We start from the raw sequence: 225102 nt of genomic DNA on the forward strand, positions 1-225102 counted from the left end.
TCCTGGCCGACGCGGTCGAGGCGATCGTCGCGGCGATCTATCTGGACTGCGGCTTCGAACGCTGCCGCGCGGTGGTGCTGCCGTGGTTCGAGCCCTCGCTGGCGGCGCTGCCGGTGGGCAAGGCGGAAAAAGACCCCAAGACCCGGCTGCAGGAATGGCTGCAGGCGCGGCAGCTGCCATTGCCCACTTACGCGCTGATCAGCGAAAGCGGCGACGAACATGCCAAGCAGTTTCATGTTGCCTGCATCCTGGAACAGCCCGTCGCCCGCGCCGAAGGCCAGGGCAGCTCGCGTCGCCTCGCCGAGCAACAGGCGGCCACCCTTGTCATCGCACAACTGGATTCCAACACGTGAGCGAAACCTCTTCCCCCCACCGTAGCGGCAGCGTTGCGGTGATTGGCCGGCCCAATGTCGGCAAGTCCACCCTGACCAATGCCCTGGTCGGCGCCAAGGTCAGCATCGTGTCCAACCGGCCGCAGACCACGCGCCATCGGTTGCTGGGCATTGCCACCTTCCCCGAGGGGCAGCTGGTGCTGGTCGACACGCCCGGACTGCATCGCGAGCAGAAGCGCGCCATGAACCGGGTGATGAACCGCGCTGCGCGCGGCTCGCTGGAAGGCGTGGACGCGGCAGTGCTGGTGATCGAAGCCGGCCGCTGGGACGACGAAGACACCCTGGCCTTCAAGGTCCTGAGCGACGCCGGAGTGCCGGTGGTGCTGGTGGTCAACAAGGTCGACCGGCTCAAGGACAAGACCGCGTTGTTCCCGTTCCTTGCCCAGGTCAGCGAGGGGCGCACGTTCGCTGCGGTGCATCCGGTGTCCGCGCTCAAGCGCAAGGGCCTGGAGGCGCTGGTCGGCGACCTGCTCAAGCTGGTACCGGAGGCCGAAGCGATGTTCGGCGAGGACGAGATCACCGACCGTAGCCAGCGTTTTCTGGCCGGGGAACTGGTGCGTGAGCAGTTGATGCGTCAGCTCGGCGAAGAACTGCCGTATGCCACCACCGTGGAGATCGAACGCTTTGCCGAAGATGGCGCGCTGCTGCGCATCGGCGCGGTGATCTGGGTCGAGCGCGAAGGCCAGAAGGCGATCGTGATCGGCAAGGGCGGTACCCGCCTGAAGGACATCGGCGGCAAGGCGCGCCTGCAGATGGAGCGCCTGTTCGGTGCCAAGGTATTCCTGGAGACCTGGGTGCGCGTGCGCGAAGGCTGGTCGGACGACGAAGCGGCATTGAAGGCGTTCGGATACGAGTGAGGCCCTGGCTGGCGCCTGAGCCGGCGCAGCGCTGCTGGCGTGCTGGCAGCCTGTCGATGCGAACGCCTAAACCGGCAACGGCGTGGAGCTGCGATGCAAGCGATGTCTCCATGCACCGGATCGCGCCTGGCCATTGCGGCTGCTGCCGTCGACGGTTGGGACCAGCTGCGCTGCCGGCAGCGCCTCACGGCGGTCATCGCCGGTAGCCGCTCTTGTGTCCTGCAATCGCGCTCCTTGCCGCATAACAGACCATGCTGATCGAACACGAACGCGGTTTCATCCTGCATGTGCGGGCCTGGCGCGAGACCAGCCTTCTGGTGGAAGTGCTGACCGAGCAGCATGGCCGGGTCGGGCTATTGGCGCGCGGGGTGCACGGGCCACGCAAGCAGGCCTTGCGGGCCGCGCTGCAGCCACTGCAACTGATCCAGTTCACCGCGGTGCAACGCGGCGAACTGGCGCAGCTGCGTCAGGCCGAGGCGCTGGACACCGCCCCCCGACTGGCGGGCGAATCGATGCTGGCCGGTTTCTATATCAGTGAATTGTTGCTGCGCCTGGCGCCGCGTAACGACCCGGTGCCCGAGCTGTTCGATTGCTATGCACAGGCGCGTGCGCATCTGGCATCCGGCCTGCCGCTGGCCTGGGGGCTGCGCCAGTTCGAGCGCGATGTGCTCGATGGCCTGGGCTTTGCGTTTGATCTGCAGCACGACCGCGACGGCCAGCCGATCGACCCGGCGGCGCGTTACCGGCTCGATCCGCAGGAAGGCGCGCTGCGCGTACTGAGCGAGGCGATGGCGCAGGACCGGCGCGACACCGTCACCGGTGCGGCGCTACTGGCGTTGGGCCAGGATGTCATGCCCGCAGCCGACGACATGCCGGGCCTGCGTCGCAGCATGCGGGGCGTGCTGCTGCATCATCTGAGTGGGCGTGGGTTGAAATCCTGGGAAATGCTTGAGGATCTGGCGCGGCGGCGTTGACGGTCGCAAGGCAGGTCTACCAGTCTTACGAGCAGTCGCCGGATGCGCGTTGAACTCCATGCGGACCCATCGTCATGCATGGTGCTCCATGTCGCCTGTTCCGATCCCCAACGCTGCGCCGGGCCCAGGGACATCGCTGAAGTCCTCCTTCAGTGCAGCAGTGCAGCCACCGCCGCATGGAACTGGGTCTGCGCCGTGCTGGAATGCGGGTCGCCGCGCAGTAGGCGCACTGCGCCGGCAAGCCGCGCCGCGCCGACAAAACCGCAACTGGCCTGCAGTCGATGCAGATGGCCGCGCAGTGCCTGATCGTCGCTGACCTGCAAGGCCGAATCCACCGCGTCGCGGGTGCCCGGCAACTCGGCCAGGAACAATTCGCGCAGCGCGTTGAGATGGTGTTGCTGGCCATTGAGCGCGCTGAGCGCCGCCGCTTCGTCCCAATCGCTGGCGGCAATGTCGACCACGCCCACCGGCGCCACGCTGTAGCGGCCGCGCGCCAGTCCGCGACGCACCGCCTGCAGCAGGCGCTCTGAGGTCAGTGGCTTGACCAGCATTTCCAGAAAGCCATCGGACTGCAGGCTGCGTTGCATCGCCATATTGGTGTCCGCGGTGTGGGCCAGTGCAGGCACGTCCGGGTGCAGCAGGCGCAAAGCGCGCAGCAGGCCGCTGCCGGTGCCATCGGGAAGATTGACGTCGATCAGCCACAGGTCGTGGCGACGTGCGCGCGCGCGGTCCAGCGCCGAAGACAGCGAGTCTGCGCAATCCACATGGGCGGGAAGACCTTCCAGCACCGCCTGCAGAAAGCCACGGCTGATCGGGTCGTCCTCTACCAGCAAGAGTCGTGGTTGGGGTTCCTGGCGTGTCGCCATGTTCATGCTGCCTCCTTGTCAGCGATGCCGCGTCCTAGCAGCCGCGTGCAGCGGAAGTGTGCCTGTGTTTGCGGGGCGCGACAATTGTCCATCGCGCGAAGCGGTCGCGATCGGTCGCATCTGCGACAATACGCACCCTTTTTGCCCGCAGCTCGTCGCCACGTGGCTAGAACCCGAAACCGCTTCGACCGTACTCCGTTCCAGACCGCGATCACCGACCTCAGCCACGACGGGCGCGGCGTGGCCCGCCGCGACGGCGAGGGCGGCAAAGTCACCTTCATCAGTGGCGCCTTGCCCGGTGAGCTGGTGCGTGCCGAACCCACCGCGCGCAGCCGGCATTTCGACGAGGCAAGGACGGTGGAGGTGCTGGAGGCGTCGCCGCAGCGGGTGACCCCGCGCTGCCCGCATTTTGGCGTCTGCGCCGGCTGCGTGCTGCAGCATCTGGACGAGTCGCAGCAGATCGTGGCCAAGCAGCGCGTGCTGATGGACAACCTGGAGCGCATCGGACACGTCACACCGCAGGCGGTGCTGCCGGCACTGGTCGGCGATACCTGGGGCTATCGGCGCAAGGGCCGCTTTTCGGTCCGTCGCGTCGAAAAGAAGGACAAGACCCTGGTGGGCTTTCGCGAGCTGGATCCGCGCTTCGTGGCCGATCTGTCGGTCTGCTACACGGTGATCCCGCAGATCGGCGAGAAGATTCCGCAGCTGGCGGCGTTGGTCGAAGGCCTGGACGGCAAGCGCGATATCCCGCAGATCGAATTCATTGCCGGCGACGATGCGGTGGTGTTGACCATCCGCCATCTGCAGCCGCTCAGCGAGCGCGACCTGCAGGCGCTGACCGCGTTCGCGCAGGCGCACGGCTTTGCGATCTTCCTGCAGCCCGGTGGTGTGGAGAGCGTGCATCCGCTATGGCCGCAGGAGGTGCCGCTGTCGTTCCGCCTGCCGCAGTGGGATGTGGAGCTGGCGTTCCGGCCGCTGGATTTCATCCAGGTCAACGCCTCGCTCAACCAGAAGATGATCGCGCATGCGCTGGCATTGCTCGACGCCGGGCCGGACGATCGCGTGCTGGATCTGTTCTGCGGGCTGGGCAATTTCACCCTGCCGCTGGCGCGCGGTGTGCGCGAAGTGGTCGGCGTGGAGGGCGATGCCGGGCTGGTGGCGCGCGCCAGGGACAACGCGCAGCGCAATGGTTTGGCCAATGCGCATTTCCATGCGGCGGACCTGACCCAGGACCAGCGCAATGCGACGTGGATGCGGCAGGGCTTCGACAAGCTACTGCTGGACCCGCCGCGCTCGGGCGCGCTGGAAGTGCTACAGCAGTTGCCGCTGAAAAAGTTCGAGCGCATCGTCTATGTGAGCTGCCACCCCGGCTCGCTGGCGCGCGACGCCGGCTACCTGGTCAACGAGCAGGGCTTCACGCTCAAGGCCGCCGGCGCGATGGATATGTTTCCGCATACTGCGCATGTGGAAAGTATCGCGGTGTTTGAGCGCTAGGCCTTTATGTTCCGGGCGTCGGTTACCCGTCGCCCGCTTCGCGATTGCGCAGTAATTTGTCAGCCGCTGTTAGTCTTTCTTTTCGATGGCGTTCTGCCACTGCCCGTCGACCAACGCGAAGGCCATCGGCCGCGTGCCGCGTTTGCCTTCGGCCTCAACGATGACGTCGCACTCGACCACTGGCGCCTCCCTGCCCAGTTTGCAGTGCTCGATACCGGAGACTTGCGCCGTACGCGCGGCGTCTTGAATGCGCGTGCGCATCGCCGCGTCGTTCTCCTGCACAAGCAACTGGCTGATGACATCGCGCAGGAGCACCTGCACGCGATCCTGCGGCGGTACCGGCGCGGCGACTTCCATTTCCTTCTCGCTGTGCTGCAACGCCCACACGTTCCCTTTCGGGACAAACCGCAGCGTCATGTGTCTTTCGCTGGGCCCGGCCTGGCCGGTGACGATGCAATCGAGCGTCTCCGGTTTGGCGTCGACAGCCGGCAGGCAGCCGGTCAATGCGGTCAAGCGCGGACGAAACATGGCGGACATGAGCTCGTCGCCCTGCGTCTGCGGGTCGGCTGCCATGTCATCGGCGATGGCCGCATCCAGTGCCTGTTGCGCCTGGGCCAGCGAGACCGTGGCTGCAGCAGCGCCGGCTGTGGCAGTTGCGCACACCAATGCGGCAGTGAGCGCCGCAATGTGCATGGTGGAGTATCGGCTGCCTGTCATGGCGTTCTGTCCTTGAATGAGAGGGGGGCGGAGTGTAGAGGTCGCGAGGCTGCGTCGGCCAGCATTTTTCAGCAGGTCCCGCCATACTTGTGGACATGGGCATTGAAATCGAACGTAAATTTCTCGTGACTGGCGACGGCTGGCGCAGCGCCGCGCATGCGGTGATCCCGATGGCGCAGGGCTATATCAACGATCAGGCGGCATTACGCAGCGGTGCGCAGAACGCGTCGGTGCGGGTGCGCATTCAGGGCGAGAGCGCGTTTCTCAATCTGAAATCGCGTGAGGTGGGGCATACCCGGCAGGAGTTCGAATATCCGATTCCGGTGGTCGAGGCGCGTGCGCTGCTGGCGCTGTGTGTCGGCGGTCTGATCGACAAGCGCCGGCACCTGGTCCAGTACCAGGGGCATGTGTGGGAAGTGGACGAATTTCTCGGCGACAACGTCGGGCTGGTGGTGGCCGAAATCGAACTCGGCCATGCCGACGAGGCCTTCGCCAAACCCGACTGGATCGGCGCCGAAGTCACCGACGATGTGCGCTATTACAACCTGGCGCTGGCCTCGCATCCGTTCAAGCACTGGAGCGGGGATTTGTAAGTCGGGATTGGGGATCGGGCATTCGGGATTCGTAAAAGCTAAAGTGATGCGTCGGACTTGGGCTGATTGCGGCGCGACTCCCCAATCCCTGCCTTGGTATTGGGTTTATGCTTTGCGAATCCCCAATGACGAATCTCCACTCCCCGCCCATGCGCATCGATATCTGGTCTGACGTGGTCTGCCCCTGGTGCTGGATCGGCAAGCGCCGTTTCGAGCAGGCGGTGGCCGCGTTCGGTGCGCAGGCACCGGCGCTGGACATCCATTACCACGCGTTTCAGCTGGACCCCGATGCTGGCCTGGAGCCGACCCCGCTGCGTGATGCGCTGGCGCAGAAGTTCGGCGGTGCCGCGCGCGTGGAGCAGATGCTGGCGCAGACCCAGGCCACTGCGCGCGCCGAAGGCCTGCCGTTCGATTTCGGGCGTGGGCAGGTGCAGGTCAGCACATTGCGCGCGCATCGGCTGATCTGGCTGGCCAGCCGCGAGGGCGATGTCCAGGCCGTGATCGAAGCGCTGTTCCATGCGCATTTTGCCGAAGGCCAAAACCTGGGCGCGACCGAAACGCTGGTGGCTGCCGGGGCCGCCGGCGGTCTGGACGAAGCCCGCGTGCGCGCGCTGCTGGACTCCGACGAAGGCGTCGTTGCCGTCGAGGCGCAACTGGCGCAGGCCGCTGCGCTGGGAATCCGTGCGGTGCCCAGTTTCGTCATCGATGGACGCAGCCTGATCCAGGGCGCGCAGCCGCCGGAGAGCTTTGCGCAGGCACTGTTGCAGCTGGCCGCCGAATCGGCGCCGATCGGTGGTCCCGATGCCTGCGGGCCGGACGGCTGCGCGATGTGAACGGCCGGCGGCGTGTTGCAACGGCCTGCCGCTGACGAGATGACGCGGCCCACTCCATCGAAGACGGTTGCGGTGATCGGCGCCGGGCTGGCCGGGCTTGCCTGCGCGCAACGGCTGCAGGCTTCGGGATGGACCGTGACGTTGTTCGAGCAGGGCGACCTGCCCGGCGGACGCATGCGCAGCTGTGGCGGCAATGGCTGGCAGTGCGATCACGGCGCGCAGTATTTCACCGCCCGCGACCCGGCGTTTGCCGCGGTGGTGGAGGCATGGATCGCGCGCGGTGACGCGGCGGTCTGGCCTGCGCGCGTCGCCAGCTGGGATGGCGCCGACATGCGTGCGTCGCAGGGCGGGTTGACGCGCTTTGTCGGCGTGCCGGACATGGGCGCACCGGCGCGTGCGCTGGCGGCGCCCCTGAATGTTCGGTTGGGCGCCTCTGTGCGATCGCTGCAGCGCAGTGGCGACACCTGGCAACTGGAGGTGACAGAAGACGGAACGACACGCAACTGCCGCTTCGACACCGTATTGCTGGCGGTACCGGCACCGCTTGCAGCTGCATTGCTGGCGGACAGCGCGCCCACGCTGGCGACGACGGCCGCCAACGCACGGATGCTACCGGCCTGGGCGGTGGTGCTGCGTTTCGACATGCCGGTCGACCCCGGGTACGACGCCTTGTTCGTCAACGCCGGTCCGTTGCGCTGGGTGGCACGCAACGCCAGCAAGCCGGGCAGGGATGGCGTGGAAACCTGGCTGCTGCATGCCACTGCCGACTGGAGTCGGGCGCATCTGGACGCAACGCCTGAAACAGTGATTGCCAGCGTGTTGCCCGCGTTGGCCGCGCTTGGCCTGCCCCTGCCGCAGTCCTGCGATGCCTATCGCTGGACGGTGGCCAGCACTGAGCCCGCCTTGCAGCTCGGCTGTGCCTGGGATGCGCCGCTGAGCATCGGCATCTGCGGCGACTGGTTGGCCGGTGGCAAGGTCGAAGGGGCCTGGCAAAGCGGTGTGGCCTTGGCTGCGCGTGTGTGTGTCGGCGATGCCGCCTGCAGCGGGCAGGAGTGATGCGGTGGCATGCGCGGCGGGAAATGCGCTGGCGTGTCGATGCAGAACGCGTCTGCACGCCAGGCCGTTCGCCAACGCAAACGGGCCGCGCAGGCATGGCAGACCATGTGCCGCTATGCAGTGCGCGCGCGCGTGCGACCTCGATCGTTGCGATGCTTTGTGTGCGTGCACGCGTCCGGCATAGATGAGCGACCCCGACGCGACCACATCCGAGCGTCACCCGCAGCCAGCTGCGCGCACGCTGCGCCTGGTCCTGGGCGATCAACTCAACCCGCAACACAGCTGGTTCGATGTCACCGATGCGGGCGTGGTCTACGTGCTGATGGAAGTGCGCGAGGAAACCGACTACGTGCTGCACCACGCGCAGAAGATCCTGGCGATCTTCGCGGCGATGCGCGCGTTTGCCGCGCGCCTGCGGCAGGCCGGTCATCGGGTGCGTTATGTGGCCATCGACAACCCCAGCAATCGGCAATCGATTCCCGCCAATCTGGACGCGCTGATCGCGCATTACCGCGCCAGCCAGCTGGAGTACCAGGCGCCGGACGAATGGCGGCTGGACGAAGCATTGCAGCACTGGTGCGCGCGGCAGCCGTTCGCCACGCGCATGGTCGACAGCGAACACTTCCTGACCGAGCGCGATGAGGTGGCCGGGTGTTTTCGCGCTGGCGGCCAATGGCGCATGGAAGTGTTCTATCGAAAGATGCGCCGCCGGCACCGGATCCTGCTTGATGCCGCAGGCGAGCCGGAAGGCGGACGCTGGAATTTCGATCACGACAACCGTGCGCCATGGCCAGGCGATCCGCCCGCACCGCAGGAGTGGCGCGCAGCGCACGATCACCGCGCGCTGTGGCGCTGTATCGAGGCAGCCGGGGTGCGCAGCTTCGGTGCGCCGAATGCCGATGCGCTGCCGTGGCCGCTGGACCGCGACGAAGCCTTGCGGCACCTGGATGCCTTCGTTACGCATGCGTTGCCACACTTTGGTCGCTACGAAGATGCGATGAGCACGCGCAGCCCGCGGCTGTTCCATTCGCTGCTGTCGTTCGCGCTCAACGTCAAGCTGCTGCATCCGCGCGAGGTGATCGCGCGCGCGGAGGCGGCCCTGCATGACGGGCATGCGCCGCTGGCATCGGTGGAAGGCTTCATCCGCCAGATCCTGGGCTGGCGCGAGTACGTGCGCGGCGTGTATTGGTCGCAGATGCCCGGTTACGCGCTGTCCAATCGGCTCGACCAGCATGCGCCGCTGCCGCACTGGTTCTGGGATGGGCAGATCGGCATGCGCTGCCTGGCCGATGCGATCGGCAATTCGCTGGCCAACGCGCATGCGCACCACATCCAGCGGCTGATGGTGATCGGCAATTTCGCGCTGCTGGCGGGGCTGGACCCGCAGGCCCTGCATCGCTGGTACCTGGGCATCTACATCGATGCGTTCGAGTGGGTGGAGCTGCCCAATACGGTCGGCATGAGCCAGTTCGCCGACGGCGGCCTGCTCGGCAGCAAGCCGTATATCAGCGGCGCGGCCTATATCGACCGCATGAGCGATTACTGCGGTGGCTGCCGCTACCAGCGCAAGGTACGGGTGGGCCCGCAGGCCTGCCCGTACAACGCGCTGTACTGGGATTTCCTGGCGCGGCAGCGCACGCTGCTGGGCGCCAACGAGCGCCTGGCGCTGCCGTACCGGCAGCTCGACGCCATGGCACCGGAGGTACTGGAGCAGGTGCAGGCGCAGGCCGCGCATTGGCGGGCGAATCTGGAGGTGCTTTGAGCTGCAGCCGAAGCGCAGCGACCGGGCCGAGACGGCCCGAAACATGGGCCTGCCTGAATGCGCGATCTGACGCTGCAACGCGCATCTGCGACAATGCCGCGCTGCGCCAACGTGGCGCCTGGCCCGGGAGTCCCCCAACATGCTTCTGATCGGCGTTGCCGGTACCGAACTCAGCGCACAGGAACGCGACTGGCTGCAGCACGACGCGGTCGCCGGCGTGGTGCTGTTCAAGCGCAACTTCGCCTCGCGCACGCAGGTGGCCGAGCTGTCCGCGTCCATCCGCGCGGCCGCCCCGCGCCCGGTGCTGATCTGCGTGGACCAGGAAGGCGGGCGCGTACAGCGCTTTCGCGACGGCTACAGCGCCCTGGCGCCGCTGCAGAGCTTCGGCGCGCAGTATGCGCAGGACCCGGAGGCCGCGCTCGCTGCGGCGCGCGCGCATGCGCAGCTGATGGCCAGCGAAGTGCGTGCCAGCGGCGTGGACCTGAGCTTCGCACCGGTGGTGGATCTGGGCCGTGGCAACCGCGCCATCGGCGATCGTGCCTTCAGCGATGATCCGCAGATCGTGGCCAGCTTCACCCGCGCCTATGTGCAGGCGCTGCACGGTGCCGGCATGGCCGCCACGCTCAAGCATTTCCCCGGCCACGGCACCGTGCTGGAAGACACCCACGTCGACCATGCCAGCGACCCGCGTCCGCTGGAGGTCCTGCTGGCCGAAGATCTGCTGCCGTTTATGGCCGGCATCGAGGCCGGTGCCGACGCGGTGATGATGGCGCACGTGGTCTACCCGCAGGTCGCCCCGGAACCGGCCGGCTATTCGCCGCGCTGGATCGAGCAGATCCTGCGCGGGCAGCTGGGCTTTCGCGGCGTGGTGTTCTCCGACGACATCGGCATGGCCGCCTCGTTCAGCGCCGGCGGGGTGGCCGGCCGGGTGCATGCGCACCTGGATGCCGGCTGTGACGTGGTGCTGGTCTGCCACCCGGAACTGGTCGACGAATCGCTGCAGGCCGTGCAGGGCCGCAGCCTCAATACCGCAGCATTGATCGGCCTGATCGGCCGCGGCGCGCTGGGCTGGGATGGCCTGCTCGCCGGCTCCGACGCCTCATTCACCACTCCCCTTTCCGCCTCTTTCGGAACAACTGCCTGATGTCCACGCTCACCATTTCCCAGGCCCTGGCCCAAGCCGATCTGCTGGTCGACCGTCCTGCCATCGATGCGGCGGTCGCCAGCATTGCCGACGCGATCGCGCGCGACTATGCCGGCGAAGTGCCGGTGTATCTCACCATCATGCACGGCGCGTTGCCGTTCTCCGGCCAACTGGCGCTGGAGCTGGGCGCACGCGGCCAGGACCTGCAGTTCGATTACCTGCATGCCACCCGTTACCGCGGCGAAACCACCGGCGGGGAGCTGGTGTGGAAGCACCGTCCGGCCACTGCGCTGTTCGGTCGCCGGGTGATCCTGGTCGACGACATCCTCGACGAGGGCTACACGCTGCAGGGCGTGCGCCAGTGGTGCCTGGAGCAGGGCGCCACCGACGTGCGTGTGGCGGTGTTGACTGTCAAGCGTCACGACCGCTGCGTGCCTGGCGTGGCCGCCGACTATGTCGGCGTGGAAGTGGCCGACCGTTACGTGTTCGGCTTCGGCATGGATGTCAACGAGCAGCTGCGCGGCATTCCCGCCATCTACGCGATGAAGCAGTAACTGCCGCAGTTTGCCCGCGTCGCTGCGGGCAGCCCGGCGCGCAGGCCTGCGCGTCACCATCCTGTCTTTCGTTGCAGAGGTTGCTTGTGTCCTCCACTTCCATCGCATTGGCCGTCATCGGCGGCACCGGCGTCTACAAGCTCGCACAGCTGGATCAGGTGCAGACGCACGACATCGAAACACCGTATGGCGCGCCCTCCGGCCCGATTCGCGTGGGCATGTTGCTGGGCCACCGCGTGGCATTCCTGGCGCGCCATGGCGAAGGCCATTCGCTGCCGCCGCATAAGGTGAATTACCGCGCAAACATCGCTGCGCTGCAGCAAATCGGTGCGGAGCGGGTGCTGGCGCTTAACACCGTAGGCGGCATTACCGAGCAGTTCGGCCCGCGCGTGCTGGCGTGCCCGGATCAGCTGATCGATTACACCTGGGGCCGCGTGTCCACCTTCTGCGAAGAGCCGGGCAGCGAGGTGCAGCACGTGGATTTCGGCCATCCGTATTCGCCGATGTTCCGCAGCAAGGTCATCGCCGCCGCCAAGGTGACCGGCGTCACGATGGTCGCCGGCGGATGCTACGGCGCAACCCAGGGACCACGACTGGAAACGATTGCAGAGATCGCCCGCATGCGTCGCGACGGCTGCGATCTGGTCGGCATGACCGGCATGCCCGAAGCAGCTCTTGCACGCGAAAAAGGCCTGGAATATGCATGCTTGGCGATCGTGGCCAACTGGGCGGCCGGCTGTGGCGACGCGCAGGAGATCACCATGGCGGAGGTGTTGGCCAACGTCGATGCCGCTTCGTCCGGATTGCCGGAGCTGATCGGCGAACTTGCACGCGGGTGATTGTCATCAGGGCATAAGCTTTGCATACTCGGCGCGTACGCATCGCCGTACACCACCCATTAATTATTGCAAAGGTCTCGCATCACCATGCCGAACGGTACCGTCAAGTGGTTCAACGACGCCAAGGGATTTGGCTTCATCTCACCGGAGGACGGCAGCGCCGATGTCTTCGCGCACTTCTCCGCGATCAACTCCAAGGGCTTCCGCAGCCTGCAGGAAGGCCAGCGCGTCAGTTATGACGTGACCCAGGGCCCCAAGGGTGCCCAGGCTTCGAACATCACGCCGGTCGAGTGATGTGACTCGATTGTGCGGTTGAAGAACCCCGCCACGGCGGGGTTTTTTTTGCATCGGCCCATGCGGGGTCTGTGCCGTCCAGGGAGCGAAGGACATGCAGCGAGCATTGCGCATTGCGGTAGTGGGTTATGGAACGGCGGGGCAGGCACTGGCCGTGCTGCTGGGCGCCGACGGGCACCGGCTGGACGTGTTCGAACGTGCCGCCACGCCCGGGCCGGTGGGAGCGGGCTTCCTGCTGCAGCCCAGCGGGTTGCAGGTGCTGTGGAAGATGGGCTTGCTGCCACAGGCGCTCGCGCATGGCGCACCGGTGCGCCGGCTGTATGGCGAAACACCGTGCGGACGCGCGGTGATGGACATGCAGTACCGCGATCTGGATGCGCGGCTGATGGGCCTGGGGATGCAGCGCGGCGCCTTGTTTACGCTGTTGCGCGAGGCCTGGCCAGATTACGCGCAGTTGCATGTGGATACCCAGATCACCGCGATCGATCACGACGGCGCGCGCGTGCAGGATCAGCGCGGGCACTGGCACGGCCCCTACGATCTGATCATCGCCGCCGATGGATCTGCATCGAGCTTGCGCGCGCAGGCGCAGGGCACGCGGCTGGATCGGATGTATCCGTGGGGTGCGCTGTGGTGCCTGCTGCCACGCGATGACTGGCCGTTTGTCGATGAGTTGCGCCAGCGCTATATCGGCGCGCGCAAGATGATCGGCCTGCTGCCGGTGGGCACGCGCCCGGGCGACGCCACCCCGCGGCTGAGTTTTTTCTGGAGCCTGCCGTGCAGCGATTTTGCCGCGTGGGAACAGCGCGGCATTGCCGCATGGCGGCAGGAGATTGCGCAGATGTGGCCGGATGCACATGCACGTCTGGAGACCGTGCAAGTGCATGGTGCATTGGCGCGTGCGAGTTATCGCGATGCGGTGGTCACGCGCTGGCATCGCGGCCGCTTCGTGCTAGCCGGCGATGCCGCGCATGCGATGAGTCCGCAGCTGGGGCAGGGCGTCAACATGGCGCTGCTGGATGCGTTGGCGATGCGCGATGCCCTGCGGGTCGGCGCCGATCTGGATGCGGCATTGCAGCACTATCAGCGCGAGCGACAGGCGCATGTGGCGATCTATCACCGCTGGAGCCGTTGGCTGACGCCGTTGTTCCAATCCGAGCGCGATCTCTGGGCGCACGGGCGCGATCTGCTGCTGCGCCCGATGGGACGCGTGCCCGGCGGACGCGGACATATGTTGCGCGTGCTCAGCGGTACCCAGCACGGCTGGTTCGGCAAGCTGGCGCTGGCGCCGGACTTTGTGGACGCGTTGGCGCAACCGGTGCCGCGTGTTGCCGTCAATAAGGCCGAAGCTGCCGCTTAGAAGAAGCGCCGGCCCAGGTAGGGTTGCGCCCGCTAACGCACCGGCAATGCCAGCGCATCGTCTTCCACGCAGGCGACCAGGCGCTCGCCCTCGATCAGCGTTGGCACGATACCCGCGGTGAAATGCGAGAAGGCCGGCAGGATGGTGACGCGCTCGCGCAACCAGAACGCCGGCCAGCGACGCGACATGCCGGGCAGCGCGGCAAGTGGATGCAGGTGCCCGCACAGCACATGCCCGGTCGGATGCGGCAGCGGATCGTGGCGCAGCACGAAGGGGCCATCTTCGACCTGTTCGCCGGCCGCTTCGATGTGCAGATCGGCGCCTGCCAATGCGCGGTCGTGATTGCCGCGGATGGCGATCACGCGCAACGCGCAGTGATGCTCGCGCCATGCGCTCCAGCGGCGGTGCCAGGCCGCGCGCGGTACGGGGCCGTGCAGCAGGTCGCCGAGGACCCATAACGCGTCCACCGTGCGCTGTTGCAGCAGCGCATCCAGCCGCTCCAGATCGTGCGCAGTGCCGCCGGCCGGCATGCCGATGCCGGCGCGACGGAACACATCGGCCTTGCCCAGATGCAGGTCGGCGATCAGCAAGGCGCGTTGCGCCGGTCGATACAGCGCGCGTTCGCCCAGCAGTTCCACTGTTTCGCCGGCCAGCTGCAGTTGCACGCTATCGCCCATGTTTACGCTCCAGTTGTTCGGCAGCGCGCAGCACGCGGGCCTTCCAGTCTTCGGTACTCAGTTGGCCGCGCACGCGTTCGGCCCATAATGGAAACGACAATGGGGTGAGGCTGCGCGGTTTGCACAGGCGCAGTTCGCGCCGCGCGCAATCTTCCAGTGCATGTGCAAGCCGCGCCAGTTCGAGCTGGCCTTCGAACACTTCGCGCTCGGCCTGGGCAAGCAGCAGGTGATCGGGATCGAAACGTTGCAACACGTCGTACAGCAATCCGCTGGAGGCCTGCAGCTGACGCAGGCTGCGTGGTGCACGGCCGGGCAGCGATGGCGACAGCAAGCCGGCCACGCGCGCGATCTCGCGGAACTGGCGGCGTGCCAGTTCGCCCAGGTTGAGGCTGTCGCGCAGATCGGCAAACAGGCCCTCCGGCGACAGCAGCGCCTGCAGGATGCTCGCATCGAGTTCCACATCCTGCGCCGGTGACAGTACGAATCCGTAATCGTTGGCAGCAAAACTGAAGGTATTGCGCTGACGCCGGCCCCAGCGCGCTGCCAGCAACGCGGCCAGCCCTTCGTTGACCTGGCGGCCGGCGAACGGATACACGAACACGTGCCGGCCATCGCGCGCCTTGATGCTTTCCACCACTAAATGATCCGGGCCGGGCAGCGAGGACAGCGAGGCCTGCAGGCGCAGCAACGGCGCCAGCGCCTGCATTTCCGGCGCATCGCCGGGATCGGCAAACACCGCTTCGACCTCGCGCCCCAGGGCCGACGACAACGGCATGCGCCCGCCCATCCATTTGGGCACCACGCCGCTGCCACCCTTGGCCACGCGCACGTAGGCGGTCATGTCTTCCAGCCGCACCAGCTCCAGCAAACGGCCGGCAAACTGAAACCGATCGCCACGGCGCAGGCGGCCGACGAACTGCTCTTCCACCGCGCCCAGGCGGCCGCCGCGCAGGAACTGCACGCGCACGCTGCCGTCGCTGGTGATCGTGCCGATGGACAGGCGGTGCCGCAGCGCGACGCGCCGGTCGATGACCCGGTACACGCCTTCCTCGTCGCGCACGACCTTGTGGAAATCGGGGTAATGCGCCAGCGCGCTGCCGCCCTGCACGATGAAGTCCAGCACCGCCTGCCAGGTGGCGTGGTCCAGCGCCGCAAACGCATCGGTGCCGCGCACCTGCTCGAACAAGGCATCGGCCTGAAAACCGCCACCCAATGCCAGAGTCACACAGTGCTGCGCCAACACGTCCAGCGACAGGCGCGGTGGCGGCCGTGCCTCGATCTGGCCATGCATGATGGCGCGCCGCGCAGCGGCGTATTCCACCAGTTCCAGCGCATGCGAGGGCACGCACACCACATGCCCGGATTCGCCCGGACGATGGCGTGCGCGGCCGGCACGTTGCAGCAGGCGCGCAATGCCCTTGGGACTGCCGACCTGCAGCACCTGATCGACAGCGGGGAAATCCACGCCCAGGTCCAGGCTGGAGGTGGCGACCACGCAACGCAGGCTGCCGTCGCGCAGGCCTTGTTCGGCCGCCGCGCGCAAGGACGGGTCCAGCGAGCCGTGATGCAACGCGAGCGTGGCCAGATCGTCCGGCCACACCGCACTCAAGGCCTGATGCCACAACTCGGCCTGGGCGCGCGTATTGGTGAACACCAGGCTGGTGCGCTGCTGCATGATCTTCTGCAGCACGCGCGCCAGTTGCGCCAGACCCAGATGCCCAGCCCACGGAAAGCGCTCGCCGCTGTCGGGCAACAGCGTCTCCAGGGTCATCGCGCGGGGTTTGACGCCCGACACCAGCGCAGCATCGGGGCGATGCGGCAACAGCACGTCGCGCGCCTGCGCCAGGTTGCCCAGCGTTGCCGACAGGCCCCAGATGCGCAGCTCCGGCGCCCAGCCACGCAGCCGCGCAAGGCACAGCTGCAGCAGCACGCCGCGCTTGTTGCCGAGCAGCTCATGCCATTCGTCGACGATCACGCAGCGCAGCGCCGACAGCTGCGGCGCGGTGTCGGGATACGACAACAGCAAGGCCAGCGATTCGGGCGTGGTGACCAGCACATCGAGCTTGCCGCTGCGCGCCAGCCGCTTGTCGCGCGCGCTGGCATCGCCGGTACGCAGGCCTACCTGCCAATCCAGCCCCAGGGCCTCCACCGGCTCGCGCAGCGCGCGTGCGGTATCGGCGGCGAGTGCGCGCAGGGGCGTGATCCACAGCACCTGCAGCGTGCGCTGCTGTTGGCGTCGCGTGGCCGTGGCGGGCTTGCTCGCCGGCTTGCGTCCACGCGTAGACAAGGCCTCCAGCAGCGGCCCACCGAAGGCTGCCAGCGTCTTGCCGCTGCCGGTAGGCGTATGCAGCAAGCCGGACTCGCCAGCGAGATAGCGCTTCCACACATCGCGTTGAAACGGCAACGGCGCCCAACCGCGCTGCGCGAACCAGGCACGCCATTCTTGCAAGGGCGTGCCGCGTGTCTGCGCCGCAGCACTCACCGTGCCAGCGCCTGCAGGCTGCTCAGGTGGTCGGCCTCGCTCATCGGCTTGTCCTGTCGCCAGCGCAGGATGCGCGGGAAGCGCACCGCAATACCGGACTTGTGCCGCGCGCTGCGGTTGACCGCTTCGAACCCCAGTTCGAAGACATGGTGCGCGGTTACCGCACGCACCGGGCCGAAGCGTTCGGTGGTGTTGGCGCGGATCCAGCGATCCAGTTGCAGGATTTCCTTGTCGTCCAGCCCCGAGTAGGCCTTGGCGATCGGCACCAGCTGGCCCTCGTGCCACAGCCCGAAGGTGTAGTCGGTATACAGCGTGCTGCGGCGGCCATGGCCGGCCTGCGCGTACAGCAGCACCGCATCGATGGTGAGCGGGTCGATCTTCCATTTCCACCAGTCGCCGCGGCGGCGGCCGGACTGGTAGCTGGAGCTGGCGCGCTTGAGCATCAACCCTTCCACGCCGCGCTCGCGCGCATCCAGGCGCAGCTGCGCGGCCGCCTGCCAGTCGCCGGCCTGCACCAGCGGCGAGGCGACGATGCGCGGGTCGGCGAGCGTGCTCAGCACGCCTTCCAGCAATGCGCGACGCTCCTGCAAGGGGCGCTCGCGCAAATCCTCGCCATCGAGTTCTAGCAAGTCGTAAGCGACCACGCGCGCCGGTGCCGCCGCCAATGTCTTCGGCCCGGGCTTGAGCCGCTGGATGCGCGTCTGCAAGGCGGTGAACGGCATCGGCAAGGACTGTTCCGGTTGCCAGGCCAGCAGCTCGCCATCGATGACCGTGCCGTCGGGCAACTGCAGCGCGGCCTGTTCGATCTCCGGGAAACGGCCATCCAGACGTTCCTCGCCACGCGACCACAACGCCGCTTCGCCAGCGCGCCGAATCAGCTGCAGGCGAATGCCGTCCCACTTCCATTCCAGCAACCAGTTATCGACCGCGCCCAGCGTTTCGACCTCGGCTTCGAGTGGCGAGGCGAGAAAGAACGGGTAGGGCTGCTGACGATCGCCGGGCAGTTCCTCGGCAGTCAGCAGGGTTGCCAGATAGCCCGGATGCGGCCGCCAGCTGCCGAGCATGCGCTGTGCAATGCGCGCGATCTCTATCCCGGACATCTCCGCCAGCGCCTGCTGCACCAGTCGCTGCGATACCCCCACGCGCAGGGCGCCGGTGAGCAGTTTGTTGAACACCAGGCGCTCGTCGAAGGCCAGGCTGCGCCACGCCTGCACGATGCAGGCCTTGCGCACCTCCACGTCCTGGTTGGCGATCGGCAGCAACCGCTGTTCGATCCACTCGGCCAACGGCAGATCGGCCGCCTCGGTGATCGGGTCGTCCAGCAACAAGGCCAGGGTCTCGGCCAGATCGCCGACATGGTCGTAGCTGTCGGCGACCAGCCAGTCGGCGATGCCGGCGGTGTCGGTGATCCATTCGCGCAGTTCGCCGCTGCTGGCGATGCGCATGCGCGTGCTGGCTACCTTGCCACCGGCCAGCAGGTACAGCGCCCACGCCGCATCGAACGGCGGCGCACTGCGGAAATACGCGACCAAGGCCGCACGCTTGTCGAGCGTGCCGGTGCTGCGATCCAGGGTGCGGTACAACGCGGCAAATCGCTTCACGCCGGGCCCTGCAGCTTGGTGCGGTTGTCGGCAGCACGCAGCTCCAGCGCGCGCCGCGTAAATGCGCCCAGACAACGCGGGCGCCGGTAGGGCCGTGGCGGCCCGATCGCCGCCGCCGGCAGTGCGCGATGCACGCGAAATGCCAATGCGTGGCGACGGAACGCGAGTGCGCCGGTCAAGCGGATCCGTGGGCGCGCGCGCGCATAACGACGTGCGGGCAAGGGGTTCATTCCTCGGCTCCGAAATCGGTACGGAAGGCTTCGGCAGCGACGCCGCGTTCCAGCAGGTGCTGGATCAGGGCATCGGTGTTGCCGTGGGTAGCGATCACCCGCCGTGCGCCGGTGTCTTCGATGGTACGCAGCAGGTCCGGCCAGTCGGCATGATCGGACACCACAAAACCGCGGTCGTAATTGCGTCGGCGGCGATTGCCGCGAATGCGCATCCAGCCCGATGCGAAACCCTGTTGCGCGTGCCGGAAGCGACGGATCCAGGCGCTGCCGGCCGCCGATGGCGGCGCCAGGACCAATTGCCCGGCATAGTCGGCGCCACGCGCGTGTTCGCTGACCGGTTGGGTGTCCAGCATCGGGATGCCGGCCTGGCGATACACCTCCACGCCCACTGCGATCGCGCCATGCAGCAAGGCTGGTTGCGTATCCCAGGCGCGCAATTCCGCCAATACGCGTTGCGCCTTGCCCAAGGCATAGCAATACAGAATGGCGGCCTCGCCACGTTCGGCGCATTCGTGGCGCCAGGCGACGATGTCGGCCGCGACATCGGCGGTATCCGGCCAGCGATACACCGGCAGCCCGAAGGTCGCCTCGGTGATGAAGGTGTCGCAGGGCACCACTTCGAACGGCTTGCAGGTGGGATCGTGCTGGCGCTTGTAGTCGCCCGATGCAACCCAGACTTCGCCATCCACCTCGATGCGCACCTGCGCCGAGCCGAGCACATGCCCGGCCGGATGCAACGACACCCGCGCGCGTCCCAGGTCGAAGGCTTCGCCGTCGGCATGCGTGTGATAGACCTGCTCGCCCAGGCGCCACTGCAGGATTGGCAAGCTCTCGTGCGTGCAGTGGTATTCGCCCATGCCGCTGCGTGCGTGGTCGCCATGCCCATGCGTGATCACCGCACGCGGCACCGGTCGCCAGGGATCGATATGGAAGTCGCCCTGCGGGCAATACAGGCCTTCGGGGCCAAGCACCACCAGATCGCCAAGTTGTCCGTTGCCGTTGCGCATGCGGCAACTCTGGCCAAGCCGGTGTGCAGATCCTGAGAATGGGAATGGCACGCATCGACGCACCACTGCGCCAAGGCCTGCAGATCGCAATCGCTAGTCGAGCCAGTGCGCGATCAAGACAAGGCCATCGACTCGATCAAGCGCCTGGCGTGGCATGAGCTGGCCTTCAATGCAGCACGCACGCCGCCAGCTCGCGCCGACTAATCAGTCAGCACTCGGAAATCGAACACCCACGCAGGCGCTGGCCCGCATCATCCACCCCGACTCCCGACTCCCGACTCCCGACTCCCGATTCCCCAATCCCCAATCCCCAATCCCCGCCCCAACCGCTAATGCCGCGACCGCCGCCCAGGCGAACGCACCGCAGTCGCCTCCACCGCCAGCGTAAAGCCGCGCTCCTCGCCGCCCTGCATTGCGCCGACATCCACGACCTGGCGCCGAATCTCCTCGCCCTTGCCGTTACGCACCACCACCACCACGGTGTATTCCCATGGATCGCCATCGGCGGGATGGCGAATGGTGCCGTCGACCTTGAGCGGCACGATCGGTGCCGGCTGTGCGTGCTGCGCCGCCGCCGAGTCAAAGCGCAGGTGGTGCTTGCACGCAGGGCAGACGCTGGCGCTTTCCAGGATCGTCGCCTTGCAATGCGGGCAGCTGCGCGTGGCACCGGGCGTGCCCGGGCGGGGCGCACTCATGTGGCGTCGCTGTCTCCGCTGACGACCGGCTTGGCCGCAACGACCGGTTTGCCGGTGTCCTCGCCCCAGCCAAAATCGGCCTGGCCGCGCATGCGCGCACCCGAGGCCACGGTCAGGCTGCCGGCCTTGACGTCGCCGACCAGCACGCCGGAGGTCTGCAGCTCCACCTGCGCGGCCGATTCGATATTGCCCTCGAGCTCTCCGGCGATGATCACCTTGTTGGCGCGCACGCCGCCATTGAGCTTGGCGCCGCGCTCGATGGTGAGATCGCCTTTGACGTTGACATCGCCCTTGAAGCGACCGGCCAGGCGCACGTGACCGGCACCCTCGATCTTGCCTTCGATACTGATGTCGGCGGCAATCAGCGATTCCTTGGCCTCGCTCTGGCGCTGCGGTGTGGCCGCGGCGGGTGCGGCGCTCGGTGGCGCGGCAGCGGGCACTGGCGGTGCCGGGCTGGCCTCGGCAGTGAACAGCCGCCCATCGGCAGCCGGGACCTCAGGGGCTGCGGGAACGCCGTCTTTCTTGTTGGGACCTTGATCGCGCCACATCGACATCGGACTGCCTCGCTCGGGGGTCAAAACCGACTATCGCCGCGCGGACCGATCTTTTGTGTGACGGGTTACGCAAACCAGCACCGATGGCGTGCGTGCTCAGTCCACTGCGGGCGTGGCGGCGCCATGCCGCTCGACCCGGTTACGACCGCCGTGCTTGGCGACATACAAGGCTGCATCGGCCTTCTGGATCAGGCTGGCTCCCAGCTCGCCATCGACCGGGAAGCTGGCCACGCCGATCGAGGCCGTCACCCGCGGCAACGAACGTGGGCCGTCGCTGACTGCCAGGGTCGCGATATGGCCGCGGATGTCCTCGGCCACGCGTAGCGCCTCGACCCCATCAGCCTCGGGAAGAATGACCGTGAACTCTTCGCCGCCGTAGCGGCAGGCGACGTCTTCGGCACGCAGCCGGGTCAGCAGCAACTCGCCCAGCGCCGCCAGCAGCAGATCGCCGCCGGCGTGGCCCTGGCTGTCGTTGAATTGCTTGAAGTGGTCCACGTCCAGCATCAGCACCGACAACGGCAGGCCGCGGCGTGCGCAGCGCGCAAGTTCGTGGCTGAGCGATTCTTCCAGATAGCGGCGGTTGTACAGCCCGGTCAGCGGGTCGCGAATCGACTGCCGGCGCAGCGATTCGCGCAGGCGCAGATTGCTCAGCGCCAGCGACAGCTGTTCGGCAGCCGCCTCGGCGATTTCCAGGCGTGGCATCGGCCCCGGACCCGGCGAAGACAGGAACAGGAAGCCGAGCTGGGTACCTTGCGCGGACATCGGCAGGCATGCGGTGGTGACGGCGCTGCCGTGCTCGGGCGCACCGATATGCGCACACATTGCGTCCCGGCCCAGGTCGTCGACGATGTGCGGTTGACCACGGCGCAGCGCCCAGCATTCTTCGGGCAGCAGATGCGGCGCGCTGTGCACCAGCGGCTCGCCCCAGTGGCTGATCGCTTCGGCGCGATCCTGCGAGGCACGCAGCAGATACACGCTTCCGGCAACGCCCGGCAGCAGGCTGGCCAGGGTGCGGCTGCTCACCATCAGCGCCTCTTCTGCGCTGATGCAGCTTTGCAACAGGCCGGTATAGCGGCTGAGCAGATTGAGATCGGCGGTACTGCGTTGCAGCGCAACGACGCTGTCGCCCAACTCGCGATTGGCTTGCGCTGCCCGTTTCTCGGCCTGCGAGCGATGCCGCAGTTCGCGCATCAGCAAGGCATAGACGGTGCCGACCACCGCCAGCCCGAACGGGATGCCGGCCAGTGCCAGCACCAGCAGCAAGGCCGCACTCTGCCGGCTGCTTTCGGCCCGTTGCGTCAACAGCTCCTGTTCGCGTTGCACCATGGTCAGCGCCTGCTCGCGGATCGCGCTGGTGGTGCGGAAGGCGGTCTGCCGGATGCCGGCACGCGCTTGCTCCAGGCCCTGCTGCGAATACACGTCGAGCACGTGCTGGATCTGCTGCAGGCGCGTTTCCACTAGCCGTTGCAAGGTGTCCAGGTGCTGCACCTGGCCGGGGTTGTCGGCAATCAGGCGACGCAGATTGTCGAGCAGGATCGGCAGGCGCTCGACGCTGGTTTGATAGTCGAGCAGATAGGCATCGTTGCCGGTGAGCAGAAAGCCGCGCTGCGCCGATTCGGCATCCAGCACGCGCGCCTGGATCTCGTCGACCCGGCCAATCACTTCATGCGTATGCGAGACCAGCGCTGCATCGGCCAACGAGCGGCGGGCACCGACAAAGATGCCGACACCAATGGCGATGAAGATCAGGGCAGAGAATGCCAGCGCCAGCTGGTTGCGACGGCGCGCAGTAAAAGAGGAGGGCATGGACGAATGCTAGCCTGCCAGCCTCGACAACACGAGGTCGCTGTTGGCGGGAAACAAGCGCGCCGGCCCAATTTGGCCGGCGCGTTCGCAAACTGCTGATACGGTCACACGGTCAATCAATGCTGCGGATGTTCGGCGTCGTGCTTGTCGGCGTTCTGCTCGGCCTTGTTGGCCATCTCGCGGGTCTTGTCGGCGGTGGCGTCTGCGGCATTGGCGGTTGCGCGGCTCGCATCGGCGGCCAGTTCGCGTGCAGCCACGCGTGCATCGGCGGTGGCGGCCTTGGCCTGCACGGCGGCGCGATCGGCAGCTTGTTCGGTCGCAGCCGCGGCGTGCTTGGCAGCGGAGGCGGCATCGCGTTGCGCCTGCTCGGCGTCAGGGCCCTGGCAAGCGGCGAGGGTGAGAGCTGCGATGGCGCTCAACGACAGCATGCGGATCGTCTTCATGGGTGGTCCTGTTCCTGTTCCGGTGTTGGAAGAGCGAGCTTATGCACGGGCCGATGCAGCCGGCGTCAATGCGCGGCCGGCCATTCAGCCAATGGGCGGTATGCGCAGTACACGTCGCGACAGGGGCAGGTTCGATGCAGGAACGGCAACGCTGGCCAGGCGCTTATAAATCGCGGGCAAAGAAAAAGCCGCTGGAAACCAGCGGCTTTCTCCGAACTCGCTTGGAGCTAAGAAGTGATTACTTCTTGGCTTCTTCGGCGGTGTCCTTAGCAGCTTCGGCGGTGTTTTCAGCCGTCTTGGCAGCGTCGGCAGCCTGCTCAGCAGCAGCGTCGGTGGCGGCGCCGGAAGCAGCCTGGGCAGCGTCAGCAGCGGTGTCAGCCGAAGCAGCGGCGGTGTTGGCAGCAGCCTGAGCGGAGTCAGCCGACTGCGAGCCCGAGGCAGCAGCCTGGTCAGCAGCGGTCTGAGCGTCGGCAGCAGCTTCGTTAGCCGAAGCAGCAGCGTCCTGAGCCTGTTCCGGCTTCGAGCAAGCGGTCAGGGCCAGGCCCAGAGCCATTGCGATCAGCAGCTTGTTAATGGTCATTGTTTCAATCCTCGTCGTTAGATTAGGCAACGCGCTATTGCGCGCCCCCGACATGATGACGGTCCAAAGACCAGTGTCAAGCGTGCGCGCATTCAGTTTTGCAAAATCGCCGTTAAAAACAATTAAATCAATTCGATAGCGATGGCAGTCGCCTCGCCGCCGCCGATGCACAGGGTCGCGATTCCGCGCTTGCCACCGCGCGTGCGCAACGCATTCACCAATGTCACCACCAGGCGGGCACCGGATGCGCCGATTGGATGGCCCAAAGCGCAGGCACCGCCGTTGACGTTGACCTTGTCGTGCGAAATGCCCAGCTCGGCGATCGGCGTCATCGCCACCACCGCGAATGCTTCGTTGATTTCGAACAGATCCACCTCGTCCAGTTGCCAGCCGATCTTGCCGATCAACTTCTGGATGGCAGCGACCGGCGCGGTGGTGAACCACTCAGGTTCCTGCGAGTGGGTGACATGCCCCACGATGCGCGCCAACGGTGCGATGCCACGGCGCTGCGCCTCGTCTGCGCCCATCAGCACGGTGATCGCCGCGCCATCGGAGATGCTCGACGAGCTGGCGGCGGTGACGCTGCCGTCCTTCTTGAAGGCCGGCTTCAGGGTCGGGATCTTGGCGATGTCGGATTTGCCAGGTTGCTCGTCGCTGTCGACGACCACCTCGCCCTTGCGCGTGGCCACGGTGACCGGAACGATTTCATCGGCGAACGCACCGCTGCGCTGGGCAGCCTGCGCGCGTTCGACCGAGGCGATTGCAAACGCATCCTGATCGGCGCGGCTGAAACCGAACTTCTCGGCAGTGGCCTCGCCGAACACGCCCATCGCCTGGCCGTCGTAAGGGTTGGTCAGACCATCCCAGGCCATGTGGTCGACCGCCTGGAAGTTGCCGTAGCGGTTGCCGGTGCGCGAATTAGGCAGCAGATGCGGCGCATTGCTCATCGACTCCATGCCGCCGGCGACCACGATGCTGGCCGAGCCTGCCTTGATCAGATCGTGTCCGAACATGATCGCCTTCATGCCCGAGCCGCACACCTTGTTGATGGTGGTGGCGCCGGTGGAGGTGGGGATGCCTGCGGCAATCGCCGCCTGACGCGCGGGCGCCTGGCCCAGGTTGGCCGGCAGCACGCAGCCAACGATGACTTCTGAAATGTCGGCCGGCGCGACGCCGGACTGCGCCAGCGCGCCGCGGATCGCAGTGGCGGCGAGCGTCGGCGCCGGCACACCGTTGAATTGACCAAGGAACGAGCCGATGGCAGTGCGTTTGGCAGCAACGATGACGATGTCGGACATAAAGGAGATACCGTTTAAAGTGAAACGATTATCTGCCTCATGCTCGGTTCGCGCCAGCACGCTCCCGGCGCTGCGACATTCGCTACGCAATCAGCTGCGACAGCCGTGTGAGGATGCAGTATAAAGACGGCGTTCGGGCCCGGGATTGGGCCCTATCCATGGAATGGGTTCGGGGAGAACATCCAAATGAAGAAGATAGACGTCGCCAGGACTGTCCTGGCTTCGGCGTTGGCCGTGGCATTGACCGCGTGTGGCGGCGGTGGTGGGGGCGGTGGTATCCGTCCGAGTACACCGACGGCACCGCCACCGACGTCGCCACCGCCGCCACCGCCGCCGACTTCACCGCCACCACCACCGCCTCCGCCGCCGGTGGTGGCACCGCCGACGACCCCGGAACCCGCATTCGACGCGCATCTGGCGCTGACCAACGCACGCGCTGCGCAGGCATTGGGGTTCACCGGTGCGGGCTATCGCATCGGCGTGATCGATACCGGCATCAATACCAATCATCCGGCCTTGCAGGGGCGGGTCAGCGACAGCTTCATCTATGTGGATCCGCGTACCAACAATGTCGCTGCGGGCGATGTGGTGGGCCACGGCACGGTGGTCGCGCAGCTGGCAGCCGGGCGCGCAGTGGGCCAGTGGCCGGGCGGCATCGCCAGCGGCGCCGGCCTGGTGTCGGCACGCATCATCAGCGACGAAGCGCCGGACGATGACGGCAGCGGCGAAGGCAACGAGGTCGACGGCCCGCTTGGTCTGGGTCCGGTGCATGCCGATCTGATCAGCGCCGGCGTGCGCATCATGAACAATTCCTGGGGCGGCCTGTATTGGAACGACCCGGCGGTCACCAACCAGATTGCACAGGAATACCGGCCGTTCGTCATCGGCAACGATGGGCTGGTGGTGTTCGCGTCGGGTAACGAATCGCGAGCGCAACCCTCCGATACCGCCGCGCTGCCCAGCCAGCTGGGCCCGAATGGCACGCTGCCGGCCGCCGATCTGGAGCGCGGCTGGTTGGTCGTCGCTGCGCTGGATACCGCCAATCCTACGCAGCTGGCCTCGTACTCCAATGCCTGTGGCGTGGCGATGCGCTATTGCCTGGTGGCGCCGGGCACCTCGATGTTCCTCGACCCCGATGCGACCGCCAGCAATATCCGCTACTTCTACGGCAGCGGCACCTCGTTTGCGGCGCCATTGGTCTCCGGTGCGGCTGCGCTGGTGTGGCAGGCGTTTCCGTACTTCAGCAACGATCTGGTGCGGCAGACGCTATTGGGAACGGCCACCGATCTGGGCGCGGCCGGCGTCGACCCGACCTTCGGTTACGGCCTGCTCAACGTCGGCAAGGCGGTGCTGGGGCCGGCGCGTTTTGACTGGGGCACGGTGGATGTCACCGTAAACACCTTGCGTTCCACCTGGGCCAACGACATCAGTGGCACGGGCGGCCTGACCAAACGCGGCACCGGTACGCTGGTGTTGAGCAGTGGCGCCAATACGTTCAACGGCGACACCCAGGTGCTGGGCGGCACCTTGCAGACGGCCAGTCTGCAGAGTGCGCGCGTTGGTATCGCCAATGGTGCGACGTTGATCGGTGCGGGCAGGATCGGCGGACGCGTCGATAATGCCGGCACCCTGCAGGTCAACAGTGCGACGCTGTCGATCGTGGGCAATTACACCCAGGCCAGCAACGGTCGCCTTGCCTTGAACGTGGGCGACCGGGTGAACGTGACCGGGACCGCGACGATTGCAGGTGATCTGCAAGTGCTCGGCCGCCGCAATTACGTGGTCGACAACGCGACCTACACGCTGTTGCAGGCCAGTAGCGGGTTGCAGGGCACGTTCGACACGCTCAGCCGCGGCGCGGCGGTGACCTTCCTGGATGCCTCGCTGACGTACGACAGCAATACGGCTTACCTTGCCTTGCGCAGCTTGAATGCCACCGCCGTCGCCGCCACGCTGGGCATGACCGGCACGGCAGCGATGGATTCGGCAATCCGCGTCGAGCAGGCGTTCCAGCAGGTGGATGCGCAGCAACTGCAGGGCACTGGCGGCATCAGCAGCGGGTTCATCCACGCCGCAGCGGCGTTGCAGCAGTCGCCGGATGCCAAGGCTGCCGCCGATTCGCTGCGCAGTCTGTCCGGCCGCGCGCATGCCGAGTCGGCAGCGATGACCTTCGACACCATCGATCTGGGCAGGCGTGCGTTGGCCTCGCATTTCGATGGCTTGTCGCAGCAGCCGCGCATGCTGGGCGTCTGGCAACGTGCGCTCGGTGGGCCGGGCGAGGGTGGCGTGACCACTGCGGGATTTGCCACCTCCGGTTGGATAATGGGCAACGACCTGCGCCTGGCGTCGGGCGCAGTTACCGGCTTTGCCTTCGGCGAAACGCGCTCCAACAGCCTGGGCGATCTGGACGGTGCACGCGGGCGCGATCGGCAGGTGCAGGGGCAGCTGTACTGGGGTACTACGTTGGGGTCGGCGTACACGCTGAGTCAGTTGGGTTTCGGCAACGTCAACCGGCAGATCGAGCGCAGCCTGCAGTTGGGCGAAGACCGCAGCAGTGCCTTCAGCGACTACAGCGGCAGTTACCTCAGCGGCAACCTGGAAACCGGGTATCGCCTGGGTGGCGCGCGCGCCAGCCTGACGCCCTACATGGGGCTGGATTATGTGCGTCTGCGCAGCGAGGGATTCCGCGAAAGCGGTGGCGACGGCTTCGGCTTGCGTGCCGATGCCAGCACCTCCTCGCGCACCCAGGTGCTGGCCGGCCTGCGTTCGTCCTATCGCTGGCGCGGCGTGCAGCTCGGCGGTTATGCCGAATGGCAGCAGGCGTTGAGCAGCGAAGGCCTGACGCTGGATGCCAGCTTCATCGGCGTGGACGCATGGGCGCCGTTGCGCGGCATGCAGCCGGCGCGCTCGGGTGGTCTGTTCGGCATCACCGCGGCCGCGCCGTTGGGGCCGCAGAGCCAGTTGCGCTTCGGCTACGACCAGCGGGTGGGCGAGCGCGGTGACGATCGTGCGCTGAGCCTGCGTTACAGCGCCGATTTCTGATCGGCGCGCCTGATCGGTGGTTCACCTGTCCAGGCAAGATGCCTGGACAGGTGGGTCACTCGCCGCGCAGCTTGTGCAGGAAGCGCGGTGCGGTGCGGCCCAGCGGCAGTTTGAGCTTGCTGATGGCCTCCATACGCGCCTCGGCAATCTGGTCGGCCGCCTGCTGCGGCGCGACGCCCAACCGGGAGGACAGGTCGAAGACCTTTTCCAGGTTGTGATAAATGCTGCGGATCAGGCGCATCGCACGTTCGCGGTTGTAGCCGTCGATCTCCAGCGACACGTTCATTACGCCACCGGCATTGACCACGTAATCGGGCGCGTACAGGATGCCGCGCTTGTGCAGCTCTTCGCCGATGGCGGCGCTGGCGAGCTGGTTGTTGGCAGTGCCGCAGATGATTTTGGCCTTCAGCCGCGGCAGCGTGTCTTCGTTGATTGCCCCTTCCAGCGCGCAGGGTGCGAATACATCGGCCGGCACCTGGTAGATCTCCTCGATGCTGACCGCTTCGGCACCGTATTCGGCCACCGCGCGATCCACCAGCGCCGGGTTCAGATCTGCCACATAGAGTTTGGCGCCGCGTTCCTTGAGCAGCTTCACCAGCTCCATGCCGATATGGCCCAGGCCCTGGATCGCAATGCTGGCTTTGCCGACTTCCTCGTGGCCGAGCCTGCGATTGAGCGAGGCCATCAGCGCCTGCAACGCACCGTAGGCGGTGAACGGGGCCGGGTCGCCGGAGCCGCGATGCACCTGGTGCACGCCGGTGACGTACTCGCTCTCCAGGTAGATCTGTTCCATGTCGTTGACGTCGGTGCCGACGTCTTCGGAGGTGATGTAGCGCCCGCCCAGGGTGTCGACAAAACGGCCGAATGCGCGGAACAGCGCCTCGCTCTTGTCACTCTTTGGGTCGCCGATGATCACCGCCTTGCCACCGCCGACATTCAATCCCGCCAGCGCGTTCTTGTAGGTCATGGTGCGGCTGAGCCGCAGCGCATCGTCCAGCGCCGCCTCGCTATTGGGGTAGGGGCGCATGCGCACGCCGCCCAGCGCGGGCCCGAGACGGGTGCTGTGCAACGCGATGATCGCTTTCAGGCCGGCGTCGCGGTTGTGACAGAAAATCACCTGCTCGTGGCCGGTGGTGTCGAGGGTTTCGAAAAGCATCGAAGGCTCCGCGGGGCTGCGTGATGTGCCTTCCCTGAGGCCGGGCCGAAACCCGTGCAATGGGAAACAAAAACGCGACGTCTGCAGACCCTGTCCGATCACGTCGCGCTGCAACATTTTAAACCACGTCGGCGGGGGCTAGTGTATGAATCTGTTCACCAATGCCGATAGCGCTGCTGCCGGAACCACAGCGTTCCCAGCCATTTGCTCCCTGCGCTGACCGGCAGGCCGGCGTGCAGCGAGTCCGGGTCGGGGCGGCCATCGGCATGCAGATTGTCGAAGCACACCACCGACCCGGCATGTGGACGCACGCGCACGCCCGCGACCGGGAAGTCGGTGTCGCCACCCGCGTCGACGTCGTTGAGGTAGACGCAGGCGGTGCGCAGGCGATTGCCGGCAGTGGGGCGGTCGGCGGCGATGGTGCCGGGCGGCAGGTAGTCGCGATGCGCGCGGTACTGCTCACCCGGCGCGTAGCACAGCACCGACAGCGCTTCGGCATGGGTCAGCGGCAGCTGCGCACAGGCCGCCACGCGCGCCTGCGCCGCACGCGCGGCAAAGTCTTCGAGGATGGGGTCCAGGGTGGCGCCGCGGCTGGTGCGGATCGGCGCGCGGCGCGTGCTTGCATCGTCGGGGTCGACCACTTCGGAGGCGCGCAGGTGCGGCCGCGCCAGCAACATCAACAGGCGGCACTCGTCGGCAGACAGCACGCCGCAGACTTCTTCGATCATGGGCGCATCGTGGCGGCGCGTTGCGACATGTCGGGCAGCGAAACGGATGCGCGGGTCGTCGACGAGCGGATCCGGCGGCGTGATCTGCACGGCAGGCGCCGCGGCGATACCCAGCGGCTGCAATTGCCGCAGCAGCTGCGCCGCGGCGTCGGGTTGCGGCGGGACGCCTTCGCCACGCAGCAGGCGCTCGGCCAGTAGCGCCGCAGCCAGTGCGTCACCGGCTGCCGCGGCGCGCTCCAGCAAGGCAACGCAGTTGCGTTGCTGCGCGGGGTGATCGATCCGGCCGTGCTGGATGGCCAGCGCGCGCAGCGCAGGCGGGTAGTTGGCTGCGGCCGCTGCATGCAAGCGGGATTGCGCCTGCGTGTCGAGCACCAACAGGGCGTCGGTGACGGCCACGGTCGCCAACAGATAGCGCGCTGCCGCAACATCCTGGCGCTCGGCGTGTTGCCAGTGTTCCTGCGCACGGGCCAGGTCCACCTCGCAACCCACACCGTAGGCCAGCATGCGGCCGGCTTCGATCTGCGCGCCGGCATCGCCTGCGGCCGCACTGCGCGTGTACCAAGCCAGCGCCTGCTCGGGCTGCCCGGTACGCACCAATGCATGTGCCAGCGCCGTCATTGCCGCGGGTTGGGCGGTCTGTGCGGCCTGGGTGAGCTGCTGGAGGGACGGTGCCTGCATGGAGGCATTCTAGGAGAGGCCGGCAACCCTGTCGTGCCTGATCCCAGGCGGGCGCCGCTGCGGCCCGCTTAGGTCGATGGCGGCCTCGCCGAGATCAATGCAGGTCGTGCATCCCCGGCGGGCGACCGGTCGCCACGGACCGGTGGTCGCGGCGATGGGCTGCCTCGTCTAGCCGGTGCGCGATCACGCGTCCGCGGACAGCGCCAGGTGGGTCAGATACAGGCGCAGGTCGAACTCCAGTTGGTGGTAGTCCGGGCTCATGTGGTTGCACAGCTGGTAGAAGGCCTTGTTGTGATCGGCCTCTTTCAGATGCGCCAGCTCGTGGGCGACGATCATCTGCAGGAACGGTTCGGGCGCATCGCGGAAGATCGAGGCAATGCGGATCTCGCGGCTGGCCTTGAGCCGGCTGCCGTGGATGCGCGAGATCGCCGTATGCGTGCCCAGCGCATGCTTCACCACCTGCAGATGGTTGTCGTAGAGCGCCTTGTGCAGGGTGGGCGAGGAGCGCATGTAGCGCTCCTTCATGGCCTTGACGTAGTCGTACAACTGCCGGTCGGTCCGGATGCTGTGGCGATCCGGGTAGCGGCGTGCCAGCACCAGGGCAAGTTTGTCCTGCGCGATCAGCTCGCGCACCTGATCCAGGACTGCGGGCGGGTAACCGGCGAGATAGCGAAGAGTGTCCATGCCAATCGATTGCTGCGAGCTGCGCATGATCGCCGATGCAGGCGCTGCTGGCGAATCTGCACGCCCGAATGTGGCGTCATGTGTCAGACGTATTCACGAATGCGGCACACCCGGATGCGTAGCGTGCAGCGCATGTTTTGCGGCACCACTGCGCAAGCACACGACTGAACACGGCACCGTGCCGGATGAGGAGACAACAAACATGATCAAGTGGGCCATTATTTTCGCCATCATCGGACTGATTGCCGGTGCGCTCGGGTTTGGCGGCATGGCGGGCGCTGCAATGGGGATTGCCAAGTTCCTGTTCTGGGCCGGCATCATCATCGCCATCGTGCTGTTCGTGCTTGGCATGACGATCGCCAAAAAGGTGACCTGACGCCCGAGGCGTGCATCGGCATGCGGTTCGCATGCCGGCTACATCGCCCGGAGTGCAAAGGAGCGGCCAGTGGCCGCTCCTTTTTTTTTTTATTCCTGCAAGCTAATCAACCAACAAAACGACAAGCCGGCCGCGAGCGAGGTCTAGCGCAGGGCACTCGCTGCATTCTTGCGCGGGTCAGACGCCCGTGTCTTCGGCAGTGGTGTGCAGGGCGATATTGAGTTGATCAATGGTCACGATCCAGTCTGCATCGTCGAGGCGTTCTTCACGCAGCAGCTGCGCCTGCGCCGGTGTCCAGAAGGGCGCTTCCTCCAGGCGCATGTCGCCCGGCAGCGGAGAGTGTTCGTCGATGAAGCTGCGGATGCTGACCTCATCCGACGGCAGGCCCAACTGGGCGAATAATTCGGAGAACGGGTGGACGTGTTGTTCCATTGCGACTTCCTCGAAGAGTGCGAATGGGCGGATGCTAAAGCACCTGATTTGAGCGCGCTGTGCACGTCCGGCTTGGATTTGCCCGGGCGCATGCCCATATTTGAGTTCTGAGCAGACAAGCCGAGGCGAACATGGCGACCGGATGGGCAGGTGATGGCGCGGTGCAGGACCAGATCGATGCGACCGTCGAGGATGCGATCAAGCGCGCGCGGAGCCAGCTGCATCAGGGCCCGAGCCTGACTCACTGCGAGGAGTGCGATGCGCCCATTCCCGAGGCGCGCCGCAAGGCAGTACCGGGCGTGCACCTGTGCGTGAACTGTCAGCAGGCGCACGACCAAGAGCAGGCGGCGCAAGGCGGCTACAACCGTCGGGGCAGCAAGGACAGCCAGCTGCGTTGATTGCCACGCGGCTTCAGGGCAACCGGTAAAACGACTGCGCTTGCCGCCAGGCGGCTGCGGCCATCGCTTTGATCTACATGCGACATTCGCACGTCGTGTCCTTGCGACGCTCCGACCGAGTCACCCGATAACGGCTGATGACGTCTTGTCAGACGCCCTCAGTTGGCGTTGAAGTGGCTGGTCTCGCGCCAACGGCGCGTGGTGCGCTGGAAGAACAGGCTGTTGGGAACCTGCAGCACGCTGCCGGCGTGGTCGCCGGTTTCTTCCAGGGTCGTGTAAATCACGTTGATGTCGATCACCCGGCCCTTCAGGCCGGGCTTGTCGCCGCCTTCCAGCAGCTCGATGTGGTCGTGCAGGCGGAACGGGCGCGTGGTGATGATCAGGAAGGTGCAGAAGATATTGGACAGCACGCTCCATGCCGCGAAGAATGCCACGGCACCGACTGCCGCGAATCCGGTGAACGCGGTCCACAAGGTGCCGCTGGAGACGCCCAGCACATTCAATACCGTCAGCACCGCAGTGACGGAAATGACGAAGCTGCCCACGCGACGGATGCCGATCATCATTTCCGCCGGCAGGCTGTAGCGCGTACACAGGCGGCGCAGCACTTGCCGCAGCAGTAACCGAACCAGCGCGGCAACGGTGAGGATCAGCACGATCTGGACCGTCAGCACTGCCACGGTCAGCCACTGCGGATTCCAGTGCGGCAGCAGGCTACGGATCATGGTGGGCAAAGCGTCGGACGCGGACATCGGATCGTGCAGGTTCACAGAGACCGCCCATTGTAACGGGGGCGTCATTGCGCAGCCGGTGCGCGGGGTGAACGCGCGCTCAGCTGTGGCGGCAGCGAGCTTGATTCAAGGGTGCTGCGATGGATTGCGGCACCATAGCTATGCGTGGCCGGGGCGCTCGCTGCCATGCGCATTGATGGAGGCCAACACGGCGATACAGCAGCGACAGAACTCCACGATGACGCTGCAACCGGTTAACGCGTTGAACTGCGGCCATGCGCGGACAACGCGACAACGCGCCGCCACAGCTGCTCGGCGCGGCGCACCGGCAACCAGTGCGCTGGTGAGTTCAGCTCGACGCATGACAGCCGCGTCGACGGCAGGTGCAGCAGGCAGGCCTGCAGGCGCGCAGGCGTCAGCGTGAGCTGCACTGCATCCATCGGCAGCGGGGCCGAGCACTGGGTGGAGCACAGGCTCAGCAGTATTCCGAGAACATGCGGCATGGCGACGTCCGATCAGGGGGCCTGCGCCTGGAGCGGCCAACGGCCGTGCTCCCGGCAAACGATGCGGCGCAGGATTGCGCCATCGCAGGCTTGGATGCGGCGGCCGGCGAAAAGGTTTAGAGCGGCCCAAAAGGGAGCGAGCAGTCGTCAGGCGGATGCGGGCGGCACGCTCGGAACCGGGGTGTACGAGTGGTACATGCCGATTCCCAGCACCGGCCGCGCCCGCCGGGCCGCGGCGCAGTAGGTTTGTCGGCCGTTCCTGGAACCGTGCTCGAAAAAAAACCTGGGCGTGGTTTAAACCTTTGCGCTACCCGGCGCATCGAAGTGGATATGCTCGACACCTCCATGCCCATCGATGCCTCAGCTTGTGACGGTCCGGCCGGACGCGACGATGCGGCGCTGGCGCGTGCCGCCGCAGGCGGCGATCGCATCGCCTACGAGGCCATCTACCGCCGTCATGCGCCGCGCCTGTATGCGGTGGTGTGGCGGCTATGCGGCGGCAATGCGGCGCGTGCCGACGATGTGCTGCAGGAGACCTTCATTGCCGCATGGAAGGCCTTGCCGCAATTCCGCTTCCAGAGCGCGCTGGGCACCTGGCTGCATCGGCTGGCCGTCAATACGGCCCTGATGGAGCTGCGGGCGCGCTCGGTTGCGGGCGATCAGATGGTGGACGATGTCGATGGCGAGATCCTTGCTGCCATTCCAGGTGCCGCAGCCTGCCAGGCCACCCAGATGGATCTGGAGCGCGCGCTGGAGACGCTGCCGCCGCGCGCACGCGCAGTACTGGTGTTGCACGACATCGAAGGCTGGAAACATCAGGAAATTGCCGACGAACTGCAGATGGCGGTCGGCAGTTCCAAGGCGCAACTGCATCGCGCGCGCGGCCTGCTGCGCGTGCGGCTGGGAGATATCGCATGAACCACGATCCGCTTGATCCGCAGGCAACCGATGACGCTGCGTTGTCCGCGCGTCTGCGTGCGTTGCCGCAGCAACGTCAGCCACCGACGCAGCTCTGGGAGCGCATCGCGCCCGCACTGACGCCGCACACCAACGTGGTTGCCCTGCAGCCGCGCCGCCAGCGTGCCTGGGCCTGGCCCGCGTTCGGTGTGGCGCTTGCTGCGGCGCTTGCGGTGGTGGCGATCGTGCCAGGGCTCGATCGCTCGACGCAGGCGCCAGCGCCAGCGTCGGCGTCGGCGCGCCCTGGCCTGGTGGCGCAGGCACAGGCAATGGCCGGGCAATACCAGCAGGCCATCGACGCAGTGCCGGTGCAGCAGGTGCCGGCCGATCTGCGCCCGGCGCTGGCCGAGCTGGACCAGAGTGCACAGGCCATCCACCACGCCATCGCGCAGAGTCCGCGCTCTGCATTCCTGTTGTCGCAGCTGCAACGCACCTATGCCAAGCGCCTGCAACTGACCCGTCTCGCCTCGCAGGGCGAGACGTCCTTTCCAAGCTGAGGAGCATGCCCATGCGTTACGCCCATCTATCCGTGTTGTTGCTGATTGCGTTTTGCGCACTGCCGGCGGCAGCGCAGACCACCGTGAAGCAGAGTCATCCACTAACGCGCGGCGGGCGCGTGGAACTGGACAACATCGCCGGGCAGATCCGCGTACGCGGCTGGGACCGCGACGACGTGGCGCTGACCGGCACCCTGGGCGAAGGGCAGCGCCTGGAGGTGGATGAAAGCCCGGACCGGCTGCAGTTCGAGGTGATCTACCCGCGTAACAACCGCAACAGCAGGGGTGCCCAACTGGAGCTGCGGGTTCCACGCGCGGCGCTGCTGGAGGTGGAGGCGGTGAGTGCCTCGGTGGACGTCGATCAGGTCGATCTGGCGCGGTTGCAGCTCAAGTCGGTCAGCGGCAACGTGGTCGCAGCCGGACGCGCCAGGGAAGCGCAACTGGAAACCGTCAGCGGCGCGCTGCGCAGCACGGTGGCCAGCGCACGGCTGAGCCTGGGCACGGTCAGCGGGCAGATCGATGCGCCGGCCGGCGCCAGCGGCGTAGTGTCGGTCGAGTCCGTTTCCGGCCAGATCCGGGTCGGCGCGGGGCAGGTATCGCAGCTGCGCGCCGAGAGTGTGTCCGGCGCAACGGCGCTGACGGTGGCCGGTCTGGCGCCGGGCGGCAGCATCGCTGCAGAGAGCGTCAGTGGCACCATCAGCCTGGGCGTGCCGCGCAACGTGTCGGCAGCGCTGCAGGTGGAGGTGTTCAGCGGCGACATCCGCTCGGTGGCCGGGCAGGTGGAGCGGCCGGAGTACGGCCCGGGCAAGAGCCTGAGAACTCGACTGGGAGCCGGCAATGGCGACATCAAACTCGAGTCACATTCCGGCTCGGTGCGCATCGATTACGGCAACTGAGCGGCTGCGCCAACTGTGGCCTGAAACGAACGTGCCACCTTGCGGTGGCACGTCGGTACAACGCTTCGGTTTGCGGGCGACGCTTAGGCGATCTTGTCGCCATCGTTACGCGCAGGGCCGAAGTTGGTGGTGAGCACTTCGATCCGGCCGCCGGTCTTGCGGAACGCGGCGATGTCGGCAGCGATACGCTCACGACTGAGCGGCTGCGACTTGCCTTCGCTGCGAGCGATGCTGGGCTGGGATTTCTGCTTGGTCGCGGGACGTGCCATGTGGCCTCCTGTAGCGGGGAAGTGCGATGACACCGCGTGCGGCTAGGGTGGCGCGCGCGGAAGCGGTGTCGAGAGGTGCGGTCGCGTTCGGTGCGCAATCGCGGCGGCACGGCAAGCGTGCCTTGCTGACAAGCCGGCTAAGCGGTATGCAGCAACCGTGCATTGTAACGGATAGGCGCCCGCGTTGCCTTAACCGTCCGACAGACGGGCCTGGCGTGCCGCCGCCCAGGCCAGGCCCTGCACCACGCCGAAGGACGGATCGCCCTGCACCAGGCGCGATTCCGGGAACGCGGCTGCCACCGTGTCGCGGATATAGCCAGCACGCGACATGCCGCCGGTCAGGAACAGCGTGGCAGGCGGCGCATCCAGGTCGGCGCGGACCTGCGCAAGCAAGCCTTCCAGTTCGCCCAGGTAGCTGGAAGCGGACGCAACCAGCGCGCTGGCCTGCACCTCCACCTCCAGCCCGCGTTCGATGAAGTCCAGCCCGGCCTGGTGCTGGTCGCGCTCGCTGAGCGCGATCTTGCAGGCTTCCACGCCGCGGTACAGGCGCGCGGTGTTGCCGGTGTCCTGCAGCGCCTGCAGGCGCTTGTCGAACGGGGCAGGGACGTCCTGGTACTTGTGCAGGCGGAATTCGCGCTGGCGGGTCATGTCCTGCACCATCGCCGCCTCCACGTAATGGTGGGTGGGCACGCGGGTGATGCCGCGGCCGAACAGCGGCATGTAGGCGGCCAGACTCAGCGCCAGATCGATATCGGTACCGCCGCGCGCGATGCCCCAGGCGCGGTGCACCTGCGGCGCGGCGCTGCCGCCGACGCTGGCATGGGCGATGTCGGTGGTGCCGCCGCCGATGTCCACCACAACGGTGTCGTGACGGCTGTCGTGGCTAACGTGGTAATGCATCGCGGCCGCTGCGGGTTCTTCGAGGAAATCCACGCTGTCGAAGCCGGCCGCGATGGCAGCGGTCTGCAGAATGTCCAGCGCCTGCGCATTGCCGGCCTCGCCGATGGAACTGCGGAACTGCACCGGGCGGCCCAGCGTGGCGCTGCGGATATTGATGTCGAACTGGCGCGAGGCGGTGAGCCGGATGTGTTCCAGCACGTGCGTGGCGATGCCGGTGATGGTCTGGCGCGCACGCGGATGCAGGTTGTAGCCCAGCATCGATTTGGGGCTCTGCACCAGGCTGCCTTCGCCTTCCAGGAAATACGCATCCAGCGCGTCGTCGCCGTAGACCGCGTTCTGCAGCAGGGCGGCGGAGCTGCGCGGCTCGCGCACCTGCTCTTCCATCCACTGGCGGCGCACGATGCGGATCGCATCGCGGCGCAGGCTGTCGGTGCTGGACGTGCGGCCAGCCGCGGCAGCGTCGCGACGGCCGGAGTCGATCAGCCGTTCGACCTCGTATTCCAGCGCCGGAGTCAGGCTGAAATCGTCCGGGTCGCGCATGGTCTCGGGGAAATACACCGTGGTGCGGAACTGCAAGGCCTCGCCGAAGCGCACCGGGACCACCTGGCCATCGACGATCGCCGCGGCGGCGGAGTTGCTGGTACCGAAGTCGATGCCGAGTTTCATGCAAGCGGGCCTGTGAGCGGGCCGCGCACTTTACTACTTCTGCTGCCGGCGACGCCCGTCGCACTGCGTTTGGACGTCGCAGCAGCCGAACTGCCGCATGCCAGCAGGCACGCGGCACACCCGATCAGGCCGCGACGCTGGCGACCTGGCCTTCGTTCAGTTCTTCGGTGGTGGCTTCGCGCACCTCGATGACTTCGACCGCGAAATGCAGGGTCTGCCCGGCCAGCGGATGGTTGCCGTCGACGGTGACCTGCTCCGGGCCCACCTCGGTGACGGTGACCAGCACCGGGCCCTGCTGGGTGCGCGCCTCGAACTGCACACCCGGCACGACCTCGACATCGGTCGGGAATGCCTCAAGCGGTACCTGCTGGATCAACTGCTCATGGCGCGGGCCATAGCCCTGTTCGGGCACGACATCGGCAGTGAGTGTCTCGCCGACGCGCTTGCCGTCCAGCGCCTGTTCCAGGCCGGGCACGATGTTGCCGGCGCCGTGCAGGTAGCTCAATGGCGCGTCCGGCGTCGAACGGTCCAGGACCTGGCCGCCGTCGTCGGAAAGGGTGTAATGAATGGTCGCAACGCGACCCTGGCTGATTTCCATCGGAAACCTCCATGACTTGTGATCGAGTGGGATGCGTCGGCTGACTCACGACGCCAAGAGGTGGTGCCTGCCTACCGTAGGCAATCGACCCGGATGATGCAACCGCAGCCGGGGCTGCGGTTAGGGCGAGGATCAGCTTGGTGGTGACGATGTCACCTCTGCGATTCAACTGCTTCCTGCGCGATGCGTCGTGCTTGAAGGTGAGCCGGCCGACGCGCGTCACCTGCGGTGTTTGGCCGCGTGGCGATGCACGCATTCCACGCCCTGCCGTGCGCTAATCCTTCTCTGCGTCACGTTCGATCTGGGCGCGGCGTGCGTGCCAGGTTTCCGGCGTCTGCGGCTTGATGAACAGCGCGGTGAGCTCGGGGTGCTGACGCTTGGCGGCCGCTTCGATGCGCCCGACGCAGGCTTCGATCTGTGGCGTGGTGCGGCTGTCTTCGAACTCGGCGCTCAACGCAGCAACCACCTGGTTCGGGCCCATCTGCATGGTCAATACGCCGTTGGCGGCACGCACATCCGGATCGCTGGCGGCAATGCGCAGCAGCGATTCGGTAACGTGCGCATGCGCGGGTTCGCCGATCAGCAGGCCCTTGGTTTCGCGCGCCAACAGGAATGCGGTAAAAGCCAGCACGCAAGCGATGCCGATCGAGGCGATGCCATCGAGTTCGGGCATGTCCAGCAGCTGCGCGCCGGCCAGGCCAAGCACCGCCATGAACAGGCCGATCAAGGCGGCGCTGTCTTCGAGCAGCACGGTGAACGTGCTGGGATCCTTGCTCTGCCGGAATGCCTGGAAATACCCCATGCGGCCTTTCTTGGCGCGGAATTCGCGCAGCGCCACCACCCAGGAAATGCCTTCGAACACGATCGACACGCCGAGCACGATGTAGGCGAGCAGATGGCTCTTGGCCGGCTCGGGATTGCGCAGATGCACGATGCCCTCGTACAGCGACACGCCTGCGCCCATCGCGAAGACCAATAGCGCGACGATGAAACTCCAGAAGTACAGCTCACGCCCGTAGCCGAACGGATGGGTCGGCGAGGGGGCCTGCGCGGCGCGGCGCAGGCCGTACAGCAGCAACACTTCGTTGACGGTGTCCACCAGCGAGTGCACGCCTTCGCTGAGCATCGCCGAGCTGCCCGAGATGCCTGCGGCGATGAATTTTGCGATCGCGATGGCAAGGTTGCCGGCCAGCGCGACATAGACGACCAGATGCGAGCCGGTTTTCTTTGCCGCGCCCGGTTCGCCAGCCGCAGGCGCGGTGGATCCTGGCGCAGCGCCGGGGGCTTGGGGAAGCGATGGGTTGGGCACGTGCGACCTGCAGGGCATTCGACAAGCGCTGCACTATCGCGCCGGCGCCGTGCCGGAGACGTGATCGGGCGGCCGGGGCGCTACAATCCACGCCCGTTTTGAACCTAGGAATCGCATGTCTTCCGTTCCCGCCTGCCCGCAATGTGGCCTGGACAATACCTATGCCGATGGCGCGTTGCTGATTTGCGCAGACTGCGGCTTCGAATGGAGCGCGGGCGAGTCCGCCGCGACTGCGACGGTGGTGCGCGACAGCAACGGCAACCTGCTGCAGGCCGGCGACACGGTGACCGTGATCAAGGACCTGAAGGTCAAGGGCTCGTCGATTCCGCTCAAGCAGGGCACGCTGATCCGCAACATCCGCTTGGTCGAGGACGATGCCGAGCACATCGAAGGCAATTCGGAAAAGATCAAGGGCCTGGTGCTGAAGACCTGTTTCCTGCGCAAGGCCTGAGGCTGTCGCGGAGCCAGCAGCACAGCCTGCAGCGTGTGTAGGAGCGCGCTTGCGCGCGATGAAGCGGTATCGAGACCGCCTCATCGCGCGTAAGCGCGCTCCTGCGTTGCGGGTCGCTCAATCGCGCGGATACACCGCCGCCACCGTGCAACTCTGGCGCATCCGCGCGGCCAGGCCGCCACGCGTGGTGCTCAGATCGCCCTGCTGGCCGGATCCGGCAGCCGCGCCGGCAAGCGCCATTTCGTCGAGCACATCGACCTTGTCGCCGGGATTGCCGCAGATCGCATTCAGGCCCATGCCGGAGACGAAGCGGATCGGCGGCGCGCCGCTGAGTTCGCGGCAGCTGTCCATCAGTTCGACACGGTAGTGGCGATGCGTGCCGGGGTGACGTGGCGAGACTTCCACCACCAGGCCCTGGCCGTCTTCCGACCACGAACGCAGCATGCTGGGATTGAAGCAGTAGCTGGATGAGCCGGCGAAATTACGCCGGCGCGCTTCGCGCACGCTGACGCCGTCCAGGGTCGGAATGCCGCTGTCGCGTTGTCGTGCCGCACTGGCGTATTCGCGCGCACTCAGTGTGGCGATCTGGCTGACCGCGCAGTGCTGCTGGCCCGAGCTCACGTATGCCGGCGCACCGTTGCAGACCCAGCCGTGCGCCGCCAGCAGGCTCGCATCCGCTTGTGCGGCCAGTAGCGGGCAGTCCTGCGCCAGGCTGATGCGGAACAGCCGCCCGCCCTGTTCGGCCACTGCCAGCGTGCGCGGATCGGCTTGATGCAGCTCCGTCACCTTGCGCGCATCCAGGCATTCGGCGTTTGGTGCGGCAGGGCGCAGCGACTCGGCTGCTGCGGTGGATGACGCGTAACCGACTAGCGTGCTGCCGAGCAGAACCACAGTGAGTAAACGCATCACGCACATCCTTGGCAATGAGGGATGTCCGCATCATCTGCCAAGCAGGTCGCGCTGACAATCGCAGCAACGCGCGTCGGGTCGCGCGCTCTACAACGGCGGGCGCCAGCGCTCGGCACCGCCAGCGCATACCAGTGCATGCCGATCCCGGGCTGCACGCATGCGCGCGCGCGCTTACGCGCAGCTTGCAACTCGCCGCAGCGATAACGCGGCGCAGTTCGTTGCTCAGGGTGCTTCGGGCGGATCCGAATCCAGCACCTGCAGCTTGCCGCCGGTGGTTTCGGGAAGGATGCGTTGGTCGGTGGCCACCAGCACCACACCAGGCGTCAGCAGCGGCAGCAGGCCGGCCAGGAATGCCGGCGGCACCTGCAGCCGCGCGATGGTGTCGGCATCCAGGGCCTGTCCTGCCGCAGCACTGCTGCCGGGGATGCCGATGCGCATCCAGTTGGGCATGCGTTGACCAGGCAAGCCGGGCACTTCGCCAGGCAGGAAGCCCTGGCCGACGATGAACGCCTGCGTGCCCAGCGGCGCGGCGCCGGTCTGCGCGCGCAATGCCACTTGCGCGCGTCCGATTTCCACGCCGTTGCGATACACCACCAGTTGCTGATCGCTGCTGCTGACCAGCATCGAGATGGGGCCGGTGGGTGCCAGCTCCGGCTGCCACGCAAAGCTCTGGCCGTTGGGCAGCGGCAGCAATGCCCGCTGCGCACCAGTGGCCGGGTCGATCGGGCTGAGCGCACGGGGATGCACCACCGCGTCCGCATCCACACCGGCCTGCGCGACCACCACCACCATGCCCATGTTGGAATTGTCGAACAGCAGCCGCGCGAATTCCGACGGCAGATGCACGCAGCCATGCGATTCCGGATAACCGGGCAGGCCGCCAGCGTGCAGGGCCACGCCGTCCCAGGTCAGGCGCTGCTGATACGGCATGGGCGCGGCGTTGTAGAGGTTGGAGCGGTGGTCCTTGTCCTTCTGCAGGATGGTGAACACACCGGTCGGTGTCTCGTGCCCGGGCTTGCCGGAGCTGATGGTGGAAACGCCGATCAGGATGCCGTTGCGATACGCATACGCGCGTTGCTCGGTGAGGCTGACAATCACCGCCATCGGCCCCCAGCCCTTGCTGACGCCGCCCCAGATCCATTCGCCCGGCTTGAGGTCGGCCGGCGCCGTTTCGGCAGGGCTGGACTGGCGCGCGCCCCAGAACGGCACCGCAAGCGCTGGCCCGCAGACCAGCAGCGTGCAAAAAACAATGGCAGTGAGCAGGGGCCGCATCGGCATTCCAGAGAGCAGGGTTGGCACGATCCTAGCGGGGCCGGGTGTACGCGTCATGTGGTTGCTACCGGGATGGCTACGTTGCGAAGGCATCCGCGTTGCGAGCGGCGTGCTGTGTACGCGTTTGCGTATTCGCCGAGCCTGGGGCGAACACACGCACAAGCGCCTGGCCTTGCGCGCCGGTTCAACGATTGAGTTGGCAGATGCACGATGGCCGCCGCCTAGCGCTAGACGATCGGGCAAGGGATGCGTATCGCGCTTGCACGAGACGCCGGGCCGGCGACGTGCTTAGGTCCAACGTGCGCGTGCGGACCGGTCGATCCGACGCGGCAGCTGCGCTCGCTTGATGCCGTGCGCAGCCGCTGTGTCGGCGAGACTTGGAGCGACCGACAAAACAGAGCGAGCAGTCCTCAGGTGGGTGCGGACGGCGCGCAGGAACCGGAATGTACGCGTGGTACATCCCGATTCCGGGCATCGGCCGCGCCTGCCTGGCGGTGAGCGTAGGCGTTTTGCAGCTGCGTTCAGTTCGGCAGGGCGGGGTAGTCGGTGTAGCCCTTGGCACCACCGCCGTACAGGGTGGCCTGGTCGAGCTCGGCCAACGGGGCGTTCTCGTGCAGGCGACGCACCAGATCCGGGTTGGCGATGAACGGCCGGCCGAAGGCGATCGCATCGGCGTAACCGCTGTTGATGGCGTGGTCGGACAGCGCCTTGTCGTAGCTGTTGTTGGCGATCCAGGCGCCGTCGAACTTTGCGCGCAGCGCGGCATAGTCGAAGGCGACGTTGTCGCGCGCACCGCCGGTTGCGCCTTCGATCACGTGCACGAAGGCCAGCCCGCCGATCAGGTTGAGACGCTCCACCGCACGTTCGAACAGCGGCTGCGGATCGGAGTCGTGCATGCCGTATACCGGTGTGACCGGCGACAGCCGCACACCGGTGCGCTCGGCGCCGATCTCGTCGGCGATCGCCTGCACCACCTCGGTCAGCAGGCGGGTGCGGTTTTCGATGTCGCCGCCGTACGCGTCGGTGCGCTGGTTGGAGCCGTCACGCAGGAACTGGTCGAGCAGGTAGCCGTTGGCCGCATGCACTTCCACGCCGTCGAAGCCGGCATCGATGGCGTTGCGTGCGGCGATGCGGTAGTCCTCGATCAGGGCGGGGATTTCGTCCAGCGCCAGCGCGCGCGGCTCGGAGACATCCTGGAAGCCGTCCTTGGTGTAGGTCTTGCCTTCGGCGCGGATGGCGCTGGGCGCGACCGGCGATTCGCCCGGCGGCAGCACGCTGGTGTGCGAGACGCGGCCCACATGCCACAGCTGCAGCACGATCTTGCCGCCACGGCGATGCACTTCATCGGTGACCGCACGCCAGCCCTGGACCTGCTCGGCGGTGTGGATGCCGGGCGTATCCAGGTAGCCCTGACCCAGCGGGCTGATCTGCGTGCCCTCGGCCACGATCAGGCCGGCACTGGCGCGTTGGCCGTAGTACTCGGCGGCGAGCGGCGAGGGCACCTGCCCGGCGGCGGCGCGATTGCGCGTCAGCGGCGCCATGATCACGCGGTTGGCAAGGTCCAGCGCGCCCAGGCGCACGGGGGAGAACAACGGGGATTCGGTGGATTTGGACATCAGCAACCAATTGGGTGTGGATCACGCGCCAGGCGCGACACCGCGCCGATCGCGAGTGCCCCCTAGCGATGGTGGCGGAGCAAAGCGGATTCGAGCGATAGCGATAGGACACAGCGTCTCCTGGCGCGCCGAAAGCGGCCAGACTGTGACGTGCCGGGGCCCTGGCGCTGAATCGCAGCAGGCGCCGTGCTTTCGTCGGTTGCTGCGTTGCACAATAATAAGCCGCCCCGTCATTCTGGAGTCGGGCATGTCCGATACCGATCTTCCAACGCCGCGCGTGTCACGGCGCGACTACGTGCTGATCCTGTTTGCGTTGGCGATGGGCGGCTTTGCGATCGGCATCAGCGAATTTTCCACCATGGGCCTGATGACCCAGATTGCTCAGGGCCTGCAGATCAGCGAGCCGCAGGTTGGCCACGTGATCAGCGCCTACGCGTTGGGCGTGGTGGTCGGTGCGCCGTTGCTGGCGATTATTGGCGCGCGCTGGCCGCGGCGCACCTTGTTGCTGCTGCTGATGGTGTTCTACGCGCTGGGCAATCTCGCCAGCGCACTGGCGCCGAGCTATCACACGATGTTGCTGTGCCGTTTCATCGCTGGTTTGCCGCATGGCGCGTACTTCGGCGTTGCTTCACTGGTGGCCGCGTCGATCAGCCCGCCCAACCAACGCGCCACTGCGGTGGGCCGGGTGTTGCTGGGCCTGAGCATCGCCTTGCTGGTCGGCAATCCATTGGCGACCTGGCTGGGCCAGATCGTGAGCTGGCGATGGGCCTATGCGGCGGTGTCGGTGCTTGCGCTGTGCACGGTTGCGGCAGTGGCGGCGCGCCTGCCGCCTGCGCCGGACGAGCCGCGGCAACAGCCGTTGCGTGAGCTGCGCGCATTCAATCAGCCGCAGGTATGGCTGGCCCTGGCGATCGGCGCGGTGGGTTTTTCCGGCATGTTCTGCGTCTTCAGTTATCTGGCGCCCACCCTGACCGCGGTGACCGGCGTGGAGCCGGCGCGGATCCCGCTGGCGATGGTGGCGTTCGGGGTCGGCGGCGTGCTCGGCAGCATCCTGGGCGGCTGGCTGTTCGACCGCATGCAGTTCCGCGCGGTGCCGGTATTGCTGGTGTGGTCGGTGTTGGTGATGCTGACCTTTCCGTTGGCTGCGCAGTCGGGCCTGTGGGTGTTTGTGTCCATCGTGGCGGTCGGCACCATGGGCGCACTGGCACCTGCACTGCAGACGCGTCTGATGGATGTGGCCGCAGAGGCGCAGACCCTGGCAGCGGCATCCAACCATGCCGCGTTCAATACCGCCAATGCGCTGGGCCCGTGGCTGGGCGGTATGGCGATCACGGCCGGGTGGGGATGGACCTCGACCGGCTACGTGGGCGCGGCCACTGCGCTGGGCGGCTTGCTGGTGTATGCGCTGGCGGTCTGGCAGGAGCGCCGCCAGCGCGCGTCGTTGGCGAGCTACTGAGGCGCTGCCGGCCTCGACTGCCTGCTGCAGTTAGAGTGATGAGTGGCAGAGCTGGCAGATGGCGTGCTGGTTGCGACGTTGGTCCGTACCGGACGCAAGGCCATATCCACGGCCAACTCACGAGCGCACGTCGAGACTGCATGCTCCACTGCAAGCGGACCGTACAGCGCCATGACCGAACACACGCCACCGCCCTGGAAGCGCGGCAAGCCCAAGGGTAAATCCGCCTCCACGCCGCTGACCGCAAGCCAAAAAGCCGCTGCCAAGCAGCGCGCCGAGGAGGCCGGTCGTCCCTATCCCAACCTGGTCGACAATATGTGTGCGAGCCGGCAGCCAAAGTAGGTTTGACCTGCTCTTGGCATCGATGAATCGCCATTCATTGCCTGCATGATCGCGTGAGGACAATCACCACATCACTCACATGTCGATTATGTGTGTCCCGCCAAGCTAAGGCCGTACACAACGCCAAGGCATGCAATCAGCACATCGATTGCCTCATCCCCGAAAGCCAGCGCAAACGCATCCACAACTTGCGAAGCGCTGGCCCATCGCAACCAGGAGCGACACATGAGCATTCAGAGCAAGACCGAGCATAGCCTCAACGACCTCATCGCCATTTCCCGCGACGGCAAGGACTTCTACGAAGAAGCGGCCGCCAAGGTGGGTGATGCGGAGCTTGCAACGCTGTTCCGCCGCATCGCCGGCGTGAAGTCCGACATTGTCAGCAATCTTAGCAGTGTGGTTGCATCGGTCGGTGGCAAGCCGGAAACCAGCGGCACCATGGTCGGCAGCATGCAGCAGTTCTACGGCAAGGTGCGCGCCACGTTGGGCGATACCAAGTACGGCTACGTTGCGGAGCTGGAAGAGTCTGAAGACCGTCTGCTGAAGGCATTCGACGAAACCATCGCCGACCAGGACACCCCGGCCGCCGCACGCGATGCCGCACTTCGTCTGCTGCCGGAAGTGCGCGCATGTCACGACGTGATGCGTAACCGCAAGCATGCGATGAAGAATGCCGCATAAGCTGCATGCGTGACCCAGGCGCATCCAGGTGATGCAGCTTGCGGAGTGAACCGATAAAGGCGGAAACGGGCAGCGCAAGCTGCCCGTTTCTTTTTGTGTCGCAGATGGCCAGTGCTGCGCGGTTGTTGTTCCACGCACTGCATGCGTTCCACGTTTTCGCACTGATGTTGAATGCGTGCCACGCATGCAGCTGGTCTGCTAGTATCCGCCGCCCTTCTTCCGGCAGGTCCGCGTACGCGGTCGTGGAATCAGCCCATGCAACAGCAGTTCCTGTACCTGTCTTCGGCCGAGGCGCAGTTGTCGCTTGGCCTTGGTGAGGAGAAGACCACCGAACGCCTGTTCTTTGCGGTGATGGCCGATGCGGCCACCGCCCAACGCGCCGCGGCGATCGCCGATGGGCTGCTGCACAGTGGTCATGTCGACGGCAAGCCGCTGGCGCGCGAACGCTTGCATGTGACCTTGCATCATCTGGGCGATTACGCGGGCGGCTTGCCGCCTTCGCTGGTGAGCCGCGCTAGTCAGGCAGCCGAGCGCGTGATGCTGGATGCGTTCGAGGTGGAGTTCGATCGGGTTGGCACCTTTGGTGGACGGCGCTCGCAGCTGCCATGCGTGTTGCGTGGCGAAGACAAGGTACGCGGGCTGTACGAACTGCAGGGCGCGCTGGGCCGGCAGCTGGCGCATGCGGGCATTGCCGGCGACGCGCAGTACACGCCGCATATGACGCTGCTGTATTGCAACCAGTCGTTGCCGCAACGGCGCTGCGATGCGCTGGCGTGGACGGTGCGCGAGTTCGCGCTGGTGCGCAGCTTCCTGGGCCAGTCGCGTTACCAGATCGAAGGGCAATGGGCGCTGCGCTGATGTGCAGGCAGATGCGTACGCGGTAGCCTGCGTGCATGGATGCCACCACCACACCATTGCCCTTGCAGCCCGAGCACCTGGCCGCGCTCGAACAGGCCTATGCCACGCCACCGCGTGCCTATCACCACTTCGGCCATGTGCGTGCGCTGCTGCAGCACTACGCCGAGGTCGCCGCAGGGCCGGGTTGGCAGCAGCCGGTCGAGGTCTGGCTGGCGGTACTGTTTCACGATGCGGTGTACCAGCCCGGGCGCAGCGACAACGAGGCGGAATCCGCCAACTGGGCGGTGGACTGCATCCCGCGCTGGTGGCCGCAGGCATCGGTGGATCTGCAGCGCGTGCAGCGCCTGATTCTGCTCACCGCACGCCATGGACAACTGCAGCCGGCGGACGTGGACGCCGAAGCGGCGTTGTTCCTGGATTGCGACATGGCGATCCTGGCCGCACCGGCAGCGGTGTTCGATGCGTATGACGAGGGTATTGCCGCCGAATACCGTGGGCATGTCCCCAGCCTGCTGTTCCGGCTCAACCGCAGGCGCTTTCTGGCCGGCCTGCTCGAGCGTCCGCGCATCTTCCTGAGCGACTACTTCCATGCGCGCTGCGACGCTGCGGCGCGGGCCAATCTGCGCCGGCGACTGGGGCGCTGACCTGGCACGCTGCGCGCCGTGGTTCATCCAGGCGCAGCCGTGGCGCACGCTACAATGCGCGCATGCACGACCGCGCAGCTTCCGATCACGATCCACGCCCGCAGCCGCCCGAGCCGCCTGCGCCCAACGAGTGCTGCGAAAGCGGTTGCCCGCTGTGCGTGCACGATCTGTACGCGGAAGACCTGGCGCGCTACCGGCAGGCCTTGGCCGCCTGGGAAGCGCGTCAGCGAGCACATGCGCGATAAGCGAAGCGCTGCGCTTCGCGTGGCCGCCTGGAACGATTATCTTTGAACCACTTTTCCCGATGGTGCGACATGCGACGACTTGAGATGTGGAGCGCGCTCTGCGGCGCGGCGGTGTTGACGCTATCGGGCATGGCGGCTGCGCAGACCACGCAGCCAGTGAGCCACGGCCGCTTCGAGCAGGTGCCGGTGCTGATGCCCAAGGGCGAGCCGCAGCGCGTGGTGATCTGGCTGACCGGCACCGGCAACAACGTCAAGCGCCAGGCCCAGGCAGAAAGCCTGCGTGCCGATGGCGCGATGGTGGCGATGGTGGACACCGCGCATCTGTACGCGGTGCTGCGCAAGGCCGGCGGTACCTGCGCGTTCTCGGTCGGCGATGTGGAAAATTTCTCGCGCTACGTGCAGGCCTTTTACCACATCCCCACCTACCGCCTGCCGCTGCTGGTCGGCGACGGCGAGGGGGCTGCGCTGGCCTATGCGATCGCGGCGCAAGCCAAGCCGCATGTGCTGGCCGGCGTGCTGACCGACGGGCTCTGCCCGGCGACGGTGTCCGACCAGGCGATCTGCCAGCCGGGGGTGCGCCCGGGCAGCAACACGCTGCTGCCGGTGCCGTTGCAGATTCCCTGGGTGCTTGCCGGCAGCCAGGACAAGCGTTGCCCGGCCGCGGCCGAAGACAGCTTCCTCAAGCAGGTGCCGCAGGCGCGCACGTTCACGCGTTCGGCGCAGGGCGACATCCTGCCGGGCCTGCGCGCGGCGGCACGTTCGCTGGGCGAGCAGAAGGGCGTGGCGCTGCCGCCACCGCCGGGCGGGCTGGAAGATCTGCCGGTGGTGGAGCTGCCGGCCAAGCCCGATGGCGACAGCGACGACGACACCTTCGTGATCTTCGTCTCCGGCGACGGTGGCTGGGCAGGTCTGGACGAAGAGGTGGCCGATGCGTTAGCCGCGCAGGGCATCCCGGTGGTCGGCCTGGATTCGCTGCGCTACTTCTGGACCGAGCGCACACCGCAGGGCTTTGCCACCGATCTGGATCGCATCGCGCGTTTCTATGCGCAGCGCTGGCAACGTCAGCGGGTGGTGCTGATCGGCTTCTCGCAGGGCGCGGACGTGTTGCCTGCCGCAATCAACAAGTTGCCGGCGCAGACCAAGCAGAACCTGCGCATGACCGCGCTGTTGTCGGTGGGCAAGCTGGCCGATTACGAATTCCATGTCAGCAACTGGCTGGGCTCGGACGACGAAGGCCTGCCGATCGCGCCGGAAGTGCAGCGGCTGCCCGCCGGCACCACCGTGTGCATCTACGGCCAGGACGACCAGGACGCGCTCTGCCCAAGCCTGTCGGCACAGGCCGCCAAGCGGGTCGCGCTGCCGGGTGATCACCACTTCAAGGGCGATTACGCGACCCTGGCCAAGGTGATCATGGAGCAGCTGCACGCGCTGTCGAAGCCGTAAGCGAGCGCGGCATGTCTGACCTGGTTCGGCCCAACTCCAGGCCGAACCAGGTCAAGAACCTGGTTGTCACCGTTCGGTTTGGCCCCCTGCAGTCCGGCAGGCCCTCTGCTTTTCTTTCAGCAACCGACAACAACCGGTGGTGCTTGCGCGGGTGCCGGCGTGGGACCTTGAGCGGCATGGATGCCGCGCCAGAGCCTACATGGACGTACTTGCGGCGTGTCCCACGCCGGTACGCGTGCAAGCGCCCTCGGCAGACCGAAGCATTCGCGCGTAAACGAAAGATGTTCTGCACAGATTGATCGGTGTGCGGAGTCGGTCGGCGGCGCGGCGCCGCATCCAGTGTCGGGACACGCCGTGAATCCATCCCTGGAGGCTCGGTGGCGACATCCATGTCGCCACACGGTCCCGCCCCCGGACGCGACGCCACGCTCCCAGCGTTGCCACTGCTGATCGGCAAGCAATGCTTCAAGCACGTGCTGATGCCTGCGGACTTCGTGGCCGATGTAATCGGTAAGCCATTTACCTGCTGTCATGTCGCCAAAAAAAGTGGTGACGTTCCGAAGGATCTGCAGCGCCAACAGGCCCTCCGCATTTCTTTCCGCAACCGAGACCAACCGGTGGTGCTTGCGCGGGTGCCGGCGTGGGACCTTGAGCGGCATGGATGCCGCGCCAGAGCCTACATGGACGTACTTGCGGCGTGTCCCACACCGGTACGCGTGCAAGCGCCCGCAGTAGACCGAAGCATTCGCGTGGAACCCCCAATGCCGTGCGCAAGAGTGATCGGTGTACGGGGTCGGTCGGCGGCGCGGCGCCGCATCCAGTGTCGGGACACGCCGTAAATCCATCCGTGGAGGCTCGGTGGCGACATCCATGTCACCACACGGTCCCGCCACCGGACGCGGCACCACGCTCCCGATATTGCTACCGCTGATCGGCAAGCAATGCATTCAAGCACGCGTGCGAGCGCACTCAGCAGCCTGAAGCACTCGCGCGCGTAAAACCGCAGGTATCGAGCGGCCTTACTCCTGCCGGCCCGGATCCGCCGAGATCAATCGGGTGACATCCAGTAGTGCCGCCGGCAGATGCATGCCACCGGGCGCGACCAGATAGCGCGGGCGCCAGGTCGGGGCGAACTTCGACTTGAAGCGGCGCAGGCCGCTGAAGCCATAGAAGCGCTCGCCATGACGTGCGACCAGGCTGGCGAAGCGATTCCAGCGGCCGGCCAGGCGATGCTCGGCCAGGCCCGACAACGGCGCCATGCCCAGCGAGAAGCGCGTATAGCCGTTGGCTTGCCCCCACAGGAACAGCTCGATGAACAGGAAATCCATCGTGCCCTTAGGTGCCTGCGCGCTGTGCCGCATCAGGTCCACCGACAGCTCGCCGCCGGCCGGCGCCCACCACACATTGGCGAAGGCCACGATTTCGCCCTCCGCCTCGGCCACTGCCACCGGGAAGCGGCGCAGGTAGTCCGCATCGAAGCTGCCCAGCGAGAAGCCTTTTTCTTCGCCGGACTTTTCTTCCAGCCATTGCTCGGACACTTCGGATAGACGCGGCAATACCGCGTCCACCTGTTCGGGCTGCAGCATGCGGAAGGTCAGGCCGCCGCGCTTGCCGCGGTTCCAGGCCTGGCGCAGATCGGCGCGGTCGCGGCCCTCGAGGGTGAAGCCTTCCAACGGCACGATCGCCTCTTCGCCCAGTTTGACCAGCGTCAGGCCCATGTCTAGGTAGGTCTGCCAGTATTTTTCGCCGACCTGGTAGAACACCGGGCGCAGGCCCATATGGTCGGCCTCCTCGCGGAAGCGCCAGATCAGTGCGCGCGCGACCTCCGGCGGGCCGACCGGGTCGCCCATCGAGATCAGCGAGCCGCCGTAACGCTGCATCATCACGAACCCGCGGCGCTGCTCGTCGAGCAGGAACGCCTTGTCGCCGGTCAGCGCCAGGCAGGCCTGGGTGTCGGTGCTGATGGCCAGGATCGGCGCCAGCGTCTGCAGGGTCTGCGCATCGGCGGACGGCATCGGGCGGCGGCCGCCACGCAGCAGGCGCGCCATGCCGAACACGATCACGCCCACGCACAGGATCAGCGCCGCGCGCAGCGCACGTGGCGCGTTGGCCGAGGTGGCGAACTCCCACCACAGGTCGTTGCTGTATTCGACGTGGCTGTAGACGAAGAACAGCAGCCAGAACGTGGCCACCAGCACCAGGCCGAGGTTGCTCAGCCAGCGCCACGACCAGGCTTCGTCCAGCAGCGCGCCCTGGCGGTAGAACTCGCGGCGTGCTGCCCACAGCGCCACTGCAGCCAGTGCCGCCGACAACGACACCGAGATATGGCTGCCGCGCAACAGCGACAGCGGCGGCAGCAGGATGCACACGCCCAGCGCCAGCACCCAGGCCGCATGGCTGCGGCGTTGCAGGCCCTGGCCGATCAGCAGCAGCACCATGCCGCCCAGGCTGACCAGCAGATGCGAGGTTTCGATCAGCGGCAGCGGCGCCACTTCCTGGCGCGCGCGCGGGGTGGGCAAGGTGCCGTCGATGACCAGCGCCGCACCCACCGCAAACACCGCCAACGCCAGGATCTGCGGCAACCACGGGCGCAAGGCCTTCCATACCGTGCGTGCAGTGCTGGCGCTGGCGCGCACCGGTGCGCCCAGGCCGGAGGCTGCCGCCATCGCCACCGAGATCAGCAGCGGCACGATGTAGTAGGTGACCCGGTAGGCCAGCGCGGCGGCCAGCACCGCGGCGGGGGTGACATGCGGCAGCAGCTTGAGCAGGCTCCACTCGAACACGCCCAGGCCGGCCGGCACCGTGGAGATCAGCCCGGCGACCACCGCCACCAGCCAGATGCCGATAAACCCGAAGTAGCCGGTGCCCGGGTCAGGCGGCAGCAGCACGTAGAACGCGGCGGCCGCCAGGCCCAGCTCGACCACGCTCAGCGCGGTCACGCCCAGTACCGTGGTGCGGTCGGGCAGCCAGAAGCGATGACTGCGGATCCCGAATTCGCGGCCCTGTCTGCCGACCAGCCCCAGCATCGCGACGTAGCCGACCAGCAAGGCGATGCCGGCGATGCGGATGCCCTCGGCGGTGATCGGCAATGCACGCGCAGCCGCTTCCGGTTCCAGCAGCAGCGCCAGGCCAAGCAACACCCAGGCGCCGAAGACGAAGCCCAGCGTGCTCATCAGCACCACCTGGCCGATCTCGGCCAGGGTCAGCCCGACGCTGCCATAGCCGCGCAGGCGGACCGCGCCGCCGGTGAGGGCGGCAAACCCCAGCGTCTGCCCCACCGCATGCGCCATGAAGGCGGTGATGCCCACGCGCGCCGGATGCAGCCGCTTGCCGGTGCGCTTGAGCCCGACCCAGTCAAAACCCACCAGGCAGGCGTAGCTGCTCAAGCCCAGCAACAGGGTGAGCGCGATCTGGCCGGCACCCAGTGCACGGAAGGCCTGGCGGATCTGCCGATAGCCATGGTCGGTGAATTGCCCCGACAGCGCGTGCAGCGCCATTGCCAGGATTGCCAGGCTGATGATCACCGGCAAGGCGCGGCGCCACCCGCTGGCTGGCGCTTGGGAAGACACGGAGGTATCCGTCATGAGGGAAACGGGATCTGCTGAAGGGGAGGAAGGGCACATGCACGGTGCGTGCCGTGCGGGCGGTTGCTCTGCATGGAACGGTCGGTGTCAAGGTACATGCAGGGTGATCGCGTGGATGCCGAATGAGGTGAACACAGGGTTCGGTCGCGCCGACAGGTATCGGCTCAGGACGGCCGCGCGCATCATAGGGCATCGCCGCGCCCGCGTGCCGCAGGAGACCGATATGGACACGATGACTGTTGCAACACAGACAGGCTGCTGATGGAAGATCAACACAACAGCGGCACTGCGATGCCACCCGGGTCGGCCCGCCCGCCACGCTGGGCCGGGCAGGCCGGCGCAGTCGCCGCCTGCACGGGCCTGGCCTTCATCGCCTTGATCCTGCTGCTGCAATGGTTGCGCGGTGATCTGGACTGGATCGATGCACAGCTGAGCGCGTATCTGCACGGCGCCTATGGCCTGCTGTTGCGCACGGCCTATTGCGTGCTGGCTGCCGCGATGGCGTGGATGGCGCTGGGCCTGCGTGCGGCACTTGCACCGCCCGCGCGCAGCCGCACCGTGGTGGGGCTGTTCTGGGTGGCGGCGGTGGGCCTGTGCATGGTGTCGATCGGCGATAGCTGGATGCCGGAGCTGGCGCCCGACGCGGCCATGCCGGTGCACCTGCTTTCGGCCGACATGACGTTTCTGTGCGTGATTGCGGCGGTGTTGCTGCAGTCCTGGTACTTCCGCCGCGATCGGGCGTGGCAACGCCACTTCGCCGCCGCGTTCGGCCTGGGGCTGTGCGCATTTGCGGTATTGCTGTTCCACGTCACGGTCACCAGCGCGCCGCTGGGCATCAGCCAGAAGAGCGCCATCGTGTTGATCGTGGCCTGGATGGTGCGGGTGGGGGCGTGGTTGGCGCAGCACGTGCACGCCGGGGCTGCACGTTTGCCGCATTCGCGGGACAATGCCCGGGTCAATCAACCGTAGGAAGTCTGAAAATGCTGCAGCGATTCGATGCGGGTCCGCGGATGTCGGAAATGACCGTCCATGGCGGCGTGTGCTACCTGGCCGGCCAGATTGCCGAAGACACCAGCGAAGACATCACCGGGCAGACCCGCCAGGTGCTGGGTGAAATCGACAAGCTGCTCGCGCAGGCAGCCAGCGACAAGACCAAGATCCTGCGTGCGGAAATCTTCCTGGCCGACATCGCCGATTTCGACGGCATGAACAAGGCCTGGGACGAATGGGTGCCGCACGGCTTCACCCCGGCGCGGGCCACGGTCGAAGCCAGACTGGCGCGGCCGGAATGGAAGGTGGAAATCGTGATCACCGCTGCGGCGAGCTGATCACAGCGCGGCGCGCGGATCGCGGCTCGATCGCGCGCCGACGCCGTGTCATCTGCGCGCATGCGCTCGGACAAGCAGCGCAGAGTTGTTGGACGACAGCGGCGAAAAACCGCTCACACATTTGCTTGGCAGCATCGCCAGCGCGCTTGTCGGCGCACCCCATGAGTGGAACGCCGACATGTTGCGCTTCACTCACGTGGGCCGCCTCGTCGTTTCGATGCGCGCGCGTGCCTAATCAGCGTTTGACGAAGCGGTAATGCGCCACGCCCCATTCGCGGCCCTGGTCGTAACCGAACAGCTCGGCGCAGGCCAGCCAGAACATCCGCCAGCGCTGCCACCAGCGCTGCGCATCGTCGCCGTAGGTCTGCCGCAGTAGCGGCATGATCTGCTCGCGGTGGCGGTCCTGGTTTTCCAGCCAGGCGTTGGCGGTTTTTTCGTAATGCTCGCCCGACAGCACCCAGCGCTGTTCGATGACCACGTCCTGCTGGAAATGCAGCAGGGTGTCGGCCGCCGGCATCAGCCCGCCGGTGAAGAAATGCCGTCCCATCCAGTTGTCTTCGCCGGCCACCTCGAACGGGTAGGCCAGGTCGCGGTGACAGAAGATGTGCACGAACAGCTTGCCGCCTGGCGCCAGCCAGCTGCCGACGCGCGCCAGCAGCTCGCGGTAGTTGCGCATGTGCTCGAACATTTCCACCGACACCACGCGGTCGAAGTTGCCCGGCGGCAGCGCCAGCGCGTTGACGTCAGCGGTGATGACCTGCACGTTGCTCAATCCGCGCACCCGGCACTGCTCCAGGATGTGCGCGCGCTGCGGACGCGAGTTGGACACCGCGATGATGGTGGCGCCGGGATAGCGCTCGGCCATCCACAAGGTCAGCGAGCCCCAACCGCAGCCCAGCTCCAGGATGCGTTGGCCGTCGGCCAGTTCGGCGCGCTCGCCGTACAGCGCCAGCATGCGTTCTTCGGCCGCATCCAGATCCGGCGTGGTGGCGTCCCAGTAGCAGCTGCTGTACTTGAGCCGGCGGCCCAGGCACAGGGTGAAGAACTGCGGCGGCAATTCGTAGTGCTGGCGATTGGCGGCATCGGTTTCGATCGCGATGGCGCTGGCACGCAGGCTGTCGATGAAGGCGCGTTGGCGTTCGCCGCTGGCGTCGGCACCGCCGGTGCGCTCATCGTGCAGGCGTTGCGCACACAGCCGGCGGATGCCGTAACGCAGTGCGGCGTCGGGGAGCACGCCGGATTCGGCCAGCCGGGTGGCGAAGGATTCTTCGGGCAGCGAGGAGGGCGGGATGGTGACAGTGGACATACGACTCTCCAGGCGACTCAGGACGAAGGGGGAAGTGGGAAAAACGCGCTGGTGCTGCGCTGGTATTGCGCGTAGTCCTCACCACGCGAGCGCAGCGCCTGCTGCTCGGTGTAGGGAATGCCGGTGAAGCGATACAGGAATACGAACATCACCACCGGCCCCAGCGCAGCCAGGGCAAGCGGCCACGGCCCGGCACCAACGGCCAGCGCCAGATAGGCGAACCAGTGCACGAACTCGAAGAAGTAGTTGGGATGGCGCGAATACCGCCACAATCCGCTGCGGCAGGTGACGCCGCGATTGGCCGGGTTGGCCTTGTGCGCAGACAGTTGCCGGTCGGCCAGGGCTTCGCCGCCGACCGCGATCAACCACACCGCAATCGCCAGCGTGCTCCACACGCTCCAGGCGGGAGTCGGGTTGCTGGCAGCGGCCAGAAACGGCACACAAAACAGCACCACGACCACCGCCTGCGCCAGGAAGAAGCCCAGGAATTTGCGTTGGTCGCCGTTCCAGTGCTCGCGCAGGGCGCGATAACGGCCATCTTCGTGCGGGTCGCCGAACACGCGCACGCCCAGATGCAACGCCAGGCGCGCGCCCCAGACACCGCCGAGCACGCCGACCAGCACGCGCGGCAGCAGCGCGCCATCGGACATCCACGCGCAATACGGCGCTGCCGCCGCCAGGCACGCGGCCCACAGCACGTCGACCGGGCCGGCATTGCCGCTGCGGCGTTGCCACAGCCAGCCGATCACCATCACCACGCTCGCAAACACGCCCACATGCAGCAGCGGCCAGGCATTCATTGCAGTTCTCCCCTCAGGTGTTCAGGCGATGGTCGCGCGAGGCGGCGTGCATACAGCGACAACAGACCGCAGGCCACGCCCCAGCCGATGCCGACCGCGACCGCCGCATGCAGCTGCGGCGGCTGGAATTGCACTGCCTGCCAGCTGCGTTGCGCCAACCAGTACGAAAACGGCCCGAAGATCGCACCCAGCAGCACCGCCAGCCACGGCCGCTGCATCACCGACGCCAGCGAATGATTGAGCGTGAGCGCAAAGCCCAGCCACAACGCCAGGATCCAGGCCGGCGCCAGCAGGGTGCCCGGCCACGGCGCGGCATAACGCACCCAGCCTGCGGCGGCCAGCGTGGTGTCCAGCAGCAAGCCCAGTGATAGCGCGGCGACCAGCAATTGCAGATCGCCCGGCGCACGCCGCGACGGCCATAGCTGATACAGCGCGAACAGCGCCAGCACCAGCAGGGTGGGCCAGATGCGCGCCTGCGCCGCTGCGCTGACGGCCACCAGCCACAGCACCTGCAGGCCCAGATAGTTGCCGAGCTGTTTCATGCGTCAACGGGAAGGCCGGGCACGAACTGCGGCGGGCGTGCGCCCGGCTTGCTCAGCCATAGATGCACATCGCCGATCGAGCGTTCCAGGAAACCGGCTTCGCAATAGGCCAGATAGAACTCCCACATGCGGATGAAGCGCTCGTCGTAGCCGAGCGCGCGCACCTGCGGCAGCTGCGCCATGAAGCGCTGCCGCCAGGCGCGCAGCGTCAACGCGTAGCTCGGCCCGATGTCTTCCAGGTTGAACAGGCGCAGGTCGCTGGCGCGTGCGATCGCGCCGGTCATCGCCGCCACCGACGGAATGAAGCTGCCGGGGAAGATATGCCGCTTGATGAAGTCCACCGAGCGCAACGCCTGCGCATAGCGATGGTCTTCGATGGTGATGGCCTGGATCAGCGCCTCGCCATCGTCGGCCAGCAGGCTGCCGACCTTGGCGAAGTAGGTGTCCAGATACTGATGGCCGATCGCCTCGATCATCTCGATCGACACCACCCGGTCGTAGCGCCCGTCCAGATCGCGGTAGTCGCGCAGCAACACGCTGACCCGGTCGCTCAGGCCGGCCGCGGCAATGCGCTGGGTCGCCAGTTCGAACTGCTCGCGCGAGATGGTGGTGGTGGTGACGCGGCAGCCATGCTCGCGTGCGGCGTGCAGCGCAAAGCCACCCCAGCCGGTGCCGATTTCCACCACATGGTGTTGCGGGCCGAGCCGCAGTTTCTGGCAGATGCGTTCGAGCTTGCGTGTGGCTGCGCGCTCCAGTGCGGCCTCGCCCTGGGCTTCTTCGCCCTCGACGAAGATCGCCGAGGAATACATCAGATTCTCGTCCAGGAACAGGCGGAACAACGGGTTGCCCAGATCGTAATGCGCGGCGATGTTGCGCCGGCTGCCGCCGCGGGTATTGCGTGCGAATGCATGCAGGCTGCGCATCGCCCAGCCGCCCAGCCGCGCGGTGCCGGTCTCCATCGCATCCAGGCGCTCGCGATTGCGCAGCAGCAGGCGCATCAATGCGACCAGATCGTCGCATTGCCATTGCCCGTCCATATACGACTCGCCGGCACCGACGCTGCCGTTGAGCGCGGCCTGGCGATAGAAGCCGGGGTCGATGACGCGCAACTGCATCTGCAGCGCATCCGCACCACTGGCGTTGCCGAGGGTGGTGACGCCATCGGCTTCGTGCAGCTGCAACTGTCCATCGCGCAGCTCGCCGAGCGTGGCCAGCAGGCGCTTGCGCAACAGGCGGTCCGTCCAGGAGGCCGCGCGCGGCGCAGCGGTGTCGGGCAGGGACGTGGCGTTCATCGGGGTTCTCGCACAGGCGGATGAGGGTGATCGTGGACGGGGTTGCCGCGCAGCCACAGGCGCAGGGCCTGCCAGTGGATGGCCAGCACCACCTGCACGGTCATCAAGGGGTAGGCCAGCAGCGTGCGCGCCAGGGTGCGTGCGTTGAGCGGCTGGCGTTGCAGGACCAGGGTGGCATCGAAGCGGCGCGTGCCGCGCTCGCTGCCTGCGCCACCGGCGTCAGGATGAGCGGCCGGCGTATCGCCGCCGGGTGCATCCAGCACCTGCATATGCACGCGCAATTGCGCATCCGGCACGCTGAAACGCCAGTCGTACTGATGCTGCATGCCCATGAACGGCGAGACATGGAAGCGCTTGTCGAAGCGCCAGGCATGCACGTCGCGATGCGTGCGCGCCTGCGCGACCGGCAGCACGTAGGTATGGCGCTGCTGCCAGGGCGTATTGGTGATTTCTGCAACGATCCAGCGCAGGCCACCGTGGCGATCGAAGCAGTAGTAGAAGCTGACCGGATTGAACACATGGCCGAAGTAGCGCAGATGCGTGAGCAGGCGGATCGCGCCATCGGGGCGCTCGCCGGTCTGGGCCTGCACGCAATCGCGCACGGCCTGGTCCAGCGGAACGTTCGGATCGCCGAGATAATCGCTGCGCCGGAACTGCGCCAGGTTGGCGCGCCCCACCGACCACAGCCAACGCCGCGCAAACACCGCATCGAGCTCGGACAGATCCAGGTACATCAGGAACAGCCGGTAGCGGAACGCCAGCGCTCTGGGCGCAAACCGACGGTGCCGCACCCAGCCGGTGTAGATCGCGCTGCGCAGTGTGCCCGCCACGCTGCCGGCACCGCTGTCCTCGCCCGGAGGCAGCGGTACCGCATCGGGGCTGGCTTCGCGCAGCAGCTGCATCACCAGTCCACTCCCAGTCCACGGGCCACGTCCACGCCGCTGCGCAGGCCGTCTTCGTGAAAGCCGAAGCCCCATGCCGCGCCGGCAAACCAGGTGTGCTGCAGGCCCTGGATCTCGGCCTTGCGCATCTGCGCGGCGAGCGCGGCGGCGTTCTGTACCGGGTGGCGGTAGCGCATGCGCCGCAGCACCTTGTCCGGGGCGATGTCGTGGTCGCGATTGAGGCTGACGATGAACGGCTGCGGCGCATCGATCGACTGCAGGGCGTTCATCCAGTAACTCACCGTGCACGGCGCCTGCGGGTCGGCCGGCACATGCGCATTCCACGCTGCCCAGGCGCGGCGGTCGCGCGGCAGCACGCTGGCGTCGGTGTGCAGGACGGTGTCGTTGTCCTGGTAGGTGATGCCGCCCAGAATCTGCTGCTCGGCCGCTGTGGCGTCGCTGAGCAAGGCCAGGGCATCGTCGGCATGGCAGGCCAGCACCACGTTGTCGAAGTGTTCTTCGCCACACGGGGAGCTCAGCACCACGCCGTTGGGCGCGCGCCGGATCGCATGCACCGGCGTGGACAGGCGCTCGAGTACCTGCCAGCGCCGACGCAGCGCACGCACGTAGCTGTTGGAGCCGCCACGTACCACCTGCCACTGCGGACGCCCGCTGAGCTGCAGCATGTGGTGATTGGCCATGAAGCCGATCAGCTGGCCCATCGGGAATTCGAGGATGCGTTGCGAGGGCGATGACCACAACGCCGAAGCCATCGGCACCAGATGCTGGTCGCGAAACGCGTCCGAATACCCATGCCGCTGCAGATACGCGCCCAGCGTGCTGAAGCGCTCTTCGCTGTGCAGCACCGCCGGTGCCTGCCGGTAGAAACGGCGCAGGTCGGCCAGCATGCCCCAGAAGCGCGGGCTGAGCAGGTTGCTGCGCTGGCAGAACAGCCCACCCAGGCTGCCGGCGTTGTATTCGAGCCCGCTGCGCGCATCGTGCACCGAAAAGCTCATCGTGGTCGGCTGCGCGGCCACGTCCAGCTCGGCGAACATGCGCGTGAGCAGCGGATAGTGCTGGGGGTTGAACACGATGAAGCCGCTGTCCACCGCATAGCGCTGGCCGTCCAGCTGGATGTCGTGCGTATGCGTATGCCCGCCCAGATAATCGGCGGCCTCGAACAAGGTGACCTCGTAGCGGCGCGACAGCAGCCACGCTGCGCCCAGGCCGGCGATCCCGCTGCCGACCACGGCAATCCTGCCCTCGCTCATCGGCTCACCCGCTCGGCACGTTGGGTGAGCGATTTCGGCATCGGCTTGAGGTCCCACACCAGGCCCATCCATGACATCGCGGTGAGCCCGTACCAGGTGACGTCGTACTCCCACCAGCGCAGGCCCTGGCGCGCGGAGCCGGGAAAGAAGTGGTGGTTGTTGTGCCAGCCTTCGCCGAAGGTGAGCAATGCCAGCAGCCAGTTGTTGCGGCTGTCGTCGCGGGTGTCGAAGCGCCGGCTGCCGAAGCGGTGCGCCAGCGAATTGATGGTGAAGGTGGCATGGAACAAGGCCACGGTAGAGATCACAAAGCCCCACACCAGCAGCTGCGCACCGTTGGTCTTCAACGCGGGCGCGGCAACCGCCAGCCAGTCGCCGAGCAGGTACAGCCCGATCGCCAGCAGCACCGGCATCACGATGTCGAAGCGGTCCAAAAAGCGCAGCTCGGCAAAGCGACGCAGGTCGGGGATGACCTCCCAATCGGTGCGGAAGTTGCGCGGGGTCAGGAACCAGCCGGTGTGGCTCCACCAGAAGCCGTGCTGCGCCGGCGAATGCGGATCGCGGCCGGTGTCGGTATGGCGGTGATGGTTGCGATGATGCGCGGCCCACCACAGCGGCCCGCGTTGCACGCAGGTGGCGCCGATGGCCGCGAACACGAACTGCAGCACGCGCGAGGTCTTGAACGCGCGGTGCGAGAAATAGCGGTGATAGAACCCGGTCAGCGCGAACATGCGCAGTGCGTATAAGGCCACCGCCATGCCGACCGCGAACCAGGACGCACCGACCCAGAACACCGCCAGGCAGGCCAGGTGCAGCGCAATGAAGGGCAGGGCACGCAGCCAGTCGATGCGGTCTGCGCGTGCTTCGTCCAGCGGCTCGTCGGTTTGCGAATCCACCCAACGACGCAGGCTGCCGGTGCGTGCTGCGAGCCACCCGCGGCGGGTGTCGGCAGGCTGCGGCGGCGCGGCATGTGGGTCAAAGCCAGTACTCGGCACGCGTGGTTCTCCGTGTGTAGTCGTGACCCTTTACGGACGCCGCCGGCAAACAGATGCACCAGCCGGTTTGATCGTCGCATGCGTGCGCGCACTTGGCGTGCCGGTGCGAACGAATCGCGCAATTGCGCACACATTCAACGGCGCAAGCCAGGGTCGAGGCGGATGAGGCTGTTGCTTGGAAGCCGCCGCCTGCGACGTGGTCGCAGGCGGCGTCAGGCGCGCCGGATCAGGGCGCCATTGCCAGTGTGCTGATGCCGCCCTTGGCCACCACGGTCCCGGTGGCAATGCCGCCCGGTGCGCCGCCTGGCGGCTCCAACGTGACGGCCAGGATGGCCTCGTTGCTGAGCATGGGCATCAGCTGATCGGGAATCTGCGCGCGGCGTGCCCGCTGGTCGTCGAAGGTACCCATCGAATGCGCCTTGCCGTCCGGCGTGATCAGCCACAGCTCGGGCACCTTGTCGGCGGTGGCGGTGCGGTCCAGCGGCGTCACCGTGATGGTGTGCTTGTCGGCATCCATCAAGGCGACATAGCCCGGGCGGCCGTCTTCGGTGGCCAGCGTGGAGGTCATCGCGATACCGGTCGCCGGCGCGGTGGTGGTTGCAGGCGGCGTCACCGGTGTCTGTACCACCGGGCCGGTGCCCGGCGGCGGCTGCACCGCTGCCGGCGGCGTGCGCAGGTTCAGCAGCGCCAGCACGCACACAGCGGCAGTGGCCAGGCCAGCGGCGCTTGACCAGCGCCAGAACCGCACACTGTTCCACACCGCTGGCTTTGGCGTGCCTATCGGCGGCGTTGCCGATGGCGCGGAGGCCACCGCATGCAACGGCGTATCGAAGCCCAGCGTCTGGCGGATGCGTGCCCAGACCTGGCCGGGCGGCGTCACCGTGGCGATCTCGTCCAGCAACGGCGCCAGATGTTCCTGCCACTGCGTGACCGCCTGGGCGAACTGGCCGTCGGTGGCGACGCGTTGTTCGGCAGCCAGGCGCTGGTCGGCGCTGAGCAGGCCCAGCACGTATTCGCCGGCCAGCACGTCACGCGGCGGTTCCTGGTCGATGGGAAAGGGCGTGCTCATCGTTCCAGACATGCCTTGAGTTTGGCCAGGCCGCGGCGGATCCAGCTCTTGACCGTGCCGATCGGTGTGTCGGTGCGCGCGGCAAGTTCTTCGTAGGTAATGCCATCGAAGAACGCGGTGCGGATCAATTCGCTGCGCGGCGGCTCCAGCTCGGCCAGGCAATGGTCGATGCGGCGACGCGTGCTGGCGCGCTCGGTGCGCTCCAGCGGCGAGGCATCGCCGGCGCGCAGTTCACCGGCATCGTCCAGCGCCACATTGCGGCGTTGCGGTGCATTTGCGCGCAGATGGTCGATGGCCTTGTTGCGCGCGATCATCGCCAGCCACGTTAGCCCCCGTGCACGGGCGGGATCGAACTGCCCGGCCTTGTGCCAGATCAGCGTGAACACGTCCTGCAGCACCTCTTCGGCTTCGGCACGTTGCGGGATCATGCGCAGGCAGACCCCGAACAGTTTCGGCGAGGTCTGCCGGTACAGCGCTTCGAAGGCATGCCGGTCGCCGCCCGCGGTTGCGGTCAGCAGTCGTCCGGTTTCATCGTCGTCGTGGCCAGGGATGGCACTCATGCGGTCGGGCGTTTTTTGAGGTGGGGGCGATGCTACCGGACTGTGCTGACGCTGTCCTTCACTTGCGCTGAAACCACAGCAGCACTGCCGCGAGCAGCAGCAGGATCTCGACGCCTGCCAATGCCACCGTGGGTGCGGAGACCGGCCACAGGCGCGCCAGCGAGACGCTGCGGAACAGCACGATCGGCACGTAGAACGCGAGTGCGACCAGCAGGCCGGTGCGCGGTTGATCGATCCAGGCGAAGTAGCCGAACAGGAACGCCATGCCCAGCTGCAGGCCGCCATAGATGACCAGGTATTCCGATTGGCCGGCCGGCGAGAGCTGGGTGTAACCCACGGCATTGGCGGTCTTGGCCGGTGAGAGCGTGCACCAGATCGCCAGGACGACGTAGAGCACTGCGTTGATCCAGAGGTAGGCCTTGGCCATGGCGATGGTCCTGTATGGGGAAGGGGTAACCGGGCCGTTGTACGCAACCGCGTGTGGTCGAACGTGAAGATGGCGGGTGTCTGGTTCACGGGGCGCTGCAGCTCTTGGCCAGCGGCTGCTCGCGCGCCTGGCGCAGTTCATCGGCGCCGACGGCACGCGCAGCGGTGTCCGGAAAAACGATGCGTACGTGCGGATAGCGGCCACGCTCATCGCGCAGGTTGCCCACGCCACGGAACTGCAGCAGGCGCTTGTCGGCGATGGCATAACGCACTTCGAGCGAGGGCACCGCCGCGCCGTACCAGGCATCCAGGCTCAAGCGAAACCGCCGCTCGCCGCCGGTATCGCCGATACGCTCGACACGGAACGCCAGCTGGCGTTGCAGGCTGGGCAGCACGAAGTCCACGCGTTGCGGCGCGCTGGCGAGCGCCTCCCAGTTGCTGCGCAGGTAGGCATCGAAGCCGGCATCGATCACGCGTGGGCCGTCGTCGGCCGGCAATGGCGTGCGCTGCTCGGCCTTGCCGGGCTCCTGCTGGAACATCTCGCGCACGCCGTTGCGTTGCCGCACGCCCTGGCGATAGCCATCGCGGCCGTCGATCAGGCTGAAGTCGGGTGAGCTGCCGCCGCCATCGACCTGCTTGCGCGCGAACGGGCGCCCATCCGGGCAGCGATACAGCACCACGCGCCCGCCATCGTCGAGCAGCCAGTGCGACTCGCGATAGCGCAACGCGCCGCTGTCACCATCGAAGGCATCGCCATCCACGCGGGTGACCGCAGCCGCACTCAGCGGCAGGCCGCCCAGCACCAGCAGCAACAACGGCGGAATCGGCCGGCAGACGGTGGCGAGCGCGGCAACGGCGGCGGCGAGTGGGCGCATCGGCGGATTCCTCGATGGGAGTGCCTACCAATACGAGCGCATCCGCAGCACGGATGCGCCGGACGCGTCAGGACGTTCCTGACGGGATGTCGTAATTGGAGGCCAGCGCCGCTGATTTATGGGAGCTGGGCGCTGCCGAGGCCCAGAACGCTGGTGCGTGCACGGGACCGCCGATGCCGCACCGGTCGCGAGCGAGCAGTCAACGCGAGGGCGCAGCCCGGTGCGAAAGCCCAGGCGTGTACACGAAACCTGCCGGCTCAGGGTGCCGGCCGCAAGCACGCAAGCGTCGTGAGAGCACGCTTGGCGTGCAGACATCGTGGTGCATGTGGCACTGCCAATTCCGGGCGTAGCGCGCCTGGAGCTTGCGCCATCGTCCGGCCAGCCTTTTAGCTGCTTGCGCGCAGCGCGATGCAGTCCACCGGGCAGGCCGGCAGGCACAGCTCGCAACCGGTGCACAGCGCGGCGATCACCGTATGCATGTGCTTGGCGCCGCCGACGATGGCGTCCACCGGGCAGGCCTGGATGCATTTGGTGCAGCCGATGCAGTCGGCCTCCACGATCCAGGCCACCTGCGGCGGCGTGTGGCTGCCACGGCTGCGATCGTATGGGCGTGCAGGACGCTGCAGCACGTGCGCCAACGCGCGTGCCCCGGCGTCGCCGCCGGGCGGGCAGTGATCGACATCGGCCTGGCCGTTGGCCATGGCTTGCGCATACGGGCGACAGCCGTCATAGCCGCACTGGCCGCACTGGGTCTGCGGCAGCAGGCGGTCGAGGCGTTCGACCAGATCGGGCGATGAGGCGGGCGTTGCGATATGCATGTCAGTGCAGCAGGTTGCCGCGATACCAGCGCTGCTGCGCCAGCGCCAGCATCGGCTTGTCCTCGCGGCTGTCGCCGTAGGCGTGGACGCATTCGTAGTGCGACAGGTCGTAGCGCAGGCGGATCTGTGCGGCCTTGTGCGGGCCGCAATCGCCGTCTGCATAGCGCCCGCTCAGCACGCCGGCGTGGTGTTCCAGCTTGTTGCAGATCAACGACAGGTCATGCTGGGCGCACCACGGCTGCAGATACAGGTCCAGCGATGCCGACACCAGCACGACCTCGTGCCCCTGTGCTTGATGCCAGTCGATGCGTCGCATCATCTCGGCGCGCAACATTCCGGGCAATGCGTTGCGTGCATGGTCAGCCCATGGGCGGCCATCTCATCCAGCGAGCGACCACTGAAGACCAGGCGCGTGACGCGCGCACGCAATGCGTGTGCGGAGACCAGCCCGACCCGATAGCCGAACACCCAGGGACCGGCCTGCCACTTCGCCGTTGCCAGCTGCGCAGGCGTCGCCACCTTGCGCAGGAAGCGCGCATAGCTGTCGCAGGTGGTGATGGTGTGGTCGAAGTCGAACAGGGCCAGGTGCATGGGGGCGGGGATTGGGGAGTCGGGAGTGGGGATTGGTTGGAAGCGCAGTGTCTGTTCCTTCTCCCCTCGGGAGAAGGTGCCCCGCAGGGGCGGATGAGGCGTCGGGCCGGGCACGCGTGTCAGGTCTCCCTCAACAATGAGCTGTAGCTTCTACGATTCCCGATTCCCGATTCCCGATTGCCGATTGCCGCCCCCAATCCCGCTTCACCGCACCGGCATCCCCGGCTGCGCACCACCATCGGCGTCCAGCAGTGCCAGCGCGCCGCCGTCGAAGCCGGCCGACAGGATCATGCCTTCGCTGATGCCGAAGCGCATCTTGCGCGGGGCCAGGTTGGCGATGAATACCACGCTGCGGCCGACCAGCGCTTCCGGTTCGCCATAGCTGGCGCGGATGCCCGAGAAGATCTGGCGCTTGCCCAGTTCGCCGGCATCCAGTTCGAAGCGCAGCAGCTTGTCCGAGCCTTCCACGAATTCGCACACCAGTACCTTGCCGATGCGCAGGTCGAGCTTGGCGAAATCGTCGATGCCGATGAGGCTGGGAGTGGCGGTTGGGGATTGGGGATTGGCAACGGCCGCCGGCGTCGTCTCGGCCTTGGACGGGGCGGGCTTGGCGGTAGTGACAGCGGGTGCCGCAGGTGCGGCCATGGTGTCTTTTGAAGCGTCGGTCATGGCGTCGATCAGTTTGGGGTCGATACGGGTGAACAGGGCGGTGTAGGGCTGGATCACGTGCGCGGTCAGCGGGCGGACGACGTCTTCCCAACTGGTCATCGGTGCCGACAGGAAGGCTTCGGCCTCGGCACAGGTGCGCGGCAGGATCGGCTTGAGTGCGGCCACCAGGATCCGAAACAGGTTCAGGCCCTGCGTGCACACCGATTGCAGTTGCGCATCGGCGCCGTCCTGCTTGGCGATCACCCACGGCTTGGTGTCGTCGATGTACTTGTTGGCCTCGTCGGCCAGCGCCATGGTCTGGCGGATCGCGCTGGCCGCGTCGTTGCGCTCGTAGGCCTCACGGATCGGCGCCAGCGCGGCGACGAAGCGGTCGTACTGTGCCGGGTCGGGCAGGGCGTCGGCCAGCTTGCCGTCGAAGCGCTTGCCGATGAAGCCGGCGCAGCGGCTGGCCAGGTTGACGAACTTGCCGACCAGATCCGCATTCACCCGCGCGATGAAATCGCCCAGGTTGAGGTCCAGGTCGTCCACGCCGCCGGAGGATTTGGCCGCGAAGTAATAGCGCAGCGCCTCCGGTTCCAGGCCCACGTCCAGGAAGGTCCGCGCCATCACGAAGGTGCCGCGCGACTTGGACATCTTGGCGCCGTCCACGGTGAGGTAGCCGTTGACGTGCAGCCGGGTCGGCGCGCGATGGCCGGTGCCGTGCAGCACCGCCGGCCAGAACAGGCCATGGAAATTGACGATGTCCTTGCCGATGAAGTGATGCAGCTCGGTCTGCGTGCCGGCGACCAGATGCGCTTGGAAATCCTCGCCCATCTGCGCGCACAGCGTCTTGAAGCTGCACAGGTAGCCGATCGGCGCGTCCAGCCACACGTAGAAATACTTGCCCGGCTGGCCGGGAATCTGGAAACCGAAATACGGCGCATCGCGCGAGATGTCCCAGGCGCGCAGGCCGCCTTCGGTATCCAGCCATTCCTTGAGCTTGGCCTTGACCCCGGGCAGCGCCACATCGCCGGCCAGCCACTCGCGCAAAAATCCGTCGAAATGGCCCACTTCGAAGAAGAAATGCTCCGAGTCGCGCAGTTCGGGCGTGGCGCCGGAGATCACCGACCTGGGCTCCTTCAGCTCGGTCGGCGCGTAGGTTGCGCCGCAGACCTCGCAGTTGTCGCCGTACTGGTCGGCGCTGCCGCAGTTGGGGCAGATGCCCTTGATGTAGCGATCCGGCAGGAACATGCCCTTGGCCGGGTCGTAGAACTGCGCCACCGAGCGCCGGCTGATGTGACCGGCCGCTTCGAGCTTGGTATAGAAGGCTTCGGTCAGTTCGCGGTTGACCGGCGAATTGGTCGAATCGTAATGATCGAAGGTCACCCCGAACGCGGCGAAATCGCGCTCATGGCTGGCCTGGATGTTGGCGATGAAGGCCTCCGGGGTCACCCCGGCCTTTTCGGCGGCGAGCATGATCGGCGTGCCGTGGGTGTCATCGGCGCAGACGAACCAGGTCTTGTCGCCGCGCAGCCGGCGCGCGCGCACCCAGATGTCGGCCTGGATATAGCCGACCAGATGGCCAAGATGCAGCGGCCCGTTGGCGTAGGGCAGGGCGGTGGTGACGAGTGCGGTGCGGGTCATGGCAGGCGTAATGCGGGGGACGGGCGATTATCGCATTAGTCGAGAGCAGGGATTGGGGCTGGGAATCGGGAATCGGGATTGGGGAATCGGTAAAAGCAGGGTCACGCGGCCATGTTGTCGAGGCGCGCAGGTGTTTGGCCGCGCATGTAGCGTCAGGATGGACACGCACAAAAAAGGCGCCCTCACGGGCGCCTGCTCTTACCGATTCCCCAATCCCGATTCCCGGCCTATTCGCGAATCCAGGTCTGGGTACGGCCCAACGCCTCGATGCCGACATAGCCGCGCATCTGCAGCTTCTTGCCGCCATCGGTCAGGGTGACCTTGGCCTTGTAGGTCTTGCCCTTGGCCGGGTCGAGCACCGAGCCGCCGCTCCACACCGCGGTGCCGTCGGGCTTGAGGCCCCACAGGATGGTCATGCCCTTGATCGGCTTGCCCTTGAGCGCGCCATCGCACTTGTCGCAGGTCGGGTTGGGCCCGTGGTTGGACTGCAGGATGTCGACCACCTTGCCGCTCAGCGTGCCGTTGCCGAGCTGTTCGATCTGCACCACCGACTTGGGCTTGCCGGTCTCGTCGTCGATGGTCTTCCAGCGGCCCACCGGCGAATCGGCGGCCTGGGCCAGCAGCGAGGCGGCGGCCAGCGGCAGGGCCAGCATCAGGGTCTTGAAGGTCTTGCGCATGTGTCCCCTCCCAGGGATTGCTATGGCCGCCGTCGGCGGCCTGACCGGAATGTATACCGTGGAGTATGGTGGCGGAAGGGCAGGGCGTTCAGTTTGAGGAAGGACAACGGGATGCTGCTGCCGTCTGCTCCGCCATGAGGCGCGTTCGCCCGTGCTGGGTGACGATGCGAGAAATTTCCACCTCACATTCCGGCCCACGCGACAGAATGGTCGCCACATAGTCCTGACCCGTTTCCGGGACAAAGCTGCGACTCACGGTGCATAGCGGCGTGTTCAACACGCAGCGGTTGTCCGTGCAGCCCCCTGCCGACAGCGACAGGGTGATCGGTTCGCCTGACCTGACATGTGTTTCAGTGACGTATCGTCCTCCGCTGACGGCAACGGGGGGAATGCCGATTTTTTGCCCCGCGCCCGTGCCGAACGGACCTGGCCGCGAGCTTGGTGCAATGCCGGCATCCCGGTTCGTTCCGCCGACGCAGGTGCGGTTTGGATAAAGCATGGGTGCGGGTCGCTCGGTGACCAGGCGAATACGTGCACGCAGCCCATCGCTTGGCTCATCGAACGTCGACAAGGAAAGCGCTGCGCTGCGTGTTGCCCCACAGCCGGCCAGGAGCACCATCATTACTGCCAAAAGGACACGTTCAGTTCTCATGGCACTCTCCTGACATCGGAACAAATTCCAGATCCGCCGGGGCAGCGCCGGTCTTCGCATCGGTGACGATCAGCCGACAACGGTCGTTCTCGTAGAGCTGGCTGGCGATGTAGTGCTCCCCAGTCATCGGCGTGAATGACACAAGATTGGTACAGTTGTTGGTGGTCAGGCTTTGACGGCGTGAGTCGAGCGTTTGCACCATTCGTGCGCGCAAAAAGAGCTGCTTGTCGGGGACAACCGAATACTCCTCCCGAGGCTGATTGTTACTCAATTTGCCAAGGACGCCCTTGACCGGAGCAGTCAGCGCGCCCAGAAATCCGCCACGTCCGCCCTTTGCACAACTGGCATCTTCGAAGACATCGAAGTACTGGACTGGCTCGATAGGGATCGGGCTGGGCTTGGTGGGCTTGGCAAGCGTCAAGGTGGCGAGGGGCTCACCAGGTTTCGGCGCGACATACCGCTTTGGGAAAAGAAAGCCGCAGCCGGCAAGAATGATCGCTACAGCGACAACGATGCGCAGGATGAAGTGATACATGCGTGCAATTCCGGCATGGCGTTTGTTGGCCCGTGCCGCATCCATGCCTGCGACGACGCTGCGGCGACATGACGCCGCTCTGTCGATAGCGGCTGGGCTACTCAGCGCTTGAGTCGCACGATCGACACCGCGCGAGGCGAAGGTTTGCCCTCTCTTGACGGGCAAGACTCTCTACCGCAGCGGCGGTGACAGCCAGGCATACGCGCTAGACAATCTCGTACAGCTCCAGCGGCAGGTCATCCGGGTCGGCGAAGAAGGTGAAGCGGCGGCCGGTGTACTCGTCGATGCGGATGTCTTCGGTGGCCACGCCGTGCGCAGTGAGATGCGCCACGGCCGCGTCCAGATCCTCGACGCGGAAGGCGAGATGGCGCAGGCCGCGTGCTTCCGGGCGGCTGGGGCGCAGCGGTGCGGCGGGAAACGAGAACAGCTCGATCTGGCCACCATCGGGCAGTGCCAGGTCCAGCTTCCAGGAATCGCGCGCCTGCCGGTAATGCTCATCGAGCACCCGCAGGCCCAGGATGTCGCAGTAGAACCGTTTGGACACCGCGTAGTCGCCAGCGATGATCGCCACATGGTGGATGCCGGCGAGCTTCATGCCGCGCTCCAACGCATTGACATCGACCAGCCGGGCAGTGACGGCACGCTCGGCGGCGCCTCGCATGCAGATGGCGGGCGCGTGCCCACGATGCAGGACGCAGCAACGTCATCGCATGCGAGGTGCTGCGGCATTGGCAGGGTTGTGGGCAAGCCCACAGCAAGCAGGCCGTGCGCAGATGTTTGCGGAGCTAGGTGGCGATGATGCGGCATGTCAGAAGACCAGCAGAAACCAATCGGCAGCATAACCGCCCGATAGTTAGCCGCGGGCCCTGGCATACGGCTGTGCTCGTCTGCGCACGCGTTGCAGGATGGCTGATCGACATCGTGCGGCAGCGATGTAATGCGCGTGACGCAGCGCTCCGCGCGTGCACATTGAGGACCACAGCACGGCTGATCCGCCAACGCCCCTGCATGGACATGTAGCGCCGCATGCGCGATTCCTGGCCGGGAATGCGGAAGCGCATCATGGTGCTCTCCGCTGACATCCTCCGCGTGGCAGGCCGATCTCAGGGGTTTGCCGATGGGCTGCACTGTCGACGCAACCGATGCTGGACACCGATGTCGTACCGGTGCGCGTTTGCATGATGCCGCCGGGGCATCGTCCTTCCATGCCAACCGAGTCTGCCCATGTCCATTCTTGCGTTCCAGCCGCAGCATCTCAAATCCATCCCCCAGGGCGTGCATGTGATCCGGCACACGGCCGGCACGCTGCCTGATCGCGACGCGATCGTCGCAGCTTTGCCGCGCACCGAGCAGGGCACGCCGCAGTTGCGTTACGACACGCTGTGGATCGGCGGCGGCCACGGCAATGTCGACAACCAAGGCGCACCGATCCAGTTAAACGACTGCACAGATGTCGAAGAGGTCACGAGTTTCATCGAGGATCTGGTCACCATCGGCATCCGCACGCCGGCGCTGATCGTCGATAGCTGCTTTTCGCTGGCCTGGCTGCCGCAATTTGCTCCCCTGCTCACCGAGGACGGCATGTTTGCCGGCTGGTCGTGCATCTGCGGCGTCAATCGCCTCGAACTGCTGACATCGCACCGGTTGCCGGCGCTGGTGGAGCAGATCGAGATCAATATGCACACGGCAACGTCCAGCCAGGTGGTCTACATCGCACGTGACCGGTTGCTGATCCGCTATGCGCAGTTGACCGAGAGCGTGGGGGTTAAGGCCGGCGATCTCACCGATGCCCAGGCAACCCTCGTCCGCGTTGGCAAGGCGACCTGGCAGGACAGGCCGCTGATCGCCACCGACCAGCGCATCGAGGACCGCGCCGGGTTCATCGAACGCCTGCACCAGCTCTGACCGGCCCGGCGCCGTCGTCCATCCGCGCATCCACCCAACACAAGAGGACTGTCTCCATGACCACCTACACCAACAACGGCACCGGCACGTTCAACAGTGCCAGCAGCACGATCCGCAAACATGTGCTCGACGACTACCTGGCGGCGAAGATCGCCAACCATGTCGGCATCCGCCGCAGCGAGGTCAACGACGCTACCGTGATCCAAGTCCCCGCCAACTACGCCAACAGCGAAGGCGTGATTGCGGACATGGAACTTGTCAAAGGCCTGCGTGTGGACCTGCAGCGCGCCCAGACCCACGACGGTAATACCTACGCGACCTGGCAGGTGCAGTGGGGCACCGGCAGCGGCGGCAGAACCGGCGGTGCCTATGCCGGCGTGTTGATGCGGGTGGCGACCGACTTCACGTTCACCGAGTTTCGCAACGCGATGAGCGAGAGCTTCGGCTATACACCGGGAGCCTATTGCCGGCTCGATCCCTGACCGGCACGGCGAACGTCCTGCCCTCGCGCTTCCTGCGCGAGATCTCGCGCTTCCTGCGCGAGATCTCGCGCGAACTGCTGCACGATTTGCGGCCGAAGGTGCAGGTCTCGCGCAGCGCTTCGCTGGGCGCACCGCGCAGCCTGCGGCACGGCATGATCGAGGCGCCGGCGATCACGCTCGGCGCCAACGCGCAGCATCCCAAGGTCGGCGGCGTGGTCATCGACGACGAAGACAGCGGCGCGCATGCCCGCGTGCAGGTGCAGCTCGACCCGGCACGGTCAAGGGCGCGTCGCACATAGAGGGCAGGCGTGTGCCCGCGATGCAGAGCGCAGCAAGGTCATCGCATGCACCGTGCTGTGGCATTGGCAGGTTTGTGGGCAAACCGGCCGCGCGCAGATGTTTGCGCAGCTGGATGGCGATGATGCGGCATGCCGAGGGCCTGCGGAAACCAATCGGCAGCATCGCCGCCCGTTAGTCAGCGAAAGCTCATGGCTCACTGCTCGCCCGCACACGGCTGTGCCCGTCTGCCTGCGCGTGGCAGGATGCAGCTTCCCCCCGATCAGATGCACCCATGCCCGAATCGTCGCCGACCGCCGCACCGCAATTCCAGCGCAGCATGCAGGTGCGCCATCTGGTGATGTTGTCGCTGGGTGGCGTGATCGGCACCGGCCTGTTCTTCAATACTGGCTACATCATCGCCAGCACCGGCGCGCTCGGCACGGTGATCGCCTATCTGATCGGCGCGCTGGTGGTGTATCTGGTGATGCAGTGCCTGGGCGAGCTGGCGGTGGCGATGCCGCAGACCGGCGCCTTTCATGTGTATGCCGCGCGTTATCTCGGCCCGGCCACCGGGTACGTGGTGGCGTGGTTGTACTGGCTCACCTGGACGGTGGCGCTGGGATCGAGCCTGACTGCGGCGGCGTTCTGCATGCAGTACTGGTTCCCGCACACGCCGGCATGGCCGTGGTGCCTGCTGTTCTGCGCGCTGATCTTCGGCCTGAACACGGTGTCGGCGCGCTGGTTTGCCGAAGGCGAATTCTGGTTCTCGCTGATCAAGGTGATCACGATCGTGCTGTTCATCGTGCTTGGCGGCGCGGCGGTGATCGGCGTGCTGCCGTTGGCCGATGGGTCGCCAGCACCCGGATTGCGCCACCTGCGCGCCGACGGCTGGTTTGCGCAAGGCACGCTGCCGATCCTGATGACGATGGTGGCGGTGAACTTCGCCTTTTCCGGCACCGAGTTGATCGGCGTGGCCGCTGGCGAAACCGCGCAGCCGGCGCGTGCGATTCCGCTGGCAATCCGCACCACGCTGGTGCGGCTGGTGGTGTTGTTCGTCGGCACCGTGCTGGTGCTGGCCGCGTTGCTGCCGGCCGAGCAGGCAGCGGTGGACACCAGCCCGTTCGTGCGCGCGTTCGAGTTGCTGGGCATCCCGTATGCGGCGGATGTGTTGAATGCGGTGATCCTGACGGCGATCCTGTCGGCGGCCAATTCCGGCCTGTACGCGGCCGCGCGCATGCTGTGGTCGCTGGCCAACGAGGGCACGCTGCCGGCGCGGCTCGCAGGCCTGACCCGGCGCGGCATCCCGTTGCCTGCCTTGATACTGAGTATGCTGGGCGGCCTGTTGGCGCTGCTCACCGGCGTCTATGCGGCCGACACCGTGTTCGTGGCGATTTCGGCGGTGTCCGGCTTTGCGGTGGTGGTGGTGTGGCTGAGCATCTGCGCCTCGCACTACCGTTTCCGTCGCCAGTTGCTGCGCGACGGCCTCGCGCCGGAGAGCCTGGCCTATCGCGCGCCGTGGTATCCGTGGACGCCGCTGCTGGGCTTTGCACTCTGTCTGCTGGCCTGCATCGGCCTGGCATTCGATCCGCAGCAGCGCATTGCGCTGTGGTGCGGCATCCCGTTTGTGGCGCTGTGCTATGGCGCCTATGCACTCACCCAATGGCTTGCGAGCAGGAGGCAACCCGCATGATGATTCTTCCGCGCCAGCCGCGTGCCGGTGCGCCTTTCAGCCAGGCGCTGCAGCAGGACGGCTACGTGCTGCTGGATGGCGCGCTCGCCACCGAACTGGAGCAGCGCGGCTGCGATCTCAACGATGCGCTGTGGTCGGCGCGCGTGCTGATGGAGCAGCCGGAGCTGATCTATCAGGTGCATCGCGACTATTTCGCTGCCGGCGCGCAGTGCGCCATCACCGCCAGCTACCAGGCCACGCCGCTGGGCTTTGCCGCGCGCGGGCTGGACCTGGCGCAATCGCAGGCGTTGATCGCACGCAGCGTGGCTCTGGCCGCACAGGCGCGTGCCGATCATCTGCAGGCGCAACCGCAGGACGCGCCGTTATGGGTGGCCGGGTCGGTCGGGCCGTACGGCGCCTACCTGGCCGATGGCTCGGAATACCGCGGCGACTACGCCCTGCCGCTGGCGCAACTGATGGACTTCCATCGCCCGCGCATCGCCGCGTTGGCCGAGGCGGGGGTGGATGTGCTGGCTTGCGAGACGCTGCCGTCGGCCAACGAGATCGTCGCGCTGCGCCTGCTGCTGGAGGAGTTCCCGCAGCTGCATGCGTGGTTCTCGTTCACCTTGCGCGATGCGGCACATTTGAGCGATGGCACCGCGCTGGCGCAGGTCATCCCCGTGCTGGATGCGGGCGCGCAGGTGATCGCGGTGGGCATCAACTGCATTGCGCTGGAGCAGGTCACCGCCGCGTTGCAGGCATTGTCCGCGCTGACGGCGCTGCCGCTGGTGGTGTACCCCAATTCCGGTGAGCACTACGATGCCGACGCAAAACAGTGGCATGCCGGCAGCACGACCGCCTGCACCCTGGCCGACCAGCATGCGCAGTGGATGGCGGCCGGTGCGCGGCTGATCGGCGGGTGCTGCCGCACCACACCGCGCGACATCGCCGCGCTGGCGCGTGCGCGGGTGGCGGGCTGAGCTGCCTCAGCCCTTCTGCGTGGCGATCCAGCGCTGGATCTTGTCCTGCAGGATATCCAGCGGCACCGAGCCGTCCTTGAGCACTTCGGTGTGGAAGGCGCGCACATCGAAGCGCGGGCCCAGTTCGCGTTGCGCCTGCTCGCGCAACTGCGCGATCTTCATCTCGCCGACCTTGTAGGCCAACGCCTGGCCGGGGATGGCCATGTAGCGGTCCACCTCGGCCTCGGCGTCGGTCCGGGTCATGGCCGAGTTGTTGAGCATGTAGTCGATCGCCTGGGTGCGGGTCCAGCCCTTGCTGTGCAGGCCGGTGTCGGTGACCAGGCGAATCGCGCGCCACAACGCATTCTGCAGGTAGCCGTAGTAGTTGTACGGGTCCTGATACAGGCCCAGTTCGCGGCCCAGCGATTCGGCATACAGCCCCCAGCCCTCGATATAGGCGGTCTCGCCGCCCAGGCGGCGGAACTTGGGCAGGTCGGTCAGCTGCTGCTGCAGCCCGAGCTGGAAATGGTGGCCGGGGATGGCCTCGTGCAGATACAGGCTCTCGGTCTCCCAGGTCCGGCGCGTGTCCAGGTCGGAGGTGTTGACATAGAACACGCCCGGTGTGCTGCCGTCGCCGCTGGGACGCATGTACGAGCCGCTGGCAGCCGACTGCGCACGCTGCGGTTCCACCACGCGCACTTCCAGCGCCGGCATGCCCTGCACATTGAACAGGCGCGGCACCGCAGCCTGTACGCGTCCCTGCAGGCCGCGGTAATAGCCCAGCAGTTCGGTCTCGCTGCGGAACGCAAAGCGCCTGTCGGTCTGCATGAACTTGTAGAACTTGGGCAGGTTGCCGCGGAACCTGACCTGCTTGGCCAGCGTGGCGATCTCTGCCTGCAGGCGCGCGACCTCGTCCAGCCCGACCTGATGGATCTGCTCCGGGGTCAGCTCCGAGGTGGTGCTCTGGCGCACGTCGTAGGCGTACCAGGCCGCGCCATTGGGCAGCGCGGTCAGGCCGTCGGTGTCGCGGCAGGCCGGCAGGTACTCGGTGGCGATGAAGCCGCGCAGTGCCCGGTACGCCGGCATGATCCGCACTTCGATCAGCCGCTTGTACTCGGCGGTGATGCGCTGCTTGTCGGCCTCGGGCATGTCTGCCGGCAGGTTGCGCACCGGGCCCCAGAACAGGCTGTCTTCGGCATTGCGCGCGATGATCGCGTCCAGCTGCGGCAGCACCTTCTGCATCAATACCTTCGGCTGCACCACGCCGGCCTGCATGCCGGCGCGCATGTTGGTGATGGCCTGGTCGAACAGGTCCGGGATGCCCACCGCGCGCCGCGACCAGTTGTCGTAGTCCTTGACCGTCTTGAACGGCTGCGCGCCGGTGCCCGAGCCCAGCACCACCGCGATGCTGGCGATGTTGTAGAACTGGTTGATCGGCAGCATCCAGCTGGGGAACTGCTCGGCCGCCAGTGCGCTGCGCGCATCGCGCACGAAGATCTGGTAGCTCAGCAGGTCCTGCCCGCTCAGCCCGTCCGGCCCCAGCGCCTCGGCCTTGCCCAGCCACAGCACGGTGAAGTCATGCGACTGCTGCCGGAACGCCGGCGACAGGAAGTTGGGCAACTGGTCGTTGTAGCGGGTTTCGCCCTGGAAGGTGGCCTGCAGCGGGTTGAGCTTGAGCGAGGCATCCCAGTACTGGTCATAGAGCAAATTGAGCTGCTGCGCCTTGGTCAGCACCACCGGTGCAGCCACGGCACGCGGCCTGGGCTTGGCGGCTTTGCCACCCTTGGCGGCCTTGGTGGTCTTGGCCGCCGGCTTGGCGGTCTTCTTGCCCTTGCTCGCCTTGGCGCGGGTTTGCGTGGTCTGTGCCTTGCCGGTTTTCTTCTTGGCCGCGTCGGCGGGCGCTGCCACTGACAGGCTCAGCACGGCGGCCAGGGCCAGGGACAGCAGGCGGGAAAAGCTGAGGGGCATTACCGGCTCCGGGAACAAGCGAGCGGGGAGCTTGCCCGATCCGCACCGTTCCGGCCACCCATGCGGCACACGGGGCGCGCCTGGAATTCATGAAGCCCGCTGCGCACGCCTGCAGCACGCAGGCATGTTGCAGTGCGATAGGCTTGCGCATATGCCAAGGGATGAATCGACATGCGGGACGCAGCTGCCCGTGCAGGGTGGGCAGGGCTTCTGGCGCGATCCGGCGTTGCCCTTCGTCGAACTGCGCCAGGTGATCAACAGCCGCAGCCTGTGTTATGCCGCGCATACGCATGAGCAATGGTCGGTGGGCGCGATCGATCGCGGGCTGGCGCGCTATCGCAATGGACGCATGCAAGCGCAGGTGGGCGCGCGCGCGCTGACCCTGATCAACCCTGGCGATGTGCATGCCTGCAATCCGGATCAGCAGCAGGACTGGTCGTTCCGCATGCTGTATTTGGACGTGGCGTGGCTGCGCGAACAACAACGCGCACTCGGCCTGGCCGCCAATGCGGATGTGCACATGCTGGCAGCACCGCTGTGCCAGACCCCGGCTGCCTATGCCGCCTTCGAGCGCATGCATGCCGTATTGACCGATGGCAGCGCCGATGCGCTGGCACGCGAGAGTGCGTTGATCGCGTTCGTGGCGCGGCTGCATCTGCACGTGGAGCCGATCAGTCGTGCGCTCGCGGTCGATACCGGGCCGATGCAGCGGGTGGCCGAGTATCTGCAGACCCATCATGCACGTGCGGTCTCGCTGCGCGAGCTGTGCACGCTGGCCGGGATGCCGGCACCGCGCTTGATTCGCGGCTTCCGTCAGGCGCACGGGCTGACCCCGCATGCGTATCTGCTGGATTGCCGTTTCCAGCGTGCGCGCGAGGCCTTGCGGCGCGGCGGTGACATTGCTGAGGTCGCCTACGCGCATGGCTACGCCGACCAGGCGCACCTGCAGCGCAGCTTCAAACGTGCCTGGGCGGTGACGCCAGGGCATTACCGCAATGCCGTGCCCCATTCGGTCAGCAGATAGACCGCGCTCAGCACCAGCAGCGCCGCCAGCACCCGGTTCAACCGCCGCAGCTGCCTTGGCACCTGCACATGCCGCCGCAGCACGGCGCCGGCCAGCAACCAGCACCCCAGCGAGGGATAGCAGATCAGCGCATACAACGCCGCAAAACCCGCCAGTTGCGTGGTGCCTGCCGTCGCATACAGGGCAACGCCGGAGGTCGCCGCCAACCAGGCCTTGGGGTTGAGCCATTGCATCGCCGCACCGGTCCAGAACGAGGCCGCCGGACGCGCCTCGTCGGTCTGGATGACGCCATCGTCGCGCAGCAGGCGCCAGGCCATGTAGAGCAGAAACGCCACCCCGGCCAGATGCAATGCACGGCCGAGCAGCGGCCAGCGCAGCAGCACCTGCTGCAGTCCCATGCCCACCAGCAACAGCAGCGCGACGAAGCCGACGGTGGCGCCGATCACATGGCCGTGCCCGGCACGCGCGCCGGCGCTGGCGCCGGTGCTCAGCGCGACCAGGTTGACCGGCCCAGGCGAAATCGAGCACACCAGCGCGAAGCTGGCCATTGCGACAAGATGGTCCATGGCGCGGAATCCGTAGCGGGGCGCAACAGCATGGCCAGCGAGCGCGGCGACGGATTGAACAAAATTTCGATGGGCGGTCACTGCGGGCGTTGCGTGATCGGCAAACGCAGCCGGCGGTCGTCAGGCAGGCGACATGCAGGACCGATGAGGCCGAGTGCGAGCCAACGCCACGGGTGCGGGTCCTCGCCTGGCAGCGCTGCGGCCGGCAGGTTTTCGCGTTGTCAGCCGGCGGCGGCTTCTTCGCGCAGTTGCTCGGCGCGCTCGGCGCCCAGGTATGCGCCGATGGCGCGGCGCGCCAGATACAGCAGCGGGATCAGTGCGATCGCAAAGCCCATCTTGTAGACGTAGTTGAGCGTGCTCACCGCCAGGAACTGGTCGGTGGACCAATGCTGCGGGCCGAGCACGAAGGCGATGTAGATCACCACGAAGCTGTCCACCAACTGCGACACCGCCGTGGAGCCGGTGGCGCGCAGCCACACGTGCTTTTCGCCGGTGGCGCGACGGATGCGATGGAACACCGACACATCGATCAACTGGCCGAACAGGAAGGCCACCAGCGAGCCGCCGATCGTCCATAGCCCCTGGCCGAATACCGCTGCAAAGGCGGCCTGGTAGTCGGGCACACCCTGGCTCTGCGCCGCCGTGACCCACCAACCCGCCGGCGCCAGTGCGATGGCGGCGAACGCGAACACGAAGCCGTAGCCGATCAGCGCCACCGCCACCCACGAGATGAAACGCACCCCGCGGCTGCCGAAGAACTCGTTGATGGTGTCGGTCATGATGAACACCACCGGCCACAGCAAGGTGCCGGCGGTGAAGCTGAGCGAGCCGGTCTGACCGAACAGGTTCCAGTTCAACGGCGCGATGCCGAGGGTGTCTTCCAGCGCGAAGATCTTGACCCCGATGAACTCGGCCAATGCCGCGTTGACGCAGAAGAACGCGGCCAGCGCAATGAACAGGCGAACCGCACGATCGTCGAGGGTGCGCACCTGTGTCATGGCTTTAGCGATCCGCGGTACGGGTAAAGGGAACCGATTCGGGCGCCACTGCGCCGCCGGAGATGATGAAGCTCATCGCCTGGTCCACGCTCCAGTCGGTGGGCGTGAGCAGCTCCACCGGCACGATCTCCAGATAGCCGGAGGTCGGGTTGGGCGTGGTCGGCACGTACACCGCTGCCAGCTCGCGCCCGGTGCCCTGTTCCTTGATCACCCGCGTGACCAGGCCGACCGACTTCATGTCCCGGTGCGGGAAGTCGATCAGCACCACGCGCTGGGTGCTGCCGGGCTGGGTCTGCAGGATGTCGAGCAGCTTGCGCGCGCTGTCGTACACCACGCTGGCCAGCGGGATGCGCCGCATGATCGCCTCGAACCAGCGCAGCAGGCGCTGGCCGATCACGCGCCGGCTCAGGATGCCGACGAACAGGATCGCGCCCACGGTGGCGATCAGCGCGATGGTGTTCTGTACCCACAGCGCCTTGATCCAGCCCAGATAGTCGGGGAACGAGGCGGCGATGCGTTCGGACAACGGCACCACCCAGGGGCTGCTGATGCCCGACAACAGCGAGAACACGAACTTCACCACCACCCAGGTCAACCAGACCGGCAGCAGGGTGAGCAAACCGGTCAGAAAGACGCGTTGCAGGGAAGGGCGGGTGGGCGGAATGGGGGATTCGGACATACGCGCATTGTAGGCATTCGGCCGCGTCCGGTGCAGGCGCGCGGTGCACCTGTTCGCCCGGGAGACGGCAAGTGCGCATCGGCGTATGCCACTCGCGGCTCTGTACGGGCCGCTCTAAGATGACACAGCTCATCCACGGACGGTTGCCCCCGCATGCTCGCCAAATTCATCAAGTCGGCCCTGCTGGGGCTATGCATCCTGATCGCCCTGCTGGTGGCCCTGTACGCGATCTCCGCGCGCTGGCCGATTCCTGAGGCGCAGCGCCAGGCGTTGGCGCAACTGCGTCAACCGCAGCCGCCGCTGCGTGGGCCCAATATGTTCGCCGCGCTATGGTCGTTGGGGTATGCGGTACCCGATGCGCAGCGGGATGCGCTGGTTGCGCAGGATGTGCAGCGGTTCGCGCGCTTGCCGGCAGGCATGCAGCTGCAGAGTGCGGCCACGCGCTATCCGCGCCACCCGGATTGGCCGGCCACAGCCCCGGCGCCATGCACGCGCCATGCCGGCTGCCTGGACCGCGTACGTCAGCAGCCGCAAGCCTATGCCGATGCGCTGGCTACCCAGATACCGTTGTTGTTCAAACTGCGCGATCTGGCCGGTTACGCCGATTACCGAAGCCCGTTCCCGCCTTCTGCCACTGCGCCGTTGCCGCCACTGCCTCGGTTCAATGTGTCGATGACCAGCAACGCGCTGGACTTTGTGCAAGGGCGCACCACACAGGCGATGGCGGGTGTCTGCACCGATGCGCAGGTTGCACGCGTACTGCTGCGCAGCAGCGACAATCTACTCATGCCGATGCTTGGCGCGGCGATGCTGCGCACCAATGCGCACCTGCTTGCCGACATGCTGTCCGAGCTGCCGGCGCAGCATCCGTTGCCTGCGCACTGCCTGGCCGCATTTGCGCCGCTTGTGGTCGATGAGATCTCGCTGTGCGACGCATTGCACGGCGAATCAAGGATGGCGCTTTCGATATTTCAGGAAGCCAGCCGCAACGGCCAGGCAACCGATCTGTCCTGGGACGATCGATTGTCGCTGCATCTACTCGACCAGGAACGCACCCATGCGCTGATGGCTCCGACCTATACCTGGGCATGCAGCGCGCCGGTACGGGCCGTGCTGGCGCAGGATCAAGCGATGCCGCAGGCACTGATTCCAGTGCCGGACACCGTCTCGATGGGTTGCATTGCCAATGCAGTGGGGTGTCTGTTGGCGGGTCTGGCACGCCCTGACTATGCAAATTACCAGCACAAGCGGCAAGACACTGCCGCTGCACTGCGCGCGTTATCGGCCTTGCTGTGGTTACGCGATCACCCTGGTGATGCGCAGACACTCGAGCAGCGCCTTGCCGGCTTGCCGCCATCGCTGCGCGGGCAAGCGCGACCACTGCAGCCCGCTGCGGACGGCCTGAGCATGCAACTGCGTCAATACGCCAGGCCTGAAGACGGTGTTGTGGAAGATCTGTGGCCGCTCGCAGGCATCCAGATGGCGCATCAGCCCGGGGCGGCAGTGGCCCCGAAGAACCAGGCGCCCTAACCATTGAAGGCCAGCGGACGGGTGGGGCGGGTGCATGCGATCCACCTCAGCCACCGCGTTGGGCTGCCGCTACATCTGCTGGCGGAGCATCGTCTTGCGTGCTGCGTAGGAAGGCTAATACGCCAAGTTGGCAGTGCCGCCATCTGTGATAGCGAAAGCGTGCAGCGTTGCTATCAACATCAGCTTTCTTCCGCCTGCTCGCATGGACGCGCAAGAGCGCGCTGCGCAACGCAACGCGCCGCTCGTAGCGCGGGCTTAGAACCGGAAATTCAACCAGCCCATCACGAAGGTCGAATCGCCGTAACCGGCCTTTTCGAGCGCAGGCCCGGCCATCAGGTGTTCGGCGCGGAAGGTCACCGACCAGTTCGGGTCGATGTTCCAGGTGGCGTTGATGCGCGGCATGGTGCCGATGCGGCGCTCGCCGGTGCTCTGCGTGCGGGCGTAGGCGCGTGCCTGGTTGTTGTAGATCGCATCGCTGGTGGTCTGCCGCCACAGCGTCTCCCATTCCAGGTTCACGGTGATCTTGGAAGTGGGCGAGAAGGTGAACGTGGGCGCGGCGGTGACCAGGTTGACCGGGCCGAAGAACGTGGCCCAGCTGAAGTAGATCGTATTGCCATAGAGGAAGTTGTTGTTGCGCAGCGTGCCGGTGCCGGAGGAGCCACCGCCGCCGGAAGCGATTTCGCTATGGAAGCCCAGTCGCGGTTTCCAGCCCGATTCGCTCAGCGACCAGGCGTTGGAGGTGCTGGCCATGTAGGCACGCAGATCGCGCCCGCCGTAGCTGCCGCGCTGCACGGTCACGAACGAGTCGGTGCGCAGCTTGCCCACATTGCCCCACAGGCGCAGGCCGTAATAATTGCGGTTTTCTTCGGCGGTCTGCCGGCCCCAGACCTGATTGTCGTTGCGGAACTGGTAGAAGAACGGCTCCAGATACATCGGCTTGGCGGTCGGCATGCGATAGCCGCCGACCACGCCGCGGAAGTGCCGCGAGCGGTCGATGCGATCGTCGCCCAAGCCTTCGGTGCCATCGAGGTTGAAGTTGAAATCGAACAGGTCCACACGGGTCTTTTCGCCGATCGCCCAGGCGCGCACGCCGTTGAAGGTCACGAAGATATCGGTGTTGTCGCGCAATGCCATCAGCGTGACGGGGCCATCGACAAACACCTGACGGCCGACACGCAGGCCGAGGTCGGCATCGGCGACACGGCCCTTCACATCGAAGAACACCTGCTGCAGGATCGCGTTGTTTTCCTGCGTGCCGGTCTTGGCACCTTCGTTGCGTCCATCCAGGCTGCCGTGCGCCAGTTCCGTATACAGGCGGAAGTGCTTGCCGACATGAAAGTCGGCGCCGAAGAACGCGCGCAACAGGTACTGCTGCTGCGAATGGCTGCCGGGAATCAAACCGGGATTGGTGATGGTGTTGCTGCGCACGCGCAATTCGTTGCTGAGCGAGACATACACGTCGCCCGATTCATTGAGCGGAATGTATTTGAGCGGATCGAACGGACTCTTGCGCTTGGACGGATCCTTCAGATACGACCAGTCTTCGGCCCAACGCACCTGCCACATGTTGCCGCCCTGCTTGGCGCCCCAGCCCTGCGCTTCCAGCGGATAACCCTTCGCAGCAGCGGGCGCTGCCGGAGCGGCAGGTGCAGCCTTCACCGGTTCCGGTTGGGCCTGCTCGGCATTGACCGGCGCGGTCTGCGCCTGCGCAAACCCCAATCCCGGCAGTGACAACCCGATCGCCAGGCACAGGCGCCGGGTGGCACCAAAGGAAGTTTCAGCCATGGCTGGCTGTGCCAAGCGTGCTAGTCGCATCGTGTCGCCCTATCGAAAAAAGTGAGTCGTCTGAGCGAGTGGTATCGGCTCAGTGGGCAATGACTGTAGTGGAGCGCTGCCGCAAAGGGAGTAACCCAATGGTTCTAAGCACATGAGCGCGTTGATGAAGCCGGGAATGGGGAATCGGGAATGGGGAGTCGGTAGAGCACGCTTCGTCGGCAGCGCACGACTCTCAAAAAAAAATGATTCGGTACACCGGCAAAGCCATCGGAGACCACATAAGCGACTCGGGCGACGGGACGTGCTTTTCCGATTCCCGATTCCCCACTCCCGATTCTCAATTCTCATGACTACCGGCACATCCACTATACCCAACTTCGCAATAGCATTGCCTTCGACCTAGCGGAGATGGCCGATGAGCGAACCCGATGCCTACCTGCGGAAATTTCAGAAAGAGCTGAGTGCGGGCACGGTATCGCTTGCGTTATTAGCGGTGCTGGCGCAGGCCGAGGAGCCGCTGTACGGCTATCTGATCGCCAAGCGCATGGAGCGGCTGGACGGCGTGCTGAGCGGCAAGCAGAGCGCGCTGTATCCGGTGCTGCGCAATCTGGAGGGGGCAGGGTTGCTGCAAAGCCATGTCGAGCCGTCGGCATCCGGTCCGCCGCGGCGCTATTACCGCATCACCCAAACCGGGCGTGATTGCCTGCGCGACTGGACCGCCGCCTGGCGCGCCACCCGCGATTCCGTTGACTCAGTGCTGGAGGGGACCCACTCATGACGACCATTGCGCAGGCACGCCCGTTGCCGACCACCATTCCCGATTACCTGGCACAACTGCGCCAGGCCCTGGCCGGCGCGGACCCGGCGATGATCCAGGACGCGCTCTACGACGCCGAAGAGTATCTGCGCGCCGAACTGGCCGAGCAGGCAGGCAAAAGCGAAGCGGAAGTAATCGCCGGCGTGGCAGGCAGCATGGCGCGCCGGATGAAGTGGCCGAGATCTATCGCGAAACCGAAGTGACGGTGACACGTGCACTGCGTCCGCCGCTGCCGCGTAGACGCAGCACGTGGTTCGGCAGGTTCTTCGGCGTGGCTGCCGATCCACGCAGCTACGGCGCGCTGTTCTACATGCTGCTGTCGTTGGTCACCGGCGTGTTCTATTTCACCTGGGTGATCACCGGTGCGAGCCTGTCGGCCGGCTTGATGATCCTGATCATCGGCGTTCCGTTGCTGGTGCTGTTCTTCGGATCGGTGCGGGTGCTATCACTGGTGGAAGGCCGCGTGGTGGAGACGCTGCTGGGCGTGCGCATGCCGCGTCGTCCTGCCCATCCGGGGCCGCAAGGTGGCTGGCTGCAACGCATCGGCGCGATGTTCACCGATGCGCGCACCTGGAGCACGATGCTGTACTTCCTGCTGATGCTGCCGCTGGGCATTGTCTACTTCAGCGTGTTCACCACCTTGTTGTCGTTGGCGCTGGGCCTGGCCGCATCTCCGCTGGTGCTGCTGTTCGACAACACGGCGGTGCTGACCTGGGATGGCGTGGATGTCACCAGCGCTTGGCTGACGCTGCCGTTGTTCGTCGTGGGCGTGCTGCTGCTGTTCGTCACGCTGCACCTGGCACGCGCCTTCGGCAAGCTGCACGGCATGTTCGCCAAGCACTTACTGGTCAAGAGCGGTGAAGGCTGAGTGCACCGTGTGGTTGCGGGTTGCGGGTTGCGGGTTGTGCGGCACGCGGCTGCGATCGTCTTGCTGCCGCGTGGTCTGCAGTGCAAGCCCTGACAGACGCGACGATATGAAGTCTGTTTGTCGTGTGGGTGATTGGGCAGCGCGAATGGAGCAGTTGCAGGGCGGCCGCTCTGTCGCTTGGCAGCAGGGCCCTTGCCCGCCCACCGTCGCGGGACACGCCGCAAGTACGTCCTTGTAGGCTCTTACGCGGCATCCATGCCGCGTAAGGTCCCGCGACGGTGAGCGGGCAAGGACCAATCGAGATGGTCGGTTTGCATGGTTTTAAACAAAGCAACCGACCAACGCTCTAGTGCGGTGTCCTCGCCGGTTGCGGGACCCTCAGCGGCATGGATGCCGCTGAGGAGCCTCCAGGGACGGATTCACGGCGTGTCCCGCGAGCGGCGAGGGCATCGCGCGCTCGACGACCCGAGCGTTTGACTGCACTCAACCGACGTTGCTGCGCGAAGGCCTAGTGTTAGCTGCGTAGCGTTTGATCTGCAGCTTGGCAGCAGGGCCCTTGCCCGCCCACCCTCGCAGGACACGCCGCAAGTACGTCCGTGTAGGCTCTTACGCGGCATCCATGCCGCGTAAGGTCCCGCGACGGTGGGCGGGCAAGGACCAATCGAGATGGTCGGTGTGCATGGTTACAAGCAGGGGATGACGCGGCGTCTGGATTACGGCGCATCCGATCAGTTGCCAACGTCAGGTTTGGCTGAAGGGCCCTTGCCCGCCCACCATCGCAGGACACGCCGCAAGTACGTCCGTGTAGGCTCTTACGCGGCATCCATGCCGCGTAAGGTCCCGCGACGGTGGGCGGGCAAGGACCATCGAAGATGGTCGGTGTGCGTGGTTGCAAGCAGTTTCAACAAAGCGACCGGCAAGCTGTCTGGTGCGGGTGCCGCACACGTTGCCACGCAGTGCGCTGTGTCTACTGGAACCAAAAATCTACGCATAAAAAAACGCCCCTTGATCGGTCTCGATCAAGGGGCGTTTTTGTCGGCCGATTTGTCGGCCGATCAGGCGCGTTTGCCGCGCTTGCGTATCGGGGTGACGGTGGCGGGGTCGCGGCTGCCGACCGGGTCGGCATCGTAGCGAGCGATGAATTCGCGCACCTGCGGGTACACCACTTCGCGCCAGCGACGGCCGCTGAAGATGCCGTAATGGCCGGCACCTTCCACTACCAGATGACGACGATGCGCCGCGTCGATCCCGGTGCACAGATCGTGCACCGCTTCGGTCTGGCCAAGGCCGGCGATATCGTCCAGCTCGCCTTCGATGCTGAGCAGTGCGGTATTGCGGATCGCCGACGGCTTGACCAGCTGGCCATCCACTTTCCACTTGCCCTGCGGCAGCAGGAAGTCCTGGAACACCACGCGAATGGTGTCCAGGTAATACTCGGCCGGCATGTCGAGCACGGCGTTGTATTCGTCGTAGAACTGCCGGTGCGCCTGCGCGTCCTGCAGGTCGCCCTTGACCAGGTCGGTGTAGAAATCCCAATGCGACATCACGTGCCGGTTGGGGTTCATCGACAGGAAGCCGGCATGCTGCAGGAAGCCCGGATACACCTGCCGGCCGTGACCCGGATACGGGAACGGCACGGTGTGGATCAGGTTGTTCTGGAACCACTCGATGCCATTTTCGGTGGCCAGGTTGTTGACCTGGGTCGGGCTGCGGCGCGCATCGATCGGCCCGCCCATCATCACCAGCGAGCGCGGCGTGGGTTCGTCGTTGGTGGCCATCAGCGACACCGCCGCAAGCACCGGCACGGTGGGCTGACACACGCTCACCACATGCAGGCGCTCGGCGCCGATGTGACGGATGAACTCCTGGATGTAGCTGATGTAGTCCTCGAGCCGGAAGGCGCCGGCTTCCAGCGGCACCATGCGCGCGTCGACCCAGTCGGTGACATAGACCTTGTGGTTGCGCAGCAGGGTGCGCACGGTGTCGCGCAGCAGGGTGGCGTGGTGGCCGGACAACGGCGCCACCACCAGCACGGCCGGCTGCTGCTTCATCGTGCCGATCAGCTCGACATGGTCGCTGAAACGCTTGAAGCGCAGCAGACGGCAGAACGGCTTGCTCAGCACCTCGCGCTCGATGATCGGCAGCGAGTGGCCGTCGACCTCGACATCGTCGAGTGCCCAGGCCGGCTTTTCGTATTCCTTGCCCAGGCGATGGAACAGCTCATTGCCGGCCGCCATGCGTTCCGCGCCCGGGAGCGAGGCCCACAGACTGTCGGGGTCGGAGAACATCTTGGCGTTCGCCTGGGCCTGGTGCACCCAAGGGGCTAGCAGATTGCGGGTCAGCTCGTGCAGTTGATAAAGCATTCCACCCATCCGTGCGGCTCTTTGCTGCCGCGCAGCATACCCCCTTTGGCGCATTTGCACCTTAATGGGGCTGCGGACGGTAGAGGCTGTCATACGACTTATGGCAGGCGTCAGCGCGTTGATTGGCCGCGATTTGGTTCGCCGCGATTGGTGATTCTTTGGATGGCTATGCAAGTCGAAAGCGCGCGTTCGTCGCAGAACCCTACGACTGCTGGACGAGTCCTCTTTCCTGAAGGGCAGGGATGGATGAGGTGCGGGGCGAAGCCCAGTGCACTCAATCTCCACTAGCACTCAATCTCCACCAGGTTTCGCACGTACCCTCATCCGCCCCTGCGGGGCACCTTCTCCCGGCGGGAGAAGGGAGTGACGCTCCTCTGTCTGCGGGGAGATGAGTGGAATAAAGCCCCTCTCCTGCGGGAGAGGGGTTGGGGTGAGGGTGCGCGGCGAAGCCACTCGCCATGCGTGCCTCAACCGGCCAGCGTTCTGCTCAGCCACGCTCCAGCGCAGATGCCTCATCGGCCAACTGCGGCGACAACCAGCAGTGCGAGCCGAGTGCAGCAAACCCCACGCTGGCGAAGCGGCGCCGATACCAGCGCGCCGGCCGCGCCTGAAAGCCATCGTGGTCGCCTTCGAAGGCATCCTCTTCGGCGAAGATCTCCAGAAATGCCACGCCCGCGCACATCTCGGCCAACCCCGGCAGGCCCTGGTTGAACTCGCGCGTGGGCACGTAATGCAGCACGTCCGAGCAAATCAGCAGATCCACCGGCGCGCACGGGCGCAGCCAGGCGAAATCGCCGAAGCGGGCAGGGTGGATCTGCCGGCTGCGTCCGTAACGTTGTACCGCGTAGGCGCTGCTGTCGAAGCCCAGATAGCTCAGCTTGGGACGCAGCGCCAACAATGGCGCGCGCCAGGCCGCCTCGCCGCAGCCGATATCCAGCACGCTGCGGATCGGGCGCTCAAGGTAGTACTCGGCCTGGCTCACCGCCAGTGCGACCTTGCGTCGCAGGCGCGCAGGGTCGGCCAGCCCGGCATCCCGGTACCAGCGGCGGAAATAGTGGGCGTCGTACTGCTTGTCGTCGGGTTCGGACATGGACGTCAGGTGCTTTCGCGTGAGCGGATAGGTGAAAATGCGGGCCATCCTACGCCAGCCAGCGAAGCCAGCACATGACCCTGTACCTGTGGATCAAGACCTTCCATCTGTTGTTCGTCACTGCGTGGATGGCCGCGGTGTTCTACCTGCCACGCATCCTGGTCAATATCGCCGAAGCCGGTGCCGAGCCTGCGGTGCGCACGCGCCTGGTGCTGATGGGGCGCCGCCTCTACAAATTCGGCCACAGCATGCTGGGGCTGGCGCTGCTGCTGGGCGCGGTGCTGTGGCAGGGCTATCGGGTGATTCCGGATTTCCCGACGATGGTGACCGGTGGCTGGCTGCACGCAAAACTGTTTGCGGTGGCCTTGATCCTGGCGCATTACATCGTGGCCGGGCGCTGGTTGAAGGGCGTGGATCAGGGCCGCAGCCTGCCCAGCGGCCGCGCATTGCGGCTGTTCAATGAAGTGCCGGTGGTGTTGCTGGTCGGGGTGATCTGGCTGGTGCTGGCCAAGCCGTTCTGACACAACGCCCGGGCGGTGCATGCGCTCGCCGGATGCGCCGGTCGTCGCTGGCGTGTTCGCGCAGCACTGCGGTGATGTGGCGCGGATAGTCGAGGGATTCCGCCAAGGCACCATTGCGAAACGGCTGCACCGACAATTGCAGCAGGTGATCGATCCGGACCTTCAGGCTTGCCGCTATCCCATCCTTCTGGGCATGGCAGCGCCCTCGGTTGCGTACCAGGTCTTCTGGGAACACGATGCGCGCGCCATCCGTGTTTCGCGGCTCGAGTATCGCGTCAGGCGGCGATCACGCCTGGGCGCCGAGCTCGCTCAGTCCCTTGCGCGCCAGGTCGATCCAGGCGCGTTGCTCGCGCTGGTAATGCTTGGGCGAGGCGGCTGCGTGGCGCAGCACCTGCTCGAAGACGGCCCTGGCGTCTTGCGGGCGCGCGGCGCGCAACAACAGTTGCGCATAACGCACGCGTGCTTCTTCGCCCGGATAGCCTTGAGCAAGCGTTTCGTACTCGTGCAGCGCCTCGTCGATGCTGCCGCTGTCTTCGACTGCGCGCGCGTACAGCAGGTGCCCGTCGTGCGAACGGAAGTTCGGATTGGCCGCGATCAACGCGTCCAGCGTCTTGCGCGTGTCTGCGGCCTGGCCCAGCCCGTACTGGGCCCTGGCCAGGCCCAGCATCAGGTCCGGATCGTCCTGGTAGATGCCGCGCAGCGCGCCCTGATACAGCTCGGCGGCACGCGCGTAGTCGCCCTGTTCCAGCAGCGTCTGCGCGAGGCGGCGGCGATTCTCGGGGGTGTCGGCCACATCCAGCTGGCGCGATGCGTCGCGTTGTTCGCGTTGCGGGTCGATGCGCTGACGCACCTTGCGCAGACCACGGCGCGCCGTCGGGTCGTTGCGCAGGTCCGGGATCACCGCCACGCACACGTAGACCAGGACCGCCAGCAACGAAAACGCCAGCAGGATGAAGATCCAGTACAGCGGGCGGCCGCTGCGCACCACGTGCACGCAGCAGGCAGCCTGCAATACCAGCGACAGCAGAAGTAGCGGGCTCATATCCGAACAGGTCCTTCCATGGTGGCCAATCGTCTTGCCGGCTGGCGATGCTGCGCGCAGCACCATCGCCCCGGCAGACCGCCGATCAGTTGCCTTCGTAGGCGCCGTAGCTGCGCAGGCGCTCGTAACGACGCTGCAGCAGGCCCTCGACTGGCAGCTTTTCCAGCGCTTCCAGCTCGTTGAGCAGCACCGCCTTGAGGCGCTTGCCCATCTGCTCGGGATTGCGATGCGCGCCGCCGGTAGGTTCGCGGATCACCTTGTCGACCAGGCCCAGGCCTTTCAGGCGCTTGGCGGTCAAGCCGAGCTGTTCGGCTGCGTCCTTGGCCTTGGCCGCGTCCTTCCACAGGATCGAGGCGCAGCCTTCGGGCGAAATCACCGAATAGGTGCCGTATTCCAGCATCAAGGTGCGGTCGCCCACGCCGATCGCCAGCGCGCCGCCGGAGCCGCCTTCGCCGATCACGGTGCAGATCACCGGAATCTTCAGCTCGGCCATCTCCAGCAGGTTGCGCGCGATCGCTTCGGACTGGCCGCGCTCTTCGGCGCCGATGCCCGGGTAGGCGCCCGGGGTGTCGATAAAGGTCAGCAACGGCAGGCGGAAGCGCTCGGCCAGCTTCATCAGCCGCAGCGCCTTGCGGTAGCCCTCCGGGCGCGGCATGCCGAAATTGCGGGCGACCTTGCTCTTGGTGTCGCGGCCCTTCTGGTGGCCAATGATCACCACCGCGCGGCCATCGATACGGCCCAGGCCACCGACGATCGCCTTGTCGTCGGCATAGGCACGGTCGCCGGCCAGTTCCTGGAATTCGTCGCAGATGGTGTTGATGTAGTCCAGCGTGTACGGGCGCTGCGGGTGGCGCGCCAGCTGCGAGACCTGCCAGGCCGACAGGTCGCGGAAGATCTGTGCGGTACGCACGCGCAGCTTGTCGCGCAGCGCACGCACCTCGGTGTCCACGTTGACTGCAGGACCGGTGCTGGCCTTGCGCAGTTCCTGGATCTTTGCTTCCAGATCGGCGATGGGTTGCTCGAAGTCGAGGTAGTTAGGATTCATGCAGTGGTGTCGTCAACGTAAGGCGGGGAGTGTAGCTGAAGCGCTGCCTTCGGCCCGTACGGGGCCGTTCGGTGGCGGGGGATTCGGGAGTCGGGATTCGGGATTGGCAAAAGCGGCGCTGCTGCGTTCGGGTTGCTGTTGCCAATCCCGAATCCCGAATGCCCAATCCCCGCCCCTCAAGCCCACGGAGGGCTGTACTTGATCTTCAAGGTCCGCACCGCGGGGTCGGCGCGCAGGCTGTCCATCAGCTGCTGGTCGATCCGCACCGAGTGGCTGCCGTTGAGATCGAGCATGCCGGCCACGCCGCCGGTCGGGGCGCGTAGCAGCAGGTCCAGGCGCAGTGGGGTCTTGCCGGGGCGGTGCTTGGCCAGCAGCGCGTCGATGCGCTTCCAGGCTTGTTTCTCGCGCAGGTCCAGGCGCAGCGACAGGCGCTGTGCGTGGTCGGCGCAGATCTGTTCGTAATCCCAGCATTGGCGGATGCGCAGGCTGTAGCCGCCGTTGAATTCGTCCTCGCGCAGGCCGCCCTTGACGATCAGGATGCGGTCGCGGGTGAGCAGATGCCCGAACTCGGCCATCGCATCGGAGAACGCGCTGCATTCGACCCGGCCACGGCCGTCTTCGAGCTGCACGAACACCTGGCTGTCGCCCTTGCGCCGCACGCCGATCACCTGGCCGGCCAGGATTGCGCTGACTTCCGGGCGCCAGGCGCGTTTCTCGCCATCGCCGCCACCGCCGCCGCCACGTTGTTGCGAGGCGAGGATCTTCTCCAGCGCGCCCAGGTCGCAGCCGACCAGCTCGCGCACTTCGTCGCGGTGCGGGTCGAACGGGTGACCGCTGAGATAGAAGCCCAGCGTTTCGCGCTCGCCGGTGAGCAACTGGCCCAGCGGCCATTCCTTGCTTTCGGGCAGGTCCAGACGCAGCGCCGGCGCGCTCGGGTCCGGCCCGCCGAACAGCGAGTTCTGGCCCGAGGCGCGTTCGCGCGCCAGCTGCTCGGTGGCCTTGACCACTTCCGGCAGCTGCAGCATCAGCGAGGCGCGGTTCTTGCCCAGCCCGTCCATCGCGCCGGCGTTGATCATCGCTTCCAGCGTGCGCCGGTTGAGCTTGGCGGTGCCCACACGCGTGCAGAAATCCAGCAAGGTGGTGTAGGGGCCGCCGCGCTGACGTTCTTCGACGATCGCCTCGCAGGCGCCCTGGCCGACGCCCTTGATCGCGCCCAGGCCGTACTGGATGGTGTCCGGGCTGGCGGCCTCGAACATGTAGGCCGACTCGTTGACGCGCGGTGGCTTGACGGTCAGGCCGAGATTGCGCACCTCGTCGAGAAAGCCCACCACCTTGTCGGTGTTGTCCATGTCCGAGGACAGCGTCGCGGCCATGAACTCGGCCGGGTAATGCCGTTTCAGCCATGCGGTCTGGTAGCTGACCAGCGCGTAGGCGGCGGCGTGCGACTTGTTGAAGCCGTAGCCGGCGAACTTCTCCATCAGGTCGAAGATTTCGTCGGCCTTGGCCGCGCTCACTCCGCCCTTGGCCGCGCCTTCGCGGAAGATCTCGCGGTGCTTGGCCATTTCGGCCGGCACCTTCTTGCCCATCGCGCGGCGCAGCAGGTCGGCGCCGCCCAGCGAATAATCGCCGACGATCTGCGCCATCTGCATCACCTGCTCCTGGTACACCATGATGCCGTAGGTGTCCTTGAGGATGACTTCGGTGCGCGGATCCGGGTAGATGATCTCCTGCTGGCCGTGCTTACGCGCGTTGAAGTCCGGGATCAGGTCCATCGGGCCGGGGCGGTACAGCGACACCAGCGCGATCAGGTCTTCGAAACGGTCCGGGCGCGCGTCCTTGAGCAGGCGGCGCATGCCCGACGATTCGAACTGGAACACCGCGCCGGTATTGCCCGAGGCGAACACGCCCTTGTAGGTGGGGGCATCGTCGAGCGGAATGGCGCTGATGTCGACCGGGTCGATGCCGGCGCGTGCGTGGCGCACGTTGATCGCCTTGACCGCCCAGTCGATGATGGTCAGCGTGCGCAGGCCGAGGAAGTCGAACTTGACCAGGCCGACCGCTTCGACGTCGTCCTTGTCGAACTGGGTGACCTGGTTCTTGCCGCGCCCGTCCTGGTCGTGTTCGGCGAACAGCGGGCAGAACTCGGAGAGCGGCTCGGGCGCGATCACCACGCCGCCGGCGTGCTTGCCGGCGTTGCGGGTGAGGTCCTCGAGCTGACGGGCCAGATCCATCAGGTCGCGCACGTCGTCTTCGACCTGATAGCGCTGGATCAGGTCCGGCGAGGCCATCTCCGAGTCCTTGCCTTCGCCCATCGCATCCTTGAGCGTGATGCCCAGGATGTTGGGAATCAGCTTGGCGACGCTGTCGACCAGGCCGTAGCTGAAGCCGAGCACGCGCCCGGCGTCGCGCACCACCGCCTTGGCCGCCATGGTGCCGTAGGTGATGATCTGGCTGACCCGTTCGCGCCCGTACTTGCGCGCCACGTAGTCGATCACCTCGTCGCGCCGATCCATGCAGAAGTCGATGTCGAAGTCGGGCATCGACACGCGTTCCGGGTTGAGGAAGCGCTCGAACAGCAGGTTGTACGGCAGCGGATCCAGATCGGTGATCTGCAGCGCCCACGCCACCAGCGAGCCGGCACCGGAACCGCGGCCCGGGCCGATCGGAATGCCCTGGTTCTTGCCCCACTGGATGAAGTCGGCCACGATCAGGAAGTAGCCGGGGAAGCCCATCTTGATGATGGTGTCCAGCTCGAATTCCAGCCGGTCGACATAGTCCTGGCGGGTCTTGCCGGGCGCGATCGGGTTCTTTTCCAGGCGCGCGGCCAGGCCATCGCGCGACTGGCTGCGGATCCAGCTGTCCAGCGTCTCGTCTTCCGGCACCGGGTAGGCGGGCAGGAAGTAGGTGCCCAGGCGCATCTCGATGTTGCAGCGCTGCGCCAGCGCCAGCGTGTTGTCGATCGCGTCGGGCACGTCGGCGAACAGCGCGGCCATTTCGTCGCCGGACTTCAGGTACTGCTGGTCGCTGTACTCGCGCGGGCGTTTGGGATCGTCGAGCACGCGGCCGGAGGAAATGCATACCCGCGCCTCGTGCGCATTGAAGTCGCTGGCGTACAGGAAGCGCACATCGTTGCTGGCCACCACCGGCAGACCGCGCACGCCGGCCGCATGCAGCGCGAACTGGTTGAAGCGTTCCTCGCCCTCGCGCCCGGTGCGGGTCAGTTCCAGGTGCAGGCCGTCGCCGAACACGCGCTGCCAGTCGGCCAGCTGCTGCTCGGCCAGGTCGGCGCGGCCTTCGCCGAACAGGCGCCCGGCCAGGCTGTCGCGCCCGGCCAGGGCGAACAGGTTGGCGTGGCCGCTCTGCAGCCACTCCGGGTGGATCGCCACGCCGCCTTCGGGGCGGTGGCCTTCCATCCAGGCGCGGGTCAGCAGGCGCGACAGGCTCAGGTAGCCTTCGCGGTCGCGGCACAGCAGGGTCATGCGCCAGGGCGTCATGTCCGGGGTGGCGATCATCACGTCGGCGCCGGCGATCGGCTTGATGCCCACGCCTTCGGCGGCCTTGTAGAACTTGACCAGCGCGAACAGGTTGTTGAGGTCGGTGACCGCCAGCGCGGGCATGTCGAGTTCGACCGCGCGGCTCAGCAGGTTGGCCTGCTTGGCCTTTTTCGGGTCAGCCTGATCCGGTTTCTCGGGCACACGGATGGTGGAATCCGCCAGCGAGAACTCGGTGTGGACGTGCAGATGGACGAAGCGGGAAGTGGACATGCGAGACCGGAATAATGCGTGGTCAGGGTAGCGAGCGTGGTCGGGTCGAACAAGGCTTGACAGCGCCGGCGCAGGGCCGCGGCCAGCTGCCACGGGGGCTGGGCGGTGCGGCCGATTCAGGCTTCGGCTAGCTGCGCGCAGCGCGACGGCGGCGATTGCGCGGATCGGCAGGCGTGCGGGGCTGTGGGTGCGGGACGCGATGCTCCAGGCCATGGCCGCAGCGGCGGCATGCGCGCCAAGCGATGGAGGACGCCATTACTGTTCCGGTTCGCCTGGAGGGCGGTCGGTCAGTCGGCCAGCAGCAGGTCATCGGCCGGGGCCGCGCAGGGCACGTCCCACGGCGACTGCGTCGCCTCGATGCCCAACGCACGCCGCACCGGGGCGAAGCTGCGGCGGTGCTGCGGGCACGGTCCGTGGCTGCGCAGCGCGGCCAGATGCACCGGCGTGGCATAGCCCTTGTGCTGGTCGAAGCGGTATTCCGGGTGCTGGGCGTGCAGCTCGTGCATCAGGCGGTCGCGGGTGACCTTGGCCACGATCGAGGCGGCCATGATGGCGCGATCGAGCGCATCGCCGCCGATCAAGGCCTCGGCCGGGCAGGGCAGGCCCTTGGGCACCCGGTTGCCGTCGATGCGCGCAAACCCGGCCACATGCGCCACGCCCTCCACCGCACGCCGCATGCCCAGCATGGTCGCCTGGTAGATGTTGATGCGGTCGATCTCCTCGCTGTCGATCAGCACTACCGACCACGCCAGCGCCCGCTCGACGATGCGCGCATATAACTGCTCGCGCCGCTGCGCGCTCAGCTGCTTGGAATCGTCCAGCCCGTTGATGCGCGGCTTGCTCGGGTCGAACACCACGGCAGCCACCGCCACCGGCCCGGCAAGCGGGCCGCGGCCCGCTTCGTCGACACCGGCGATCAGACGCCGGGATTCGGCATTGGGGATTTGGGATTGGCCGAACAAGGGCGACTGGCGCGCCTCGGCTTGAGCGCCCGCAGCGATGATCTTCACGCTTTTGCTCCTGCCGAATCCCCACTCCCCACTCCCGAACCCCGGCCCTCCAGCAACCCAGCCACCGCATCGGCCGCGCGTGCCGATGCGTCGCGGCGCAGTTCGGCGTGCAGGGCGAGGTAGCGCGGTTGCAGGGCGGCGACTTTTTCCGGGTGCTTGAACCAGTCCAGCAGGGCCACGCACAGCCGTTCCGGGGTGCAGTCGTCCTGCATCAGCTCGGGGGCGAGGTCGTCGTTGGCCAGGATGTTGGGTAGCGCGTAGCGGTTGACCTTGAGCAGGCCCAGCGTCCTGACGATGCGGTAGGTGAGCGGGGCGACCTTGTAGCCAACCACCATCGGGCGCTTGACCAGCATCGCCTCCAGCGTGGCGGTGCCCGACGCCAGCAGCACCACGTCGGCGGCCAGCATCGCGGTGCGCGCCTGGCCATCGAGCAGGTGCGAACGCAGCACCGGCAGCGACGACCGCGACAATTGTTCGGCCAGCAGCTGCTTGCAGCCGGGGTTGGCCGCGGGAACCAGCACGTGCAGGTTGGGCAGGTGCTCGGACACCAGCCAGGCGGCCTGGAAGAAGGTATCGCCGAGCTTGCTGATTTCGCCATGGCGGCTACCGGGCAACACCGCCAGCACGGTGCTGGACGCGGACAGGCCCAGCTTGGCGCGCGCGGCCTCGCGATCGGCCTGGTAGGCGATGTCGTCGGCCATCGGGTGGCCGACAAAGCGCGCATCGATGCCGTGCCTGGCATAGATCGGCGGCTCCATCGGAAACAGGCACAGCACCAAGTCGGCGCTGGCGCCGATCTTTTCCGCACGCTTCTCGCGCCAGGCCCAGACCGACGGGCTGACGTAATGCACGGTACGCACGCCGCGCTGCTTGAGCCAGCGCTCGACCGACAGATTGAAATCGGGTGCGTCGATGCCGATGAACACGTCCGGCTTCCACGCCAGCACCCGCTCCCGGAAGGCGCGGCGCAGCTTCAACAGCCGCGGCAGATGCTGCAGCACTTCGGTCAGCCCCATCACCGCCAGCTCGCTGGCATCGAACCAGGTCTGGCAGCCGGCACCGCGCATCGCATCGCCACCGATGCCGACGAATTCGGCGCCCGGATAGCGGCGACGCAGCTGGTCGATCAGACCCGCACCCAGGATGTCGCCGGAGGCTTCGCCGGCGATCAGTGCGATGCGCGGGGCGCGCGTTTGCGCGCTGGGAATCGGGAGTGGGGAATGGGGAATCGGAAGTGCTGGCGATGGACCGGCGGCAGGCGCGTCCGCATGCGCGCCTGCATCGATTCCCGATTCCCGATTCCCGATTCCCGTCATCGCAACAACGGCCTTTCCGCCGCCTCGATGAACTCGAGTAGTCCGCGCACGTCTTCGCTGCTCTTGGCCTGTTCGGCCAGCTGCAGTTTGGCTTCGGCCAGCGGCAGGCCGGCGACGTACAGCGTGCGGTAGGCGCGCTTGATCGCGGTGATGCGCTCGGCATCGAAGCCGCGCCGCTTGAGCCCTTCGCTGTTGATGCCGCGCGGGCGGCCCAGCGATTCGCTGCCGACCATGGTGAACGGCGGCACGTCGCCATTGGTCAGCGCGCCCATGCCCAGGAAGGCGTGCGCGCCGATCCGGCAGAACTGATGCGCGCCGGCAAAGCCGCTGATGATCACGTAGTCGCCCACGGTGACATGGCCGGCCAGCGTGGTGTTGTTGGAGAACACGCAGTGGTTGCCGACATGGCAGTCGTGCGCCACATGCGTGTAGGCCAGCATCCAGTTGTCGTCGCCGACCACGGTGATGCCGCCACCGCCGCCGGTGCCGCGATTGATGGTGACGAATTCGCGGATCACATTGCCGTCGCCGATCACCAGTTCGGTGCGCTCGCCGGCGTACTTCTTGTCCTGCGGTTCGCCGCCGATCGCGGCGTGGCCGATGAAGCGGTTGTTGCGGCCGATCCGGGTCGGGCCGTGGATCGAGCAATGCGGCCCCACCTCGGTGCCCGCATCGATCTGCACATCGGCGCCGATCAGCGAAAACGCGCCCACGCGCACATCGCTGGCCAGTTGCGCCGACGGATCGATGACGGCGGTGGGATGAATCAAGGGTGCTTGATCACGCATCGTGTCTCACCTCCAAAAACGGGTTATTCCTTGGCGCCGGCGCACATGACTTCGGCACTGGCCACGACTTCGCCGTTGACCTTGGCCTCGCCGTAATAGCACCCCATGTTGCGGATCAGACGCTTCATCTGCACTTCCAGCATCAGCACGTCGCCCGGCACCACCTGCTTGTTGAAGCGGGCATTGTCGACCTTGACCATGTAGAACAGCTTGGACAGCGCGTCGCGTCCCAGGCCGAGCTGGGTCATCACGCCACCGGCCTGCGCCAATGCCTCGATGATCAGCACGCCGGGCATCACCGGGCGGGTGGGGAAATGGCCCTGAAAAAATGGCTCGTTGATGCTGACGTTCTTCTGCCCGACGATGCGCTTGGCATCCAGGTCGAGCTCGATGACCCTGTCGATCAGCAGGAACGGATAGCGGTGCGGGATCAGCGTCTGGATCTGGTTGACGTCGATCGGCAGCTCGTAAGTGGGGTGACTCATTCTTTCTCCTTGCCCACAGCCAGGATGCGCCTTGCCAGCACATCGAGTTGTTTGAAGCGCGCGGCATTCTTGCGCCACGTGCGATTGTCGGTGAGAGGGGTGCCGGACGAATACTCGCCCGGCTCATGGATGGAATTGCGTACCACCGACTTGCCGGTGATCACCACCTTGTCGCAGATCTCCAGATGCCCGACCACGCCGACATGCCCGCCGAGCAGGCAGTAACGGCCGATCTTGGCGCTGCCGGCGATCCCGGTGCAGCCGGCGATGGCGCTATGTGCGCCGATGTGGCAGTTGTGTGCGATCTGCACCAGGTTATCCACGCGCACGTCCTCTTCCAGCACGGTGTCTTCCAGCGCGCCGCGGTCGATGCAGGTGTTGGCGCCGATCTCGCAGTCGTCGCCGATCACCACGCCGCCCAGTTGCGGGACCTTGATCCAGTGCCCGGCATCCATCGCCAGGCCGAAGCCGTCGGCGCCGATCACCGCACCGGGATGGATACGCACGCGCTTGCCCAGGCGCACCCGGGTGACCAGGGTGACGCGGGCGAGCAGCTCGCTGCCCTCATCGACCACGCAGTCCTCGCCGATGATGCTGCCGGTGCCGATCACGCAGCCATCGCCCACGCGGCTGCGCGCACTGATACTGACGAACGGGCCGACGTGGGCGTTCGGCGAAACCTGTGCGCTGGGATCGATCACCGCGGAAGGGTGGATCCCCGGTTCGCGCACCGGCGCCACATCGAACAAGGCCGCGATCTTGGCGAACGCTGTATAGGGATCCTTGGCCACCAGCGCGGTGCCGCGTGCATCCGCCGCATCGTCGGCGCGCAGAACCACCACGGCCGCCTGGCTCTGGCCTAGCTGCGGCCGGTAGCGCGGATTGGACAGGAAGCTCAGCTGCCCGGCGCCGGCATGCGCCAGGGTGGCGACGCCACTGACTTCGATGGCGCCATCGCCGACGACGGTCAACCCAAATTGTTCGGCAATCGCACTGGCGGTCAAGCGCATCAGGGTGAACCTCTTGTAAATGTGGGAGCGCCGCTTTAACGGGGAAAAAACACCATTAAACAGTTCCCAACAAAGCCTGCGTATCTAGGGTCCTGTCGCAATCAAGCGGCGAATCCAGGAGCAAGCATATGAAAACCGTTCTTTCCATCCTTGGTGGTCTGGTCATGATGGGCGCGGTCGCGAGTGCATCGGCCCAGACCTTCGATATCGATCAGGGCAAGGCCACTGGTCAGCAGCAACTGCAGTGTCTCAGCCTGCCTGCCGGCGAAATCGCCAGCTGCCTGTCCAACACCGTTTCCACCTGGTTCGACAGCTGGTTCTGACCGGCCGACATCCCACCGGCGATACACGGGCGGCCCGCACACGCGGGCCGCCTTTTTTGTTGCCGTTGGCTGTTAGAACTGGCCGCCGAAGGTGAACTGCAGACGTTCGATCTCGTCGTTGTCTTCCTTCTTCAGCGGGAACGCGTAGCTGATCGAGATGGGGCCGACCGGTGCGCGCCACAACAGCGCCACGCCGGTGGACGCACGCAGCTCGTTGGCTTTGAAGTTGTCCACGCCGTCGTAGACGTTACCGAAGTCGAAGAACGCCGACACGCGGGCCGACGGGCTGTCGAACAGCTTGGGGAAATACATTTCCACCGAACCGACGGTCTTGAACGAACCACCCAGCGGCTGGCCGCGCGTGTAATTGAAGGTCTGTTCCGAACGCGGACCCAGCGTGTTGTCTTCGAAGCCGCGCACCGAATTGGTGCCGCCGGCGTAGAAGTTCTCGTAGAACGGCAAGCCGGTGGCGGTGACCGTGCGCGTCGACCCGTCCGGATTGGTCAGCACGCGCGAGCTGTCGTTGCCGTAGCTGTCGCCATAACCCAGCTCGAAGCGCGTGTTCAACACGATCGCCGGGATGATCGGCCAGTAGTTGGAGATCTGGTAATTGAGCTTGTAGTACTCGACCGTGGAGCCGGGCAGGGTGGTCTCCAGGCCGACGCGCTGGTACATGCCGCGGGTCGGCATGAAGAAGTCGTTGCGGGTGTCGCGTGCCCAGCCCAGCTCGGTGCGCCAGGCATGGAAGGTGCGTGTACCGACCGCATCGATGTAGTCGATGATCGCCTGTGGGGTCTGGCCCTGGAACGTATTGATCTGGTTGCTGTCGATGCCGACCATCGCTGAGACGGTGTCGTTCTCGGTGATCGGCACGCCGAACACCACCTGCGCCGAACCATTCTTGCTGTTGTACTGCGCGGTGTTGAAGTCCGAGTAGTCCAGCGAGCGCCACGATAGGTTGTAGCCCAGCGACACGCCGTCGTCGGTAAAGAACGGGTTGGTGTAGGAGAACGCGTAGCGCTGCTGGTAGCTGCTGCGCGAGGCCTCCACCGCCACCCGGTTACCGCCGCCCAGGAAGTTGTTCTGCGACAACTGCACCGAGGTGGTCACACCGAAGCTCTGCGAGTAGCCGAGGCCGAACACGAAGCTGCCGGAGGTGGTTTCCTTGACGTTGTAGACCACGTCGACCTGGTCGTTGCTGCCCGGCACCGCCGGCGTTTCCACGTCCACGCTCTCGAAGTAGCCCAGGCGTTGCAGACGGATCTTGGAACGGTCGATCGCCGCCTGCGAGTACCAGGTATTTTCGAACTGGCGCATTTCGCGGCGCAACACCTCATCGGAGGTGCGGCTGTTGCCCTTGTACAGGATGCGACGCACGGTCACGCGCGGGCCCGGCACCACCTGCAGGTTCACCGCAACGGTGCGGTCCTCGCGGTTCGGGGTCGGCAGCGGGTTGACCTTGGCGAACGCGTAACCGACGTTGCTCAGCGTGTTGGTGATCGCATCGGAGGTGTACTCCAGCAGCGCACGCGAGAAGATGTCGCCGGCCTTGGGGATGACCAGGCGCTCGATGTCTGCCTGTGGCAGCACGGTGTCGCCGGTGACCTTGATCTCGGAAATCTTGTACTGCTCGCCCTCGGTGACGCCAGCGCTGACGAACATGTCGCGCTTGTCGGGGCTGATCGACACCTGGGTGGAGTCGATGCTGAAGTCCACGTAGCCGCGGTCCAGGTACCAGGAGTTGAGCTTCTCCAGATCGCCGGACATCTTTTCCTTGGAGTACTGGTCGTCGCGGCGGTACCACGAGGCCCAGTTGTGCTCCTTGGATTCCCAGTTCTCCAGGATGTCCTCGTTGGCGAACTTCTCGGTGCCGATCAGGTTGACGTGGCGGATCTTGGCCGCCTTGCCTTCCTTGATCGCGATCGCCACATCCACGCGGTTACGGTCCAGCGGGCTCACCGTCGGGGTGATCTCGACGTTGTACTTGCCGCGGTTGTTGTACTGGCGGGTCAGTTCCTGGGTCACGCGGTCCAGGCTCAGGCGATCGAAGGTGCCGCCTTCGGTCAGGCCGATGTCGCCCAGGCCCTTGAGCAGTTCCTCGGACTTGATGTCCTTGTTGCCGGTTACGGTGAGCTTGTTGATCGCCGGACGTTCCTTCACGGTGATCACCAGGATGTTGCCCTGGCGATCCAGCTGCACATCCTCGAAGAAGCCGGTGCGGTACAGCGCACGGATCGAGTCGGCGACCTTGGCATCGTCCACGGTGTCGCCGCGGTTCACCGGCAGATAGGTGAACACGGTGCCGGAGGCAATGCGCTGCAGGCCGTCGACGCGGATGTCGCTGGCAACGAACGGCTCTGCGGCCAGGGCAACGACTGGCAGGCTGAGGCCGGCGGCAAGAGCGAGGGCAAGCAGGCGGCGAGTGGGAAGACGCGTCATGTCACATCCGGTTGGAGTCGATTTCGGGTGTTGCTGGATGCCGACGTATGACGACGACAACAGGCGGAAAGAGTGGAGCAGCTTCATCGTGGAACCAGGCCGAGGATGTCGTTGTAGAACGCCAGTCCCATCAGCCCGGCCAGGACCGCCAGGCCGACATATTGCCCGGCAATCATGGCCCGTTCGCTGATCGGGCTGCCCTTGACCAACTCGGTAAGGTAATACAGCAGATGCCCACCGTCCAAGATCGGGATCGGCATCAGGTTGATGATCGCCAGGCTGAGCGACAGCAATCCGAGGAAATACAGGAACCAGTCGAGCCCGCGTTCGGCCGATGCGTTGGCTGCGCGCGCAATCGTGACCGGCCCGGAGATGTTCTTGACCGAGGCCTGGCCGGTCAGCATGCGCTTCATCATGCCCAGCGAATCGGCGGTCATCCGGCCGGTTTCACGGATCGCCGCCGGCACCGCGGCGAACACGCCATACTGCTGGCGGCTGTCGTAGGCTGGCGCCTGCGCTGCCGCAAACCCCACCCCCAGCAGCCACTGGCCCTGCGGCGACCGGCGCGGGGCGATTTCCAGCGCCAGCCGGTCTTCGCCGCGCGCGACCTCGATCATGCCGGTACCGCCCTGTGCGCCCAGTGCTTGCAGCTGGGCGGGAATCTCGTCGGCCGAGCGGATCGGCTGGCCGTCGATGGCGACAATGCGGTCGCCCGGCTGCAGCAGTCCCTGCGCCGCGGAGCCGGCGACCACCTGGCCCACCACCGGCGGCTGCAGCATGAACTGCCAGCCGATGCCGGCCAGCGAGGCCACGCGGCGCTCGTCAAAGCCGGCCGGCAGCTGCGACAGCCGCAGCGTGTGCTCGCGGTTGCCGGCGCCATCAGTGGCGGTCAGCACGCGGATATCGCGCTTGTCCATGGCTGCGGTGGTGAGCTGCATGCTGGCATCGCTCCAGCTGCTGACATCGCGCCCATCGATGCGCACGATGCGCTCGCCCGGGCTCAGGCCGGCTTCGGCGGCCAGGCCATCGGCGCGGCCGACGGTGGCCGAGTAATCCTGTTTGCCGACCACAAACATCGCCCACAGCATCGCCATGCACAGCAGCAGGTTGGCGATCGGGCCGGCCGCCACGATGGCGATGCGCTGCCACACCGTCTTGCGGTTGAAGGCCTGGTCCTGCTCGGCCGGATGCACGTCGCCTTCGCGCTCGTCGAGCATCCTGACGTAGCCACCGAGCGGGATGGCCGCCACCACGAACTCGGTGCCGTGACGGTCGCGCCGCATCCACAACGGTTTGCCGAAGCCCACCGAAAAGCGCAGCACCTTGACGCCGCAGCGGCGCGCGACCCAGAAGTGGCCGAATTCGTGGAAGGTCACCAACACGCCCAGGCTGACGATCATCCACCAGACCGAACCGATGAAATCACCCATGGATGCAACTCGTCTGCGTAAATCGATCAGGCATGAAGGCTGTGATGGGCGAGGGCGCGTTCGGTGATCTGCCGCGCTTGCGCATCGGCAGAAAGCAGGGTGTCGAGGGAGTCGGCATTGTGCCGTGGGAGCGTTGTCAGTGTGTGTTCGACCAACGCGGGAATCGCTAGGAAACCCACCTGGCCCTGAAGAAACGCTGAAACAGCCACTTCATTGGCCGCGTTCAGGATCGCAGGGGCGGTTCCACCGGCCTCCAGCGCCTCCCAGGCCAGGCGCAGACACGGGAATGCGGCGGTGTCCGGCGCCTCGAAATCCAGCCGACCCTGGGTCAGCAGGTCCAGCCCGGCAACCCCGGACTCGACCCGCTCCGGCCACGCCAGGCCGACCGCCAGCGTGGTGCGCATGTCCGGCAGGCCGAGCTGGGCCAGGGTGGAGCCGTCGACGAATTCCACCAGCGAGTGCACCAGACTCTGCGGGTGCACCAGCACATCGATCTGCGCGCCGGGCAGGCCGAACAGGTGATGCGCTTCGATCACTTCCAGGCCCTTGTTCATCAGCGTCGCCGAATCCACCGAGATCTTCGGCCCCATCGACCATTTGGGATGGGCGACCGCCTGCGCGGGCGTGACGGCGCCCAGCGCGGCGCGGTCCCAGCCGCGGAACGGCCCGCCGGACGCGGTGAGGATCACTCGGCGCACGCCGCGACTGGCGTCGCAGGAACGCAGGCACTGGAAGACGGCGCTGTGTTCGCTGTCGATCGGGATGATCTCGGCGCCGGCCGCCGCCGCGGTGCGGGTCAGCAGCTCGCCGGCCAGTACCAGCGATTCCTTGTTGGCCAGCAGCAGGCGCTTGCCGGCGCGGGCCGCGGCCAGCGTGGACGGCAGGCCTGCCGCTCCCACGATCGCCGCGACCACGGTGTCGCAGGCGTCGCTGGCGGCCAGCGCATCCAGTGCGTCGGAGCCGGCGTGCGCCTGGGTGGCCAATCCGGCCACGCGCAGGCCGTCGCGCAGCGCCGGATACAGCGATGGGTCGGCGATCACCGCATGCGCAGGACGATGGGTGACGCAGAGCGCCAGCAGCTCGTCGACCTTGCTGCCGGCCGACAGCACGCTGGCGCGCAGCCGCTGCGGATGACGGGCGATCACATCCAGTGCCGACGCACCGATCGAGCCGGTGGCGCCGAACACGGCGACCTGACGGAGAGGGGAGCCAGCCATGCCTAGAATCCGAGAATTTCCTTGCCGAGTGCGAACACCGGCAGGGCGGCGAGCACGCCGTCGATACGATCCAGCACGCCGCCATGGCCCGGAATCACTGCACCCGAGTCCTTGGCGCCGGCATGGCGCTTGAGCAGGCTCTCGAACAGATCGCCCAGCACCGAGGCCAGCACCGCCACCGCCGAGACCAGCACCAGCTGCGGCACATGCGCCAGGGTCAGCCCGGCCAGCCAGCCGAATGCGCAGGCGACCACGATGCCGGCGACCATGCCGCCGAGCAGGCCTTCGATGGTCTTGTTGGGGCTGACCCGCGGCGCCAGCTTGTGCTTGCCGAACGCGCGGCCGGCGAAATAGGCGCCCGAATCGGCCGCCCAGACCATGGTCAGCGCGGTCAGCAGCCACAGGTTGCCCTTGTCCGGGTTGGCATGCAGCAGCACCAGCGCGGCCCAGGCCGGCAGGACCGCCAGCGTGCCGGCGGCGAGCTTGAGCGCGCGCGCCTGGCCGTTGCCGTGATCGGCACCGAAGGTGAAAAAGTGCAGCCACAACAACGCCAGCAGCCACCAGACCACCCCCACCAGGGCGGCGATCTGGAACAGCACCATGGAGCCGGCCGAGGCCCACACCATCAGCACCATCAGCAGCAGATTGAGCATCAGCAGCACGGTGCGCGGCAGGCTGTCGTCGATGCCGGAGAGCTTTAGCCACTCCCACAGGCCGGTCAGGAACAGGATCGCCGCCAGCGCCGCCAGCCATTGCGTGGGCAGCAGCACGATCGCGCAAATGGCGAGCGGCGCCATGATCAGCGCGGCAATCACGCGGGTCTTGGTCATGCGGAGGAACTCTCCGTCGCCTTGTCGGCGATCTGGGCGCTGGTCAGGCCGAAGCGACGTTCGCGTCCGGCATAGTCATCCAGTGCCTGCTGCAGCACGCCGGCATCGAACTCCGGCCACAGGGTTTCGGTGAACCACAGCTCGGTATAAGCCAGCTGCCACAGCAGGAAATTGCTGATGCGGGTGTCGCCGCCGGTGCGGATGAACAGGTCCGGCGCCGGCAGATCGGCCAGCGCGACGCGGCTGGCCAGCAGCGCTTCGTCGATCTGCTGCGGCTGCAGGCGGCCGGCGGCCACTTCTTCGGCCAATGCCCGCGCGGCCAGCGCAATGTCCTGGCGGCCGCCATAGCTGGCGGCGATGCTCAGCACCAGCCGCGCATTGGCGGCGGTCATGCGTTCGGCGGCGGCCATGCGCTCGCGCAATGGCGCCGCGAAACGGCTGCGATCGCCGATGAAGCGCACCTGCACACCACGCCGCTGCAGTTCGTCGACCTCGCGATCGAGCGCATGCAGGAACAGCTTCATCAGTGCATCGACTTCCTCCTGCGGGCGGCCCCAGTTTTCACTGGAAAACGCGAACAGGGTGAGCGCCGAAACGCCTTTTTCCAGGCAGAAATCGATGGTGCGATTGACCGCGCGCGCGCCGGCGCGATGACCGATCATGCGCGGACGCCGCCGACGCTGCGCCCAACGCCCGTTGCCATCCATGATGATGGCAATGTGGCGCGGCACGGCGGCAGCGGAAGGTGCTGGATGCATGGCAGGCGATGCCACGATCAGACCGTCATCAGTTCCTGTTCCTTGGCCTTGACGACCTCATCCACATCCTTGATGGCCTTGTCGGTGAGCTTCTGGATGTCGTCTTCGGCGCTGCGCGCCTCGTCTTCGGTAACCGCCTTGTCCTTGAGCAGATCCTTGACCTGCTGGTTGGCATCGCGACGGATGTTGCGGATGGCCACCTTGCTGTCTTCGCCCTCGCCATGCACGGCCTTGCTGAGCTCCTTGCGGCGCTCCTCGGTCAGCGGCGGCAGGTTCAGACGGATCACGGTGCCGACCACGGTCGGGGTCAGGCCCAGATCCGAGGCGTAGATCGCCTTTTCCACGTCCTTGATCATGCCCTTGTCGAACAGGCTGATGACCAGCGAGCGGCCTTCGGAGACGCTGATGCTGGCGACCTGGTTGAGGGGGGTGTCGGTGCCGTAGGCCTTGACCTTGATGCCGTCCAGCAGCGCCGGAGAGGCGCGGCCGGTGCGTACGGTGGTCAGGGAGTGGCGCAGAGCATCGATGCTCTTGGTCATGCGCGTCTGCGCGTCTTGTTTGATCTGGTTGAGCATCGCCGGAATCCGTGTGGAGCTGAATCCGGAGATTATAGCCGGGACTGGGGTTTCACGACTCGCGGGTCGTCAGGACCCGCGCAGCCGGTTCACTTGCCGGCGCCGCTTCCACTGGAGCCGCTTCACCGGCAGGCATCAGCACTGCGCTTTAACGAATCCCCAATCCCGATTCCCGATTCCCGGCCTCAACTCCGACCCTGCACCAACGTGCCGATCTGCTCGCCGTGCAGGATACGCAGCAGCACCCCGGGCTCGCTCATGCCGAAGATACGCAGCGGCAGGTCGCTGTCGCGCGCCAGCGCGAAGGCGGCGGTGTCCATCACTTCCAGGCCCTGCAGGATGACCTGGTCGTAGGTCAGGCTGTCGTAACGCACCGCATCGGGGTGCTTCTTCGGGTCCTTGTCGTACACGCCGTCGACCTTGGTTGCCTTGAGCAGCAGGTCGGCACCGATCTCGATCGCGCGCAGCGCCGCGCCCGAGTCGGTGGTGAAGAACGGGTTGCCGGTGCCGGCGGCGAAGATCGCGATGCGGCCCTTTTCCAGATGGCGGATCGCGCGGCGGCGGATGAAGTCCTCGCAGACATCGTTGATCTTGATCGCGCTCATCACGCGCACCTTGGCGCCGAGCTTTTCCAGCGCGTCCTGCATCGCCAGTGCGTTGATCACGGTGGCCAGCATGCCCATGTGGTCGCCGGTGACGCGGTCCATGCCGCTGGCGGCCAGGCCGGCGCCGCGGAAGATGTTGCCGCCGCCGATCACCAGCGCGACCTGCGCACCGGCCTGCTGGGCTTCGATCACCTCATGGGCGAGGCGATTGATGACCTTGGGATCGATGCCGTAATCCCCGTCTCCCATCAGCGCCTCCCCGGAAAGTTTGAGAAGAATGCGGCGATAGGGAAGTTCAGACATGGGGGAGACCTCGGTGTGGGGGATCGGCAAACGCCGGCAAGTCTAGCGGAAGCCTGTCACCGGGCGTGGTAAAAATTCGGTAGTTGGCGATGCCGTGACGCGTTGCTCAGTGCGCGCGCGGGGGCTGCGGCGTCGGCATGTCGGTCGCATCGTAGGCGGTGACGCGGTTGCGGCCGCGATGTTTGGAGCGATACAGCGTGCTGTCGGCGGCCTGCAGCAGATGCTCGATGCTCTCGAACTGCCGGTCGCCACCGCCGTGGGTGGCCAGTCCCGCCGAGAAGGTGATGTGCAACGGGCCGCCCTGCAGTTGCGCCATCGGCGTGCGTGCGGTCTCGGCCAGGATGCGCTCGACCACCGCCAACGCCGCTTCGGCCGCGGTATTGGGCAATAGCACCAGGAATTCCTCGCCGCCATAGCGGGCCACCAGGTCGCTGGTGCGCACCATGCGCTGCAGCGTCTGCGCGAAGTTGCGCAGCACCTCGTCGCCGATCAGATGGCCATGCGCATCGTTGACGCGCTTGAAGTCGTCCAGATCGATGAAGGCGATCGACAGCGGCCAGTTCTGGCGCGATGCCAGCTCGAACTCATGCGCGAGCGCGGTGCCGAGCTGGTGGCGATTGAATACGCCGGTCAATGCATCGCGGCTGGCCTGTTCGGCCAGATGGCGCATGCGGTTTTCCGATTCGTCGGCATGCCGGCGCGCTTCGGCCACATCCTGCAACTCGCGCAGGCTGCGCAGCATCGCCAGCTCGCGCGCCTGTTCGAAGATCATCTGGATGTGCTCGGGTTGCGGCACGCGGATGTCGAACAGGGCTTCCAGTTCCGGCAGCGATTCGGCGATGCGTTCGATCACCTTTTCGAAGCGTTCGGCATCCAGTTCCAGCACGTCCTGCGCCTGGCGCTGCGCGTGTTCGGTGGCGGCCGCGGCACTGGCCGACAGCCAGATGTCTGCCAGGCGTCCGGACAGCGCGACGCAAGCCATGAACGGCTCCAGGCTGGCGGGCTCTTCCTCGCTCTGCGCGATGGCGTTCTGCAGGTACGGCGGCAACTGCCATTGATGCGCGAGCCAGGCGCCGACTTCGGCATGGTTAGCGCCCAGATGCTCGCGTTCGGCATCGAGCAGGGCGGCGTTGTCGGGCGACTGCTCCAGCAGCGGCGCATATAGCTCGGGCGCGCCCTGCAGCAGGGCGAGCTTGCCGATGTCCTGCAACAGGCCGGCCAGCATGAGTTCTTCGGGTTTGCGGATGCCGTAGGCCTGGCCGAGGATGCGGCTGGCCAGCGCGCACAGGCCGGCGCGGCGCCAGATGCGCTCATGCAGCGGATGCGCGGTGAAGGTGCTGCGTACGCCGTGCACCATCGAAAACCCCAGCGCCAGGCTCAGGGTCGCGTTGAGGCCGAGCATGGTCAGCGCCTGGCCGAGGTTGTCGATGCGGCGGCGGCTGGCGTACAGCGGCGAATTGGCCACCCGCAGCATGCGCGCGCTCAGCGCCATGTCCATGCCGATGAGGTTGGCCGTGGTGGTCATGTCCACATCGGGGTCCTGCGCAAGCTCGATGACGCGCAGCGCAACGCCTGGGGGCGAGGGCAGGTTGCGGCAGTAGTGCAGGGCGGCCTGTAGATCTGGTTGCATGGGTCATCGCCGACGGTGGGCGCAAGCATACCGCTGCGCTCGTTAATGGGGCACGCCAAGCTCTGTCGCCGCCGCGCTGCAGCGCGTGCGTGATGGACGCTGAAAGCCTGGTCGGCATCCAGTTGTAGCGGCAACCATAACGACATCTGTAGAGTTGAGGCCGGTTGCGTGCCCGGCGGATGCGTTCGCTTCAGCTTCGTGCGTCGATTGGCCTGCGCCACAGCGGCTGGCCCAAAAAAAAAGCCGCGGCAAGCCGCGGCTTTCTCTACGCAGTGGCGAGGATCAGGCCAGACCGGCCTGCTTCATCACTTCGGCGGCGTAGTCTTCCACCACCTTCTCGATGCCTTCGCCAACGGCCAGGCGCTGGAAGCCGACCACTTCGGCACCGGCAGCCTTGACGGCCTGCTCGACGGTCTGGTCGGTGTTCAGCACGTACGGCTGGCCGTACAGGGTCACTTCGTTGACGATCTTGCTGATCTTGCCGCTGATGATCTTTTCCAGGATCTCGGCCGGCTTGGCCTTGTCCTTCTCGGACATCTTGGCCAGTTCGATTTCCTTTTCCTTGGCGACGAACTCGGCCGGAACATCGGAGGCCTTGACGTGCGGCGGGTTCATCGCGGCGATGTGCATGGCGATGCCGCGTGCCAGCTCGATGTCGCCACCCTTCAGCTCGACCAGCACGCCGATGCGGCCGCCGTGCACGTAGGCTGCAACGTTGTTGGCGCTGTCGATGCGGACCAGGCGACGCACCTGCAGGTTCTCGCCGACCTTGGCGATGACCGCGGCGCGACGCTCCTCGATGGTCTCGCCGCTGTCGAGCTTGACGCTCTTGAGCGCTTCGGCATCGGCTGCATCCGAGTTCAGCGCGGCGGTGGCCACGGTCTCGGTGAAGGCCAGGAAGTTCTCGTCCTTGGCGACGAAGTCGGTCTCGGAGTTGACTTCGACCAGCACAGCTTTGCCGCCGGCCTGTGCGGTGGCGATGCGGCCTTCGGCGGCAACGCGGTCAGCCTTCTTGTCGGCCTTGGCCAGACCCGACTTGCGCAGCCATTCGGCAGCGGCGTCGATGTCGCCTGCGTTTTCGACGAGTGCCTTTTTGCACTCCATCATGCCGGCGCCGGTGCGCTCGCGCAGTTCCTTGACCAGGGAAGCAGTGATTTCCATGGAATTACCTCATATGGACGAATGCGTGCGGCGGAGTGTTCCGCCAGTAGGAGACGGCGCAGCCAGGCCGGCCGCCCCCGTAGAAATGTTCAGTGGCCTCGGCGACGGGCCGCGCTGGACCCGTCGGGGCTGCGGCCGCACAGCATGGTGCGGCCGCATTGCAAGCCGATTACTCGGCAGCCGGAGCGGCAGCGTCGGCCGGTGCGTCAGCCTTCTTGTCGCCCTTCTTGGCCGGAGCGCGACGGCTCTTGCCTTCGTCGGCGGACTCGGCCGAGAACTCTTCTTCGCGGACCGAAGCGGAGTTCGGCGCAGCAGCCTTGCCTTCCAGCACGGCGTCGGCAGCGGCGCGTGCATACAGCTGCACGGCACGGATGGCGTCGTCGTTACCCGGGATGGCGTAGTCGACCAGGGCCGGGTCGTAGTTGGTGTCGACCACCGCGATCACCGGGATGCCGAGCTTCTTGGCTTCCTTGATGGCGATGTCTTCATGGCCGATGTCGATCACGAAGATCGCGTCGGGCAGACGGTTCATTTCCTTGATGCCGCCCAGCGAGGCGTCCAGCTTCTCGCGCTCGCGACGCAGGCCCAGCACTTCGTGCTTGACCAGCTTGTCGAAGGTGCCGTCGGTCTCGGCCGACTCCAGTTCCTTCAGGCGGGCAACCGACTGCTTGACGGTACGGAAGTTGGTCAGCGTGCCGCCCAGCCAGCGCTGGGTCATGAACGGCATGCCGCAACGCTCGGCTTCTTCCTTGATGGACTCGCGCGCGCTGCGCTTGGTGCCCAGGAACAGCACGGTGCCGCGCTTCTGCGCGATCGAGGAGAGGAAGTTCATCGCGTCATTGAAGAGCGGAACGGTCTTCTCGAGGTTGATGATGTGGATCTTGCCGCGTGCGCCGAAGATGTACGGCGCCATCTTGGGGTTCCAGTAGCGGGTCTGGTGACCGAAATGGACGCCGGCTTCCAGCATCTGACGCATGGTGACTTGGGGCATTGAAGTAACTCCTGGTAGCGGAATCTACGTGCGCGGACTGGACTTTGAGGAGTCCGCACATGGATGTGCGGGCCCTTGCGATAAGGATGCGCACAAACGATTCCGGGGTTGGGCTTCCCTGTCGCCTCCGTGACGAACCCCTTGCGGGGCACCCCGGCACGGATGGTGGCGGCAGGTGTGAATTCGTCGATGACGTCCGACGTGAACGACGCAATGCGCAAGAGACGCAAAACAGCCGGCGGAGTATAGCCGGCTGAGCGGGCGCGCGCAATTGGCGAATCGGGATTGGGGAATAGGGATTCGGGATTCGGGATTGGCGGGCCGTGTGTCGCGGCAGTTGTTCGCTGTCGGTCCAGGATGGTCAAAGCGCCAGCTCTTGCGAATCCCCAATCCCGAATTCCCAATCCCCAGAGCTCACGGCTCCAACGCTAACGTCGTCTCGATATCGCTATTGATCCGCGCCACGAAGCGGCCACTGCCGGCGGGCAGGTTGGCCGGCAGTGTCCATTGCCTGGTCTGGCCGGGAAGCACGTAGCCGGCCAGATCATCGCGGATGCTGCGGCGGGTGCCGCCGGCATCGATGTAGGCCAGGTCGGCGAGCCTGGCATGACTGAGCCCGGCGTTATGGACCTTCAGTGCGCGGCCGCTGCCCTGGCCCGACAGGCTGGCCTGCAGCGCTGGGTGCGGGTCGCCGGGCTGGCTGGGCAGGGCAAACACCGGCGTGGAATAGCGCAGCAATTCGGTGTCGTTACCGGCAGCATGCTGGGTCACTACCAATCGGTAGCTGTCTTCGGTCTGCACCGGGCTGGGGCCCAGGCGGATCACCCGCAGCAGTTGCCGGCCTTGCGGAGCAATTTCGAAATGCGCCGGGCTGACGGTGGCGGCGGTGGCCGGTTCGAGCAGCTCGCGGTCGCCGTCCTGGCGCCAGCGGTAGAGCTTGGCTTCCGCGCGCCACGGCAGTGCCGCCTGGTTGTAGAGCCAGACGGTGGCCTGGTCGCTGTCGGCGGGAATGCGTGCGGTGGTCGGGGCGATGGCGATCTCGGCGGCAACGGCGCTGCCACCGATGGCCAGGCCGGCCAACGCCAGCGCTAGCGCTAGCAGGCCGCAACAGGAGCGAGACGCGGCCATGGTCAGAACGCGATCGTGGTGATGCGCGCGCTGCCGGCAGGCGCTGGCCCGGCAAGTGCGCTGGCATCCTGCCCGGTGCTGGTGACGGCGGGGGCATCGGTGCCGCTGGCCGGCGGGGCGATCGCCATCGGCGTGCCTCGGGAACAGCTGGCGCGTGGCGGCGCAGTGCGCAGCTCGCAGCCGCTGAGCAGGCGCAGGCCGATGTGCAGGGTGAAGTTTTCCGGGCCGCGAGCGGTGGCTGCGTTGGCTGCGGTAGAGCTCGCGCTGCAGACGAGGGCGACCAGCGTCAGGCGCTTCAACAGAGTGACCAGCGTCATGAAGGCAATCGTTTGCATTGGAGACGTAACAAATAGCGACGCCCCCGATGTGAACTTTATTAACTGTCAGTAAGTGATGGAGACGGTCACCGTGTCGTTATAGGCGCCCGCAATGGGCTGTTGCGGTGCCGGCGCGCGGCCATACACGGTCACCGTCTGCGCGACTCCGTTGCCGGTACCGCTGAGCGTATCCACACCGATGCCGGTGCCCCAGCGGTTGCCGCGGCCGGCGTCCCGGTACAGCTCATAGGCGATGTAGTTGGCACTGCTGGCATGGCGCATGCGCCGGACGCTGCCGGTGGCATTGATGCCATCGCCCAGCCCGATGTTCCAGGCGGTGCGGTTGGTGCACGACAGGCTGATGGTGGAGGTGCGGTCGATGGCGGTATCGATGGTGCCGGCGATGCTGCCGAAATCCAGGTCGGTGGTGACGTAGGTATTGCAGCGTGCCGGCACGTTGGCCGAGGCAGTGAACGGGAATGCGTTGCTGGCGGTCTTGGCGCCGCTGCCGCCGGCCGTGCAACTGCTCGGCGCTGGTGGCACACCGATGACGCTCTCGTTGTAGGAGTAGCGCAGCACGGTGTCGGCACCGCCGAAATTGCTGGTGTGGTTGCCGACCGACAGGATCTGGTTGGCCGGAATCCGCCCGTACACGGTGACGCTGGTCGTCTGCGAGCCACCGGTGACCACCGGGACGCCGTAGGACAACGTCAGCAGGCGCGGCGAGGGCGTTGTCGACCCGGTGGCGCCCCAGACCTGGGTGCGCGTGGCCTCGCTGTAGATCTGGAAGTCCAGGCTGTCGCTGGTGGGGTTGAGCATGCGGCGCGGCGCGTACAGCCCGTTGCTGGCGCTGCCCGGCCCGAGGTCCAGGCACAGGCTCACCTGCGCATAGCCCAGCACGCTGAGCGCAGCGGTCGCGCAGGAGACGTTGAGCGTTGCCACCGCATCGGTGGTGCCGTTGGCCGCCACGTTGCCGAACGCCAGCGGGGTGCCGAGGGTGACGCTGCAGGTGGTGTCCGCGCGCGCGTCCTGGCCGGGTGCAAGCCACAACGTGGCGATCGTCAGCGCAAAGACCAGGCGCCACAGTGCGGGCAGGCTCATGGGGTTTTCTGCTCCAGGACGCAGGGCAGCGGGCCGACCCGCGGAATGCCGCCGGGGTTGGCCGGGTAGGTGAAGCGCGCGCTGCAACGACCATCCGGCAGCTCCACCAGGATGCGGTTGTCGGTCTGCAGGTTGTCCAGATAGGTCTCGCCGTCGTAGCCGACCACCACGCGTTCGGCATCGCCCTCGCGCTGCACCACGCTGCCGACCGGCAACGGCACGCCCTGGGCGTCATGCAGCACGATCATGGCCGCGCGCACCCGGGTGATGCCGAAGCGCACCGCCACCCCGGACTGCTGGCGCGGTGTGACCGCGGTATCGACGCGGTCCACGCGCAGGTCCGCCGGCAGGTTCAGGGTGTCGATGGACAGTTGGTTGCGCTGCCACGACTGCAGCGGGGTGACCAGCAGCATGCCGCGCGCGTCAGTGACGCCGATCAGGCGATTCTCCAGCCGCACCGGAATGCCGGGCTGGCCGTCGGTGGAGACCACCGCGAAGGCATCCTGGATATCGCGCGCGGCAAAGCCGCGGCCGTTCATCCACACCAGGCTGCCGCTGGCGCTGGCATAGCCGAAGTTGGCGCCGTCCTGGTTGGCGACGCCGAGGTTGTAGCGGCCTACGCGGTTCAACCACCCCAGCTCGGCCAGGCCGCCGTTGGCATCGTCGCCGGCACGCCCCTGCAGGCGCCAACCGATTCCGCCCAGGTCGCCGTCGCCGGGCAGCGGCTGGCTGACATCGGCCACGAATCCGGTGCGGTTGCCGTTGCGCTGCATCGAGGCGCTGGCCTGGCGCAGCTCGCCGAACGTGGTCGACAGCGACAGGTACAGGCTGCGGTCGCTGCGCACATCCAGGTTCTGGTTGCCGGACAGATTGGCCGCCCAGTTGCGCCCGAAACTGCGCGACCAGAACAGACTCGCATACCGCGAGGTGTCGCCTTGCGGGTAGCTCAGCCGCACATAGCTGGTGCCCAGCGAGCCGATCGGATTGACGTTGACGCCGAACACCGCGCGGTCGCTGATGCGCGCCGGCAACGCGCCCTGCAGCGCGCCCAGGTCGCGATAGTCGCCGTGGGTGCGCTGGGTGCCGACAGTGAAGTTGAAGCGGCGGTTGTTCCAGGCATACCCCAGCACGTACTGCCCGCCGCGCAGCGCATCCATCCGGCTATGCGCGTAGGCCGCGTTGACCACGCCGCCTGCGCCGAGCAGCCACACGCCGCCGGCACCGGCATTGACCACGCCGCCGCCGGCCTCGGTATGCGCTTCGATGGTGAAATCATCGCGCAGGCCCTTGCGCAGGGTGGCACTGGCGACCGTGCGCGACTCATAGGAAAACGAGCGCACGCCGTAGTCCTGGCGCAGATGGCCGATGCCGGCCGACCATTCGGAAATGCCGCGCGCCAACAGTTGCGGCGTGCCATAGAAGGCGAAGTCCAGCCGGCGCACCTGGCCGAACGCATCGGTCACCACGATCTGCGCCTGCCCGGTGCCGCTGATGCCGGGTTGCGCGGCCAGCTGGAACGGGCCGGCCGGCACCTGGCCGCTGTACTGGCGCAGCCCGTCGACGTAGAGCTCCACCGTCGACGGCACCACCGCCTCGCCCAGGAAGCTTGGCGTGGGGGTGAGCACGCGGTACGGCTGCAAGGCGTAATTGCGGCCGATCTGTATCCCGCCCAGGCGGATCGAGCGGCTCCAGTCGACAAAGCCGCTGTAGAAATCGCCGACCGTCAGGCTGGTGGCGCTGTCGGGGAAATCCATCTGCCAGGCGCTGTCCAGGCGCACCGCTTCGCTGCGCCAGCGCTGGTCCTGCGGGCGGTTGTAGGCCAGGAACACCGCGGTGGTGTCGACCATGCCGCGGCCGATGCCGAAACCGCGCACTTCGGTCGCCAGCGACACGCTGCTGGCCCCGGCATTGCGGGTGGCATAGAGGTCGTAATTGAGCAGCATGCCCGGCGAGGCGGTGGCGCTGGGCGGTGCGACCTGTTCGGCCTTGAGTACCGTGGTGGAGAGCGACAGCTGCGCCAGCGGTACCTGCAACGCAAGCCGTTGTAGTGCGGCGTCGTAGCGCACCTCCACGTCGGGCAGGCGATCCAGGTCGACCAGCTCGCTGGCGGCGCGGTCGGCCAGGAGGAAGCCCAGCTTGCGCAGCGTGTCGACCGAGCCGCGCAGGTGGCCGTCCACCAGTTCGAACGGTGCCAGGCCGCGGTCGGCCTGGTTGAGGCTGACATCCAGGTACAGCGTCTGCGGCAGGGCCGCCACGTTCTGCGGCGCCTGATCGGGCAACGGCGCCATGTCGGCCAGATCGCCGGAGGCGGCATGTGCCAGGCAGGTGGCGGTCGCAAGCAGCGTCATCGCCAGCCGGCCCGCATCACGGCGCTGCTGGCGCGGCCAGCAAGGTGCGTTCGTCCGCCTCACCATTGATCCTTGCGATGATGGTGCCGCGGCCGAACTGGGCCAGCGGTGCCCCCAGCGACCAGCGCATGGTCTGGCCGGGCAGGACATAACCCACCAGCCCGTTCAATGCCGTCTTGGTCGTGCCATCGACCCGGTGCTGCAGGTCGGCGACCTGGGCGTGCCCATTGCCGGTGTTGCTGATCTGGATCTGCGCATTGCCGTCGCTGCCGGCAATCACCTGCGTGCTCAAGGTCGGCGTGGATTCGGTCTTGCCCGGCGGCAGCAGGAAGATCGGCACCGAGTAGCGCAACACGAACTGCATGCCCTTGCGATCCGCATCGGCGTTGGGCAGTTCGTCGACGATGATGCGGTAGCAGACTTCGTCGCTGGTCGGCGCGGGCCCGGCGCGAATCACCCGAATCAGCTGGCGCTCGCCGGCGGCCAGCGTGCGCATCGGCGGGCTGATCAGCAGTTCCTGGGTCGGGTCGAGCTGGTCCTTGCCGTCACGCTGGGTCCAGCGATAGGCGCGGGTCTGGACCTGCACCGGCGCGCTGCCGCTGTTGCTCAACCAGAGCCCGTCGGCGGACTGCTGTGCGCTCAGCGTCAGCGAGGTCGGCGCCAGCTGCAGGCTGGCCGCATGGGCCGGCTGCAGCGGCACGCCGCTGCCAAGCGCCAGCGTCAGGCTCAATCCGGCCGTGACCAGCCAGGCCGGCATCCGGTACGACAGGCAGTGGTGCAATGGCATGCGCGCGCTCAGTAGACGATCGTGGCGGTGATGGTGTCTTGGTAGGTACCGGTCGCGGGATTGTTGGCCGACGGGTTGGTCACGCGGCCGTAGACCGGATAGACCTGGTTGATGCCGGTGGCGGTGCGGCTCAGCGTATTGGTGCCGGTGGTGCTGCCCCATACCGTGCTGCGGCCCAGATCCTGGTACAGCTGGTAGGCGATGAAGTTGTTGGTGGTGACCAGCGCATCGGTGTTCTTCATGCGGCGGGTGGTGACGTCGTTGGCGGTGCCGGCATTGCTGCCCGCGCTCAAGGCGATGTTGTACGGGGTCAGCGCGGTGCACTGCGCGGTCACGCTGCCGTTGGCGTCGGCATTGGCGGTGGAGGTGGACAACACCGAGCCGAAGTCGACGTCCGTCGCCGAGGCAGCGGTGATGGTGCAGGCCTTGGTGACGGCGATCTTGACGTTGAATGTGGTGGTATCTGCTGCAGTGGCAACGCCAATGGTCGAGAGCAGGCCGAGGGACAGCAGGACAGGGCGGACAGTACGCATGGACATTTCCTTGACCGGTCTGGTCATTGGTGACGCGACGACTCGTCGCCCTGCCTCCAATGCATCAGCTGTGCCAAAGATTACCCTGAATGATTTGGCTATCTCGCTGTTTATCCTCAGAGTTTTCGCGAAATTGCGATGTCTTTCGGATGACCCCGTTCACGGACTTTTTGACGCGTGCGGTAGTGCGTCACACATGAATACGCGGCGCCGCCAGTTTCCTGCTGCCCCGTTCGTTTTGACGACTGATTGCCTCCAACGGAAAAAACGCCCGCGCAGGCCGTTCAGATTCAGCCCGAATCGGCGATAATCGCTGTCATGAGCGTCAATCTGAAAACCAAAGAAGAAATCGAACTGATGCGCGTCGCCGGCCGTCTGGCCGCCGAGGTGCTCGATGTCGTGGCGCCGTATGTGCAGGCGGGCGTGACCACGGCCGAGCTGGACCGCATCTGCCACGACCACATCGTCAACGTGCAGGGCACCATTCCTGCCAACGTCGGCTACCGCGGCTTTCCCAAGAGCGTGTGCACCTCGGTCAACAACGTGATCTGTCACGGCATCCCGAGCGTGGCCAAGGTTCTGAAGGACGGCGACATCGTCAATATCGATGTCACCGTCATCAAGGACGGCTGGCATGGCGACACCAGCCGCATGTATTACGTCGGCACGCCGTCGGTGATGGCCAAGCGGCTGGTGGAAACCACCTACGAGGCGATGTGGCGCGGCATCCGTGCGGTCAAGCCGGGCGCAACGCTGGGCGATGTCGGCCACGCGATCCAGAAATTTGCCGAAGCCGAGCGCTTCAGCGTGGTGCGCGACTACTGCGGCCACGGCATCGGCAAGGTCTACCACGACGAGCCGCAGGTGATGCATTACGGCCGTCCCGGCGAAGGCCTGGTGCTCAAGCCCGGCATGACCTTCACCATCGAGCCGATGATCAACGAAGGCACTTACCACCATAAGACCCTGCCGGACGGCTGGACCGTGGTGACCAAGGACCGCAAGTTGTCCGCGCAGTGGGAACACATGGTCGCGGTGACCGAAGACGGCGTGGATGTGCTGACGCTGTCGCCGAACGCTCCCGCTCCGGTATGACGGCCACGCCGGCGGACCGACCCGACCCGGGTGTCGCCGGCGATGCCGAGTGGGCCGCGCAAGCGCGCCCGCTGCTGGTGCATGCCGACATGCGGCTGTGCAAGCGCTTCGACCAGGGCGAGCCGATCGAACGCCTGGTGGCCTTGCGCGCCCGCGCGGTCGATCAATTGATGCGCAATGCGTGGACGCGCTGCATCCCGGCCGATGCCGGGCTGTCGTTGCATGCCGTGGGTGGCTATGGGCGCGGCGAACTGTTCCCGCGCTCGGACGTGGATGTGCTGGTGCTGGGCGAGACCGGCGTGCAGCAACAGCACGAGCAGGCCCTGGCGCGGCTGTTCGCCTTGCTGTGGGATGTGGGCCTGCCGATCAGCCACGCGGTGCGCTCGCCGGCGCAGTGCACCGCCGCGGCCGCCGATCAGACGGTGCTGACCGCCTTGATCGAGTCGCGCCCGCTGGTGGCCGGTAGCCAGGCGCGCGCCGCGCTGGCGGCAGCGATTTCGCCGCAACAGGTGTGGCCGGCGCGCGAGTTCTTCCAGGCCAAGCGCGAAGAGCTGCTGGCGCGGCACCAGCGCTTTGGCGATACCGCCGACAATCTGGAGCCGGACATCAAGGACGGCCCCGGCGGTCTGCGCGACCTGCAGACGCTGGGCTGGATGGCGCTGCGCGCGTTCGGGGTCAAGGATCTGGAGGCGCTGGTCGGGCTCGGCCATGTCGGTTTCGACGAGGCCGTAGCGCTGCGGCGCGAACGCGAGGAACTGGCGCGCTTGCGCTTCGGCCTGCATCTGGTCGCCAAACGGCCGGAAGAGCGGCTGGGGTTCGATTACCAGAAGACGCTTGCCGAGCGGCTGGGCTTTGCCGACGACCCGGAAAGCCTGGGCGTGGAAAAGATGATGCAGCGCTTCTACCGCAGCGCTGCGTTGATTCGCCGTATCAGCGACCGCTTGCTGCAGCGCTTCGAAGAACAGTTCGACGGCGAGGCGGTGCCGGAGCCGCTCGGTGAGGGCTTCAGTCTGCGCCGCGGTTATCTGGCCGCGGATGCAGAGGACTGGCCGGCCGGCGATGTGCTGCAGGTCTTTGCGCTGTTTGCGCAGTGGGCGGCGCACCGCGAGGTACGCGGGCTGCATTCGCTGACCGCGCGCGCGCTGGCCGAGGTACTGCGCGAGTTGCCCGCCTACGACGTCGCCGATGCGACCGCGCGCGACCGCTTCATGGCGCTGCTGCGCGGCCCGCGGGCGGTGGAGTCGCTCAACCGCATGGCGCGCCTGGGCGTGCTCGGTCAATGGATTCCGGCATTCGCCAGCGTGTCCGGGCGCATGCAGTTCGATCTGTTTCATGTCTACACGGTGGACCAGCACACCTTGATGGTGCTGCGGAACATCTCGCTGTTTGCCGCCGGTCGCGCCGACGAGCGTTTTTCGATCACCCACGAAGTCTGGCCGCGCCTGCGCAAGCCGGAATTGCTGCTGCTGGCTGGCCTGTTTCACGACATCGCCAAGGGGCGCGGCGGCGATCACTCCGAGCTGGGCGCGGTGGATGCGCGCGCGTTCTGCCAGGCGCACCGGCTCAGCGAAGGCGATACCGCGCTGGTGGCCTGGCTGGTCGAGCAGCATCTGCGCATGTCGGTCACCGCGCAGAAGCAGGACATCTCCGACCCGGAGGTGATCCACCGTTTCGCGACCCTGGTCGGCACGCGCGAGCGCCTGGATTACCTGTATCTGCTGACCTGCGCCGACATTGCCGGCACCAGTCCCAAGCTGTGGAACGCCTGGAAGGACCGGCTGCTGGCCGACCTGTACTTCGCCGCGCGGCGTGCGCTGCGCGAGGGCCTGGAACATCCGCCGCCGCGCGAAGAGCGCCTGCGCGAAGCGCGCGAGTCCGCCCGCGCGCTGATGCAGGCGCAAGGCCACGACGATGCCACCATCGACCGCCAGTTCGCCGGCATGCCGGATGAAAACTTCCTGCGCTTCCGTCCCGAGCAACTGGCCTGGCAGGCGGTGTCGCTGATCGAAGTGCAGATCGGCCAGAGCATGGTCAAGGCGCGGCGCGCGGTGCCGGACAACGACGCGCTGGAAGTGTTCGTGTATTCGCCCGATCGCGATGGGTTGTTCTCCGCGATCGTCGCGACGCTGGATCGCAAGGGGTATGGCATCCATCGTGCCCGCGTGCTGGATGCGCCGCACGATGCGATCTTCGACGTGTTCGAAGTACTGCCGCAGGACAGTTCCGCCGATGGCGACCCGCAGCGCCTGGCCGCGGCCTTGCGCCAGGTGCTGGCCGGCGACCTGCACAAGGTGCGGCCCTCGCGGCGTGCGGTGCCGCGCCAGCTGCGCCACTTCCGCTTTGCGCCGCGCGTAGAGTTCAGCGAGAGCGCCGGTGGCCGCCGCACCCGCATCAGTCTGGTTGCGCCCGATCGCCCCGGCTTGCTGGCCGATGTGGCCAATGTGCTGCGCCTGCAACACCTGCGTGTGCACGATGCGCGCATCGCCACCTTCGGCGAGCGTGCCGAAGACCAGTTCCAGATCACTGACGAGCACGACCGCCCGTTGCCCGAATCCGCCCGGCAGGCGCTGCGCGATGCGCTGTGCGCCTGCCTCGATCCCACCTAGTAGTCCGTTCGGAGACCCCCCATGGCCACCAGCAAGAAGACCGCGCGCAAGCAGGGCGCGACCCCCACCGGCGCAGCGCCCAAGCGCGCGCCGAGCAAGAGCGGCAAGGCGCCTCAGGCACCGGCCGTCGACAAGCGCAAGGCCACGGCTGCTGCCAAGCCGGTGGCCGCCAGCAAGAGCGTCGCCAAGCAGGTGACCAAGAAAAGCGCGACCAAGCCGGCGACCAGTGCGGCCCCGCGCGTGGCCAAGCGGCCGACCAGCGTGGTGTCCGCACCGGCCGCCAAGAAGGCTGCAGCCGCGAAGAAACTGCCGATCGCCGAAAAGGCCGTCCGCGGCGCTGCAACGCCGGTGGGTATTGACGAACTCAAGTTCGGCATCGAAAGCGCATTCGAGCGCCGCGCCAGCCTGACCGTCGACGAGATCGACGGCTCCACCCGTGCCATCGTCACCCGCGTCATCGACGGCCTGGAGACTGGCGAGTTCCGCGTCGCCGAGCCGGACGGGCAGGGCGGCTGGGCCGTCAACGAGTGGTTGAAGAAAGCCGTACTGCTGTATTTCCGCGTCAACGAGATGGCTGTGATCGACGCGCAGCCGGCACCGTTCTGGGACAAGGTGGAGTCGCGTTTTGCCGGCTTCGGCGAGGCCGAGTTCCGCAAGGCCGGCGTGCGTGTGGTGCCGGGTGCGGTGGCGCGGCGCGGCAGCTACTTCGGCAAGGACGTGGTGCTGATGCCGAGCTTCACCAATATCGGCGCGTATGTGGGCGAAGGCACCATGGTCGATACCTGGGCCACGGTGGGGTCGTGTGCGCAGATCGGCGCGCATTGCCATCTGTCCGGCGGCGCCGGCATCGGCGGCGTGCTCGAACCGCTGCAGGCCAGCCCGACCATCATCGAGGATCATTGCTTCATCGGTGCGCGTTCGGAAGTGGTCGAAGGCGTGGTCATCGGTCACCACAGCGTGATCGGCATGGGCGTGTTCATCAGCCAGAGCACACGCATCTACAACCGCGCCACCGGCGAGATTTCCTATGGCTACGTGCCGCCTTACAGCGTGGTGGTGTCCGGCCAGCTGCCGTCGAAAGATGGCTCGCACTCGCTGTATTGCGCGGTGATCGTCAAGCAGGTGGATGCCAAGACGCGCAGCAAGACCAGCGTCAACGAGCTGCTGCGCGGCCTGGCCGATTGAATACCGCGCAGCCTGCGCGCGGCACCATGCTGTCGCGTCCGCTCAGTGGCTGGGTCCGTTGGGGCATCCCGGCCCTGTGGTTGGGATGGGTAGCGCTCTACGTGGCCGGCTCGCTGCTGCGCGATGGCGTGCCGCAGCAGCTGGAGGTCCTGCGTTGGCTGGCGCCTGCACTGGTGGTGCTGATGACCCTGCGTCTGGCATGGGCATCCGCCCGCTGGGCACAGGTCCGCGATGCGGGCGATGCGCTGGAGATCGTGCAGCAAGGACGATCGCAGCGTGTGGACCTGGCCGAGTTGCGCTCGGTCGATACGGCATCGCTGATCCCGCCGCGGCGGATGACGCTGAAATTCCACAGCACACGCGCCGATGTGGTGTTCCTGCCCGCACACGGGCAGGAACACGATCAACTGGTAACCACCTTGTTGGCGCGTGCAAGCGCGCGCCGCGGAGTCGAAAAGGCGACGACATGACCACGCTCTATGGATTGAAGAACTGCGACACTTGCAAGAAGGCGACCAAGTGGCTGGACCGCTTCGGCGTGGCCTACAGCTTCGTCGATTACCGCGAGCACACGCCCGCGCCGGAGACGTTGCTGGATTGGGCCGGCAAGGCCGGCGGATTCGAGGCCTTGATCAACAAGTCCTCGACCACCTGGCGCCAGCTGCCCGACAACAAGAAGACGCCCGGTTCGGACGCCGAATGGAAGCTGCTGCTGCGCGAATACCCGCAATTGATCCGCCGCCCGGTGGTGGTGAGCGACGATGGCGCGCTCAGCCAGGGCTTCTCCGACAACGGGTTCAAGGCACGCTTCAACATCGCCTGACGGCGCCACCGCGTCATCGGTTCGCACAGGCCTGTGCGGGGCGGGCGCGTGGACGGCAGGCGACCTGCCGATGCCGGCGGCCCAGGTGCATCTTTTATCGGAAGGACGAGCATGACCAGCGACGTACTGCAACTGACCTGCGAGCTGATCGCACGCGCTTCGGTGACACCGGACGATGCTGGCTGCCAGGTGCTGCTTGCACAGCGCCTGGAGGCTGCCGGATTCGCTTGCGAGCACCTGCGCCTGGGCCAGGTCGACAATCTGTGGGCCACGCATGGCAGCGGTGCGCCGGTGCTGGTGCTGCTTGGCCACACCGATGTGGTGCCGCCGGGGCCGCGCGAGGCCTGGACCAGCGATCCGTTCGATCCGCAGATCCGCGATGGTGTGCTGTACGGACGCGGCACGGCCGACATGAAGGGCAGTGTGGCCGCCTTCGTGATTGCTGCCGAACAGTTCGTCGCCGCCCATCCGCAGCATGCCGGCACGCTGGCGGTGTTGCTGACCTCCGATGAAGAAGGCGATGCCATCGACGGCGTGCGGCGCGTGGCCGAGCTGTTCCGCGCGCGCGGGCAGGCGATCGACTGGTGCATCACCGGCGAGCCGTCGTCCACCGAACGGCTGGGCGACCTGCTGCGCGTGGGCCGTCGCGGCAGTCTGTCCGGCACGCTGATCGTCAAGGGCGTGCAGGGGCACGTGGCGTATCCGCACAAGGCGCGCAATCCGATCCATCTGGCCGCGCCGGCCTTGGCGGAGCTGGTGGCGCGGCAGTGGGACCAGGGCTTCGAAAGTTTTCCGCCGACCAGCCTGCAGATCTCCAACATCCATGCCGGCACCGGCGCCAATAACGTGATTCCGGGCGAGCTGCAGGTGGCCTTCAATCTGCGCTACACCCCGCTGTGGGATGCGCCGCGGCTGGAAGCGGAAATCACCGCATTGCTGGATCGCCACGGGCTGGACTATGCGTTGCGCTGGCATCGCAGCGGCGAGCCGTTCTACACCCCGGAAGGCCGTCTGCGCAGCGTCGCGCGTGAGGTATTGGGGCAGTTTGCCGGCGCACCGCCGGAGGAAAGCACCGGCGGCGGTACTTCGGATGCGCGCTTCATCGCGCCGCTGGGTGCGCAATGCATCGAAGTCGGCCCGGTCAACGCCAGCATCCACCAGGTCGACGAGCATGTGCGCGTGGCCGATCTGGAAGCGCTGCCGGCGTTGTACCGCACGCTGATCGAACGCCTGCTGGTCTGAGTTGCCAGGACATGCCCAATGCCACGCGCTGGTTTGCACACTACGCAGCCAGCGCACGGCATGCGTTCAGCTGCGGCATGCCGATGCTGCTGCGCGACGCGGGCATCGCCAAGCTGCACTAGATCTTCTGGATTGCAGCAGCATCGCGCTTGCATTGCATTGCATTGCATTGCATTGCGCTGTCAGGCGGCATGGACGCACAAGGCTCGGGGGCTAGTCGAACGTCCAGAACGGCGGTTTGATCGCCTCGCGCCAATGCGATTCGTCCGCGATATAGAACGTCTGTGCGGACGCCTTGGCAAACCAGGTTGCCGCCGTCTCCACGTCGCGCGTCACGCCGCTGCTGCCGCGTCCGAGCAGCAGACCGGAGAAATACTGACCATACACATTGCCTTGGTCCGCCGCGCGCCGGTACCAGCGCAGCGCCTCCGTACCGTCTCTGTCCACGCCACCCATTCCTTTTTCATGGAGTGCGCCAAGATCGACCTGCGCCTCTGCATCGCCGTTACGGGCGCGGCGCTGGATGTCGCGTACCAGCGGGTGCAATGCACCTCCGCTTGGCGCGATGGCGGCGGGAAGCCCCGACGATCCTGATGCGGAGCGCTCATAGATCGTCGCGCGCAGATCCCAGCGCAACGCCGCAGCCGCCTCCCCACGGTCGCGGTGAAACTTGGCGAGCTCGGCGATGGCATACGGGTTTCCATGCATGGCCGCTGCCAGGTACCAGTGCTCGCCCTTGCGCGGCGACGCACGTAATGCGACGCGTTGGTCGATGTACGGGCTGTCGGGATGGAAGAGCGTCCCGCTTGCCCAGATCCGTCCCAGCGCCAGTTCGGCGCGGGTGTTGCGGAACGTCCACGGGGCGATCGCAGCGGCACGTTCGTACCAGTGGATGGCGCGCGGGTCGTTGCGTGCCTCCAGGCGTTCGGCCGCATTCCACGCGCTATCGAAACTGCCATCGGCCGCGTGTTGTTCCAGCTGTTGCAGATAGACTGGATCGGTGCGCGGAGGGGCGCTGCTGCAGGCCTGCAGCAACACTGCAAGCAACAGGGCCAGGGGCGGCATGCGTCCGATGCGTGGGGTCATTCCATTACTGCCGATTGTTGGGGCGGTCATTATCCTCGCAATATGCCGGTGCGAACGCGGCGTGATCTGCGATGCCGGGCTTGGTTGCCATCGCAACAGTTGCGCCGCCGTCGAAAGCGGGATACGGTCCAGTCATGTCATCGCTCCTGCCCAACCTCGTCAATAACGCCAACCGCAACAATCTGCGCGCGAACAATCGTGCGCGGCCGATGCGGGTCTGCGACTAGGCGAAGTAAAACCAAACGCCCAGGAATCAGAAAACCCGCATCGGCCGATGCGGGTTTTTTTATGGGTGTCATTCTCGTGCAGCACGCTCTTTCATCGGCCGCCAACCCCCGCAGTTTCATCAGGAGTGTTTCCATGTGTTCCATCTTCGGTATTTTCGGCCTGCAACTCGGTGACGATCTGCAGGCATTGCGCCGGCAGGCGCTGGAATGTTCGCAGCGGCAGCGTCACCGTGGCCCGGACTGGAGCGGCGTGTATGTCGACGCCGGTGCGATCCTGGTGCACGAGCGCCTGGCCATCGTCGACCCGGCCGGCGGCTCGCAGCCCTTGTTGTCAGAAGATGGCGCGCTTGCGCTCGCGGTGAATGGGGAGATCTACAACCATCGCGAGCTCAAGCAGGAGCTGGTGCAGCCATACGCCTTCCAGACCGGCTCCGATTGCGAGGTGATCAATGCGCTGTACCGCGAGGATGCGCCGGCCTCCTACCTCAACCGCCTCAACGGCATCTTTGCGTTCGCGCTATGGGACAAGGCGGCCGGGCGGGTGCTCATCGCGCGTGACCCGATCGGCGTGGTGCCGCTGTACTGGGGCCACGATCGCGAAGGCCGCTTGCGGGTTGCTTCCGAACTGAAATCGCTGGTGGACGATTGCGCCGATGCCGCGCAGTTTCCGCCCGGCCACTGGTACGACAGCGCCACCGGTGCACTGAGCCGCTATTACGAGCGCTCCTGGCGCGAATACGCCGAGGTGGAAGGCGTGCAGGTGCAGTTGCAGGAATTACGCGAGGCCTTCGAGCGTGCGGTGCATCGTCAGTTGATGACCGATGTGCCGTACGGCGTGCTGCTGTCCGGCGGGCTGGATTCGTCGCTGGTCGCCGCCGTTGCCGCGCGCTATGCACGTCATCGCATCGAGGAGAACGACACCACCGAAGCCTGGTGGCCACGCCTGCATTCGTTCGCGATCGGCTTGAAAGGCTCGCCGGACCTGGCCGCCGCCGAAGTCGCCGCCGCCGCGCTGGGCACCGTGCATCACGGCTTCGAGTACAGCTTCGAGGAGGGCCTGGATGCGCTGCCCGAGGTCATCCGCCACATCGAGACATATGACGTCACCACCATTCGCGCTTCCACGCCGATGTTTCTGCTGGCGCGACGCATCAAGGCGATGGGCGTCAAGATGGTGCTGTCGGGCGAAGGCAGCGATGAAATCTTCGGTGGCTACCTGTATTTCCACAAGGCACCCAACGCACGCGAATTCCATGAGGAACTGGTACGCAAACTGGATGCACTCAACAACTACGATTGCCTGCGCGCCAACAAGTCGATGATGGCCTGGGGCGTGGAGCCACGCGTACCGTTCCTGGATCGCGAGTTCCTGGACGTGGCCATGCGCATGGACGCCAGTTTCAAGATGATCGACAAGACCAGCAGCGGCGCCACGCGGATGGAAAAGGGCGTGTTGCGCGAAGCGTTTGCCGGCTATCTGCCCGAATCGATCCTGTGGCGGCAGAAAGAGCAGTTCAGCGATGGCGTGGGCTATGGCTGGATCGATGGGCTCAAGGCGCATGCCGCCGCGCATGTCAGCGACCGCGAACTGGCCGCCGCCTCCAAGCGCTTTCCGGTCAATCCGCCGCAGACCAAGGAAGCCTATTTCTATCGCACGCTGTTCGAGCAATTCTTCCCCAGCCAGGCGGCTGCGGAGACGGTGCCGGGTGGCAAGTCGATCGCGTGTTCGTCGCCGACCGCGATCGCCTGGGATGCCAGTTTCGCCGCGATGGCCGACCCGTCCGGCCGTGCGATTGCCGGTGTGCACGAACAGGCCTTGGCGTCATGACGCTGCTGCATCGGAGTTGAAACTCCAGCGGCCGGCATGCGCTCACGCGCTGCCGGCCGCCGCTGCGATCACTCGTGACGCACGCAGTATCCGTAGCGTTGCGGCTCGATATCCACGCCAGCCACGTCGGCCTGGTTGTTGCGCCACAGGTTCGGCTTGAAGTCGGCCGCCGTGCAGTTGGCAGCGCGGTCCACACCGATGGTGTAGGTGAACGGCGTATTGGAGAAGCGGTTGTTCTCGAACACGTTGTCCTGGCTCATGCTGTTGTCCCAGCACAGGATTTCCGGCGTGCGATAGCGGATGGCGCAGGCCAGGAACACGCCGGCGACCTTGTTGCCGTCGAACTGATTGTTGCTGAAGCGGTTGCGGCGCGCGTCGGACAGATAGATGCCCTGGCTGCCGTTGCGCTCGAAGCGGTTGTTGCGGATCTCGCTGTCTTCCAGATGCTCGGTGGTCAGGCCTGCAGCCACGTTGTCGTGGATGTAGTTGTTGACCATGGTGACCTTGGCGGTGCGATTGAACGACACGCCGTCCCAGATCGCGCCGGACACATCGTTGTTTTCAATGGTGATCTCGCGGGTGTCGTACTCGCTCAGCAGGCAGGCGCTGCGGCACTTGTTGACCTGCAGGCCGGCCAGCCGGATGCCCTGGCCGGAACGCACGACCACCGCGCTATTGCTCAGGTACGGACGCTCGGGCATGAATTCCTTGTCGCCGGTGCTGGCGACGATCTGCATGTCTTCGATGCTGACATTGCGGATCACGCCGGTCGGCTGCTGGTTTTCGTAGTCGCCGACCACCAGCGCCGGTTGCTGCACGCCATCGGCCATGCGCAGCACCGTGGTCGGGCCCTTGCCGCGCAAGACGAGATTGCCGCGGTGGATCGAGACCAGGCCGTTGAGCGGAAATTCGCCTTTTTCCAGGCACAGGACTGCTGGCGCATCGCCTTGCGGGAGCTTGTCGATGGCTTTCTGCAGATCCTGCCCAGGGCGCACCTTGGCGGTACAGGCGGCGACCGGGGCATCCGGTGGGCCGGATTTGGCGGGCGGCGCTGCCGAGCAGGCAGTGGCAACGAGCAGGGGCAACAGGGCGGAAACGGAGCGGGCAAGCTGAGGCATGCGGATTCCGGTCAGTGGGGGGAAGAGGGCGATCGTGCGCAAACACGTTGCAGATCGCGACGGCCTCTAGTGTGTCCCACCGGACGTTAAAGTCTGGCTGATTCCGGCCTGCCTGATTCGGCGCAGGTTCATTGCACTGCCGTGGTTGAGGCCGCAACTGTGCGTGCAGCGGCCGCTTTGACCGACCAGCGTCACAGTTGCAGCATCGCTCAAGGCCCGGGCAGGCGCCCGTTTGCCACGCTTAGAAACTGTAGGCCAGCTGCGCGTAGATGCGGCGCGGTTCGCCAGGAAAGTGACCGGTGCGTTCGGTGAACCCGCTGGCGGCATAGACCTTGTCGAACAGGTTCTTGACGTTGACCTGCAGTTTCCAGGCATCCCACTGCGTCTGCCAGCTGATGTCGAAGATGGCGTACGGCTTGACGCGCTGGCCTTCCAGGCTGACCCGTTCGCCCACATAGTCGGCACCGAAGGCAATTGCCGAGTTCCAGGCCGGCAGGTCGTAGCGCGTCCACAGACCGAAGGTGTTGCGCGGTGCATTGGCAAAGCGGTCGCCGGACGCATTGGTGATGCCGTTGGTGCCGGCATCGAGCACGCGTGCATCGTTGTAGGCGTACGTCAGGTTGAGCACCCAGCGTTCGGTGAGGTCGGCCAGCAGATCCACTTCCAGGCCTTCGCTGCGCACCAGGCCGAGCGCGGAGAGCTGATTGACGCCATCGACGATACTGCCGTTGGCCTGCACGATATTGCTGCGTTCGATGCGATACAGCGCGGTGTTGAGCGTCAGCCCGCCATCGTTGAGCGCGGTCTTCAGGCCCACTTCCCACTGCGTGCTGCGCTCGGGATCGAACGGCCCGCCGACGCTGCTGTCCTGATTGGCGGCATCCTGCGGCAGGAAGCCGCTGGCATAACTCGCGTACGCGTTGATGCCATCGCGCAGCACGAAGGTGCTGCCCACACGCCAGCTGAGATCGTTGCCGGTGACACGCGAGCCGTCCAGACGGTTGTCGTCCTTGAAGCCGTCCCAACGCAGTCCGGCCATCGCAAACCAGCGCGGCGTCAGCGTGAGTTCGTCCTGCAGATACGCGCCATAGCGCTGGCTGCGGGTGCTGGTGGCACGCCAGGGCAGGCTGTCCAGGCCGTAGTCGTAAAAGCCGCTGCGGCCGTATACCGGGTTGAACAGGTCGATGCCCGGCACCGGCCCACGCACGCGGCCGGTGTCTGCGGTGTTGGCGGTCTGCGCGCGGAAATCCGCATCCAGCCGATAGTAGTCCGCGCCCATCAGCAGCTTGTGCTCGATCGCGCCGATGCGGGTGCGGAACACCGCGTTGACGTTGCTGGAAATCGCATCATTGTCGCGGAACTGGTTGCGCAGCTGCCGCGTCATCCATTCGGCGGTGCCGTCGCCATCGCGGTCGATCAGACCCATCGGCTCGTGATAAATCTGATGCTCGTCGTTCTTGAACCAGCGCATCGCCATGTCCACATCCCATGCATCCGACGGCGCAAAGCGGTACTGCGCGAACGCCACCTTGGCGCGCATGTCGAGGAAATCGGTGGGTTCGTTGTGGTTCCAGCGACGGTCGGTGAGGAAGTTGCCGTCGTCGTCCACCGGCACGCCGCGCAGACGATTGCCGCCCAGGTTCTGGGTGATGTCGGTGTACTGCAGCGTGAGCTCGCCGGTCTGGCCGATGTCGAACGCCACCGACGCATCGCCGATCTGGCTCTGGCTATCGGTGTTGCGGCGAAAGCCATCCTCGCCATCGGCATAGGCGCCAACGCGGTAGCTAATGCGTCCGTCAACGCGTGCCGGCCCGGTGGCCTCGAACGAGGCCGCCCCGAAGGATTGATTACCCACCTGCAGCTCCACCCGACGCGCGGCCTGATGGCCGGGCTTGCGGGTGACGTAATTGATGACGCCACCGGGTTCGCCGCCGCCGTACAACGCACCGGCCGGGCCCTTGAGCACTTCCACGCGTTCAATATTGAACAGCTGCGGCACCGAGAAGCCGGCATACGGATCGCCACGCAATCCGTCGTACAGCACGTTCTCCTGGCGGAAGCCGCGCAGGGTAACGCCGGCATAGCTGAAGAAACTGATGCCGCTGATGCTGCGATACAGGTCGGTGATCTGGCGCGCGGCCTGGTCGTCGATCAGTTCGCGCGGCAGCACCTGCACCGACTGCGGCACCAGCGACAACGGCGTATCGGTGCGTGTGGCCACCGCGGCATCGTCGGATTTGTACAGCGTCTGCGCACGGCCGACGACGTCGACGCCATCGAGGTCGGTGACGGCTGCCGAGGTGCTGGTGTGTTGTTGGGCGAAGGCGCGGGGCGAGGGTAACGCCAAGACAGCGGCGAGCGCGGTGACAAGGAGCGTGGGGCGCATTGGTCACTAATGGGAATGGTTATCAAATGCATCTTAGCATGTTGTGCTCGCTTGATTGCGCAGATCGGTGGGTGGGCGTGGTTGCGGATACTTGGGTATCCAGATGTGCGAGGTGCGAGATGCGAGGTGCGATCGGCAGAACGCAGACACCGATTTTGCGTTCGTCCAGTCCCCAACGACGGTCGAAACCTGTGTCGACGCTCGAGACAGCAATGACCACGCCTATTTCGGCTGCAATTGCAGCGTGTAGCGGGTTGCGGTCGGCAGGAACGGGGTTGGCCGGCCGTGTACCCAATCGTCGTGGCCTGCGCCCCAGAACGGCGACAAGGGGTGTCCGCTCTGGCCGCCCGGCATGTGCACGATGCCGTCCTGTTCGTGGCCGGGCGACACCACCATGCGTTCGGAGGCGCCAAAGGCCGGGCCTTGCACGCGCGGCATGTCGCGATCGCCTGGCAGTTGGTCGGGTGGCATGCACAGCCAGCGCTTTGCAAGCGCAGGCAATGCCCGCGCGATCGGGTGACAGATGGTGGCGGTGTTGCGTTCGCCCCAGGTGCGTTCGCTCAAGGCGCCGTCCTGCGCAGCGAGATCCGTCTGCGCATTGCGTGCAGCCTCGGCAAGCAGCTGATCCCAGTTTGCATAGGCAGGCGGCAGCAGATGCGCCGGGCGCTGCTGCAGCAACGGCCAGACGATGCCTTCCAGCTGCGCGCGACGCGGCGGCAGGAAGTCCTTGCCAAGCGCGGCTTTTGCCGGCGCCAGCAGGCCGGCTTCCACTGCGTCAATGGTCATGCCGCGAAAGCCGCGCACGATGCGATAGCTGGCCGAGCGGGTGGATGCGTGCCCGTCCCACTGCCGGGTGGCGGCTTCGATCTGTTGCAAGGCCGGGTCCTTGCTGTGCTCGACCACGCTGCGCAACAACTGCCACCACCGCGTGAGCAGCACGGCGCGATCGTCGAGCTGGATGGCGAGCAGGTCCAGCTCGTTGAAACGTTGCCTGGCGAACAAGCCGTCGCGGATCTGCTGCGCACGCGCACCCAGGTCGTAGCCGGCATTGCCGAGCGTGGCCAACTGCTGCGCATCGACGACGCGGCTGTTGGCGGTCCAGAGCCGGTGTGAGGGAGGATCGATCAGGGCGGGAGCAGCGTCGCTGCGCACCGGCCAGGGCAGGCAGCCGCCCGGCGCTGGCGCCGGTGTCGCCGTTGCCGCAACCGAAGGCGATGCCGCGTCCGCACCCTGCGCCGAGCTTGCCAGTTCGGCGATGCCGCTCGGGCCACAGCCGGCATTGCGCACCGGGCGCGCACCGATCAACCGCCAGGCGATGCGCCCGCTGCGATCGGCCAGCAACAGATTCTGTGCCGGAATGCCAGAGCGATCCGCCACTGCGAAGGCGGCCTGCACGTCGGCCGCCGTACTCATCTGCGCAAAGTCCAGCCGGATCGCGCCGGGCAGCTGCGCGGCCCAGCGCAGTGCGAGCAGGCTGCCATCGGCGTTGTCGTGCAGGACCGGTCCCCAGGCGCTCTCGCGCACCGCAAAACGCACCGGCGCGGCGCCGGCCACGCGAATGGTTTCGACATGGGTGGTGAGCGCTTGCGGATGACCCGGCGTGGCCGGCGCAATCCGCGCAAAGTCGGCGGTGTCGATGTAGCTGTTGGTAAAGGCCCAGGCCACATGCCCGTTGCTGCCGACCACCACCGCCGGCAAGCCGGGCAGGGTGAAACCGGTGACATCCACCTTGCCGTCGGGCGCGCTGTTGTCCGGGTAACGCAGGCGTGCGCGGAACCAGATATTGGGCGCGCGCAGGCCCAGGTGCATGTCGTCGGCGACGATGGCGCGGCCGTCGCTGGTGAGGCTGCCGTCCACGGCGAAGTTGTTGCTGCCCGGCGTCTGCGGCTCGGCGCCGGTGGTGGCGGCTGGATGCGGCAGGCGGCGCAGATCCAGGGCGGCGGCGTCGGGCAGCACGGCATCGCCTTGCGCGGGGCCGAACAGCGGCGCATCCCAGCTGGAGCCTTGATGGTCGAGCAATGCCGCCAGCGCCGCCGGCACCACCGCACGGATGCGGGCGGCAGCCAGTTCGGTCTGGTTGTCGTTGTCCTGCAGGTCGGCATACATCGCCATGCCGGTGAGGATGGAGTCGTCCAGCGTCCACGCGCGCGGTGTCTGCCGCAGCAACAGGTACGGCCACGGGCGCACGCGCAGTGCGGCCAGCCCGGCATTGACGCCCTCGGTATAGGCCTGCAGCGCGGCGCGCTGGCTGCCGGCGGCGACATCCAGGCTGGCATGCACGCGCGCGCGCAGCCGGTGCACGCGATTGCGTTTGTCCAGGTCCAGCGCCGCGGCGCCGAACAGCTCGGACAACTCGCCGGCCGGTGCGCGGCGCATCAGGTCCATCTCGAAGTAGCGCTCCTGCGCGTGCACATAGCCGAGTGCGCGCATGGCATCGACCTGGCTGGCCGCATCGATGGTGACCACGCCACGCTGGTCGCGTTGCACGCTGACCGGTGCCGCCAGGCCCTGCAGTGCGCTGTTGCCATCCAGCTGCGGCAGGCTGCCACGCATCAGCAGATACGCGGCCAACAGGGCCGCCACGATCAACACCACGATTGCCAGCAGCAGCCGGCCCAGCCATTTGCGCATTGTCGAGTCCTTGAGTTCGGTCACAGTGTGGCGGCCGGTCATGACCGTGGCGGGTCTGGCCGCAAGCGCAACTGAAAGTGATTCCGATTAGATCATTGCGCCGCGGCTTAGGGCACCATGCGCGCATTGCGTCGCTGGAGCACATCATGAAAGGCCATCCCGAAGTCGTCGACTACCTCAAACAGCTGCTGCGCGGCGAACTGGCCGCACGCGACCAGTATTTCCTGCACTCGCGCCGTTACGAGGACCAGGGCCTGATGGCGCTGTACGAGCGCATCAATCACGAAATGGAAGAGGAGACCGAGCACGCCGATGCGCTGCTGCGGCGCATCCTGTTCCTGGAAGGCGACCCGGACATGCGGCCGGCCGAGTTTGCGCCAGGCAAGACCGTGGTGGAGATGCTTGAGCGCGATCTGGTGGTGGAATACGAAGTGCGCGCCAATCTCGCCGCCGGCATGAAGCTGTGCGAAGAGCACGGCGATTACGTCAGCCGCGACATCCTGCTCAAGCAGCTGCAGGACACCGAAGAGGACCACGCCTGGTGGCTGGAGCAGCAGTTGGGCCTGATCAAGCGGATCGGCCTGGAGCTGTACCAGACCTCGAAGATCGACAAGGGCCACGTCGCCGGCTGAGCCCGGTGACTGGGCGCTGCGCAGCCGCTGAGCGTGCGTAGCGCAGATTTGCAATCGGCAGGTGCCGCGCGGGGCATTGCCTTGCTGGGTGGTCTGCGTCAGCTGCCGGCGGTCTGCGGCGGTGTTGCTCGGCGCCTTGCGCTGTTCTGCGAACCAGCGCGTGGCGCAACGCCGCGCGGTGCTGATAGGCGCGCGCTGCGCTGCTTGTGCAACGCCTGCTGCGCCCGACTGGGGCGTCGGCAGCGCTCGCCGATGACAGAGTTCGCCAGCGACCGTCAGTTGCGTTGCAGGCGATAGACGCCGGTCGACAGGGCAGTGACGCCATCGGCACGGAAGCGCGGCTCCTGATCGAGGATGTCGCGGCGTTCCAGTTGCTGCACCTGCCATTGCGTGCCGAACAGTGCGTGCACCGCGTCAGCGTCCACCGAAAACGGTGGCCCGGCCTTTTCGGCCTGCGGGTATTCCAGGGTGATCAACAGCCCGCGGCATTCCGCAGGCAGGCGCGCGTACGTGGTGTGCAGATACTGTTGGCGCAAGCCGGCCGGCAGGGCGATCAATGCGGCGCGGTCGTAGACGGCGCTGCAATCGGCCAGCACGCTTGGCTCCAGTGCAAGCGCGTCGCCGCAGATAATTTCGATCGGGCCGGCGATAAAGTGCTCGCCCGCGCGGCTGCTGTGGCGCTGCGGTTGCAGGCCGGCATCAGCGAAGAATTGCGTCACCGCCAGCGGCGATATCTCCACGCCCAGCACGCGATGGCCTTGTGCGGCCAACCAGTGCAGGTCCAGCGTCTTGCCGCACAACGGTACCAGCACGCGGGCAGCCTTCGGCAACTGCAACGCCGGCCAGTGCTTTTGCAGCAACGGCATCACCTGGTCCTGATGGAAGCCGGTCTGACCGTTCTGCCAACGCTGCAGCCAGAAATCTGTGTCCATGATGTTGTCTTGTTGGTTTGCGTTGACGAGTGCCGTGATGCAGCCAATGGCACTCACACTGCAGATCGAAAGGAACCGCTCAGACCACACCGCACCGCCGCGCGACATGCACTGCTCACACCCCCGCACGCCGAGCTCACAACCACCCACACCGACCATCTTGACCGGTCATTGTCCGCCCATCGTCGCGGGACCTTACGCGGCATGGATGCCGCGTAAGAGCCTACAGGGATGTACTTGCGGCGTGTCCCGCGATGGTGGGCGGGCAAGGGCCCTGCAGCAAGGCCGCAGATCTCTCGTTCTACAGCCGACGCATCCGCACCGTTCGATTACCTCTCAAGGCGATGCAGAGCTTGAGCCTCAGCGTAGCCTCGCCGTTGCAAGCCAACCTGGCCGAGGGCGTGATGCCCTAAAGTCGTCAGCGTCCAGCTGGCGTTAGTAGTTTGGGTCGCTCAAAACCGCACGGCCAACGCGCCATCGCGCGGCGTGTCAGCGAATCACCGTTACTGCACTTCCAGCCCGTCCACCTTTTGCCACCCTCGCGGCAACAATGCCCCGCGACTCGCACGCGCACCCACATAGGTATCCAGATCCTTGAACGACAGGCTCATGGTGCGTGCGCCGCTGCGCACCAGCAGCGTGTTGCCCGGAGCCACCGCCACCACCGCGACCACGCGCTCGGTGCCGAGCTTGGCCTTGGGGATGTCGATGATCTTGTTGCCTTTGCCCTTGTCCAGCTCGGGCACATCGCTGGCGGTCACCGCCAGCAGATTGCCGGCACTGGTGACGGCGACGATGCGGTCGCTCTGCGGGTTGGTCACCTGCGCAGGCGTCAGCACATGCGCGCCGGTGGTCAGGTTGAGCATCGCCTTGCCGGCCTTGTTGCGGCCGGTGAGGTTTTCGAAGCGGGTGACGAAGCCGTAGCCGTGAGAGGACGCCAGCACGAAGCGGGTGGCGTTGTCGGCGCTGGCCATGACCTGGAACGCCGCGCCCGAGGCCGGCGAGAAACGGCCGGTCAACGGTTCGCCATTGCCACGTGCCGAGGGCAGGGTGTGCACCGCGGTCGAATAGGCACGGCCTTCCGAATCCAGGAACGCCACCTGATGGGTGCTGCGGCTGCGCACCGCCGCCAGCAGGCTGTCGCCTTCGCGGTAGGACATGCCGGCCGGGTCGACCTCGTGGCCCTTGGCCGCGCGTACCCAGCCCTTTTCCGACAGCACCACGGTCATCGGTTCGCTGGTGACCATCTCGGTCTCGTCGATCGCCTGCGCCGCGCCACGCTGCACCAGCGGCGAGCGACGTGCGTCGCCGAACTTCTTGGCGTCGGCGGTCAGCTCGTCCTTGATCAGCTTCTTCAGCTTGGTCTTGCTTTCCAGGATCGCCATCAACTGCGCGCGTTCCTTGGCCAGCGCTTCCTGCTCGCCGCGGATCTTCATTTCTTCCAGGCGCGCCAGCTGGCGCAGCTTGGTTTCCAGGATGTATTCGGCCTGTTCCTCGCTGAGCGCGAAGCGCGCGATCAGCACCGGCTTGGGTTCGTCCTCGCTGCGGACGATGCGGATCACTTCGTCCAGGTTGAGGAAGGCGATCAACAAACCTTCCAACAGGTGCAGGCGGCGCTCGACCTTCTGCAGGCGATGGTTGAGGCGGCGGGTGACGGTGTCGCTGCGGAAGCTCAGCCACTCGCTCAGCAAATGCCTGAGGTTCTTGACCTGCGGGCGGCCATCCAGGCCGATCACGTTGAGATTGACGCGGTAGCTGCGCTCAAGGTCGGTGGTGACGAACAGGTGGCCCATCAGCTGCTCGGCATCGACACGGTTGGAGCGCGGCACCAGTACCACCCGCACCGGGCTGGTGTGGTCGGACTCATCGCGGATGTCTTCCAGCCATGGCAGCTTCTTGGCGCGCATCTGCTGGGCGATCTGCTCGATCACCTTGGACGGTGAGACCTGGTACGGCAACGCATCGATGACGATGTTGGCGTGTTCTTTCTTGTAGGTGGCGCGTGCGCGCACGCTGCCATGGCCGGTCTCGTAGATTGCGCGCAGATCGGCCGCCGGGGTGATGATCTCGGCGGTGGTCGGGTAGTCCGGGCCCAGCACGTGTTCGCACAGCTCGGCGACCGTGGCATCGGGGTTGTCGAGCAGGCGCAGCAGCGCGCTGACGATCTCGTTGAGGTTATGCGGCGGCACGTCGGTGGCCATGCCCACCGCGATGCCGGTGGTGCCGTTGAGCAGCAGGTGTGGCAGGCGCGCCGGCAGCCAGGTCGGCTCTTCCAGGGTGCCGTCGAAGTTGGGCGCCCAATCGGTGGTGCCCTGGCCGATTTCGCCCAGCAGCACCTCGGCGATCGGGGTCAGCTTGGATTCGGTGTAGCGCATCGCCGCGAACGACTTGGGGTCGTCGGTGGAGCCGAAGTTGCCCTGGCCCTCGATCAGCGGGTAGCGATACGAGAACGGCTGCGCCATCAGCACCAGTGCTTCGTAGCAGGCGCTGTCGCCGTGCGGATGGTACTTACCGATCACATCACCCACGGTGCGCGCGGATTTCTTCGGCTTGGCAGCGGCATTCAGGCCCAGCTCGCTCATCGCGAAGATGATGCGCCGCTGCACCGGCTTCAGGCCGTCACCCAGGAACGGCAGGGCGCGGTCGAGCACCACGTACATCGAATAGTCGAGATAGGCACGTTCGGCGTACTCGCGCAGCGGCAGCTGCTCGAAGCCGTGGAAGGTGGGGCGGGTCAGATCGGTCATGTAAAGCCAGGTCCTACGAAAGAGGAGCCCGCGCCGTGGCGCGAGCTCGAAGAGCGCCGATTATCCGGATGCGGCGGGGGATGCCAAGCCGCGCGCATGCGTGCCGGCCAGATAACGCGTGGGTGGAGCGCCGAAATGGCGGTGGAACACACTGACGAAGGCGCTGGGGCTGCTGTATCCCAGCTGGTCGGCGACCTGGGCGACCGGGCTGCCCTGGCTGAGCCGCCGCAGCGCCTCTGCCAGCCGGGCCTGCTGCCGCCACTGCGCGAAACTCAGCCCGGTTTCGCTGCGGAAATGCCGGCTCAGGCTGCGCGCCGACAGCCCGCCCCAGTCGGCCCAGGCGTCCAGCGGGCGCGGGTCGGCCGGGGTATCGAGCAGCTGCCGGGCGATGCGCAGCAGCCGCCGGTCGGCCGGCATTGGCAGGTGCAGGTGGTCGATCTGCACCTGGTGCAATTCGTCCAGCAGCACCGCGGCCAGGCGTTGCCGGGCGGGGTCGAGCGGCTGGCCCAGCGGCCAGTCGGCCGCGCGCATGATCACCTCGCGGGCGAGCCCGGTCAGGCGGATCACCCCGCCTTGCGCGGGCAACGCGGCGCAGGCGTCCGGCCGGACCACCACGCCCCAGCCGCGCAGCGGCCCGGCCAGTTCCACGGTGTGCTGCTGGCCGGGCGGCATCCAGCCGGCGCAGCCCGGCGGCAGCGACAGGGTTCCCTGCTCGGTGTGCACCGTCAGCACGCCGTGCTCCACATACATCAGCTGCCCGCGGACATGCGCATGCCGAACCGTCTCCGGCGCCCATACCGCGCGCAGGTCGGCCAGGAACGCGATCACCTCCGGTCCGTCGGCCCACTCGAAGCTGGCGCGCACGCCGGGCGGCAGGGCATCGACCGTGGTTGGCGGGTTTTCGACAGTCATTGGCGCAATTGTATTACCAGGCCAGCGCCACAGGCGCGTAAGGTGGCGATCCTTGCTGGCGGTTTAATCCCGTTAGAAATATTTGCGTTGACAAATATATTTTTCGGAAGAAAATAGCCCGCCATGAATGACCTCTCCACCGCCTCGCCGTCGTTCGGCCTGCTGTTGCGCCAGGTGCGCGATGCGCTGATGCGTCAGCTCGATGCAGAAATGAAAGGCGAGCTGCCGGACTTCGGCTTCAGCCACTACGTCGGCCTGAAGATCCTGGCGGTGCGCTCGCCCTGCACGGCCAACGAGCTGGCGCTGGCGCTGGACCAGACCCCGAGCGCGGTCACCCGCCTGCTCGACAAGCTCGAAGCGCTCGGTGCGGTGCGACGCGAGCCACATGCGCAGGACCGGCGCGCGCTGCAGATCGTCATGACCCAACAGGGCGTGGCGCTGTGGGAGCGCCTGAAGCTGCGCGGCGAGCGCGCCATCGAGCATGGCTTGCGCGATCTGGCTCCGCCCGAGCGCGAGCAACTCACCTCTCTTCTCATCCGTGTCCGCGATGCACTCAACTCATGAACGCTGCTAGTTCCCCGATCCAGATGCTGCGCCTGCGGTCCACGCAGCTTGCGCGGCCGCTCGTCCTCACTGCGCTGACGCTGGCGCTGGCCGCCTGCGCCAGCAGCCGCGGGCTTGCCCCGCAGGGCACCATGCTGGAGCCGGGCGCACTGCATGCCGAGCGCACCCTCGCGCAGGCCAACCTGAGCCCGGCCGCCTGGCCGGCCAGCGATTGGTGGCGCGCCCTGGGCGATGCGCAATTGAACGCGCTGATTGCCGAAGGCCTGCAGCACAGTCCCAGCCTGGCGGCGGCCGATGCGCGCCTGCGTCAGGCGCAGGCACGCATCGGTAGCGCGCAGGCCGATCGTGGCCCCAGCCTGTCGGTGTCCGGTGGCTATGCGGGCGTGCAGTTGCCCGAATCGATGGTGGGCGAGGAGCGCGGCGGCAAGTTCGGCGGCAACGGCCAACTGTTGCTGGACTTCCGCTATGGCGTGGACCTGTGGGGCGGCAAGCGCGCCACCTGGGAAGCGGCGGTGGACCAGGCGCATGCGGCCGAGGTGGACGCACAGGCGGCACGCCTGAACCTGTCGGCGGCGATCGCCGAAGCCTATGCGCAGCTCGACTACGCATGGCGCCTGCACGACGTGGCCAACGATGAATTGACCCGCGTGCAGAAGACCTTGGAGCTCACCCGGCAACGCCGCGGCGCCGGCATCGACAGCGATCTGCAGGTGCGCCAGGCGCAGGCCCGCGTGCCGTCGGCGCAGCAGCAGCTGCAGTCCGCGCAGCAGCAGATAGACGAGGCCCGCAACGCCCTGGCCGCGCTGGCCGGGCAGGGCCCGGATCGCGGGCTGGAGATCGCGCGCCCGACGCTGAGGGCGGCCATCGCCACGCAGCTGCCGAGCAACCTGCCCGCCGACCTGCTGGGCCGCCGCCCCGATGTGGTCGCCGCGCGCTGGCGCGTGGAGGCTGCCGATCAGGATATCGCCGCCGCCAAGACCCGTTTCTACCCCAGTTTCAACATCACGGCGCTGGGCGGTGTGGTGAATCGCGATGTCGGCCAGTTGCTGGAAAGCGCCTCGGTGTTCGGCGTGGTTGCACCGGCGCTGAGCCTGCCGATCTTCGATGGCGGCAAGCTGCGCGCCAATCTGGCCGGCAGCGATGCGCAATACGACCTGGCGGTGGCCGATTACAACCAGAAGGTGATTGACGCCCTGCGCGAGGTGGCCGACCAGGTCAACGCCGTGCGTTCGCTGGAGCAGCGTGCGCGTGCGCAGGACGACGCGGTGCAGACCGTAACCGCCGCCTTCGAACTGGCGCAGCAGCGCTACCGCGCCGGCATCGGCAGCTACCTGGAAGTGCTCAGCGTGCAGGAGCAATTGCTGCTCGCACGCCAGCGCATGGCCAGCCTGCAATCGCAACAACTGTTGGCCTCGGTGAGGTTGCAGCGTGCCCTGGGCGGCGGATTCACGCCGGAACCTGCGCGCGACACCGCACACGCCGCGACCACTTCCGCACAACCGAATTCCTGAGACAGCGACGATGAGCCAGACGACTCCAACTTCTTCCCAACCTGCGCCGGCCGCGCCCAGCAAGCGCCGTGCGGCGCTGCGCATCGTGGCCATTGTGGTGATCCTGGCGATCATCGGTCTTGTGGTGTGGTACTTCCTGGTCGGCCGCTGGCACGAGGACACCGACGACGCCTACGTGCAGGGCAACCAGGTGCAGATCACCCCGATGGTCGGCGGCACCGTGGTCAGCATCGGCGCCGAAGACGGCATGCGCGTGGAACGCGGCCAGTTGCTGGTGCAGCTGGACCCGGCCGACACCGCAGTCGCATTGCAGCAGGCCGAGGCCAATCTGGCCAAGACCGTGCGCCAGGTGCGTGGTCTGTACCGCAGCGTGGAAGGCGCGCAGGCCGAACTATCCTCGCGCGAGGTGAGCTTGCGCAGCGCACGTGCCGACTTCGCACGCCGCAAGGATCTGGCCGCCAGCGGCGCGATCTCCAACGAAGAACTGGCGCATGCCCGCGAGGAACTGGCTGCGGCCGAAGCGGCGGTGAGCGGTTCGCGCGAGAGCTTCGAACGCAACCGCGCGCTGGTGGACGACAGTGCGGTGGCCAACCAGCCGGACGTGCAGACTGCCGCCGCGCAGCTGCGTCAGGCCTATCTCAACCATGCGCGCACCGGTGTCATCGCGCCGGTGTCCGGTTACGTGGCGCGTCGCTCGGCGCAGCTGGGCCAGCGTGTGCAGCCCGGCAGCGTGCTGATGGCAGTGGTGCCGCTGGAGCAGGTGTGGGTGGAAGCCAACTTCAAGGAAACCCAGCTCAAGCACATGCGCCTGGGCCAGGAAGTGGAGCTGCATTCGGATCTGTATGGCGGCGGCGTGGACTACACCGGCCGCATCGAAAGCCTGGGCCTGGGCACCGGCAGCGCGTTCTCGCTGTTGCCGGCGCAAAACGCCAGCGGCAACTGGATCAAGATCGTGCAGCGCGTGCCGGTGCGCATTGCGGTCGATGCCAAGCAACTGGCCGGCAATCCGCTGCGCATCGGTTTGTCGATGAAGGTCGACGTCAACCTGCATGACCAGCAGGGCAGCGTGCTGCCGACCAAGTTCGCCAATGGCGCGGTGTTCTCCACCGACGTGTATGCGCAGCAGTTGCAGGCCGCCGACGCGGACATCCAACGCATCATCCAGGACAACCTGCCTGCGCAGGCTGCGTCCAAGGCGGGCTAAGCCAGCATGTCTTCGCAAGCTCCCACCGCGCCAGGCGGTCCCTCGGCACCTGCGCCCGCTGCCGGTTTTCGCCCGGCGAGCGTGGCGCTGTGCACCGTGGGCCTGGCGATGGCCTCGTTCATGCAGGTGCTGGACACCACCATCGCCAACGTCTCGTTGCCGACCATCGCCGGCAATCTCGGCGCCAGCTCGCAGCAGGCCACCTGGGTCATCACCTCGTTCGCGGTCAGCACCGCGATCGCCCTGCCGCTGACCGGCTGGCTGAGCCGCCGCTTCGGTGAGACCAAGTTGTTCGTGTGGTCGACGCTGGCCTTTACCGTGGCCTCGTTGCTGTGCGGCTTGGCCCAGAGCATGGGCATGCTGGTGGTGTCGCGCGCGCTGCAGGGGTTTGTTGCCGGGCCGATGTACCCGATCACCCAGAGCCTGCTGGTGTCGATCTACCCGCGCGAAAAACGCGGGCAGGCGCTCGCCTTGCTGGCGATGATCACCGTGGTGGCACCGATCGCCGGCCCGATCCTGGGTGGCTGGATCACCGACAACTACAGCTGGGAATGGATCTTCCTGATCAACGTACCGCTGGGCATCATCGCCAGCAGTATTGTGGGTTCGCAGTTGCGCCATCGCCCCGAGCAGTTGGAAAAGCCGCGCATGGACTACATCGGCCTGATCCTGCTGGTGGTCGGTGTCGGTGCGCTGCAGCTGGTGCTGGACCTGGGCAACGACGAGGACTGGTTCTCTTCCGACAAGATCGTGGTGCTGGCCTGCGTCGCTGCCGTGGCGCTGGTGGTGTTCGTGATCTGGGAACTCACCGACAAGGATCCCATCGTCGATCTCAAGCTGTTCCGGCATCGCAACTTCCGCGCCGGCACGCTGGCGATGGTGGTGGCCTATGCGGCGTTTTTCAGTGTGAGCTTGCTGATCCCGCAATGGCTGCAACGCGACATGGGCTACACCGCGATCTGGGCCGGCCTTGCCACCGCGCCGATCGGCATCCTGCCGGTGCTGATGACGCCATTCGTGGGCAAGTACGCGCTGCGTTTCGACCTGCGCATGCTCGCCACCGTCGCCTTCATCTTCCTGTCGTTCACCAGCTTCCTGCGCTCCAACTTCAACCTGCAGGTGGACTTCAGCCATGTGGCCACCGTGCAGCTGGTGATGGGCGTGGGTGTGGCCTTGTTCTTCATGCCGGTGCTGCAAATCCTGCTCTCGGACCTGGATGGTCGCGAGATCGCGGCAGGTTCCGGCCTGGCCACCTTCCTGCGCACCCTGGGCGGCAGCTTTGCCGCATCGCTGACCACCTATCTGTGGGCACGCCGTACCCAGGTGCACCATGCGCATATCACCGAACACATCTCGGTGTATACGCCGGGCATGCAGGAGCAGGTCACCGCGATGGGGCAGGGCGACCTGCAACGCGGCGCAGCCTCGCTCAACAACATGATCAACCACCAGGCCTCGCAGATGGGCTTCAACGACATCTTCTACCTGCTCGGCTGGACCTTCCTGGCGATCATCTTCTTCCTGTGGCTGGCCAAACCACCGTTCGGCGCAGGTGCGGGTGGCGCGGCGGCGGCGGGTGGGCATTGAGCGCGAGTCACAAGGCGCTTGGCCGCTCTAACATCGGCTAAGACAACGACTTCATGCCGGTGTAGTGCAGAGCGGGTGATCTGCGACTTGGCTGCAGGGCCCTTGCCCGCCCACCATCACAGGACACGCCGCAAGTACGTCCGTGTAGGCTCTTACGCGGCATCCATGCCGCGTAAGGTCCCGCGACGGTGGGCGGGCAAGGACCAGTCGGGATGGTCGGTGTGCGTAGTGCTTTTTGAAGCAACCAGCGAACCGTTTGGAGCGGTGAGGGCGCTGTAGCCTTGACCGGTGCAGATGCGGCGATTCGTGTGTTCGCGCTCAATGTGTTGCTGTTTCCGGCGTCCCGCAATGCGCTGGACAGCCTTGCCGAGGCGTATGAGGCAAGCGGAGATCTCGCCCGTTCGAGCGCCATCCGGCAGGGCATCAAGGACATGCCCGCCCCGCCCGGGAAACGATGATTCGACCGAGGGCGTGAGGTCTCAGCTGTTTGTTGCTGGTTGCAGCCCGACTGCCCGGTTCGGTGGCGCGTCGTCGGTGTTGGACTTCGGTTCGGCATGCTCGGTGTCATGGCGCGGCATGTCGTCCTGCAGGGGCGCGAGCAGTTGCAGCGGCTTGCCCTGGTAGCGGAACTCGAGCGCGTCCTGTAACTGACGCAGTGCTTGCACCTGGGTGCACAGCGCGTTGGCACTGGCCTCGATGGTGGATGCCTGGGCATCCAGCCTTGCATCCAGTTGGCCCTCCATCTGTTGGGCGCGTTTGTCGATTCCGTCCGAACGCCCGGTGACGATCTGCCAGAGCATGTGGCGCGCGATGCTGCCCTTGAATTGCTCGGCTTCGTGTTCGACGTAGTTTGCGAAGTTGCCGCCGAAGGCCTTCTGCTCCCAACGCCCCTTGCCCAGGGTGCCGTCGACATACGCGCGTGCGCGTTTGCGCAGCCGTTCGATCTTGCGGGCGTTGAGCGCACTGCCTGTCATGACCTCGATGACACCGCCGAGTGCGTCGTAACTGAGGTCGATCACCTGATGTGCAATGCCGGCAACCTGCGGCATCAATGCGCGGGTGCGTTGTTCCATCTCCCAGAGGCGTCGTGCATCGGCCGTGCTGGTCTGCTGCAGCTTGTGGTCGATGCTCAGTTCGCCGCCGTGGAAGAAAATTTCGCGTGGCCAATCGCTGTCGCGGTAAAGCCAGATGCCGCCGCTGTCGGCGAGCACATTGAATGGTGTGCCCAGACCGCATTGCTGCGAAGACACCTGCGCGCGATGGCGCGGGGCATCGTGTTTGTCGGTCTGCTGTGCCCGTGCATGCGGACTGGCAACGGCCGGCAGCAGGGCAAGCCAGAGGAGGATGCGCATGGAGCGTGCTGCCGTCGTGGAGGCGTTGCGCATGGTCGCTACAGCGGCAACAGCTGGTCGCGTGTCGAAAGTCATTGGCGCCGCACCCTTGCGACGCTGCCGATCTGCAGACATCACCGATGCCGCACACCATCGTGTAATCGCATCGCCCAGACGCAAAAAACCCCGCCTGAGCGGGGTTTTTTACGATCTACCGTGAGTCGTGGTGCCCAGGAGAGGACTCGAACCTCCACGAAGTTGCCCCCGCTAGCACCTGAAGCTAGTGCGTCTACCAATTCCGCCACCTGGGCGACTCAGGAGGCGAATTGTGCAAGTTGCGCGCGACGCTGTCAACGCATCCGGCACAAATTTTTCGTGGTGGCCGGTGTCTGCTGGCGAAAGGAGAAGACGGCGTGGCGGACATGCGTACTGCATGCCCGCCACCACACCGGATTACGGCAGCTGCGCCGCCTGCAAGCTGACCTCTGCACTCTGCACCGGTTCGCTTGCCGAACGCGCCAGCTGCACGCGATAGGTGCCAGCGGCAATCGTCCAGTGACGCGCCTTGGCATCGAAGTCGGCCAGCGTCTTGGGTTCGGCGATCACCTGCACGGTGCGCTTTTCGCCCGGCTTGAGTGTGAGCTTCTGCCAGCCGATCAGGCGCAGCGGGGTGGCATGGCCGTCGGGCAGGGTGACGTAGAGCTGCGGCACGGCGGCGCCTTCGCGCTGGCCGATGTTTTCCACCTCGAAGTTCGCCGTGAGCTGGCTGCCGTTGGCTTCCACGCGCAGCCCGCCCATGCGGAACTGCGTGTACGACAGGCCATGGCCGAACGCATAACGCGGGGTCAGCTTGCGCGCGGCGAACCACTTGTAGCCGACGTTGGCGCCTTCGATGGCGTAGTCGATGCTGTCTTCGCCCGGCTTGGCCGGCTTGAAGCCCAGGCCCGGGATCGAGGGACGCGGCAGCTGCGATTCGTCCACCGGCCAGGTCACTGGCAGATGGCCGGACGGATTCACTGCGCCGGTCAGCAGGTTGGCGATCGCCTCACCGCCGCCGATGCCGGGATACCACGCCTGCAATACCGCCGGCACGCGCTCGGCCCAGGGCATGCGCACCGGGCCGTTGGTTTCCAGCACCACGGTGGTCTTGGGGTTGGCCTTGGCCACCGCATCGATCAAGGCATCCTGGTTGTCGGGCAATTGCATGTCCGGCAGGTCCACCGATTCGGCCGACCATTGGGTGGCGAATACGATCGCCACATCGGCGGCCTTGGCCGCGCGTGCCGCGGCAGCGCGGTCCTTGCCGTCGACATAATCGATCTGCACGTTCGGCAACGCGGCGCGCAGCGCCTGCAGCGGCGAGGACGGATGGATGATCACCGGGCCGGGCCAGGTGGTCGGATTGAGGCCGGGTACGGCGTTGCCACCGTTGATGGTGTAGTCCACACGCGAGGAACCGCCGCCGGACATCACGCCCTTGTCGGCATACCCACCGATCACCGCGATGCGGTGCACGTCGCTGGACAGCGGCAAGGTGGCCTGCTCGTTACGCAGCAGCACGCTGCCTTCCTCGGCAACATGCTGCGCGGACAGCTGCCCGGCCTTGCCGTCGATCGGCTGGCGCTGGGTGGGATGATCGAACGCGCCATGCGCGAACAGGCTGCGCAGCACGCGCTTGACCATGTCGTCGAAGCGCGCGCGCGGCACCACGCCGGCCGACACCGCCATGCGCAACGGTGCGTCGAAGAACACCGCCGCATCGAACACTTCGCCGGCCGATTGCTGATCGAGTCCGGCCAGGGCCGCCTTGGAGCCGCTATGCACGCCGCCCCAGTCGGACATCACGTAGCCAGGGTATTTCCATTCCTGCTTGAGTACCTGGTTGAGCAGGTAATCGTGCTCGCAGCCGTAGATGCCATTGATCTTGTTGTAGGAGCACATCACAGAGGCCGGGTCGCCGATTTTCAACGCGATCTCGAACGCCAGCAGGTCCGATTCGTGCATCGCCTGCTCGCCGATCTCGGCGCTGTGGAAATTGCGTCGCGTCTCCATGTCGTTGAGCGCGTAGTGCTTCATCGTTGACAGCACATGCTCGCTCTGCACGCCGCGGATAGACTCGCCGACCATGGTGCCGGCCAGCAGCGGGTCTTCGCCGGCATATTCGAAATTGCGTCCGTTGCGCGGGTCGCGCTGCAGGTTGACGCTGCCGGCCAGCAGCACGTTGAAGCCCTGCTGCCAGGATTCGCGGCCCATGGTCTTGCCGCCGGCATAGGCCAGCTGCGGATTCCAGCTCGACGCGGCCGACGGGCCGGACGGCATCGCGGTGGCGAAGTCGCCCTTGCGGATGCCGCCGGGATTGGTCACGCCTACGCCGGCATCGGCCAGTTGCTGCGCCGGGATGCCCAGCCGTGGGACGCCGGGAACATAGCCGGCCGAGCCCAGCGCGCCCTCGGGCTTGGGAATCTTGTCGGTGCCCAGGCCGAAGTAGCTGCGCAGCATCTGGAATTTTTCGTCCTCGCTCATCTGCGCGAGCAGACGGTCGGCGCGCTGGTCCGCGGTCAGCGCGGTGTCCATCCACGGCTGCGCTGCGGCGGCGGTCTGTGCGCCGAGCGGGGCGGCAAACGCGGTGCCGACGCCAAGGGCGATGGCCAGCGCGAGATGACGTGGCCTGGAGGGTGTAAACGGTTTCATATCGAGGTGTGGCACGGGTGGTCCTTGTGGTGCGGTTGCAATCAGGGGAGGGCACCGCAGTGCCCAGGTTCGAAAGGCGCGCGTACGCGCCGAATCAGGTGCTTGCCGGAAGCGGGCGCCGCCTCAGAACTGGGTCTGTGCCGTGCGTAGCACCGGATACAGGCGGTAGCGCTCGTCCCAGGAGGAATGCAGGCGAGCGAAGAATTCCAGGCGTGCCTTCGGGTCGGCCGCGAAGGCCGCATCGCTGGCCAGGCGCTGTTCGAATTGCGCCTTCACTGCCGGGTCGCGCTCGAGCAGGTCGCGCGCGACCTCTTCGGCGACGTAGTCCTCCATGTATTCCTTGCGCTCGAATGCGGTGTTGAACAGGCCCCATTGCAGCAGCGAATCCGGCGCCTGCGGTTCCAGCATCGCCATCACCAGGCGCGACCTGGCCTGGGCGATCGGCACGAACAAGGAGCCGGCCGGCACGGTGCGGGTTTCATCGCGCCATTGCCCGGTGATCTCCAGGTTCTGGTGTCCTTCGTTGGAGCGCGCGGCAAAGGTTGCCTTGTCGGCGCGGAAGCTCTGCACCGGATGGGCGGCAGTGGTGGCAATGGTGTCGAAGGCGATGCCGTGCAGGCGCAGTTTCTCCGCCACCAGCGCCGCTTGCGCGGCAGGCACCAGGTAGCCGCCGCGTGGCGCATCGACCACCACGTCCGGCTTGATCTGATCGCGTAACGGCACCTTCCAGAGTTGTGGCCTGGTCTCGTCGTAGCGCGTCATCAACGCGCCGGAAATCGGCGAGGGCGTACGCGTGTAGGCGTAGCCACGGAAGGCAACGGTGCGTGCGGCCGGGCCGGCAGCGAAGCTCAACGGCTCCATCTCGCCGGCCAGCCTGGTGGCGCGCTGATCGGCCGCCAGCGCATCGGCGCGCCAGCGGGCGCCGTTGCGCGCGGCCTGCTGCAGCACCGACACGATGGCGTTGCGGGTGACGCGTACGCGCACCGGGTAGGTCTTCCACGAATGCGTTTCCACCAGCATGCCGAAGCGGTTGCGCAGCAGGAAATAGCCATGCGAAAAACGCGGCGGCGACACGTCGTCGGCAAAGCCCGAGGTCGGGTCGTCCTCGTGCACGAACGAGGGGTAATACGGCAGCGGCAGCGAGCCCTGTCTGGACAGGTCGGCAATCACTGCATCGCGCCAGCGCGCGCCGTCGCGTTGCAGCGTGGCATCGCCGGCGTGCACGGGTTCCACCTGCACCGACACGTCGTGCTCGAACTTGGCGCCATCGGTGACGTGCAGGTCCACATACATCAGCGGATCCCACTGCTGCACCAGCCGCAGCATCGCCTGCATTTCCGGCGCGTCGGCCTTGAGGTAGTCGCGATTGAGATTGAGGTTCTGCGCGGTGGTGCGCCAGCCCATTTGCTCGGGGCCGCGCTGATTGGGCCGGTTCCAGGCGCCGAAGCGCTCATGGCCGTCGACGTTGAACACCGGCACGAACACCCAGACCAGTTTGTCGAGCACGCCTTTGCCGGTTTTGCCATCCAGCAATTCGCGCAGGGCCAGAAAGCCCGCGTCCTTGCCGTCGATCTCGCCGGCATGGATGCCGCCTTGCACCAGCACCACCGGCAACTTGCGCTGCGCAGCGCTGTCGGCATCCAGTGCGCCGCTGGTGGAGACGATCAGCGCCTTCATCGGCCGGCCTTCCGGGGTGGTACCGAACTCGATGCAGCGCACCGCCTGCGGGTAGCGCTGCGCAAAGGCATCGCAGAGCGCGATGACTTCATCGTAGCGTCCGGTTTGCGCAAACCCGCTGCGCTCGGCCTGGGTAGTCAGCGGGTCGGCGGCCAGTGCGGCAGGGGCGGTGGTCAGCAGCAACAGGCTCAGGGCCAGGCGGGTGAAGCGGGGCATCCAGCGGTCCAGTGTTCCAGGAAAACGTTTGCAATGTAGCCGAGCCGGCGCAGCAGGCCAATCTGCACTGCGTCATGACTTGCGTGTGATCGGCGTGGTTGCGGCGTACCGACAGCATTTTTCGGCACGCCTGGGCCTGACGACGTGTCAGGTGCACCGCAACGGCGGCAACGAGCGCGGCGGCGTCGATGCATGCAGCGGTGCATCCAAGGCCTTATCCCATGGTCGCGATGGCGGCCAACCGGCGGCCGCCGGTACGATAGCGCGTGTTTTCTGCTCGACCGGACTGCCCTTGACCACTTCCACCTTGCCGGGCCCCACTGCCGGTGCGCGGCTGCCGCGCCAGATACCCTTCATCATCGGCAACGAAGCCTGCGAGCGTTTCAGCTTCTACGGGATGCGCAACATCCTGGTGCAGTTCCTGATCACCTCGCTGCTGTTGCAGGAGGTCAGCGGACCCGGCCGCGAGGCCGAGGCCAAGCACATCCTGCACAGCTTCATGATCGGGGTGTTTTTCTTCCCGCTGCTCGGCGGTTGGCTGGCCGATCGCTTCTTCGGTAAATACAACACCATCCTGTGGTTCAGCCTGGTGTATTGCGCCGGGCATGCCTGCCTGGCCCTGTTCGAAGGCAGCCGCAGCGGCTTCTTCCTCGGGCTGGGTCTGATCGCGCTGGGTGCGGGCGGCATCAAGCCGCTGGTGGCCTCGTTCATGGGCGACCAGTTCGACCAGTCCAACAAGCACCTGGCCAAGGTGGTGTTCGACGGCTTCTACTGGATCATCAACTTCGGCTCGTTGTTCGCCTCGTTGTTGATCCCGCTGGCGCTGAAGAACCTGGGCCCGGCGTGGGCGTTTGGCATTCCCGGCATCCTGATGTTCGTGGCCACGCTGGTGTTCTGGCTGGGCCGCAGGCGCTATGTGCGGGTGCCGTTGCCGCCGAAGGACCCGCACGGCTTCGGTGCGGTGGTGCGCACCGCATTGCTGACACAGGCGCCGGGGCAGGGCCGTCCTGGACTGATGCTGGCAGTGGTGTCGGTGCTGCTGGCGCTGGCCTGCTTCGCGTTGGTCGACCAGCTCGGCATCGTCATCTGCCTGTGCATGGCGCTGGTGCTGTTGCTGGCCGGCATCGGCGGCGGCACCTGGTGGCAGCTGGAGCGTGCGCGCGGCATCCATCCCGATACTGCGGTCGAAGGCGTGCGCGCGCTGCTGCGGGTGCTGGTGATCTTTGCGCTGGTCACGCCGTTCTTTTCGCTGTTCGACCAGAAGGCCTCGACCTGGGTCCTGCAGGGGCGCGAGATGACGATGCCGGCCTGGTTCACCGCCTCGCAGATGCAGGCGCTCAATCCGCTGCTGGTGATGCTGCTGATCCCGTTCAACAATCTGTTGCTGTATCCGCTGCTGCGACGTGGCGGCTGGGAGCCGACAGCGCTGCGCCGCATGACCTGCGGCATCGCCTTCGGCGGCCTTGCCTGGATTGCGGTCGGTGCCATCCAGATCAGCATGGACGGCGGCGAGCCGATGCATATCGCCTGGCAGATCCTGCCCTATGCGCTGCTGACCTTCGGCGAGGTGCTGGTGTCGGCCACCGGGATCGAGTTCGCCTACAGCCAGGCACCGCCGTCGATGAAGGGCGTGGTGATGAGCTTCTGGTATCTGACCACCACGGTGGGCAATCTATGGGTGCTGCTGTCGAACGTGGCGGTGCGCAACGCCACGGTGACCTCCCACATCGCCGATACTGGGCTCAGCGAAGCGGCATTTCTGATGTTCTTCTTCGCGGCCTTCGCGTTCCTGGCGGCACTGGCCTTCGGCCTGTACGCGCGCGGGTATCGCATGGTCGACAATTACCGTTCTGCCTGAGGTCCGCATGATTACCCTGATCCTGATCGCCATCACCGGCATCGTCTCGTGGATGGCGTTCAACAACCGCAAGCTGGCTGACCGCCTGATCCTGTGGCCGCCGGCGCTGGACAAGCACAAGCAGTACGACCGCCTGGTCACCTACGGTTTCATCCATGCCGATCTGGGCCACCTGGTCTTCAACATGATCACGCTGTTCTTCTTCGGCCGGGTGATCGAAAACGTGATGACCCAGCTGACCGGCAGCGTGCTGACCTATCCGCTGTTCTATCTGGCGGCGCTGGTGGTCTCGATCCTGCCCAGCTATCTGAAGAACCAGAAGAACCCGAACTATCTCAGCCTGGGCGCCTCCGGCGCGGTGTCGGCGGTGTTGTTCGCCTTCATCCTGCTGCAGCCGTGGACCATCATCCTGGTGCTGTTCGTTCCGGCGCCGGCGATCATCTACGCGGTGTTCTATGTCGGCTACAGCCTGTGGATGGACCGCCGCGGCGGCGATCGCATCAACCACAGCGCGCACCTGGCCGGTGCCGCGTTCGGCGTGATGTTCATGCTGATCATGGAGCCGCGCGTGCTGCAGGTATTCCTGGAGCAGCTATCCAATCCGCGTTTCGGCTGATCGGTTGGCAAACCGAGCGCTGGCCGCCGGTGGGCACGCGCGGTTAGGTCGACGGTGTCGGGAAGAGCGGGCCGCCTTGGGCGACCGGACCAGGACCCTCGCGAGTGCGCGCGTGGTCCTGGGCAGTGATGCGATGCCGGCTCAGGCCGCGTCGCGTTTCTGGTCGCCAGCGACGCTGCCGGCGGGCACCGACCCGTAGGCCTGCTGCAGGCGCTGGTACACCGTATCGTTGAGCTGCGCGAAGTCGGGGTTGTGGGTGTCGCCCTTGATGGCGAACTGGAACAGGCCTTCCAGCAGCGAGCTATCGCTGTCTGCGCTGTGTCCTGCCGAATCGTTGTGCATGCGGTGACTCCTCGTAGGTAAGGCGAAGGCGTCGGCGGCTCGCACCGGCCCGGGTGCAACGGGCGCCTTCGGCTGAGCTATCGGCGCGGTGCGAGCGAACTTAAGTGCCGGTTCGGCAGGCTGCGCGGGCGGTCACAGCATCGATTCATTTTCACGCAGGCGCGGCGCCGCGCTGGTCACACTGCTGACCATCGTCACTGCCTCGTGCAGACCACCATGGAGGCAGCGACAGTGCAGGCAGACCACGATTCCACGCAGCAGCTCTTCAGCGTAGACACCGATGGACAACATGCCGAGCTGGCATACCGTCTGGAAGGTGAGCGCATGACCATTACGCATACGCATGTGCCCGACGCGATCGGTGGACGCGGCATTGCCGCAGTGCTGGTCGAGGCTGCCTTGGCCCATGCGCGCCAGCAGGGCTACAAGGTCGTGCCTGCCTGCAGTTACGCCGAGGCGTATATCCGGCGGCACCAACAGTTTCAGGATCTGCTGGCCTGATAGCCGGCAGCGTGTCTTTGCAGATGTATCGATGGGGAGCAGGTGGGAATGGGGCGGTTGTCAGGAGTGAACGCAGTCCGGGGCTTGCTGATGCTGGCCGTGTTGGCAGGATGTACGCAGCGCGAGCCGACGACGGCCGAATCGGCACAGCCGGCAGCTGACGCAACCGCTGCCGCGGCACCGCCGGCCGAGCCCGTGCTGGTGCAAAGCGGCCCGCTGGAGGATGTGATCGAGCAAGCACCCGCCTACATGGTGGGTATCAGCTATCCGCGTGGGCTGGACGCGTTTCCCGAGCTGAGCGCACTGATCCGCAGCTATGCGCAGGCAGCACGCGCCGAACTCATGGAGGCGGTGTCCGGGCTCGGCAACGACAAGCCGGCCGCACCTTACGAGTTGTCACTGGCGTTCGAGACCGTATTGCAGACACCGGACCTGATCGTCGTGTCCGCGGACGGCAGCCGCTATACCGGTGGTGCGCATGGCGAGCCGTTGGTGGCGCGCTTCGTCTGGCTGGTCAAGGAGCGCAGGCAATTGACCGCGCAGGCCTTGATTCCGGACCCGGCAGGCTGGGAAAAGATCGGGCGCGAGGTGGCCGTGCAATTGCACAACGCCGCCACCCAGCGCGTGGAAGCCGATCGCGTGCCGGTCGCAGAACAGGCCGAGCAGGTGGCCTCGGCCGATCGCATGATTGCCGAAGGCACTGCCGCGCAGGTCGACAACTTTGCCCAGTTCGTGCCGGTGCTCAATCCGGCCGGTCAGATCACCGCGCTTCGGTTCGTGTTTCCGCCCTATCAGGTGGGGCCGTATTCGGACGGCACGCAAACGGCCGAGGTCGCTGCCTCGACATTGTTGGCGTCGGTCGCGCCGGAATATGTACATCTCTTCGCACGCTGAGGTGTCACCCCGCAGATGATGTGATTGAATGGCTTGGCCATTCAGTAATGTAATCAAACGGGTGATATGAGTAGTTTCGATCCAACCGCAAGTCGCGTGGACCACACCTGTGTGCGCTATCCGGCGTTTCCGCGTGAACCAGCCGTCCTGGTGCGGCTGATCAAGCATCTCTACAAGCGACTGCATACGCAGGGTTGTGTGCGTCTGAAGCCATACGGCATCAGCCCGCCGGAATACGAGATTCTGATGATGCTCTACGGCACCCCGGAGCAGGCGATCACGCCTACCGAGGTGGCCGAGGCCGCCAGCGAAAAGCCGGCCAACATCACCCGGCTCACCGACCAATTGTGCGAGAAGGGCTTGATCGCGCGTGGCAGCAGCCCGGACGATCGGCGCAAGATCATGCTGACCTTGCAGCCGGCAGGCCTGGCGTTGATCAACAGCCTGCTTCCCGACGCCTGCACGCTGCTCAATGCAGAGACCTCCAGCATCAGCGATGCCGAGCAAGTGCGGCTGGAAAAGCTGTTGAGGAAATTGCTCGACGGGGTGGATTCGGTCGAGCTCTGAGCACGGCGTCTGCGGCTCGCGCAGCCCGCTTCATCGCGACCATCAAAAACGCCGCCCGGATCGCTCCGGGCGGCGTCTTGGTTTCAACGCGGTGCGATTACGGCTTGGACTGCGGCGCTTCCGGCGTGGCGCCATCGCCACCTTGCGCACTCAGGCCGCGCTTCTCGAGCAGGGGCTCGATCTGCGGCGCATGGCCGGCAAAGTTCTGGAACAGTTCCATCGCATCGACGCTGCCACCGCGCGAGAGCAGGGTCTGACGGAAGCGATCGCCGTTGGCGCGGCTCAGCCCGCCGTGTTGCTTGAACCACTGCTGGGTGTTGGCGTCGAGCACTTCCGACCAGATGTAGGCGTAATAGCCGGCCGCGTAACCGCCCATGATGTGGCTGAAATACGGGGTCTTGTAGCGCGGCGGCACCGGCGCGTAGGCGATGCCGTCCTGCTGCAGGGCCTTGGCTTCGAATGCCATCACGCCTGCTGCGTCGGGCACCTGGCTGGCGCTGATCTGGTGCCAGTTCTGATCGAGCATGGCCGCACCCAGATACTCGGTGGTGGCAAAGCCCTGGTTGAACTTGGAGGCGGCAATCACCTTGTCCAGCAGCGCCTGCGGCATCGGCGTGCCGTTCTGGTAATGCTTGGCGTAGTTCTTCAGGATCGACGGCTCGTCGGCCCACATCTCGTTGACCTGCGAGGGGAACTCGACGAAGTCGCGCGGCACGCTGGTGCCGGAGAAATACGGGTATTTGACGTCCGAGAACATGCCGTGCAGCGCATGGCCGAACTCATGGAACATGGTGGTCACTTCATCCCAGGTCAGCAGCGTCGGCTGGCCGGCCGGCGGCTTGGGGATGTTGAGGTGATTGGCGACCACCGGCTTGAAACCGGTCAGCGCCGACTGCGACACGTAGGAGTTCATCCAGGCGCCGCCGCGCTTGGATTCGCGTGCGTACATGTCGGCGATGAAGATCGCCAGCTGCTTGCCGTCGGCGTCGAACACGTCATAGACGGTGATGTCGTCGCGGTAGGTCGGCAGGTCGGTGCGCTGCTTGAAGGTCAGGCCGTATTCCTGATTGGCCGCATAGAACACGCCGTTTTCCAGCACGTTCTTCAGCTCGAAGTACGGCTTGAGCTGGGATTCGTCGAAGTTGTACTTGGCCTGACGCACCTTCTCGCTGTAGTAGGCCCAATCCCATGCTTCGAGCTTGAAGGTCGGCTTGCGCGCGGCCTTCTGTTCCTTGTCGATCATCGCCTGCAGATCGGCCGCTTCGCGCTTGGCATTGGCTACCGCCGCCGGTGCCAGCTTGCCCAGCATCGCGTTGACCGCTTCCGGCGTCTTGGCGGTCTGGTTTTCCAGCGAATAGGCAGCGTAGGTCGGGAAGCCGAGCAGCTTGGCCTTGTCGGCGCGCAGCTTCATGATGCGCGCCACCAGCGCGGTGTTGTCGTACTGGCCGCCGTGGCTGCCACGCGACACCGAGGCGTCGTAGATCTTCTTGCGCAGTTCGCGATTCTTCAGCTGCGTCAGCGGCGGCTGGCCGGTGGTGTTGAGCAGCGCGATCACGTACTTGCCGTCGAGCTTGCGCGCCTTGGCGGCTTCGGCGGCAGCGGCAATCTGCTCTTCGGACAGGCCATCGAGCTGCTTGACGTCATCGACGACAACGGCGGCGGCATTCACTTCGGCCAGCACGTTCTGGCTGAAGGTGGTGCCCAGGTTAGCCAGCTCGGCATTCATCGCCTTGAGCGTGGTCTTGTCGGCATCGGAGAGCTTGGCGCCGTCGCGTACGAAATCGCTGTAGTACTTCTCGACCAGGCGCACGCCCTGGGCGTCCAGGCCCAGCTTGCTGCGCTGGTCGTACAGCGTCTGGATACGCGCGAACAGCTTGCCATTGAGCGAGATCGCATCGCGGTGCGCGGCGAACTTCGCCGAATAGTCGGCCTGCAGTTTCTTGCGCGCATCGTTGGTGTCGGCACCGACCAGGTTGAAGAAAACCGTGGTGGCGCGATCCAGCGTGGCGCCGCTTTTTTCCAGCGCGATGAGGGTGTTGTCGAAGCTCGGCTTGGCCTTCTGGTTGGCGATCTTTTCCACTTCCTTCAACTGCTCGGTCATGCCGGCGTCGAAGGCGGGTGCGAAGTCGCTGTCCTTGATCTTGTCGAACTGCGGGTAGTGCAGCGGCAGCGTGCTGTCGGCAAAGAAGGGGTTGGCTTGGGTGGCGGCCTGCGTGGTGGCGGGTGCGGCGATGCTGTAGGACGGCATGGCAAGTCCCAGGGAAGCGGCCAGGGCAAAGGCGAGACGGGTGGTCAAGAGGGTGGCTCCAAAGTGCGAACCGCCGAGGCTACCCCAGCCGGGCCGGACAGGCGTGTGACAAAAGGCATGGCTGCAAGGTCATTGCGATGCCATCAGGCGGGCACGAGCAGTGCTGGTCTTGTGGGCACATGACCGATGACACCACGGGCGCGCAGCCGCCGGACCGGCGCTGCCGGCATGCGCTGCGGCGTGTTCCACTCGGCTGCATTCCGGATGCTCGGCGGGCAGCGAGGTCTCGATCGGTCCGCCTGACGGATGCTGGCCGGTAGCGCGCCGTGTCAGCGGCCGGCAACGGCCGGGACCAGCGGGAAGGGCCAGCTGGCTGCAGCGACGGATCCGTTGAAAAACGCCTCTCCCAGCTGACACGCTCGGCGACCGCGATGCGACACTGCCGGCTGCTGGGTTACGCTGCCCATCTCGCACACTTCAGGGCAGCCATGAGCGATATCTCCACGTTCGAATTCACCGACCTGGAAGGCCGGCCCCGGTCGATGCGCGATTACGCCGGCAAGGTCGTGCTGGTGGTCAATGTCGCTTCGAAATGCGGCTTTACTCCGCAGTACGCAGGCCTGCAGGCGCTGTGGCAGCGCTATCGCGAGCGTGGTCTGGTGGTGATCGGGTTTCCCTGCGATCAATTCGGTCATCAGGAGCCGGGCGATGCCGCGCAGATCCGCCAGTTCTGCTCGCTCGATTACGCGGTGGATTTTCCGCTGGCCGAGAAGGTCGAGGTCAATGGCAGCGGCGCGCATCCGCTGTGGCAATGGCTCAAGCGCGAACAGCGCGGCGTGCTGGGATCGGAAGCGATCAAGTGGAATTTCACCAAGTTCCTGATCGGCCGCGATGGCACGGTGCTGGAGCGTTACGCCCCGACTACCAAACCGGAAGCGCTGGCAGCAGATATCGAGCGCGCGTTAGTTGAATCGTAGGAGCGCACCTGGGCGCGATGAGGCATTACCGGCAACGCTTCATCGCGCCCAGGTGCGCTCCTACGACAGTGCATGCCGGCGTCGCGGTCTGCGTAAACGCCGCATCGCGCCAGCGTCTCACGCGCGCCGCATCACTTCTCGACGAAGGCGCGCTCGAACACGTAATGCCCCGGCGTGCCGATGCGCGGCGAGGTCTGGAAGCCACGTGCATCTAGCAAGCTGCGCAGGTCGGCCAGCATCTGCGGGCTGCCGCAGATCATGAAGCGGTCGTTGGCCGGATCCAGCGGCGGCAACCGGAGCGTCTGCTGCATGCGGCCATCGGCCATCAGCTCGGTCAGGCGGCCCTGGTTGGCGAACGCCTCACGCGTGACCGCCGGGTAGTACAGCAACTTCTCGCGCAGGATGTCGCCGAGAAACTCATGCTGCGGCAGCTCGCGCTCGAAGTAGTCGCGATAGGCCAGATCCTGCACGAAGCGCACGCCCTGGGTCAGGATCACCTTGTCGAAACGCTCGTAGGTTTCCGGGTCCTTGATCACTGACAACCACGGTGCCAGGCCGGTACCGGTGCCCAGCAAATACAGGTTGCGGCCCGGGTGCAGGTCGCTGATCAGCAGCGTGCCGGTGGGCTTCTTGCCGACCAGTACCTGGTCGCCCGGTTTGATGTGCTGCAGCCGCGAGGTCAGCGGGCCATCGGGCACCTTGATGCTGAAGAACTCCAGATGTTCTTCCCAATTGGCGCTGGCGATCGAGTACGCACGCAGCAGCGGCCGCGTCTCGGTCTCCAGACCGATCATCACGAACTGCCCGTTCTCGAAGCGGAAACCGGCATCGCGGGTGGTGGTGAAGCTGAAGTAGGCATCGGTCCAGTGACGGACCTCAAGCACCGTTTCGGCGCCGAAAGCGGAAGACATACCGGTAAGTGTCGTGGGAAGAGTACCCGGCAATTCTACCTCAAGCCGGCCAAATGAGAGGGGCTCTCATTTGGCTGGGAATGGGGAATAGGGAATAGGGAATCGGTTCAGCTGCATAAGGATCCCGGAGGCCCCCGGGGCAAGACGCTCAGCACCGATCAGACGCCGGGAACGCCGCCTTTAACGATTCCCGAATCCCGATTCCCGAATCCCCGCCTCACCGATACCCCGCCGCCTGCAACTCGAACAGCTCTGCATAGCGCCCGCCCTGGGCCATCAGTTCGGTATGGGTGCCGTTGGCCTCGATGCGGCCCGCGGCCAGCACCAGGATGCGGTCGGCCATGCGCACGCTGGAGAAGCGGTGCGAGATCAGCACCGCGGTGCGGTTGTCCGACAGCTCCTTGAAGCGCTGGAACACCTCGAACTCGCTGCGCGCATCCAGGGCGGCGGTGGGTTCGTCCAGGATCATCAGCTGCGCATCGCGCATGTAGGCGCGGGCGATGGCGATCTTCTGCCATTGCCCGCCGGACAGGTCCACGCTGTTCTTGAAGCGGCGCCCGACCAGTTGGTCGTAGCCATCGGGCAGGCTATCGATCAGCTCGCCGGCCATCGCACGCTGCGCAGCGGCGCGGATGCGCGGCGCATCGTCCATCGCATCGACCTGGCCGACACCGATGTTCTCGCCCACGCTCAGGTGGTAGCGCACGAAGTCCTGAAAGATCACGCCCAGGTTGGCGCGCACATCGTCCAGGTCGTAGTCGCGCAGGTCGCGGCCATCGAGCAGGATGCGGCCTTCGTCCGGGTCGTACAGCCGCGCCAGCAGCTTGACCAGGGTGGTCTTGCCGGCGCCGTTTTCGCCGACCAGCGCCAGCACTTCGCCGGCACGCAGTTCGAAATCCAGATGCCGCACCGTCCACTGCTCGGCGTCGGGGTAGCGGAAGCCCACGTCCTCGAACACGAAGCCCTGGCGGATCGGTCGCGGCACCGGCAGCGCGTTCGGGCGCGAGCGGATCTCCGGCACGATGTTGAAGAACGAATACAGATCGTCCAGATACAAGGCCTGGCCGGCGACCTGCGAGAACCCGATTAGCAGGCCTTCGAGTAACTGGCGCAGGCGCAGGAAACTGCCGGCCAGGAAGGTCAGATCGCCGATGCTGAAATCGCCGCGCACGGTGCGCCAGGCGATGTAGCCATAGGCCATGTAGTAGCCCAGGGTGCCAAGCGCAGCCAGCAATGCGCCCCACAACGCACGCTTGCGCGCCAGTGCGCGATTGGCCTGGAAGAACTTGTCGGCCAGCCGGCGATAGCGTGCGATCAGGAAGCGGTGCAGGTTGAGGATCTTGACTTCCTTGGCGGTCTCGACGCTCGCACCGACCTGGCGCAGGTAGTCGAGCTGGCGCCGCTCCGGTGTCCACTGGAAGTTGAGCGAATAGCCCAGTGCATTGAAATGCGCCTCGCCGATGAAGGCCGGGATCAGCGCGATCGCCAGCAGCAGGATCAACCACGGCGCGTACACCACCAGGCCCACCGCCAGGCTGACCACGGTGATGGCGTCCTGCACCTGGCCGAACAGCTGGCTCATCAGGTTCATGCGGTTCATGGTCTGGCGCCGCGCGCGATCCAGCTTGTCCTGCCGGTCGGGGTCTTCGAAGTCCTCCAGATCCAGCTGCGCGGCATGCTCCATCAGGCGCACGCTGGCGGCGTTATTGAACAGCTCCGACAACAAGGCATCGGCGTAGCCGACCAGCCGGCCCAGCAGGTCCGAGCCGATCGCCAGGGCCAGTTCCAGCGCCAGCAATTCCAGCAGCCGGTTCAGCCGGCCGCTGCCCAGCGCCTGCGTCAGCGAGTCGAAGGCCGGCGGTTGACCGACCAGGTGGATGGCCTCGTCGATGATCAGTTTGCCGATATACAACGAGGCCACCGGCATCAACGCGCGCAGTACGCGCAAGCCGATGCTGCTGGCGCTCAGCCAGCGGCTGGTCTGCCAGATCTGGCGCAGGAAGGGCGGCAGGTTGCGCAGCGCATCCAGGCGCTCGCGCAGGGTGGGGCCGGTACGGGGAGCTGCAGGCGCAGAGGCGCCGGAACGGGAGGCTGACATCGGCTTAGTGTGCAGCGCCACGTGTCGGCGCGGGGTGTTGGAGGTGCGCCGCGCCCACGGCGGACTGCGTGCGCTGCCGACTGCACGCGTGCAAGACAATGCGGTCGCTTGCCTGCAGCGCGCCCATACCGCAGGGCAGCCCCGCGCGCGATCGCAGGCCCGATCAATCGCCTCGATTGACGCAACGCCCGGACACGCCGGGAGTTTCGACTAAAATGGCCGGATTGCCCCCGCCAGCCGTAGAGCCAGCCGTGACCTCGATCAAGCAGGAAGACCTCATCCAGTCCGTCGCCGACGCGTTGCAGTACATCAGCTACTACCACCCGGTCGACTACATCAGGAACCTGTCCGCTGCCTACGAGCGCGAAGAGTCGCCGGCGGCCAAGGACGCCATCGCGCAGATCCTGATCAACTCGCGTATGTGCGCCGAAGGCCATCGCCCGATCTGCCAGGACACCGGCATCGTCACCGTGTTCCTGGAGATCGGCATGCAGGTGCGCTGGGACGACGCCACCATGGGCGTGGAAGACATGGTCAACGAAGGCGTGCGCCGCGCCTACAACCACCCCGACAACAAGCTGCGCGCCAGCGTGCTGGCCGACCCGGCCGGCAAGCGCACCAACACCCGCGACAACACCCCGGCGGTGGTCAACACCAAGATCGTGCCTGGCCACCATGTCGAAGTGATCGTCGCGGCCAAGGGCGGCGGTTCGGAGGCCAAGAGCAAGTTCGCTATGCTCAACCCGTCCGACTCCATCGTCGACTGGGTGCTCAAGACCGTGCCGACCATGGGCGCCGGCTGGTGCCCGCCGGGCATGCTCGGCATCGGCATCGGCGGCACTGCCGAAAAGGCCATGCTGCTGGCCAAGGAAGCGCTGATGGAGCCGATCGACATCGTCGACCTGCAGGCGCGCGGCGCGTCCAATCGCGCCGAAGAGCTGCGCTTGGAACTCTACGAAAAGGTCAACGCGCTCGGCATCGGCGCGCAGGGCCTGGGCGGCCTGACCACGGTGCTGGACATCAAGGTCAAGGATTACCCGACCCATGCGGCCAACCTGCCGGTGGCGCTGATTCCCAACTGCGCCGCCACCCGCCATGCGCACTTCACCCTGGACGGCAGCGGCCCGGTGATGTTGGACCCGCCGTCGCTGGAAGACTGGCCCAAGCTCACCTATAACCCGACCAACGCGCGCCGGGTCAACCTGGACACCATCACCCGCGAGGAAGTGGCCAGCTTCAAGCCGGGCGAGGTAGTGCTGCTCAACGGCAAGCTGCTGACCGGCCGCGACGCGGCGCACAAGCGCATGATCGACATGCTCAACAAGGGCGAAACCTTGCCGGTCGACTTCACCAACCGCTTCATCTACTACGTCGGCCCGGTCGATCCGGTGCGCGATGAGGTGGTCGGCCCGGCCGGCCCGACCACCGCCACGCGCATGGACAAGTTCACCCGCCAGATGCTGGAGCAGACCGGCCTGCTGGGCATGGTCGGCAAGTCCGAGCGCGGCGATGCGGCGATCGAGGCGATCCGCGACAACAAGGCCGTGTATCTGATGGCGGTCGGCGGCTCGGCCTATCTGGTGTCCAAGGCGATCAAGGCCGCACGCGTGCTCGCATTCGAAGACCTGGGCATGGAAGCGATCTACGAATTCGAGGTCAAGGACATGCCGGTCACCGTCGCGGTGGATTCCACCGGCGAATCGGTGCACAAGACCGGCCCGCGGCAATGGCAATCGCGCATCGGCAAGATTCCGGTCGTGGTCGAATAAGTAACCCTGGAACGGCGACGCACTTGCACTGCGTCGCCGTTTTCAGTTTGGGCGCTGCGCGTGCCTGCTGTTCGCGCGCTGCCTAATGTGCTGGAAAAAATGCATGCATGCGTGTCCCACGTAGGGTGGCGGGACGGCCCAACAGGAACGGGCTATGCTCGGGGCGTACATGCCGGCACCCTCAGGAGAACAGGAATGCTCCGTCTCGTCTGCCTCGCCTTCCTGGTGTGCGCTAGCCTGCCTCTGGCAGCGCAACAAAAGACCCAGCCCACCGTGCTGTTTCCGTCCGGCAACTATGCGCCGCAACCCACCGCGCCAGTACCGTTTGCCGAGAAAAAGCCGCTCAAGCCCAGCGACACCGCAACGCGCTTCAACGGCCCCTCGGCGATGGAGCGCTGCATCGCGCAGTGCAACCGTCGCGCCGCGCAGTGCGCCGCCGACCGGCCCAGCGAAAGCAGCTGCCGCATGGCGGTTGCACCACGCGGAAAGAGCTGCGACGCAACCCAGAATCCGGCGCAGCGGGCCAATTGCATGGCCCAGCTGTTTGATTGCACGCAGCAGAGCGATGTCAATCGCTGTGAACCCCGCAAGCTCGCCTGCTTGCGTTCCTGTACCAACTGACGAAGGAGTTTGCATGACCACCACGCTGTACCACGCCCCCAGCACTGCCGCACTGGTCGTGCATTGGTTGTTGATCGAACTCGATGTGCCGCACGTACTGCATCCGCTGGACTTCGACCGGCGCGAGCAGAAATCGCCGCAATATCTGGCGCTTAATCCGGCCGGCGTGGTGCCGACGCTGGTGCTCGACGGACACGTGCTGACCGAGGCGGCCGCGATCGTGCTGCATCTGGCCGACCTGCATCCGCAGGCCGGGCTGGCACCGCCGCTCGGCACTCCCGAGCGCGCGGCGTACTACCAGTGGATGTTCTTCTGCGCCAATACCTTGCAGCCGGCGTACCGGGCCTGGTTCTATCCGGACGAGCCGGCTGGCGCCGCGCACGCGGATGCCGCGCAATCCCAGGCACGCGCCAGACTGGAGGCGGCCTGGGCGCGGGTCGATGCACACCTGCAGGCCAATGGCCCGTATCTGCTCGGGCAGACCCTGTCGGCGGCCGATTTCATGCTGACCATGATGATGCGTTGGTCGCGCAACATGCCCCGGCCCAGCGACACCTGGCCGGCCTTGCAGGCGCATGCGCAGCGAATGAAAGCCCGCCCGGCATTTCAGGAAACCTATCGCCGCGAAGGTCTGACGGACTGGACCTGAACCGAAGGGCGCGGGCCGCGAAATCGTGTCGACACAAGCTCCAGTCGCGCCGTGGTGCCGCGCCTGGCGCGGTGTACGATCGCCAGACAACCAGAGAGCAGGGGCTCGTCCATGTCGCATTCCGCATCCCGTCGAAAACTGCTGCAATGTGCCTGTTGTGCGCCGATCGCGGCCGCCGCCGCGTCACTGCCGTTCGCCGTCGGCGCGGCGCCGTCGAAGAAGACCGATCTCAATGCCGAGCAGGCATTACAGGTGCTGCGTGACGGCAATGCCGCCTTCGTGGAAAACCGCCCCAAGAAGGTCATTTCCGACAGCAAGCGCCGTCTGGAACTGGCGCTGGGGCAGACCCCGTTCGTGATTCTGGTGTCGTGCTCGGATTCGCGCGTGCCGCCGGAACTGCTGTTCGGCCGCGGCCTGGGCGAGATGTTTATCGTCCGCAATGCCGGCAATACCGTCGACACCACGGCACTGGGCTCGATCGAATACGCGGTCAGCCAGCTCGGCGTGCCGCTGGTGGTGGTGATGGGCCACGAGAGCTGTGGCGCGGTCGCCGCGGCGGTGTCGGTGGTGGAGAAGAACGCATTCTTCCCGGGCGCGATCGGCGCGATGATCGAACCCATCGTCCCGGCCGTGCTGACCGCCAAGAGCAAGGGCGGCGACGACCTGTTGGCGGCCTCGGTCAAGGCCAACGTCAAGCGCACCGTCGACCGCCTGCGTGGCGCGTCCGAGCCGGCGCTGCTCGAACCGCTGCGCGCAGGCAATGTCCGCGTGGTCGGTGCGTACTACACCTTGAAAGACGGCAAGGTTGATTTCTTCGACGTCTGATCGCTGCCAAAGCCGTTTCATGAAGACAGCGCAGGATGATCTCCTGCGCTGTCTTTTTTATATGAGCGGAGGGTGCGGAGCAGCCTAGCTGTCAGCGCTGCAGAACTTGGAGCGACTATCAAACTGCTGCGCTTACCGCCAGGCAGGCGTGAGCCGTGTCCGGAACCTGCATGCCACGCATGCACTACGATTCCTGCGCGCCCAGCTGACGGCTGCTTGCTACGTTTTGCCGCTCCAAGCTGCAAGTCCACAAGTAAAAAAGCCGGCATGCGCGCATGCCGGCTTTCAATATTTTTCGACCTTGCTCAACGCAGCGGTGCGTTGTGCTTAGAACCACTCCAGCAACGACACGCCCAGGCCGATGTAGGTGGCCTTGTGGTTGTAGTCGATCAGGCTTTCGCCGTAGCCGTCGAACACCTGCACGTGACCACGCAGCAGGTTGGTGATCGGGAAGCCGTAATCCAGCTGCACCGAGCCATGCGAGCGGTCGCCGCCGCGCAGCGAATGCCGCGCAATCAACGCCACTTCATGCCCGTCCTTGTTGTAGACCAGGGTGGCGTCGCCACGGCCCATGTAATCCTCGATATCGGGATTGTTGTCGTCGGCGCGGTCTTCCTTGATGCGGAACCACGGGCGCAGCGTCAGTGCCCAGTTCTCGCGATCCAGCCCGATGTTGAGGATGACCCGGTTCCAGGAGCGCGACAGTGGATCTTCGCGGCCGTTGGACATGTGGTTGATGCTGATGCCGCTCATGCGGCCCTTCCAGCCGAACAGGCTGTAGTTGTTGCGGAACACCAGCATCGCTTCCGGCTCGTAATTGGTTTCACGGAACGGGCGCGAGGCATCGGTGTTGTAGGCCTGCCAGCGCGAACTCTGGGTGTAGCCCATCCAGATGTCGCCGTTGTCGCCGAACAGATCCTCGACCACCTTGGTCTTGAAGCTGAGCTGGAATTTCAGTTCGGTGCTGTCCAGTTGCTGCGGGGTGGACACCGAGTTGGCCGGGTTCGGCGACTGCGGGGTGCGGTTGGAGTCGCTGGTCCAGAACGCCGGCAGCAGGTAGACCGGCTTGTAGCCGCGCAACTGGAAGGTGCCCAGCTTGGAGTCCTTGGCCAGCTCCCAACGGCGGTCCAGCAACGAACCGCGGCCGGCATTGGCGACCGCCTCGGCCTTGGGCTGATCCTGGCCATCGGCACGGAAGAAATCGCCGACGCGGCTGATGGCACGTTCGTCCTGCGGCTTGGACTCTTTCTGCTTGGCGATCTGCGCGGCGGCATCGGCCTCGGCGGTCAGCTGCGGGGTATAGCCCAGCGCCTGGTCGTAGCAGGCCAGCCGTGCCGCATCCGAGGTGACGGAAGTGCAGGCCTGCGGCGAGGCGGGGGTAGGGGCGATTTCCTGTGCGTGCGCCAGCGGCGCGGCCGCCAGGGCAATCAGCATCAAGGGACGGGTGCGGTGCTTGGACATGGGCAGTCTGGCCGATTAAAGGCGCCAGGCAGGCGCGTCAGATGCGAAGCTTAACGGTCGCGCCTGCATACGCGGTGTGTACACGGTGGCATAACATCCGGGCGGTACCTGCAATCGACAGCTGTCGGCGACCGTGTGGGCCGCTGGGTTGTCATCGTCCAGGCGATCAACCGACCCAATAAGCCTCGGTGAGCGCTGGAAATCCGCTAGAAAAACCAGGCGATGGCGAACACGCCCAGCATGCACAGGCCCAGTGCCAGCTTGGTCGCGGTGCCGAACACGATGCCCAGCCAGGTGCCGAAGCCGACCTTGGTGGCCTGGTCGGATTTGCGGGTCTGCCAGTACTCGCCGAGCCACGCGCCGGCGAACGGGCCGACGAACAAGCCGATCGGCATGAAGAAGATGCCGACGACCGAGCCGATCACCGAGCCCCACAGTGCCGCCTTGCTGGCACCGACCCGCTGGGCGCCATACACGGTGGCGAGGAAGTCGATCGCAAACGACAACGCCGTCATCAGACCCAGGATCACCAGCGCCACCCAGCCGACATGGGCAAAGCCATCGGCCCAGGCGGCCACCAGCAGTCCCGCGAACACCAGTGGCAGGCCTGGCAGCGCCGGCAGGACCACCCCGGCAAGGCCGATCAGGACCAGCACGCCAGCCAGGATGTAGTAGACGACGGTGGTATCCATGATGTTTAAAAATGTCCTGTTTCAGGCTTGACAAAAGTGCGCAAGGGCTGCTTGAAAATTCATTTGGCGCGGGTTAAGTTGCCAGCGCTGCTGTTTGCAACGGTCACCGTGAATCGTGGCCTGATGCGGTAGATCGTTCGATCCGCTACATCCTTGTACCTCGCTTCCTCCTTGCAATCACAGCCACCACCGTCAGTCCATCACAGTGTCGTAGGGAGTCAGTCGAGATGTCCAATATCGAACGCGAGAATGGTGTCGTGAAGTGGTTCAACGATGCCAAGGGTTTTGGCTTCATCAGTCGCGAAAACGGCGAGGACGTCTTCGTCCACTTCCGTGCGATCCAGATCCAGGGCTTCAAGAGCCTCAAGGAAGGCCAGAAGGTCAGCTTCACCGTCGTGCAGGGACAGAAGGGCCTGCAGGCCGATGCGGTGCAGGTGGTCTGAGCGCGGCGCAATACGGCCGGCCATCGTGCAGACAGCAGAAAGGCCCGTCGCCGGGCCTTTCTGTCATTCGCCAACACTGGCGAATCGAACGTAGCGAGCAGTCGTCAGGCGGGCACGAAGAAATCGAAGTACACGTGGATGCATGTCGATTCCGGGCGCCGACTGCGCCGGCCTGACGGTGAGCGCAGTGGTTTTCCTGGCCGCTACTGGTAAGCGCGCCGATCAGCGCAGCACGACCTTGCCGTTGACCACGCGCACATAGGCGTTTTCGCGCACGCCAGCCAGGTCGCGCTGGTTCACCACGATCACGCGGCCGTCGTCCATGCGCACCTGCACATCGAAGCTGTCGCTGGTGACGTTGTTCTGGATCGCATTGCCCGCCAGCGCGCCGGCGGCGGCACCGGCCACGGCCGAGACGTTCTTGTTGCCCTTGCTGCCACCGGTCTCCTTGGAGATCTGGCGACCGGCCACCGCGCCGACGATGCCGCCGAGCACAGCACCGGTGCCGGTAGGAGCGCTGCGGGTCGGGCCGACTTCATCGATGCGGGTCACGATGCCGCAATCCACGCAGCGTGCCTGCGGCTGCGAATAGCCCTGGTCGTAGCCGCGGTCGCCGCGGTAGCTGCCGTACTGGGGCTGGGAGGTGGCGCAGCCAACCAGCGTTGCGGTTGCAGCCAGGCCAATGACGAGCAGTCGGGTCTTCATGAGGTCTCTCCGGGGTGGTTCGAAAAAGCGGTCAGGGCCGCGGCGACGTCATCCTGTGTTGGTCAGGGTGAACGGTCTGCCAACTGGATCACTCCAGGCTTAACGAAACCCGAGCGTGTTGTTCACCACCGCTGCCTTGCGCGTCGATGCGGAGGTGCGATGGCGGGTCAGCGGAAGTCGCGATGACAGGCCTCGCAGGCGTCACTGATCTGTGGCCTGACTGCGGCAAGCGCGGCGCAATCGGCTGGAGGCGTGCGCTGTGCCTGGTCCAGGACGGTGCGCAGGGCGCTGGCATGCTCGCCGAAGCGGCGGTCCTCGCCGATGTCCGGAAAGGCCGGCTCCAGTTCGTCGGCAAGCAGGCGCAGCGATTGCAGTCGCGCTCGCTGGCGTGTGGAGTTGCAGCCACCATCGGTATCGGGTTGCAGGGCGCGCAGCTGGTAAGCCATCACCTGCATCAGGCTGTCCGGCACCGGGTTGCGCTTGGCCTGCAGCGCGCGCGCCACCATCACCGTGCACACCAGCCCGATCAGGATGCCCAGCACTAGCAGGAAGGCGTAGCGGGACGCGCGCGATTGTTCGGTGGGCGGGGCGGGCATGGACGGAACTCCGGTGGACGCGGGACATCAGCATGTCGATGGGCGCGCGCCAAGCGGCGCGCGTAAAATAGGCCGATGAAAGCACAATGGCGTGAACGCTTTGCCGGTATCGACCGGCTGTACGGAGTCGGCACGGTGGAGCGGCTGGCCGCCTGCCGCGTGGCGGTGGTGGGGATGGGCGGCGTGGGCTCGTGGGTGGTCGAGGCGCTGGCGCGTACCGGCGTCGGCCATATCCGCCTGATCGACGCCGACGACCTGTGCGTGTCCAACACCAACCGGCAGCTGCCGGCGCTGGCAGGGCAGTACGGACGCAACAAGGCGCGCGCGATGGCCGAACGCTGCGTGGCGATCAACCCGGAAATCGAAGCCGATGCGGTGGAGTCGTTCCTCACCGCCGGCAATATCGAACAGCTGCTCGGTGATGCGTTCGACCTGGTGATCGATGCCTGCGACAGCTTCCGGGTGAAGGTGGAAACCATCGCCTGGTGCCGCCGACGCAAGTTGCCCTTGCTGACAGTGGGCGCCGCTGGCGGGCGCACCGATCCCACCCTGGTGCGGGTACGCGATGTCTCGCGCACCGAACACGATGCAATGCTGGCGCTGATCCGCAAGAAGCTGCGCAGCGAGTTCAATTTCCCCAAGAATCCGCAGCGCTATTTCGGCGTGCCGGCGGTGTACTCGCTGGAGAACGTCAAATACCCGCAGGCCGATGGCAGCGTCTGCGGCATCCGTCCGCAGCTGGATGCCGACGCCACACTCAAACTGGATTGCGGAGCCGGGCTGGGCGCAGCCACGCATATCACCGGCACCTTTGCGTTTGTCGCGGTAGGCAAGGCGCTGGAGATGCTGCTCAAGCCGAAGGTGGCTGCTGCCAGACCTGTTGCCGAGGCTGCCTCGGCGGGGTGAGTGCGCGTGTTGCCGCTTCGTGCGGCAACGGGCAGTGCGCTCAGCCCGGCAACCCGAACAACCGCCGCGCGTTGGCGCTGGTCTGCGCGGCGATGTGCTCGGCCGCCTCGCCGCGTAGCTGCGCGATGCAGTCCAGCACCGTGCGCAGGTAGGCCGGCTCGTTGCGTTGGCCGCGGATGCTGGCGTCGGGCTGATCCGGCGCATCGGTTTCCAGCAGCAGCCAGTCCAGCGGCATCGTTGCAGCCAGGCCGCGCAGGCGATTGGCGCGCGGGTAGGTGACCGGGCCGCCCAGGCCGATCATGAAATCCAGCTTCCACAATTGCTGCGCCTGTTCGGGGCTGCCGGCAAAGCTGTGCACCACACCGCGTAGGCCGCCCACGGCCTTGATGCGGGCGATGACCTCTTCGGTGGCGCGCCGCGCATGCACGATCAGCGGCAGCTCGAAGCGCTTGGCCAGCTGCAGTTGTCCGTCGAAATAATCGCGCTGCGTCTGCGCGTCCAGCCCGTCCAGATAGAAGTCCAGCCCGCACTCGCCGATGGCGCAGGGCCGCTCGCGCTCGATCCACTCGGCCAGCAGCTGCAGGTGTTCGGGGCGGTGCTGATCGAGAAAGATCGGGTGCAGCCCGTAGGCGGGATGTAACCCGGGGGCCTGGGTGCAGACGGAGCGCAGCGCCGGCCAGCTGGCGGCGGTGATCGCCGGGATCACCTGCTGCACGACACCGGCCGCCTGCGCGCGCGCGATCACCGCGGCGCGGTCGTGGTCGAACTCGCCGGCATCCAGATGGCAGTGGCTATCGACCAGCTGCATCAATCGCGGCGCACCGGCGCGGGCAGCGGCGCCTTGCGGGTCTTCCAGTTGGCGAGGAGCAGCGTGGTCAGGCCGAACAGCAGTTCGTCCAGGAACGGGATCGGGTCCGGGAGCACCAGGTCGACCAGAAACAGCGCCGCCGCCAGCTTGAACAAGGTGGGGTAGCGCAGCTTGCTGGCCCACTCCAGGGCGCGCGAGGTGACGGGATTGCGCATGCGAATGCTCCGGCTGTTAGAAGCGCATGAAATAACCGCTAGCTGAACTTAACTGCGGCGTTCATGAGCGAGGGCGTTTTCGTTCAGGGTTCGCGTGCTGGAATCACGCCGTCAACAACGCGGCGTGTCCGCACGGAGCTGGATCATGAAGAGCAATACGACAACTATACTGGTCGCTGCTGGTGCGTTGCTGGTTGGAGGCGTGGCTACGGCCGCCTTCATGAACAATCGCCCGTCGTCCGGCGATTTCGTCGCCAACGGCGAGCCGGCACCGCGTGGTCTGGAATACGCCGACGTGGTCAAGGTCGCCCCGATCACCGAGCGCGAGCCGCAGTACGCGCAGGTCGTCAACAGCGCCGCCATCCGCGAAACCACCACCAGCTCCTCGCCGCGCGAAGTCTGCCGCGACGTGGTAGTGCAGGAACGTCTGCCCGAGCGCGATGGCAACGTCGGCGGCACCGTCGCCGGTGCGGTGATCGGCGGTCTGCTCGGTAACCAGGTCGGCGGCGGCAACGGTCGCAAGCTGGCCACGGTGGCCGGTGCGGTCGGTGGCGGCATGGTCGGTAACCGGGTCGACCGCAACCATGTCGGCGGCCGCGTGGTGGATCGCACCGAGCGCCAGTGCCATACCGAAAATGCCAATTCGCAGTCCTCGCGCGTGGTCGGCTATGACGTGACCTACCGCAACGCTGACGGCACCACCGGCACCATGCGCATGGACAGCAAGCCGGGCGAGCGCATCTCGCTGGGCGATGCCGACAACGTGGTGGCCTACGACGTGACCTACCGCTACGACGGTTTCGAGAAGACCGTGCGCATGAACGACAAGCCGGCCAGCGATCGCCTGCCGGTGGTCGACGGTCAGCTGGTGACCCAGACCGCTTCGACCGCCGGTGACAGGGGTGTTCGTGTGGATGCGGGCAGCACGCGTCAGTAAACCGCTGGCAGCGATCCTCACAGGATCGCTGGTTGGCAAGAAAAGAGCCGGCATTGCCGGCTCTTTTCGTTTTCGGGCGCTGGTGACGACGTCCGTGCGCTGAACAGGTCGCCGCCATGTTCGGCCGGCAACTGGCTGATAATCGCCACTTCTCCTGCAGTGGAAGCCGACATGCCGGTGCGCCCCGATGATCTATTCGATGTACGTGCGCTGCTGACCGACGAAGAGCGGGCAGTGCAGGATGCGGTCGCGCGCTTCACCGATACGCGGGTGCTGCCGGCGATCGGCGATGCCTTCGATGCAGGGCGCTTTCCGCGCGAATGGGTACCGGAACTGGCGGAGCTCGGCCTTCTGGGCGCCAGCCTGCCGGTCCGCGATGGCGGCGCGGGCCTGGGCGCGGTGGCGTACGGATTGATCTGCCAGGAACTGGAGCGCGGCGACAGCGGCCTGCGCAGCTTCGTCAGCGTGCAGTCCTCGCTGTGCATGTACCCGATCCATGCCTACGGCAGCGACGAGCAGCGCCAGCGCTGGTTACCGGAGATGGCCGCCGGCCGTCTGATCGGCTGTTTCGGGCTGAGCGAAGCACAGGGCGGCTCGGATCCTGCCGCGATGACCACGCGCGCGGTGCGGCAGGGCGACGGCTGGCGCTTGAACGGGGCCAAGATGTGGATCACCAACGGCAGCATTGCCGGCCTGGCGATCATCTGGGCGCATACCGATGACGGCGTGTGCGGCTTTCTGGTGGAGACCGGCAGCGCCGGCTTCAGTGCGCAGGACATCGCGCACAAGATGAGCCTGCGCGCATCGGTGACCTCGGGCTTGTTCCTGGACAATGTGTACGTGCCGGAGCAGATGCGCCTGCCGAACGCGGCCGGTCTGAAGGCGCCGCTGGGGTGCCTCAATCAGGCGCGCTACGGCATCGCCTGGGGCGCGATCGGCGCGGCGGTGGCCTGTCTGCGCGAGGCGCTGGCCTATAGCGGGCAACGCATCCTGTTCGGCCGGCCGCTGGCGGCCACGCAGAGCGCGCAGATCAAGCTGGCCGACATGGCGCGGCGGATTTCCACCGCGCAGCTGCTGGCGCTGCAGCTGGGGCGGCTGAAGCAGGCCGGCCAGCTGCGGCCGGAACAGATCTCGCTGGCAAAGTGGAATAATTGCCGCATGGCCCTGGACGTGGCGCGCGAGTGCCGCGATCTGCTGGGCGCGGCCGGCATCACCACCGAACATGTGGCGATCCGGCATGCGCTGAACCTGGAATCGGTGATCACCTACGAGGGTACCGAGACCGTGCATCAGTTGGTGGTCGGGCGTGCGCTGACGGGACTCAATGCGTTTTGACGAGGAGTGGGTGTTGATCGACAGGGATGGGAGGCGACGCCTGCGTGGCGTGTTCTGGATGCGCTGCGTGCTGGCGGTGGTTGCGAGCGTGATCGCACCGGCACAGGCCAGCGAGGCGCCGCGTATGGCGCCGCCACCGGCCTGGGTCATCGCCGATGCGGTGCCCGACAAGGTGCCCGGTGCCAGCGGGCTGCGCTATGAGCTGGTATCCGACCAGGTCGATCTGACCGGCGCGGCGCCGCAGGCGTATCGCCGCCTCAGTTACACCGTGCAGCGCGCGAAAAGTCTGGACGAAGCCGGACAGATCTCCATCGATTATCAGCCGCAGTACCAGCAGCTGGCGCTCAACAGCCTAGAGGTCTGGCGCAACGGCAAGCGCATCGACATGCGCAAGCAGGCGCACTATGCCCGGTTGCGCCGCGAAAGCGGACTGGAAGACGGTTTGATCGATGGCGCGCTGACGCTGTCGATCACCTTGCCGGACCTGCGCGTGGGCGACCGGGTCGACTACGGCGTGACCATCACCGGCAGCAATCCGGTATTCGGCAAGGGCTATTACGACGTGTTCGATGCGCGCTACGGCGTGCCGCTGGGCGAGCGCCGGGTGCGCGTGCGGCATCCGGCCGGCATGGGATTGCAGTGGCGGGTGACTGCGCCCGGTTTCAGCCGCAACGTCAGCCGCACCGGCGATGTGGCGACACTGGACATCGCCGCACGCGACCTGCCCGCCGTGCAGGAGGAAAAGGACAGCCCGGAGGATGTCGATCCGTATGGCCGGATCGAAGTCTCCACTGCCGGCAACTGGGCGGCAGTGGCGGCATGGGCCGCGCAGTTGTATCCGCACGCGTTCAAGGACGCGCGCGTTGCCGACGGGATGGTGCAGAACCTGCAGCTGCGCCGCGACGACCCGCAGGGCGCACTGCTGCGCGCAGTGGCCTTCGTGCAGGGCGAGATCCGCTACGTCGGCCTGGACATGGGCGAGAACTCGCACGCGCCGCATACGCCGGAAGTGACGCTGCGCAATCGCTACGGCGACTGCAAGGACAAGGCAACGCTGTTGATCGCCCTTCTGCAACTGGCCGGCATCCGCGCCGAGCCGGTGCTGGTGAGCAGCGACAAGGGCCACGGGCTGGATCTGCGCTTGCCCAGTCCCTACGCGTTCGACCACGTGGTGGTGCGCGCGCATCTGCCGCAGGGCGAAGTATGGGTGGATGCCACGCGCGACCGCGAAGAAGGCCCGCTGGCGCAACGCCGGCCGTTGCCGTTCGTGCGCGGCCTGCCGGTCGTGGGTGGGCAGCGCGATCTGGTGGCGGTGCCATCGCCGATGCCGACGCTGCCGCAGGTCGAGGTGGACGAGGAGATCGTGATCTCGCTGCGCAAGCCGCAGCGTGTGGCGACCTTCACCGTGGACACCACGTATCGCCAGGGACGTGGCGAGCGCGTGGCGACCAGCTTCGACGACAACGGTGCGCAGGCGGTCGGCGAGCACTATCTGGAATTCATGCAGCAGTACTACACCGCGCTGACGCAGGTCGGCGTGCCGACCATCGACGCGACCGATGTGTTGAACGTGCGCACGCACGAGGCCTACCGCCTGGAGTGGCCGACCGACGAGGGCGACGAGCTGGGCTTCCCGCTGTTCCAGCTCGGCGAATGGATGGACGCCCTGCCCACTGCGGCGCGCAAGAGCCCGCTGGCGCTGGGCGGCCCGCGGCTGGCGCGGCAGACCGTGCGGGTGCGGGTCGACCCGGCGGTGCGGGTGGAAGCCGATACGCAGGTGGTCGCCAACCCGTGGTTCCGGTTCTCGCGCACGGTCTCCACGCACGAAGGACGCATCGTCATCGTCGGCGAGTGGCAGCGCCTGTCCGACCGCATTCCCGCCAGCGGCGTGAAGCGTGCCGCCGCCGACATGGAGCGTGCCCGCGACCTGCTGTACTTCAATCACGACCTCAAGCCGCACCCGCACAGACAGCCGCTGGAGATGCACGTCTTCGTCTATCCGCTGGCCGCGCTGCTGGCGCTGATCGTGCTGGTGCTGGCATGCCTGGCCTGGTGGCGCGGCGGTGGCTTGGGCGGGATGCTGTTCGATCCGCACACCGTTGCGCAGCGCCTGCACACGCAGGCCGGCGCGCGCCGGAGCGCGTGGTGCGTGTTCGGCCTGATCCTGGTGTTCTCGAGCTGGATATGGGTGTCTCCGCAGCCACTGTGGGTGCACGCCATCGCCGTGGCGATCATGCTGGCCATCGCGCTGGTGGGCTGCGTGCTGTTGCAGTGGATGCTGCGCTGGATGGGCGGCACTGCGGAGTTTGCGGTGTTGCTGCCGGCGCTGCTGGGCAGTGCCTTGCCATGGCTGGTCTGCCTGCTGGCGGCGCTGGCCGCGCTCGGTGGCGATATCGTCCTGTTCCGGACCGCTGTGCACGATCCGGCCGGGCTGGCGCAGGTGGCCATGGCGGTGCTGATGCTGCTGCTGGGCGGGCTATGGTGGTCGATCGCTGCGGTCCAGGCGGTTGCCGGTGCGACCGGCTGCGCACGCGCGCGGGCCTTTGGTGCGCTGGCATTGACGGTGTCGGTGCTGGTCATGCTGGTCGCCGTGCTGGGTGTGCCGGTGGCGTTGGTGGTGATGCGCTGAGCCGCGCCGCCGGCAGCGCAGGCAACCGCGGCCACGCCTTGCAGCAGAATCGGTGCAGGGCTTTGCAAAGACCCCCGGGGCTGTGACACTGCCAGCCCCTCGTTGCTGCCGCGGAGCCAGCTTGATGTCGACCGTGCGTCCCCCGTTGACCGTCCATGGCATGTCCAGTTCCGGCAACTGCTACAAGGTGCGCCTGCTGCTGGAGCAATTGGGCAGCCGCTATCACTGGGTCGAGGTCGACAGCGCCGCAGGTGAAACCCGCACGCCCGCGTATCTGGCCAAGAATCCCAACGGCAAGGTGCCGATGGTGGAGCGCGACGACGGCCGCGTGCTGACCGAATCCAACGCGATCCTGTTCTGGCTGGCCGAAGGCACCCCGTATCTGCCCACCGACGCGTGGCAGCGCGCGCAGGCCTTGAGCTGGATGTTCTTCGAGCAATACAGCCATGAGCCGTATGTCGCGGTAGCGCGGTTCATCAGCCGGTGGACGCCGCGCGATGCCGCGCGCCGCGCCGAACTGCCGCAGCTGCGCGCCCGCGGCGAGCAGGCGCTGGCCGTGATGGAACAGCATCTGCAGCAGCACCGCTGGTTCACCGGCAGCGACTACGGCATCGCCGATATCGCGCTGTTTGCCTACACCCATTGCGCCGAGGACGGCGGCTTCGATCTGGAGCGCTGGCCGGCGATCGGTGCCTGGCTGCAGCGCGTGCAGGCAGTACCCGGTTTTATTGCAATGCCGGCGCCTGCGCCCGGCACGGTGACGGCATGAGCGGCATGTGCTGCCGGCGGGAGCACTGACGATGTGCGGATTGGCTGGACTGCTGCTGGCCTCGCCACGCATGCATGGCGAACAACTTGATGCCCTGGTGCGGCCGATGGGCGCCGCCTTGCGTCATCGCGGCCCCGACGATGCCGGCACCTGGTGCGATGCGCAGGCCGGCGTGGCGCTGGCGCATCAACGCTTGAGCATCCTGGATCTGTCGCCGCTGGGCCATCAGCCGATGCGCTCGGCCGATGGCCGTTATGTGCTGGCCTACAACGGCGAGATCTACAACTTCGCGCAGCTGCGCGCAGCGCTGTCCGCACTCGGGCACCGCTTCCGCGGTCATTCCGATACGGAAGTGCTGTTGGCGGCGGTGGTGGAGTGGGGGCTGGACGACACCCTGAGCCGCTGCAACGGCATGTTCGCGCTGGCGTTGTGGGACGAGCGCGACAACTGCCTGTATCTGGCCCGCGACCGCGTCGGCAAGAAGCCGCTGTACTACGGCTGGGCCGGCGACACCCTGGTGTTCGGCTCCGAACTCAAGGCGCTGTGGCAGCACCCGGACTTCGATAACGGGGTCGATCGCAATGCGCTGACCTTGCTGCTGCGGCTGGGCTACATCCCGGCGCCGGCCTGCATCCACGAGCGCACCTTCAAGTTGATGCCCGGGCGGGTGCTGCGGCTGGATGCACAGATGGTGGCGGCCGGCGCGGTGGCGCATCGGCCGGACCAGGCGCAGCAGCCGTTCTGGAACGCGCGCGAGGCGATGCAGCGCGCGCTGGCGGCGCCGTTCACCGGCAGCGATGCACAGGCCGAGGAACAGCTCGATGCCGTGCTGCGCGATGCGGTGGCGCTGCGCATGGTGGCCGACGTGCCGGTGGGCGTGTTCCTGTCCGGCGGCACCGATTCGTCGATCGTCACCGCGATGATGCAGGCGCAGAGCGCCCAGCCGGTGCATACCTTCAGCATCGGCTTCGAAGGTTCGCATCACGACGAAGCGCCGCTGGCGCGCGAAGTGGCTACGCATCTGCACACCGACCACACCGAGCTGTATGTCAGCGGCGCCGACGCGCTGGCGGTGGTGCCGACCCTGCCGGACATGTTCGACGAGCCCTTCGCCGATGCCTCGCAGGTGCCGACCGCGCTGGTCGCACGGCTGGCGCGCGGCGGGGTGACGGTGGCGCTGTCCGGCGATGGCGGCGACGAACTGTTCTTCGGCTACGGCCGGTACCAGCGTGCGCTGCGCAACTGGCGCATGCACGGGCTGGTGCCGGGGCCGCTGCGGCGGTTGATGGTGCTGGCGGCACGCCGCAATGGCGAGTCCTCGCGCACCGGCGGCCTGGCCGCGCTGGTGGCCGAGGCCGGCGCACGCGGCATCGGCGACATCTACCGTAACCGCATCTCGCGCTGGCGCGATCCGGCCGCGGTGGTGCTGGGCGCCACCGAGCCCGACAGTTTCTACAGCCTGGCCGACCCGCTGCACGGTTCCGGCACGCCGGCCGACGCGATGATGCTGGCCGACTTTGCCGCCTATCTGCCCGACGATCTGCTGTGCAAGGTGGACCGCACCACCATGGCGGTGGGGCTGGAAGCGCGCGCGCCGCTGCTGGACTGGCGGGTGGCCGAGTTCGCCTGGTCGCTGCCGCTGTCGCTGAAGTACCGCGACGGGGTCAGCAAATATCTGCTCAAGCGCGTGCTGTGCCGCTATCTGCCCGACCCGATGGTCTACCGCGGCAAGCGCGGCTTCGGCGCGCCGGTCAGTGCCTGGTTGCGTGGCGACCTGCACGGCTGGGCCGACGATCTGCTGGCGCACGCCACGCTGGAGCGCGACGGCGTGTTCGCCGCCGACACCGTGGCCGGGCTGTGGCGGGACTTCAACGGCGGCGAGCGCAAATGGCATACGCACCTGTGGACGGTGCTGATGTTCCAGGCCTGGCAGGTGCATTGGCGCGCCCAACGCGCCGCGATCGGCCGCTGAGGCAGCCGCGCTTCACCGGGTATGAGCGCCAGGCTGACTAGAGTCGGGCGCTGATTCCCCCAATGGAGCGTTCCCCATGAGCAAGATCACCATCGCCGTGCTGGTCGGCAGCCTGCGTGCCGCGTCCTACAACCGCCAACTGGCGCGCGCGCTGGAGCATCTGGCCGGCGACAAGGCCGTGTTCGAGTACGTGGAGATCGGCGACATCCCGCTGTACAACCAGGACCACGATGGCGATTACCCGGCAGAGGGCACGCGGCTGAAGCAACAGATCCGCTCGGCCGACGCGGTGCTGTTCGTGACCCCGGAGTACAACCGCTCGATTCCCGGCGTGCTCAAGAACGCCCTCGATACCGGCTCGCGCCCCTATGGCGACAGCGCGTTTGCGGGCAAGCCGGCCGCCGTGGTCGGCATCTCGGTCGGGGCGATCGGCACCGCCACCGCGCAGCAGCACCTGCGCAATGTGCTGTCGTATCTGGACATGCGGGTACTCGGCCAACCGGAAGTCTTCCTGCAGTACAAGGACGGCCTGTTCGGTGCCGACGACCAGGTCGCCAATGCCGACAGCCGCAAGTTCCTGCAGGGCTTCGTCGACGCCTTCCTGGGCCTGGTCGAACAGTCCAAGCGCTGAGTTGACCACAGCGGCGTTGGGCCTGGAGACAGCTGTCAACCGGCACCGGTGACCCAGCGCAAACCCAGGTGCAGCAAGCGTCTCGGTGGTTGCGACAGCCGCCGCGTAGAACGGTGATGCACCGGCTGTCCACCAGTTATCCACAGAGTTGTGCATGGTCGTCGGCGCCGCCGATGACTATGCTTCCTGCCCTCGTCTCCCTTGTGTCAGGTCTGTTTGTCCATGGCTGCTCGTCCTGGTTTCCGTTCCAAGCGCAATCGCGATCGCGACGATGACGATTACGATCGTCCCGAGCCGCGGCTTGACCAGTTGCGGGTACCGCCGCATTCGGTCGAGGCCGAGCAGGCCGTGCTCGGCGGGTTGATGCTGGCGCCGGATGCGTTCGATCGGGTCAACGACCAACTGACCGACAACGATTTCTACCGCCGCGATCACCGGCTGATCTACCGCGCGATTCGCGAACTGAACGAAAAGGACCGTCCCTTCGATGCGGTGACCCTGGGCGAGTGGTTCGAGTCGCAGGGCAAGCTGGAGCAGGTCGGCGATGGCGCGTACCTGATCGAGCTGGCCAGCACCACGCCTTCGGCGGCCAACATCGCCGCATACGCGGAGATCGTGCGCGACAAGGCGGTGTTGCGACAGCTGATCGAGGTCGGCACCACCATCGTCAACGACGGCTTCCAGCCGGAGGGCCGCGAAAGCGTGGAGTTGCTGTCGTCGGCGGAAAAGGCGGTGTTCAAGATCGCCGAGGCCGGCGCGCGCGGGCGTACCGACTTCGTGGCGATGCCGGGCGCGTTGAAGGACGCCTTCGAGGAATTGCGCAGCCGTTTCGAAAACGGCGGCAACATCACCGGCCTGCCGACCGGCTACAACGATTTCGACGCGATGACCTCCGGCCTGCAGCCGACCGACCTGATCATCCTGGCCGCGCGTCCGGCGATGGGCAAGACCACATTTGCGCTGAATATCGCCGAATACGCCGCGATCAAATCCAAGAAGGGCGTGGCGGTATTCTCGATGGAAATGTCGGCATCGCAGCTGGCGATGCGCCTGATCTCGTCCAATGGCCGCATCAATGCGCAACGCTTGCGTACCGGCGCGTTGGAAGACGAGGACTGGGCGCGTGTGACCGGCGCGATCAAGATGCTGAAGGAAACCAAAATCTTCATCGACGACACGCCGGGCGTGTCGCCGGAAGTGCTGCGCTCCAAGTGCCGCCGACTCAAGCGCGAGCACGACCTGGGCCTGATCGTCATCGACTACCTGCAGCTGATGTCGGTGCCGGGCAACAGCGAAAACCGCGCGACCGAAATCTCGGAAATCTCGCGTTCGCTCAAGGGCCTGGCCAAGGAGCTCAACGTGCCGGTAATTGCGTTGTCGCAGCTCAACCGCTCACTGGAAACACGGACCGACAAGCGCCCGGTGATGGCCGACTTGCGCGAATCCGGCGCGATCGAGCAGGACGCGGACATGATCGTGTTCATCTATCGCGACGATTATTACAACAAGGAAAATTCGCCGGACAAGGGCCTGGCCGAGATCATCATCGGCAAGCACCGCGGTGGACCGACCGGGTCGTGCAAGCTCAAGTTCTTCGGCGAATACACCCGGTTCGACAATCTGGCCCACGATTCGGTGGGCAGTTTCGAATAAACCTCCTGCGTGATGCCGGGCGGCAATCCGTCGCTGCGGCATCGCGCCATCCTTGCATCTGCTGGCTTATGCTGCGCGCCTCATCGCCGCTGCCGAGCTTGTATGTCCTACGCCATCGTCTGGTTCCGTCGCGATCTGCGCCTGCAGGACAACCCGGCCTTGCAGGCTGCGCTGGATGCGGGGCATCAGCCGATTCCGCTGTATATCGATGCGCCGCACGAAGAGGGCGAGTGGACGCCAGGCGCCGCCTCGCGGAGCTGGCGGCATCGCTCGCTCGCGGCGCTGGATGCGGCCCTGCGCGAACTGGGCAGCGGCCTGGTGATTCGCGCCGGTGACAGTGCGCAGGTACTGGATGAGGTGATCGCGCAGACCAAGGCGGTGGCGGTGTACTGGAACCGCAAATACGAGCCGGCCACGCAGCCGCGCGATGCGCAGATCAAGCGCAGCCTGCGCGAGCGCGGGATCGAAGTGCAGAGCTGCAACTCCGCACTGATGTTCGAACCGTGGCAGTTGACGACGCAGCAGGGCGGCCCGTACAAGGTGTTCACCCCGTTCTGGCGCAATGCGCTCACTCAGCTGCAATTGCCGGCTGCGGTGCCGGCACCGCGCAGCCTGCCGCCGCTGCCTGCGCAATTGAAGAGCGCTGCGCTGGACACGCTGGGGCTGCTGCCGGCGCTGGACTGGGACCGAGGCTTCTGGGAGCACTGGCAGCCCGGCGAGGCCGGCGCGCACGAGATGCTGGAAATCTTCATCGATGGCGCGCTGTCCGGGTATCGCGAAAACCGCGACCGGCCCGACCGGGTCGGCAGCTCACAGTTGTCGCCGCATCTGCACTTTGGCGAGATCGCGCCGTGGCGGATTGCCAGCACGCTGGAAGCCAATCGCAACGCACGCAACGGTGCCGAGATCGACGGCTATATCCGCCAACTGGGCTGGCGCGATTTTGCGTATCACCTGCTGCACCATTTTCCCGACACCACCAACCAGAATCTCAACCCGCGTTTCGAAGGCTTTGACTGGGCCAAGGTAGACCCGGTCGCACTGCAGGCCTGGCAGCGGGGCCGCACCGGCATTCCGATCGTCGATGCCGGCATGCGCCAGCTCTGGCACACCGGCTGGATGCACAACCGCGTGCGCATGATCGTGGCGAGCCTGTTGTGCAAGCATCTGCGCGTGCACTGGATCGAAGGCGCGCGCTGGTTCTGGGACACGCTGGTGGATGCGGACCTGGCCAACAACACGCTGGGTTGGCAATGGGTGGCCGGTACCGGCGCCGATGCGGCGCCGTATTTCCGTGTGTTCAATCCGGTCACGCAGGCGGAGAAGTTCGATCCGCAGGCCGCCTACATCACGCGCTGGGTACCTGAGCTCGGCAAGCTTGCGGTGAAGGAGCGCTTCGCACCGTGGCTGCATCCATTGTCGCTGGCGCGTCTGGCACCGGAGTATCCGCGCACGCCGATCATCGGCCTGGCCGAAGGCCGCGACGCGGCGCTGGCGGCGTATGCGAAGACGCGCGGCTAAGCGCGCGGCAGGGCGAGCAACCTCCTGATTGCGTGGTCAGCTGATGCTTGCTTCTGCGTGTTTGCTTTTGCAAGGCTGAAGCGTTGCGTGCGTGCGCTGCGACGCTTGTTTCGTACATCATCGAATGCGTGACGCCGATACGTGGTGCTGTCCACGCAGAAAACGTTTTCCTGAATGCAGCACTAGCTGCGCGCGATTGAAGGTCGGTTTCATCATGCGCCAGTCGCGTTGGCCTGTTTATCCTCGCCGACACGATTGAGTGCCGGATGGTCCGGCCACAGGAGAACACCATGTCCCCAGCAGCCACCAAGAGCCTTGCCGTTGCCCTGGCCAGCGCCATTGCGTTGTCCGCCTGCGCCACCGGCGGCTCGTATGTGCAGCGCGACCAATATGGCGAGCAGACCCAACAGCAGAACCGAACTGGCCGCAATGCGCTGATCGGCACCGCGATCGGCGTGGCCGCTGGTCTGCTGACCGGCGACAGCGCCACCGAGCGTCGTCAGCATGCGATGGTCGGCGCCGGCATCGGCGCGCTCAGCGGCGCGGCGGTTGGCCAGTACCAGGATCGCCAGGAGCGCGCACTGCGCGAGCGCACTGCCAACACCGGGATCGAAGTGCAGCGCCAGGGCGACAACATCACCCTGAACCTGCCCGACGGCATCACCTTCGACTTCGGCAAGTCTGCATTGAAGCCGCAGTTCTACAGCGCGCTCAATGGCGTGGCGTCCACACTGCGCGAGTACAACCAGACCATGGTGGAAGTGGTTGGTCACACCGACAGCGTCGGCAGCGATGCGGTCAACCAGCGTCTGTCCGAAGAACGCGCCGGCGCGGTCGCGCAGTATCTGACTGCACAAGGCGTGCAGCGTGAGCGCATGGAAACCATGGGCGCCGGCAAGCGTTACCCGATCGCCGACAACAGCACCGATGCCGGCCGCGCACAGAACCGCCGCGTCGAAATCCGCCTGATCCCGCTGCGCTCCGAGGGTGCCGGCAACAACACGGGCATGCGTTGAGTCTGCTGCACTGAAGCGTGGCGAGTCGACTGACGAGCCGCGATGAGTAAGCAAGACAGGCCGCGAAAGCGGCCTGTTTTTTTTGCGCTGCGAAATTTTGATCAAGCGCGCGTCGGGTGCAAAGCTGCCGATCTGCGGGTTTTTTGCAGGGCCCTTGCCCGCCCACCATCGCAGGACACGCCGCAAGTACGTCCCTGTAGGCTCTTACGCGGCATCCATGCCGCGTAAGGTCCCGCGACGGTGGGCGGGCAAGGACCATCGAAGATGGTCGGTGTGCGTGGTTGCAAGCAAGGCATGCCGTAGGTTGCTCGGAGCACTAAGTGTTCGATCAACCTCTCACCATTTTCCCGTTGCAAGCCGAGTAACAATCCTTAAAAAAGCAGCCGACCAACTTTCTGGCGGGGTGTCCTTGCCGGTTGCGGGACCCTCGGCGGCATGGATGCCGCCGAGGAGCCTCCACGGACGGATTCACGGCGTGTCCCGCAAGCGGTGAGGGCACCGCGCACTCGACCGACTGGTCTTTTGACTTGCAGCTGGACGTTATCGCTAGGCGTTGACCAACGCAGTTTCGGATCTCCAGACCACGCTAAAGCTCGCGCGTTCGGTCGCTTCAAGATTGCATCGGTCGACAGCGGTATGGTGACTTCGCCACGACCAAAAGTGCCGGCGCTGGATGGCCTCGACACTGCTGCAGAAATTCGGGATTCGGGATTCGAGATTTGTAGCAGCCAGGAAGTTCTCGCTTGTACGGGCAAGGCCTCCTCATCCGCCATTCGGACACCTTCTCCCGAGGGGGAGAAGGGTGCTCCGTTAGGCGACTATTCGAGTGCGGACTACGCCGTGACGTTTTCCAGGATGCGCTTGCCTTCGGCACGCAGTTCCGCCTCTGCGCCGACCTCGATCTTTGCATCGTTGTCGGCCTTTTGCGCAGCCAGACGCGCAGGGCACTGCGCCATCATGTAGTCCGCATCGAAGTTCATCCGCGTCACCAGGAAGTCCACGAAGGCGCGCACTTTCGGCGAAACCAGGCGGCCGCCGGCGAACACCGCGTTGAAGTCCACCTCCGGCCCGGTCCAACCCGCGAGCACCCGGCGCACCAGACCCGATTGCACGAACGGCTTGGCCATCACATCGCCGGTCAACAGCAAGCCTTCGCCGCATAACACCGCGCCATTGAGCGCAGCCGGATCGTTGGCCACCATCAACGGATTGACCGGGAAATCGCGTACATCGCTGCCGTCGCTGAGCGACCAGAAAAAGCGGTTGTTGTGCACGTTGCGGTTCTTGCGCAGCGCCAGCGTGCGATGGAACTGCAGCTCGTCCGGATGCAGCGGCTCGCCGTAGCGCTCGATGTAGGACGGGCTGGCGAAGACCTGCGTGCGCAGGCTGCCGAGCTTGCGCGCGACCAGATTGGAGTCGGGCAGCGCGCCGACGCGCAATGCCAGATCGGCTTCGCCGCCGATCAGGTCCAGCTTCTCGTTGCCCAGATGCATGTCCAGCTGGATTTCCGGGTACTGCGCATGGAATTCGCCCAGCAACGGCGCGATCCAGGTGATGCCCAGCGAGTAGGGCACGGTGAAGCGCAGCCAGCCGCGCGGACCGGACTGCAACTGCCCGACGGCGCTCTCGGCCTCTTCCAGTTCGCGTGCGATGCGTTGGCAATGTTCGTGATAGACCGAGCCGGCTTCGGTGAGGCCGATGCGGCGCGTGGTCCGGTGCAGCAGGCGGGCACCCAGGCGGGTTTCCAGTTCCTGCACCTTGCGGCTGACGGTGGTCTTGGGCAGACCAAGCGCGTTGGCGGCGGCGATGAAGCTGCCTTGTTCGACCACCTTGACGAAGATCAGGGTGTCGTTGAGATCGTGAGTCATGGGACTGCCTTCCGGGGGTCAGGAGGGATTAGACCGCTTACGGGACGATTATTCCCCTAAATCCGGACTAATCAAGTGCTGGTTTGGGGCCTAACTTATGCGGCATCCCCTCCATGCAGGAGCACGGCCATGTGGTTGTGCAATGTTTTCGGCTTGTCGTCGACATCGCGTAGCGCCATCGAAGGTGCCTTCGATCCAGTGGTTTCCACGGCGAGAAGCCCGCGCGCCGGCGTTTCGCGCGCTTTTTCGACATCGCCCCGGCGTCAGGCCGGCGGCGCTCCGACACAGCGGACTGGACTGTCGGCGCGTCTGGCGCAGCGCGGAATTGTCCCGATGTCGGGAGTGAAAGTCCCATGACCGGGATGGTCCAATCCGAGACGGCCGTCATTGGCGGCGCGGGCAATGTCGGCGCCGGTATCGTCGCCGCCTTGCTCGATGCCCGGATGCCGGTGCTGGTGATTGGACGCGACGCCGCCAAGCTCGACGCGCTGCGCGCGCAGCATGGCAATACACCGCTGCTGGAAACCTTGCAGGGCTCGGTCGCCGACGACGCTTCGGCGCAGGCGCTGGCCGGCGAAGTGGCCCAGCGCCCGCGTCCGCTGGCGGCGGTGATCGCCAGCGTGGGCAGCCCGCTCAAGGCCGGCCGCCTGCTGGACCGCCCGGTCACTGCGCTGCGTCGCCGCATCGAGCGCGATGTGCTGCCGCACCTGGCGGCCGCGCGGCATCTGCTGCCGCTGCTGGCCGAGGCCGAGGGCGGCGGCCGCTACCTGTTGCTGGGCAGCCCCTGCGCGCTGCGTGCCTGGGCCGCGCACGGCGATACCTCGATTGCCGCTGCCGCCACCCGCATGCTCGCCCAGGTCCTGCACGAGGAAGCCAAGCCGCTGGGCGTCCGCGTGCACCTGCTGTCGGTCGAGCAGCCGGTGTGTACGCCGGGCCGTGCCAAGGACGCGTGTCCGGAATGGATCCGCGCCGTGGATGTCGGCCGTGCCGCAGTCTCGCTGATCGCCGGGCCTGGCCAGCCCGGGCAAGCCATCGTGACCGTCAGCCGTCGCCTGCACGCCGCTCCTTCGGCCGACCGGCTCGCCGGTCTGCATTTTCCCATCCCCACCCGAGAGATTTCCCCATGACCCCGAACGCCACCCCGTTCCGTTTTCCCTTGCGTACTGTATTGACGGGCGCCGTACTCGCGGTTGTGCTGGCCGGTTGCGGCAGCAAGGCTGCCGAGACCGGCGCGCCGCCGCCGCCCAGCGTCAGCGTCGCCCCGGTGTTGCTGAAGGAGATCAGCCAGTGGGACGAATTCAGTGGCCGCATCGAGCCGGTGGAAAGCGTCGAGCTGCGTCCACGCGTGTCCGGCTACATCGACAAGGTCAATTACGTCGAAGGCGCCGAAGTGAAGAAGGGCGATGTGCTCTTCAGCATCGACGACCGCAGCTACCGCGCCGAATTCGCGCGTGCCAATGCCGCGCTGGTGCGTGCACGCACGCAGTCCACGCTGGCCCGCAGCGAAGCGGCACGCGCCCGCAAACTGTCCGACCAGCAGGCCATTTCGACCGAGACCTGGGAGCAGCGCCGCGCTGCCGCCGATCAGGCCGATGCCGATCTGCTGGCCGCACAGGCCGCGCTGGATACCGCCAAGCTCAACCTGGACTGGACCCGCGTGCGTGCGCCGATCGATGGCCGCGCCGGGCGTGCGATGGTCACCGCCGGCAATCTGGTCACCGCCAGCGACAGCGCCAGCGTGCTGACCACGCTGGTGTCGCTGGACAAGGTGTTCGTGTACTTCGATGCCGACGAAGGCACCTTCCTGCGTTATTCGCAGATGGCGCGCAACGGCGAGCGTCCGGATGCGCGCGGCGGCGAGTTGCCGGTGCGCATCGGCCTGGTCGGCGAACAGGGCTTCCCGCACACCGGGCGCGTGGATTTCCTGGATAACCAGGTGACCCGCAGCACCGGCACCATCCGCGTGCGCGCGGTGCTGGACAACGCGCAGCGCCAGTTCACGCCAGGCCTGTATGCACACGTGCAGTTGCTGGGCAGCGGCCAGTTCAAGGCCATGCTGGTCGACGAAAAGGCCGTGCTGACCGATCAGGACCGCAAGTACGTGTATGTGGTCGACAAGGACGGCAAGGCGCAACGGCGCGACATCGAGCTGGGCCGCAATGCCGACGGCCTGCGCATCGTGCGCAAGGGACTGGCCGCCGGCGATCGCGTGGTGGTCGATGGCGTGCAGAAGATCTTCATGCCTGGCATGCCGGTCGATGCCAAGACCGTGGCCATGGCCACGGCACCGGACAAGCGCACCGCCTCGAACTGATTCATCGCTGCATCGCGCCCGTGACCACCGGCCTTGAAACAAGGCCGGTTCGGGGCCGCTGTGCCGCGCCGCCACCCGGCGGCAACCTCTTTCAGGACCACCCCAATGGACTTTTCCCGTTTTTTCATCGACCGGCCGATCTTTGCCGCGGTGCTGTCGATCATCATCTTCGCTGCCGGCCTGATCGCCATGCCGCTGCTGCCCATCAGCGAGTACCCGGAAGTGGTGCCGCCGAGCGTGCAGGTGCGTGCGGTGTATCCGGGCGCCAATCCCAAGGTCATCGCCGAGACCGTCGCCACGCCGCTTGAGGAAGCCATCAACGGCGTGGAAGACATGATGTACATGAAGTCGGTCGCCGGCTCCGACGGCGTGCTGGTGGTCACCGTGACCTTCAAGCCGGGCACCGATCCGGACCAGGCGCAGGTGCAGGTGCAGAACCGTGTCAGTCAGGCGCAGGCGCGTCTGCCCGAGGACGTGCGGCGCCAGGGCGTGACCACGCAGAAGCAGTCGCCGACGCTGACCATGGTCGTGCATCTGACCTCGCCCAAGGGCAAGTACGACTCGCTGTACCTGAGCAATTACGCCACCTTGAAGGTCAAGGACGAACTGTCGCGCCTGCCGGGCGTGGGCCAGATCCAGATCTTCGGTGCCGGCGATTACGCCATGCGCATCTGGCTGGATCCGGACAAGGTCGCCGCGCGCGGGCTGACCGCCAGCGACGTGGTCGCGGCTATCCGCGAGCAGAACGTGCAGGTCTCCGCCGGCCAGCTCGGCGCCGAGCCGATGCCCAACAAGAGCGACTTCCTGCTGTCGATCAATGCGCAGGGCCGCCTGACCACCGAAGAAGAATTCGGCAACATCGTGATCCGCAGCGGCAACAGCGGCGAGATCGTGCGGCTGTCGGATGTGGCGCGTCTGGAACTGGGCGCTGGCAACTACACCTTGCGCTCGCAGCTGGACAACAAGAACGCGGTGGGCATGGGCGTGTTCCAGTCGCCGGGTGCCAACGCAATCGAATTGTCCGATGCGGTGCGCGCCAAGATGGCCGAGCTGGAAAAGCAGTTCCCGCAGGACATGGCGTGGTCGGCTGCGTACGACCCGACCGTGTTCGTGCGCGACTCGATCAGCGCGGTGGTGCACACGCTGCTGGAAGCGGTGCTGCTGGTGGTGCTGGTGGTGATCCTGTTCCTGCAGACCTGGCGCGCCTCGATCATTCCGTTGCTGGCGGTGCCGGTGTCGGTGGTCGGTACGTTCGCCGCGCTCTACCTGCTGGGTTTTTCGATCAACACGCTGAGCCTGTTCGGCCTGGTGCTGGCGATCGGCATCGTGGTCGACGATGCGATCGTGGTGGTGGAAAACGTCGAGCGCAACATCGAAGAAGGGCTGGCCCCGTTGGCTGCTGCGCATCAGGCGATGCGCGAGGTGTCCGGGCCGATCATCGCCATCGCGCTGGTGCTGTGCGCGGTGTTCGTGCCGATGGCGTTCCTGTCGGGCGTGACCGGCCAGTTCTACAAGCAGTTCGCGGTGACCATCGCCATTTCCACGGTGATTTCGGCGATCAATTCGCTGACCTTGTCGCCGGCACTGGCCGCCATGCTGCTCAAGCCGCATGACGCACCGAAGGACGGCCCGTCGCGGTTGATCGACCGCTTGTTCGGATGGTTGTTCCGTCCGTTCAATCGCTTCTTCAACAGCAGTTCGCACAAGTACCAGGGCGCGGTCTCGCGCACCCTGGGCAAGCGTGGCGCGGTATTCGCGGTGTATGTGTTGCTGCTGGTGGTCACCGGCTTCATGTTCAAGGTGGTGCCGGGCGGCTTCATTCCGACCCAGGACAAGCTGTACCTGATTGCCGGTACCAAGTTGCCGGAAGGCGCCTCGCTGGAACGCACCAACGAAGTGATCCGTCAGATCACCCAGATCGCGCTGCAGACCGAAGGCGTGGACCACGCGATTGCGTTCCCGGGCCTGAACCCGCTGCAGTTCACCAACACGCCCAATACCGGCACGGTGTTCCTGACGCTCAAGCCATTCAGCCAGCGCAGCCGCACTGCGGCGCAGATCAACGCGGAGATCAACGCCCGCATCAGCCAGATCCAGCAGGGCTTTGCGTTTGCGTTCATGCCGCCGCCGATCCTGGGCCTGGGGCAGGGCTCGGGCTACTCGCTGTACATCCAGGACCGCGCCGGCCTGGGCTATGGCCAGTTGCAGAGTGCGGTCAATGCGATGTCCGGTGCGATCTCGCAGACGCCGGGCATGCAGTTCCCGATCGGCACGTATCAGGCCAATGTGCCGCAGCTCGATGCCAAGGTCGATCGCGACAAGGCCAAGGCACAGGGCGTGCCGCTGACCAACCTGTTCGACACCTTGCAGACCTATCTGGGTTCGTCCTACATCAACGACTTCAATCGCTTCGGTCGCACCTATCAGGTGATCGCCCAGGCCGATGGACAGTTCCGCGACAGCGTCGAAGACATTGCCAACCTGCGCACCCGCAACGATCGCGGGCAGATGGTGCCGATCGGCAGCATGGTCACGCTGGGCCAGACTTACGGCCCGGATCCGGTGATCCGCTACAACGGCTACCCGGCCGCCGACCTGATCGGTGAAGCGGACCCGCGCGTGCTCTCCTCCACCCAGGCGATGCAGACGCTGGCCGGCATGGCGCCGAAGGTGTTGCCCAACGGCATGAACATCGAGTGGACCGACCTGAGCTATCAGCAATCCACCCAGGGCAACTCGGCGTTGATCGTGTTCCCGATGGCGGTGTTGCTGGCGTTCCTGGTGCTGGCCGCGTTGTACGAGAGCTGGACGCTGCCGCTGGCGGTGATCCTGATCGTGCCGATGACCTTGCTGTCTGCCTTGTTCGGCGTGTGGCTCACCGGCGGCGACAACAACGTGTTCGTGCAGGTGGGGTTGGTGGTGCTGATGGGCCTGGCGTGCAAGAACGCGATCCTGATCGTGGAGTTCGCCCGCGAACTCGAAATGCACGGCAAGGGCATCGTCGACGCCGCGCTGGAAGCCTGCCGCCTGCGTCTGCGTCCGATCGTGATGACCTCCATCGCCTTCATCGCCGGTACCGTGCCGCTGGTGTTCGGGCATGGCGCCGGCGCCGAAGTGCGCTCGGTCACCGGCATCACCGTGTTCGCCGGCATGCTCGGTGTGACCTTGTTCGGCCTGTTCCTGACCCCGGTGTTCTACGTGGCGCTGCGCAAGTGGGTGACGCGTCGCGAAGCCGCTGCACCGGCCACTGTTGCGCACGATCACGTCAAGGCGTGAGTGCGTCGTCCCCAATCCCCATTCGCAGTACAAGGACATTGAAATGAGCAACCACAAGATCGCATTGGTCACCGGCGCCACCCGCGGCATCGGCCTGGAAACCGTTCGGCAACTGGCCCAGGCCGGCGTGCATACATTGCTGGCCGGGCGCAAGCGCGACGATGCCGTCGCCGCCGCACTCAAGCTGCAGGCCGAAGGCCTGCCGGTGGAGGCCATCCAGCTCGACGTCAACGACGACATCAGCATCGCTGCGGCGGTCGGCACGGTGGAACAGCGTCATGGCCACCTGGACATCCTGATCAACAACGCCGGCATCATGATCGAGGACATGCAGCGCACGCCGTCGCAGCAGAGCCTGGAGGTGTGGAAGCGCACCTTCGACACCAACCTGTTCGCGGTCGTCAGCGTCACCAAGGCATTCCTGCCGCTGCTGCGTCGCTCGCTGGCCGGGCGCATCGTCAATGTGTCCAGCATGCTCGGCTCGCTGACCCTGCATACCCAGCCCGGTTCGCCGATCTACGACTTCAAGATTCCCGCCTACGACGCCTCCAAGAGCGCGGTCAACAGCTGGACGGTGCACCTGGCCCATGAGTTGCGCGACACCGCCATCAAGGTCAACACCGTGCATCCGGGCTACGTCAAAACTGACATGAACGGTGGTGGCGGCGAGATCGAGGTGGAGCAGGGCGCGTACAGCAGCGTGCAGATGGCATTGCTCGACGCGCACGGCGCCACCGGCAGCTTTACGCATCTGGGAGAAGTGTTGCCATGGTAAGAAACTTCCTGAGCGTGGCACTGGCTGCGCTGGTGCTCAGCGGCTGTGCGGTGGGGCCGGATTACCGGCCCGACCCGCCGGCCGCGGTGACCTTGCAGGGCGCGCAGGATGCGGCCTTCAGCGGCGAATCGCCGGTCGGTAACTGGTGGTCGCAGTTCGACGACCCGGTGCTGGAACAACTGGTGCGCGATGCCTTGTTCGCCAACCACGATCTGCGCATCGCCGTGTCGCGCGTCAAGCAGGCACGTGCGGTGTTCGTCGAGCGTCGCCTCGACCAGGCCCCGCACATCACCGCGCAGAGCAGCTTCGATCGACGCGAACAGCAGCAGGTGGTTGCCGGTAACCAGCGCTTCCTCACCGAGCAAACCACCCTGGGCCTGGATGCGGCCTGGGAGCTGGATCTGTTCGGCCGCCAGCGGCGCGCCTCGGAAGCGGCGCGTGCGGATCTGGAAGCCGAGCAGGCCGGCCTGCTCGACGTGCAGGTCACCGTTGCTGCCGAAGTGGCGCGCAATTACTTCGAGTTGCGCGGCACGCAAAAGCAGCTGGAGGTGTCCAAGCGCACGCTGACCAACCTGCACGACACCCAGCGGCTGACGCAGACGCGTTGGGATCTGGGCGCCGGCAGCGAACTGGATGTGCAGAGCAGCCTGGCGCGCCTGAAGGCGATCGAGGCGGACATTCCGTTGCTGGAAACCGCCGAAGCGCAGTACCGCCATCGTCTGGCGGTGCTGCTCGGCCAGCCGCCCAATGCCCTGGACGCCACCCTGGTAGCGCGCACCACGCCCGCGTTCGCACGTGCGTTGCCGCTGGGCGATACCGCCGGATTGTTGCGTCAGCGCCCGGACGTGCGCAGCGCCGAACGTCGACTGGCAGCGGCCACCGCGCAGGTCGGCGTGGCCACCGCGGATCTGTTCCCGCGCATCAGCGTCAGCGGCTTTGTCGGCTTCCTGTCCGGCGACGCGGCCAGGCTGACCGAGGGCAGCGGCAAGGCCTGGTCGATCACCCCGTCGATCAGCTGGGCGGCATTCGACTTCGGCACCGTGCGTGCACGCCTGCGCGCCAGCAAGGCGCAGGCCGACGGTGCGTTGGCGCAATACCAGCAAACCGTGTTGCTGGCGCTGGAAGACACCGAGAACGCCTTGATCGGCTACGGCCGCCAGCAGGCACGCCTGGCGATCGTGGTGGAGCAGGCCAATGCGGCGCGACGTGCCGAACAACTGGCGCAGATCCGCTACCGCGAGGGCTCGGAAGACTTCCTGACCCTGCTGGATGCGCAACGCACCCAGCTGGCCGCCGACGATGCATTGGCGCAGGCCGAAGCCGCGGTGAATGTCGGCGTGGTCGGTGTGTACAAGGCGCTGGGCGGCTGGAAGCAGGGCGAAGCGCCTGCCGCACCGGTGGCCGTGCTCAATCGGTGAGGCTGACCTGCAGGGCGGCCGTCAGGTCGTCCTGCAGGCAACCGGCTGCGCCGATGCGTCGTCCGCCAATACGGCGCATGGATCTGGGGCACCGGACTGCGTGCCTGCTGACCGGCTGATCACACGAGGAACTGCGCTCAGTCGGCAACCCGCACGCTGTCGCGGCCACCGTTCTTGGCCAGATACAGCGCGGCATCGGCACGCGAAAACCAGTCCTGCCAATGCGTTTCGCCATCGTGGCGCGCCGCGCCCAGCGACACGGTGATCCGCCCACCCGGGCCACGCAGCCCGTTGCGGATCACCTTGCGCAGGCGTTCGGTGGCCGCTTCCAGTTCCTGCAGGGAGCCGGCACGCAACAGCACCACGAATTCTTCGCCGCCGAAGCGGAACACCTGATGCGGCTCGCGCACTTCAAAGCGCAGGATGGTGGCCAGATCCGACAGCGCCGCATCGCCTGCGGCATGCCCGTACAGATCATTGACCTCCTTGAAATGGTCCAGATCCAGGATGATCAGGCTGTTGAGCCGTTCATGCGGCTGGCGCCGGTCGATCTGATGGGTGAGCGCACGTTCGAGCATGCGCCGATTGGGCAGACCGGTCAGCGCATCCAGCGAGGCCAGCTCTTCCAGATGCACGCGGTCGTCCTGCATGCGCAGCGAAAACGCATACCCCACCGCCAGCGTCACCAGCGTCACCACGACCGTCGACACGCCCTGGCCGGGGCTGACGATCAGGCCCGGCAACAGCAACAGCGCCGCCAGCAACGGCAAGCTCAGCAGCACGGCGCGTCGCGGGCCGCACAGGAAGTAATTGGTGGCCAGCACCGGAAACAACCAGGGCAGGGCACCGTCGCCGCCGCTCCAGCAGGCGACCAGACAGCCGCCGACATTGATGGATGCCAGCCACACGCCGCCGCCGCCGGTGCGTTCAGCATCGCGCATCTTCCAGCCACGCCATATCGCAAGCACACCGAGCAATGCGGTGATCAGGCAGGCCAGCGCCTGACCGGTGATGGCCAGGTACACCGCATAGAGGCAAAGCAACAGCGCGGTGATCGGCCCCAGCATCTTGACGATGCCGAGGCGGAAATCCCGCCGCAGGTGGAGGATCACAGGGAAGGTTCTATAGGAGTCGGCATCATTATCGGCGGAGCCTTGCGAAAGTTGAGCGTGCACGCGCCGCGGCAACGGGTAGGAAAATGAAGCGTTGCCGCGCCGGGCTTCGCACATCCTTGACGGCCGTGCCGCAACCGTAGCGTTTTTGCCGTTGGAGTCTGCCATGCCCACACGCGAAGAACTCGACACGCGCTTGGATGCGCTGCAGGACGAACTGCCGCAACTGTCCGCCGATGAAGACGCGGATTTCGACTATCTCGATTTTCAGGCGCGTGCCCAGGCCCTATTGAGCAGCGCCGCAGCCGAGGACGCGGCCTATGTGCGGACGCGCATCGACGGCATGCTGGCCGGCGCTGGCCTGATTCCAACCGATGCGGATGGGCGCAGTTGCGCTTGAATCCTGGTCTGCGCGGGCACTAAAACGCTTGTATTGCAGGGCATGGCACGAAGGTATGCCTGCAGGCGCAGGTTCAATGCCGATAACGGCATGCCTTAGCCTGCAGCCGGGGTGCCCGCACTCACCACCTGATTGCGTCCGGCCTGCTTGGCGCGGTACAGCGCCTCGTCCGCGCGCCGCAGCAACTGCGCCATATTGCCTGCATGTTCGGGAAAGCTGGCCGCACCGAACGAGGCGCTGACCTTCGGCAACGAGACGCCATCGGCCATGACCTGCAGCGACTCGATGCCGGCACGCAGCTTCTCTGCCATCCTGCAGGCGGTCGCCAGATCGACCTCCGGCAGGATGATCGTCAGCTCCTCGCCGCCGTAGCGGCAGCAGATGTCTTCGCCGCGCGTCTGCGCCAGCAGGAAGTCGCCGATTGCCGCCAATGCGCGGTCGCCGCCGCTGTGGCCGTGCAGATCGTTGAACTGCTTGAAGTGGTCCACGTCCAGCATCAGCACCGACAAGGGTTGTACCCGCCGCGTGCAGCGCGCCAGTTCGTGATTGAGCGCTTCTTCGAGATAGCGGCGGTTGTACAGACCGGTCAACGGATCGCGAATGGATTGCTGGCGCAACGTTTCGCGCAGGCGCAGGTTGTGCAACGCCAGCGACAGTTGTTCGGCCGCAGCCTCGGCCACGGTCAGCGAGGCCAGATCGCGCGGGTCTTCGCTGCGCAGCGCCAGCATTCCCAATTGCGTGCCCTGTGCCGATAACGGGATGCAGGCGGTGCTCGCATGCGCCGGAAGATTGGCGCCGATGTGTTGGCAGAGCATGCCCTGGCTGGCGTCTTCCACCACATGCGTGCGGTCGCGGCGTAAGGCCCAGCAGGTGTCCGGGGCGATGCTGGCGTTGTCGTCGTCGGCCATCGTGCCCCAGGCCACCACCTGCTCGGCACGATCGCGCGAGGCGCGCAACAGATAGACCGCGCCGGCTGCGCCCGGGATCAGCGGAGCGATCGTGCGTGCGGTGATTTCCAGTGCTTCCTCGGCATTGCGGCAGTTCTGCAGCAGGCCCGAGTAACGTGCCAGCGCCTCCAGCCCGGCCGACGTTCGTTCGAGCGTGGCGAACGATTCGATCAGGCGTTCGCTGGTCGTGCTGGCCGCGTCTTCGGCGAGCACGCGCCGTTCCAGTTCGCGCGATAGCAACCGGTAGGCCAGCAACATCACCAGCAAGCCGCTGAAGATCCCGACCACCGTGACCCACAGCACCCACTGCGCGCTGCGCGTGTTGGTGTCGTTGCGCTTTACCAGTTGCTGGCGCTCCAGTTCCGTCATGGTCTGCACCTGGCGGCGCAGCGAAGACGAGGTCTGGAACACACCACGTGCGATCGACGCACGCGCGCCATCCAGGCCTTGCTTGCGATAGCTGTGCAACAGGTCGTTGATCTGGACCAGGCGCATGTCCACCAGGCGTCCAAGCGCCACGACGTTGCGCCGCTGCACCGGGTTGTCCTGCACCAGGGCATCCAGCCGCACGATGCGCTCGGGCAGCCGCCCGATCGCATCGGCGTACACCCCGAGAAACGCCTCGTTGTCGGTCAGGACATAGCCGCGCACCGACGACTCCGCCGACAGCATCCCGGCCTGGATCTCGTCGATGCTGGCAATCACTTCCTGCGTATGCGTCACCCAGCCGGCGTCGGACAGCGAACGCTGCGTAGTGAAATAACCGCCCACGCCGATCAGGACGAAGATCATCCCGCCGAGCAATAAGGCGCCGGCGGCGTGGCGTTTTGCTTTTTTGGTCAACACAGTGTTCCCCGACACCGATTGTCTGGTAGAGGCTGATGCAAGTCGCGTGCCTGTGCTCCACTTCGCTTGCCAGTCAGCTGCGTGAAGGGGTTGAGGTCGCTCCGGCGCCGGCACGGCGGTATCCTTCACGTTCGTCACCGAGCCGGGCAACAGATTGGTCATTTTTCTAGGTAGCTATCAATTGACCTGCCGCGCTGCCCTGGGCGATGGCCCTAGCCGCGGCTGGGTTGCCGACTGGCAGATCGCCCAGATTGGCGCCGCAAGCGCCGGCGACCTGGCAGGCAGCGCCCTCTCCGCCACGTTTCCCGATCACCGCAGCGCCATGGCCGCCGCCCGCGTCGCCGGCATGGTGACGCTGGAAGCCATGCACGCCGAAGCGCAACGGCAGCTCGAATCCGCCTGAGGCGCATGTGCATCTGGTCGCATCGACCAAGCCTGCGCACCTCAGTGCCAGATGAGCTGGCATACCGTTTGCTTCCGTTCCGGAAGAACGCTGGGGAGCGTCTTCGACGGAGGCGACATGCAAGAGCCCAATAAAAGTGCCCTGGTCCTGCTGCGGCAGGAAGCCACCGAACTGCTCGCGCTATTCGATCAACTGCGTGGCGATGCCACGCCGGCGCATGACGCGGACAACATCGTCGCAACCACACCCGCCGAACGCACCGAACAGACCGTCCACGTCACTAATTGACTCAGCAGGTAAGCCTGCAGTCGTCTGCGATGCACGGGCTGTTGGGCAACACGCGATGCGGCATTTTTGTCAGCGCCATGTCGCTGTCGATCGTGCGTCTCCAGGACAGGGTATCGCCCATGAAAAAGGCCGGGAGCCCTCTGCATCGAGGAGTCCCGGCCTTAGTCGGTCGTCTCAGGACCGTTGTTTGGTGGAGGTGGGCGGAATCGAACCGCCGTCCGGAAGCACTCCATCCCCAGCACTACATGCTTAGCCCTCCGTTAGATCTCATTCCCAGGCAGCACGGTTGGCAAAGCGCACCTGGAAACCAGCCTGCTTTATCTAACCGGTAGCTGACAGGCAGCCACTACCGATGGTTCCGTGATAATGACCCTACACCTACGAGCACGGGCACAAGTAGGTTCGGGGGTTCGCCTTAGGCGGCTGTAGAACTACAACTAAAGCCAATTAAGCGGCGATAGCGAAGTCCGAACCGTAGTTGTCATCGTTGGCAACTAAAAGTTTGCTGCTGGATTAACGAGGAAAGCTGCCCCCTCGGCATGCGCCAAGCGACTTCGCGACCCCCGTCGAAACCAGTGCACCCCCGGGGAAAGCATCAAAACGCTGACCTGATCAGTGTAGGGATCGGAGCGTCCTGTCACAAGTGGTGAGACGTGCAGCGCTTACAGTGGCTTCAGTCCTATCGGACAGAAAAGTCTGGTAATCAAGGAGCGAAGCGATGGCGACAGGCAAGCCCCCAGGTCCGCGGCAGGCACGCAGCACGCCCCGCAAACGCGCATCGGGCGTCGACGCCCCCAGCCTTCGGCCCGCAGGCAGAGCCGCGCAGCAGCAGGCGCAGGACACCGCGCTGACGCGCGTGCAGGGCAAGGCGCGCACTGTGATCTACATCCATGGCATCGGCAACAAGCCGCCGGCCGAGGTATTGCGCTGTCAGTGGGACAAGGCCTTGTTCGGGCGGCCGATGGGCGAGCGCACGCGCCTAGCGTACTGGGTCAATCGCGAGCGCTATCCGGTTGCCGAACCCGGTAATTGCGACGCACGCGATGTCGGCCCGGCGCTCAATCAGAGCGTGCAGCGCGCCTTGAGCACGCTTGGGCTGGTGCCGGGCGAGCAGGATCTGCATTTGCTCGCCGATGCCTTGGCGCAGAGCGAGCAAGAGCGTGTCGATCTGCACCGTTTGCTGGACGAACTGGATGCGGCGCCCGCAATGCCGGCGGTGGGCCAGGTGCAGGCCAAAGGTCCGATCGATGCGATCAACCGCGTGCTGCTGCGGCTGATCTCCGCCGCGCTGCTGCAAGACGTGCACGATTTGTTCTTCGTGCCCGAGCGTGCGGCGCTGATGCGCGAGAGCCTGACGCAGCGGTTGCGCTCGGGTGGCGGGCCGTTTGTGGTGGTGGCGCACAGCCAGGGCTCGATGATCGCCTTTGACGTGTTGCGTCAGCTCCAGGCGGCCGAGTGCGAGGTCAGCCTGTTCCTGACCCTGGGCTCGCCCTTGGGCCTGCCGCAGGTGCGCAGCATGTTCAAGCGCTGGACCGGCACACGCAAGCTGCCGTTTCCCGCGTGTGTACGGCGCTGGATCAACGTGGCCGATACGCGCGACCCGATCGCGCTGGATCCTGATCTCGGCGACGAGATCGCCAACGCCAAGGGGCGTTTCGAAAACCTCGCGGGCGCGCGCCTGAATCCGGACTGGCAGCACAACGCGCATTCGGGCTCGGGCTATCTGTCGATTCCGCAGGTGCGCGCGGCGGTGCGCGAAGCGGTGGGCGTCGGCTTCGACCAACCGGTCTCCAACGCCGTGCTGATCAAGGATCTCAGCGAGCAGCTGGAAGCGCATGGCGCCGAGTACCGGCACGAAGTGCTGATCGAGCTGGATCGACGGCTGCTGGGCGACGACCCGGCCGCCACGCGTGCGCTGCTGTTGGCGCAATTGCGCCAGACCGCTGCAGCGAGCACCGGCTTGAGCGGCGATGCGCTGGACGAGGCGATCGAGCTGGAAGATGGCTTGCAGCGGTTTGTGTCGGCGCGGCTGACGCGGTTCGAGATCGAATCGCTGCAGGACCGCTACCGCGCGCTGGGATTCCGGCGCGTGTGGCGCGATGCCGGCAAGCGCGCGTTGATCAACGTGTCCGGCAACGTCCTGCATGCCGATGCGGCGCGCACCGCATATCGCGCGCGCGGGCAACAGATCGGCTGGGCGGTGCTGGACACCGGTATCGCAGCCAGTCATCCGCATTTCTTCGCAAAGGGAGAGCGCGACACGGTGGTGGCGCAATGGGATTGCACGCGGCGGGGTGCAGCCAGGCGATTGACGCGCGCCGACGGCGATGCCTTCGCTCGGCTGGATCGGCACGGGCACGGCACGCATATCGCCGGGATCATCGCCGGCCATAGCCGCGCGGTGATTCCCGACGCGCAGGGCAACCCGGGCAAACCGCTGGAGTTTGCCGGCATGGCGCCGGACACCCAGCTTTACGGGTTCAAGGTGCTGGACGATGCTGGCAACGGCCGTGATTCGTGGATGATCAAGGCGGTGCAGCAGGTGGCAGCGATCAACGAGCGCGCCGGCGAGCTGGTCATCCACGGCGTCAATCTGAGCCTGGGCGGTTACTTCGATCCGGAGAGCTACGGCTGCGGTTTTACGCCGCTGTGCAACGAGTTGCGGCGGCTATGGCGGCAAGGCGTGCTGGTGGTGGTGGCCGCCGGCAACGAAGGTCTGGCCTGGTTGATGCGCAACGACGGTGATGCGTATCCGGCCAACATGGATATGTCGATCAGCGACCCGGGCAATCTGGAAGACGCCATCGTGGTCGGCTCGGTGCACAAGAGCAGTCCGCACAATTACGGCGTTTCGTATTTTTCGTCGCGCGGACCGACCGCCGATGGGCGCGGCAAGCCGGATGTCGTGGCGCCGGGCGAAAAGATCCTGTCGGCCTATTACGATTTCGACCCGAAAGATCCGGCCAGCCTGATGGTGGAAATGAGCGGCACCAGCATGGCCGCACCGCACGTCTCCGGCGTGCTGGCCGGCTTCCTCTCCGCCCGCCGCGAGTTCATCGGCTTTCCGGATCGGGTCAAGCAGCTGATGCTGGACACCAGCACCGACCTGCAACGCGATCGCTATGTGCAGGGCAGGGGAGTGCCGAATTTGATGCGGATGCTTGGAGCGACGTGATTCGGGAGTCGGGATTGGGGATTCGCAAAAGCACGAGCTCTAAGCGTCGCCTTGTTGCTCACCAGGGCTTGGAGACAGCCCAGCGCAGGCTGCGAATGGCTTTGCCGTTACCAATCCCCAATGCCGAATCCCCAATCCCGGCTACTCACGCATCCCGGTTATGCCGCCGCATCACGCGCTGCTTGTCGCGTTGCCAGTCACGGTCCTTGGCGGCGTCGCGCTTGTCGTGGTTCTGCTTGCCCTTGGCCAGCGCGATTTCCAGCTTGACCTTGTTGTTGCTCCAGTACAGCGCGGTGGGCACCAGGGTGTAGCCGTCGCGTTCGACGCTGCTCAGCACCTTGTCGATTTCCCGGCGGTGCAGCAGCAGCTTGCGGTCGCGGCGTTCCACCGGCACGGTGTGGCTGGAGGCTTGGATCAGCGGGGTGATCTGCGCGCCGATCAGGAAGATCTCGCCGGAGCGCACATAGGCGTAGCCATCGATGATGTTGGCGCGGCCGGCGCGGATCGCCTTGACCTCCCAGCCCTGCAGGGCCAGGCCGGCTTCGTAGCGCTCTTCCAGGTGGTATTCATGGCGCGCACGCTTGTTCAGCGCGATGGTTTTCGTGGCCGTCGCGCCGTTTGCTTTATCCTTGGCTGGTTTCTTGCTCATGCCGCCATTGTCGCCGATTCGGCGTCATCAAACGATCTTCTGTCTTTCACAAGTTAGCGAATGCCTACCATCCGTCGCAGCGCCCTGGTCGAACACAGCGCCACCCGCATGTTCGATCTGGTCAATGATGTTGCCGCCTATCCGCGCCGTTTCGGCTGGTGCGATGCTGCGCAGGTGCTTGAACAGGACCAGTCGCATATCGTGGCGCGGCTGGATCTGGGGCTGGGGTCGTTCCGCACCTGGTTCACCACCGAAAACGTGCTCGAACGTCCGCAGCGCATCGTCATGCATCTGCGCGACGGGCCGTTCAAGCGCCTGGAAGGCCTGTGGGAGTTTCAGTCGCTGGGCGAGAACGCCTGCAAGGTCAGCCTGACCCTGGAAGTGGAAACCAGCTCACGACTGTTGGGCCCGGCGCTGGCGCTGGGCTTTCAGGGCCTGGCCGACCGCATGGTCAACGATTTCGTGCGGGTCGCCGATCGCGGCGACGTCTGAGCATGCGGGTCGACGTCGTGCTGGCCTGGCCGGACCGCTGCAGTTCGGTGTCGCTGGAGCTGGCCGAGGGCGCCACCGTGGCCGAGTCGATTGCCGCCTCCGGTCTGGCACCGGATCGACCACCTGCCGCGCAGGCGATCCATGGGCTGATCGCACGCGCGGATCAGGTGCTGCGTGACGGCGACCGGGTCGAATTGCTCAGGCCGCTGCTGCTGGATCCGAAGGAGGCGCGGCGTCGCCGTGCCGGACCGAGCAAAAAGGCCGGCCCCAACGGATAGCTGTTGGACGGCACTGCGATGCATGCGCGCCGTGCGCAACAGCGAGCTCTTCTTGTGAGTGATCTGGACAAGCGAGCGCAGCCGGTAGCTTGAACAGGCGCATGTCGCCCCGAGACGGCTGACAGAAAGCCGCAGATGTCGATATCCAGATCAGCGCTGCAGTTCCTGACCGAACACGTCGCCGCGACCAGGCAAATAAAAAACGCATCCGTTCAAACGGATGCGTTTTCTGGTGCGGCGACACTCAGGCGATCGCGCAGTGCGCGACCGAGCGCATCAACGGCCGCGCTGCTTCTTCTTGTCGCGGGCCAGATTGCGACCGAACTGCTTGGGTGCCGACTTGGCCAGCTGCTCGTCCTGCGACGGGAAATAATCACCTTCCCAGCGAACGACCTGCTCGTTTTCGAAGAACACGGTGAAGTTCTTGATCTCGGTGCGCGCCAGACGGTCCACGCGCTGGGTGGAGGTGTAGTCCCAGCGCTGCGAATGGAACGGATCGGGGATCGAGGGGGTACCCAGCAACGCGCTGACCTGCTGCTTGCTCTGGCCTACCTGCAGTTGCTCCACGGCATTCTGTTTGATCAGATTGCCCTGGTAGATCGGCTGCTTGTAGATGATGCCGCAGCCAGCGGTGGAGAGAGCAACGGCGGCGACCAGCAGGAGATTACGCATCGGGGATTAAGTGCTGAGGAAATCACGCCGATGATACACTCCCGCCGGTCGCCGCGACCCGTTTGATGGCAGCTGGCGCTAAATCGCCAATGAACGGAGAACATATGGAAACCCACGACCTGCGCAAAGTCGGGCTCAAGGTGACCCATCCGCGGATGCGGATCCTGGAGTTGCTCGAGCAGAAGAGCAACCAGCACCACCTCAGCGCAGAAGACATCTATCGGCAGCTGCTCGACCATGGCGACGAAATCGGTCTGGCCACGGTGTACCGGGTGCTGACCCAGTTCGAGGCAGCGGGCCTGGTGCTGAAGCACAATTTCGAAGGCGGCCAGGCGGTCTATGAGCTGGATCGCGGCGGCCATCACGACCATATGGTGGACGTGGACACCGGCCACGTGATTGAGTTCGAGAGCGAAGAGATCGAGGCCTTGCAGCGGCAGATCGCCGCCCAGCATGGCTATGAGCTGGAAGAGCACTCGCTGGTGCTGTACGTGCGCAAGAAGCGTCCGCGCTGACGGCAAGCCGGTGGTAGTGCGGTACCGACAAGGCGGCTTCGGCCGCCTTGTGCGTTTGCGGCCATCGGCAGGCTGGGCACCCCCGCGAGGGCGGCCGGCATGCGCCCGGCGGCTCAGGCGCTCTGCAACAACTTGCGTGCCGCTGCGCGGGCTTCCTTGCTGACTTCCACCCCGCCCAGCATGCGCGCCAGTTCTTCCTGGCGCGCCTGCGGGCCGAGCAGTTCGACCGCGCTCTGGGTCATGCCGTCCACCGGCGCCTTGCTGACCCGATAGTGCGCGTGGCCCTTGGCCGCCACCTGTGGCAAGTGGGTCACGCACAGCACCTGGCGCTCTTCGCCCAGGGCGCGCAGCTTCTGCCCGACGATGTCGGCCACCGCGCCGCCGATGCCGGAATCCACTTCGTCGAAGACCATGGTCGGCACGCTGTCCAGCCCGAGCGCGGCGACCTCGATCGCCAGTGAAATCCGTGACAGCTCGCCGCCGGAGGCGACCTTGCGCAGTGCGCGCGGCGGCTGCCCTGCATTGGCGGCGACCAGGAATTCCACCCGCTCGGCGCCGTTGGGGTCCGGGCGCAATGCCTCCTGCGGCTGCAGCTGGATCAGGAACTGCCCGCCGCCCATGCCCAGTTCGCCGATCAGCGTGGTGGTGGCGGCCGACAAGGCCTCGGCAGCGGTGGTGCGGCTGGCGCTGAGGCTGCTGGCCGCACTGCGCCAGACGCCGATCGCCGTCTCGATATGCTTGTCCAGCTGCTGCAGGCGCTCGTCGGCGCCGCGCAGGCTCTCCACTTCCAGGCTCATGCGGTCGCGCTGGGCGGCCAGCTCGTCCGGGGTGACACGGTGCTTGCGGGCCAGATCGTGCAGGCGGCCGAGCCGGCGCTCCATCGCTTCGAACTGGGCCGGGTCTGCCTCCAGGTCGTCGCGTACGCGGTCGAGCAGGGCCAGCGCCTCCTCGATCTGGATGACGGCGCTGTCCAGCAGTGCATCGACCTCGCCCAGGCGTGGCTCGTGCTCGGCCACGCGCGCCAGGTCGTGGCGGCTGTCCTGCAGCAGGCCCAGTGCGGAGGCGCCGTCGTCGCCATTGAGCTGCAGGGCCACGCTGTCGCAGGCGCCGATCAATGCGGTGGCGTGCGCTTGGCGGCGGTGATTGACGTCCAGCGCGGCGATCGCGGCCGGGTCCAGGTCCTCGCGTTCCAGTTCGCTGAGCTGGTGTTCCAGAAAGCCGATGCGGTCGGAGACATCGCCCTGCGCGGACAGCGCATCGCGCTCGTCCAGCAGGGCCTGCCAGCGCTGGCTGGCCTGGCGCACCTGCTCGCGCTGCGCGCCGTTGCGGGCGTAGGCGTCGAGCAGGGCGAGCTGGCTGTGGCGGGCCATCAGGGCCTGGTGTTCGTGCTGGCCGTGGATCTCCACCAGCCGCGAGGCCAGCTCCGCCAGTTGCGACGAGGTCACCGGGCGGCCGTTGATCCAGGCACGCGAGCCGCCATCGGCACGGATGATCCGGCGCAGCTGGCATTGCGCATCGTCGTCGAGTTCGTTGTCCGACAGCCAGGTCAGGCCCGGGTGCTGGGCCGGCAGCTGAAATTCGGCCGACAGTTCGGCGCGGTCGGCACCGTGGCGGACCACGCCGCTGTCGGCGCGCAGCCCGGAAAGGAAGCCTAGCGCGTCCACCATCAGCGACTTGCCGGCGCCGGTTTCGCCGGAAACCACGGTCATTCCCGGCCCGAATTCCAGTTCGGTGGCGCGGACGACGGCGAAATCCTTGATGGAGAGGTGTCTGAGCATGGGATCGAGTGTGAACGCTTTGGGGAAGCTTAGGGTGGGAGCGGCGGGCAGGGAATAAGACGCTTGCCAACCGCAGGGCCAGACATTATCTATGCCCAGTCTCACCGGATGATCCCATGCGCGCGTCACAGTCCCCAACGCTCGATCCCCGCGCACGCCAACTGCTGCGGACACTGATTGCCCGCTATATCCGCGATGGCGAGCCGGTCGGTTCCAAGACGCTGGCCCAGCACGCCGGGCTGGACGTCAGCCCGGCCACTATCCGCAACATCCTGGCCGATCTGGAGGATGTGGGGCTGCTCAGCTCTCCGCATACCTCCGCCGGGCGGGTGCCCACCGCGCACGGCTACCGGGTGTTCGTCGACAGCCTGGTGCAGATGCAGCCGCCCGGCGAGGAAGAAGTACGCCGCCTGCGCGCGGAGCTTGCCAGCGGCAACGGCACCCAGTCGCTGCTCGGCAGCGCCTCGCAGATGCTGTCGGCGATGAGCCATTTCGTCGGCGTGGTCAGCGCGCCGCGGCGCGAGCAGTTCGCGTTCCGGCACATCGACTTCGTGGCGCTGGACGCGCGCCGGGTGCTGGCGATCCTGGTGTTTGCCGACAACGAGGTGCAGAACCGGGTGATCGAGCCGCGCCGGGCCTACGAGCCGGCCGAGCTGGAGCGGGTGGCCAATTACCTCAATGCGCAATTTGCCGGGCGCGCGCTGTCGGACATCCGCGCGTCGCTGCTGCGCGAGCTGCGCATGGCCAAGAACGAGATGGAGCAGCTGCTGGCGCACAGCGTGGATCTGGCCAGCGAGGCGCTGGTGCCGGCCGACGCCGACGATATGGTGATGGCCGGGCAGACCCGCCTGATGGGCGTGCAGGACCTGTCCGACCTGGACCGGCTGCGCGAGCTGTTCGAGGCCTTCGCCAGCAAGCGCGAGATCCTGCAGCTGCTCGAACGCACCATCCAGGCGCCGGGCGTGCGCATCTTCATCGGCGAAGAGACCGGCATGGTGTCGCTGGACGATGTCTCGCTGGTCACCGCGCCGTATGCCGCCAATGGCCAGGTGCTGGGCGTGCTGGGCGTGATCGGGCCCAAACGCATGGCCTACGACCGGGTGATTCCGCTGGTGCAGACCGCCGCCCAGGTGCTGGGCGCGGCGATGGAACCGCCCGGCACGCGATAAGCGGCAGCGATCGATACGATCGTTTTGCTTGAAACGCGCGCGCGCGCCCACATACGGGGTGACGTTGGGGCGGGCGTTCCGCTTGCCCGGGAACTGCACATGAACCAAGACCACCCCGAATTCGACTCCGAAGACCTGTCCCAGAACCCACCCGAGACCGATCCGCTCAAGGCCGAGATCGAGTCGCTGCGCAGCGAGATCGCGCTGGTCAAGGCCGATGCCCTGCGCGAGCGGGCCGATCTGGAAAACCAGCGCAAGCGCATCGCCCGCGATGTCGAGAACGCGCGCAAGTTCGCCAACGAGAAGTTGCTAGGCGAGCTGCTGCCGGTGTTCGACAGCCTAGACGCCGGCCTGACCGCCGCCGGCACCGAGCCCAGCCCGCTGCGCGATGGCCTGGACATGACCTACAAGCAGTTGCTCAAGGTCGCGGCCGACAACGGCCTGACCCTGCTCGACCCGGTCGGCCAGCCGTTCAACCCGGACCAGCACCAGGCAATCAGCCAGGGCGAGGCCGAGGGCATCGCCCCGGGCCACGTGGTGCAGGTGTTCCAGAAAGGCTATCTGCTCAACGAGCGTCTGCTGCGCCCGGCCCTGGTGGTCGTGGCCAAGCACGACTGAACCGCAGCGCCCGGCTGAACTGCCGGGCGCATGCGCGAAACGCAGATTCGTGCAGGTGGCTTGAACACCTGCGCACCACCCCCACATCTCAGCCAGACCCGGCGTCGCCGGACACAGCTACAGAATCATCAGGAGCGTATCCATGGGCAAGATCATTGGTATTGACCTCGGCACCACGAACTCGTGCGTGTCGATCATGGACGGCGGCAAGGCCCGCGTCATCGAAAATTCCGAGGGCGACCGCACCACGCCTTCGATCGTCGCCTACACCAAGGATGGCGAAGTGCTGGTCGGTGCCTCGGCCAAGCGCCAGGCGGTGACCAACCCGAAGAACACCTTCTACGCGGTGAAGCGCCTGATCGGCCGCAAGTTCACCGACGCCGAAGTGCAGAAGGACATCTCGCACGTGCCGTACGGCATTCTTGCCCACGACAACGGCGATGCCTGGGTGCAGACCAGCGATGGCAAGCGCATGGCGCCGCAGGAAATCTCTGCACGCGTGCTGGAAAAGATGAAGAAGACCGCCGAGGACTTCCTGGGCGAGAAGGTCACCGAGGCCGTGATCACGGTGCCGGCCTACTTCAACGACAGCCAGCGTCAGGCCACCAAGGACGCCGGCCGCATCGCCGGTCTGGACGTCAAGCGCATCATCAACGAGCCGACCGCGGCAGCCCTGGCCTATGGCCTGGACAAGAACGGCGGCGACCGCAAGATCGCCGTGTACGACCTGGGCGGCGGTACCTTCGACGTGTCGATCATCGAAATCGCCGAAGTCGATGGCGAGAAGCAGTTCGAAGTGCTGGCCACCAACGGCGACACCTTCCTGGGCGGCGAAGACTTCGACAACCGCGTCATCGAGTACCTGGTCGACGAATTCAACAAGGATCAGGGCATCGATCTGCGCAAGGATCCGTTGGCACTGCAGCGCCTGAAGGACGCCGCAGAGCGCGCCAAGATCGAGCTGTCGACCAGCCAGCAGACCGAAGTGAACCTGCCGTACGTCACCGCCGATGCCTCGGGGCCGAAGCACCTCAACATCAAGCTGACCCGTGCCAAGCTCGAAGCGCTGGTGGAAGACCTGGTCAAGAAGTCGATCGAGCCGTGCCGCACCGCGTTGAACGATGCCGGCCTGCGCGCCAGCGACATCAACGAAGTGATCCTGGTCGGCGGTCAGACGCGCATGCCGAAGGTGCAGCAGGCGGTTGCCGATTTCTTCGGCAAGGAACCGCGCAAGGATGTCAACCCGGACGAAGCCGTGGCCGTGGGCGCCGCGATCCAGGGCGGCGTGCTGGCCGGCGACGTCAAGGACGTGCTGCTGCTGGACGTGACCCCGCTGTCGCTGGGTATCGAAACCATGGGCGGCGTGTTCACCAAGATCATCGAAAAGAACACCACCATCCCGACCAAGGCCTCGCAGACCTTCTCCACCGCCGAGGACAACCAGTCGGCCGTGACCGTGCACGTGCTGCAGGGTGAGCGCGAGCAGGCCCGCTTCAACAAGTCGCTGGCCAAGTTCGACCTGTCCGGCATCGAGCCGGCGCCGCGCGGCATGCCGCAGGTGGAAGTGTCCTTCGACATCGACGCCAACGGCATCCTGCACGTGTCGGCCAAGGACAAGAAGACCAACAAGGAACAGAAGGTCGAGATCAAGGCCGGTTCGGGTCTGTCGGACGAAGAGATCCAGCGCATGGTCGCCGACGCGGAAGCCAACCGCGAGGAAGACAAGAAGTTCCAGGAACTGGTGCAGGCCCGTAACCAGGCCGATGGCCTGATCCACGCCACCCGCACCGCGATCACCGAGCATGGCAGCAAGGTCGGTGGCGATGTGATCGGCAAGGTGGAAGCGGCGCTGTCGGATCTGGAAACCGCCATGAAGAGCGACGACAAGGCGCAGATCGAGGCCCGCAGCAAGACCCTGGAAGAAGCCGGCCAGTCGCTGTACGCAGCCGCCGCCGCGGCAGAGCAGGGCGGCAATGCCGATGCGGCCAGCGGTAACGCGCAGGCCTCCAAGGCCGCCGACGACGTGGTGGACGCCGAGTTCACCGAGGTCAAGGACGACAAGAAGTAAGCCGTGATTTGGGAGTCGGGAGTGGGGATTGGCAGCCGCTAAAGCTGCCGATCCCCATCCCGATATCCTTTACGCGTCGCGTCGCCAAGGCGGACCAGCGCATGCTGTCCGCTTTTGCGTTTCAACGAATCTCAAATCACGAATCCCCAATACCGGCTTATGAGCAAACGCGATTACTACGAAGTGCTGGGCGTTGCCCGTGGCGCCAGCGACGAGGAGCTGAAGAAGGCGTATCGGCGCTGTGCGATGAAGCACCACCCGGACCGCAATCCAGGCGACGCTGCTGCCGAGGCGATGTTCAAGGAGTGCAAGGAAGCCTATGAAGTGTTGTCGGACGGCAACAAGCGCCGCGCCTACGATGCGCATGGCCACGCTGCGTTCGAGCACGGCATGGGCGGTGGTGGCGGTGGGCCGGGTGGCCCGGACATGGGAGATATCTTTGGCGATATCTTCGGCAATATTTTCGGCGGTGGCGCCGCCGGTCCGCGCGCTGCGCGACGTGGCGCCGACGTCGGTTACGTGTTGGAACTGGATCTGGAAGAAGCCGTCGCCGGTATCGAGCGCCGCATCGAGATCCCGACCCTGATCGAGTGCGAGCCCTGCCACGGCAGCGGTTCGGAAGACGGCAAGGTGGAAGTGTGCGGGACCTGCCACGGACGCGGCCAGGTGCGCATCCAGCGCGGCATCTTCGCCATGCAGCAGAGCTGCCCGCATTGCGACGGGCGCGGTACGCTGATCCAGAATCCGTGCAAGACCTGCCACGGCGCCGGTCGCGTGGAAGAAGACAAGGTGCTGTCGATCAAGGTGCCTGCCGGTGTGGATACCGGCGACCGCATCCGCCTGGCAGGCGAGGGCGAGGCCGGTCCGGCCGGCACGCCGCCGGGCGATCTGTATGTGGAAGTGCGCGTGCGCGAGCATGCGATCTTCCAGCGCGATGGTGACGACCTGCATTGCGAGGTGCCGATCCGTATCTCGCAGGCGGCGCTCGGCGATACCGTGCGCGTGGCGACCCTGGGCGGTGAGGCGGAGATCCGTATTCCAGCCGAAACCCAGACCGGCAAGCTGTTCCGGTTGCGCGGCAAGGGCGTGCGCTCGGTGCGTAGCCGCACCGAAGGCGATCTGTATTGCCGCGTGGTGGTCGAAACGCCGGTGAACCTGACCGCCGACCAGCGCGAGTTGCTGCAGCAGTTCGAAGCTACGTTCACCGGTGAGGATGCACGCAAGCATTCGCCCAAGTCGGCCACGTTCATCGACGGCGTCAAGGGTTTCTGGGATCGGATGACGTCCTGAGGCCGGGAGTCGGGAATCGGGATTGGGGAATCGTAAGGGCGGTGTGGCCCGGCCTGCCGGGGTAGTGCGCCAGTGTGGCGATTCGGGATTCGTGGGTTTGGATGCCCGCTCCGAATGTTTGCAGAGTTGCACGGCTGAGTGAGGTTCTCCCTATCAATGCCGGCCCCAGGGGCCGGCATTTACGTTTGTGCGGCGGGAGCCCACAGAGGTAAGGGCGATAGCGACTGCTGCCGGCGCATAGACCAGCCTGGCGGCGCAGTGTGCAGCGGCGAGCAGACGACGGTCGCATCGATCGACGCTGGGCGCGCGGTGGCGCTGGCGTAAAATGCGGCGATGAACAATGCCCCCGACAGTCACCTCGTCCACGGTCGCCGCCAGCGCCCGGATGGTCCTTCGCCGATCGATGTGATCTCGGTGCAATCGCAACTGGTCTATGGCCATGCCGGCAACAGCGCGGCGGTGCCGCCGTTGCGTGCGCTGGGCCTGCGGGTGGCGGAAGTGCCCACCACGCTGCTGAGCAACGCGCCGTTCTACGCCACCTTGCGCGGCCGCATCCTGCCGGCCGACTGGTTGGCCGACCTGTTGCTGGGTGCCACCGAGCGCGGCCTGCCGCAGCGTGCGCGCATGCTGGTCTCCGGCTACTTCGGCAGCTTGGCCAATGGCGAGGCATTCGCCGACTGGCTGGAGCAGACCCTGCCGCAGGCGCCACAGCTGCGGTATTGCCTGGACCCGGTGATCGGCGACACGCACACCGGCCCGTATGTCGAGCCTGGACTGGAGCGCGTCTTCGCCGAGCGGCTGTTGCCGCATGCCTGGCTGGTGACGCCGAATGCGTTCGAACTCGGGCGCCTGACCGGTTTGCCGAGTCTGCAGCAGGACGATGCCATCGTTGCCGCGCGCGCATTGCTGGCGCGCGGCCCGCAATGGGTGCTTGCGCACAGCGTGGCCGGTGCGACCGGCGAACTGGTGACGTTGGCGGTGAGCAACTCGGCAGTGTATCGCTGGGCCACGCCGCATCTGCCGGTGGATGTGGCCGGCACCGGCGATGTGCTGATGGCCTTGCTGATCGGTTTGCTGCTGCGCGAGGTGCCGTTCGAGCAGGCGGTGGGGCACGCGCTCAGCGGCGTGCACAGCGCGCTGGAAGCGACCCTGGCTGCAGGCTTCGAAGAGTTCGATGTGCTGGCCGCCGCACCGGCCGCACTCGCGACCGCACCGCGCTTTGCCGTCGAGCGGTTGGCATGATGGCGCAGCCGGTGGTCGGCATCGTCGGCATCGCCGGCGCCTACGGACGCTGGCTGGCGCAATTTCTGCGCACGCGCATGCGGCTGGAGGTGATCGGCTTCGATCCGGCCGGTGACGGCGACATCGACGAAGCCACATTGGCGCAGCGAGCGGACGTGCTGATTTTTTCTGCGCCGATCCGCCACACCGCCGGCTTGATCGAGCGCTATGTGGATCTTGCCGGCCCGCGTGCCGCGTCGCAGTTGTGGATGGATGTCACCTCGATCAAGCAGGCACCGGTGGCTGCGATGCTGGCCTCGCCGGCCGAGGTCGTCGGCCTGCATCCGATGACCGCACCGCCCAAATCGCCTACCTTGAAAGGGCGGGTGATGGTGGTCTGCCAGGCGCGCCTGCAGCACTGGTCCACGTGGGTACAGGCGCTGTGCACTGCGTTGCAGGCCGAGTGTGTGTACGCCACGCCCGAGCACCACGACCGCGTGATGGCGCTGGTGCAGGCAATGGTGCACGCCACCCATCTGGCGCAGGCCGGCACCTTGCGCGACTACGCGCCGCTGCTCGGCGAGTTGCGCGCGCTGATGCCGTATCGCTCGGCCTCGTTCGAGCTGGATACCGCGGTGATCGCACGCATCCTCTCGCTCAATCCGGCGATCTACGAAGACATCCAGTTCGGCAACCCGTACGTCGGCGAGATGCTCGATCGGCTGTTGCTGCAACTGCAGGAGCTGCGCGCCCTGGTCGCGCAAGGCGACGATGCGGCGCGCGCGCAGTTTCGCGCCCGGTTCCTGGACGATAACGCGCAGGCGCTAAAAGGCGAGTCGCTCGCGGCCGGCAACTACACCTATGAGCGCGTGGGCTACCTGCTGGCCGACCTCACCGAACCGCTGACCTTGAGCGTGTACCTGCCGGAAGACCAGCCCGGGTCGTTGCGTGCGTTGCTGCATGTGTTCGAGCAGCACGGGGTGAACCTGTCGTCGATCCACTCCTCGCGCACGCCGGTGGGCGAGCTGCATTTCCGCATCGGGTTCGAGCCGGGCAGCGATCGCGCCGCGCTGGCGCAGGCGGCCAGCGAAATCGACCGCAGCGGCATCGGACGGGTGCTGGAGCGTTCCGACCGCAACGGGTAGCAGCAGTGCGGGGCGACCGTGGGCTTGCCCGCTGTCGATGGCCGCAGCAGGGTGCAGATATCAGGCACCGATCATGTGCTGGCCGCATGACACTGCATGCGATGGCCCCAAGCGCGAGGGTGATTGTCGCTGGGCGCAATGCCGAACAACGCGCACCGGTTTCATCCACACAGGGTGTGGATGAAACCTGCACAAGCATGTGGATAACTGTGTGCAGCCATTGTACTGCAACGGCTGCGGACGGGTTGGTCAAAAAATGACCAGTGCTATTTCAGGGCGTCGACAGGCGCAGCTCGCCACCATCGGTGATGAAGCGCTGGCCCTGCCGTTGCAGGCGGCGCCCATCGGGCAGTTCGTAGCGTGGCGCCGTATGCGCTTGCGTGCGGCCTTGCTGCTCGTTGCGGGATTCGAGCTCGTCGCGGAATTCGATGATGACGTAGGACTCGCCATCTGCACCGATTGCGGGAAATTGCCGGAAAGACATACGCACCTCCGAAGGATTTCAGGGTCGCAGTGCGAGCCGTCAGGGACCGCACGCCCGGCGCTTTGCCGGTGCAGGCGAGCATGCGCAGGCAGGTGTTACCCGGGCGTCATTGCGCACTGCGGCACCGCTCGGGAGCCGGCAGGCAGCCTGCTCAACGGCTCAGCTGCAATGCGTCCCGGTCGGCCGTTGCCGCTGCCAGCTCGGCACGCGCCGAGGCAATGCGCGCCTGCGCATCGATCAGGCGCACGCGGGCATCGTTGGCGGTTTCTTCGCGCTGATTGACCAGGAAGAAGTCGCCCGAGCCCAGTTCGAAGCGGCGGCGCTCGGCCACGGCCAGGCGGTCGGCCAGGCTGCGTTCTTCGTCGGCGATCTTGGCCAGCCGCTCGGCAGCGGTGAGCGAGATGACGATCGATTCGACCTCCACGGTGATCTGGTCGCGCAGGTAGCGGCTGCGCTGATCCAGCGCCTCGATCTCGGCGCGTGCCTCGGCGACCTTGCCCTTGGCGCTGCGGTTTTCCAGCGGCACGCTGAAGCGGAAGCCGATGATCGCATCGGTCGGCGAGCGGTTCGGGCCGCCCACACCGGGCGCCCCCAGATCCTTGCTGACCTCGAAGCTGACATCCAGGCGTGGTTTGAGATCGTTCTGCGCCAGCATCAGCCGCGCGGTGGCCTGGTCGATCCGGGTCAGCACCGCGCGGTAATCGGGGCGCTCCACCGGCGCGGTGATCCTGCTGGCACCGGCCAGACCTTCCAGCGCCGACGTATCGGCCGGCAGGCGCTCGGTGGAGACGATCAACGGCATGCCGGCATCGTCGCGCAGGTACAGCGACAAGGCATTGGCGGCGTTGGCGAAGTCCTGCTCCGAGCGCACCACCAGGGCGCGCCGGCGGACCAGGTTCTGGTCGTTTTCGGTCAGCAGGATGGTGGGCCGCGCGCCCAGCGTCACCTGCCGGGAAATCGCATTGCGGCGCTGCTCGGCCAGCTGCAGCAGCTCGTTGTACGCGCGCAGCTTCAGGCCGGCTGCGACCCAGCTCTGGTAGGCATCCACCGCGCGGCGTTGCACGCCGATGGCGACCATTTGCGCTTCGTACTGGGCGACATCGATATCGCCACCGGCAACGCTGCGGCGGGTGCGGCGCTCGTCGACCACGCGGTCGCGCAGCAGCGCATACAGCGCGCCGACTTTCACTTCGCCGCCGCGGTCGGTGTAGGACTTGTCTTCGTAGACCGGGAATGCGCCGCGCGAGGAGCGGTAACCGCCGTAGTAATAGCCGCCGTTGTCATCGAAGGGACGCTTGACGGTGCTTTCGATCGTGCTGCCGTCGTAGTAGCCGGCCTCGCGCGAACGGCCGTCGAGATCGAACACGGTATCGAACGCACCATCGGCCGAGATGCCCTTGCCCTCGGCCTGGCGGACCTTGGCCAGCGCTTCGACGATCTGTGGGGAAGAGCGTGCAGAGGAGCGCAGCACTTCGTCCAGCGTCAGCGGGGTGGTCTGGGCGGTAACCACGCCCGGTGCGAGCGCGATCAGCAGGACGACAAGACGGCGGATCATTTCTTGCCGGTCTCGTCGTCTTCGGCCTTGGGCGTCGCCTTGGCCTTGCCCTCATCCTGCGTCGTCGTCGCTGCCGGACGGCGGCCGAACTCCAACGGGAAATTGTTGAGCTGGCGCCACAGTTCGTAGCCCACCTTCACCGTTTCGCCCTGCACCCAGCCGCGCACCTTGCCGCCCTGGCGGGCGAATTCCTGCGCCGGCCAGGCCGGCTTGCCCGGTTGCGGTTCGACCAGGATGCGGAACAGGCCATCGGGCGCGGCATTGGGGTCGATGGCGCGCACGCGGCCATCGAACATGCCGTGCGCCACCGACGGCCAGCCGCTGAACTGGATCGCCGGCCAGCCTTCGAACTCCAGCCGCACCGGGCGGCCGGGGCGGATCAGCGGCACGTCGCGGCCGTCGATAAACAGCTCGACCGCGCGCTCCACCCGCTCCGGCGCGATCACCGCCAGCACCGTGCCGGGCGAGACCATCGCGCTGCCACTGGCGGCGTTGAGCTGCTGCACGCGGCCATCGCGCGGTGCGCGCACCAGCTGCGCCGACTGGCGGTTCAACTGGATGTCGATGCGGGTCAGCTTGGCGCGCGATTCGGCCAGCTTGGCATCGGCCTCGGCGACCTTAATCTGGGTCAGCTCGAAGTCGCGGCGGCCGGCCAGCCCTTCGGCGAGCAATTGCCTGCTGCGCGCCACATCGATGCTGGCGACCGCGCGCGATTGCTGGATCGCGGTGATTTCCGCCTGCACCTGCGCCCGCTCGCTGGCCAGGCGGGCGAGCAGATCCGGGTCCAGGTCGCCGACGCGCGCGATTGGATCGCCGCGCGAGACATGCTGGCCGTCGTGCACATACCAGCGCTCGACCCGGCCGGGCACGAAGGCGGTGACCTGCTGCTGGCGGTCGCCCGGATCCAGCGCCACCACCTGGCCCTTGCCGCTGGCGGTCTGCACCCACGGCGCCAGCGCCAGGATCGCGCTGGCAATGACAATGCCGATCAGCAGCATCCAGGCCAGCGCCTTGGCGATGCTGGGTGGGCGCATCGCCGCCAGGGTGGGAAAGTGTGCGTTGCGATCAGTAGCGTGCTGCATCGTTTGCCTCCTGCGTGGAGGCGATCAGTTCGGCGCGGGTGGCAAAGCGCTGCTGTCGCTCGGGCTGCAGGTGGAACCAGCCATCCAGGGTGATGTCTTCCGGCCGGCCGGTGCACAGCAGCACCGTGGTGCCGGCCGCCTTCAGGCGTCGCAGCACGCCGGCCAGGCGGTCGGCGGGAATCAGGTCGTACAGCTGCGACAGCATCAGCACGCGCGGGCGCACCAGCAGCGCATTGGCCAGCTTCAAGGCCATCACTTCGCCGATCCACAGCGGGTAGCCGGAGGCCGCCAGCCGCGTGTCCAGGCCCTGCGGCAGCGCGGCGATGCGGGTGCGCAAGCCCACCGCATCGATCGCCTCCAGCATCGCCTCGGAGTTCACGTCGGCCGACGCCAGCGCCAGATATTCGCGGATGGTGACTTCGACAATGGTCGGCCGGTCGAGCACCGTCACTTCCGAGCGCAGCAGATACATGTCGAAGGTGGCCATGTCCGCACCGCCCACCATCACCAGCCCGCGATCGGGGACTACATGGCGCTTGAGGATCATCGCCAGCAACCGCTCCGCGCCGCCATCGGCGATCGTCACCAGCTGCTCGCCGGCAGCCAGCGAAAAATCGAAACGCGCGCCGTCGATCACCACCCCGTCCAGGCGCACCGCGCTGTTGCCAGGCGTCTTGCCGGGTGCCACGACCGCACGTTCCTGCGGGATGGCAAACAGCAGCGACAGTTCCTCGGAGCTGGCCACCAGGTCGTAGAACGCGTCCAGGTACGCACCGAGTTGCGAGATGCCGTAGAACACCGCGCTGAGGATCAGCTCAGCCGCCACCAGCTGGCCGATCGACAGCTCGCCCCGCAGGATCAGGTTGCCGCCCAGCGCCAGCAGCGCCGCGCTGGCGATCGCGTAGACCAGCAGGAACGCGACCGTCTGGGTGAAGCTGTAACGGAAGTGGCGCCGATGCCGGTCGACATAGGCGGCGGTGACGGACTCGGAGCGGTCCATCGCAAAGTTGAGGTGGCGGCTGGATTTATAGAAGCCGTTGGAGCCACCGACACTTTCCAGCCAGCGCGCGGCCTCGTGCTTGGCATGGCTCAGGTCGACCGCGGTGCGGATCGACCCGCGCGACCAGATCATCCAGATGCCGAAGATGACCAGCAGTAGCAAGGCATTGAAGCCCAGGAAGAACGGGTGGTAGAAGCTGGTGAGTATCAGCCCGACCGCCGATTGCAGCACGATGGTGAAGGCGCCGATGGCCAGGCTCGGCACCGCTTTCTGCACTACCACCAGATCGAAGTAGCGGTTGAACATGTCGCCGCGGTTCTGATCGGCGAAGAACGGATTCTGCGCATGCACCGCGCGCACGGTGATTTCCGACACCACGCGTGCGAACAGCCGGCGCTCGAACAGCGCCATGACCCACACCCGCATCGCGCTCAGGCCGGCCACCAGCAGCAACAGGCCCAGCAGCAGGCTCGACAGGGTCCACAGCGGCGCCGGCAGCGCGGTATTGGCCACGCTGTTGATCAGCAACTGCACCGAGATCGGCGTGGCCAGCGACAGCAGGCTGATCGCGACTCCGTACACCATGGCCAGGCGCACATAGGGCATGTCCGGCCCGACGATTTCCGCCAGCCAGGCTCCCGCTTCCCGCCATCCGATCTGCTTGCCCGCCATTCGATTTCCGTTGATGAGTTCAATGAAGCATTGACGAGTTGCAGCTGGCGAACAAGGCCGCAGCGCTTATTCGACGCATAGGATTTTCCTATGCGGCCACCGCACGCAGAAGATCGGCGATCAGGCCGAAGGCCGGCGCGCGGCCTGCGCCCTGCCGCCACAACAGCCCGATCTCCCTATAGTAGCGTCCGCCTTTGATCGGCCGGACCACGACATCGTCGCCCTCGCGGATTTCCTGGCGCACATACAGGTCTGGCAGCAGTGCAAGACCCATGCCCATCCCGGCCATCTGGCGGATCGCATCCAGGCTGGTGCCTTCGTAATCGCGCAGCACATTGGCGCCGACGTCCATGGCGATCGCCGCAACCTGTTCGGCCAGGCGGTACTCGGGCATCAAGGTGAGCAGGTTGGCGCCGCGCAGATCGGCCGGCGTGATGCAGGTCTTGGCCCGCAAGGGGTGATCGGCGGCCATGGTCACGTGCAGCGGTTCGCGGAACAGCCGCTCGCTATGCAGGCCGCGCTCGGCCACCGGCAATTGCGCCAGGATCAGGTCGTGCACGCCGCTGGCCAGGCCGCTGGCGAGCGCGGTCGGCAGGCCTTCGCGCACGTGCACGCGCAGCGCCGGGTGTTCGCGGTGCAGGCGCGCGACCAGGCTCGGCATGAGATAGGCGCCCAGCGTGGGCGACACGCCCAGCCGGATGGTGCCGATCAAGGTATCGGCCGAGGTGGCGCGGACGTCTTCCAGATCGGCGACGTCCAGCAGGATGCTGCGCGCGCGATCAAGCAGGTCGCGCCCCAACGGGGTCAGGATGGCCGGCACGCCGCGTTCGAACAGCGCGGCGCCGACGATGGTTTCCAGCGCCCGGATCTGCTGCGACAACGAGGGTTGCGACACGCCCATCTGCTCTGCGGCGCGGGTGAAGCTGCCGGTGTCGGCGAGCGCGACGAAATAACTGAGCTGGCGAAGGGTGGTTCTGGGGCGAGGCATGCGTGACGTCGTCAGGTGGGGGCGCGTGGGGGCGCAGGATCGGCCCGGGCCGCTGCCGAGGACACGCTGGCATGACAGCACACGCCGGTGTCACCCAGGCGTCATTGATCGATGAACTGCAGCCGCGCCAGCTCCGCGTACAGGCCGCCTTCGGCGATCAATTGCGCATGCGTGCCCTGCGCGACGATGCGGCCGGCATCCATCACCACGATGCGGTCGGCCTTGAGCACGGTGGCCAGGCGATGGGCAATGACCAGCGTGGTGCGGCCTTCCATCAACCGGTCCAGCGCCTGCTGCACGGCGCGTTCGCTCTGCGCATCCAGCGCGCTGGTGGCCTCGTCCAGCAGCAGGATCGGCGCGTCCTTGAGCAAGGCGCGCGCGATCGCCACCCGTTGCTGCTGGCCGCCGGACAGGCGCGTGCCGCGTTCGCCGAGTTCGCTGGCGTAGCCCTGCGGCAGGGCGCGGATGAAACTGTCGGCCTCGGCGGCCGCGGCGGCGGCTTGCACCTCTGCATCGCTGGCGTCCAGGCGCCCATAGCGGATGTTGTCGGCGGCGCTGGCGGCAAACAGCGTGGGTTGCTGCGGCACCAGGGCGATGCGTTCGCGCAGCAGTACCGGGTCGGTATCGCGCAGGTCCACCTCGTCGATACGCAGCCTGCCGCTGACCGGGTCGTGGAAGCGCAGCAACATCGCCAGCACCGTGCTCTTGCCGGCGCCGGAGGGCCCGACCAGCGCCACGGTTTCGCCCGGATGGACATGCAGGTCGAAGCCATCCAGCGCCGGCGCATCGGGGCGCTGCGGATAATGGAATACCACCTGATCGAAATGGATCGCGCCGCGCAGCGGCTGTGGCAAGGGCTGCGGCGTGGCCGGGGCGACGATCGCCGGCTGCTCGTCGAGCAATTCGCCGACCCGGCCCATGCCGCCGGCCGCGCGCTGCAACTCGTTCCAGACCTCGGCCAAGGCACCGACCGAGCCGCCACCGATCAGCGCGTACAACACGAACTGACCCAGCGTGCCGGGGGTCATGCGTCCTGCGATCACATCGTGCGCGCCCAGCCACAGCACACCGACGATGGCGCCGAAGATCAGCATGATCGCCACCGCCGTCACGGTGGCCTGGGTGCGGATGCGCAGCCGTGCGGTATCGATCGCGGCGAACAGGGCCTGGCTGAAACGCTGGCTCTCGTAGCGCTCGCGCGCATGCGCCTGCACGGTGCGCACCGCACCCAGCGTTTCGGCCGCCAGCGTGTTGGCATCGGCAACGCGGTCCTGGCTGGCGCGCGAGATCTTCTGCAGGCGGCGTGCGCCCAGCACGATCGGCAACACCGCCAGCGGAATGCCGATCAAGGTGAAGCCGGCCAGCCGCGGGCTGGTCACGAACAACATCACCATGCTGCCCATCACCGTCACCGAGCTGCGCAACGCCACCGACATGGTGGTGCCGATCACCCCGCGCAGCAGCTCGCTGTCGGCCGACAGGCGCGACACCAGCTCGCCGCTGCGGCTGCGATCATGGAAGTCGGCGTCCAGCCCGATCAGATGCGCATACAGGCGGCCGCGCAAATCGGCCACCACTTTTTCGCCCAGCAACGCGACGAAATAAAACCGCGCGGCCGTTGCCACCGCCAGCACCACCGCCACCGCGAACAGCAGCGCGAAGGCGTGGTTGATCTGCGAGCCGCCGGAGAAACCATGGTCGATCATCTGCTTGACCGCCGCCGGCAGGCTCAACGTGGCGGCCGAGGAAATGGCCAGTGCGATCAGCCAGGCGGCGAACAGGCCACGCTGGCGCTGCACGAACGGCCACAAGGTGCGCAGGCTGCCAAGCTTCCGCAACGGGTTGGGCCTGGCGGCGGCTGGCTGGTTCATGCGGCTTCCGGTGATGAGAGATGGACACGGTTGCGAGTGGCGTCGCACAGGCGCGTTTTCAAGCCGGCCAGTTGATCGGCCGGCAGTTGCACGCGCAGTGCCGCGCCCTGCGCGTCGAAGCGCTCGTCCAGCTTGTCGGCGTGGAAGGCGCTCAGGGCAGCATGCACCAGGCCCAGGTCGTCGAACCGACATTGCAGGTCGAGCAGCGACAACGCAACCAATGGCTGTCGCGCCGCCAGTCGCAGGCATTCGGCCGCGGCGCCGCCGTAGGCACGCACCAACCCACCGGCACCGAGCTTGATGCCGCCATACCAACGCGTGACCACCACCACCACACGGTCATAGCCCTGGCCATCGATGGCCGCAAGAATCGGCCGCCCGGCAGTGCCGCTGGGCTCGCCATCGTCGCTGGAACGGTAGTCCTGCCCATATCGATAGGCCCAGCAATTATGGGTGGCATCGGCAACGGACACGCGCTGCACGATCTCCAGCGCCTGCGCGGGAGAGTCCAGTGCCGCAGCGTTGGCCAGAAAGCGACTGTGCTTGATGTCCAGGCTGTGGTGCGCGTCAGCGGCGAGGGTATCGAGCATCGTCGCCATTCTATGCGAGCCGGTCGCGCCGGACGCCGCAGCCATCGTGACTGCCGTTGCAAGCCTGCAGATCGGCAGGGGGTTGGGCGGTGCGTTGCGACGGGGGATGTGCAATGAGCGCCGTGGCTCCTAGGCGGTTACGCCAGGGTGCTATCGTTGCTCTGTCGACCTGGTGAACAACGTGACGCGGTGCGTGACATGGCAGCGCAGCTGGGTGCGGCATCGCGCCGGAGCGATGGCCGCATACGTGAGAGATGGCGACGGTGCGTCGCTGCACTTGCACGCAGCTGACGTATGACTACAGCGCCGCTGCGTGCCTACTGAGGCGCGTGCCTGACGCCAGGCCTGGCCTGCGATGGGGCAGGGAGCGTGCGTCGCCTCGCATCACACAAGCGTCGAGCGGCGCTTCTCGTCGATCCACTTGGAAGCCTGTGCCGGCGTGTAGTGCTGCATCCACTCCAGCATCTGTTCGATATCGGCGCCGTACCACAGGTCGCTGCGCTGGTCCGGATGCAGGAAGCGCTCTTCCACCATGCGATCGATCATGCCGATCAGCGGTGCGTAAAACCCTTCGATATCCAGGAACGCGCAGGGTTTGTTGCCGATGCCGAGCTGGCGCCAGGTGAGCATCTCGAAGATCTCTTCCATGGTGCCGAAGCCGCCGGGCAGGGCGACGAAGGCATCGGACAGCTCGAACATGCGCATCTTGCGCTCATGCATGGAGCCAACGATTTCCAGCGTGGTCAGCCCACGGTGCGCCACTTCCCAATCGGCCAGCTGCTGCGGAATCACCCCGGTCACCTCGCCACCAGCCGCCAGCACCGCATTGGCCACGGTGCCCATCAGCCCGACATTGCCGCCGCCATACACCAGCCGCAGGCCCTGCTCGGCGATGCGCTGGCCCAGCGCAGTGGCACGCTCGGCATAGGCGGGTTTGTTGCCGGCATTGGAACCGCAGTAGACGCAGATGCTTTTCATGGGATTCGGGAATCGGGAGTTGGGAATAGGGAATGGGTCAAAGCAAACACAGCAGCCAGAACGCATGACGCCGGACCTAGGTCCGGCGTCAGCATGAAGAGAGAGGTGAAGGGAACGCTCTTACGATTCCCGATTCCCCACTCCCGATTCCCGGCTTAGTTGGCCTTATGAATCGCGCGCTTGCTCACTGCCATCGCGGCGTCGTGGATCGCTTCGGACAGCGTCGGGTGGGCGTGGCAGATGCGTGCCAGATCGTCGGCCGAGCCGTTGAACTCCATCGTCAGCACGCCTTCGTGCACCAGCTCGGACACGCCCACGCCAACCAGGTGCATGCCCAGCACGCGGTCGGTTTCGGCATCGGCGATGACCTTGACGAAGCCGGCCGGCTCGCCCATGGCCACGGCACGGCCGATCGCCGCGAACGGGAAGCTGCCGGCCTTGTAGGCGACGCCTTCGGCCTTCAACTGCTGCTCGGTCTTGCCGACCCAGGCAATCTCCGGCTCGGTGTAGATGACCCACGGAATGGTGTCGAAGTTGACGTGGCCAGGCAGGCCGGCGATCAGCTCGGCAACCGCGATGCCTTCCTCGAAGCCCTTGTGCGCCAGCATCGGGCCACGCACGCAGTCACCGATCGCCCACACGCCATCGACGCCGGTGTGGCAATGCCCGTCCACCTCGATCTGGCCACGCTCGTTGAGCTTGACGCCGGTGCCCTCGGCCAGCAGGTTCTTGGTCGCGGCCTTGCGGCCCACGGCCACCAGCAACTTGTCCACGGTCAGGGTCTGCTCGCCGGCTGCGTCGGTGTAGCTGACCACCACCTGCTTGGCATCGCCGCTGCCGGTGATCTCGGTCTTGCTGACCTTGGCGCCGAGCTTGATGTCCAGGCCCTGCTTCTTGAATTCCTTCAGCGCGGTCTTGGCCACTTCGGCATCGGCCAGCGCCAGGAAATCCGGCAGCGCTTCGAGGATGGTGACCTCGGCGCCCAGGCGCTTCCACACGCTGCCCAGCTCCAGGCCGATCACGCCGGCGCCGATCACCGCCAGACGCTTGGGAACGGCGGTGAAATCCAGGCCGCCGACGTTGTCGACGATGGTGTCGCCTTCGAACTTGGCAAACGGCAGCTCGATCGACTCCGAGCCCGGCGCCAGGATCACGTTGGTGCCCTTGAGCTCGATCTCGCCGCCTTCGTGCTGGGCGACCTTGACGATGTTGCCCGGCAGCAGCTGGCCGAAGCCGTAGTAAGGGGTGATCTTGTTCGCCTTGAACAGCATCGCGATGCCGCCGGTGAACTGCTTCACGATCTTGTCCTTGCGGCCGATCATGGTGGGCACGTCCATCTTGGCGTCGTTGAAGCTGATGCCGTGGTCGCCGAACAGGTGGCCCATGTTCCAGAACTGGCGCGAGGAATCCAGCAGCGCCTTGGACGGAATGCAGCCTACGCGCAGGCAGGTACCGCCCAGGGCCGGCTTGCCATCCTTACCGATAGCCGCGTCGATGCAGGCAACCTTCATGCCCAGCTGGGCCGCGCGAATCGCAGCGTGATAACCGGCCGGACCGGCACCGATGACGACGACGTCGAATTGTTCGCTCATTTCATTTGCTCACGGGAATGGGGAATAGGGAATGGAGAATCGCAAGAGCGCATGCGTGCGCCTGCTGCGTCCCATCCAGGTCCAGGCGGGAATGGAGCGGTCGATGGGCGCTTGTCCCATTCCCGAATCTCCATTCCCGATTCCCGGCTCTTACAGACCGAACAACATCCGGCCCGGGTTTTCCAGCTGATTCTTGATGTCGACCAGGAACTGCACCGAGTCCTTGCCGTCGATGATGCGGTGGTCGTAGGACAGCGCCAGATACATCATCGGAGCGATCACGACTTGGCCGTTCTCGGCGATCGGGCGTTCCTTGATCGCGTGCATGCCCAGGATGGCGCTCTGCGGCGGGTTGATGATCGGGGTCGACAGCAGCGAGCCGAAGGTGCCGCCGTTGGTGATGGTGAACGTGCCACCCTGCAGATCGTCCAGGCCCAGCTTGCCGGCGCGCGCCTTGGCGGCGTAGTCGGCAATGCCCTGTTCGACGTCGGCGAACGACTGGCGCTCGACGTTACGCAGCACCGGCGTGACCAGGCCCTTTTCGGTCGATACCGCGATCGAAATGTCGCTGTAGCCGTGATAGATGATGTCGTCGCCGTCGATCGAGGCGTTGACCAGCGGGAAGCGCTGCAGCGCATTGGCGGCGGCCTTGACGAAGAAGCTCATGAAACCGAGCTTGATGCCGTGCGCCTTCTGGAACTCGTCCTGCAGCTCCTTGCGTGCGGCCGAGACCTTGGCCAGGTTGACCTCGTTGAAAGTGGTCAGCATCGCGGTGGAGTTCTTGGACTCCATCAGGCGCTTGGCGATGGTCTTGCGCACGCGGGTCATCGGCACGCGCTCTTCCGGACGGGCGCCAGACGCCTTGCCCACGCCGCCGGCCTTGGCGAAGTTGACGATGTCTTCCTTGGTCACCGCGCCACGACGGCCGGTACCTTCGACCTGGGCCGGATCCACGCCCTGGGTGATCGCGGAAAAACGCGCACCCGGCGGTAGCGCATCGGCAGCGGACTTGGATGCAGCGGCAGGCGCAGCGGCAGCAGCCGGGGCCGGCGTGGCGGCCGGGGCAGCCGCGGCCGGAGCCGGTGCCTCGGCCTTCTTCTCCTCGGCCGGTGCGGCCGCAGCCACGGCGCCTTCTTCGATGATCGCCAGGATCTGGTTGCTGGTGACGGTGCTGCCGGCTTCGAACTTGATTTCCTTCAGCACGCCGTCGACCGGCGAAGGAACTTCCAACACGACCTTGTCGGTTTCCAGGTCGACCAGATTCTCGTCGCGCTTGACCGCTTCACCGGCCTTCTTGTGCCAGCTGGCGATGGTGGCGTCGGAAACGGATTCGGGCAGTACCGGAACTTTGACTTCGGTGGCCATTCGGGGAGCGTCCTAGGGTTTTCGTTCTTTGGGGAAGAGGAGTTAT

General features: G+C 66.2%; 204 protein-coding genes, 1 tRNA gene, 3 other RNA genes and 3 pseudogenes (2 of these 211 running past the window's edge). 93 read left to right on the forward strand and 118 right to left on the reverse strand.

Annotation, left to right across the window (positions count from 1 at the left end):
- From rnc to recO, 3 genes are all read left to right on the forward strand, one after another.
- Positions 1-353 carry the 3' portion of a ribonuclease III gene (gene rnc / locus ABQY64_RS06830; RefSeq protein ID WP_039511552.1) on the forward strand. The gene continues 328 nt to the left of window position 1, outside the view, so only the last 353 of its 681 coding nucleotides appear in the window; its start codon lies beyond the left edge, outside the window; the stop codon is at positions 351-353.
- Positions 350-1249: a GTPase Era gene (gene era, locus ABQY64_RS06835; RefSeq protein ID WP_024938032.1), complete on the forward strand. Its 900-nt coding sequence runs from the start codon at positions 350-352 to the stop codon at positions 1247-1249. Before rnc ends, era begins: the two co-directional genes overlap by 4 nt.
- A gap of 251 nt (positions 1250-1500) precedes the next feature.
- Entirely contained in the window at positions 1501-2223 is a 723-nt protein-coding gene (recO, locus tag ABQY64_RS06840; RefSeq protein WP_024938031.1) for a DNA repair protein RecO, read from the forward strand.
- A 149-nt stretch (positions 2224-2372) separates the two neighbouring features.
- Here recO and ABQY64_RS06845 read toward each other — a convergent pair whose 3' ends face one another.
- A complete protein-coding gene (locus tag ABQY64_RS06845; RefSeq protein ID WP_039511488.1) occupies positions 2373-3095 on the reverse strand; it encodes a response regulator in 723 nt (240 codons plus the stop codon).
- A gap of 156 nt (positions 3096-3251) precedes the next feature.
- Here ABQY64_RS06845 and rlmD point away from each other — a divergent pair, with 156 nt between their 5' ends.
- Entirely contained in the window at positions 3252-4583 is a 1332-nt protein-coding gene (gene rlmD, locus ABQY64_RS06850) for a 23S rRNA (uracil(1939)-C(5))-methyltransferase RlmD (RefSeq protein WP_349779122.1), read from the forward strand.
- A 69-nt stretch (positions 4584-4652) separates the two neighbouring features.
- Here rlmD and ABQY64_RS06855 read toward each other — a convergent pair whose 3' ends face one another.
- Complete coding sequence (locus ABQY64_RS06855; protein ID WP_349779121.1) at positions 4653-5156, reverse strand: hypothetical protein; 504 nt, start codon at positions 5154-5156, stop codon at positions 4653-4655.
- A gap of 239 nt (positions 5157-5395) precedes the next feature.
- On the opposite strand from ABQY64_RS06855, the gene ABQY64_RS06860 reads away from it, so the two are divergent.
- The 9 genes from ABQY64_RS06860 (at position 5396) to ABQY64_RS06900 (ending at position 13735) form a co-directional block, all read left to right on the forward strand.
- A complete protein-coding gene (locus ABQY64_RS06860) occupies positions 5396-5893 on the forward strand; it encodes a CYTH domain-containing protein (protein WP_104600850.1) in 498 nt (165 codons plus the stop codon).
- 149 nt (positions 5894-6042) lie between these two features.
- Positions 6043-6726, forward strand: a complete 684-nt coding sequence (locus ABQY64_RS06865) for a DsbA family oxidoreductase (protein ID WP_104600849.1) — start codon at positions 6043-6045, stop codon at positions 6724-6726.
- Positions 6727-6741: 15 nt separating this feature from the next.
- A complete protein-coding gene (locus ABQY64_RS06870) occupies positions 6742-7782 on the forward strand; it encodes an NAD(P)/FAD-dependent oxidoreductase (protein WP_374151360.1) in 1041 nt (346 codons plus the stop codon).
- Positions 7783-7966: 184 nt separating this feature from the next.
- A complete protein-coding gene (locus ABQY64_RS06875; protein ID WP_349779119.1) occupies positions 7967-9544 on the forward strand; it encodes a cryptochrome/photolyase family protein in 1578 nt (525 codons plus the stop codon).
- Positions 9545-9683: 139 nt separating this feature from the next.
- Positions 9684-10688 (forward strand): beta-N-acetylhexosaminidase, encoded by a 1005-nt coding sequence (gene nagZ, locus ABQY64_RS06880; protein WP_024938024.1) that lies wholly within the window; start codon positions 9684-9686, stop codon positions 10686-10688.
- Positions 10688-11242 carry a hypoxanthine-guanine phosphoribosyltransferase gene (locus ABQY64_RS06885; RefSeq protein WP_016903731.1) on the forward strand — a complete coding sequence of 185 codons (555 nt, stop codon included), beginning with the start codon at positions 10688-10690 and terminating at the stop codon, positions 11240-11242. The genes nagZ and ABQY64_RS06885 overlap by 1 nt, the downstream gene beginning before the upstream one ends.
- Before the next feature lie 86 nt (positions 11243-11328).
- Positions 11329-12081, forward strand: coding sequence for an S-methyl-5'-thioinosine phosphorylase (locus ABQY64_RS06890; protein ID WP_065046540.1), 753 nt, complete (start codon positions 11329-11331; stop codon positions 12079-12081).
- Between the two features lie 87 nt (positions 12082-12168).
- A complete protein-coding gene (locus tag ABQY64_RS06895; protein ID WP_003488188.1) occupies positions 12169-12375 on the forward strand; it encodes a cold-shock protein in 207 nt (68 codons plus the stop codon).
- A gap of 94 nt (positions 12376-12469) precedes the next feature.
- Entirely contained in the window at positions 12470-13735 is a 1266-nt protein-coding gene (locus ABQY64_RS06900; RefSeq protein ID WP_349779118.1) for an NAD(P)/FAD-dependent oxidoreductase, read from the forward strand.
- Positions 13736-13767: 32 nt separating this feature from the next.
- Here the strand turns inward: ABQY64_RS06900 and pdeM are convergent, their stop codons facing one another.
- From pdeM to ABQY64_RS06955, 11 genes are all read right to left on the reverse strand, one after another.
- The gene (gene pdeM, locus ABQY64_RS06905) at positions 13768-14412 is read right to left on the reverse strand and encodes a ligase-associated DNA damage response endonuclease PdeM (protein ID WP_349779117.1); all 645 of its coding nucleotides are present in this window, start codon (positions 14410-14412) and stop codon (positions 13768-13770) included.
- Entirely contained in the window at positions 14402-16894 is a 2493-nt protein-coding gene (locus ABQY64_RS06910) for a ligase-associated DNA damage response DEXH box helicase (protein ID WP_349779116.1), read from the reverse strand. The genes pdeM and ABQY64_RS06910 overlap by 11 nt, the downstream gene beginning before the upstream one ends.
- Complete coding sequence (locus tag ABQY64_RS06915; RefSeq protein WP_349779115.1) at positions 16891-18495, reverse strand: ATP-dependent DNA ligase; 1605 nt, start codon at positions 18493-18495, stop codon at positions 16891-16893. The genes ABQY64_RS06910 and ABQY64_RS06915 overlap by 4 nt, the downstream gene beginning before the upstream one ends.
- The gene (locus tag ABQY64_RS06920; RefSeq protein ID WP_349779114.1) at positions 18492-18725 is read right to left on the reverse strand and encodes a hypothetical protein; all 234 of its coding nucleotides are present in this window, start codon (positions 18723-18725) and stop codon (positions 18492-18494) included. Before ABQY64_RS06920 ends, ABQY64_RS06915 begins: the two co-directional genes overlap by 4 nt.
- Positions 18722-19732 (reverse strand): ligase-associated DNA damage response exonuclease, encoded by a 1011-nt coding sequence (locus ABQY64_RS06925; protein WP_024938017.1) that lies wholly within the window; start codon positions 19730-19732, stop codon positions 18722-18724. The genes ABQY64_RS06920 and ABQY64_RS06925 overlap by 4 nt, the downstream gene beginning before the upstream one ends.
- 329 nt (positions 19733-20061) lie before the next feature.
- Positions 20062-20427 (reverse strand): hypothetical protein, encoded by a 366-nt coding sequence (locus tag ABQY64_RS06930; RefSeq protein WP_016903723.1) that lies wholly within the window; start codon positions 20425-20427, stop codon positions 20062-20064.
- Positions 20424-20981 (reverse strand): polymer-forming cytoskeletal protein, encoded by a 558-nt coding sequence (locus tag ABQY64_RS06935; RefSeq protein ID WP_039809913.1) that lies wholly within the window; start codon positions 20979-20981, stop codon positions 20424-20426. Before ABQY64_RS06935 ends, ABQY64_RS06930 begins: the two co-directional genes overlap by 4 nt.
- 96 nt (positions 20982-21077) lie before the next feature.
- The gene (locus ABQY64_RS06940) at positions 21078-22787 is read right to left on the reverse strand and encodes a diguanylate cyclase (RefSeq protein ID WP_349779113.1); all 1710 of its coding nucleotides are present in this window, start codon (positions 22785-22787) and stop codon (positions 21078-21080) included.
- Between the two features lie 116 nt (positions 22788-22903).
- A complete protein-coding gene (locus tag ABQY64_RS06945) occupies positions 22904-23230 on the reverse strand; it encodes a hypothetical protein (protein ID WP_016904095.1) in 327 nt (108 codons plus the stop codon).
- Positions 23231-23468: 238 nt separating this feature from the next.
- On the reverse strand, positions 23469-23810 hold the full coding sequence (locus ABQY64_RS06950; protein WP_349779112.1) for a hypothetical protein: 342 nt from the start codon (positions 23808-23810) through the stop codon (positions 23469-23471).
- Positions 23811-23932: 122 nt separating this feature from the next.
- Complete coding sequence (locus ABQY64_RS06955; protein WP_047125720.1) at positions 23933-25108, reverse strand: thiolase family protein; 1176 nt, start codon at positions 25106-25108, stop codon at positions 23933-23935.
- A gap of 186 nt (positions 25109-25294) precedes the next feature.
- On the opposite strand from ABQY64_RS06955, the gene ABQY64_RS06960 reads away from it, so the two are divergent.
- Positions 25295-28150 (forward strand): S8 family serine peptidase, encoded by a 2856-nt coding sequence (locus ABQY64_RS06960; protein ID WP_349779111.1) that lies wholly within the window; start codon positions 25295-25297, stop codon positions 28148-28150.
- Between the two features lie 55 nt (positions 28151-28205).
- Here ABQY64_RS06960 and ABQY64_RS06965 read toward each other — a convergent pair whose 3' ends face one another.
- The 3 genes from ABQY64_RS06965 to ABQY64_RS06975 all read right to left on the reverse strand — a co-directional run bounded on the left by ABQY64_RS06965 (position 28206) and on the right by ABQY64_RS06975 (position 31423).
- Complete coding sequence (locus ABQY64_RS06965) at positions 28206-29306, reverse strand: Glu/Leu/Phe/Val dehydrogenase dimerization domain-containing protein (RefSeq protein ID WP_349779110.1); 1101 nt, start codon at positions 29304-29306, stop codon at positions 28206-28208.
- A 155-nt stretch (positions 29307-29461) separates the two neighbouring features.
- Positions 29462-30712 carry a 2OG-Fe(II) oxygenase gene (locus tag ABQY64_RS06970; protein WP_349779109.1) on the reverse strand — a complete coding sequence of 417 codons (1251 nt, stop codon included), beginning with the start codon at positions 30710-30712 and terminating at the stop codon, positions 29462-29464.
- Between the two features lie 183 nt (positions 30713-30895).
- Positions 30896-31423, reverse strand: a complete 528-nt coding sequence (locus ABQY64_RS06975; RefSeq protein WP_349779108.1) for a M48 family metallopeptidase — start codon at positions 31421-31423, stop codon at positions 30896-30898.
- Between the two features lie 175 nt (positions 31424-31598).
- Here ABQY64_RS06975 and ABQY64_RS06980 point away from each other — a divergent pair, with 175 nt between their 5' ends.
- Entirely contained in the window at positions 31599-31772 is a 174-nt protein-coding gene (locus tag ABQY64_RS06980) for a DUF1328 domain-containing protein (protein WP_003489471.1), read from the forward strand.
- Positions 31773-31949: 177 nt separating this feature from the next.
- Here the strand turns inward: ABQY64_RS06980 and ABQY64_RS06985 are convergent, their stop codons facing one another.
- Positions 31950-32204 carry a DUF2789 domain-containing protein gene (locus ABQY64_RS06985; protein WP_024938008.1) on the reverse strand — a complete coding sequence of 85 codons (255 nt, stop codon included), beginning with the start codon at positions 32202-32204 and terminating at the stop codon, positions 31950-31952.
- 131 nt (positions 32205-32335) lie between these two features.
- Between ABQY64_RS06985 and ABQY64_RS06990 the strand changes: the two genes are divergently transcribed.
- On the forward strand, positions 32336-32602 hold the full coding sequence (locus tag ABQY64_RS06990; protein WP_024938007.1) for a DksA/TraR family C4-type zinc finger protein: 267 nt from the start codon (positions 32336-32338) through the stop codon (positions 32600-32602).
- A 158-nt stretch (positions 32603-32760) separates the two neighbouring features.
- On the opposite strand, the gene ABQY64_RS06995 is transcribed toward ABQY64_RS06990, so the two are convergent.
- The 3 genes from ABQY64_RS06995 to ABQY64_RS07005 all read right to left on the reverse strand — a co-directional run bounded on the left by ABQY64_RS06995 (position 32761) and on the right by ABQY64_RS07005 (position 34034).
- Positions 32761-33354, reverse strand: coding sequence for a mechanosensitive ion channel family protein (locus tag ABQY64_RS06995; protein ID WP_039530084.1), 594 nt, complete (start codon positions 33352-33354; stop codon positions 32761-32763).
- 233 nt (positions 33355-33587) lie between these two features.
- Positions 33588-33836 (reverse strand): hypothetical protein, encoded by a 249-nt coding sequence (locus ABQY64_RS07000; protein ID WP_039520183.1) that lies wholly within the window; start codon positions 33834-33836, stop codon positions 33588-33590.
- A 123-nt stretch (positions 33837-33959) separates the two neighbouring features.
- A non-coding RNA gene (locus tag ABQY64_RS07005) (sX9 sRNA) lies at positions 33960-34034 on the reverse strand.
- A 132-nt stretch (positions 34035-34166) separates the two neighbouring features.
- On the opposite strand from ABQY64_RS07005, the gene ABQY64_RS07010 reads away from it, so the two are divergent.
- Genes ABQY64_RS07010 through ABQY64_RS07020 form a run of 3 tightly spaced genes read left to right on the forward strand, consistent with a single transcriptional unit; the run spans position 34167 to position 36186 of the window.
- Positions 34167-34754, forward strand: a complete 588-nt coding sequence (locus tag ABQY64_RS07010; RefSeq protein WP_039528372.1) for an RNA polymerase sigma factor — start codon at positions 34167-34169, stop codon at positions 34752-34754.
- Complete coding sequence (locus tag ABQY64_RS07015; protein WP_349779107.1) at positions 34751-35290, forward strand: hypothetical protein; 540 nt, start codon at positions 34751-34753, stop codon at positions 35288-35290. Before ABQY64_RS07010 ends, ABQY64_RS07015 begins: the two co-directional genes overlap by 4 nt.
- An 11-nt stretch (positions 35291-35301) precedes the next feature.
- Positions 35302-36186 (forward strand): DUF4097 family beta strand repeat-containing protein, encoded by an 885-nt coding sequence (locus ABQY64_RS07020; RefSeq protein WP_102254533.1) that lies wholly within the window; start codon positions 35302-35304, stop codon positions 36184-36186.
- 83 nt (positions 36187-36269) lie between these two features.
- Here ABQY64_RS07020 and ABQY64_RS07025 read toward each other — a convergent pair whose 3' ends face one another.
- The 4 genes from ABQY64_RS07025 to ABQY64_RS07040 form a co-directional block, all read right to left on the reverse strand.
- Positions 36270-36455, reverse strand: a complete 186-nt coding sequence (locus tag ABQY64_RS07025) for a hypothetical protein (protein ID WP_010366034.1) — start codon at positions 36453-36455, stop codon at positions 36270-36272.
- A 189-nt stretch (positions 36456-36644) separates the two neighbouring features.
- Positions 36645-38021 carry an Hsp70 family protein gene (locus ABQY64_RS07030; protein ID WP_349779106.1) on the reverse strand — a complete coding sequence of 459 codons (1377 nt, stop codon included), beginning with the start codon at positions 38019-38021 and terminating at the stop codon, positions 36645-36647.
- A gap of 124 nt (positions 38022-38145) precedes the next feature.
- Positions 38146-38619, reverse strand: coding sequence for a peptidylprolyl isomerase (locus ABQY64_RS07035; RefSeq protein ID WP_349779105.1), 474 nt, complete (start codon positions 38617-38619; stop codon positions 38146-38148).
- Between the two features lie 274 nt (positions 38620-38893).
- On the reverse strand, positions 38894-39946 hold the full coding sequence (locus ABQY64_RS07040) for a cation diffusion facilitator family transporter (RefSeq protein WP_349779104.1): 1053 nt from the start codon (positions 39944-39946) through the stop codon (positions 38894-38896).
- Between the two features lie 97 nt (positions 39947-40043).
- On the opposite strand from ABQY64_RS07040, the gene ABQY64_RS07045 reads away from it, so the two are divergent.
- The gene (locus tag ABQY64_RS07045) at positions 40044-40379 is read left to right on the forward strand and encodes a zinc ribbon domain-containing protein YjdM (RefSeq protein WP_039520205.1); all 336 of its coding nucleotides are present in this window, start codon (positions 40044-40046) and stop codon (positions 40377-40379) included.
- A 117-nt stretch (positions 40380-40496) separates the two neighbouring features.
- Here the strand turns inward: ABQY64_RS07045 and ABQY64_RS07050 are convergent, their stop codons facing one another.
- The 4 genes from ABQY64_RS07050 to ABQY64_RS07065 all read right to left on the reverse strand — a co-directional run bounded on the left by ABQY64_RS07050 (position 40497) and on the right by ABQY64_RS07065 (position 44176).
- Positions 40497-41285, reverse strand: coding sequence for a hypothetical protein (locus tag ABQY64_RS07050; RefSeq protein WP_349779103.1), 789 nt, complete (start codon positions 41283-41285; stop codon positions 40497-40499).
- A gap of 225 nt (positions 41286-41510) precedes the next feature.
- Positions 41511-42566 carry a L,D-transpeptidase gene (locus ABQY64_RS07055; protein WP_065049704.1) on the reverse strand — a complete coding sequence of 352 codons (1056 nt, stop codon included), beginning with the start codon at positions 42564-42566 and terminating at the stop codon, positions 41511-41513.
- A gap of 378 nt (positions 42567-42944) precedes the next feature.
- Positions 42945-43020, reverse strand: a non-coding RNA gene (locus ABQY64_RS07060) — sX9 sRNA.
- A 61-nt stretch (positions 43021-43081) separates the two neighbouring features.
- A complete protein-coding gene (locus ABQY64_RS07065) occupies positions 43082-44176 on the reverse strand; it encodes an alkene reductase (RefSeq protein WP_024937997.1) in 1095 nt (364 codons plus the stop codon).
- Positions 44177-44423: 247 nt separating this feature from the next.
- Between ABQY64_RS07065 and ABQY64_RS07070 the strand changes: the two genes are divergently transcribed.
- The 7 genes from ABQY64_RS07070 to ABQY64_RS07100 all read left to right on the forward strand — a co-directional run bounded on the left by ABQY64_RS07070 (position 44424) and on the right by ABQY64_RS07100 (position 49845).
- Positions 44424-45632 (forward strand): MFS transporter, encoded by a 1209-nt coding sequence (locus tag ABQY64_RS07070; RefSeq protein ID WP_349779102.1) that lies wholly within the window; start codon positions 44424-44426, stop codon positions 45630-45632.
- A gap of 171 nt (positions 45633-45803) precedes the next feature.
- Complete coding sequence (locus ABQY64_RS07075; RefSeq protein WP_349779101.1) at positions 45804-45974, forward strand: hypothetical protein; 171 nt, start codon at positions 45804-45806, stop codon at positions 45972-45974.
- Positions 45975-46199: 225 nt separating this feature from the next.
- Positions 46200-46655 (forward strand): PA2169 family four-helix-bundle protein, encoded by a 456-nt coding sequence (locus ABQY64_RS07080; protein WP_024937995.1) that lies wholly within the window; start codon positions 46200-46202, stop codon positions 46653-46655.
- Positions 46656-46910: 255 nt separating this feature from the next.
- Positions 46911-47513: a 2'-5' RNA ligase family protein gene (locus tag ABQY64_RS07085; RefSeq protein WP_167708660.1), complete on the forward strand. Its 603-nt coding sequence runs from the start codon at positions 46911-46913 to the stop codon at positions 47511-47513.
- Between the two features lie 35 nt (positions 47514-47548).
- Positions 47549-48157, forward strand: a complete 609-nt coding sequence (locus ABQY64_RS07090) for a hypothetical protein (protein ID WP_024937993.1) — start codon at positions 47549-47551, stop codon at positions 48155-48157.
- 62 nt (positions 48158-48219) lie between these two features.
- Positions 48220-48402 carry an oxidoreductase-like domain-containing protein gene (locus tag ABQY64_RS07095; RefSeq protein WP_016903504.1) on the forward strand — a complete coding sequence of 61 codons (183 nt, stop codon included), beginning with the start codon at positions 48220-48222 and terminating at the stop codon, positions 48400-48402.
- 69 nt (positions 48403-48471) lie between these two features.
- Positions 48472-49845 carry an AcvB/VirJ family lysyl-phosphatidylglycerol hydrolase gene (locus ABQY64_RS07100; protein ID WP_349779100.1) on the forward strand — a complete coding sequence of 458 codons (1374 nt, stop codon included), beginning with the start codon at positions 48472-48474 and terminating at the stop codon, positions 49843-49845.
- A gap of 1019 nt (positions 49846-50864) precedes the next feature.
- Here ABQY64_RS07100 and mprF read toward each other — a convergent pair.
- A complete protein-coding gene (gene mprF / locus ABQY64_RS07105) occupies positions 50865-53429 on the reverse strand; it encodes a bifunctional lysylphosphatidylglycerol flippase/synthetase MprF (RefSeq protein ID WP_102583649.1) in 2565 nt (854 codons plus the stop codon).
- A 261-nt stretch (positions 53430-53690) separates the two neighbouring features.
- On the opposite strand from mprF, the gene ABQY64_RS07110 reads away from it, so the two are divergent.
- Both ABQY64_RS07110 and ABQY64_RS07115 read left to right on the forward strand, forming a co-directional pair.
- The gene (locus ABQY64_RS07110) at positions 53691-54398 is read left to right on the forward strand and encodes a DUF998 domain-containing protein (protein WP_102254525.1); all 708 of its coding nucleotides are present in this window, start codon (positions 53691-53693) and stop codon (positions 54396-54398) included.
- Positions 54399-54409: 11 nt separating this feature from the next.
- Positions 54410-54757 carry a RidA family protein gene (locus tag ABQY64_RS07115; RefSeq protein WP_102254524.1) on the forward strand — a complete coding sequence of 116 codons (348 nt, stop codon included), beginning with the start codon at positions 54410-54412 and terminating at the stop codon, positions 54755-54757.
- 235 nt (positions 54758-54992) lie between these two features.
- Here ABQY64_RS07115 and ABQY64_RS07120 read toward each other — a convergent pair whose 3' ends face one another.
- The 18 genes and pseudogenes from ABQY64_RS07120 to ABQY64_RS07205 all read right to left on the reverse strand — a co-directional run bounded on the left by ABQY64_RS07120 (position 54993) and on the right by ABQY64_RS07205 (position 70931).
- Positions 54993-56063: a cyclopropane-fatty-acyl-phospholipid synthase family protein gene (locus tag ABQY64_RS07120; RefSeq protein ID WP_102254523.1), complete on the reverse strand. Its 1071-nt coding sequence runs from the start codon at positions 56061-56063 to the stop codon at positions 54993-54995.
- Between the two features lie 17 nt (positions 56064-56080).
- Positions 56081-56863 (reverse strand): DUF1295 domain-containing protein, encoded by a 783-nt coding sequence (locus ABQY64_RS07125; protein WP_102254522.1) that lies wholly within the window; start codon positions 56861-56863, stop codon positions 56081-56083.
- Complete coding sequence (locus tag ABQY64_RS07130) at positions 56860-57405, reverse strand: DUF2878 domain-containing protein (protein WP_102596380.1); 546 nt, start codon at positions 57403-57405, stop codon at positions 56860-56862. Before ABQY64_RS07130 ends, ABQY64_RS07125 begins: the two co-directional genes overlap by 4 nt.
- Positions 57402-58697 (reverse strand): cyclopropane-fatty-acyl-phospholipid synthase family protein, encoded by a 1296-nt coding sequence (locus ABQY64_RS07135; protein ID WP_349779099.1) that lies wholly within the window; start codon positions 58695-58697, stop codon positions 57402-57404. Before ABQY64_RS07135 ends, ABQY64_RS07130 begins: the two co-directional genes overlap by 4 nt.
- Positions 58694-59599, reverse strand: a complete 906-nt coding sequence (locus ABQY64_RS07140; RefSeq protein ID WP_349779098.1) for a DUF1365 domain-containing protein — start codon at positions 59597-59599, stop codon at positions 58694-58696. Before ABQY64_RS07140 ends, ABQY64_RS07135 begins: the two co-directional genes overlap by 4 nt.
- Positions 59599-60849, reverse strand: a complete 1251-nt coding sequence (locus ABQY64_RS07145) for an NAD(P)/FAD-dependent oxidoreductase (protein WP_053045269.1) — start codon at positions 60847-60849, stop codon at positions 59599-59601. Before ABQY64_RS07145 ends, ABQY64_RS07140 begins: the two co-directional genes overlap by 1 nt.
- Positions 60846-61841 (reverse strand): fatty acid desaturase, encoded by a 996-nt coding sequence (locus tag ABQY64_RS07150; RefSeq protein WP_349779097.1) that lies wholly within the window; start codon positions 61839-61841, stop codon positions 60846-60848. Before ABQY64_RS07150 ends, ABQY64_RS07145 begins: the two co-directional genes overlap by 4 nt.
- Positions 61842-62067: 226 nt before the next feature.
- Positions 62068-62910, reverse strand: coding sequence for an anti-sigma factor domain-containing protein (locus ABQY64_RS07155; protein ID WP_180969666.1), 843 nt, complete (start codon positions 62908-62910; stop codon positions 62068-62070).
- Entirely contained in the window at positions 62907-63470 is a 564-nt protein-coding gene (locus tag ABQY64_RS07160; RefSeq protein ID WP_024940529.1) for a sigma-70 family RNA polymerase sigma factor, read from the reverse strand. The genes ABQY64_RS07155 and ABQY64_RS07160 overlap by 4 nt, the downstream gene beginning before the upstream one ends.
- Before the next feature lie 58 nt (positions 63471-63528).
- Positions 63529-63897 carry a DUF4345 family protein gene (locus ABQY64_RS07165; RefSeq protein ID WP_024940530.1) on the reverse strand — a complete coding sequence of 123 codons (369 nt, stop codon included), beginning with the start codon at positions 63895-63897 and terminating at the stop codon, positions 63529-63531.
- A gap of 85 nt (positions 63898-63982) precedes the next feature.
- Positions 63983-64771 (reverse strand): hypothetical protein, encoded by a 789-nt coding sequence (locus ABQY64_RS07170; protein WP_349779096.1) that lies wholly within the window; start codon positions 64769-64771, stop codon positions 63983-63985.
- 386 nt (positions 64772-65157) lie between these two features.
- Complete coding sequence (gene rnfB / locus ABQY64_RS07175; protein ID WP_053045265.1) at positions 65158-65589, reverse strand: Rnf electron transport complex subunit RnfB; 432 nt, start codon at positions 65587-65589, stop codon at positions 65158-65160.
- A 1-nt stretch (position 65590) separates the two neighbouring features.
- Positions 65591-66180, reverse strand: a pseudogene (locus ABQY64_RS07180) (HAD family hydrolase).
- Between the two features lie 204 nt (positions 66181-66384).
- On the reverse strand, positions 66385-68472 hold the full coding sequence (metG, locus tag ABQY64_RS07185) for a methionine--tRNA ligase (RefSeq protein WP_349779095.1): 2088 nt from the start codon (positions 68470-68472) through the stop codon (positions 66385-66387).
- Positions 68473-68699: 227 nt separating this feature from the next.
- Positions 68700-69149, reverse strand: a complete 450-nt coding sequence (locus tag ABQY64_RS07190; RefSeq protein ID WP_016904108.1) for a DUF2147 domain-containing protein — start codon at positions 69147-69149, stop codon at positions 68700-68702.
- Positions 69150-69237: 88 nt separating this feature from the next.
- The gene (locus ABQY64_RS07195; RefSeq protein WP_349779094.1) at positions 69238-69801 is read right to left on the reverse strand and encodes a hypothetical protein; all 564 of its coding nucleotides are present in this window, start codon (positions 69799-69801) and stop codon (positions 69238-69240) included.
- Positions 69791-70336 (reverse strand): hypothetical protein, encoded by a 546-nt coding sequence (locus tag ABQY64_RS07200; protein ID WP_349779093.1) that lies wholly within the window; start codon positions 70334-70336, stop codon positions 69791-69793. Before ABQY64_RS07200 ends, ABQY64_RS07195 begins: the two co-directional genes overlap by 11 nt.
- 205 nt (positions 70337-70541) lie before the next feature.
- Positions 70542-70931 (reverse strand): VOC family protein, encoded by a 390-nt coding sequence (locus tag ABQY64_RS07205; protein ID WP_349779255.1) that lies wholly within the window; start codon positions 70929-70931, stop codon positions 70542-70544.
- Positions 70932-71560: 629 nt separating this feature from the next.
- On the opposite strand from ABQY64_RS07205, the gene ABQY64_RS07210 reads away from it, so the two are divergent.
- The 5 genes and pseudogenes from ABQY64_RS07210 to mmuM all read left to right on the forward strand — a co-directional run bounded on the left by ABQY64_RS07210 (position 71561) and on the right by mmuM (position 75651).
- Complete coding sequence (locus tag ABQY64_RS07210; RefSeq protein WP_349779092.1) at positions 71561-72241, forward strand: hypothetical protein; 681 nt, start codon at positions 71561-71563, stop codon at positions 72239-72241.
- Positions 72242-72297: 56 nt separating this feature from the next.
- Positions 72298-72723: a hypothetical protein gene (locus ABQY64_RS07215; RefSeq protein ID WP_349779091.1), complete on the forward strand. Its 426-nt coding sequence runs from the start codon at positions 72298-72300 to the stop codon at positions 72721-72723.
- Between the two features lie 44 nt (positions 72724-72767).
- Positions 72768-73022: pseudogene (gene uvrD / locus ABQY64_RS07220) on the forward strand (DNA helicase II); the annotation flags it as partial.
- 272 nt (positions 73023-73294) lie between these two features.
- Positions 73295-74692, forward strand: coding sequence for an S-methylmethionine permease (gene mmuP, locus ABQY64_RS07225; protein WP_065049656.1), 1398 nt, complete (start codon positions 73295-73297; stop codon positions 74690-74692).
- The gene (gene mmuM, locus ABQY64_RS07230; protein WP_349779090.1) at positions 74689-75651 is read left to right on the forward strand and encodes a homocysteine S-methyltransferase; all 963 of its coding nucleotides are present in this window, start codon (positions 74689-74691) and stop codon (positions 75649-75651) included. Before mmuP ends, mmuM begins: the two co-directional genes overlap by 4 nt.
- Positions 75652-75657: 6 nt before the next feature.
- Here the strand turns inward: mmuM and ABQY64_RS07235 are convergent, their stop codons facing one another.
- Positions 75658-77598 carry a DUF885 family protein gene (locus tag ABQY64_RS07235; protein ID WP_039528291.1) on the reverse strand — a complete coding sequence of 647 codons (1941 nt, stop codon included), beginning with the start codon at positions 77596-77598 and terminating at the stop codon, positions 75658-75660.
- A gap of 190 nt (positions 77599-77788) precedes the next feature.
- Here ABQY64_RS07235 and ABQY64_RS07240 point away from each other — a divergent pair, with 190 nt between their 5' ends.
- Complete coding sequence (locus tag ABQY64_RS07240) at positions 77789-78622, forward strand: AraC family transcriptional regulator (protein ID WP_349779089.1); 834 nt, start codon at positions 77789-77791, stop codon at positions 78620-78622.
- Here ABQY64_RS07240 and ABQY64_RS07245 read toward each other — a convergent pair.
- From ABQY64_RS07245 to ABQY64_RS07255, 3 genes are all read right to left on the reverse strand, one after another.
- Positions 78586-79188, reverse strand: coding sequence for a LysE family translocator (locus tag ABQY64_RS07245; protein ID WP_349779088.1), 603 nt, complete (start codon positions 79186-79188; stop codon positions 78586-78588). The genes ABQY64_RS07240 and ABQY64_RS07245 overlap by 37 nt on opposite strands.
- A 221-nt stretch (positions 79189-79409) precedes the next feature.
- The gene (locus ABQY64_RS07250; protein WP_016904276.1) at positions 79410-80186 is read right to left on the reverse strand and encodes a queuosine precursor transporter; all 777 of its coding nucleotides are present in this window, start codon (positions 80184-80186) and stop codon (positions 79410-79412) included.
- A gap of 4 nt (positions 80187-80190) precedes the next feature.
- A complete protein-coding gene (locus ABQY64_RS07255) occupies positions 80191-80865 on the reverse strand; it encodes a DUF502 domain-containing protein (protein WP_039520267.1) in 675 nt (224 codons plus the stop codon).
- A gap of 153 nt (positions 80866-81018) precedes the next feature.
- On the opposite strand from ABQY64_RS07255, the gene ABQY64_RS07260 reads away from it, so the two are divergent.
- Complete coding sequence (locus tag ABQY64_RS07260) at positions 81019-82395, forward strand: hypothetical protein (RefSeq protein WP_349779087.1); 1377 nt, start codon at positions 81019-81021, stop codon at positions 82393-82395.
- A gap of 255 nt (positions 82396-82650) precedes the next feature.
- On the opposite strand, the gene ABQY64_RS07265 is transcribed toward ABQY64_RS07260, so the two are convergent.
- Positions 82651-84210: an alginate export family protein gene (locus ABQY64_RS07265; RefSeq protein ID WP_349779086.1), complete on the reverse strand. Its 1560-nt coding sequence runs from the start codon at positions 84208-84210 to the stop codon at positions 82651-82653.
- Positions 84211-84586: 376 nt separating this feature from the next.
- Here ABQY64_RS07265 and ABQY64_RS07270 point away from each other — a divergent pair, with 376 nt between their 5' ends.
- Positions 84587-84949: a PadR family transcriptional regulator gene (locus tag ABQY64_RS07270; RefSeq protein WP_016904272.1), complete on the forward strand. Its 363-nt coding sequence runs from the start codon at positions 84587-84589 to the stop codon at positions 84947-84949.
- Positions 84946-85856 (forward strand): annotated as a pseudogene (locus ABQY64_RS07275) (sensor domain-containing protein). Before ABQY64_RS07270 ends, ABQY64_RS07275 begins: the two are co-directional and overlap by 4 nt.
- 1055 nt (positions 85857-86911) lie before the next feature.
- On the opposite strand, the gene ABQY64_RS07280 reads toward ABQY64_RS07275, so the two are convergent.
- Both ABQY64_RS07280 and ABQY64_RS07285 read right to left on the reverse strand, forming a co-directional pair.
- Positions 86912-88219: a polyhydroxyalkanoate depolymerase gene (locus ABQY64_RS07280; RefSeq protein WP_016904270.1), complete on the reverse strand. Its 1308-nt coding sequence runs from the start codon at positions 88217-88219 to the stop codon at positions 86912-86914.
- A gap of 487 nt (positions 88220-88706) precedes the next feature.
- Positions 88707-89309 carry a class I SAM-dependent methyltransferase gene (locus tag ABQY64_RS07285; protein ID WP_349780601.1) on the reverse strand — a complete coding sequence of 201 codons (603 nt, stop codon included), beginning with the start codon at positions 89307-89309 and terminating at the stop codon, positions 88707-88709.
- A 74-nt stretch (positions 89310-89383) separates the two neighbouring features.
- On the opposite strand from ABQY64_RS07285, the gene ABQY64_RS07290 reads away from it, so the two are divergent.
- A complete protein-coding gene (locus tag ABQY64_RS07290; protein ID WP_104594836.1) occupies positions 89384-89830 on the forward strand; it encodes a CopD family protein in 447 nt (148 codons plus the stop codon).
- 286 nt (positions 89831-90116) lie between these two features.
- On the opposite strand, the gene ABQY64_RS07295 is transcribed toward ABQY64_RS07290, so the two are convergent.
- From ABQY64_RS07295 to lpxD, 8 genes are all read right to left on the reverse strand, one after another.
- Positions 90117-90872, reverse strand: coding sequence for a tetratricopeptide repeat protein (locus tag ABQY64_RS07295; protein ID WP_349780602.1), 756 nt, complete (start codon positions 90870-90872; stop codon positions 90117-90119).
- Between the two features lie 85 nt (positions 90873-90957).
- On the reverse strand, positions 90958-91917 hold the full coding sequence (locus ABQY64_RS07300) for an acetyl-CoA carboxylase carboxyltransferase subunit alpha (RefSeq protein WP_016902405.1): 960 nt from the start codon (positions 91915-91917) through the stop codon (positions 90958-90960).
- A gap of 176 nt (positions 91918-92093) precedes the next feature.
- Positions 92094-95681 (reverse strand): DNA polymerase III subunit alpha, encoded by a 3588-nt coding sequence (gene dnaE / locus ABQY64_RS07305; protein WP_102596364.1) that lies wholly within the window; start codon positions 95679-95681, stop codon positions 92094-92096.
- Between the two features lie 287 nt (positions 95682-95968).
- Positions 95969-96691, reverse strand: coding sequence for a ribonuclease HII (locus ABQY64_RS07310; protein ID WP_238150300.1), 723 nt, complete (start codon positions 96689-96691; stop codon positions 95969-95971).
- Positions 96688-98007 (reverse strand): lipid-A-disaccharide synthase, encoded by a 1320-nt coding sequence (gene lpxB, locus ABQY64_RS07315; RefSeq protein ID WP_349780603.1) that lies wholly within the window; start codon positions 98005-98007, stop codon positions 96688-96690. The genes ABQY64_RS07310 and lpxB overlap by 4 nt, the downstream gene beginning before the upstream one ends.
- The gene (gene lpxA, locus ABQY64_RS07320; protein ID WP_024940381.1) at positions 98004-98795 is read right to left on the reverse strand and encodes an acyl-ACP--UDP-N-acetylglucosamine O-acyltransferase; all 792 of its coding nucleotides are present in this window, start codon (positions 98793-98795) and stop codon (positions 98004-98006) included. The genes lpxB and lpxA overlap by 4 nt, the downstream gene beginning before the upstream one ends.
- A gap of 23 nt (positions 98796-98818) precedes the next feature.
- The gene (gene fabZ, locus ABQY64_RS07325; RefSeq protein WP_016902400.1) at positions 98819-99280 is read right to left on the reverse strand and encodes a 3-hydroxyacyl-ACP dehydratase FabZ; all 462 of its coding nucleotides are present in this window, start codon (positions 99278-99280) and stop codon (positions 98819-98821) included.
- Complete coding sequence (lpxD, locus tag ABQY64_RS07330; protein WP_349780604.1) at positions 99277-100290, reverse strand: UDP-3-O-(3-hydroxymyristoyl)glucosamine N-acyltransferase; 1014 nt, start codon at positions 100288-100290, stop codon at positions 99277-99279. Before lpxD ends, fabZ begins: the two co-directional genes overlap by 4 nt.
- Before the next feature lie 128 nt (positions 100291-100418).
- Between lpxD and ABQY64_RS07335 the strand changes: the two genes are divergently transcribed.
- On the forward strand, positions 100419-100613 hold the full coding sequence (locus ABQY64_RS07335; protein ID WP_039520286.1) for a hypothetical protein: 195 nt from the start codon (positions 100419-100421) through the stop codon (positions 100611-100613).
- A 72-nt stretch (positions 100614-100685) separates the two neighbouring features.
- Here ABQY64_RS07335 and bamA read toward each other — a convergent pair whose 3' ends face one another.
- The 16 genes from bamA to ABQY64_RS07415 form a co-directional block, all read right to left on the reverse strand.
- Positions 100686-103052: an outer membrane protein assembly factor BamA gene (bamA, locus tag ABQY64_RS07340; protein ID WP_349780605.1), complete on the reverse strand. Its 2367-nt coding sequence runs from the start codon at positions 103050-103052 to the stop codon at positions 100686-100688.
- Positions 103053-103135: 83 nt separating this feature from the next.
- A complete protein-coding gene (gene rseP / locus ABQY64_RS07345; protein ID WP_349780606.1) occupies positions 103136-104482 on the reverse strand; it encodes an RIP metalloprotease RseP in 1347 nt (448 codons plus the stop codon).
- Positions 104483-104508: 26 nt separating this feature from the next.
- A complete protein-coding gene (locus ABQY64_RS07350; RefSeq protein WP_349780607.1) occupies positions 104509-105699 on the reverse strand; it encodes a 1-deoxy-D-xylulose-5-phosphate reductoisomerase in 1191 nt (396 codons plus the stop codon).
- 2 nt (positions 105700-105701) lie between these two features.
- Positions 105702-106529, reverse strand: a complete 828-nt coding sequence (locus tag ABQY64_RS07355) for a phosphatidate cytidylyltransferase (RefSeq protein WP_349780608.1) — start codon at positions 106527-106529, stop codon at positions 105702-105704.
- Positions 106526-107287 carry a polyprenyl diphosphate synthase gene (gene uppS / locus ABQY64_RS07360; protein ID WP_039520301.1) on the reverse strand — a complete coding sequence of 254 codons (762 nt, stop codon included), beginning with the start codon at positions 107285-107287 and terminating at the stop codon, positions 106526-106528. Before uppS ends, ABQY64_RS07355 begins: the two co-directional genes overlap by 4 nt.
- 17 nt (positions 107288-107304) lie before the next feature.
- Positions 107305-107862, reverse strand: a complete 558-nt coding sequence (gene frr / locus ABQY64_RS07365; RefSeq protein WP_016902392.1) for a ribosome recycling factor — start codon at positions 107860-107862, stop codon at positions 107305-107307.
- 185 nt (positions 107863-108047) lie between these two features.
- Positions 108048-108770, reverse strand: coding sequence for a UMP kinase (pyrH, locus tag ABQY64_RS07370; protein ID WP_039520304.1), 723 nt, complete (start codon positions 108768-108770; stop codon positions 108048-108050).
- 106 nt (positions 108771-108876) lie between these two features.
- Complete coding sequence (locus ABQY64_RS07375; protein WP_349780609.1) at positions 108877-110400, reverse strand: GGDEF domain-containing protein; 1524 nt, start codon at positions 110398-110400, stop codon at positions 108877-108879.
- Between the two features lie 282 nt (positions 110401-110682).
- Positions 110683-111561: a translation elongation factor Ts gene (tsf, locus tag ABQY64_RS07380; RefSeq protein WP_016902389.1), complete on the reverse strand. Its 879-nt coding sequence runs from the start codon at positions 111559-111561 to the stop codon at positions 110683-110685.
- Positions 111562-111730: 169 nt separating this feature from the next.
- The gene (gene rpsB, locus ABQY64_RS07385; protein WP_349780610.1) at positions 111731-112552 is read right to left on the reverse strand and encodes a 30S ribosomal protein S2; all 822 of its coding nucleotides are present in this window, start codon (positions 112550-112552) and stop codon (positions 111731-111733) included.
- Positions 112553-112966: 414 nt separating this feature from the next.
- A complete protein-coding gene (locus tag ABQY64_RS07390) occupies positions 112967-113680 on the reverse strand; it encodes a fimbria/pilus periplasmic chaperone (protein ID WP_349780611.1) in 714 nt (237 codons plus the stop codon).
- A gap of 2 nt (positions 113681-113682) precedes the next feature.
- Positions 113683-114015: a hypothetical protein gene (locus ABQY64_RS07395; protein WP_065050113.1), complete on the reverse strand. Its 333-nt coding sequence runs from the start codon at positions 114013-114015 to the stop codon at positions 113683-113685.
- 48 nt (positions 114016-114063) lie between these two features.
- Positions 114064-115098 (reverse strand): spore coat U domain-containing protein, encoded by a 1035-nt coding sequence (locus ABQY64_RS07400; RefSeq protein ID WP_065050111.1) that lies wholly within the window; start codon positions 115096-115098, stop codon positions 114064-114066.
- A complete protein-coding gene (locus tag ABQY64_RS07405) occupies positions 115095-117446 on the reverse strand; it encodes a fimbria/pilus outer membrane usher protein (protein WP_166764227.1) in 2352 nt (783 codons plus the stop codon). The genes ABQY64_RS07400 and ABQY64_RS07405 overlap by 4 nt, the downstream gene beginning before the upstream one ends.
- 16 nt (positions 117447-117462) lie before the next feature.
- Positions 117463-118233 carry a molecular chaperone gene (locus ABQY64_RS07410; protein WP_349780612.1) on the reverse strand — a complete coding sequence of 257 codons (771 nt, stop codon included), beginning with the start codon at positions 118231-118233 and terminating at the stop codon, positions 117463-117465.
- An 8-nt stretch (positions 118234-118241) separates the two neighbouring features.
- Positions 118242-118793: a spore coat U domain-containing protein gene (locus ABQY64_RS07415; protein ID WP_102254495.1), complete on the reverse strand. Its 552-nt coding sequence runs from the start codon at positions 118791-118793 to the stop codon at positions 118242-118244.
- Positions 118794-119084: 291 nt separating this feature from the next.
- On the opposite strand from ABQY64_RS07415, the gene map reads away from it, so the two are divergent.
- The 6 genes from map to dapE all read left to right on the forward strand — a co-directional run bounded on the left by map (position 119085) and on the right by dapE (position 125717).
- Entirely contained in the window at positions 119085-119861 is a 777-nt protein-coding gene (gene map, locus ABQY64_RS07420; protein WP_024940364.1) for a type I methionyl aminopeptidase, read from the forward strand.
- Complete coding sequence (locus ABQY64_RS07425; RefSeq protein WP_349780613.1) at positions 119858-122467, forward strand: [protein-PII] uridylyltransferase; 2610 nt, start codon at positions 119858-119860, stop codon at positions 122465-122467. The genes map and ABQY64_RS07425 overlap by 4 nt, the downstream gene beginning before the upstream one ends.
- A gap of 21 nt (positions 122468-122488) precedes the next feature.
- The gene (gene dapD, locus ABQY64_RS07430) at positions 122489-123652 is read left to right on the forward strand and encodes a 2,3,4,5-tetrahydropyridine-2,6-dicarboxylate N-succinyltransferase (protein WP_039528241.1); all 1164 of its coding nucleotides are present in this window, start codon (positions 122489-122491) and stop codon (positions 123650-123652) included.
- The gene (locus ABQY64_RS07435; protein WP_349780614.1) at positions 123649-124122 is read left to right on the forward strand and encodes a hypothetical protein; all 474 of its coding nucleotides are present in this window, start codon (positions 123649-123651) and stop codon (positions 124120-124122) included. Before dapD ends, ABQY64_RS07435 begins: the two co-directional genes overlap by 4 nt.
- Complete coding sequence (locus ABQY64_RS07440; RefSeq protein WP_039528236.1) at positions 124119-124475, forward strand: arsenate reductase; 357 nt, start codon at positions 124119-124121, stop codon at positions 124473-124475. The genes ABQY64_RS07435 and ABQY64_RS07440 overlap by 4 nt, the downstream gene beginning before the upstream one ends.
- A 111-nt stretch (positions 124476-124586) precedes the next feature.
- The gene (gene dapE, locus ABQY64_RS07445) at positions 124587-125717 is read left to right on the forward strand and encodes a succinyl-diaminopimelate desuccinylase (RefSeq protein WP_349780615.1); all 1131 of its coding nucleotides are present in this window, start codon (positions 124587-124589) and stop codon (positions 125715-125717) included.
- Positions 125718-125930: 213 nt separating this feature from the next.
- Here the strand turns inward: dapE and ABQY64_RS07450 are convergent, their stop codons facing one another.
- Complete coding sequence (locus ABQY64_RS07450) at positions 125931-126803, reverse strand: tetratricopeptide repeat protein (protein ID WP_104588994.1); 873 nt, start codon at positions 126801-126803, stop codon at positions 125931-125933.
- Positions 126804-126940: 137 nt separating this feature from the next.
- Positions 126941-127165: a hypothetical protein gene (locus ABQY64_RS07455; protein ID WP_172454120.1), complete on the reverse strand. Its 225-nt coding sequence runs from the start codon at positions 127163-127165 to the stop codon at positions 126941-126943.
- On the opposite strand from ABQY64_RS07455, the gene asnB (ABQY64_RS07460) reads away from it, so the two are divergent.
- Complete coding sequence (gene asnB, locus ABQY64_RS07460) at positions 127164-128858, forward strand: asparagine synthase B (protein ID WP_349780616.1); 1695 nt, start codon at positions 127164-127166, stop codon at positions 128856-128858. The genes ABQY64_RS07455 and asnB (ABQY64_RS07460) overlap by 2 nt on opposite strands.
- Before the next feature lie 68 nt (positions 128859-128926).
- Here the strand turns inward: asnB (ABQY64_RS07460) and hpaM are convergent, their stop codons facing one another.
- The 3 genes from hpaM to ABQY64_RS07475 form a co-directional block, all read right to left on the reverse strand.
- The gene (hpaM, locus tag ABQY64_RS07465) at positions 128927-129976 is read right to left on the reverse strand and encodes a type III secretion-associated outer membrane-bound protein HpaM (protein ID WP_039511620.1); all 1050 of its coding nucleotides are present in this window, start codon (positions 129974-129976) and stop codon (positions 128927-128929) included.
- A gap of 241 nt (positions 129977-130217) precedes the next feature.
- On the reverse strand, positions 130218-132362 hold the full coding sequence (locus ABQY64_RS07470) for a TonB-dependent receptor (protein WP_349780617.1): 2145 nt from the start codon (positions 132360-132362) through the stop codon (positions 130218-130220).
- 222 nt (positions 132363-132584) lie between these two features.
- The gene (locus tag ABQY64_RS07475) at positions 132585-134993 is read right to left on the reverse strand and encodes a penicillin acylase family protein (RefSeq protein ID WP_349780618.1); all 2409 of its coding nucleotides are present in this window, start codon (positions 134991-134993) and stop codon (positions 132585-132587) included.
- 146 nt (positions 134994-135139) lie between these two features.
- On the opposite strand from ABQY64_RS07475, the gene bfr reads away from it, so the two are divergent.
- Positions 135140-135625: a bacterioferritin gene (gene bfr / locus ABQY64_RS07480; RefSeq protein WP_039511630.1), complete on the forward strand. Its 486-nt coding sequence runs from the start codon at positions 135140-135142 to the stop codon at positions 135623-135625.
- 275 nt (positions 135626-135900) lie between these two features.
- Here bfr and ABQY64_RS07485 read toward each other — a convergent pair whose 3' ends face one another.
- The 3 genes from ABQY64_RS07485 to ABQY64_RS07495 form a co-directional block, all read right to left on the reverse strand.
- The gene (locus ABQY64_RS07485) at positions 135901-136557 is read right to left on the reverse strand and encodes a thiopurine S-methyltransferase (RefSeq protein WP_065050135.1); all 657 of its coding nucleotides are present in this window, start codon (positions 136555-136557) and stop codon (positions 135901-135903) included.
- A 503-nt stretch (positions 136558-137060) separates the two neighbouring features.
- The gene (gene parC, locus ABQY64_RS07490) at positions 137061-139304 is read right to left on the reverse strand and encodes a DNA topoisomerase IV subunit A (protein ID WP_065050095.1); all 2244 of its coding nucleotides are present in this window, start codon (positions 139302-139304) and stop codon (positions 137061-137063) included.
- Between the two features lie 60 nt (positions 139305-139364).
- Entirely contained in the window at positions 139365-140216 is an 852-nt protein-coding gene (locus tag ABQY64_RS07495) for a helix-turn-helix domain-containing protein (RefSeq protein WP_047124219.1), read from the reverse strand.
- Positions 140217-140339: 123 nt separating this feature from the next.
- Here ABQY64_RS07495 and ABQY64_RS07500 point away from each other — a divergent pair, with 123 nt between their 5' ends.
- The 5 genes from ABQY64_RS07500 (at position 140340) to ABQY64_RS07520 (ending at position 145540) form a co-directional block, all read left to right on the forward strand.
- Complete coding sequence (locus tag ABQY64_RS07500) at positions 140340-140780, forward strand: MarR family transcriptional regulator (RefSeq protein ID WP_349780619.1); 441 nt, start codon at positions 140340-140342, stop codon at positions 140778-140780.
- Positions 140781-140803: 23 nt separating this feature from the next.
- Positions 140804-142291, forward strand: a complete 1488-nt coding sequence (locus tag ABQY64_RS07505; RefSeq protein WP_349780631.1) for an AdeC/AdeK/OprM family multidrug efflux complex outer membrane factor — start codon at positions 140804-140806, stop codon at positions 142289-142291.
- 10 nt (positions 142292-142301) lie between these two features.
- Positions 142302-143495, forward strand: coding sequence for an efflux RND transporter periplasmic adaptor subunit (locus ABQY64_RS07510; protein ID WP_024938906.1), 1194 nt, complete (start codon positions 142302-142304; stop codon positions 143493-143495).
- A gap of 6 nt (positions 143496-143501) precedes the next feature.
- Positions 143502-145082 carry a DHA2 family efflux MFS transporter permease subunit gene (locus tag ABQY64_RS07515; protein ID WP_024938907.1) on the forward strand — a complete coding sequence of 527 codons (1581 nt, stop codon included), beginning with the start codon at positions 143502-143504 and terminating at the stop codon, positions 145080-145082.
- A 281-nt stretch (positions 145083-145363) separates the two neighbouring features.
- Positions 145364-145540 carry a hypothetical protein gene (locus ABQY64_RS07520; RefSeq protein WP_228600774.1) on the forward strand — a complete coding sequence of 59 codons (177 nt, stop codon included), beginning with the start codon at positions 145364-145366 and terminating at the stop codon, positions 145538-145540.
- A gap of 21 nt (positions 145541-145561) precedes the next feature.
- On the opposite strand, the gene ABQY64_RS07525 is transcribed toward ABQY64_RS07520, so the two are convergent.
- From ABQY64_RS07525 to ABQY64_RS07540, 4 genes are all read right to left on the reverse strand, one after another.
- Positions 145562-146434, reverse strand: a complete 873-nt coding sequence (locus ABQY64_RS07525; RefSeq protein ID WP_349780620.1) for a DUF2884 family protein — start codon at positions 146432-146434, stop codon at positions 145562-145564.
- A 203-nt stretch (positions 146435-146637) separates the two neighbouring features.
- Positions 146638-146724, reverse strand: a tRNA-Leu gene (locus tag ABQY64_RS07530).
- A gap of 142 nt (positions 146725-146866) precedes the next feature.
- Positions 146867-149104 carry a beta-glucosidase gene (locus tag ABQY64_RS07535; RefSeq protein ID WP_349780621.1) on the reverse strand — a complete coding sequence of 746 codons (2238 nt, stop codon included), beginning with the start codon at positions 149102-149104 and terminating at the stop codon, positions 146867-146869.
- Positions 149105-149227: 123 nt separating this feature from the next.
- Positions 149228-150997: a M14 family metallopeptidase gene (locus tag ABQY64_RS07540; protein WP_349780622.1), complete on the reverse strand. Its 1770-nt coding sequence runs from the start codon at positions 150995-150997 to the stop codon at positions 149228-149230.
- A 292-nt stretch (positions 150998-151289) separates the two neighbouring features.
- Here ABQY64_RS07540 and ABQY64_RS07545 point away from each other — a divergent pair, with 292 nt between their 5' ends.
- Positions 151290-152855 (forward strand): oligopeptide:H+ symporter, encoded by a 1566-nt coding sequence (locus tag ABQY64_RS07545; protein ID WP_349780623.1) that lies wholly within the window; start codon positions 151290-151292, stop codon positions 152853-152855.
- Positions 152856-152862: 7 nt separating this feature from the next.
- Complete coding sequence (locus ABQY64_RS07550) at positions 152863-153471, forward strand: rhomboid family intramembrane serine protease (protein WP_349780624.1); 609 nt, start codon at positions 152863-152865, stop codon at positions 153469-153471.
- A 141-nt stretch (positions 153472-153612) separates the two neighbouring features.
- Here ABQY64_RS07550 and ABQY64_RS07555 read toward each other — a convergent pair whose 3' ends face one another.
- Positions 153613-153813 carry a hypothetical protein gene (locus ABQY64_RS07555; protein WP_102253992.1) on the reverse strand — a complete coding sequence of 67 codons (201 nt, stop codon included), beginning with the start codon at positions 153811-153813 and terminating at the stop codon, positions 153613-153615.
- A gap of 216 nt (positions 153814-154029) precedes the next feature.
- Here ABQY64_RS07555 and ABQY64_RS07560 point away from each other — a divergent pair, with 216 nt between their 5' ends.
- The 3 genes from ABQY64_RS07560 (at position 154030) to ABQY64_RS07570 (ending at position 155775) form a co-directional block, all read left to right on the forward strand.
- Entirely contained in the window at positions 154030-154314 is a 285-nt protein-coding gene (locus ABQY64_RS07560; protein ID WP_047126642.1) for a GNAT family N-acetyltransferase, read from the forward strand.
- A gap of 48 nt (positions 154315-154362) precedes the next feature.
- A complete protein-coding gene (locus tag ABQY64_RS07565; protein WP_104573246.1) occupies positions 154363-155208 on the forward strand; it encodes a DUF3298 and DUF4163 domain-containing protein in 846 nt (281 codons plus the stop codon).
- 66 nt (positions 155209-155274) lie between these two features.
- Positions 155275-155775, forward strand: coding sequence for a MarR family winged helix-turn-helix transcriptional regulator (locus ABQY64_RS07570; protein WP_039520389.1), 501 nt, complete (start codon positions 155275-155277; stop codon positions 155773-155775).
- A gap of 97 nt (positions 155776-155872) precedes the next feature.
- On the opposite strand, the gene ABQY64_RS07575 is transcribed toward ABQY64_RS07570, so the two are convergent.
- Positions 155873-158071, reverse strand: a complete 2199-nt coding sequence (locus ABQY64_RS07575) for a M3 family metallopeptidase (RefSeq protein ID WP_172837930.1) — start codon at positions 158069-158071, stop codon at positions 155873-155875.
- A gap of 440 nt (positions 158072-158511) precedes the next feature.
- On the opposite strand from ABQY64_RS07575, the gene ABQY64_RS07580 reads away from it, so the two are divergent.
- Complete coding sequence (locus tag ABQY64_RS07580; protein WP_047128467.1) at positions 158512-159000, forward strand: glutathione peroxidase; 489 nt, start codon at positions 158512-158514, stop codon at positions 158998-159000.
- Between the two features lie 131 nt (positions 159001-159131).
- Here ABQY64_RS07580 and ABQY64_RS07585 read toward each other — a convergent pair whose 3' ends face one another.
- Together ABQY64_RS07585 and ABQY64_RS07590 are read right to left on the reverse strand one after the other, a co-directional pair.
- Positions 159132-159911: a ferredoxin--NADP reductase gene (locus ABQY64_RS07585; RefSeq protein WP_349780625.1), complete on the reverse strand. Its 780-nt coding sequence runs from the start codon at positions 159909-159911 to the stop codon at positions 159132-159134.
- A gap of 217 nt (positions 159912-160128) precedes the next feature.
- Positions 160129-162009 (reverse strand): ABC transporter ATP-binding protein, encoded by a 1881-nt coding sequence (locus ABQY64_RS07590; RefSeq protein ID WP_228600785.1) that lies wholly within the window; start codon positions 162007-162009, stop codon positions 160129-160131.
- 251 nt (positions 162010-162260) lie between these two features.
- Here ABQY64_RS07590 and ABQY64_RS07595 point away from each other — a divergent pair, with 251 nt between their 5' ends.
- The 4 genes from ABQY64_RS07595 (at position 162261) to ABQY64_RS07610 (ending at position 165873) form a co-directional block, all read left to right on the forward strand.
- A complete protein-coding gene (locus tag ABQY64_RS07595; RefSeq protein WP_039528185.1) occupies positions 162261-163778 on the forward strand; it encodes a fumarate hydratase in 1518 nt (505 codons plus the stop codon).
- A gap of 195 nt (positions 163779-163973) precedes the next feature.
- Positions 163974-164399, forward strand: a complete 426-nt coding sequence (locus ABQY64_RS07600; protein ID WP_349780626.1) for a hypothetical protein — start codon at positions 163974-163976, stop codon at positions 164397-164399.
- A 13-nt stretch (positions 164400-164412) separates the two neighbouring features.
- Positions 164413-165048, forward strand: coding sequence for a glutathione S-transferase family protein (locus tag ABQY64_RS07605; protein ID WP_039520404.1), 636 nt, complete (start codon positions 164413-164415; stop codon positions 165046-165048).
- Between the two features lie 186 nt (positions 165049-165234).
- The gene (locus ABQY64_RS07610; RefSeq protein ID WP_024938923.1) at positions 165235-165873 is read left to right on the forward strand and encodes a carbonic anhydrase; all 639 of its coding nucleotides are present in this window, start codon (positions 165235-165237) and stop codon (positions 165871-165873) included.
- A gap of 327 nt (positions 165874-166200) precedes the next feature.
- On the opposite strand, the gene ABQY64_RS07615 is transcribed toward ABQY64_RS07610, so the two are convergent.
- On the reverse strand, positions 166201-167334 hold the full coding sequence (locus ABQY64_RS07615; RefSeq protein ID WP_016902704.1) for a phospholipase A: 1134 nt from the start codon (positions 167332-167334) through the stop codon (positions 166201-166203).
- A 206-nt stretch (positions 167335-167540) separates the two neighbouring features.
- Positions 167541-168026 carry a DUF456 domain-containing protein gene (locus ABQY64_RS07620; RefSeq protein WP_016902705.1) on the reverse strand — a complete coding sequence of 162 codons (486 nt, stop codon included), beginning with the start codon at positions 168024-168026 and terminating at the stop codon, positions 167541-167543.
- A 227-nt stretch (positions 168027-168253) separates the two neighbouring features.
- Here ABQY64_RS07620 and ABQY64_RS07625 point away from each other — a divergent pair, with 227 nt between their 5' ends.
- Positions 168254-168469 (forward strand): cold-shock protein, encoded by a 216-nt coding sequence (locus ABQY64_RS07625; RefSeq protein WP_003483561.1) that lies wholly within the window; start codon positions 168254-168256, stop codon positions 168467-168469.
- A 222-nt stretch (positions 168470-168691) separates the two neighbouring features.
- On the opposite strand, the gene ABQY64_RS07630 is transcribed toward ABQY64_RS07625, so the two are convergent.
- Positions 168692-169174, reverse strand: a complete 483-nt coding sequence (locus ABQY64_RS07630; protein ID WP_016902706.1) for a glycine zipper 2TM domain-containing protein — start codon at positions 169172-169174, stop codon at positions 168692-168694.
- 167 nt (positions 169175-169341) lie between these two features.
- Positions 169342-169770: a hypothetical protein gene (locus ABQY64_RS07635; protein WP_349780627.1), complete on the reverse strand. Its 429-nt coding sequence runs from the start codon at positions 169768-169770 to the stop codon at positions 169342-169344.
- A gap of 75 nt (positions 169771-169845) precedes the next feature.
- On the opposite strand from ABQY64_RS07635, the gene ABQY64_RS07640 reads away from it, so the two are divergent.
- Positions 169846-170676, forward strand: coding sequence for a ThiF family adenylyltransferase (locus tag ABQY64_RS07640; protein ID WP_024938925.1), 831 nt, complete (start codon positions 169846-169848; stop codon positions 170674-170676).
- A 40-nt stretch (positions 170677-170716) separates the two neighbouring features.
- On the opposite strand, the gene ABQY64_RS07645 is transcribed toward ABQY64_RS07640, so the two are convergent.
- Together ABQY64_RS07645 and ABQY64_RS07650 are read right to left on the reverse strand one after the other, a co-directional pair.
- The gene (locus ABQY64_RS07645) at positions 170717-171484 is read right to left on the reverse strand and encodes a TatD family hydrolase (protein WP_349780628.1); all 768 of its coding nucleotides are present in this window, start codon (positions 171482-171484) and stop codon (positions 170717-170719) included.
- Positions 171484-171699 carry a DUF6116 family protein gene (locus ABQY64_RS07650; RefSeq protein WP_016902710.1) on the reverse strand — a complete coding sequence of 72 codons (216 nt, stop codon included), beginning with the start codon at positions 171697-171699 and terminating at the stop codon, positions 171484-171486. The genes ABQY64_RS07645 and ABQY64_RS07650 overlap by 1 nt, the downstream gene beginning before the upstream one ends.
- Positions 171700-171844: 145 nt before the next feature.
- On the opposite strand from ABQY64_RS07650, the gene ABQY64_RS07655 reads away from it, so the two are divergent.
- The 9 genes from ABQY64_RS07655 to ABQY64_RS07695 all read left to right on the forward strand — a co-directional run bounded on the left by ABQY64_RS07655 (position 171845) and on the right by ABQY64_RS07695 (position 184162).
- Positions 171845-172636: a glycine zipper 2TM domain-containing protein gene (locus ABQY64_RS07655; RefSeq protein WP_006451921.1), complete on the forward strand. Its 792-nt coding sequence runs from the start codon at positions 171845-171847 to the stop codon at positions 172634-172636.
- Positions 172637-172795: 159 nt separating this feature from the next.
- On the forward strand, positions 172796-173971 hold the full coding sequence (locus tag ABQY64_RS07660) for an acyl-CoA dehydrogenase family protein (RefSeq protein WP_016902712.1): 1176 nt from the start codon (positions 172796-172798) through the stop codon (positions 173969-173971).
- Between the two features lie 58 nt (positions 173972-174029).
- Complete coding sequence (locus tag ABQY64_RS07665) at positions 174030-176600, forward strand: DUF3857 domain-containing protein (RefSeq protein WP_349780632.1); 2571 nt, start codon at positions 174030-174032, stop codon at positions 176598-176600.
- Positions 176601-176724: 124 nt separating this feature from the next.
- Positions 176725-177369, forward strand: a complete 645-nt coding sequence (locus tag ABQY64_RS07670) for a glutathione S-transferase family protein (protein WP_181143244.1) — start codon at positions 176725-176727, stop codon at positions 177367-177369.
- A 31-nt stretch (positions 177370-177400) separates the two neighbouring features.
- A complete protein-coding gene (asnB, locus tag ABQY64_RS07675; RefSeq protein ID WP_349780629.1) occupies positions 177401-179341 on the forward strand; it encodes an asparagine synthase (glutamine-hydrolyzing) in 1941 nt (646 codons plus the stop codon).
- Between the two features lie 76 nt (positions 179342-179417).
- The gene (locus ABQY64_RS07680; protein WP_024938931.1) at positions 179418-179972 is read left to right on the forward strand and encodes an NADPH-dependent FMN reductase; all 555 of its coding nucleotides are present in this window, start codon (positions 179418-179420) and stop codon (positions 179970-179972) included.
- 222 nt (positions 179973-180194) lie between these two features.
- On the forward strand, positions 180195-181625 hold the full coding sequence (locus ABQY64_RS07685; RefSeq protein ID WP_016902717.1) for a replicative DNA helicase: 1431 nt from the start codon (positions 180195-180197) through the stop codon (positions 181623-181625).
- A gap of 102 nt (positions 181626-181727) precedes the next feature.
- Positions 181728-183146, forward strand: coding sequence for a deoxyribodipyrimidine photo-lyase (locus tag ABQY64_RS07690; RefSeq protein WP_349780630.1), 1419 nt, complete (start codon positions 181728-181730; stop codon positions 183144-183146).
- A gap of 290 nt (positions 183147-183436) precedes the next feature.
- The gene (locus tag ABQY64_RS07695) at positions 183437-184162 is read left to right on the forward strand and encodes an OmpA family protein (protein ID WP_016902719.1); all 726 of its coding nucleotides are present in this window, start codon (positions 183437-183439) and stop codon (positions 184160-184162) included.
- An 833-nt stretch (positions 184163-184995) separates the two neighbouring features.
- Here the strand turns inward: ABQY64_RS07695 and ABQY64_RS07700 are convergent.
- Positions 184996-186030 carry a LysR family transcriptional regulator gene (locus tag ABQY64_RS07700; RefSeq protein WP_016850355.1) on the reverse strand — a complete coding sequence of 345 codons (1035 nt, stop codon included), beginning with the start codon at positions 186028-186030 and terminating at the stop codon, positions 184996-184998.
- A gap of 129 nt (positions 186031-186159) precedes the next feature.
- Here ABQY64_RS07700 and ABQY64_RS07705 point away from each other — a divergent pair, with 129 nt between their 5' ends.
- The 6 genes from ABQY64_RS07705 to ABQY64_RS07730 all read left to right on the forward strand — a co-directional run bounded on the left by ABQY64_RS07705 (position 186160) and on the right by ABQY64_RS07730 (position 193813).
- On the forward strand, positions 186160-186387 hold the full coding sequence (locus tag ABQY64_RS07705; protein ID WP_080639618.1) for a hypothetical protein: 228 nt from the start codon (positions 186160-186162) through the stop codon (positions 186385-186387).
- Entirely contained in the window at positions 186384-187157 is a 774-nt protein-coding gene (locus tag ABQY64_RS07710) for an SDR family NAD(P)-dependent oxidoreductase (RefSeq protein WP_104594799.1), read from the forward strand. The genes ABQY64_RS07705 and ABQY64_RS07710 overlap by 4 nt, the downstream gene beginning before the upstream one ends.
- Positions 187154-188344 carry an efflux RND transporter periplasmic adaptor subunit gene (locus ABQY64_RS07715; RefSeq protein WP_024938934.1) on the forward strand — a complete coding sequence of 397 codons (1191 nt, stop codon included), beginning with the start codon at positions 187154-187156 and terminating at the stop codon, positions 188342-188344. Before ABQY64_RS07710 ends, ABQY64_RS07715 begins: the two co-directional genes overlap by 4 nt.
- A gap of 105 nt (positions 188345-188449) precedes the next feature.
- Positions 188450-191620: an efflux RND transporter permease subunit gene (locus ABQY64_RS07720; RefSeq protein ID WP_039520435.1), complete on the forward strand. Its 3171-nt coding sequence runs from the start codon at positions 188450-188452 to the stop codon at positions 191618-191620.
- A 43-nt stretch (positions 191621-191663) separates the two neighbouring features.
- Positions 191664-192395 carry an SDR family oxidoreductase gene (locus ABQY64_RS07725; RefSeq protein WP_039520437.1) on the forward strand — a complete coding sequence of 244 codons (732 nt, stop codon included), beginning with the start codon at positions 191664-191666 and terminating at the stop codon, positions 192393-192395.
- Entirely contained in the window at positions 192389-193813 is a 1425-nt protein-coding gene (locus ABQY64_RS07730; RefSeq protein WP_126968365.1) for an efflux transporter outer membrane subunit, read from the forward strand. The genes ABQY64_RS07725 and ABQY64_RS07730 overlap by 7 nt, the downstream gene beginning before the upstream one ends.
- 137 nt (positions 193814-193950) lie before the next feature.
- Here the strand turns inward: ABQY64_RS07730 and ABQY64_RS07735 are convergent, their stop codons facing one another.
- Positions 193951-194925 carry a GGDEF domain-containing protein gene (locus ABQY64_RS07735; RefSeq protein WP_166768201.1) on the reverse strand — a complete coding sequence of 325 codons (975 nt, stop codon included), beginning with the start codon at positions 194923-194925 and terminating at the stop codon, positions 193951-193953.
- 94 nt (positions 194926-195019) lie between these two features.
- Here ABQY64_RS07735 and ABQY64_RS07740 point away from each other — a divergent pair, with 94 nt between their 5' ends.
- Positions 195020-195325 (forward strand): hypothetical protein, encoded by a 306-nt coding sequence (locus ABQY64_RS07740; RefSeq protein ID WP_104570547.1) that lies wholly within the window; start codon positions 195020-195022, stop codon positions 195323-195325.
- Between the two features lie 95 nt (positions 195326-195420).
- On the opposite strand, the gene ABQY64_RS07745 is transcribed toward ABQY64_RS07740, so the two are convergent.
- Positions 195421-197118: a GGDEF domain-containing protein gene (locus tag ABQY64_RS07745; RefSeq protein ID WP_349779931.1), complete on the reverse strand. Its 1698-nt coding sequence runs from the start codon at positions 197116-197118 to the stop codon at positions 195421-195423.
- 154 nt (positions 197119-197272) lie between these two features.
- Here ABQY64_RS07745 and ABQY64_RS07750 point away from each other — a divergent pair, with 154 nt between their 5' ends.
- Complete coding sequence (locus ABQY64_RS07750) at positions 197273-197521, forward strand: hypothetical protein (RefSeq protein ID WP_104594796.1); 249 nt, start codon at positions 197273-197275, stop codon at positions 197519-197521.
- 117 nt (positions 197522-197638) lie between these two features.
- On the forward strand, positions 197639-197809 hold the full coding sequence (locus ABQY64_RS07755) for a hypothetical protein (protein WP_181142629.1): 171 nt from the start codon (positions 197639-197641) through the stop codon (positions 197807-197809).
- 188 nt (positions 197810-197997) lie between these two features.
- Here the strand turns inward: ABQY64_RS07755 and ssrA are convergent.
- Positions 197998-198394, reverse strand: a transfer-messenger RNA (tmRNA) gene (gene ssrA / locus ABQY64_RS07760).
- 133 nt (positions 198395-198527) lie between these two features.
- Between ssrA and ABQY64_RS07765 the strand changes: the two genes are divergently transcribed.
- Positions 198528-200984: a S8 family serine peptidase gene (locus ABQY64_RS07765; RefSeq protein ID WP_349779932.1), complete on the forward strand. Its 2457-nt coding sequence runs from the start codon at positions 198528-198530 to the stop codon at positions 200982-200984.
- A gap of 145 nt (positions 200985-201129) precedes the next feature.
- On the opposite strand, the gene smpB is transcribed toward ABQY64_RS07765, so the two are convergent.
- Positions 201130-201633: an SsrA-binding protein SmpB gene (gene smpB / locus ABQY64_RS07770; RefSeq protein ID WP_006449452.1), complete on the reverse strand. Its 504-nt coding sequence runs from the start codon at positions 201631-201633 to the stop codon at positions 201130-201132.
- Positions 201634-201693: 60 nt separating this feature from the next.
- Here smpB and ABQY64_RS07775 point away from each other — a divergent pair, with 60 nt between their 5' ends.
- Both ABQY64_RS07775 and ABQY64_RS07780 read left to right on the forward strand, forming a co-directional pair.
- Positions 201694-202125 carry a type II toxin-antitoxin system RatA family toxin gene (locus ABQY64_RS07775; protein WP_211915040.1) on the forward strand — a complete coding sequence of 144 codons (432 nt, stop codon included), beginning with the start codon at positions 201694-201696 and terminating at the stop codon, positions 202123-202125.
- A gap of 2 nt (positions 202126-202127) precedes the next feature.
- Positions 202128-202403: an RnfH family protein gene (locus ABQY64_RS07780; RefSeq protein WP_349779933.1), complete on the forward strand. Its 276-nt coding sequence runs from the start codon at positions 202128-202130 to the stop codon at positions 202401-202403.
- Between the two features lie 276 nt (positions 202404-202679).
- Here ABQY64_RS07780 and ABQY64_RS07785 read toward each other — a convergent pair whose 3' ends face one another.
- The gene (locus ABQY64_RS07785) at positions 202680-203075 is read right to left on the reverse strand and encodes an outer membrane protein assembly factor BamE (protein WP_039528130.1); all 396 of its coding nucleotides are present in this window, start codon (positions 203073-203075) and stop codon (positions 202680-202682) included.
- 104 nt (positions 203076-203179) lie between these two features.
- On the opposite strand from ABQY64_RS07785, the gene fur reads away from it, so the two are divergent.
- Positions 203180-203590, forward strand: a complete 411-nt coding sequence (gene fur / locus ABQY64_RS07790) for a ferric iron uptake transcriptional regulator (protein ID WP_016901564.1) — start codon at positions 203180-203182, stop codon at positions 203588-203590.
- 113 nt (positions 203591-203703) lie between these two features.
- Here the strand turns inward: fur and recN are convergent, their stop codons facing one another.
- Positions 203704-205368, reverse strand: a complete 1665-nt coding sequence (recN, locus tag ABQY64_RS07795; protein WP_349779934.1) for a DNA repair protein RecN — start codon at positions 205366-205368, stop codon at positions 203704-203706.
- Between the two features lie 116 nt (positions 205369-205484).
- Here recN and hrcA point away from each other — a divergent pair, with 116 nt between their 5' ends.
- The 6 genes from hrcA (at position 205485) to ABQY64_RS07825 (ending at position 212879) form a co-directional block, all read left to right on the forward strand.
- Entirely contained in the window at positions 205485-206537 is a 1053-nt protein-coding gene (gene hrcA, locus ABQY64_RS07800) for a heat-inducible transcriptional repressor HrcA (RefSeq protein ID WP_016901562.1), read from the forward strand.
- 99 nt (positions 206538-206636) lie between these two features.
- Entirely contained in the window at positions 206637-207155 is a 519-nt protein-coding gene (gene grpE / locus ABQY64_RS07805) for a nucleotide exchange factor GrpE (RefSeq protein WP_010366360.1), read from the forward strand.
- Positions 207156-207297: 142 nt separating this feature from the next.
- The gene (gene dnaK, locus ABQY64_RS07810; protein WP_016901561.1) at positions 207298-209223 is read left to right on the forward strand and encodes a molecular chaperone DnaK; all 1926 of its coding nucleotides are present in this window, start codon (positions 207298-207300) and stop codon (positions 209221-209223) included.
- 159 nt (positions 209224-209382) lie between these two features.
- A complete protein-coding gene (gene dnaJ / locus ABQY64_RS07815) occupies positions 209383-210513 on the forward strand; it encodes a molecular chaperone DnaJ (RefSeq protein ID WP_039511676.1) in 1131 nt (376 codons plus the stop codon).
- Between the two features lie 333 nt (positions 210514-210846).
- Positions 210847-211755 carry a pyridoxal kinase gene (gene pdxY, locus ABQY64_RS07820; RefSeq protein ID WP_127158380.1) on the forward strand — a complete coding sequence of 303 codons (909 nt, stop codon included), beginning with the start codon at positions 210847-210849 and terminating at the stop codon, positions 211753-211755.
- On the forward strand, positions 211752-212879 hold the full coding sequence (locus tag ABQY64_RS07825) for a prephenate dehydrogenase (protein WP_127158381.1): 1128 nt from the start codon (positions 211752-211754) through the stop codon (positions 212877-212879). Before pdxY ends, ABQY64_RS07825 begins: the two co-directional genes overlap by 4 nt.
- 271 nt (positions 212880-213150) lie before the next feature.
- On the opposite strand, the gene ABQY64_RS07830 is transcribed toward ABQY64_RS07825, so the two are convergent.
- The 11 genes from ABQY64_RS07830 to ABQY64_RS07880 form a co-directional block, all read right to left on the reverse strand.
- Complete coding sequence (locus ABQY64_RS07830) at positions 213151-213363, reverse strand: hypothetical protein (RefSeq protein ID WP_039520456.1); 213 nt, start codon at positions 213361-213363, stop codon at positions 213151-213153.
- Positions 213364-213514: 151 nt separating this feature from the next.
- Complete coding sequence (locus ABQY64_RS07835; protein ID WP_127158383.1) at positions 213515-214918, reverse strand: TolC family protein; 1404 nt, start codon at positions 214916-214918, stop codon at positions 213515-213517.
- The gene (locus ABQY64_RS07840; RefSeq protein ID WP_127158384.1) at positions 214915-216000 is read right to left on the reverse strand and encodes an HlyD family secretion protein; all 1086 of its coding nucleotides are present in this window, start codon (positions 215998-216000) and stop codon (positions 214915-214917) included. The genes ABQY64_RS07835 and ABQY64_RS07840 overlap by 4 nt, the downstream gene beginning before the upstream one ends.
- Entirely contained in the window at positions 215984-217672 is a 1689-nt protein-coding gene (locus ABQY64_RS07845; RefSeq protein WP_104589064.1) for an ABC transporter ATP-binding protein, read from the reverse strand. The genes ABQY64_RS07840 and ABQY64_RS07845 overlap by 17 nt, the downstream gene beginning before the upstream one ends.
- An 88-nt stretch (positions 217673-217760) precedes the next feature.
- On the reverse strand, positions 217761-218660 hold the full coding sequence (locus tag ABQY64_RS07850; RefSeq protein WP_065048893.1) for a hydrogen peroxide-inducible genes activator: 900 nt from the start codon (positions 218658-218660) through the stop codon (positions 217761-217763).
- A 101-nt stretch (positions 218661-218761) separates the two neighbouring features.
- On the reverse strand, positions 218762-220531 hold the full coding sequence (locus ABQY64_RS07855) for an ABC transporter transmembrane domain-containing protein (RefSeq protein ID WP_349779935.1): 1770 nt from the start codon (positions 220529-220531) through the stop codon (positions 218762-218764).
- Entirely contained in the window at positions 220528-221130 is a 603-nt protein-coding gene (locus ABQY64_RS07860) for a YigZ family protein (protein ID WP_039528102.1), read from the reverse strand. The genes ABQY64_RS07855 and ABQY64_RS07860 overlap by 4 nt, the downstream gene beginning before the upstream one ends.
- A 375-nt stretch (positions 221131-221505) precedes the next feature.
- Positions 221506-222099, reverse strand: a complete 594-nt coding sequence (locus ABQY64_RS07865; protein ID WP_016901548.1) for a TIGR00730 family Rossman fold protein — start codon at positions 222097-222099, stop codon at positions 221506-221508.
- Positions 222100-222254: 155 nt separating this feature from the next.
- On the reverse strand, positions 222255-223691 hold the full coding sequence (lpdA, locus tag ABQY64_RS07870) for a dihydrolipoyl dehydrogenase (protein WP_039528099.1): 1437 nt from the start codon (positions 223689-223691) through the stop codon (positions 222255-222257).
- Positions 223692-223841: 150 nt separating this feature from the next.
- Entirely contained in the window at positions 223842-225056 is a 1215-nt protein-coding gene (gene sucB, locus ABQY64_RS07875; protein ID WP_166764242.1) for a dihydrolipoyllysine-residue succinyltransferase, read from the reverse strand.
- Positions 225057-225098: 42 nt separating this feature from the next.
- On the reverse strand, positions 225099-225102 hold the 3' end of the coding sequence (locus ABQY64_RS07880; protein WP_349779936.1) for a 2-oxoglutarate dehydrogenase E1 component. 2900 nt of this gene lie beyond the right edge of the window; 4 of the gene's 2904 nt are visible here — the last part of the coding sequence; the start codon falls outside the window, past its right edge — the gene reads right to left on this strand; it ends in the stop codon at positions 225099-225101.

Origin of the sequence: Xanthomonas sp. WHRI 7065, assembly GCF_040203115.2 — a bacterium.
Classification (GTDB): Bacteria; Pseudomonadota; Gammaproteobacteria; order Xanthomonadales; family Xanthomonadaceae; genus Xanthomonas; species Xanthomonas arboricola.

What these genes read in the sequence shown, in the direction of transcription:
- ABQY64_RS07720 (WP_039520435.1), top strand. Translation starts at nt 188,450, where the DNA reads ATGGACTTTTCCCGTTTTTTCATCGACCGGCCGATCTTTGCCGCGGTG.
- ABQY64_RS07160 (WP_024940529.1), bottom strand. Translation starts at nt 63,470, where the DNA reads ATGAGTGCCATCCCTGGCCACGACGACGATGAAACCGGACGACTGCTG.
- ABQY64_RS07425 (WP_349780613.1), top strand. Translation starts at nt 119,858, where the DNA reads ATGACGGCCACGCCGGCGGACCGACCCGACCCGGGTGTCGCCGGCGAT.
- ABQY64_RS07030 (WP_349779106.1), bottom strand. Translation starts at nt 38,021, where the DNA reads ATGAAACTCGGCATCGACTTCGGTACCAGCAACTCCGCCGCCGCGGCG.
- ABQY64_RS07130 (WP_102596380.1), bottom strand. Translation starts at nt 57,405, where the DNA reads ATGAAACAGCTCGGCAACTATCTGGGCCTGCAGGTGCTGTGGCTGGTG.
- ABQY64_RS06955 (WP_047125720.1), bottom strand. Translation starts at nt 25,108, where the DNA reads ATGTCCGACATCGTCATCGTTGCTGCCAAACGCACTGCCATCGGCTCG.
- ABQY64_RS07470 (WP_349780617.1), bottom strand. Translation starts at nt 132,362, where the DNA reads ATGCGCCCCACGCTCCTTGTCACCGCGCTCGCCGCTGTCTTGGCGTTA.
- frr (WP_016902392.1), bottom strand. Translation starts at nt 107,862, where the DNA reads ATGCTCAACCAGATCAAACAAGACGCGCAGACGCGCATGACCAAGAGC.
- ABQY64_RS07140 (WP_349779098.1), bottom strand. Translation starts at nt 59,599, where the DNA reads ATGCAGCTGCTGCGCGAAGCCAGCCCCGATGCGGTACCGCTGCCTCCG.
- ABQY64_RS07395 (WP_065050113.1), bottom strand. Translation starts at nt 114,015, where the DNA reads ATGCAAACGATTGCCTTCATGACGCTGGTCACTCTGTTGAAGCGCCTG.
- ABQY64_RS07200 (WP_349779093.1), bottom strand. Translation starts at nt 70,336, where the DNA reads ATGTATCACTTCATCCTGCGCATCGTTGTCGCTGTAGCGATCATTCTT.
- ABQY64_RS07205 (WP_349779255.1), bottom strand. Translation starts at nt 70,931, where the DNA reads ATGAAGCTCGCCGGCATCCACCATGTGGCGATCATCGCTGGCGACTAC.
- ABQY64_RS06985 (WP_024938008.1), bottom strand. Translation starts at nt 32,204, where the DNA reads ATGGAACAACACGTCCACCCGTTCTCCGAATTATTCGCCCAGTTGGGC.
- ABQY64_RS07630 (WP_016902706.1), bottom strand. Translation starts at nt 169,174, where the DNA reads ATGAAGACCCGACTGCTCGTCATTGGCCTGGCTGCAACCGCAACGCTG.
- lpxD (WP_349780604.1), bottom strand. Translation starts at nt 100,290, where the DNA reads ATGCGCTTGACCGCCAGTGCGATTGCCGAACAATTTGGGTTGACCGTC.
- ABQY64_RS07170 (WP_349779096.1), bottom strand. Translation starts at nt 64,771, where the DNA reads ATGCGCCCACTCGCCGCCGCCGTTGCCGCGCTCGCCACCGTCTGCCGG.
- nagZ (WP_024938024.1), top strand. Translation starts at nt 9,684, where the DNA reads ATGCTTCTGATCGGCGTTGCCGGTACCGAACTCAGCGCACAGGAACGC.
- dnaJ (WP_039511676.1), top strand. Translation starts at nt 209,383, where the DNA reads ATGAGCAAACGCGATTACTACGAAGTGCTGGGCGTTGCCCGTGGCGCC.
- ABQY64_RS07115 (WP_102254524.1), top strand. Translation starts at nt 54,410, where the DNA reads ATGCTGCAGCGATTCGATGCGGGTCCGCGGATGTCGGAAATGACCGTC.
- pdxY (WP_127158380.1), top strand. Translation starts at nt 210,847, where the DNA reads ATGAACAATGCCCCCGACAGTCACCTCGTCCACGGTCGCCGCCAGCGC.
- ABQY64_RS07680 (WP_024938931.1), top strand. Translation starts at nt 179,418, where the DNA reads ATGAGCAAGATCACCATCGCCGTGCTGGTCGGCAGCCTGCGTGCCGCG.
- ABQY64_RS06860 (WP_104600850.1), top strand. Translation starts at nt 5,396, where the DNA reads ATGGGCATTGAAATCGAACGTAAATTTCTCGTGACTGGCGACGGCTGG.
- ABQY64_RS07455 (WP_172454120.1), bottom strand. Translation starts at nt 127,165, where the DNA reads ATGGAAACACTCCTGATGAAACTGCGGGGGTTGGCGGCCGATGAAAGA.
- rseP (WP_349780606.1), bottom strand. Translation starts at nt 104,482, where the DNA reads ATGGGTGATTTCATCGGTTCGGTCTGGTGGATGATCGTCAGCCTGGGC.
- ABQY64_RS07780 (WP_349779933.1), top strand. Translation starts at nt 202,128, where the DNA reads ATGCGGGTCGACGTCGTGCTGGCCTGGCCGGACCGCTGCAGTTCGGTG.
- pdeM (WP_349779117.1), bottom strand. Translation starts at nt 14,412, where the DNA reads ATGGGCGATAGCGTGCAACTGCAGCTGGCCGGCGAAACAGTGGAACTG.
- ABQY64_RS07095 (WP_016903504.1), top strand. Translation starts at nt 48,220, where the DNA reads ATGCACGACCGCGCAGCTTCCGATCACGATCCACGCCCGCAGCCGCCC.
- ABQY64_RS07560 (WP_047126642.1), top strand. Translation starts at nt 154,030, where the DNA reads ATGGAGGCAGCGACAGTGCAGGCAGACCACGATTCCACGCAGCAGCTC.
- ABQY64_RS06975 (WP_349779108.1), bottom strand. Translation starts at nt 31,423, where the DNA reads ATGCGCAGCTCGCAGCAATCGATTGGCATGGACACTCTTCGCTATCTC.
- dnaE (WP_102596364.1), bottom strand. Translation starts at nt 95,681, where the DNA reads ATGTCCACTTCCCGCTTCGTCCATCTGCACGTCCACACCGAGTTCTCG.
- ABQY64_RS07855 (WP_349779935.1), bottom strand. Translation starts at nt 220,531, where the DNA reads ATGAACCAGCCAGCCGCCGCCAGGCCCAACCCGTTGCGGAAGCTTGGC.
- lpxB (WP_349780603.1), bottom strand. Translation starts at nt 98,007, where the DNA reads ATGACGGGAATCGGGAATCGGGAATCGGGAATCGATGCAGGCGCGCAT.
- ABQY64_RS07010 (WP_039528372.1), top strand. Translation starts at nt 34,167, where the DNA reads ATGCTCGACACCTCCATGCCCATCGATGCCTCAGCTTGTGACGGTCCG.
- ABQY64_RS07390 (WP_349780611.1), bottom strand. Translation starts at nt 113,680, where the DNA reads ATGGCCGCGTCTCGCTCCTGTTGCGGCCTGCTAGCGCTAGCGCTGGCG.
- ABQY64_RS06995 (WP_039530084.1), bottom strand. Translation starts at nt 33,354, where the DNA reads ATGTCCGCGTCCGACGCTTTGCCCACCATGATCCGTAGCCTGCTGCCG.
- dapD (WP_039528241.1), top strand. Translation starts at nt 122,489, where the DNA reads ATGGCCACCAGCAAGAAGACCGCGCGCAAGCAGGGCGCGACCCCCACC.
- ABQY64_RS07665 (WP_349780632.1), top strand. Translation starts at nt 174,030, where the DNA reads ATGCGCTGCGTGCTGGCGGTGGTTGCGAGCGTGATCGCACCGGCACAG.
- ABQY64_RS06845 (WP_039511488.1), bottom strand. Translation starts at nt 3,095, where the DNA reads ATGAACATGGCGACACGCCAGGAACCCCAACCACGACTCTTGCTGGTA.
- ABQY64_RS07540 (WP_349780622.1), bottom strand. Translation starts at nt 150,997, where the DNA reads ATGCCCCGCTTCACCCGCCTGGCCCTGAGCCTGTTGCTGCTGACCACC.
- bfr (WP_039511630.1), top strand. Translation starts at nt 135,140, where the DNA reads ATGAAAGGCCATCCCGAAGTCGTCGACTACCTCAAACAGCTGCTGCGC.
- ABQY64_RS07195 (WP_349779094.1), bottom strand. Translation starts at nt 69,801, where the DNA reads ATGAGAACTGAACGTGTCCTTTTGGCAGTAATGATGGTGCTCCTGGCC.
- ABQY64_RS07415 (WP_102254495.1), bottom strand. Translation starts at nt 118,793, where the DNA reads ATGACCAGACCGGTCAAGGAAATGTCCATGCGTACTGTCCGCCCTGTC.
- ABQY64_RS07245 (WP_349779088.1), bottom strand. Translation starts at nt 79,188, where the DNA reads ATGGACCATCTTGTCGCAATGGCCAGCTTCGCGCTGGTGTGCTCGATT.
- ABQY64_RS07050 (WP_349779103.1), bottom strand. Translation starts at nt 41,285, where the DNA reads ATGCGTTTACTCACTGTGGTTCTGCTCGGCAGCACGCTAGTCGGTTAC.
- ABQY64_RS07825 (WP_127158381.1), top strand. Translation starts at nt 211,752, where the DNA reads ATGATGGCGCAGCCGGTGGTCGGCATCGTCGGCATCGCCGGCGCCTAC.
- ABQY64_RS07290 (WP_104594836.1), top strand. Translation starts at nt 89,384, where the DNA reads ATGACCCTGTACCTGTGGATCAAGACCTTCCATCTGTTGTTCGTCACT.
- grpE (WP_010366360.1), top strand. Translation starts at nt 206,637, where the DNA reads ATGAACCAAGACCACCCCGAATTCGACTCCGAAGACCTGTCCCAGAAC.
- ABQY64_RS06990 (WP_024938007.1), top strand. Translation starts at nt 32,336, where the DNA reads ATGGCGACCGGATGGGCAGGTGATGGCGCGGTGCAGGACCAGATCGAT.
- ABQY64_RS06950 (WP_349779112.1), bottom strand. Translation starts at nt 23,810, where the DNA reads ATGACCATTAACAAGCTGCTGATCGCAATGGCTCTGGGCCTGGCCCTG.
- ABQY64_RS07235 (WP_039528291.1), bottom strand. Translation starts at nt 77,598, where the DNA reads ATGCCCCTCAGCTTTTCCCGCCTGCTGTCCCTGGCCCTGGCCGCCGTG.
- ABQY64_RS07640 (WP_024938925.1), top strand. Translation starts at nt 169,846, where the DNA reads ATGAAAGCACAATGGCGTGAACGCTTTGCCGGTATCGACCGGCTGTAC.
- ABQY64_RS07590 (WP_228600785.1), bottom strand. Translation starts at nt 162,009, where the DNA reads ATGTCAGCCTCCCGTTCCGGCGCCTCTGCGCCTGCAGCTCCCCGTACC.
- ABQY64_RS07045 (WP_039520205.1), top strand. Translation starts at nt 40,044, where the DNA reads ATGTCTTCCGTTCCCGCCTGCCCGCAATGTGGCCTGGACAATACCTAT.
- ABQY64_RS07265 (WP_349779086.1), bottom strand. Translation starts at nt 84,210, where the DNA reads ATGCGACTAGCACGCTTGGCACAGCCAGCCATGGCTGAAACTTCCTTT.
- ABQY64_RS06945 (WP_016904095.1), bottom strand. Translation starts at nt 23,230, where the DNA reads ATGAAGACGATCCGCATGCTGTCGTTGAGCGCCATCGCAGCTCTCACC.
- ABQY64_RS06940 (WP_349779113.1), bottom strand. Translation starts at nt 22,787, where the DNA reads ATGCCCTCCTCTTTTACTGCGCGCCGTCGCAACCAGCTGGCGCTGGCA.
- lpxA (WP_024940381.1), bottom strand. Translation starts at nt 98,795, where the DNA reads ATGCGTGATCAAGCACCCTTGATTCATCCCACCGCCGTCATCGATCCG.
- ABQY64_RS06895 (WP_003488188.1), top strand. Translation starts at nt 12,169, where the DNA reads ATGCCGAACGGTACCGTCAAGTGGTTCAACGACGCCAAGGGATTTGGC.
- metG (WP_349779095.1), bottom strand. Translation starts at nt 68,472, where the DNA reads ATGACCCGCACCGCACTCGTCACCACCGCCCTGCCCTACGCCAACGGG.
- ABQY64_RS06960 (WP_349779111.1), top strand. Translation starts at nt 25,295, where the DNA reads ATGAAGAAGATAGACGTCGCCAGGACTGTCCTGGCTTCGGCGTTGGCC.
- ABQY64_RS07335 (WP_039520286.1), top strand. Translation starts at nt 100,419, where the DNA reads ATGAAAACCGTTCTTTCCATCCTTGGTGGTCTGGTCATGATGGGCGCG.
- ABQY64_RS07650 (WP_016902710.1), bottom strand. Translation starts at nt 171,699, where the DNA reads ATGCGCAATCCCGTCACCTCGCGCGCCCTGGAGTGGGCCAGCAAGCTG.
- ABQY64_RS07730 (WP_126968365.1), top strand. Translation starts at nt 192,389, where the DNA reads ATGGTAAGAAACTTCCTGAGCGTGGCACTGGCTGCGCTGGTGCTCAGC.
- ABQY64_RS07765 (WP_349779932.1), top strand. Translation starts at nt 198,528, where the DNA reads ATGGCGACAGGCAAGCCCCCAGGTCCGCGGCAGGCACGCAGCACGCCC.
- ABQY64_RS07375 (WP_349780609.1), bottom strand. Translation starts at nt 110,400, where the DNA reads ATGCAACCAGATCTACAGGCCGCCCTGCACTACTGCCGCAACCTGCCC.
- ABQY64_RS07495 (WP_047124219.1), bottom strand. Translation starts at nt 140,216, where the DNA reads ATGACTGTCGAAAACCCGCCAACCACGGTCGATGCCCTGCCGCCCGGC.
- mprF (WP_102583649.1), bottom strand. Translation starts at nt 53,429, where the DNA reads ATGACGGATACCTCCGTGTCTTCCCAAGCGCCAGCCAGCGGGTGGCGC.
- dapE (WP_349780615.1), top strand. Translation starts at nt 124,587, where the DNA reads ATGACCAGCGACGTACTGCAACTGACCTGCGAGCTGATCGCACGCGCT.
- ABQY64_RS07615 (WP_016902704.1), bottom strand. Translation starts at nt 167,334, where the DNA reads ATGTCCAAGCACCGCACCCGTCCCTTGATGCTGATTGCCCTGGCGGCC.
- ABQY64_RS07110 (WP_102254525.1), top strand. Translation starts at nt 53,691, where the DNA reads ATGGAAGATCAACACAACAGCGGCACTGCGATGCCACCCGGGTCGGCC.
- ABQY64_RS07500 (WP_349780619.1), top strand. Translation starts at nt 140,340, where the DNA reads ATGAATGACCTCTCCACCGCCTCGCCGTCGTTCGGCCTGCTGTTGCGC.
- ABQY64_RS06980 (WP_003489471.1), top strand. Translation starts at nt 31,599, where the DNA reads ATGATCAAGTGGGCCATTATTTTCGCCATCATCGGACTGATTGCCGGT.
- fur (WP_016901564.1), top strand. Translation starts at nt 203,180, where the DNA reads ATGGAAACCCACGACCTGCGCAAAGTCGGGCTCAAGGTGACCCATCCG.
- ABQY64_RS07700 (WP_016850355.1), bottom strand. Translation starts at nt 186,030, where the DNA reads ATGACTCACGATCTCAACGACACCCTGATCTTCGTCAAGGTGGTCGAA.
- ABQY64_RS07100 (WP_349779100.1), top strand. Translation starts at nt 48,472, where the DNA reads ATGCGACGACTTGAGATGTGGAGCGCGCTCTGCGGCGCGGCGGTGTTG.
- ABQY64_RS07450 (WP_104588994.1), bottom strand. Translation starts at nt 126,803, where the DNA reads ATGACCCCACGCATCGGACGCATGCCGCCCCTGGCCCTGTTGCTTGCA.
- ABQY64_RS07645 (WP_349780628.1), bottom strand. Translation starts at nt 171,484, where the DNA reads ATGCAGCTGGTCGATAGCCACTGCCATCTGGATGCCGGCGAGTTCGAC.
- parC (WP_065050095.1), bottom strand. Translation starts at nt 139,304, where the DNA reads ATGACCGATCTGACCCGCCCCACCTTCCACGGCTTCGAGCAGCTGCCG.
- asnB (WP_349780629.1), top strand. Translation starts at nt 177,401, where the DNA reads ATGTGCGGATTGGCTGGACTGCTGCTGGCCTCGCCACGCATGCATGGC.
- hpaM (WP_039511620.1), bottom strand. Translation starts at nt 129,976, where the DNA reads ATGCCTCAGCTTGCCCGCTCCGTTTCCGCCCTGTTGCCCCTGCTCGTT.
- rnfB (WP_053045265.1), bottom strand. Translation starts at nt 65,589, where the DNA reads ATGCATATCGCAACGCCCGCCTCATCGCCCGATCTGGTCGAACGCCTC.
- ABQY64_RS07280 (WP_016904270.1), bottom strand. Translation starts at nt 88,219, where the DNA reads ATGCTTTATCAACTGCACGAGCTGACCCGCAATCTGCTAGCCCCTTGG.
- ABQY64_RS07410 (WP_349780612.1), bottom strand. Translation starts at nt 118,233, where the DNA reads ATGCCATTGCACCACTGCCTGTCGTACCGGATGCCGGCCTGGCTGGTC.
- ABQY64_RS07405 (WP_166764227.1), bottom strand. Translation starts at nt 117,446, where the DNA reads ATGACGCTGCTTGCGACCGCCACCTGCCTGGCACATGCCGCCTCCGGC.
- ABQY64_RS07350 (WP_349780607.1), bottom strand. Translation starts at nt 105,699, where the DNA reads ATGGCTGGCTCCCCTCTCCGTCAGGTCGCCGTGTTCGGCGCCACCGGC.
- ABQY64_RS07840 (WP_127158384.1), bottom strand. Translation starts at nt 216,000, where the DNA reads ATGCAGCACGCTACTGATCGCAACGCACACTTTCCCACCCTGGCGGCG.
- ABQY64_RS06875 (WP_349779119.1), top strand. Translation starts at nt 7,967, where the DNA reads ATGAGCGACCCCGACGCGACCACATCCGAGCGTCACCCGCAGCCAGCT.
- ABQY64_RS07775 (WP_211915040.1), top strand. Translation starts at nt 201,694, where the DNA reads ATGCCTACCATCCGTCGCAGCGCCCTGGTCGAACACAGCGCCACCCGC.
- ABQY64_RS07850 (WP_065048893.1), bottom strand. Translation starts at nt 218,660, where the DNA reads ATGCCTCGCCCCAGAACCACCCTTCGCCAGCTCAGTTATTTCGTCGCG.
- mmuP (WP_065049656.1), top strand. Translation starts at nt 73,295, where the DNA reads ATGCCCGAATCGTCGCCGACCGCCGCACCGCAATTCCAGCGCAGCATG.
- ABQY64_RS07090 (WP_024937993.1), top strand. Translation starts at nt 47,549, where the DNA reads ATGGATGCCACCACCACACCATTGCCCTTGCAGCCCGAGCACCTGGCC.
- rpsB (WP_349780610.1), bottom strand. Translation starts at nt 112,552, where the DNA reads ATGCCCCAAGTCACCATGCGTCAGATGCTGGAAGCCGGCGTCCATTTC.
- ABQY64_RS07725 (WP_039520437.1), top strand. Translation starts at nt 191,664, where the DNA reads ATGAGCAACCACAAGATCGCATTGGTCACCGGCGCCACCCGCGGCATC.
- ABQY64_RS07525 (WP_349780620.1), bottom strand. Translation starts at nt 146,434, where the DNA reads ATGCGCATCCTCCTCTGGCTTGCCCTGCTGCCGGCCGTTGCCAGTCCG.
- dnaK (WP_016901561.1), top strand. Translation starts at nt 207,298, where the DNA reads ATGGGCAAGATCATTGGTATTGACCTCGGCACCACGAACTCGTGCGTG.
- ABQY64_RS07505 (WP_349780631.1), top strand. Translation starts at nt 140,804, where the DNA reads ATGCTGCGCCTGCGGTCCACGCAGCTTGCGCGGCCGCTCGTCCTCACT.
- ABQY64_RS07635 (WP_349780627.1), bottom strand. Translation starts at nt 169,770, where the DNA reads ATGCCCGCCCCGCCCACCGAACAATCGCGCGCGTCCCGCTACGCCTTC.
- ABQY64_RS07295 (WP_349780602.1), bottom strand. Translation starts at nt 90,872, where the DNA reads ATGAGCCCGCTACTTCTGCTGTCGCTGGTATTGCAGGCTGCCTGCTGC.
- hrcA (WP_016901562.1), top strand. Translation starts at nt 205,485, where the DNA reads ATGCGCGCGTCACAGTCCCCAACGCTCGATCCCCGCGCACGCCAACTG.
- ABQY64_RS07165 (WP_024940530.1), bottom strand. Translation starts at nt 63,897, where the DNA reads ATGGCCAAGGCCTACCTCTGGATCAACGCAGTGCTCTACGTCGTCCTG.
- ABQY64_RS07400 (WP_065050111.1), bottom strand. Translation starts at nt 115,098, where the DNA reads ATGAGCCTGCCCGCACTGTGGCGCCTGGTCTTTGCGCTGACGATCGCC.
- fabZ (WP_016902400.1), bottom strand. Translation starts at nt 99,280, where the DNA reads ATGAGTCACCCCACTTACGAGCTGCCGATCGACGTCAACCAGATCCAG.
- ABQY64_RS07625 (WP_003483561.1), top strand. Translation starts at nt 168,254, where the DNA reads ATGTCCAATATCGAACGCGAGAATGGTGTCGTGAAGTGGTTCAACGAT.
- ABQY64_RS06965 (WP_349779110.1), bottom strand. Translation starts at nt 29,306, where the DNA reads ATGCTTTTCGAAACCCTCGACACCACCGGCCACGAGCAGGTGATTTTC.
- map (WP_024940364.1), top strand. Translation starts at nt 119,085, where the DNA reads ATGAGCGTCAATCTGAAAACCAAAGAAGAAATCGAACTGATGCGCGTC.
- ABQY64_RS07705 (WP_080639618.1), top strand. Translation starts at nt 186,160, where the DNA reads ATGTGGTTGTGCAATGTTTTCGGCTTGTCGTCGACATCGCGTAGCGCC.
- ABQY64_RS06935 (WP_039809913.1), bottom strand. Translation starts at nt 20,981, where the DNA reads ATGTCGATGTGGCGCGATCAAGGTCCCAACAAGAAAGACGGCGTTCCC.
- ABQY64_RS07300 (WP_016902405.1), bottom strand. Translation starts at nt 91,917, where the DNA reads ATGAATCCTAACTACCTCGACTTCGAGCAACCCATCGCCGATCTGGAA.
- smpB (WP_006449452.1), bottom strand. Translation starts at nt 201,633, where the DNA reads ATGAGCAAGAAACCAGCCAAGGATAAAGCAAACGGCGCGACGGCCACG.
- tsf (WP_016902389.1), bottom strand. Translation starts at nt 111,561, where the DNA reads ATGGAAATCACTGCTTCCCTGGTCAAGGAACTGCGCGAGCGCACCGGC.
- ABQY64_RS07550 (WP_349780624.1), top strand. Translation starts at nt 152,863, where the DNA reads ATGATTACCCTGATCCTGATCGCCATCACCGGCATCGTCTCGTGGATG.
- ABQY64_RS07020 (WP_102254533.1), top strand. Translation starts at nt 35,302, where the DNA reads ATGCGTTACGCCCATCTATCCGTGTTGTTGCTGATTGCGTTTTGCGCA.
- ABQY64_RS07835 (WP_127158383.1), bottom strand. Translation starts at nt 214,918, where the DNA reads ATGATCCGCCGTCTTGTCGTCCTGCTGATCGCGCTCGCACCGGGCGTG.
- ABQY64_RS07620 (WP_016902705.1), bottom strand. Translation starts at nt 168,026, where the DNA reads ATGGATACCACCGTCGTCTACTACATCCTGGCTGGCGTGCTGGTCCTG.
- mmuM (WP_349779090.1), top strand. Translation starts at nt 74,689, where the DNA reads ATGATGATTCTTCCGCGCCAGCCGCGTGCCGGTGCGCCTTTCAGCCAG.
- ABQY64_RS07440 (WP_039528236.1), top strand. Translation starts at nt 124,119, where the DNA reads ATGACCACGCTCTATGGATTGAAGAACTGCGACACTTGCAAGAAGGCG.
- ABQY64_RS06855 (WP_349779121.1), bottom strand. Translation starts at nt 5,156, where the DNA reads ATGGCAGCCGACCCGCAGACGCAGGGCGACGAGCTCATGTCCGCCATG.
- ABQY64_RS07025 (WP_010366034.1), bottom strand. Translation starts at nt 36,455, where the DNA reads ATGGCACGTCCCGCGACCAAGCAGAAATCCCAGCCCAGCATCGCTCGC.
- ABQY64_RS07250 (WP_016904276.1), bottom strand. Translation starts at nt 80,186, where the DNA reads ATGACACAGGTGCGCACCCTCGACGATCGTGCGGTTCGCCTGTTCATT.
- ABQY64_RS07145 (WP_053045269.1), bottom strand. Translation starts at nt 60,849, where the DNA reads ATGAGCGAGGGCAGGATTGCCGTGGTCGGCAGCGGGATCGCCGGCCTG.
- ABQY64_RS07040 (WP_349779104.1), bottom strand. Translation starts at nt 39,946, where the DNA reads ATGCCCTGCAGGTCGCACGTGCCCAACCCATCGCTTCCCCAAGCCCCC.
- ABQY64_RS07075 (WP_349779101.1), top strand. Translation starts at nt 45,804, where the DNA reads ATGACCGAACACACGCCACCGCCCTGGAAGCGCGGCAAGCCCAAGGGT.
- pyrH (WP_039520304.1), bottom strand. Translation starts at nt 108,770, where the DNA reads ATGTCTGAACTTCCCTATCGCCGCATTCTTCTCAAACTTTCCGGGGAG.
- ABQY64_RS07210 (WP_349779092.1), top strand. Translation starts at nt 71,561, where the DNA reads ATGTCCATTCTTGCGTTCCAGCCGCAGCATCTCAAATCCATCCCCCAG.
- ABQY64_RS07125 (WP_102254522.1), bottom strand. Translation starts at nt 56,863, where the DNA reads ATGAATGCCTGGCCGCTGCTGCATGTGGGCGTGTTTGCGAGCGTGGTG.
- ABQY64_RS06970 (WP_349779109.1), bottom strand. Translation starts at nt 30,712, where the DNA reads ATGCAGGCACCGTCCCTCCAGCAGCTCACCCAGGCCGCACAGACCGCC.
- ABQY64_RS07565 (WP_104573246.1), top strand. Translation starts at nt 154,363, where the DNA reads ATGGGGCGGTTGTCAGGAGTGAACGCAGTCCGGGGCTTGCTGATGCTG.
- ABQY64_RS07070 (WP_349779102.1), top strand. Translation starts at nt 44,424, where the DNA reads ATGTCCGATACCGATCTTCCAACGCCGCGCGTGTCACGGCGCGACTAC.
- ABQY64_RS07860 (WP_039528102.1), bottom strand. Translation starts at nt 221,130, where the DNA reads ATGGCGACGATGCTCGATACCCTCGCCGCTGACGCGCACCACAGCCTG.
- ABQY64_RS07685 (WP_016902717.1), top strand. Translation starts at nt 180,195, where the DNA reads ATGGCTGCTCGTCCTGGTTTCCGTTCCAAGCGCAATCGCGATCGCGAC.
- ABQY64_RS07715 (WP_024938934.1), top strand. Translation starts at nt 187,154, where the DNA reads ATGACCCCGAACGCCACCCCGTTCCGTTTTCCCTTGCGTACTGTATTG.
- ABQY64_RS07190 (WP_016904108.1), bottom strand. Translation starts at nt 69,149, where the DNA reads ATGCGCAAGACCTTCAAGACCCTGATGCTGGCCCTGCCGCTGGCCGCC.
- ABQY64_RS07485 (WP_065050135.1), bottom strand. Translation starts at nt 136,557, where the DNA reads ATGGACACAGATTTCTGGCTGCAGCGTTGGCAGAACGGTCAGACCGGC.
- ABQY64_RS07690 (WP_349780630.1), top strand. Translation starts at nt 181,728, where the DNA reads ATGTCCTACGCCATCGTCTGGTTCCGTCGCGATCTGCGCCTGCAGGAC.
- ABQY64_RS07285 (WP_349780601.1), bottom strand. Translation starts at nt 89,309, where the DNA reads ATGTCCGAACCCGACGACAAGCAGTACGACGCCCACTATTTCCGCCGC.
- uppS (WP_039520301.1), bottom strand. Translation starts at nt 107,287, where the DNA reads ATGCATCCAGCACCTTCCGCTGCCGCCGTGCCGCGCCACATTGCCATC.
- lpdA (WP_039528099.1), bottom strand. Translation starts at nt 223,691, where the DNA reads ATGAGCGAACAATTCGACGTCGTCGTCATCGGTGCCGGTCCGGCCGGT.
- ABQY64_RS07120 (WP_102254523.1), bottom strand. Translation starts at nt 56,063, where the DNA reads ATGTCCACTGTCACCATCCCGCCCTCCTCGCTGCCCGAAGAATCCTTC.
- ABQY64_RS07000 (WP_039520183.1), bottom strand. Translation starts at nt 33,836, where the DNA reads ATGCCGCATGTTCTCGGAATACTGCTGAGCCTGTGCTCCACCCAGTGC.
- ABQY64_RS06885 (WP_016903731.1), top strand. Translation starts at nt 10,688, where the DNA reads ATGTCCACGCTCACCATTTCCCAGGCCCTGGCCCAAGCCGATCTGCTG.
- ABQY64_RS07355 (WP_349780608.1), bottom strand. Translation starts at nt 106,529, where the DNA reads ATGACCAAGACCCGCGTGATTGCCGCGCTGATCATGGCGCCGCTCGCC.
- ABQY64_RS06865 (WP_104600849.1), top strand. Translation starts at nt 6,043, where the DNA reads ATGCGCATCGATATCTGGTCTGACGTGGTCTGCCCCTGGTGCTGGATC.
- ABQY64_RS07755 (WP_181142629.1), top strand. Translation starts at nt 197,639, where the DNA reads ATGCAAGAGCCCAATAAAAGTGCCCTGGTCCTGCTGCGGCAGGAAGCC.
- ABQY64_RS07270 (WP_016904272.1), top strand. Translation starts at nt 84,587, where the DNA reads ATGAGCGAACCCGATGCCTACCTGCGGAAATTTCAGAAAGAGCTGAGT.
- ABQY64_RS07260 (WP_349779087.1), top strand. Translation starts at nt 81,019, where the DNA reads ATGCTCGCCAAATTCATCAAGTCGGCCCTGCTGGGGCTATGCATCCTG.
- ABQY64_RS07710 (WP_104594799.1), top strand. Translation starts at nt 186,384, where the DNA reads ATGACCGGGATGGTCCAATCCGAGACGGCCGTCATTGGCGGCGCGGGC.
- ABQY64_RS07135 (WP_349779099.1), bottom strand. Translation starts at nt 58,697, where the DNA reads ATGAACGCCACGTCCCTGCCCGACACCGCTGCGCCGCGCGCGGCCTCC.
- ABQY64_RS07055 (WP_065049704.1), bottom strand. Translation starts at nt 42,566, where the DNA reads ATGCCGATGCGGCCCCTGCTCACTGCCATTGTTTTTTGCACGCTGCTG.
- ABQY64_RS07515 (WP_024938907.1), top strand. Translation starts at nt 143,502, where the DNA reads ATGTCTTCGCAAGCTCCCACCGCGCCAGGCGGTCCCTCGGCACCTGCG.
- ABQY64_RS07580 (WP_047128467.1), top strand. Translation starts at nt 158,512, where the DNA reads ATGAGCGATATCTCCACGTTCGAATTCACCGACCTGGAAGGCCGGCCC.
- ABQY64_RS07015 (WP_349779107.1), top strand. Translation starts at nt 34,751, where the DNA reads ATGAACCACGATCCGCTTGATCCGCAGGCAACCGATGACGCTGCGTTG.
- ABQY64_RS07605 (WP_039520404.1), top strand. Translation starts at nt 164,413, where the DNA reads ATGACCACCACGCTGTACCACGCCCCCAGCACTGCCGCACTGGTCGTG.
- ABQY64_RS07865 (WP_016901548.1), bottom strand. Translation starts at nt 222,099, where the DNA reads ATGAAAAGCATCTGCGTCTACTGCGGTTCCAATGCCGGCAACAAACCC.
- ABQY64_RS07155 (WP_180969666.1), bottom strand. Translation starts at nt 62,910, where the DNA reads ATGAGCACGCCCTTTCCCATCGACCAGGAACCGCCGCGTGACGTGCTG.
- sucB (WP_166764242.1), bottom strand. Translation starts at nt 225,056, where the DNA reads ATGGCCACCGAAGTCAAAGTTCCGGTACTGCCCGAATCCGTTTCCGAC.
- ABQY64_RS07080 (WP_024937995.1), top strand. Translation starts at nt 46,200, where the DNA reads ATGAGCATTCAGAGCAAGACCGAGCATAGCCTCAACGACCTCATCGCC.
- ABQY64_RS07510 (WP_024938906.1), top strand. Translation starts at nt 142,302, where the DNA reads ATGAGCCAGACGACTCCAACTTCTTCCCAACCTGCGCCGGCCGCGCCC.
- recN (WP_349779934.1), bottom strand. Translation starts at nt 205,368, where the DNA reads ATGCTCAGACACCTCTCCATCAAGGATTTCGCCGTCGTCCGCGCCACC.
- ABQY64_RS07600 (WP_349780626.1), top strand. Translation starts at nt 163,974, where the DNA reads ATGCTCCGTCTCGTCTGCCTCGCCTTCCTGGTGTGCGCTAGCCTGCCT.
- ABQY64_RS07255 (WP_039520267.1), bottom strand. Translation starts at nt 80,865, where the DNA reads ATGTCCGAATCCCCCATTCCGCCCACCCGCCCTTCCCTGCAACGCGTC.
- recO (WP_024938031.1), top strand. Translation starts at nt 1,501, where the DNA reads ATGCTGATCGAACACGAACGCGGTTTCATCCTGCATGTGCGGGCCTGG.
- ABQY64_RS07215 (WP_349779091.1), top strand. Translation starts at nt 72,298, where the DNA reads ATGACCACCTACACCAACAACGGCACCGGCACGTTCAACAGTGCCAGC.
- asnB (WP_349780616.1), top strand. Translation starts at nt 127,164, where the DNA reads ATGTGTTCCATCTTCGGTATTTTCGGCCTGCAACTCGGTGACGATCTG.
- ABQY64_RS07535 (WP_349780621.1), bottom strand. Translation starts at nt 149,104, where the DNA reads ATGAAACCGTTTACACCCTCCAGGCCACGTCATCTCGCGCTGGCCATC.
- ABQY64_RS07555 (WP_102253992.1), bottom strand. Translation starts at nt 153,813, where the DNA reads ATGCACAACGATTCGGCAGGACACAGCGCAGACAGCGATAGCTCGCTG.
- ABQY64_RS07695 (WP_016902719.1), top strand. Translation starts at nt 183,437, where the DNA reads ATGTCCCCAGCAGCCACCAAGAGCCTTGCCGTTGCCCTGGCCAGCGCC.
- ABQY64_RS07845 (WP_104589064.1), bottom strand. Translation starts at nt 217,672, where the DNA reads ATGGCGGGCAAGCAGATCGGATGGCGGGAAGCGGGAGCCTGGCTGGCG.
- ABQY64_RS07035 (WP_349779105.1), bottom strand. Translation starts at nt 38,619, where the DNA reads ATGGAAATCAGCCAGGGTCGCGTTGCGACCATTCATTACACCCTTTCC.
- ABQY64_RS07670 (WP_181143244.1), top strand. Translation starts at nt 176,725, where the DNA reads ATGTCGACCGTGCGTCCCCCGTTGACCGTCCATGGCATGTCCAGTTCC.
- ABQY64_RS07085 (WP_167708660.1), top strand. Translation starts at nt 46,911, where the DNA reads ATGCAACAGCAGTTCCTGTACCTGTCTTCGGCCGAGGCGCAGTTGTCG.
- ABQY64_RS07065 (WP_024937997.1), bottom strand. Translation starts at nt 44,176, where the DNA reads ATGTCCAAATCCACCGAATCCCCGTTGTTCTCCCCCGTGCGCCTGGGC.
- ABQY64_RS07585 (WP_349780625.1), bottom strand. Translation starts at nt 159,911, where the DNA reads ATGTCTTCCGCTTTCGGCGCCGAAACGGTGCTTGAGGTCCGTCACTGG.
- ABQY64_RS06920 (WP_349779114.1), bottom strand. Translation starts at nt 18,725, where the DNA reads ATGAACCCCTTGCCCGCACGTCGTTATGCGCGCGCGCGCCCACGGATC.
- ABQY64_RS07655 (WP_006451921.1), top strand. Translation starts at nt 171,845, where the DNA reads ATGAAGAGCAATACGACAACTATACTGGTCGCTGCTGGTGCGTTGCTG.
- bamA (WP_349780605.1), bottom strand. Translation starts at nt 103,052, where the DNA reads ATGACGCGTCTTCCCACTCGCCGCCTGCTTGCCCTCGCTCTTGCCGCC.
- ABQY64_RS06900 (WP_349779118.1), top strand. Translation starts at nt 12,470, where the DNA reads ATGCAGCGAGCATTGCGCATTGCGGTAGTGGGTTATGGAACGGCGGGG.
- ABQY64_RS07830 (WP_039520456.1), bottom strand. Translation starts at nt 213,363, where the DNA reads ATGTCTTTCCGGCAATTTCCCGCAATCGGTGCAGATGGCGAGTCCTAC.
- ABQY64_RS07570 (WP_039520389.1), top strand. Translation starts at nt 155,275, where the DNA reads ATGAGTAGTTTCGATCCAACCGCAAGTCGCGTGGACCACACCTGTGTG.
- ABQY64_RS07785 (WP_039528130.1), bottom strand. Translation starts at nt 203,075, where the DNA reads ATGCGTAATCTCCTGCTGGTCGCCGCCGTTGCTCTCTCCACCGCTGGC.
- ABQY64_RS06925 (WP_024938017.1), bottom strand. Translation starts at nt 19,732, where the DNA reads ATGCGCAACGGCAACGGACAACTTGGCGATCTGGTGGTGCTTGGCCCC.
- ABQY64_RS07475 (WP_349780618.1), bottom strand. Translation starts at nt 134,993, where the DNA reads ATGCGCAAATGGCTGGGCCGGCTGCTGCTGGCAATCGTGGTGTTGATC.
- ABQY64_RS06930 (WP_016903723.1), bottom strand. Translation starts at nt 20,427, where the DNA reads ATGAGTGCGCCCCGCCCGGGCACGCCCGGTGCCACGCGCAGCTGCCCG.